This window comes from Bacteroides salyersiae WAL 10018 = DSM 18765 = JCM 12988, from assembly GCF_000381365.1.
Lineage (GTDB): Bacteria > Bacteroidota > Bacteroidia > Bacteroidales > Bacteroidaceae > Bacteroides > Bacteroides salyersiae.
On the sequence record NZ_KB905466.1, the window covers coordinates 1566878 to 1797563 of the forward strand.

Consider the following 230686-nt stretch of genomic DNA (forward strand, 5'->3'; position numbering starts at 1 on the left):
GTTGGTTATAAGGTTACGCATACATTCGTCATTGCTCTTTATCAAACGGCTTTCAAGCAAGCGTTTAATCTCTCCGATTTTATAGAAATTGCGTCCCCGGATGGTGGAATAGGCTATTTCTCCTTTGGAACGAAGCCGTTGCAGGGTGCGGTCGCTTATCTTTAGGAAAGTGCATACTTCGTAACTATCTACCCAAATATCATCCTCATTTTCCTTGCAGTCGTCCTGACGGGAAAATACATAGCTGGCAATCACGTTGATTTTTGCCATCAATTCTTTAAAGGCTTTTGTTTCTACTGTTATTACGTCCATTTCATTAACTAATTGATTTGCGGCAAAGTTGGGCGGTTCGGGAAAATAAAAAGCCACAGGTGAACCCACCTGTGGCGAAATAAAATTTGTTAATCGAAGAAAGCTCACTCCTGTTCTTCCATCCGGCGTAGCAACCGTTTTTGCAGGGTGTTCAGGTAATGTGTCCGGTCATTTGTGCGTGATTTAAGTTCCATGTAGGTATGGTAGAAATCACCTAAATCTATGTCAAACATATCTTCAAAGCAAGATACAATGTCCTTTATATCAACCGTCCCCTTATTGAAATCGCCATTGGTGTAGAGTGCGTAGATAAGTTCCACCAATGCCCGTTTTGTCCCCGTCCACCGGAGTAGCTTCTTTATATTCCCGTTTTTGACCTGCTGGCGTTGGAAACGCCGTTCAAGTTCATTCAATCGGTTGGTGAGGTAAATGGCAAACAGTTCGATGGCTAATATTTTGGCTACTTTATAATCATAACTGGTGCTGAACTGTGGGTCTGCTTCATAATAGAAATTGTCTATAAGTATATGAATATCAGGTTTCCCACGCAGGAAATATTTATGGTCTAAATAGGTGGCTTTTGTCCGGTAATACTGGTAGAAACTTATATTGCGTTGAAAATGCGCCAAAATACGGTCGGTTTCCGCCATGATGAACGTCTTTTGCGTTTCTTCGCTGCCGTTGGGAAAACGTAGTTCAAACTGGTAAACCGTATTGTAATAGATGATTTTACTCGCTATCACGGGCTTTTGTTCCTTGAAGAAACAAATTTCTTCCTCCTTGCTGGTGAAAGAGTAGGAAATGATAAAGGTTTTCAGCTCCCCCACGATTTCTTGCAGGTAGTCAATGACCTGCTTACACAAGCTGAAAGGGTCGTTATTGTTATCTTCAAAGTCCTGTATCTGCAAATCGACCTTTTGCAAAAGGTCGGTAAAGTATTCATTCAAATTCTGTTGTCCCATAATTAATCGTTCCTTTATTAATCGGGTACAAAGTTACAGGCTTTAAATCAACACTTTATACTTCATTTTTCACATTCTATTCTTCATGGTGAACATTCCGTTGTCCTTTCAGGCTTTTACGCAGCACGCCGGGAGTTCCGAGCATATATTTTACACAGAAATCGTTCAGGTTACTGGTGGACGAAAACCCGGTATCCTCTGCAATCTCCAGTAATCTCTTGTCGGTATATTCCAGCAGGTAGGTTATCTCCTTTACCCGCTGTTCACGTATCCACTGGCACAATGTCTTTCCAAATTCTGCTCTGAACCTGCGGCGGAACGAACGGTATTCCATATCACAGCATTTGGCAAGGATGGTCGGTGAATAGACCTTATAGCCTTTTATCTGCACCATTTCCCGGAATGACCTCTGTCGCAGGTATTTCAGGTTTCGTTCGGCACGCCGGAACTGCGTATCGGTGATGTAGCTTCCTTTTCCATGATAGGCTTCCCGCCGTGCCTGAAAGAAGTAGTCGCACACCCAGTTATAGACACCCGACAAGTATCTGTGATTGTCGAAAACCTGCCGGAGCATATCTGTAAAGGACAACAGTTCATCCAGTTTATTTTGCTCGATATAAGGTACTACAAGTTTTTCTTTGAGATAGAAAAAAGCGAAATCTTCGGGACAATATGCCAGTAAGAAAATATAGGCTTTATAATCCTTCTGCTCCAATGTCAGCAGTTCCCCGCTTTCTTTCAGGCTGTCGGTAACGAAGCGCAGCAGTTCACTGTTTCCGGCAAACGGTTCTAAGGTTTCCAACTCTTTCAGCGAACGGCTGTTATTTGCCAGCCATTGTATCTTGTCCGCCAATTCTTGCACAGGGAGCAATATCTCCGGACGCTCCGCCGCTTTGGATAATAAAAATCCGGTAATTGTTTTCATAATGATTTAGAACTATGTTGGTACATTCTATTCTTCTTTATTGTCAGCAACGGTATTCGGATAACTGCAAATGCTTAGGTTATCCGACATTCCCGTTCATCATATCATTCCAGTTTTGCACCGCTTTTATGGCGCATTGGTAGTAGCAGATACCCCACAGGATTAACCAATATACCAGCACGGAAGTTACCTTGAACAATCGCTTTTTCCTTGTATCATCCACCTGTTTCCCGATAAAGCGGAAAAGGAATATCAGCATACCCCATAATACAAATGTCAGCACTTCACATTCAATCGTTGTGTATATATTGTTTGCGGCTATATCAAAATCGGGCAGAGCAGATGTATGGTAAGAAGTGATACGCCATCCCACAAATAGCGAAATCACGGCATACAGAACGTTTTCAGTTCTTTTATATGGCATTGTTGTTTTCATGTTTCTACATTATGGTTTAAAAGGAATATCGTTAGATATTATTTTTCGTTGTTACTGATGAATTTTATTTCATTCTTATTTCCTACAAGTTTATATACCTCAATTTCTCCACTGACATATTCGGTATCGTCTTTATCTTTTACAATAATAGGCTTTAAAATCTCCTCTTGTTTTCCAATATATACGATACGGGGAAACGTAAAATTATTACCAATGAATAATCGTGCGTCTATATTATCCTCTGCATCACGATAAGAGATAGATAAATAATCCTTTTGTTGATTACCGGAAACGAATATTGTATCTTGCTTCAACTTACCATTTGTACAACTAACAGCTTTCATTACTGCTAAAGGATATGCGGTCGCTATCTGGCTTGTCCCTGAAAGCAGGTAATAACTTTTATCCAATGCTTGAATGGAATAAATAGTATCATAACATATCCCCATATCATTATCATCATTCATATCAAAGAAATAAGATTGTTCTTTATCCTTATATTGCATATAAGAAGCAAACAAGGGCATAGTACCGCCCCAATAAGTGTTTCGGGAAAATACCCTCATATACCCGTCTGTTGATACCGCAATAGTAAATTGCCGTTCTTTTTTCCTCAATTCTCTAAAGTCGTATTTCATCCCTTTATCGGCTGTACAAAGTTCTTTCAGCAGGATAGAGAATCTGTTTTGTAAAGAATCACAGTAATTATCATTCGTATAGAAATAATTTTGCCGTAACGTATATAACGTGTCTTGAATAAAGCAAAGCTGTTTTTCCAAAGCAGACAAATCAGTGCCGCTTTGTGCTTTAGCATCCTTCATTGCTATAAAACAAAAGACAAAACAAAATATGTATTTTACATTCTTCATGTTTATGCACTATTATCTGTAATGGTTTGGTGAGAAACAGTGTTTAGCTGCTATCTCGACCTTGTTATAAACTTAATTGTTCTTGCTCACTTACATTTTCGTTTATTAGTCTGCACATATATTCTTGCAGGTAACAATGATATTTTTCAGTAGTAAGCAATGATTTTATATACTCCATGTTTTCATATATGTATTTCATTTTATAAGCTAACACTTCAAAGGGCATATCTTCGCTATTGTAAGCAGCTATTATCTGCCATAAGTTTGAAAGCGTTTGGCTAATATCATTATTTTGAAGTTTCTTATTCGTTTCCATATTCTGATATTTATGGATATAATACTCTGTGTATGCAGGTATGCGGTACGTTTCATGCGTGAAGCCCGTACCACCCCCGGCAATACATCTCAACATATCATTTACACAATAGAACATTTTGTTTAATGTTTTACGTTCTCCACGAAATTGTTTCCTATTATTGGCATTGAATTGTGCATACCACGTGCAATACAAATCAAATCCAGCTTCTCCATAAAAATAGCCTTGCAACAAATTGTATTGTTGACTGTATAATGTATCGGGATAGATCGATGCTGAATTTACAAACAATCTTTCCGCATCTTCTTCTATATACCGATACTCTTTCTTACTTTGCTTACGGAATTTATCCACATTGAGTATCACATCTTGTATGTTACTTTTCTGGAAAGTTTTACTACAAGAACATCCCATTACCACGAAAATGGCAGGAACAAATAATATTATGTTTGCTATGCGGTACATATTTTATAATGGGTTTTGAATAGCTGACCGTTAGGGCGGCTCATTCACTTGTTATTCACATAATTCCTATTTATACAAATGGTTAGTCCCATTCTATTTTATCTCTTTTTTCTTGGAGGATTTTATATATTTCCTCTTCATTTTCAATTAAGGAGATAATAATATTAGCAAAGCGTTTTGCTTTTTCCTCATTCTCTTCATTTTCTGCAAAGTAAGCGGCGTATGTACCAGCTTCGGGATCACTATCAATACTTTGCAAAATATCAGGTGCATTTTCAGCAAGATAGTAATTCAAGAAAGCGCCCCAATTATAGCCATTCATGTATGCTTCTCTGTTTATCTCATACATTTTTTGACCTACTGCCAAAGGCTTCTCTTTTTCGTCTTCAAAAAGCAAGACTATGTTACCATAACCATTTGTGTAAATTTGAACATACTCATATTTCAAAATCTCTCTTCCTTCTGTTGCTTCCATATTACTTTTCTTTTTCTATTATTTTATATTTGCGGATAATAGCTAAGCAGATAACGGCGTAGTCCGTTATCCCGGCTTGTTATCAACTTTATACTATAATGAACTATTATACATGCCAATATATTTAAGTCCATTGAAACTTTTCTCCTTATTTGGAATTGTAAGAGAAACATCCGTTAAGTAAAAAACAGCGTTTCCCTTTACAAGCTCCATTGCCTTACATTTTATCAGTGCATTCTTTATATCACCCATATCAATAGGTACTTGTTGTAATAAAATGCTAATATCCTGTTCTTCATTGAATAGAGGAATAATACCGATAAAATCTTCATCAAATTCATCAGTATTTATATCTATACAGAATCGGCAAGGAGAATCTTGGAGATTGAAGTAATCTTCATAATCTTTTTCACTTCCGGAAAAAGTTCCAATCCATATATGGACTTTTTTCATTCTTTCTAATAGACTTAAATACATAACAGTTTATTTAGAGTTGTTGATAATGGTTTGACGGGGAACGGCGTTAGTCCGTTATCCCGGCTTGTTAGTATTCTTTTTTTGTTAGAATAGATGTTTCAAATGTTCCATGCCATTGTGTGGAATAAATTGTAGTTGTATGCGGTCAGCATAGTTTTGTTGTATATATTTGTCTATATCATCTACGTCATCCATATTTACATTAAGCCGCAGTCCACCACCATGAAAATGTATCCAAATCCCATTTTCTGACTGTTCCAATGAATATCCTTTTGTCATTATGTGATAAATCCAGCCATGACTTTTTAATAGACTTTCATTGTTTGTTAGTTCTGATTTTATCATAGGGGATAAGGAGTTGAATTGAAGTAGCATTACTCGCTGTATGCCCATAGATTTAATTTTTAGACTTCCACAGGTAATGGCTCTTTTTACTATTTCTTTAAGGAAATCAATGTATGCTTCTTTATCATACTTCATATCGCTAATCAAACTAAGAGGTCTGAAAGTAGTCGAACATATAATAATGAATTTTTGGTGCGAACTACCTTTATCCATTAGGTCTAATATATGCTTTCGTATGTTAGAAGAAATTAGAGCTAAAACGTACAAATGTCTACTACAATATTCCCATACAGACTTTTTCTTGTCAAACGCACATTGCATAATAAAATCAACATCTTCCGTCATGTTCGCACTATTTTCATGTCGCTGAAACATTTGAAACAGATTATTACTCATTTCTTCCGAAATCCTTATTTTATCGTTATCATTCATAATCGCTCTATCAAAATGAATACTAATGGTTCAGCGGAGAACGCTGTTAGGCGTTATCATGCGTTGTTAGCTACCTCTTTTGTATTCTCCAGTTCTTCAATAGTTCTCCAACACATTCCTTTAATGCTTTTGTTTGAAGATTTTTGATATACTAAACGCAAACTATTTAGAATATCCATTCGCTGATTTTCTGTCATAGTTCCACCAAATATATGTCCGTCATTTACGTTTACTTTAGCGCAATGGTGTCCTATTCCCATTGTAATATGACTTATAGTAGGAAAATCTCTTTTCTTCAACATAACATTACAGAATATATCCCATACGCCATTATCTCCCATGTATCCCATTATAGAGCCGGACATTTACCGGACTATCGCACTTGAATGGTGCGAATATTGTTTTGCCATTTCATAAGCTCGTTGTTTAAATTCCACACAAGCTTTCTCTTTTGCAAAATCTTTGGCATAACAGGAGTGATCTATGTACCTTCGGCACACCCAATACAATATTGATAAGTACTCCCAAAGCAACTTATCTTCAGTTTCCTGATGTAAAGCCTTTATCAACTTCTCCCGGTTTTCTAAAGATAAAAACCAAGTCTGTACGCCTAATGTGTCACACCTTTTGCCGAACAACTCACTACAAGATGCCATAGTTATAAATCTTGCACTTTTCTTTCGCTGCACTACATTTTCAGATTGTAGTCCTTCCAGTGCGACATCTAATGTTTCTTTGGCGTATTTATACTTTCTCATTTTAGTTATAATTTTATGGTAGCTAATGGTTTGGTGAGGAACAGCGTTTAGCTGCTATCTCGACCTCGTTATGAACTCACTTTCTAAATAAGGAGAACTAACTCAAAGAAAGTATCTCATATATTTTTGTTTTAGCTGCTTCTATCTTTGGTGACAAGGTATATTCAGTTTTTTTTAAATATGGAATGAATTTTGACAACACTTCATGTTCTATAAAGTCGATAGATTTTCCTTGCAAATAGCGATAACGCATAAGTGCAATAATTTCTATTGGAAACACACGCCATTCAGTAGAATAAAATTCATTACTTATAAACGACTCTATGTGAGCCGTTTTTCTGTGGTGTTTCATCATGTCAGAAAGAACCGAGTTTATTTCATCTTCATTATCAGAAAGGATGATATCAAATCCACGTTGATAATCTTGAATAAGCGGTTTGGTTATATATTCTTTCCAAATCTCATGGTTTGCGGCATTGGTATATGCGTCATATAGCAAGAATGCTTCCTGCAAAGTTCGATCTTGATGATTTATAGAACATTTTTTGTTCAAAGCATCACGGATTAAACCTATTATTGCGTGGAACATTAAGTTTATCTCCTGTTCTTTTCCAAAAGAAAGAATAGATAAAAACAAAGGGACACCTTCAACTAAGGTTCTCATGTATTTCTTTTCTTTATCATACAAATACATGATATGTACAATATATGTCATTGCAAACGCATCTATTATCCCTTTGAAATCTTCCTCATTAGGATTATACCAAAACGAATAATAATGTATTCCAAAACAAAGCATACTGGCAGAACGCCATTTATAATAATCTTGCATTTTAACCGTAGGATTATTATAAAATTCTTGAAGGTATTCGTGTTCTTCAAGAGGCAAATTGATATATTTATTCAAATTTTTATCAATAACCTTGTCAAAAGAGTTCTTTTTCATATTTGATACTTTCTATTCTGTTGGGTTCTTCTTTAGTTGTCTATAATGGTTTGACAAGTATCTGCGTTTAGCAGCTATCTTGGCTTGTCACCAGCTATCATTTACCTATTCGTTCATTATTTTCATTTATTCCAAAATGTTCTAACCGATATTTATTTCGCTCTTTTTCATCCAATAACAAAACTGTTTTTGGGCGTTTGATACCGCCAAATAACATTTTGTCATAATATGTGGCATCATATAATACATTCCACGGCTCTAAGCCATAATACGCATTACATAAGTTCAACAAAGTTGAGTCTCCTATAATTCTTTTCTTTGACACTTTCGCATTTGCGAGAGGGGCTACATTAAATAGTATCTTAAATGTCTTATTACTTAAATATTCGTTGTCTGTATTTTCAATGGAGATGATTCGACTTTCTATTAATTCTTTATATGTTACTTGGTCTGTTTTCTTTTTGATTTCAAAAAGGCAGCAGGTTGGCGATTTATGCGTCAAATGCGTGTCAATAATTTGCCCAAACATGAATGTTTCATCTTTCAGTTTTAAGCTGAATACATCTCCGACTTTCCATTTCGCAGCTTTCGGTCTTTTCCACGTTTTTAGTTTTTTGAGAATTTCCCGCTTTTCATCGTTGGATAGATAGGCTTTAAGCTTTTCTATTGTCAGATTATTTATAATCTCCACCACTTTAAAAATTGTATCTGCACTTCGACTTTCAATATAGGTATTGTCTGCTTCATAATCAATATTCGGTTTGGGTTTTAAATCCACACAATTTTTCAATTCGCTTTTTAATAAGCCAACCGCTTCATATTGATATGTCACTCCAAAAACATTTACCAAATCTTGGAAGATTAAAAAACATCCAAGCGTTTCATTTGGAAGTACAATTTCTATATTTCCGTAATTTACTATTTCATCCATATCATTCCAATTTATCACTACCCCTTAATAGCTGGTAATGGGTTGACAAGGGGCTGCGTTCAGCAGCTATCTTGGCTCGTTAGCTACTTCTTTTGTTTTGGACAGTTTTCCAATCGTTCTTAAGCACATTCCCTCAATACTTCTATTCGAGGAGTGTTCATAGACTGATTGTAAGCTATTGAGAATATTAGTTCGTTGGTGTTCTGTCATAGTTCCACCAAATATCTGTCCGTCATTTACGTTTACTTTAGTACAAAACCATACTATACCCAGTGTTATGTGACTGATTGTAAGGTAGTCTCTTTTCTTTGCCATAACATCGCAAAAAATGTCCCACACGTCATTATCTCCCATGTAGCCCATTATGAAACCAGACATTTACCTGACTATTGCACTTGAATGTTTCGAATATTGTTTCGCTATTTCATAAGCCCGTTGTTTGAACTCAACACATAATGGCTCTTTTGCAAAATCTTTGGTATAAAAGGAAGCATCTATATACCTGTCACATACTGAATCTATTATTAACAGATACTCCCAAAGTAACTTTGGTTCAGTTTCTTGGCGTACAGCATTTATTAACTTTTCCCGGTTTTCTAGTGATAAGAACCAGCTTTGTACATTAATTGTATCACACGTCTTGCCGAACAATTCACTACGTGATGCATTGGAAATAAATTTTATGTATTTCTTTCGTTCCGCAACATCTTCGGATTGTAGTCCTTGCAGTGCTACATCTAATGTTTCTTTGGTGTATTTATACTTTCTCATTCAATTATAATTTTATGGTAGCTAATGTATTAAATAACTACACATTGTGGTGTAGTTCCTATTCTCTATTAAATCGTAACTTAATCATTATCCAAACTATCCAACGGATTAGGAATTTTGGCTTTGTAAGCATTCGACACGTGTAGGTAAATAGAGGTTGTTTTTATATCGTTATGCCCCATAAGTTCTTGAATAGTTCTTAGGTCAGTCCCTTGTTCCAGCAAATGGGTAGCGAAAGTGTGCCGGAGCATGTGCAAATGTACCCGGCGTTTTATTCCGGCTTTTCTTGCCGCTTCTTTCAATATTTTCATCAATGCGCTGGGTGAATATTGTTCACCTGCCTGTTCGCCCTCAAAAAGCCAATTTTGTGGTCTATATTCTTTGTAATAACTCCTTAGTTCTTTGAGTACCTTTTCTGAAAGTAGAGAGTATCTACATTTCTTCCCCTTGCCAGCTATCTTAATCAGCATCCGTTCACTAATAATATCTTTCGGGGTCAGGTTAAGAAGTTCACTACGCCGTAATCCGGCAGAGTATATCAAGGAAATCATGCACCGATGTTTCCGGTTGGTTATCTGTGTAAAGATGTTTTTCATTTCTTCCCGGCTCAACACTTCGGGTAAAGCCTTATATTCTTTGACACGGGCAATCCCGCCGTAGTATTGCCGTTTACCCTTTCTGACCTTTTCGTAGTAGAACTTAATTGCGTTGATACGCATATTTTGTTGGGTGGCAGATATATGTTTCTCCTTTACCATATAGAGCATATAGGTATTTATATCCTCGACTGTCAGCAGGTCGAGGTCACGCCCTTTGTAGTACTCCATAAAATCACTGAAATAGATTTTATAGGCTTTTATGGTAGAAGGACTGTACCGTTTTTGTTCCAGCAGTTCCAGATAACCTTTAGGTCGTATATATTCACGTTTAGGTTTCGGATGCCGAATATATACCCGGTTGTAATCAATATAGGCATGGGGAGAGTAACGTTCATAAAAAACAGGAAGTCGGAATGTAGATGCCGGCACATAGGCGCGACCATTTCCGTCCATCTCGATTTCGGTATCTTGGGATAAAGCCAAGGCAATAGCCTGACTGTTTGCATAATCTATCCCTATGTAGTCCTGTCCATTTCTTATTTCTTTGTACAAGACGATGCTTTCCCGTTGTTTCTGTACATTATCCATGTTGCTGAAAATAGGTTCATGCTCCAAAGATAGGGAAAACAACAAGAAAACGAACGCTCATTCGTTTTTATTTGACCCAAATCAGTAAAAAATGAAAATCACGCTTTTAATAATGAATATATATAGCGAAAATTGCTTGCCAGTTCTTCCACATCAAGCCCATTTAAATAAGCCTGCTCGTATGATAAGCCGAAATACATTTGTCTGAACATGGTAGCAGCCCTTTTAACATCCGTATCGGGGCGTATTTCTCCGTTATTCTTTGCTTTCTGTATGATATTCATCCAAAGGTCGTAATCCTGTTTGAAAAAATGTGCAGTCTTTTCCTGAATATCAGGGTAGTACATTCTAACTTGCGTAAAAAAGTGGTAATAATAAAAATTAGGGCTACATCCATAGGGATTATTGCCATCGTCCATAAGTTCCACCAACCGTTTCATGGTGATATTTACCCCCTTTATATACTGTTCGATAAACTCTGCCAGCGTACATTCAGTACTATCGAATTTATTTTTCGGGTGATGTGTTTGAAATATGAATTTATCCACCACAGCCACAAACAAGTCTTGTTTGTGAGGGAAATAATGAACAATGCCAGTCCTTGCCAGCCCGCAGGCTTTGGCAATTTCTGTAAAGCTCGCTTTCTCATAGTTCATCTTCACAAAAACTTTAAATGCGTTTTCCAGCACTTCATCCCGGTTAGTTATCATATCACATACAGATTTTATATTTTCAATCACGAAGATACACTTTTTCTCCTGTTTTATTAGCAGCTAATAAAACATTCTGTAAAGCTATTTTAGGACAAGTCAAAAGTTAGGTGCAAGGTGCAAGCATATATTTATATATATAGCTTGCACCTAAGTTGAAATATTAATAATCAAACACTTGCATAATTCAAAATGATTGCGTACTTTTGAACCCAAGATAAATGGAGACAGACATCTGCCAAAAGCAGACAGAAACCTATAAAAAAGTTAGTATCCAAATCGTACCCCCTCAAAAGGGTAAGGATAGATAAAATATTGATATTTAGGATAGTGAACCGGATAGGTTAAAGACCCAGGCGGATCACTGAAAACAAAATTAAGCCTCTGATTTTCAGGGGCTTTTTTCTTACCCTACGGCTTTACTCCCCCATTATATTTATCAAACGATATTCCTAAACATTCATTCGTTTAATAATCCATTCACGTAAAAAGGAATACCCCTCAGTAGTAGTAAATAGAAACAGATACAATTTGCGCAATATTAGCAGGTACAGATTTTCGGAACCAAGCATTAGCATAACACTATTCAATTCAAAGGAATACTTTAGAAGTGTTCTATGAACTTTCACCACTACTAAGCTAAAAGAATGTATTTCAAAAACATACTATCATTATATTTAATTGTCTACCTTTGCAAAAAACAAAAGTACATGAAAGATAATCCTATTATTACAATAGATAGTGAATATATAGAGTGGCTAAAAGCCATCAAACAGCAAATTCGTTCTACTAAAATACGAATGATAAAAACAGCTAATACAGAGTTGATACACTTTTATTGGCGGTTAGGACAAATAATCTCTCTAAAACTGAAAGAACAAAATTGGGGTGATAAGGTAATAAACAAGCTTTCAATAGACTTGCGCAATGAGTTTCCTGATATGCAGGGCTTTTCTCGTCAGAACCTATACTACAGTAAGAATTTTTATGAGTTTTATGCAAGACAAATGCATATTTCACCCAATAATTCAATTGTCCCCCAAGTTGAGGGACAATTACAAATAGCTGATAATTATAAGATTATCTTTGATATTCCTTGGGGACACCAAAAGGTGATAATTAGCAAAGCTCAAAATATAGAAGAAGCATTGTTTTATGCACATCAAACTCTATCTAACAGTTGGAGCAGAAGCATTTTAGAAAATCAGTTCAAGCAACAATTCTACGAACATTACAGACAAGGACAAACAAACTTCTCGCACACCTTACCAACCCTAACAGCGGATATGGCACAGGAAGTAGTAAAAGACCCATATTGGTTTGATTTTGTGTCTGTATCTCAAAAAGCACGAGAGCGGGATATAGAAAAACAACTTGTAACTCACATCACCCAGTTTCTTCTTGAATTGGGTAAAGGGTTTGCATTTGTAGGGGAGCAATATTGTTTGAACTTGAACAACAAGGAGTATTTCTGCGACCTCTTGTTCTATCATATACCTTTGAGAGCTTACGTCGTTATAGAGCTTAAAAATGGAAACTTTAAACCTGAACACTTGGGACAGCTAAACTTCTATCAAAACCTTATCAACAACACGCTAAGAGGAGAATATGATAATCCGACCATAGGGATGCTACTCTGTCGAGATAAAGATAGGATTGAAGTAGAATATGCATTACAAAATATATCCTCTCCAATTGGGGTTAGCGAGTTTAATGTAAAGGAACTATTACCTGAAAACTTAAAAAGCAAGCTGCCAACAGTTGAAGAAGTTGAGGAGGAATTGAATAAATTAGTAGAAAACTAATATAATATTTCATGGAAAATAAAAAATGGGATGCTTTTATATCTCATGCATCAGAGGATAAAGATAGTATTGTTAGAGAATTAACAACAGAATTACAAAAATTTCATCTAAAAGTTTGGTATGATGAATTTTCCTTAAATGTAGGGGACAGCCTATCTAAATCTATTGATGAAGGATTAATATATTCAAATTTCGGTATTATTATTATATCTCCTGATTTTTTAAAAAAGAGATGGACTGATTACGAATACAGATCTCTCCTCTCCAAAGAAATCGATGGACAAAAAATTATACTTCCTATTTGGCACAACATTACAAAAGAAGAAATACGGAAATACTCACTCTATCTATCTGATAAATTTGCATTAGACTCATCTAAAGAATCAACTAGACAGCTCACAATAAAACTATTGAAAGTTATTAGACCTGATATTTATCAAGATTTATGCCGCTACATTTCATTTAAAAAGTTAATAGCAAATAGTGAATCAGTCGTTGTAAATAGAAGTGAACTTAAACATCCCAAAGAAAGAAACAGTATACTATCTAAACAATTACTAGTTCGAGCTAAATCTATATTTTATGGAATCGGACAGAATTTATCCATGTCTCTCAATGAAAGTATATATAACTATGAATTGGATATTAGACCTGAAAGAGAGATACAAACATGGGAAATTATGAACAGTTGCTATCTAGAATTTATCCATAAGCACAACATTAGTGATCTAGTAATAAAAAAAGAAATAACTAAAGTACTGGTGACCTTCTCTATTGGTAAAATACCTTCAACAACTATCTTGTCAGAAGAACAAATAATAGAAATTACAAAACTGTGGAGTAACAATATTTACGAATATTAATTTTAGGTGCAAGGTGCAAGCATATATATATATGTATATATAGCTTGCACCTAAGTTGAAATATTAATAATCAAAGACTTGCGTATTTTTAAAAGAATGTATTCTTTTGAACCCAAGATATAAGCAGACAGGCACTGGACAGAAGTGGACAGTTTTTTAGGACTAAAACGTGATAGGTACAAAGCTTATAACTCCAAAGATATTGATTTATAGGAGAATATACCGCTTGGTTCATGAACCAAGCGGATCACTGAAATAAAATTAAGCCTCTGAATTTCAGGGGCTTTTTTCTTACCCTACGGCTTTACTCCCCCATTCCGGATTCTCGTCTTCTCTCCATAATACAAAAACGTTCTGTTTCGATTTCAGATTAAAGTACAGTCAAAGAAAAAGTATAAAAAGAAAGTTTTTTATATTGAAAATACAAGACATACGAAGATCCACACAATCAACTAATTATCAATAAATTATAAAAACCTCCATTTCCTCTACGAGAATCGACTCGATTCTCGTAGACAAACACATCGATTCTCGTAGAGTTCCGAGTCGTTTCTCGTAGAGGAGTGAACTAAATATCCATAAGATACAACAACCAATGCAAGCAAGAAAAACATATCCGACCGGAATTTGTAATAAAAACAACTCAGATTTTGATTTAAGACAACTTTTAATAGAGTGAAAATCCGATATATTTGCACATCATCTGCTAATCATAGCATAAATTAAGTGCAAATACTAAAAAAACAAAATTATTATCATATCCCAGAACGCTCAATTGTATTATAATTAAGAGACTTTCAGTTATCCACAGAAAGTTAACGGCAATAAAGCTCAAACGAAATTTGATTTTAAATATATACTACATGAAAATGGTAAATCACAAAAACACACTGTATGCAGGAATTGCATGTATATTGATGTGCGGTAATCTATCGGCGCAAGAGACTAATTTCGATCTGTCTTCCCAACGTTCAGAAAAACAAGATGTTTTGGCAGTGCCCGGGGAGAAAGTAGACCACCGGGGAATAATCATTAATCCTACTCCCCAAAAGCTGGTATTTAACGGAAATAGTAAATTGAATATTTCCCAAGGATTCATATTGAAAGACAAACAGAAAAAATTCACAAAAGATCTGGAGTTTGTTACGCTTAATAAGAAAGGTATAAAGTTGTCTATTGATTTTGGAAAGAAAGTAGCGGCAACACAAAATGTAAAAGAAGTATCGGGAGCTTATGCCTTAACTATCAGCTCTAAAGGTATCTCCATTATCGGTTATGATGAAAGAGGTGCATTTTATGGTATTCAAACCTTACGGCAATTAGCAGAAAGCCCGGCAACCGTAAACGGACAATTGCCCTACCTGGAAATCAACGATTATCCGGACTTGCCTAATCGTGGAGTAGTAGAAGGATTTTATGGCACTCCATGGTCACACGAAGTACGGATGTCTTTAATAGACTTCTACGGAAAATTCAAGATGAACACTTATCTGTACGGTCCAAAAGACGATCCTTATCACAGTTGCCCTAACTGGCGTCTCCCCTATCCGGAGAAAGAAGCCAAAAACATCCGGCAATTGATTGAGGCCTGTAACCGGAACCGCGTAGATTTCGTGTGGGCCATTCACCCGGGACAGGATATCAAATGGAATGAAGAAGATTATAACAACTTAATCAACAAATTCAATGGGATGTACGATCTCGGCGTACGCCACTTTGCTATTTTTTTCGATGACATCTCAGGGGAAGGAACTAACCCGTTGAAACAGACTGAACTATTAAATAGGTTGACCGATGATTTTGTGAAGGTAAAAGGTGATATCACTCCACTCACGGTATGCCCGACTGATTATTCCAAACTTTGGGCAAATCCGACTCCGGAAGGAAGTCTTGCCATTTACGGTAAAACATTGTATCCGGAAATAAAAGTATTCTGGACAGGCGATGTAGTCTGTAGCGACCTGACAAAAGAGACATTGGAATTTGTAAACTCACGAATCAAGCGTCCTGCATATTTCTGGTGGAACTATCCGGTGACAGATTATGTGCGCAACATTCTCCTGCAAGGTCCGGTTTATGGCCTAAACACCTCATTAACAGAAAAAGATGTTTGTGGAGTCATCAGTAACCCAATGGAACATGGCGAGGCTTCCAAACTGGCACTATATGGTGTAGCTGACTACACTTGGAATATGGCAGCCTACAATGCAATCGACAACTGGGAAAGAGGGTTGAGCGAACTAATACCGCAAGCAAGAGAGGACTACCGGAGATTTGCCATCCACTCAAGTGATACGGAAACCGGTTATCGCCGTGACGAATCTTGGGAAACAAAAACATTCCGACTTACTGATTGGACGGAGGAAACCGCACAAGCCTTAGAAGAAGAATTCAAGAAGATAGAAAACGTACCCGCCAATCTGGAAAAAGGATGTACCAACAAGAAGTTACTGAAAGAATTGCGTCCGTGGTTGACAGAATTCGGCAAATTGGGAACGAGAGGAAAGCGGGCTATAGAACTTGCACGTATCTATCGTTCCAACCAGGATGACGCACTCTTCTGGAGTAAATTCGTACAAAACCTAATGACGAAAGAGGAACGTAAGAACTACGATGCTCATAAGTCGGGCACCATGAAATTACAACCTTTTTACGAAAATACGATGGATGACATGGCACATGGATTCCTGAAAAAACTGAGCGGTGAGATTCCGATGGATTACAAAGGTATCGGTTCGTTCGCAAATTCCGGTACAATCCAGACCAAATTGATGCTTGACAGAGACACCACTACTTATTATACTTCCGGCATGGCTCAAAAAGCCGGAGACTGGATTGGTGTCGATTTAAGAACCATCCGTGATGTATCTGAGATATCCATCCTCCAAGGAAGAAATTCAGTGGATGATGTCGATTATTTCGACCACGCCATATTAGAATGTTCAGAAGACGGAAAGACTTGGAAGCCTTTGACAGAAGAGTTAAAACAACAATATATTATCCAATGGCAAGGAGGAGCTGTAAAAGCCCGTTATGTCCGGTTGAGAAGATTGGATTCCAAACGTACAAACTATGCTTCCATCCGCTCGTTTGAGGTAAATCCACTTCGCATAGAGGATTTAAGATTCAAGTTGCAAACAGAAAATCCAGAACAGGCACTTTATGCATTTGATAAGAACTTAGGTACATCATTCAAATCCAAGGACCAAGATTGCCTGGAATTCGAAGTAGCAAAAGGCACGAAAGCATATACTCTGCTAATGAATGAACTTCCGATGCCACTGAAATGTAAACAGTTTGATGTAAAAGGGAAACTCGTGTCAGAAACATCAATCGACTCTCCTTATGCCAAGATTGAGTTATCCGGCAAAGATGTAGCAAAAGTCAGCATAGAGGGAGCGGCAGAAATATTCGAGATTATTGCCGAATCAGAATAATTAAAATAGAAAAAACAATAGAAGATAATCAAAAAAGGGGATGTTTAAAAACTCCCCTTTTAACACACCTTCTTCCTCTAAGAAATCAATTTTAAATACTTCTCCATCAGTATTGGCTATATTTTCTTCCCAATGTAAAACACATACCCATAAAACTCCTTATATTTATAATACAATTGAGTTTCATACCGCTGATTAGCAATAAAATCTTCAGCAACCTTATTACCAGCATATCTCCTTAAGAATATTTCTTGTGCTTCCACTTGAGGAGCATAAAAATGTTCTATCCAGCAGTTTTCCGGTAAAATAAAACTGGCAACAGGAACATAACCGGCTTTTTGCATCTGACCGGCCTTATTGGGAATAGTATCAATCTCGGGATAGGCATCCATCCAAAAGTCGTTAATTTCCGCAGGACGCCAGTCGGTAAACCATGAAACTTCCGAAACAGCTACGTAACCACCTTTCTTCAAATATTCCCGCCATTCATTCAGTCCACGCTGAAAACCGATATTGTAGATTGCCCCTTCCGACCAGATTAAGTCCAACGTCTCTTTTTCAAATGGCAGATCGTCCATTGACCCGACAATGCCTTTTATCCGATTTTGCAAATGATGCAACCCTGCATTGCGATTCAAAATATCAATAAAATCGGGAAACAAATCCAGACCAAAAATCTCTCCCGGAACATGCTCACCCAACAGGATGGTTTGCCAGCCGGTACCACAGCCAAGATCGGCAATACGAGAATGCTCATTCAGATTATCAATAAAGCTAAGAGCCTTGAGAGTCACCTCCCGGCTACCGGGTCCCTGCCGTTCGACACTGGCAAAATATTCACAGATTAAATTAAAGTCGAATTCGTGAATTGATTTATTTTCGTTACTCATGATGTTTTAATTTTATAATTAAAAAAATAAAGGACAATACCCACGTAGGGTTATTGCTGATTAATTGATATATAAATATGAAAATAACTCTGACAAGAACATGCCTAAGTCAAATAACGGATAACCTTAAGCAGAAAGCACAAAGGTTATTTACTTCACGGAATCCTTCTTAAATTTAAACATCCAAACTTTTTTAACTGTCACAAAGATAAGAACCTTTTTTATTCCGGCAAAATCTAACGATAAAAGTAGAAAAATTTAGTTCCTTTAAAAAAGACATTCCGGAATTTGGTTGTCACGAAAACAATGCCCAACTTTGCACCGCAAAAATAAAGACAGACATATAATTCCTCATCGGAGGGCATTATCACAATAGTCATAGTGCCGGATAAGATGAATGGTGGAAAATCATTCGTCTTATCCGGCATCATTTTTTAGAATAAGACAGAACGGTATAGAGTAAACTGAAAATTAAATATTTAAAGAAATGAAAAAGGTAACCAGTAACAGTACAACACCTGCGAAGCCAAGCTTTGCCTTTGTAAAAGCAATGACTGTCAAGTTCATTCCAAGCTTCTATACGTCCTCATGTATAACGATTTAAATAATGTGCTATGACTATCCTATACTTCGTCGCATACTCCTTTTGCTACATGGTATCCCTACTTCCCTTCTGGGTATTATACCGGATATCAGACCTGTTTTATGTTCTGCTTTATCACATTATTAAATATAAAAGAAAAGTAGTCCGTAACAACCTCCGCATCTCTTTTCCCCAAAAAGGAGAAAATGAGATTCTCGCCATAGAAAAGAAATTCTATGCTTTTTTGTGTGACCAGTTTGTCGAAACGATCAAGCTATGCTCCATCACAGAGAAAGGAATAAACAAACGTATGGCTTTTGAAGGATTACCCGAAATGGTAAGTGAATTAGAAAATGAAAACAAAAATTTCGCTTTCCTCTACATGGGACATTACGGCAATTGGGAATGGCTGTCACTGTTGGCCACTAAAGTACAAGAACATAACTCAAAAATGGTCAATGGCTATATCTATTATCCGTTAAAGAATAAGATTTTTGACAGAATCCTTTTGAAACTACGAAATCGGTTAGGTGGAAAAAGCATCGCTATAAAAGATACGATCCGCCGGATCATCGAGTTGGAAGAGAATTCCCGGAAGGCAATAATCGCCTTTGTATCCGACCAGGCACCCCTGTGGAGTGGAAAATATCATTGGAGCTATTTCTTCCAATGGGAAACACCGGTATTCACCGGTGCCGAACAGATGGGTAAACATGTGGATGCACTTATCTTTTACGCAGAGATGGAACGTACCCGGAGAGGATACTACCGATGCACAATCAGCCGTATGGTAAATGATATACAACAGCATGCCGATTATGAAGTCACCGACTTATTCATGCGCAAATTGGAATGTACTATCAATAAAGCTCCCTCCTACTGGTTGTGGACACACGACAGATGGATACGGACACGGGAAGAGATCATAGTTTGGTATAGACAATTCACACATAAGAAAGAGTAAGATTGATGAAAGAGTTAAATCTGACACAAGGAAGCGTTCCAAAGGTATTGCTCCAATTTGCAGTACCTTTCTTAGTAGCCAATATCCTCCAGGCACTCTATGGAGGAGCAGACCTTTTTGTTGTAGGACAATATGACGATTCGGCAGGAGTAGCAGCCGTAGCGATCGGCAGCCAGGTGATGCAAACCATTACAGGTATCATCCTCGGCATCACAACAGGTACTACCGTACTGATTGCCATAGCAACCGGTGCCAAAGATAACCGGAAAGTGGCTTCAACCATCGGATCCTCCATCTGGCTGTTTTCAATTACCGGTATCATACTGACCCTGCTCATGATACTTCTTCACAGTCAGATAGCAGAATGGATGCATACCCCGACAGAAGCGATGTCCGACACTAAAAGTTATATCTTAGTGTGCTCCACCGGAATACTGTTCATTATAGGATACAATGTGGTATGCGGTATCCTGCGTGGATTGGGCGATTCAAAAACGCCCCTTTACTTCATAGCGTTAGCATGTATCATCAACATCGTTCTCGATTTTATATTAGTCGGGTATTTCCATCTCGGAGCCACCGGAGCAGCAATTGCCACCGTGACGGCACAAGGGGTCAGTTTTGCCACCGCACTCTGTTTCCTTCACCGGAAAGGTTTTCATTTCGAATTTACACGCCGCGACATCCGATTGAACGGTGTCCTATCCAAACGAATCCTGGCGTTAGGTGCCCCTATTGCATTACAAGATGCACTGATCAATGTCTCCTTTCTGATAATCACTGTTATTGTGAACCAGATGGGAGTCATCGCATCAGCTTCTTTGGGTGTTGTCGAGAAAATTATTGTTTTTGCCATGTTGCCCCCAATGGCCATATCCTCTGCCGTAGCCACAATGACGGCACAAAATTATGGTGCCGGACTCATACGGAGAATGAACCAATGCCTTCTTTCCGGCATCGGGCTCGCTCTCATTTTCGGAGTTACGGTCTGCCTGTACTCGCAATTCTTGCCGGAAACACTTACGGCCTTTTTCTCCAAAGACCCTGCGGTAATATCGATGGCAGCAGAATATTTGAAAGGATACAGCATCGACTGTGTCATCGTCAGCTTTGTGTTCTGTATCAATTCTTATTTCAGCGGGCAAGGCAACTCACTGTTTCCAATGATACACAGTTTGATAGCGACTTTCCTGTTTCGTATTCCGCTTTCATACTGGTTCAGCCAAATAGACAGTTCCTCACTGTTTATCATGGGATTTGCACCCCCGCTCTCAACAATCGTATCACTCCTGATATGTATATGGTATTTGAGATACACAAAAGATAAAAGATCAACAACTCATCCTTGTTATTCACAACCCAGTTAACCGGGTTGTGAATAACAAACAAGAAAACCAACAAACAGACAGAATATCAATAAATTAACCTGTTGATAACTTTGTTTAAAGAGAGACTTTATCTTGTAATGATTAAGTAAACCGATCGTTACGAAGTCATAAATGATTTTACAAAAAGTCCGTATATACCCAAAAGCTCCGGAAACTGAACTTTCTCCATACCCGGTATGTTATAATAGCATAAACAATAAAAACATTGAGGTTATGGAAAAATATCTAATTCACAGTAATGAGCTGCATCTGATTGATAAAGCTAAAATCCATCAAGCAGTAGAAAAGATGGTAGAGTCTCTCGATATGGCAGCCGGGTCTACCTCTTGTTTCGACCTCTACAAAGTGGTGGAGACTTATTTTACAGACTTGGAAAAAAGAAAAAAGATGAACCAACTTCTGGGCATAACAGATGCAACAGAAGAGATAGAAGAAGAGTTCGGCGTGTGTTAACGTCCTAAAACAGAAAATATAAGTTGTCATAAAGAAGGGCTCCCCCCTTATTTATTTTCAAAAAAATGGAGCCACGGAGGTTATAGCACCTGCCGTGGCTCCGTCTTTTATATATACAACAAATTTAATTTCCCTGATGAACCGTAAGTTGCGGGAACGGGAAGTTGATACCTTTTTCGTTGAAAGTATTATAAATAGCCTTATTCGTATCAAAATAAACACCCCAGTAATCCCCGGTCTTTACCCATACGCGAACAATCACGTTCACACTGCTTGCATCCAATGCATGAAGGGCAATAAAAGGCTCCGGAGTATTCAATACCCGGCTATCGGCTGCCAAGACTTCACGTATCACACGTTCCACTTTGTCATAATCCTCACCGTAATCCACACCGAATACCCATTCCACACGGCGGGTTTCCTGCGTATTATAATTCGTCACCACACCACTGCTCAATGAACCGTTCGGTACATAAACCAGTTTGTTATCTCCTGTAGTCAGAATAGTATGGAATATTTGTATCTCCCTCACAGTACCCGAGAAACTCTGGCTTTCAATCCAATCGCCCACCTTATAGGGTTTAAACAACAAGATGACCAACCCTCCTGCAAAGTTCTGAAGATTACCCGACAAAGCCATACCGATGGCCACACCGGCAGATGCCAACAATGCAGCAAATGAAGTAGTCTCTACTCCCAATGCACCGACAACCGAAATAATCAGAAGAACTGTCAGCAGGATATTGACAAGGCTTTTGACAAATGTCTTGATACTTATATCCACATGTCGCTTATCCATCATCCGGGCGGTCAGCTTGTTCAACATCGAAACAAGGAAACGACCTACTATGAAAACAAGTATCGCCTTTAAGATACTTGCACCGGCATGCACACCGGCATCGAGCAATTGCTGAGTGATAAGAGACAACTTATCAAGGCCATCCGCATTCGCAATAGCCTGATCCAAATTGTCGGCTGCAACCTGTAAAGAGTCGGCAACAGCCTGAGTAACTTGTAATAGTAGCATAATTTAGTTTATTATTTTAAGTAAATAAATCGTGATTTTAATTCAATCTTAACAAGTTGCAAAGTTACTTTGTTCCAAGCAAATATAAAAGTTTTTTTGCTTTCTTCGTCTGAAAGCACTAATTTTGCCGGCGATTTCACGAGATAGGGGGTGCCTTAACATGACGGGCTGAGAACATACCCATAATACCTGAACCGGGTAATGCCGGCGTAGAGAACGAATAAACTGCAAAATGAAAAAGAATTTATCGGCTGCCGTCTTCCTGTTGGCAGCCAGCGCAAATGCCTTTGCACAGACCAGTGCCAAAGACAGTTTGAGAGTAGTCAACCTGCAAGAGGTGCAGGTAGTATCCACCCGTGCCACTTCTAAGACTCCGGTGGCATACAGCAACATTTCCCAAAAAGAGATTCAGAAACAGAACTTCGGGCTCGACCTTCCGTTTCTACTGACGGCTACCCCCTCGGTACTCACCACATCAGATGCCGGTAGCGGAGTAGGCTACACCAGCATCCGTGTACGCGGAACAGATGCCACACGCATCAACATTACCGCCAACGGGATCCCGATGAATGATGCCGAGAGTCATTCCATTTTTTGGGTAAACACACCGGACTTGGCTTCTTCACTCGAAGACATGCAAATACAACGTGGAGCAGGAACTTCAACCAACGGTGCAGGAGCTTTCGGCGCCAGCATCAATCTGCGTACAGCCGGTATCCCCTCCAAAGCCTATGCCGAAGTTTCCGGTTCTTACGGTTCATTCAATACACATAAAGAGACCGTGCGTGTCGGTTCGGGATTGTTGGGCAATCATTGGGCTTTCGATGCCCGCATATCGAATATCCAAAGCGACGGATACCGCGACCGCGCCACATCCGACTTAAAATCCTACTTCCTGCAAGGAGGGTATTACGGTGAAAACACCACACTGAAATTGATCGCTTTCGGTGGCAAAGAGAAAACCTATCATGCCTGGGACGGTATCAGCCGGGAACAACTGAAAACAGACCGGACGTATAATCCGAATGGAGCCATCAAAGACGATAACCTGAACAAAGGAAACATTATCGGCTTCTATGACGACCAGACTGACAATTACGAGCAGACGAATTATCAATTGATATTCAACCACTTGTTTTCACCGGAATGGCATCTGAACATCGCTTTGCACTACACCGACGGATTCGGATATTATCAAGAATACAAAAACGGACGTACACTGGAAGAGTACGGATTAAAGCCTTTCTATCTTTCGGAAAATACAGAAGCCCAAACCAAAACCAATCTGGTACGTCAGAAACTGGTGGACAGTGGTTTCGGCGGCGGGGTATTCTCAGTCGATTATAAAGATGAAAAATTAAGCGCTTCTTTAGGAGGAGGATTGAATCATTACAGTAATGACCACTACGGTAAGGTAATATGGGTGAAGAACTACACGGAACCATTGAATCCGGACCACGAATACTATCGTAACAATGGCAGCAAAACAGACGGAAACATCTATGCAAAAGCCAATTACCAAATTACAAAAGGGCTGCATGCCTATGCCGACCTGCAATACCGATACATCAGTTACAAGATAGAAGGAGACAATGACAAATGGGATTGGACGGCCGATCCGGGACACCTGCAATGCCTGAACGTAAACGAAGACTTCAGTTTCTTCAACCCAAAAGCCGGTTTGTTCTGGCAATTCAACCCGAATCACAGCGCCTATGCTTCCTTTGCGGTCGCGCAGAAAGAACCCACCCGCAACAACTATACCGACGGGCTCTTCGACGAGCTTCCCCGTCCGGAGAAAATGCTGGATTACGAGCTGGGATATACCTTCCGCAACAGCCGTTTCACAGCCGGTGTAAATCTCTATTATATGGATTATACCGACCAACTGGTGCTGAACGGAAAAGTAAACGACATCGGAGAGGCAATGGCGGAAAACGTAAAAGACAGTTACCGTATGGGTATAGAACTCTCTTTGGGCGCCCGCATCACAGACTGGTTACGCTGGGATCTCAACGGAACATGGAGCAAGAACCGGATCAAGAATTATACCGGCTATATGAGCGACTATAACCAGAACTGGAAAGAACTCTATACACAAACGGCCATCTATGCCGGCGACACTCCGATCTCCTTTTCCCCGTCGTTCATGGGGAACAGCCTGATCAGTTTCAACAACAAAGGCTTTGATGCATCTTTGCAATCACAGTATGTCAGCCGCCAGTATCTCGATAACTTCGGTATAGACGAGAATTCTCTCGATCCCTATTTTGTAAACCATCTCAGTCTGGCGTATAGCTTTAAACTGCCATCCGTGAAACAGATCACCGTAGGTGCCACAATCTATAACCTCTTCAACACCCGATATGAGACGAACGGTTATTCGCAAAATGCCGCCGTCTACGAAGGAGGCGACAAGAATCAGAAAGCGGTCATCTCTTACGACCCTCGTTTCTATCCAATGGCGGGAACCAATGTATTGGCGCACATAACCGTCAGATTCTAAAACCTCCCGGTATGGCAATGAATTATCTTGAAATCATCGGTACCATTATCGGACTGCTCTATCTGTGGTTGGAATACCGGGCAAGCATTTATTTATGGATAGCGGGCATCATTATGCCTGCCATCTATATCTTTGTATATTATAAAGCCGGATTATATGCCGATTTCGGCATCAACATCTACTACCTGCTGGCAGCCGTCTACGGGTGGATAATCTGGAAATACGGCAGCAAGAAACAGGAAAAAGCAGAATTGCCGATCACCCGTATCCCATTGAAATATCTTCCGCCATTAACAGCCGTATTCATAATCGCCCTTTTGGGCATTGTCTGGATACTGATAAACTTTACCGACAGCACTGTTCCCTGGCTCGACTCTTTCACCACAGCATTGAGCATTGTCGGCATGTGGATGCTCGCCCGTAAATATGTAGAACAGTGGTGGGCATGGATACTGGTAGATATCGTTTGCTGCGGACTCTATATCTATAAGGAATTGTATTTCACTTCCGGACTTTACGGACTTTATTCGATTATAGCTATCTTTGGCTACTTGAAATGGAAAAAAATGATGCACGGACAATCATCGCCGACAGAGCCATGTTAAATGTGCATCCGGTATTTCCGCAACCAATCAATGAATATGACAACAGAAGCAGTAATTCTTGGTAATGGCGACTATCCCTCGCATCCCTATCCTCTGAACGTATTGCGGCAAGCTCCCTACGTAGTATGCTGTGACGGTGCAGCCGATGAATACATCCGTCACGGCTTTCTCCCGGATGCAATCATCGGAGACGGTGATTCGCTCTCATCCGAAAACCGGGAAAAGCTTGCGACAATCTTTCATCAGATAAAAGACCAGGAAACGAACGACCAGACCAAAGCCGTCCGCTTTCTGAAAGCACAGGGAAAACGGCAAATAGCCATCATCGGCGGCACAGGCAAACGGGAAGATCATACATTGGGGAATATCAGCCTGCTGATGGATTACATGCAGGAAGGACTGCAAGTACGAATGATAACGGATTACGGCGTATTCATCCCATCTTGTGATACACAAAGATTCGACGCCCACCCCGGACAACAAGTTTCCATTTTCAACTTCGGCGCTACCGGATTACAAGGGGAAGGATTGGCCTATCCGCTAAGCGATTTCAACAATTGGTGGCAAGGAACGTTAAACGAGGCAACAGGAGAGGAATTCTGCATTCATGCCACAGGCAAATACCTCGTATTTATTAATTTCTGAATTCCAAAATAAGAAAGAGCTTCAACAGGGACATATCCGTTTTTTATGAACCGTCCTAAATCCCCCTAAGAACGGTGCTTGGGTGTGCCAAGCACGGTGCATATGAACGGTATGAACGGTCTTGCAGGAACATAGGCATCCTGCTTACGATTATCAACCTTCCGATTGTTTTTTCCCAATGGAACTTCACCCTGTATCGCCCATGAATAAAGGGATTCTTCCAAAAAAGTGAAGAGGATGAAAGGGGTAAAAACAAACGGAATAACAGCAGTTTTACAAAATAAAAAAAGATGTAGCACTTTCTGAGGAAAAATACTACATCTTTGAGAGATAATTCCGGTACCGGATATCAAAGAGAAAGCAGGTATTTCTTAAAATCCGCAAACTCTTTTGTCATCGGCAGACTCTTTTTTTCGCCTTTCATAAATGCCTGCAATTTTGCAGGAATCTCTACTTTATCGCCAATAATACCTTCTACCGTATCGAGGAACTTGGCCGGATGAGCTGTTTCAAGAAATACACCGGTTTCTCCGGGCTGCAATCCCTCTTCAAGTGCCCGATAACCGCAAGCGCCATGCGGATCGAGCAGGTAATGCGTATCTTCGTAGGTCTTCTTCACCGTTTCGCGTATCTGTTCGTCGGTATAAGCAGCTCCTGTTATCCCGGCCGAGATAGCAGCATGCGAAGCTCCATAAAGATCGAGCACACGGGCAAAGTTACTCGGATCGCCCACATCCATGGCATTGGCAATCGTAGCAACGGACGGGCGCGGGCTATACTGTCCGGTCTGCAAATACTGATAAAAGATATCGTTCTTATTATTGGCAGCGATAAAACGCTTTACGGGCAATCCCATCTTCTTGCCGAACAGCCCGGCAGTGATATTACCGAAGTTTCCACTGGGAACACAAATAACGGCATTGTCCGCTTTTCCGGCCTTCTTCAACTGGGCATAAGCATAGAAGTAATAAAATGCCTGTGGCAGGAAACGGGCTACATTAATGGAATTGGCACTGGTAAGTTGCAGGTGTTCATTCAAATCTTTGTCCATAAAAGCAGATTTCACAAGCGCCTGGCAATCATCAAAAGTACCCTCTACTTCAAGAGCGGTGATATTCTGTCCCAACGTAGTAAATTGCTTTTCCTGTATTTCGCTCACCTTGCCTTTGGGGTAAAGTACATACACATGAATTCCCTCTACACCAAGAAAACCATTCGCTACGGCACTACCGGTATCGCCGGAAGTGGCCACAAGCACATTTACCTGCCGCTTGCCCTCCTTACGGATAAAGTAACCCAACAGACGTGCCATAAAACGGCCGCCTACATCCTTAAACGCGAGTGTAGGGCCATGAAACAGTTCAAGAGAGTAAATGCAATCTTTCACATGCACCAATGGCACATCAAAATTCAACGTATCGTAAACAATCTGTTTCAAGGTTTCTGCCGGGACATCTTCGCCAAAGAAAGCATCAGCCACACGATAAGCAATCTCCTGGAAAGAAAGCGTTTCGATCGTATCATAAAATTCCTGTGGCAACGGTTTGATCGTTTCGGGCATGAAAAGCCCCTTATCGGCAGCAAGGCCCTTCACTACGGCTTCTTCAAGTGTAGCGACAGGTGCCTGACGGTTAGTGCTGTAATATTTCATAATTTAAACAATGTGCTCAAATGCCAATACATGAGTCAGCAGGGCACTCTTTTTTAATTAATTGATTAATCCTCTTATTTACCAACGGATACACCCGTACATTCGGCAAAGTATCGCATCGGCACGTTACTCATTCATAAATGTCTTTATGAATTCATCTTCTTTCATCAGCCCGTAGACGCCATTGCAAGCGGCTACCTCATCATACGTCTGCACCTCGTCCGGTTCGATGCCCGGATACCAGATAAGAAACGGAATCGGTTCATTGGTATGTGTACGAAGTTCACAAGGAGTAGGATGGTCGGGAAGCACGGCAATGGCTACCGGTTCGTCCCAGTCCTTTACCGCCTCATAAATCGGCCCTACGGCACGTTTATCCAGATTCTCTATCGTAAGAAGTTTCAAAGGGATATCTCCTTCGTGTCCGGCCTCATCGCTCGCTTCGATATGCAGATAAACAAAATCATCGGTTTTCAATGCTTCCAATGCGGCAGCCACTTTATTTTCATAATTGGTATCATATAGCCCTGTCGCCCCCTCTACTGCAATCCGGCGCAACCCGGCATAGTAACCGATACCGTTTATCAGATCGACGGCAGAGATAACAGCCCCCTTTTTTACTTGCGGGAAAGTATCGGAAAAGGTTTCCATCTGCGGACGATATCCCGGACTCCAAGGCCAGATGCTATTGGCGGGGTCCTTACCTTCGGCTATACGCTTCAAGTTCAACGGATGATTCTTCAGTAAATCCTGTGATCTTAAAATCAGGTCATTGATAAGAGCAGCTGTCTCTTCCGCCTCCGGAACCAACGGTTTTACCATCAACGGCCGGAAAGGTTTCAATGGGACATCATGGGGAGGAGTGCAATCCAATTGCTTGTTTCCTCCTTTGATAACCAGCAGATGCCGGTATTGAACACCGGTGTGGAAACGTACCCGGTCAGAGCCCAAATGCTCCTGCAAATATTGAATCAGGACATCAGCCTCTTCAGTTGAAATATGCCCGGCAGAATGATTCTTTATATGATCTCCCTCCATACAAATAATATTGCAACGCATCGCCATCTCTCCCGGTTGCAAGTCTACCCCGATGCTTGCCGCTTCGAGCGGGCCACGCCCTTCGTACACTTTCGGAAGATCGTATCCGAGTACTGACATGTTTGCCACCTCACTACCGGGATGAAAACCAACGGCAACTGTCTTCAGCCTGCCATTACGCCCCATGCGGGCCAATTTATCCATATAAGGCGTTTTCGCATATTGCAGGAGCGTCTTGTCCCCCAATGATTTTACCGGCCAATCGGCCATTCCATCACCTAATATAATAATATGCTTCATAATAGTTGAAAGTTGAGAGTTGAAAGTTGAGAGTTGAAAGTTGAAAGTTCTATTCAGTTGAAAGCTTTATTTAGTTGAGAGTTGAAAGTTGAGAGTTATAAGCTAAAACCAGAAAGAGCAAGTATAGCCACCACTGCGCAGCAACTTTCAACTTTCAACTCTCAACTTTCAACTAAATCAAACGTTTGCTATACTCATTATGTCTGCAAAGACCCCGGCAGCAGTTACACCCGCTCCGGCACCGTATCCCTGAATCATCATCGGATATTCTTTGTAACGTTCTGTTGTCAAAAGGATAATATTATTACTTCCCTCCAAACCGTAGAACGGATGATTGGCCCCTACCTCCTGCAGGCCGACAGAGGCTTTCCCGTTTTCCAGTTTGGCAACAAAACGCCAATGCTTATTCTCCTTTTCCAATATCTGCCGACGGGCTTCGAAGTCCGCATCCAGACTCGGTACGCGTTTCCAAAAATCATCCAGCGAGCCCTCAAAGAAATCATTCGGCACAAAAAGATTCTTTTCCACATCTTCCTGCTCCAAAGTATATCCCGCTTCACGTGCCAGAATAACAAGTTTACGGATTACATCTTTCCCGCTCAGGTCGATACGCGGATCAGGCTCGGAATACCGTTCCTCCTGCGCCATCTTTATCGTGCGGCTAAACGGAATATCGGCACTGATTTTGTTAAAGATATAATTCAATGTACCGCTTAAGACAGCCTCTATTTTCAGAATCTTATCACCACTATGAATCAAATCATTTATGGTATTGATAATAGGAAGTCCCGCTCCCACATTCGTTTCAAACAAGTATTTTACACCCCGTTGACGGGCTATCTGCTTCAGTTCACGATAATTTTCATACTTGGAAGAAGCAGCTATCTTATTGGCAGCCACCACGGACACATTGTGCAGCAACAGATCTTTATAAAGAGAAGCCACCCCCTCGCTCGCCGTACAATCCACAAAAACGGAATTAAAGATATTCATGCCGATAATCTCGTCACGCAATGATTCGAGAGTACTCTCTGTTCCTTTTTCTTCCAGTTCCTGACGGTAGTTTGCCAAGTCGAAACCGTCACGGCTGAACATGGCTTTCGTAGCATCGGCAATACCCACCACATGAAGTTTCAATCCGTTTTCCACTTTCAGTTTCTCTTGCTGACAACGAATCTGTTCGATCAGGCTACCTCCTACCGTACCGATACCGCAAATAAAGAGATTCAATACTTGATACTCCGACAGGAAGAAGGAATCGTGAATAACGTTCAACGACTTGCGCAGTGATTTGGAATCGACAACAAACGAAATATTCGTTTCCGATGCTCCCTGTGCACAAGCTATTACATTTATACCGTTACGCCCTAACGTACCGAACAGTTTACCGGCTATTCCCGGGGTATGCTTCATATTCTCACCGACAATAGCTACGGTAGCCAAGTTCTTCTCCGCTTGAATAGGAGAAATCTCACCCATCTCTATCTCTTTCACAAACTCCTCGTTCAGCACCTCGCAAGCCAAATCGGCGTCGGCATTACGCACACCGATAGAAGTACTGTTTTCCGAAGAAGCCTGCGACACAAGAAATACACTGATACCATTCTTTGCCAAAGCTTTGAAAATGCGGTAGTTCACACCGATCACCCCCACCATTCCAAGCCCCTGAACGGTAATCAGGCTGGTGTCATTGATGGAAGAGATACCTTTAATGGCTTTCGTACGCGGATCGGACACTTCTTGCTTGATCACCGTTCCCGTACCTTCCGGATTGAAAGTATTCTTTATTAATATAGGTATATTCTTGTGGCAAACCGGATAGATGGTAGGCGGATAAACTACTTTGGCGCCGAAATTACAGAGTTCGGTTGCCTCCACATAACTCAGTTCGTTGATGGTATAAGCAGTAGAAATAACCCGTGGATCAGCAGTCATAAAGCCATCCACATCAGTCCATATCTCCAGACTGGCAGCATCGAGGGCTGCAGCAATCACAGCCGCCGTATAATCCGAGCCGCCACGACCAAGATTCGTAACGTTTCCTGTCAGCTTATCCGATGAAATGAATCCCGGCACCAACGATACTTTCGGAATCTCCCGGAATGCCTCTTTCACCAACCGGTGGGTCAGTTCCGTGTCGAGAGTATGTTTGGAATGTTTCCGTTCCGTCTTTATAAAAGTACGCGAATCAAACCATTGGGCTCCTTCAATCAACTCAGCCACAATAATGGAAGACAACCGTTCACCATAGCTCACAATGGTATCCGATGTTTTCGGGGAAAGGTCTTTAATCAGATAAATTCCCTGGAAGATGTCTTTCAACTCATTAAGCAGTTCCCCTACCCGACGCTGCAAAGAAGCTTGTCTTTCACCCACCGGGATCACCTCTTTGATCATCTCTACATGACGATAAACAATCTCACGGAATTCTCCCTCATAAGCCGCATCGCCTATGGCAGCCATCTTCGAGGTGTTAATCAACTTATCGGTAATGCCGCCTAATGCGGAAACGACTACAATAACCGGTTCACCGGCCGACTCTACTATTCTCTTTACGCTTAAAATGCTGTTCACGGAACCTACGGATGTTCCGCCGAATTTCATTACTTTCATGCAGATACTTTATATTTAGCAATGCTCCCTTTCACGGAAAGCAATGGTTTATTTACAACTAAAATAATTAAAATTGAATTTGCTTACTTCCTGCAAGCGTGATTCACGTAGAAACACAAATACTATCCCTCAACCCCTAAGGGTCATGGTGCACATGGATGTGACTGTATGCGGATAGTACTTCATCATAGTCATTGTTTCTCGTTACTGTTTGATAAGATGTCGCAAAAGTAACAATAAAAACGTTCAATCTATCACTTTTTACGATTATTTTCTAATAAAAAGATTTTCAGTTATCCGAACCCGTCGAGAGTCAGCCATCAGTTTTCTGACATTTTGTTAGAATATATAAGATATATAATTATCTTTGCAGTAAATAATCGCACAAGAAACGCTTATGACCCCTTCAAATACTTCCGTATTGCTAATTTACACCGGTGGTACGATTGGAATGATAGAAAATACAGAAACCGGAGCGCTTGAAAACTTCAACTTCGAGCAGTTGCAAAAACATGTCCCCGAATTACGGAAATCTAACTGCACGATCGACTCTTATCAGTTTGATCCTCCCATGGACTCATCAGACATGGAACCGGAGGCATGGCGCAAACTGGTAAAGATCATTTGTGATAATTACGACAGGTTCAACGGCTTTGTTATCCTTCACGGTACGGACACAATGGCATATACCGCCTCGGCACTGAGCTTTATGCTTGAAGGACTGGACAAACCGGTCATCCTCACCGGCTCGCAACTCCCCATCGGTGTGCTGCGCACAGACGGCAAAGAAAACCTGATGACAAGCATTGAGATAGCATCCGCCCAGGATGCCGACGGAAAACCGCTCGTACCCGAAGTATGCATCTTTTTCGAAAACCATCTGATGCGTGGCAATCGAACCACCAAAATGAATGCAGAAAACTTCAACGCTTTTCGCTCTTTCAACTATCCTGTGCTGGCGGAAGCAGGCATACACATCAAATATAACCATTCGCTGATTCATCACACCCGTGAAAAACAGGAATTAAAACCTCACTACCTGTTGGATACCAATATAGCCGTATTGAAACTCTTTCCCGGTATACACGAAAATGTAGTGGCAGCTACACTCTCCATAGACGGATTGCGTGCGGTGGTGCTGGAAACCTACGGTTCGGGCAATGCCCCCCGTAAACAATGGTTTCTTCGCCTGCTGCGCGAAGCAAGCGCACGGGGCATCGTGATCGTCAATGTCACCCAATGTAGCGCCGGAACAGTGGAAATGGAACGGTACGAAACCGGCTATCACTTATTACAATCCGGCATTGTCAGCGGATATGACAGTACGACGGAATCAGCAGTCACCAAATTAATGTTCCTGTTGGGACACGGCTACACCCCTGAAGAAATCCGCGAAAGGATGAGTCGTCCGATAGCCGGAGAAATCACTTTATAATCCGATAAGATTGTACAGATCGGCACAGATTATGCTTTTTAAGAAAATAATCTGTGCCGATCTGTATAATCTGTGCTGTAATATCCTTATTTTTGCCCATCTTATAAAAGAAGGACAAAGAGAATGGCAAAAGAGAAGACCGTATATGTGTGCAGTAACTGCGGACAAGAATCCCCAAAATGGGTAGGAAAGTGTCCGTCGTGTGGCGAATGGAATACGTATGTAGAAGAAATAATACGCAAAGAACCTGCCAACCGGAGACCGGTATCAGGCATTGAAACGGCTAAAGCCAAACCGGTCACTTTAAGTGAAATAGAAGCGGACGATGAACCGCGCATCGACATGCACGACGAAGAGTTGAACCGGGTGTTGGGCGGTGGGCTTGTGCCGGGCTCTTTGGTCCTGATAGGCGGCGAACCGGGCATCGGAAAATCGACCCTTGTACTCCAAACCGTACTACGTATGCCCGAAAGACGAGTTCTGTATATTTCCGGTGAAGAAAGTGCCCGGCAATTAAAGTTACGCGCCGACCGCCTGACAAGTGCATCCAGCGATTGCCTTATCGTTTGCGAAACTTCTCTGGAACAGATTTATGTTCATATCAAAAATACCCGTCCCGATTTAGTCATCATCGATTCCGTACAAACCATTTCTACGGAAAACATCGAATCGTCTCCCGGTAGCATCGCCCAAGTGCGTGAGTGCTCGGCCTCCATCCTCCGCTTCGCCAAAGAGACACATACCCCGGTATTACTGATCGGACATATAAACAAAGAAGGCAGTATCGCCGGTCCTAAAGTACTGGAACACATCGTAGACACCGTGCTCCAGTTTGAAGGTGACCAGCATTACATGTACCGCATCCTGCGAAGCATCAAGAACCGTTTTGGAAGTACTGCCGAATTGGGTATTTACGAAATGCGCCAAGACGGACTCCGACAGGTCAGTAACCCGTCGGAACTATTGCTTTCACAAGATCACGAAGGCATGAGTGGCGTAGCCATTGCATCTGCCATCGAAGGGGTACGTCCGTTTCTCATCGAAACCCAGGCACTGGTAAGTTCTGCCGTATACGGCAATCCGCAACGCTCGGCCACAGGTTTCGATATCCGACGGATGAACATGTTGCTGGCAGTACTCGAAAAGCGGGTAGGGTTCAAATTAGCACAGAAAGATGTATTTCTCAATATAGCCGGAGGGTTGAAAGTCAATGATCCGGCCATCGACCTCGCCGTAATCAGCGCCATCCTCTCATCTAATATGGATGCCGCTATCGAGCCGGAAGTTTGCATGGCAGGAGAAATCGGCTTATCCGGAGAAATACGCCCGGTGAACAGAATCGAACAACGCATCGGGGAAGCCGAAAAGTTGGGCTTCAAACGTTTCCTATTGCCCAAATATAATTTGCAGGGAATCGAAACAAAGAAATTAAAAATAGAGTTAGTGCCGGTACGAAAGGTGGAAGAAGCGTTCCGCGCACTATTCGGATAATCATATTATGACAGAAGAGTATCAACTGAGAGTATTGCCGGAAATTGCCGCCAGCGAGCAACGATTGAAAGAATACTTATCAAAGGAAAAAGGTCTTACCTTACAGAGCATTACCGCAACGCGTATTCTGAAACGAAGTATTGATGCGCGGCAGCGTACTGTCTTCATTAATCTGAAAGTACGGGTGTACATCAATGAAATACCGACAGACAACGGGTATGAAGAGACCATATATAATAATGTGGAAGGTAAACCGCAAGTGATTGTAGTAGGTGCGGGTCCCGGAGGATTATTTGCCGCCTTGAAATTGATAGAATTAGGGTTTCGCCCTGTCATCGTAGAACGTGGTAAAAATGTACGTGAACGCAAAAAAGACCTTGCACAGATCAGCAGGGAACATACCGTCGACCCGGAATCGAATTACAGCTTCGGCGAAGGCGGTGCAGGCGCTTATTCAGACGGTAAGCTCTATACCCGAAGTAAAAAACGCGGCAATGTAGATAAAATCTTAAATGTATTCTGCCAGCATGGAGCATCTGAAGCCATTCTTGCCGATGCCCACCCGCATATCGGTACGGATAAATTGCCACGGGTAATCGAGAACATGCGGAATACCATTATCGATTGTGGTGGAGAAGTTCATTTTCGTACCCGGATGGATGCCCTGATTATCGAAAATGAAGAAGTCAAAGGAATCGAAACCAATACGGGACGGACATTCCTTGGCCCCGTGATACTGGCAACAGGACATTCGGCACGGGATGTATATCGCTGGTTAGCAGCAAACAACGTAACGATCGAAGCAAAAGGAATTGCCGTTGGCGTTCGTCTGGAACATCCGGCCGAATGGATAGACCAGATACAATACCATTCCAAAAACGGTCGGGGAAAATACCTGCCGGCTGCCGAATATAGTTTTGTCACTCAAGTAGAGGGCCGTGGCGTATACAGTTTCTGCATGTGCCCCGGAGGATTCATCGTTCCTGCTGCCAGTGGACCGGAACAAGTGGTAGTCAACGGAATGTCTCCCTCCAATCGCGGATCACGATGGAGCAACTCGGGGATGGTAGTAGAAATACAACCGGAGGACTTACTTTGCGGACAATGGGGAATGAACAACGGACAACAGGCAACATCCTCCAATGACTCCCGCTTTTCCTCTTCCAATTCCCGGCTTTTGCAAGTTATGCATTTCCAAGAAGAACTGGAACGGCAGTGCTGGTTGCAAGGCGGCATGAAACAGACAGCACCGGCGCAACGTATGGCGGACTTTACACGAAAAAAACTCAGTTATGACTTGCCGGAGTCTTCTTATAGTCCGGGATTGGTGTCTTCTCCCCTACACTTCTGGATGCCGGAATTTATCAGCAAACGTCTGTCACAGGCATTTTTACAATTCGGGCGAATGAGCCACGGCTTTTTGACCAATGAGGCGGTTATGATCGGGGTAGAAACCCGGACTTCTTCTCCCGTTCGTATTGTCCGCGACAAGGAGACCCTTCAACATATTACCATACGCGGGCTGTTTCCTTGCGGTGAAGGAGCCGGCTATGCCGGTGGTATCGTTTCGGCCGGGGTGGATGGAGAACGATGTGCCGAAGCAGTAGCAAACTATTTAAATCGATAGCAGATCATGAACCAAAAACCAGAAATTGCCATTATCGAACCGAACACCCTTACTGCTCTCGGTTTGAAAAGCATATTAGAGAAGATCATCCCGATGGCAGTCATTCGTACATTTCACAACTTCGGCGAATTAGTGGATGACACACCCGATATGTACGCCCACTATTTTATAGCTGCTCAGATATATGTAGAGCATAATACTTTCTTCCTGCCCAGAAAGAAAAAGACAATCGTTCTGGCAGGAGAAAGCCAACCGTTCCAGTTATCTGCCGTACGGACACTGAACATTTACCAACCGGAAGAATCATTGGTCAAAGATATTCTGAAACTCCACCAACATGCCCATCACGACGGATATCCGGTGGAAGTCGCACCTCCGGTGCCAACCGTCGAACACGAATTATCCGCACGAGAAATTGAAGTACTTGTCTTGATCACCAAAGGACTCATCAACAAGGAAATAGCCGATAAGTTAAATATCAGCCTGACTACCGTTATCACCCACCGGAAAAACATTACGGAAAAATTAGGTATAAAATCAGTTTCCGGGCTTACCATTTATGCCGTAATGAACGGATACATAGAGGCCGACCGAATTTAAAAACAGACAAAAACCCTTCCACCATATGTTTTTGAAAAGTGATCATAAAAAGGAGAAGCTACCAGATTTACAGTACTCTTCTTATCCAATCCCAATAATTTTCTTTCGTAAGGTAAAAGCCAATACCCAATTCGTGCGCTGAGTATACCTATACCTGCACCGGCCAAAATATCATTGCACCAATGCCGTTCGTTATAGAGCCGTAAAAAAGCAACTCCACAAGCTATAGTATATGCACCTATACCATAAAGCCGAGAAGTATCTTTATATTCCATTCTCACTAACTCGGCTCCCATAAAAACCGTAGCCGTATGTCCTGACGGAAAAGAGTTAAAAGCTGTTCCATCCGGACGTTGTTCATCCACTATCCACTTCACCCCGTTAACCATAATTCCCATAGCAGCATAAGAAGTAGCGGTAATCAGAACACGGTCCACATAACTGTGCCGGGCTTTTGCTCCTAATAAACTCAAGCCGAAATTAGCAATTACCGGTACGTATTGTATATAATCATCTGCATGAAAATAACGTCCGTCACGCCATTCCGCCAATCCATCACGTACTTCTCTATTTAAAGACCTAAACCAGGGAGTGGAAACGCCCACTGCGCCGACAGCGATAAGAGATGCAGGAAGTATTAATTGGGTAGTACGGAAACCATGACTCCGTTTCATGATTTCAAGAGAATCTGCAGAAGCATTTTGTGCCCGGAAATGAAACGGACACAGCAATAATATAAGAAGAAAAAATAATCTGATTTTCATCTTTCATTGTTGTAAATAAGTTGAATACTGAATGTTATCTTAACTGTGCATTTCTGTATCAGAGACGCAACAGGTACACATCCAATTCCAACTTTCACAACAATCCGGGAAGAAAGCAAAAACAAGATCTGCCCCATTGCATTCCTCCGGTCATATAAAAATATTTTGGTCGTTTTTTCTATAAGAGAAATGCAAATGAGTTATTTCTAACTGCGATATGTCACTTAATCTGATTTATACCATAGGCTATATTATTTAAAGGGTGATTAATAAAAAAAGTGTGTTCCCGACAATATCCAGACTATAGTTAGGTACGACCAAGAACCTATGACCGACTGAATATATCGATGGAACACACCCTGTTTCAGGGCGCATTCACAAAGCATATTCTTTCGGTCAGTTAAAATTGGTCGTTTTACTATAGAAAGAATGACAATGTAAACACTCTGTATCTTGTTTTCTTAATTCAAATAAAGCCGCTACTTTTATTTCATGTCTATTTGAAAGACAAAAATAAGAATATCTTTCTTCATAGACAAACTTTATTTTGCATTATCTTATAAACCGGACACAAGAATAAATTCGCCCTAACTCTGGTTATAAATAAACAAACAGAAGTTATATCTCTATATTTAATAAGGAATAAACACAGAATATGTTTAGAATCCGGCTACATTTTACCATAATCCTAATAAATGAGGATTGTGTAACCGAGAAGTTTGCCGTTCCTTTGCAAGCAAAATAATAATATGATGAAAAGAAACTGCATTCTCATGGCCTTAACCTTTTTAACAACGGGTAATATTTGGGCCGAAGAGATTCCTAAAGACACGATCAAGGTAGTAGACGTAGAAGAAATTCTCATTATTGCTTCACCGAAAGAAAATCGTAAATTACGCGAACTCCCGACAGCCAGCACTCTCTTGTCACAACAGGACATGCAGGCAAACCAAGTGACTAACTTAAAAGGACTGAGTACATTAGTCCCCAATATATTCATTCCTGATTACGGTTCCAAACTGACATCGGCTATTTACATCCGTGGTATCGGTTCGCGCATCAATACACCATCGGTAGGATTATATGTCGATAATGTTCCCTATATAGACAAGTCCGCTTTTGACTTCAATTATTCCGATATCGAACGTATCGACGTGCTTCGCGGACCACAAGGTACCTTATATGGACGTAATACAATGGGAGGCCTCATCAAAGTACATACAAAATCACCTTTCAGCTATCAGGGCACCGATTTACGTTTAAGCGCAGGAACGTACGGAAATTACAATGCATCGGTTACCCATTATCATCGGATGTCGGAACAATTCGCTTTTTCTGCCGGAGGTTTCTATGAACATGCAGACGGATTTTTCAAGAATGCAGCCAAAAACAATCAAAAGACCGACCGTATCAATGCCGGCGGCGGGCGTATCCGTGCCATCTATCTGCCAACAGAAAATTTAAAACTCGATTTTAACGTGAACTATGAGTACAGTGATCAAGGTGGATATCCCTATTTCTATACCGGAAAAGTCAATGAAGAAGAAAAAAAGAACGATCCACGGCAAGATAAAATAGGTCTGATCTCCTATAATGATGAAAGCAGTTATTATCGCAGTCTGCTGAATGCCAGCGCTAATATCGAATATCAAACACAACATTTCACGCTGAGTGCCGTAACCGGTTATCAACATTTAAAAGATCGTATGCTACTCGATCAGGATTTCACGGAGAAAGATATATTTACTCTTAATCAACAGCAGAGACTGAATACCTTATCTGAAGAGATCGTAATGAAGTCGAAGCCCGGAGGAAATTGGCAGTGGGCCAACGGCATATTCGGATTCTACCAATGGCTGAACACGGATGGTCCGGTTGAATTCAAAAAAGATGGAGTAACAGAAGTCATTGAAAATAATGCCAACAACAATTTCCCAAATTCTCCTGCCGCGCCAACCATGAAGCTGACTATCAACAACCCGACATTGAATGTGAGCGGCAATTTCGACACCCCGACATTCAGTGCTGCCATCTATCATCAATCAACTTACAATAATTTCCTGATAGACGGATTATCCATAACGGCAGGGCTACGTCTCGATTATGAAAAAATGTCGATGAACTACAATTCGGCCTCCACTCCGATGGACTTCAATTTTAAATTTTACATGCAGATGCCCCCCCCAAGACCGACTATCGATCTTGAAAGTAAAAACATGATAGCTCCGGCCGGCATCAACGGCAAATTATCAAATGATTATCTGCAATTACTCCCCAAATTTGCTATTCAGTACGAATGGAAAAAGGGGAACAATGTATATGCCACCGTTTCACGCGGTTATCGTTCGGGAGGATATAATGTCCAGATGTTTTCTGATCTGATACAGTCGGAATTGAAAAATTCGATGAAGGCTGCCATGATAGCAAATAAAGATTTTGCATCCATAGCGAATATGATTGAAATGATGATGCCGGAAGAAGACATTGACATAAAAGCCTCTACCACTTACAAACCCGAATATTCATGGAACTACGAGATCGGTTCACATCTCACTTTGTGGGAAGGCCGTTTATGGGCCGACCTTGCTGCATATTACATGGATACCAAAGACCAACAGATTTCCCAGTTTGCCGAGAGTGGCTTAGGACGTATCACCGTCAATGCCGGAAAGAGCCGCAGCTATGGAGCGGAGGCTGCCTTACGCGCCAGCATCACCGATGCATTCAGTATGAATGCATCCTATGGATACACCTATGCCACATTTACCGATTATGTTGTGAAACAAAAAGATAAAGACGGAAACTTACAGGATAAAGAAAATTATAACGGCAACTATGTTCCTTTCGTCCCCAAACATACACTCAATGTAGGAGCACAATATATTTTCCGGATCGCCCCCCGTCACTGGTTCGACCGCATCCAAGTAAATGCTAACTTCAATGCCGCCGGACGCATCTATTGGACAGAAGCGAATAATGTCAGCCAGGCATTTTACGGTACACTGAACGGGCGTGTCAGCTTAGAAAAAGGGAATGGTGCTATTGCCTTCTGGATACGCAACGCGCTGGATAAAGAATATCAGGCATTCTATTTCGAAACAATGGGCAACGGATTTATGCAGAAAGGACGGCCCATGCAATTAGGAGTGGACGTACGCTGCCGATTTTAAGCAAAAATGCAACTATAACAAGCTGATAATCAAAGCATAAAAGAGTATATACTTTTGTCATACAAGAGTATATACTCTTACTATATAAAAGTATACATTCTTACCAGACAAAGGTTTATAGTTTAACTTTACAGTTTCTTTCAACTGCACGACTAAGACACAAGGTATCATTAACAAGCCAATCATTCATTGATCGCCCCGCAATGAGGACAGATACCTTTATCGTGCAACTTTTCTCCACAATACCCGCAACGATACTTATAACCGCTTCCTTTACGAAGTTTCTTTAAAAATAAAACAACAAAACAAAGCAGAAAGAGATAGCCTATATAAAATTGTGTAGTAAGGATGAAAAAGAAGTAACAGAAAATACAGCAGGAAGTCAATCCGAGCAGATAGAAAACAGCCGCCGCCGGCGTAAGTTGCCGGAACAGATCATCGAGTACTGCCAGAAAAACAATAAGAAACACCCAGATACTCAACAAAAATACCGACAAGACAAACGGTACCTTGAAAGGTGAAAGCGTAGGATTAAAATAAAAATGCTGCCAGGTATCCGGAAAAAACACCTGCATCGATTCATAGATAGTGGCACTAAAAGCCATCAACAGACAAAGGAACAGCGGATAAACACTATCGATGTCATTAAAATAGACCATTTGTAACTGCTTACGACGGAAAGCCCGAAACAGATAAGCACCCATAAACAGGGCAAAGACAATGACAAAATACGAAGCATGCGTATCGCTGAATAAATAAATAAACTGCGAAATGCTATCCGTAGGAACAAACGAATGAATCAGATCCTTTTCACGTATCCAACCTTGTGCCTCCTGTGAATGGGCAAGTTTCACCCAAACACTGTCTACGCTATCTGCCGGATGAATAGCAAACTCAGCCACAACTACCCGATCCCCACGGTAAAGACTGATAAAAGAATCTTTAACCGGAAGCCGCTCTAAAACAACAGAATCCGCTTGTACTTCAAAATTTGTATTATAAGTATAATGCCGCTCGGCAAGATAGGTTAACGAATCCTTCACCTGATCGCTCATCCCTTCTTTCTGAAGATCCGGCCGGGGATAGTGACAAGCAGTAAACAGCAGAAGACAAACCACAGAATAGCACAAAACACCCCAGAGCCGTTTCACATCCGGTTTCATATCCGGCTCCATCACGCATCGCATCGCTCTATGGTAAAACGTTCTCATTGTGCGGCACTCACTTTCATCTGGCAATTTTTACAATCAAATGACAAACGGAACTTCTTTCCATCCGTCCCTACCAAATAATAAGGTTCCTTATAAGGTGAACGCTCGCGCTGGTGAATAGGACACCACCCCATACTGTAGCGCAGACAGTGCTTACAAAACATCAGTACGGCAGCTTCCACCGGTTGCTTTTCGTAAGCCGGTTCCACCTCTTTCACTCCATGATCCTGATAAAAAGAGGCGGCACGGGTATTCATTACATTACCTAAATAAGAAAGTGTTTGCTGCGGAAAAGCATGAGTAGTAGGTTTCCATACAGCCAATTCACGACGATAATTCACTTTACGGGCTATGATCAGTTGTTCAACGAGCTGCCGCCGTAATTCAGAAAGTACGGAAGCCGGAATAAACCAATTCTCCGAGAAGTCAATATCGATCCGTTCCGCTTCAAAAGGAGTGTTTCCCAACTTCGCAAGTTGATTTTTGAGATTATCCGCTTGCGGAGTGCGGGCCGGTTCCCGGTCTCGGGGTAAAGTTAATGTCACACTGTTGTCATCTTCATCCGTCATAGTAAGTGAAAAGCCGAAATTATTCTCCGCCAACAAGATACATACTGCTATTTTTCTTTCGGATGACTTACGGGCAAGAATTCGTTCAAACTCCTGGTCGAAATTCCGATACAGCATCGTGCGGGGTTTGATACGAGGCATTTCCTGCGGATAAAGTTTATTTCCATCCACACGGTTGATTCGGAATCCCTGCAAACGTCCTTGTTCGTCAAGATAGCAAACACCGTCACCGTTACTAAACGACTTCACACCAGCCACCGTCAAGTAGTTTCCCCGGCTCTCTTTCATCGTCCCCATCTCTTCTCCCAACGATTTCGGAGTGTCAAAAGAGAAAATATCTTTGCTCCTTCCGTGCAGAAAATAACGGGTAAAGCCACGACTGAAACTCTTATCCAACTGCGGTTTAAAATCAAAACGACATTTTCCGGAAGAAGCACGGGTATACTCTTTACGCCGCGCAAAAATAGCATCGAGCTTCTGTCGGTAGGCAGCCGTAACATTCTTGACGTAAGAAACATCTTTCAACCGTCCCTCGATCTTCAAAGAGGAAGCCCCCGCATCCAATAACGCTTCCAACTCCTCACTCTGATTAAGGTCCTTCAGTGAGAGTAAATGTTTGTCTTTCGCTATCATTTTCCCTTCCGCATCTACCAGACTGAACGGCAGGCGACAGAACTGTGCGCATTCTCCACGATTGGCGCTGCGCCCGAAACAGGCCTGACTGACATAACATTGCCCGCTATAACTGACACACAAAGCTCCATGCACAAAAACTTCAAGCGGAGTATCGGGACATGCCTCATGTATTTTGCCAATCTCCCGCAACGACAGTTCACGCGCCAATACCACTTGCCGAAAACCCGCATCACGGAGAAATTTCACTTTATCTACAGTCCGGTTATCCATTTGCGTACTTGCATGAAGCGGTATAGGAGGTAATTCCAGTTTCGCAATGGCCATATCCTGCACAATCAATGCATCCACCCCTATTCGATACAATTCCCGGATCATCTCCTCCGTCTCTTTCAGCTCCTCTTCTTTCAGGATGGTATTGACAGTGACATAAATGCGTGCATTGTATAAATGTGCATATTCCACCAGAGCCGCAATATCCTCCAACGAATTAACGGCGGCAGCACGGGCTCCAAACTTCGGAGCACCGATGTATACCGCATCTGCCCCATGATTGATCGCTTCGATACCACACTCCAAATTCCTGGCCGGAGCCAGAAGTTCTATTTTACGCTGCTTTATCATTTAATGTCGTCGATATTGTAAGGAGTTTCCTGATAAACAAAGTAATTCAGCCAATTGGAAAACAACAGGTTGGCATGACCCCGCCAACGAACAAGCGGCCCTTTTTCCGGATCATTATCAACATAATAATTACGCGGCATTTCAATCGGAAGACCTTTTGCCAAATCCCGTCGATACTCCGTATCGAGCGTTAAGGGAGAGTATTCCGAATGACCGGTAACAAAAAATTCACGCCCGCCACGAGCCATCACCATATAGACCCCCGACTCCTCCGATTCAGAAAGCAACGTTAATTCCGGAACTTTCAGAATATCTTCTTTCCGCACCTCCGTATGGCGGCTATGGGGTACATAAAACACATCATCAAACCCTCTGAAAATAGAATGAAGCGGATCGAGCGTGCGATGCTCGAAAATTCCGAACATCTTTTTATCCAACGCATATTTAGGCACTCCATAATGATGATACAATCCGGCTTGAGCAGCCCAACAGATATATAGCGTCGAAGTGACATGCGTACGCGCCCAATCGAATATTTCCATGATTTCACTCCAATAACTTACTTCTTCAAAATCCATCTGTTCCACAGGAGCACCGGTGATAATCATACCGTCGTATTTCTCACCGCGCATCTTATCGAAATCAGTATAAAAAGCCTTCATATGCTCGACCGGCGTATTTTTGGAAGTGTGGCTTTTTATCTTCATGAATGAAATCTCTACCTGAAGAGGAGTGTTAGACAACAACCGGACCAAATCCGTCTCCGTAGTAATCTTCAACGGCATCAAATTCAGAATCACAATCCTCAACGGACGGATATCCTGTTGGGTAGCACGCGAGTTATCGATCACAAAGATATTTTCCTCTTTCAGCAGTTCTATCGCAGGTAATCTATCAGGTAAATTTAATGGCATGGGGATGTTTACTATTTAACGATTTACAAATTATGATTTGCCATCCGGCAAATTCTTTGCAAAAATAACGATTTCGCCACAGAGTAGCACAGGGTTTCACAGAGTTTTATCTCTTTTGAACATATTTCCCCATGAATTTCAAGATTATGTGTATGATCAGCCTATTCAAAGTAGAAAGTCAACACAATCATACGAGACTTCACCTTGTCCAAAGATTCGGTAAATTTCATTAACGACTTATCGGTAAGATCGTTACGGTTTTTGTCTAACAGATTCGCTAACCCAAAACAAAACTTCAGTTCCGGTATCAGCTTAAAGAAAGGAAGATAAAAGTCACAACCCAACCCCACTTCTATGTAGCAGTCGAAAGGTTTGACCAAGAGTGGACGAGATTTTTTCACACTTAAATCATAAGTAGGGCTTAAACCGACCATTGCATAAGGACGATAATTATTGAATCGCTCCGCACTGAATTTCAAATCGACAGGAAAAGCCAGATAGGCGGATTTCACATTCTGCGATTCGGTTTCTCCACTCGTCTGCTCACGAAAAATAACTTTTTTGTCTCCAAAGTGAAGCGTAGGCACCAAGCGGAGAGACATATACTTGTTTAAGTACAATTCTCCCAACACGCCTACCGAAAAACCCGGAGAATACTCGGGCACATCGGCAAACCAGACTTGACCGTCCTCCGTGACATACCCATTATTGACAAACTTGAGATCCTGCATGTGAATACCGGCCAAAAAGCCATAGTGCCAGATCCGCTGATCGATATACGGGCGGTTCTGCACCTTACGCGTCTGGCCGGAAGCACCGGCAACCAGCAGCGAAACAATGAGAAGTAACACAAAGCGTTTCACATCAATAAAAACGATTTTATAGTTAAATTATTGTTTCTCTTATTTAGAAGGGATACAAATTAAAGGAATTTAATCAAGAATAAGTGCAACTAATGAATAAAACATGTATTTTTGTCCAAGAAATTAGTACTAATAATTTAAATATTAAAGAAAATGGCTTACGTAATTAGTGACGATTGTATTGCTTGCGGAACTTGTATCGACGAGTGTCCGGTAGAAGCTATCTCTGAAGGTGATATCTATTCTATCAACCCGGATGTATGTACTGACTGCGGTACTTGCGCAGATGTTTGTCCTTCTGAAGCAATTCACCCGGCTGAATAATACAATCAAGAAAGAAAAATCCAAAAAGGCTGCTTCCATCGATGAGGCAGCCTTTTTTCATTTGTAACCTTTATTACCCTTAAAAAAGAATACTCCGGCTAAGTGTTTTTTCCCCTGTCACTGTTTTACTAACAAAGACCTTTTATTCACTTAATAAAACATACTTTATGAGAAACTTATTTTTATCTCTTTTTTTGATTTCGTCTGTTGTCTGTTCCGCTCAGGACACGGATATCAATAATTTCAAACCGGATAACCAGAAAGTCAAATTCACAGAAACAAATCTCCCGATCGTTTTCATCGATACCCAACACCAAGTGATCGAACGTGAAAACCGCATCACCGCCAAAATGAAAATTATCGATAATGGAGAAGGGCAATTGAACCATATGGATACCCTCTTGTATCCGAATCAAACAGTAGACTATAGCGGCTATATCGACTTGAAATACCGGGGCAACTCTTCTTTTACCAATTCCGACAAAAAACCATATGCCATTCGTGCACTGGACAAACCTCTGGAAGAAGGAGGTAAGAAACAAAAAGTATCCCTATTGGGAATGGGCAAAGACAACGATTGGGCATTGCTGGCTCCTTATGCGGACAAAAGTATGATCAGAGACGTATTTGCGTTTACTCTGGCCAGACCCTTCTTCGAATACGTACCCACAGGAAAATATTGTGAAATGATCATGGACGGCACCTATTACGGTGTCTTTATCCTTTCCGAAAGAGTTAGAAAAGGCAAGAACCGCCTGGACTTACCGGATCCGGGAGACAGTGGCGATGCATTGACAGGAGGTTACCATCTGGAAGTGGACAGAGACGATGAACCGGTTTATTACTCCAAACACTCACCCGTAGATTCAAAAGGTAACCCCATCCGTAATAAAAAAATATCTTTCCAATATAAGAACATGGACCAGGATGAATTTTCCAAAGCCCAACTGGATTATATACACGGATACATCGATGCATTCGAAGATAACTTAGCCTCCGCAGATTACAAGAACCCGGAAACAGGATACAGAAAGTACATCGACGTCACCTCTTTCATCGACTATATGCTCTCAACAGAATTCTGCCATAATGTAGACGGTTATCGCCTAAGTACTAATTTATATAAGTATAGAGACAGCAAAGATCCCAGATTCAAAACATCCTTATGGGATATGAATTTAGGTTTCGGCAACGCTGATTATAATAATGGTTGGAGAACAGACACTTGGGCATACAACTTTAATGACATAGCATCCGGTGATAACCAGTTGGTTCCTTTCTGGTGGTATAAGTTGCTTAAAGACGATGCATTTATGAAAGAAGTGAAAGAGCGTTGGGAACTATATCGTGAAACAAGTTACTCGGACAAGAACATAGAACTTACCATTGACTCGTTAACTACCTTATTAAATGCTAAGGGAGCACAAGAACGCAACTCACAGGCTTGGCCAAGATGGGGAAGATACGTATGGCCCAATCAATACGTGGCCCAATCTTATGATGATGAAATTTCTTATTTAAAGAGTTGGATCAAAGAACGGTTGATTTTCATGGACAGGGCCTTACTCGATAAAGAGCCCGAACCGGTAGAGTATACCCAACTGACCGTCACATCAGGATTTAATGAAGATGTCATAGCCGAGCAACGTCCTGCCGTCAACTATTCTACAGCTTCCCTCGATAACCAAGGTTGGATTTATTATACATCAGGAGTACAAGAACAAGGCTCTCTGCCAACCGATAGAAATATCACTTCCAGCACCGGCGTTCAATATCGCCTTGCCGCATATGACAAGCCCAATGCAGCAACTCTGATCAAAGAAAATGCAGCTACCCTGCAATTCGACGGTTCTCACCAAACGGGAGCCCTTTATTTGCTTTCGACCTGTACCGATGGTAGTTCCACAGTAGATGTAACCGTATATTATGCCGATGAAACCAGTTCTACTCCTAAAAGCATAACAATAGGCGACTGGTATAGCGAAGTTTCTACAGGAAAAGCGGTACATGGACTAAGCAGGATCACACGGTCGAACGACCAAATGGACGGACGATACAATTTCTGCCTGTATGAACATAAAATAAATACCGATAAAAATAAAGTAATTGCATCGATAAAGATAGAAAACACAGGAAAGGGACACCCGGCCATATTTGCTGTCACCAAAGAAGGAAAAGAATCCGGCGTAGGTGTAGAGAATGTCAGCAACGAAAAGCAGACCAAGGTTTATCCCCGCCTCATTGCAAATGGAGAGGTATTGACCGTTGAGTCTCCTGCCAACTCCACTATCCGGTTGATGACAATGCAAGGCAGTGTTATAATGCAACAGGAAACAACAAACAGTTTTACCCGATTACCGATCAACGGATTATCCCAAGGCATCTATTTGTTGACAGTAGTCAATGCAAGTAACCAACAGACATTTAAGGTTATTGTAAAATAGCCCTTTACAACCCAAAGCCTGCTTTAATTTTACTCAGTATTATTTTGAGAGGACAATTAATTAAAGCAGGCTCTAAATCAACCCTAATAAAAAAAACTGTATCGATACAAATCAAAACGATCTGTCCGATACAGGTTTATTTTTTACATCCGCCATTGCCCGGCAAACACAAACTATCTTTATTTCAGTTTCGCCAATGCTTCCTTAATCCGGCGGATAGCTTCAACAATGTTCTCATCACTGGTAGCATAACTCATACGAATACATTCAGGCGCACCAAAAGAAGCACCACCCACACAAGCCACATGAGCCACTTCCAACAGATACATAGCCAGATCATCCGAATCCGCAATCTTACGGTCGCCTGCTGATTTTCCAAAGAAAGAACTACATTTAGGGAACAAATAGAAAGCGCCTTCAGGAACATTCACCTCAAAGCCCGGGACTTCTTTTGCCAACTTCACAATCAGGTCGCGGCGACGCTCGAACGCCTTACGCATTTCTTCTACCGGAGCTTGAGAACCCGTATAGGCGGCTTCAGCAGCCTTCTGAGAAACAGAGCAAGGCCCCGACGTATATTGTCCCTGCAATTTATTGCAAGCTTTCACAATCCATTCCGGTCCGGCAATAAAACCGATTCTCCATCCGGTCATCGCATAGGCTTTCGACACACCGTTTACGATCACTGTCCGTTCTTTCATTTCCGGGAACTGTGCAATGCTCTGATGTTTACCTATATAATTGATATGCTCATAAATCTCATCTGCAATTACCACTACCTGCGGATATTTCGCCAACACGGCAGCTAAACCGGCTAACTCTTCCTTACTATAAACCGAACCGGTAGGATTCGACGGAGAACAGAGTATCAATGCCTTTGTTTTCGGGGTAATGGCGGCTTCCAACTGTGCGGGAGTAATCTTAAAATCCTGTTCGATCCCGGCAGTTACAATCACCGGAGTACCTTCTGCCAGTTTCACCATTTCCGGATAACTTACCCAATACGGTGCAGGCACGATCACTTCATCACCCGGATTAACCAATACCATGATTGCATTACATACAGATTGCTTCGCACCATTGGCACATGAAATCTGAGCGGCTGTATATTCCAGACCATTCTCTTTTTTCAGTTTCTCTACGATGGCGTTGCGCAATGCCGGATACCCGGGAACGGGAGAATAACGCGAAAAGTTGTCATCGATAGCTTTCTTTGCAGCTTCTTTGATGTGGTCGGGAGTATTAAAGTCGGGTTCTCCCACACTCAGATTAATAACATCAACGCCCTGTGCTTTGAGTTCATTACTCTTCTGCGACATAGCAAGTGTCGCCGATGGCGACAAGCTGTTCAAACGGTCTGATAACTGATTCATTTTGTATCTACTTTATTGTCGTTTAGTGAAATTAGTTGCAAAATAAGCTATAATATTTGATATATGAAAGTAAAAGCGGATTTTACTTGTTAAAATGTAGCGTATGTCCCATTCGTTCTTTCTTGGTCTTTAAGTAACGTTCATTGTAAGGATTAGGGGTAATCTCGATACCTACATTTTCTGTTATTTCCAAACCATATGCTTCCAGACCGATACGCTTCACAGGGTTATTGGTCATCAACTTCATTTTTGCCACTCCTACCTCACGCAAAATCTGCGCACCGACTCCATAATCACGTTCATCGGCATCGAAACCCAGATGCAGATTCGCATCTACCGTATCATATCCTTCTTCCTGAAGTTTGTATGCGGCAATCTTATTCATCAGTCCGATGCCACGTCCTTCCTGGTTCATATATACAATGACCCCCTTTCCGGCAGCCTCGATCATCTCCATCGCCTTATGAAGCTGTTCTCCACACTCACAACGACAAGAGCCGAAAATATCACCCGTCATACATGAAGAATGCACACGTACCAAAATCGGCTCATCTTTATCCCAGCTACCTTTAATCAATGCAATATGCTCCATTCCATTTGATTTCTGACGGAACGGAATCAGACGAAAATGTCCGTATTGGGTAGGCATATCCACCTCTACTCCTTTCTCCACAATCGACTCTAATTGCACACGATAAGCAATCAAGTCCTTAATCGAGATTATTTTAAGCCCAAAACGTTTGGCCACTTCCACCAATTGAGGCAAACGTGCCATAGTCCCGTCTTCATTAATAATTTCGATCAGAGCAGCAGCCGGGTATAGTCCGGCCAGTTTTGCCAAATCCACACTCGCTTCCGTATGACCGGCACGACGGAGTACTCCACGCGAACGGGCACGCAACGGATTCACATGTCCCGGACGCCCGAGATCAGCCGGTTTCGTTTTAGGATCGGCCAAAGCACGGATAGTCGCTGCACGATCGTGCATAGATACTCCGGTAGTACAACCTTCAAGGAGATCGACAGTCACAGTAAACGGTGTCTCATAAATAGAAGTATTTGCAGTAACCTGCATATCCAGTTCCAATTCGGCGCAACGCTCCTCCGTAATAGGAGCACACAACACACCCCGTCCGTGTGTCATCATAAAATTCACTTTCTCAGGAGTTATTTTTTCAGCCGCAATAATAAAATCACCTTCGTTCTCGCGATCTTCATCGTCCACTACAATTACGAAATTCCCTTCTCTGAAATCGGCAATAGCCTCATCGATTGTATTCAGTCTGATCTCTTCCATACTTATTCTATAAATTATGATTCTCTTTTATTATGAATTGAATATCTTCGTTGGTCTTTATAACCTTCTCTATATCCCGTACAAGTCGTATACGGAATATCCAGATACGGAAATAAAAGAACAATCCTATCGGCACAATGGCTCCCGCCAACAGGTTCAACCAATATACATGAAACGGCCGCACATGAGCAGCCACAGGTATAATGGGATAATTATTCAAAGTTGTCAGCAAAGTAAACGATCTTGAATTCGATAACTCTTCAATCAACGTTTCCAGACGCTCATTGATCGCTTTCACTTCATCATCTTCGCCGGTAGACATCCAAAGTTTAAAATAATTGGGTGCTTTCTTCAGTTGGTGTTTACTTATATATGCGCGACACTCTGTAGTGAGAGCAGTAAGTTCCGCAGAAATCTTCGAATAATCCGGATCATGGATAATAACCTCTTTCTTAAACAAATGGCGCACACCACGGATACCTATCACCCGTTTGATCCAGGAAGTATAAGCATCCGCATTCAGCACCACCGAATCATTATTGGATTTATAAGTAAGAAATGCCCCCAACGGCGCCAGGATGGCAGAACTGAGCCACATCCCCATCCATACAATCCATTTACCGTCTCGTGCCATCTTGTATCCACTATTATCTATCACATAATAAACGATAAACACAAGCACAGATACTATCACAGGCATCCCCAATCCGCCTTTACGGATAATGCCGCCGAGCGGCGCTCCAATAAAAAAGAAAAGCAGACAGGAAAGAGAAATCGTTATCTTCTTGTGCCATTCCGTTCCATGCCGGCGGATCTGATAATCATTTTCTCTCATGTTGTAAATCTTAAAGCCATAATCTCCTTGCAGACTTTCGGCACGGTTTGCAGCAGAAGAGAGAATCTTTTGTTTCTGCATCAGCGTTGCGGCTTCGAAAAGACTGTCTACATTGTAAGATCCGATATCGGCCTGTGTAATCTTTATCGTATCTTCTTTTGACAATCCACCGGGATTGCTATATACCCCGCCAATGGCCTCTTTATAATACTGGCGTCCGATACTGTCTCCCACATGTTCCATCGAGTCGATGGAAACCTGTAACGTCTGCATACTTTTCGTAGTGGCCTGATTGCTCATTATACTCGCATCGGCCATATTAAAGTCCGAATTAAACTCGATAATAGTATGTTTCTCCTTGAAAGATTCCCGCCGATACGGCACATTTTGCGCCTTCACATTCTGGCTCTTCAAATTTTCGAACAGCTCACCGCTATACAGATGTAGATACAAGTGTTGTTTATCCGCCGTCATCTCCATACGTCCGGAATCGGCATAAATAATATGCGCATTTTCCGCCCCGTCTTTAAAATTATAGATCAACACATCGTATAGCATACCGGTCTTACGATCTTTCTTCCGCACTTTAAGGTTATAATCGGGAATTTCCGAATAGAACACCCCCTCCGGTATATCTACCTCCGGAGATTTCTGTTTCATAGAAATCAGCAACGTTCCCAATTTTCCTTGCGCTATGGGACCGATCACGTTCTGAAAATAAAAGGAAATTCCACAAATGATACAGACAAGCATGATGAGAGGACGCATGATTTTAAGCAAAGAAATGCCCGCCGCTTTCATGGCGAGCAATTCATAACGTTCTCCAAAATTTCCAAAAGTAATAAGGGATGCCAACAATACGGCCAGCGGAAGTGACAAAGGCACCAGACTCAATGCCGAATAAAAGAAGAACTGAGCCATCACACTCATCTCCAATCCCTTTCCGACCAGTTCGTCCACATATCTCCACAAAAACTGCATCATGAAGATGAAGAGACAAATGAAGAATGTACCAATAAAGAGCAGTAAAAAACTCTTTACTATAAATATATCTAATCTTTTTATGCGTAGCATCTTATAATACGTTTCGTGCGATTGAGATGCAAAATTAGCACAAAAAAAGGAGTGCAGAAAGTTTTTAGTTGAAAGTTAACTAAAAACCACAAGTTCTTCTCAACTTATTAACCTGAGAGTCCCACAATTCTTTCATGTCGTCTACTTCATCCGGCTCTGCGAAATCAGTAATTTCCAACACAAAATCACCTGTAAGTTCATTATAATTCATTTTAATTTCAAAATAGTCTCTTTCGTTCTCATCGTCCAGCCAACGGAAACGGATAAAAGAATAAGCGCGTATGGCCGTAATTTCGGCATCACGTTGCTCCGTTTTCCCCCAATGAAATTCCACTATTTTATCATTCGACACGACTTTATCTGCAAACCAGTCCTCCAAACCGGTCGGTGTGCTGATTGCTGACCAAAGAATGTTTTTAGAGGTCGCATTCAGAAGATACTCCAAACGTATTTTCTCTCTTTTCATAGCTATATTCACCTTAAATTGTGTGTGCCAAGATAAATACTTTTTTCTAATTACGCAGTATAAATCATGCACTTTATTTTCTTTCTTTTTTTATTTTCCACTCTCAATGTATCTATTTATGATAACTCAAAGAGCCGATCCTTAAATAAAAAACAGAAAAAAACGACAAATGTTTTGGAGAATAAAAAAAAGTATCTATCTTTGCACCCGCAATCGAGAAACGATGGCGGGATAGCTCAGCTGGTTAGAGCGCATGATTCATAATCATGAGGTCCCCGGTTCAATCCCGGGTCCCGCTACCAAAAGAAAATTAGCGTTTGGGAGGCTTCCACTCTTAGGCGCTTTTTTATTCCCCAAAACTGATCGATTTCTGTAGTGCTGTAAGAAAGGGATCAACGTGAAAAAACGATTAAAGATATTTCAATGATTCAGAATCGTAACCACTCTCTTTATCCACTTAAATAATATCAATTATTCACACTGTTATTAACAGGGTTATTAACAAGTATACACAAAGTTATTAACAAGATAATCCCCTGATCATTAAAGAATCTCAAATAGAGAAAGGAAAGTCGAAAAGAGTACCCCCGGATAAAGAATAATCCTCACGGCTATTTTCAATGATCAAAAAGCCTGTATCTATCTACAAGACATTATCAACATCGTTACCAACAGGGTTATCAACAGATAATCACCTTAGTTATCAACAGGATAACTCAATGATTTACAATCAATTGATTAATTTATTCACTTAATATATTTAATTGTTTTATAACAGACACCTTTGTTATCGTACAATTGAAGTATATAAATATCCGATACAAGACTTCCCAATTCATTTATATCCTCAATCTACATTATATATTTCTCAGTTTTACTATACACTTTTATAGCGAAAGCATCAGATAATTCAAATATCGAAATTAACCGTGATTTATAAGGTCAGCTATTTTGAAAAAACAGAAAAGGAAGGCATGTCATTTTTTCTATTCTGACACACCTTCCTGGTATTTACTTCAATTCCCCCTTAGAAAATCCATAAAACTTATCTTACAAACTTTGTATCATAAGATCGCCCTTCCGTATCCGAGACCTGTAAACCATACATACCTTTCTCCAATGAACTTATATCAATGATATTATTGTCAACCTTGCCTTCTCTTACTATCATTGAATGATTCAAGTCTAACACTCTATAATCTATTAACGCCCTGTCATCCAAGCTTCTTTTACGGCCTTTCTCTAATTTCAAGGACAAAAGGCCACCATTTACTTGTGAATTTAGAGTGTATGTTGCCGGCACTAATGGAGCAACAATTAATTGTTCACTAACAGTTTCTCCATATTTATTCATGGCACGCAATTTAAAAGTAGTACTATACTCCTTATCCACCGAAGCTATAAAATAGCCATCTCGCACATCCTCAACATAATAAGTAAAAGGAACAGGAGATCCTTCTTCTAATTGTTCAACCAAAATTTTTTCTGTTCCTTCCACATTCTTAAATCCTATTTTCACATCCACATAGTAATCGTCCGCAACAGTCCTCGTCTGTGGCATTACTTTAGAAAAAGCCATCTCCGGTTTTTGAGGGAGGTAATCTAAAAGAAAATAGCGAGCCAATCTATTTACTTCTACAGGATAACTTGTATAATTAACCCGACAACGTAAATATCCATCACTGGAACGTGCATATTGATCTGCCTTATTCACATCAATAGAAGATGGCATAAATGAAACCTCACTTTCATTCCACGAAGAAGTAGATGGTATAATTTCCCAAGTACCGTCTTTACGTAAAACACTGACCACCCATCCATACAGTATGTCACCATCATCATCTAACGCATAAGAACTATGTTGCCATATATACTTATCCACATCATCTTTATCAACAACTTCCTCATTTCTTAAAGCGACATTATAATTCAAACTTTTTTGAGGATTAGAGAAAGTACACACTTCATCATACCTTTTAGCCTTATCTGTAGAAGTAGAAGTTACAGTAGGCTCTCCACCACCGCCACCACCAACAGCTGTATAGTGGACCCAATCAATTGCCTTTAAGAAGCCTTTAAACCATCCACCGATATTGCGTATAGAAGTACCACGAGGTAAATCGGGTTGCATCAGCCTCGTTTCATTATCCGTCTCATCCGGTTTAAAAAAACATAAAGAACGTCCATACTCAAATATAGTAGGAGAATATAAACCATATGGCCCAAAACCGCCAACCGACAAGGTTGCTTTATTTGATGTAGCATAACTATATGCCTTAAAAGGATCAAGCACTTGGTTTCCTAAAACAACCAAATCAAAAGGAAATAAAGAATTTCTATCAAATTCAATTACCTTTGTTGCATTATCTCCCCGAGCACTAAAATAAAATCCCATTATTTTGCAAAGTTCACGCAATGCTACCGTTACAAAATCATACTTGTCTTCTTGGACATCATTTAGTGAAAACGAATATATATCATCACTATTAAAAATTATCTCGCCATCAGGTTTATCAAAAAAGCTCATCCCAACTTTAGCATTTCCAAGCCCTAAATCTTTAAATTTCCACTTTATCGTAGATCGCCAAGCTCTGGAAAGATCGTCACGCGGATCCATTTTGCAAGAATCCGTATGAAGAGTTGTTTTAGCAATTACATTACTTCCCCTCAACTTTCCGAACTTAACTTTCACCTTAATGGGTAAAGCGGTAGGCAACTGTTCTTCAAAAATACGGCAGGCATGTTCAAAAGCATTCTTCCTATCTAAATTTTGTTCCCACTCATTACCCTCATATATTACTTGAATAATTGTTCCGCCAACAACTTCTCGTACTATTGGTTTGAGAATACTCTCCTTACGAAAGAAGTCTCTCCCCAGACTAATCACCTCAGTTCCGTCCTCTTGAGCATAAGCGAATCCCACACACCCCAAAAACAAGAATAATAGTAATAATTTTCTCATGATTTATCCTTTCTTTTATAATGGTTAGTACAGCTCTATTCTTTCATCATCTTAAAGATCGCTTCTCCTTGAGAAGATTTATTTCTATATAAAACAAAATATACACCTTGTATAAGGTTCGAAACATCAATCTCACTCATCGGAACTCCCACATATTTCACAAGCCGTCCTCTGGAATCGTATATAGATAAAGGAAAAATATCACTCATACCATCTTGCACAAACAAAATATTTTCTACCGGATTCGGATAGAATGGCGCATTCTCCATTTTAACAGAGGGAGGGATAGATGTAGCCACTTTCGCAGTGTATAAAGTGTCTTCACACTCAACTGTTCCACTAAAATTATAGGAAAAAAAGCGAAAACAACGATCCCCATCATAAAAAGGCAAAAGACCAATTCCTTTGTCCGCATCAACGTCAGCCGTAAAGAACGAAGACACTGCATGGCCTGTAAAAGACACATCTTGCTCCAAACAATAAATATTTTCCATTCTATCAGAAGTAATCTGTATCGTCATGTATGCGTCATCATATATATTCCATTGGGCATCGTAGTTACTCCAGGTTACATCCAACACTCTAACCTTCGGTAAAGAGGGAAGTAAATTTATATAAAAGTCTCTATCAAGTTGTATTTTTCGTCCTTGATACTCTCCCGAAAAGGTTACTTTCCCTTTAAAATAAACTGAGCTATCATTTTCTATCGTGTATCTTCGATACTTGGGATCAGAATATCCATATCCTGCCAATGAATTTATCACAATCCCATAATCCAATGAAGCTGCATCTTTCACTTTCACGTAATTTCCCTGCTCTACTTCGACCCCAAAACCCCATTCGCAAACATTCGGAATTATGATCTTCCCCCAATTATCTACAACATGAAAAGCACAACTATCATCCAGTAATAAAGCTCCGTACTCATCTAAAGAGATATCACTCGATTTTATTACAGTTCCAGAAAGAGTATAATTATTTTGCGTATAGACACTCAAAGAACAAGTAACAATCAATATAAAAACCAAACATTTCATCACTGACACATTTTTCGGGTTACTGTTTTGCCATTCGTATATGTAAGTGTTACGATGTATATTCCTTTTGACAAACAACTAACAGATTCATAATTATCTGTTCGAAGAACTATTCTCCCCTGTATATCCCTTACTTCTATTTGTGCAATTTCTGAGTTTATAACCTCTTCTTGTATTAAAGTAGAATGATTTAAGAGTTCCATCTGATTTGGAATTTCTACAGTATAATATACTTTTCCCTCATTATTACTTAATTCCATATCAACCCAAGACATTCCTATCATAAAAATACGTTTAAACCTGAGATGAGCAATATAAGGTTCATAATAAAAGTGCGTATTGACTATATCTCCAAATTCTTCAGACTGTTCTACATAAAGATAATCAGCCCCATCATATATCACAGTGATATCAAGATTATAATATCTTGTTCCAGAAATTGGAGTTATAGAATCCACTTTCACAGAGATAAAGGTTGGTTTAGTACTAAGATACACATGAAATACTTTAGACACCTCCTTACCACCAACAATAGCATTCAAGCTTATTTTACCCTTAATATCACCGTTTACATTTTTCCTATATTTAGCTAATTCATCCACTTTATCTATTGCAAACTCAGAAGATTCTCCCTTTTTTATGAGAACATAATCCATCTCGTTATTCAACAATTCATATTTCCACGAATACTTTATTATATTTCCGGAAGGAATCTCCGCACGAAAACTATAACCTCGCGTCGCAGAAGCCATCCCCGTATTATCAATACCATCTGCTACAATTTTCAACCCTTTTTCCGGTTCTTTCCAACCAATTGTCTCAAGAACTTCCTGTGTTTTTCTATCTACTTGCTGATTCTTGTCTCCAATTCTCATATTGTATGACATCAAATCCCCTGTTGTATCAAAATAACTTAGATAATTATAGCCCTGAAATTCCGGTGAAGCATATAATTTAAGATTCTCATTATTAGTAGTTTTATAATAAACATTGTTTCCTGTTACAAATGAAACAAGTTCCTGACTCGTACGTCCATTATTAGGCATTTCATTTAAACACACGTTATTGGAATTTATAACAAAATCATCAAAAGGAGAAAAGCATCTTCTTACAAAAAAAGTAATACCTTTCGTAGAATTATCAATGACAGATGATCCAAATCCTAATGACATCGCAATAGCACGTAACATTGCCGTTGTAAGATTCTTCTTATTTATTGTTTCTCCACTAAAGCTATAATCCCAATCCACATCGTCATTTATTTTAATTATAGCATCCTCTACATTTCTTTTATCATCTGACAAAAAGTTCATAAAATAGCTCTGAGAATACATTTTAGTAGTACCTAACAAAGACGTATATCGTACCTGAGCCTCAAAATCCTCTGCTCCCACCCCCATTTTCTCTTTCTCAAATTTTAGAACAACTTTCTTAGGGATATACAACTTTTCTTCCCACAATTGTGCAGCAACTTTTATACAGCATTGCATTTCTTCGCTCATTCCCGCTTCACATTGTACTTCAATAATCCCTCCAAAATCACTATTAGAACGTTCTGTTCGTAACAAGCAAGGCTTTATGGTTTGCAAAGCTGTTGGAGCAGTATCAAGACGCCCTTTAAAAACCAAAATCGTATCTTGTTGAGCTATCAACAAACCGATGCTCTGTGCCATCAATAGAACGATTAATATCGGCAAATGCTTCTTCATCATCATATTATTATTAAAAGGTAGTACACTAAAATTAAAAAGAACTATTTCAATTCAAACCATCCATAGATATATCCACCTTATGAATTTGAAAGTTCCAATAAATAAACTCCGGGAGTATAAGCATCAATAGGAATACAATATTTCCCAGGAATATCGATCAAAAGGGAATGAGAAAGAAGTATTTGATTCTTGCCGACAATGGTCACTGTAATATCACTACCCACTTCCATAAATTCTAATATGAGAATGTCTTTTTCAAGAGAAGCAATGACAGGTATATAAGGAATAGAACGATGGTCACCTTCATCTCCAAAATCATCGCCTTTCCAATGACCATCTAAATTGATTTTCCCAAACGATGTAATAACAGGATTATTCCTTTGTGCAAAAGCCGTACAGTTAAGACAAATCAATAATAATAGAATAGCACGTGTTTTCATTTCTTCAGTGTTTTTTAATTATGCTACAAAGCTAAGTAATTAATCTGTACCTATCGCAAACACAGAGGTAGACAGGTTATAATACTATAAATCAAAACATTGTGTCCAATAAATACATATTTAGTGGACAATTTCAATTTAGCTTTCTTGCATTTTTTGAAGAAATTCATTTAAAGATTCCTCTTTCTTTAGCCTCAAGCGCTCTTTCAGCCGGGATTTTGCTTTGAAAATAGTACGAATATCCTTACTATCAAAAACGACCATCAACTCTTTAGAGGTAAATCCTAATAATATAAACGCCAAAAGTTCAATATCATGTTTTGTCAATTGATTATGTTCTTCTTTCAATTTAACGAGAAGATCTGCATGTAAGCAATTTGCCAAATTAAATATTTTATCCCATTCTTTAGAAGTCAGTTTTTCGGCTATGACGGTTCCATTCTTCAATATCTTCATAAGTTCGCTCACATCTACTTTACTACGAAGTTCTACATTTTCCTGAGCAAGTCGGTTTATTTGATAGGTCAGGTCTCTGACTTTGGAATCCGTCTCCTTTGTTTTTTATCGTCCTGTTGTTTATACCTGTTTATTTCATTCAAAAACACAGCAATCTGCCTGTTGTTTTTCTCCAATGATTTTTCGATCTGTTTTATTTGTAATTTCGCTCGCCAATACCTATTATAAAAATAATACGTTACACCCAAAAATAAAATGGATACCACTATAGATCCCAATTGCAATATCCTGTTTTCCAATTTAATCTGTAGCTTTTCTTTTTCTAATCTCTCTCTCTGATATCCTGTTTGAAGACGCATCAGGTCTTCCCTTTTTTTCTCATTTTCAGCAATATATAATAGTGAATCGGACTTTTCTTTCAAAGTTAAAGCTTGTTCATAGTCATGTCTGGTTTTGGCTAACCCGGCCAAACAGGCATAAGCGTCAGAACGGGTAAACAAACTGCGGCTATCCAGACAGCATTTTAAATATTCTTCCGCCAACTCTTTCTGCCCCATCAGTTGATATAAACGCCCCAAAGACATATAGTGCATTGTAAGTCTATCTTCGCGAGGTTCTTCATCAATTATTTTTAGAAAAATTTCTTCGGCTTTAAGATATTCTTTTTGAAAGCTATACATCATTCCCAACATTTTAGAAGCCCCTATTCTCAACAAGACGGGATTATCCGAAAGTAGTTGCAAACTCTTTGTCGCGCACTGATAGACACTATCCATCTCCTGTTTTAGAAAAAAAGAACTTCCCATCGTCTGATAGGTATAAGCAACCCCCAATGTATCTTTTGCCCGATAATAGTAAACAATAGCCAGCCTGCAGGTATTGATAGCCTCATCATAAAGCGATTGTTCACGATTTAAAATCGATATATCTGTAAGCAGTAATCCCATGATTTTGTATTCCTCCGTTTTTTCCAAAATGTGCCGGGCATCCAAAAAAGTTTTCATTGCCCGTGACGTTTCCCGCTTTCCTTGAAGCACCCGCCCGTAATAATACAACGCTTTGCCGTACTTTCGTTTATTACCGTTTTTCTTGAAATAATCAACAGCAAAAGTGATGGAAGAATCGACAGACATATCCATATAATTTTTATCACGTGCCTGTGTCAACAACAACACATAATCTGCCCGTTTTTTGTCAGACAAATCATCAGGATCGGATATTCCACTCAACAAATGCCAAGCACTGTCCGGATACATTTCCATACACGATTCTGCCCGTTGAAGAGTCGTCACAATCTCATCCGGCCTGGAGACACACGACCAGAAAGCTACAATAAAAAGAGATAAAAGGGTAATGGTGCTTCCGTTCTGTTTCATTTGTGCATTGCATTAATTATTCCAACACTACAAAAATATAAAAAACGGAACAAACCTCCTCCTTTATCTCCAATTTATCTCAATATATGTATGACAATGATTATAGATTATAAAAGAACAAACAGCATTTTTTCACCAGACAAAAGAAAGTTTATATTCAAAGAAAAGGAGGTTTCCCCTTGATGCCTTGTAGAAACCTGTTAGTGTAGTCCGATACCCGGCACTTAAGGCGAAACGACATAGGAATAGTCCCGAATCATGCCTTTAACCGGATTACAAATCGGCTTCCTTTCCCCAGCTCACTCTGTACAGTCAGAGTTCCGCCATGCGCTTCTACAAAATCTTTAGAAATAGACAGTCCTAATCCACTCCCTTGTACCTTTGTTCCGGGCACACGGAAATAACGGTCGAAAATACTTTGATGATAACGCGGATCGATACCTTTACCAAAATCCTGTACATAAAGTTCCACATAATTTCCATCCTGTTGTGCACCGATAACGACACGGCCATTTTCTTTAGAATAACGGATGGCATTGCTCAGCAAATTGGTAAGCACCCAAGCTATCTTCTCACTATCTACGAACAGTTTACTAATTTTCTCTTCCGGATATTCCACCTCAATCTGTATATTAAATTTATCAGCTTGCACCTGATTTGCCTTGATTGCATATTCTATCAGTTCAATAGGCTTAGTGATTTTAGGCATCATTTGCAATTTTCCGGCTTCCACTTGCGTCATATTCAGCAACTCTCCGGTGATTTCAAGCAGACGCTGGCTATTTTCCTTAATGCTTTTAGATAATTGCCCCTGTTCTTCATTCAAAACTCCCACACGTTTGTCCTCCAACAACTGAAGACTCATCATGATAGCGGAAATAGGAGTTTTCAATTCATGGGAGATCGTAGAAATAAAGGTGGTTTTAGCAGAATCCAATTCTTTGAATTCCGTAATATTCTTCAAAAGAATGACATCCCCCAACCTATGAGGTTCACCTTGCCCAACACCGGTATTATTAATAGGAATATAGGAAGCCTTGAAATAACTTTCTTTATTGTCGGCATATATCTTTAATGGTTCTTCCTTATTTCCGGGAGTTACCAGTTCACGAATCAAACGGCGGAGCAGGTCATTCTTCAATGATAATTCCTCTGCCGACTTACGAATGACATTTTCCCTTTTCAAGTTAAGAACATTCAATGCTTCATTATTAATGAAAAGAATCTCGCGTTCGGTATTCAAACCGATGATCGGTTCATTGATACTATTTACAATAGCTTCCAAGAACTTTTTGGCTGCAAGAATATCGGCCAAAGTGCTGGCCCGGTATTCAGTCAAACGTTCCGCCATGCGATTGAAACTGTCGGCTACTTCACGAAATTCTTCATTTCCTTTCATCTCGAGCCGTTTCTCATAATTATGGTTGGCTATCTCAAGAATTCCCTGTTTAAGTTCTTTTATAGGCCGACTGATGGAGCGAGGAAGCCAAAACAACAAAAAAAGTCCCGTCAGGATGCAAATTCCTCCCGTGACAGAAACCCACAGCAAAGCGCGTTCCAGCCCGGGCATAGCTGCCGGACTATCGGGCTCGGTAGCTGTCAATATCTGCAAATTAACAACAGAAAGCGTCACCAGCAGGATAATCATGCCTGCCAACATTCCAATACCCAAAAGTAATTTCGTTTTTATATTCATAATAAATAATTTAGTAATGTGTCAAATATGCCAATGTGCCAATTAAAGAAATCGGGTACATCTGCACATTATCTATTCCACTGCAAGTATAATCAAATCTACGTTCGCTTGTGCTAAATCAGCTAAAAACTTTTTATAACCGAATACGGTAGAAAAGACTTTCGGTATACGGAGATTCGGGCTCCCCATACAAATTGTGGTAATCTGCTTTTCACGGCAAACATCGACAATACTTTTCAATATGTCTTTCGATTGTACCTGCACAACCTCGCCTCCCAATTCCGCCACCAATTTAAAATGATTCAACAGATATCGTTGGCTTGCTAAATCAATTCGATCCATACTCTCACGCGGAGTCTGCACATAAAGTGCAATGAAAGAGGTATTATAACGGGTAGCGAGCCGCGCCACCTTACGAATGATCCGTCTCGGACTTTTTTCATGGCTACTGATGCAAGCCATAAAACGTTCATGCCGTATCCCGACGCTGGCTACCACCTCATTTTCCACTTTCTTCTCGACACGCAATGCTACCTCTTTTAATGCCAACTCCCGAAGCTGAAGAATGTTCTCGGTTTTAAAGAAATTATTCAAGGCCATCTCTATTTTTTCCGGACGATAGATTTTTCCGGCCTTCAAACGGGTTATCAGCTCTTCGGCAGTAAGGTCGATGTTCACCACTTCATCCGCTTCTTGCAACACACTATCGGGCACCCGTTCTTTCACCTCAATGCCACAAATATCCTGTACTTCTTCATTTACACTTTCAATATGCTGAATGTTAATAGCAGAAATCACATTTATGCCTTCGTCAAGCAGAGTCATTACATCCTGCCAACGTTTTTCATTTAAACTCCCTTCCACATTAGTGTGGGCAAGTTCATCCACAACAACAATCTCCGGGTGGATACGAATGATGGTTTCCAAATCCATCTCTTCCAGTTCTTTACCCTTATAAAAGATTTTCCTCCGGGAAATCACCGGTAGACCTTCCAACATTGCCTCCGTACCGGCACGCCCATGTGTCTCCACATAACCAATCCGCACATCCACACCATTATCAAGCAGTTCACGCGCTTCTTGCAACATTCGATAAGTTTTACCTACCCCGGCAATCATTCCGATGTAAATTTTGAACTTCCCCCGGCGCGACTTCTTTATCAGGTCCAGAAAATGTTGTACACTTTCTTCTCTCTCCATCCTATATCTATTTAAGAATGACATAGCCCGTAACAATAATCACTATTGCTACGAGCCCTACAACTAATTCATGAGATTCTCAAAAAAAATGTTGAAATCACAATCAAGGTCTCAACGTTATCCCAAATACCAAATGGGCATCCTCCATGCGGGGATTCCAGATGGCCTGCGCAAAAACAGGTAATGAGAATTTATCCGTAAGCCGAATGGCCGTAGTTCCTTTCAATGCTACATTAGTTACAGCAAAACCATTACAATTATATTGTCGAGCCGCCTTGTAAGGAACAATACCACAAGTTACATTCAAATCTACTGATTTTAAAGAAAACGGATAATTGAATTCGACATAAGAGGAGTAATTCTGCTTTTCCTCACCTTTGTCGTTCAGTTTCTTGTCCATACCAGCAAACATGGTATACCATGCAATAGATAAAGGAAACTTTTCGACCGGTAACGTGTAAGCTAACCCAGCCTCAAAATGGTGAGCCGTTTCATGACTTTTAAAGTTAAAATACTTTCCACGTCCTTGACCTGCCCACCAAAGATCGGCAACCGAGAGAGTAAGACCACTTTCACCAAATGTATAAGCAGCTGTCAGATCAATCTCTTTATTTGCCATCCCTTCGGTGGATGCATACCCGTCAAAATCAGTAGATCCCCAAGCTGTCAGCGAAAATCCCCCAACACTGAATGCCAAGGTCGGTTGAAAACTCGCTCCTGTCTGATACATACCACGCCAAACATAAGAACTGACAAGATCTCCCTGAACTGTAAATTCCTGTGCATTCGCATTTGTTATCCCCATGAAACCAGATACTGTAACAGTTAATAAACTAACAACTAATTCTTTACTAAAAATCTTCATACCTTAAACTATTTTTTTGCTTCTTCCAAAGCTACATTCAACTTTAATACATTTACTTTCTCTGTCCCAAAAAGCCCCAACAAAGGTTTTTCCACGGATTTATCTACAATCGCCCTTACCGCTTCTTCGCTTAAGCCACGTGCCTGGGCCACTCTTTTTACTTGTACGTAGGCACAAGCCGGAGTAATATTGGGGTCCAAACCCGAACCACTGGCCGTCACCATCTCAGCAGGCACCTCACTACGCTTCAAATAGGGATGATGAATCAGGAAAGAATCGATACGTGCCTCTACTTCGGCCAAATACTCAGGATTAGTAGGCCCCTTGTTGCTACCACCGGAACTGGCAGCGTCATAACCATCGCCGGCACACGAAGGACGGCTCCAAAAATAAATATCTTTTGTAAAAGCCTGCCCTACATTAGCAGCTCCGACAACTTCACCATTTAATGTTACAACTTCCGCATTACCGTTGTTAGGGCCGGCAAATTGTGCAAACAGCCACAAGATAAAAATGTAAAACACAGAAAAAAATATACAGAAGGCAAGAGTTATTTTTAATGATTTCAATAAAGTTTTCATTACTACACGATTTAGAAGAATATACTAACCACCATATCTATTAATTTAATACCCACAAAAGGTACGATCACGCCACCCAAACCATATATAAGCAGGTTACGGCGAAGTAACGCACTGGCGCCTATCGGTTTGTATTGTACTCCTTTCAAAGCCAACGGAATCAAAATCGGAATAATAATCGCATTAAATATGACAGCCGAAAGAATGGCGCTTTCAGGACTGTGCAATCCCATAATATTCAATGCAGCCAATTCAGGGATGGCCACCATAAACAATGCAGGAACAATTGCAAAGTATTTGGCAACGTCATTGGCAATGGAGAAAGTAGTCAGCGTACCCCGAGTCATCAACAACTGTTTTCCGATTTCCACGATTTCGATCAATTTAGTAGGATCATTATCAAGGTCAACCATATTTCCAGCCTCTTTTGCTGCCTGTGTACCGCTATTCATTGCCACTCCCACATTGGCTTGTGCCAAAGCAGGAGCATCGTTCGTTCCGTCTCCCATCATCGCTACCAATTTACCGGATTGCTGCTCTTTTTTAATATATTCCATCTTGTCTTCCGGTTTGGCTTCTGCTATAAAATCATCTACTCCGGCTTTCTCTGCAATGTATTTAGCAGTCAAAGGGTTGTCACCTGTCACCATTACAGTCTTCACTCCCATTTTACGCAGACGTTCAAAACGTTCCTGAATACCCGGTTTAATAATATCCTGCAATTCGATGACACCATTCACTTTCTGGTCTACACAAACCACTAACGGCGTACCACCATTACCGGAAATAGATGCAATTACCTCTTCCACTTCTTTCGGAAATTTATTTCCGGCTTTCTCTACCATCTGACGAATCGCATCAAAAGCCCCCTTACGGATCTGAGTCCCATCGGCCAGATTAACACCCGAACATTTGGTCTCGGCTGTAAATTTAATCATATGAGCACCCGTCGTATTCAGATTTCTCATTCGGAGTCCGGATTCGCGCCCCAACTCTACGATGGATTTTCCCTCCGGAGTCTCATCGGATAAGGATGCCAATAAACAAACTTCAATAAAGCTACGCTCATTGATACCGGGAGCTGCGTGAAATCTGGTCGCTTTCCGGTTACCTATGGTAATTGTCCCGGTTTTGTCGAGCAGCAAGGTATCGATATCCCCTGCCGTCTCAACAGCTTTACCCGACTTCGTAATCACATTTGCCCGCAAAGCACGATCCATCCCGGCAATACCGATAGCGGACAATAAACCGCCAATAGTAGTGGGAATCAAACAAACGAACAAAGAAATAATTGCGGCAATGGAAATCGTTGTGCCCGGATGGTCGACATTCGTATAATCGGCAAAAGGGATCAAGGTTATACAGACAATTACGAAAACCAATGTAAAACCTGCCAATAAAATAGTCAATGCAATTTCATTCGGCGTTTTCTGACGGGTAGCACCTTCTACCAATGCAATCATTTTATCTAAAAAGCTCTCTCCGGGTTGTTGTGTAACCAACACTTTAATGTTATCAGAAAGCACTTTCGTACCACCGGTTACAGAACTTTTATCACCTCCGGCCTCTCTGATTACCGGTGCCGATTCTCCAGTGATCGCACTCTCATCGATAGAAGCCAACCCATCGATTATTTCACCATCGGCAGGAATCGTATCCCCTGCCTCGCAAATGAAAATATCACCTTTCTTCAATTTCGAACTGCTTACTGTCTGTACTTTATCTCCTACGAGTACCTTTGCGGGAGTCTCTTCACGGGTCTTACGCAAACTATCGGCTTGCGCCTTTCCTCTTGCTTCGGCAATAGCCTCGGCAAAATTGGCAAACAATAAGGTAATGAACAGTATCACAAACACGACAAAATTGTATCCGAAAGTACCGTATTCCGTTGTTCCCAATGAAAGGATCGTGACAGCGAGCATAATGGCAGTCACTATCTCCACGGTAAACATAATCGGATTCTTTATCATCATCCGTGGGTTCAATTTCACGAACGACTGCTTCAAGCTTTCCATAACTTGCTCCTTTTGAAATAAAGAAGCGGATTTATTATTTTTCATACTTTTCTTTCTCCTTTTTACTTTTTATAAGCTAAAATGTTCGGCAATCGTGCTCAATGCGTGTACCGGGAAGAATGACAAAGCAGCCACAATGAAAATAACAGCAAAAGTCATAACACCAAAAGTTGCCGTATCCGTTTTCAAAGTACCTGCACTCTCCGGAATGAATTTCTTTTGAGCCAGCAACCCGGCGATGGCCACCTGACCTACAATCGGAATAAAACGACTCAGAATAAGTACTATACCGCATGAGTAATTCCAAAAATAAGTATTATCTCCCAGCCCTTCGAAACCGGAACCATTGTTGGCCGCAGAAGAAGTATACTCGTAAAGCTGTTCGCTCAATCCATGAAAACTTGGGTTGTTCAACCAGCCGCCTTCACTCGTCACGAACTCCGGATGATGTGCGTACAGGTAGCTGGATAAAGCCGTGCCTACCAAAATCACAAACGGATGAAGCAATGCCACAATGGTCGCTATTTTCATTTCGCGGGCCTCTACTTTCTTTCCTAAAAATTCCGGTGTACGCCCTACCATTAATCCACTGATAAACACTGCTATAATAATAAAAGTGTAATAATTCATCCAACCTACACCGACACCACCAAACCAAGTATTGATCTGCATATTCAACATCTCGATCATACCACTGAGCGGCATGGTAGAATCATGCATACTGTTGACAGAACCATTGGATGTGACCGTAGTCGTTACACTCCAAAGTGCACCGGAAGCCGCACCGATACGTACCTCCTTGCCTTCCATCGCTCCGCCGGCCTGAGAAATTCCCATCTCATCGATACGGGGATTTCCTCCCATTTCCTGACTTACATTAATAAAGACTCCGATTAAATATGCAACCAGCATTACACCAAATATGCTATACGCTAACTTTTTCCGTTTTACGTAGAATCCAAAAGCAAACACCATTGCCATCGGGATAATCAGAATAGACCAACACTCCACTGCATTTGTGAGGAAAGTCGGATTTTCCAAGGGATGTGAAGAGTTGACGCCAAAATAGCCACCCCCATTCGTTCCTAATTGCTTGATAGGTATAATAGCAGCCGCAGGACCTTGTGAAACCATCTGTTCCTGACCTTCCAAAGTAGTAACTTTCATCTTTCCGTCAAATCCCATCGGAGTTCCTTGTAGAATAAGAATGAAACCTACAATTAAAGAAAGTGGCAGTAAAATACGGGTACAACTCACCACAAGAAATTGCCAGAAATTACCGATAGTCTTGGTCGTTTTAGCAGCCATCGCTTTCATCATACCCGCCATGGCCGCCATACCGGTTGCCGCCGTAATAAACTGGAAGAGCATGATAACGAATAGTTGTGTGAAGTACGTCAATCCGCTTTCGCCACTATAGTGCTGCAAATTACAGTTCACCATAAAGCTGATGCAAGTATTGAATGCCTGATCAGGAGTTTGCGGACCGTTTCCATCGGGATTCAACGGTAACCATCCCTGACTGACCAAAAGAACCATCCCCCAGAAAAACCAGAAAGCATTCAAAATCAATAATGCCTTTAAAAACTGTTTCCAGTTCATTTCCTCCTTCGGATCGATGCCGCATACCTTATAAATTAATTTCTCCACGGGAGCCATAAAGTCCGACCACGTCTTCTCTCCCTTATAAACCCTGGCAATGTATTTTCCCAATGGATAGGCCAATACCACCATCAGGACAATTTGCAAAGCCACACCTAATATTTCTGTATTCATTGCTTTAATACGATAAAAAGTAGTTTAAAACTTTTCGGGTCTGATGAGCACATACATCAGATAACCGAAGATTGCGATACCTATTACAAATAGTATTGTATACATAACTCTAATTCTCCTCTTTCTAAATATTCTCAAACCAATCTACGCATTTCCAAAATAGCCAGAAGCAAGCAAAGCCGCTAAACAGGCAGAAAATGAATGATAATGTTATTCCCATGTTTTTACCTTGTTTTTAAATTGTTATTAATTGTTTTTACCAGACTTGCTATATGCCAAATATATGCCAAAAGAGAAGATTACATCATAATCAATTATATATCAATAAATTAGGTTCAACGACAGGCACACACAAAAATAGTGTAACCCTTCCATTTTGAAAAGGATTACACTATTTTGAAAAGCCCCGGCACACTTGTACCATATCGACTTTTCCTAACGGATATATATCGGATTAATTAAAAAGGTATAACAGTATCACACCCTATCAATGCATCATTCATCAAAGTTTATATTCTTCAATTTTACGGTATAATGTGGTAAGCCCGATCTTCAATAAACGGGCAGTTTCGGTTTTATTTCCCTTGGTATACTCCAATACACGGGCAATATGCCGCCGTTCCATCGCTGCCAGTTCGAAACTTCCCGGAGCGGCCGCTTCATCCGACCGTTCATAATGACTGTTTTGTATTTCAAGAGGCAGATCGCATACATCCAAGCATTCTCCGTCACATACTATCAAACTACGTTCAATCACATTCCGTAATTCACGAATATTTCCTTTCCAGCATTGTTGGCTAAGCGCAACAAGAAATTCCGGAGACATTTTCGTCACCGAATAAGAAAGTTTCTCTGAGAATTTACGGACAAATGCCTCCGCCAAGATTTTAATATCGCCACTACGTTCACGCAATGGTGGAAGATGTATCTCAAAAACAGAAAGACGATAGAATAAATCCTCCCTAAAACGTCCGGCTACTATTTCTTCCGGCAGATTACGATTAGTAGCGGCAATAATACGCACATCCACCCGAGTCGGTTTGGTATCTCCTATCTTTATATATTCACCGGTTTCAAGAATACGGAGTAATTTCGCCTGCAATTCAAAAGCCATTTCTCCAATCTCATCCAGAAAAATAGTACCATTATTGGCTTCTTCAAAAAGCCCTTTCTTATCTTTCAATGCCCCGGTAAAAGAACCGGCTCTATGACCGAACATTTCACTCTCCAGCAGTTCCTTACTAAATGAGGAACAATTGACAGCTACAAAATTCTGTTTTCCACGTTTACTATTATAATGAATAGCTTGTGCAAACACCTCCTTACCGGTCCCCGTCTCACCGGTCAATAACACCGGGACATCAGTCACAGATACCTTTTGAGCCAACTGTACAGCCGCTTTCAACGCCTTAGAATCGCCCAAAATAGAATCAAACGAATACATCTGTCCCACCTTCTTTTCCAGTTTCTCAAGACGTACATTCATCCGTGCCTTCTCTACAGCGCGGCTGATTAAAGGGATGATTTTATTATTGTCATCCCCTTTTGTGATATAATCAAAAGCACCGTTTTTAATAGCCTGTACCCCATCCGGAATATTGCCATGGGCTGTGAGAAGAATAACCTCCACATTGGGAGCCGTTTTTTTAATGGCCAACACTAAATCAACGCCGTTTCCATCCGGAAGAAATACATCACACAAAGCCACATCGGGAGAATGAAGTTCCAATTGTTTCAATGCCGATTTACAATCACCGGCCTGACACACCTCATATCCTTCCAGCTCCATCATTCGTGCTAACAAGCTACGAATCTGGGCTTCATCATCGATAATAAGAATTTTACTCATGATTCAAAAGAGCGGTAAAAACAGGATTCGCAAATATACGTCTTTTCATCTTATCACCCAAACCTTTGGCATGCCATTTGATTTTTTATAGCTGAGATGTCACAGCAAAGAAGAGTCTACTAATTGTATAATCCGCTTTATAACAGCATTTTTCGATTATAGTTCGAAAATAAGAAACATCTCTCCCTCCTTTTCATTTTGATAAAAACGAACTGAAATGAAAAGGTGGTTATGAAAATAAAAACAAGAATAACCGTATTAAAAAACAAGAAACAATGAAAGTCTGTAAATTTGGTGGAACCTCTGTCGGTTCTGTAGAAAGAATGAAGAATGTAGCAAATCTGATTAGTGATGATCATCCTAAAATAGTTGTACTCTCCGCCACAGCAGGCACCACAGACCATCTGGAGAAAATAGTTTCGTACATCTTCAACAGAGAAATAGACGAGGCTCACAACGAAATCACTAAGCTTGAATTCTATTTTGTGGATTTTGCCAACAAATTATTAAAAGATGATTGTATAAAGCGACAAGCCATAGATTATATTCTGGATCGCTTTCGCTTACTTTGGAATTTCACCCGCAATTCATTTACAGTTGCCGATGAAAAAGAAATAGTTGCACAAGGCGAACTCATCAGTACAGCATTAATGAGCTTTTATTTGAAAGAACAAAAAAAAAGCAATGTACTCCTTTCCGCTTTCGACTTTATGCGTATAGGCCCCGATGGTGAACCGGATATGGAATACATTGAAAAACATTTGTCGGAACTAATAAAGAAATACAAAGGAATTCCACTATTTATCACCCAAGGGTTCATCTGTAAAAACGCCTACAACGAAACAGATAACCTCAAACGGGGTGGAAGCGACTACACCGCTTCACTCATCGGAGCAGCTATCAATGCTGAAGAAATTCAAATATGGACTGATATAGACGGTATGCACAATAACGACCCGCGTATCGTAAAAAATACCACTCCCATAAAGAAACTGAGTTTTGAAGAAGCTGAACGTCTGGCATACTTCGGAGCAAAAATCCTCCATCCTTTTTGTATTGCACCGGCCCGTCAAAAAGACATTCCGGTACGATTGCTCAGTTCGATAGAACCTCAAGCCGAAGGCACACTTATTTCCAAAAGCCAAGACGATCGTATTATAAAAGCCATTGCCGCAAAGGACTCAATATTCTATCTTAAATTCGAATCCAATCATGCCTTGCGCCCTTATCTGTTCACCAGTAAGGTTTTCGACACATTTGCCAGATACCAGACATCATTGTGTCTGCTCACCTCCTCCAGTACCGATATTTCTATTGCGACGGACAACAACGAAGCATTGCCACGCATCATCCGCGAATTATCGAAATATGCAAACGTCACAGTAGAAGATCATATGTCCATCATCTCCGTCGTAGGTAACATGAAATGGCAATATACCGGATTTGAAGCAAAAATTATGGAGGCATTGAAAGACATCCCGCTACGCATGATCTCTTATGGGAGCACCAACAACGACGTATCCGTTGTTGTGAAAACCAGTGATAAGAAAAAAGCGCTACAAGCTCTCAGCAATTCTTTATTTGAGGATAAAATGCTTGTGTAGTTGAAAGTTGAAAATTGAGAGTTGAAAGTTAAGTGTTGGGAATTGAAAGCCGAGAACCTAAAAATTAGGGATCGAGAGCTGAAAGCTGAAAGTATTTTCCGTAGTTCATGAACTTTTTATATTTATTGAACGTTATTATTTCCAAAGGAAACTATTTACAACTAAAATAAATATGAAAATTATCATCATTGGAGGTGTAGCAGGTGGAGCAACCACTGCTGCCCGAATCAGAAGAATGGACGAAACATCGGAAATCATTCTCCTTGAAAAAGGTAAGTATATTTCTTACGCTAACTGTGGATTACCTTATTATATCGGAGATGTGATAACCGATCGTGAAAAATTATTCGTACAGACTCCCGAAGCTTTTTCCGTACGTTTTCGTGTGGATGTACGTACAGAAAATGAAGTTATCTTTATCGACCGCAAGAAAAAAACAGTGACCGTACGTCTCAACAGTGAGGATACATACGAAGAAAGTTACGACAAATTATTGATCTCTACCGGTGCAATACCGGTCAGACCACCTCTGCCGGGGATCGATTCCGACGGCATCTTTACACTCAGAAATGTCTATGATACGGACCGGATAAAAAAATATATCCATGAACACCCTGTTCGTAAAGCAGTGGTTATCGGGGCCGGATTTATCGGTCTGGAAATGGCAGAAAACTTACATGCGTTGGGAGCTAAGGTCTCGATCGTAGAGATGGCCAATCAGGTAATGACTCCCATCGATTTCTCGATGGCTTCCCTCGTACATCAGCATCTGATGGATAAAGGAGTGAATTTATATCTGGAACAAGCGGTCGCCTCCTTTGAGAGAACAGGAAAAGAACTGAAAGTAATATTCAAAAACGGGCAATCGATTCAGGCGGATATCGTCATACTCTCCATCGGCGTACGTCCGGAAACGACATTGGCACGTGCTGCCGGACTGACAATCGGAGAAGCCGGCGGTATTGCCGTAAATGACTTCCTGCAAACCTCAGATGAAGCGATCTATGCAATCGGCGATGCCATTGAATACCACCATCCGATCACGGGAAAACCCTGGTTGAACTACCTCGCAGGCCCTGCCAACAGGCAAGGCCGTATCGTTGCCGACAATCTTTTAGGAGCAAAAATCAAATATGAAGGAGCTATCGGTACTTCCATTGCCAAAGTATTCGACCTCACCGTAGCGACCACCGGATTGCCCGGTAAACGCCTGCGACAAGCAGAAATAGCCTACGTCTCATCAACCACTCATTCTTCTTCACATGCCGGTTATTATCCGGATGCTACCCAGATGAGTATCAAAATCACGTTTGATAAAGAAAGCGGTAAACTATACGGTGCACAGATTGTCGGCTACGACGGAGTTGACAAGCGTATCGATGAATTTGCACTTATTATCAAACATCAAGGCACCATCTACGACCTGACGCAAGTGGAACAGGCATATGCACCTCCGTTCTCATCGGCCAAAGATCCGGTAGCCATTGCAGGTTACGTGGCCGAAGATATCATTGCAGAAAAAGTGAAGCTTGTTTATTGGCGCGATCTGCGCGATATCCGGCTGGAACACGAATTTCTATTGGACGTACGGACACCCGATGAATTCTCTTTAGGATCATTGCCAAGCGCAGTCAACATACCATTGGATGAAATACGTGACCGCATTGACGAAATTCCCAAAGACAAACCCGTATACGTGTTCTGTGCCGTCGGCCTAAGAGGATATTTAGCCTACCGTATACTTTCTCAGCATGGATACGATAAAGTGCGCAACCTTTCCGGCGGATTAAAAATTTATAAGGCGGCTACCGCACCCATTGTTCTGAACGAAGAAAATGACATTCAACATACTGATAATAAGGTAACTCCTACTACCGTCACCCCTTCTCCGCAGCCGTCAGCAAACACCGATTCATCAGCACGTGTCATTCGGGTGGATGCCTGTGGTATGCAGTGTCCCGGACCTATCCTGAAAATGAAAAAAACAATGGATACACTCACTCCCGGCGAACGGGTAGAGGTCATTTCCACTGATCCCGGTTTTGCGCGTGATGCGTCTGCATGGTGTAATTCCACTGGGAACAAGCTGATTTCTAAAGAAAGTTCAGGTGGAAAATCGGTGGTGATTATTGAAAAAGAGGAACCGAAAGCCTGTAATCTGGTGACTTCCTGCGAAGGTAAAGGCAAAACTTTTATCATGTTTAGCGATGATCTTGATAAAGCATTAGCTACCTTTGTGCTGGCAAACGGTGCAGCAGCAACCGGGCAAAAGGTAACTATCTTCTTCACCTTTTGGGGACTGAACGTTATAAAACGGCTTAGTAAACCCAAAGTAAAAAAGGATATTTTTGGAAAAATGTTCGGTATGATGTTACCTTCCAGTTCACTAAAGTTGAAATTATCCAAAATGAGTATGGGAGGCATAGGAGGAAAAATGATGCGGTCCATAATGAAGCACAAAGGCATAGACTCACTGGAATCTCTGCGCCGGCAAGCATTGGAGAATGGTGTGGAATTTATTGCTTGTCAAATGTCTATGGACGTAATGGGAGTGAAAAAAGAAGAATTATTGGATGAAATAACCATTGGCGGAGTAGCTACGTATATGGAACGCGCCGACAATGCGAACATTAACCTGTTTATATAAAAAAATAAATGAAAACAATATGCATAATGCGCGATATTTACAAAGCCCTCGCGGGCTTTGAAGCGCAGTTTGAAGAAGTATACGGTTTATCACTTAATGAAGCGATGATACTGTGTGCCCTGCAGGAAGCCCAAAAGGAGATGACATCCACAGATTTGTCTGCCCGTACCGAAATGGGAACTTCCCACACTTCTAAAGTCATCAGAACCGTGGAAGAAAAGGGATTGATAAAAAGAGCCTTAGGGGAAACGGATAAAAGACAAATGTATTTCAGTTTGACCCCGAAAGGGGAGAAACAATTGGAAGCCATTAACCTCGAAAAAGTGGAAGTGCCGGAAATGCTCAAACCTCTTCTATAAATAATTTAAACTGGCTCTGAAAGCATGAGTGTAAACAGTAAAAATAGCACACATTCCATCATTTTTATAAGTCATTGTATATCAATATACTAAGACACGTCTTCTTTTTCTCTACGAGGAACTTACCGTTCCTCGTAGAGTTTCCCTTCGTTTTTCGTAGAGGAACAACGCCTTCCTCGTAGAGGAACACGACAAAGACTCATAAAATACAACAAAACGAACAAAAAACATCTATTCGTCCAGCCACTTTTGTATCTGCGAAATCACATGCATTCTCATGCTCTCCGGTAATGTGCTGATCCGTGCCAAATGGCTTCCACCGGGTTGAACAAACACCGACACATTTTTCTTCCCTTTTAGCCAAGTCACACCGGCGGCTGTCCAAGGATCATTTTGCCCGTAGATAAATATCATCTTCGGATCATTGTCCTTCAGAAAGTTCACTATTTTCCGACCAAGCTTTTTATGAAATTTCATATGCCGTAATTCTTTCGGAAGCATCAACCTCCGCAAATAATGCTTGCTGCTTTTAATAGAAAGATATTCTCTGAACGGTTCGATATCATAACCGTAGTATCCCAATTCACGGGCCGCTTGTACAAAGAAAGAAACATTCGGACTATCGCAAGTAAAATAAGACGGGGCACTGACATCCAACAAATGCCGGAATATCTCTTCGTCCGATGCCGTAGAGGAAGGGATATTACTCACTTCCGTCCCCCATTGCCAGAGTGCAAACGAATACTCCAGCACACAAAAATCATAAATTTCATCTAACGGAGCACGAAAGACATACTTCTTTTCAGTGCAATAGGTTTCGAAACGGGGTAATAACCTGCTTTTTCGTTTCAACACTTCCAACTGGAAATCTTCGACCTTTTTCCGCTCTTCGGCCGTAGAAACCTGCTGCAGAAACGGCTCATGCCTGCCGTCTTCCACGCCATAACAAAGCGGTGCTACATAAGGAACCGAAATATCCACATCGTCCGGAAAAAAAGCACGATACAATAAGGAAGTCTGCCCTCCTTTGCTAATACCCGTGCTTATCCATTTCCCCGGATACATCGTCTTAAATGCAGCAGTCACGGCATGCAGGTCTTTGGCAGAATTTTCGGCAGTCAGATACTTCCAGTCTCTCGGTTCCGGAGTAGACTCCAGAAAAAAGCGATGTTCTACAAATATCATATTTGCATTAAACAAGCGTGATAACTCCTCACGATAGCCCGGACGCATGGCATAAGCGGCTCCATATCCCTCGGTAACGATCACCGTAGGACGGTCGAATCCGACGTGTGCCACAATAACACGTTGATGAAACGAACCCTTTTTCGGATGACGATGATCCAGAGGTTGAGAGAAATAAATAACGTATTTCTCTACAAATTCAGTTGTTTCCAACGGTTTCACACGATCGACAAGAGCCATATTTTCCACTTTTTCCAGTAAACCGGCCTGTGCCGATAAACGGGCGGACAGAAGCAAAAGTGAAAAAACCCAAAGTACTGCATAGCAGCGAGGTAACTGTTTCATACGTATCCGATTTTTAATTTCGTACAAAGATAACCCCTTTCCGGAGATAATCCGGCCCATACTTTAACATTTTAACATTCACCTCTGCGAACCTTTTATAACAGAAGTTGTTGTTTCTATCAAAAGCCTAAGGTACCAGAGCAGGATTTTTTTATTTAACCTAAACATTATAAAAGATATGAAGAGATTAATTCCTATTTTATTGGCGGTCTTTGCGTTCGCTGCTTGCGAAAAAGACCCCGACATGGACAAATTGGACAATGATTATTTGGTGTATACCAATTACGACAAGAAGGCTAACTTCAAAGAGTTCACCACTTACTACTTGCCGGACAAAATTCTCGTGATCAGCGATAAAGAAGAACCGGAATATCTGGAAGGAGAAGCTGCACAAGAAATTCTCGCCGCTTATAAAAGCAATATGGATCAAAGAGGTTACATAATGGCGGCTTCTAAAGAAGAGGCTCAATTGGGTATACAAGTAAGTTACATCAAAAGCACCTATTTCTTCACCGATTACGGACAACCGGAATGGTGGTGGGGCTATCCCGGATACTGGGGCTCAGGCTACTGGGGCAACTGGGGTGGCGGATGGTATTATCCATACGCAGTGAACTATAGTTATAGCACCAACTCATTCATCACGGAAATTGTAAATCTGGATGCACCGGAAGGACCAAAGGAAAAACTGCCTATCTTATGGACAAGTTACATGACCGGCTTGGTTTATTCCAGCAATATGAACAAAGCACTCGCTGTGAAAGGTGTTAACCAGGCATTTACACAATCACCTTATCTTACTAACAAATAACAACTAACATTAGAAACGTTATGAAGACAATAAAATATATTTCCGTCAGAGTGTTGGCCATCGCAGCCCTCGCTCTCGTCTTTGCCATGCCGGCAAAGGCACAATTATCAGATAATGGATATGCGAATATCGACTGGCAATTTAATGTACCGTTAAGCAATGGATTTGCAGATGATGCAAGTGGCTGGGGTATGAACTTCGAAGGTGGTTATTTCGTAACCCCCAACCTGGGATTAGGCCTCTTCCTAAACTATCACACCAACCATGAATATGTAGGCCGTGAAACCTTTTCGGTAAATGGCGGTAGCATGACCAGCGACCAGCAACACACCATCTTTCAGTTGCCTTTCGGTGCCGCAGCACGTTATCAGTTCAACCGTGGTGGAGCATGGCAACCTTATGCCGGTGTAAAACTCGGTACAGAATATGCCAAAGTCCGCTCTAACTATAACATCTTTGAATCCAGAAACGAAAACTGGGGTTTCTACGTATCACCGGAAGTCGGTTTGAATGTTTACCCATGGGCTTATGGTCCGGGATTGCATCTGGCCCTGTATTATAGCTATAGCACCAACAAAGCCGACAACGTATTGACTTACAATGTGGACAAACTGAACAACTTCGGTTTCCGTATCGGATTGTCGTTCTAAATAGTGATAAATGATTAGTAATTAGTGATAAGTGATTAGTACCCTGCAGCATCATCGCGCAGCCCACTAATCACTTATCACTTTATCACTAATTGCTTATCACTAATCTCTTATCACGAACCACCACTTATTTGTCTACTTCATCGCCTTATAAAGTACTTCCTGTATTCGAGGACGAATATCCAACTCCATTAATTTGCGATTTGTTGCATCAGGATAGGTACGATTACTTAAAAAAACATAGATCAGTTCATTATCCGGATCGACCCAGGCACAAGTACCTGTAAAACCGGTATGCCCATATACAGAGGCCGGTGCAGATTTTGTACAAGGACTTTTATCAGGAGTTTTCATATCCGGCTTATCAAAACCGAGCCCGCGACGGCTGATTTTAGAGACCTCGGTAGTAAACAACTTACAGGTTTCGCGGCTCAAATAACGATGCCCATCCAATTCTCCTTCATTCAAAAGCATCTGATAAATACGAGCTATTTCACGGGCATTAGAAAATAATCCGGCATTACCGCCGACTCCTCCCTGAAATGCGGCACACTCATCATGAACAAACCCCTGCAGTACACTTTTTCGCAAAAACCGGTCATTGGCCGAGGGAATAATCTCTGACTTCGGAAGACGGCGCAAAGGAAGATACAACGTACGTTCCAATCCCATTGGCGCATAAAACTCTTTCGCTAAATATTCATCCATCGGCATATCCGCCAACCGGTCCACCAAAAAACGCAAAAGGATAAAGCCGATATCACTGTAACGGTATTGTTTGGTTTTCAACGGTATCTCCGATATCTTTTCCTGTAAAACCTGTACGAAAGACTTATTAAGCCATAAGCTGTCACTAATCTGCAAACTGCATTCGGAAGTACGAACTTTGGAAGTCATTCCCTGCAAAAAACGGAAATTAGGATTCGCCCATGTAGTAGCCCCCAAGCGCAATGGATGCAGTGCATCCCGCCGTGCAGAAAACAGACGTCCTTTATAACTCTCTTTATCAATAGCTTCGGGATAAAGAACGATTCCGGCAGGTAATCCGGATTGGTGCAAGAGTATTTCACGAATAGTTATGTCCTTTTTATCGGTTCCCTGTAACCACGGTAAATAATCGGAGAGCTTATCCGATAAATTAAAACGTCCCTTATCATAGAGCTTCATCAAAGCTAACAATGTTCCGGTTGTTTTTGAAAGTGAAGCAATGTCATACACATCGGCCGAATGTACCGGCGCACTACCTTTTCCTGCATGAGTACCAAAACAGCGGTCATACAAAATCTGCCCCTCTTTCATCACCACAATCTGACAACCGGGATAAGCTCCTGCTTTTATTCCCATCCGGGCAATGGAATCAATACGATCGAGCATTACAGAAGACATGCCGTATTCTTCCGGTTTAAAATGAGGAGGGGTATGCGGAGTAATCGTCACCCCGGCTCCCGTAGCAAATAATCCGCCAAGACTGGCAGAAAGCCGGCCGTCTGCCGAAGCACGGGCAAAAAGGATATCGGCTACCTGCCGTTGTACATCCTGCCCCGTAGAATGTGCCAATACAACGGCTTGTGCCGTCGAAACAGCACGATGTATCTGCAACATCATCTTTCCGGGAGTAAAGAAAAGATAAACCGTCGGGGGATTTTTTTTATCAGTAGCCAATCCGGCAAAAAAGTTCTGAAAAGGAGCCAGCCGTTGTTCGCTTACCGCAACAATAACACGGCGATAACCGGAAAGCGAGTCTCTCAAAACCCTTTCCTGCGCTTCTGTCATCCCTTTACGAAGACGGAAACGCACCAGTGACGTATATTTTCCCAACCTGCCGGCAAGTGCATCCGTCTCTCCGGCATCGCCCACTTCCAGCAGAGCCATAGGCGGCATTTCTTTATCAGCATGAAGCGGCAGGATGTGTTCTTTATTATTCAAAACAGTTATGGCAGCCAGATTCAAGCGGCGGATCAGATCACGCGTCTGAGGTGTGTTGATCCGGGTTCCCAAACCGGAAAGCTGTATATTCGGTTTTCGGCTAAGTCCAAGGGCATATTTATAAGTAAGTACTTTCCGGCATTTACGATCCAATTCCTCACGCGAAAATTCACCACGCTCTACCGCTCCGATCACGGCCGGTACTTCTGCTTTCAAGTTTCTCGGAGCGAGAACCATATCATTCCCTGCCTTCAAAGCCTGCAAACAAAGATCGGCATTACCCGAAACGCCTTTCATTGCAAGCGCATCTGTAAAAATCAACCCTCTAAAAGCTAATTCTTCCGTCAATAAGCCATATACCACATTACGCGAAAGGGATGAAGGCAACCCACTCAAAGGCTCGATAACAGGCACTTGGAGATGCCCTACCATCATACCGCTCAACCCGGCCCGTATCGCTTCTTTAAACGGATACAGTTCCACGCTATCCAAGCGTTCACGCGTAAAAGGCAAGACAGGCAATGCCTTATGAGAATCCACATCCGTATCTCCATGTCCCGGAAAATGCTTACAAACAGAAAGAACACGTCCACTTTCCAAACCACTGGCATAAGCAATCACTTTATCCGACACACGCACAGGGTCCTCACCAAAAGAACGATTATTGATAACCGGATTTTGCGGATTGATATTCACATCCGCCACAGGGGCAAAATTGACCTGTACACCAAGCTCACAGCATTGACGAGCCATTTCACGGCCATACTCATAAATCAACTGATTATCCTGTATACATCCCAATACCATATTGCGCGGAAAAAGCGGAGTACCGCGAAGGCGCATCGACAATCCCCATTCCCCGTCAAAAGTAATCATCAACGGAAGACGTGCCATACGTTGCGCCTGATTGGTGAGGATAGCTTGTGTTTGCATTTTTCCACCGGAAAATAAAAGACCGCCTACTTTATAAGTATCCACCGCTTCGCGCAACAGTGCCTGATTGGCCTTGGTATCTACCGGAGCAATGGTATAAATAAACAGTTGCCCTACCTTCTCTTTCAAGCTGAGCCGGTTCATCACCGAATCCACCCATTGCCGGCAATGCGGATCTTGTTCTGCTTTATAAAGAAGAAGAGGATGTACATTTGTCTGACCGTACAAAAACTCACCGAAGCAAAAAAGCAGTAGAGGTATCAGGTATTTCTTCATCTCATCTAAATATATGATTGGCAAATTATCAGTTTAGCATCCGTTCCCTTATTCCCGTTCAAATGTCAAATCTATTTTCCCGACAAAAATGCCATTCTTACCCGTATGCGATACAGGGATTGATTCACCGTCCAGATTTTGGAAAAAGACCGGCTCCTGCATAAAAGTATGGGAATGGCCGCCAAGTACGACATCGATATTTCGTGTTTGATGTACCAGCATCTCATCTTCTTTTATTCCAAGATGCGACAAACAAACTACAGCATCACACCCTTCCACGTCTTTCAACTTCACAGCCACCTCATTCGCCACCGGTACGGGATCTTTGAACACTACGCCTTCGCACTTATCGGCCTGTACGAGCCCCTCCATTTTTGCACCAAGCCCGAATACTCCTATTTTCAACCCGTCACGTTCCAATATAACGTACGGCTTCACAAGACCTTCGAGCACAGTACCCTCCATGCCATAATTGGCACAAACGATTGGAAAATCAGCCATTTTAAACAAACGCGCCATGTTTTCCAAACCAAAATCGAACTCATGATTACCGATAGTGGCTGCATCGTACTTCATCAGGTTCAACATTTTAATTTCCACCTCTCCCTTAAAAAGGTTGTAATAGGGTGTACCTTGCGAGAAGTCTCCGCAGTCGAACACTAAAACATCGGGATTATTTTCACGGAACTGATCCAACAGGGCAGCCCGACGCACAAAACCACCCATGCCGGCATATTTGTCGGCAGCGTGTACATCGATCGGCTCGATGCGGCTATGGGTATCACTGGTTTGCAACAATGTAAGTGTTTTTGTCTGCTGTGCAAATCCCGGAAGAAGCGCACATAGCAGAAAGAATATGGTTATTGATAATTGATACCTTTTCATTATCTGGTTATTTTGTAAATTCGTTATTCATGATCATTTTACTGTAATTCTTCCTTCCATACGAGAAGTAATCTTCTTTCCGGCCTTTGTCTGCTGCTCCACATAATCCATGAACAGTCCACGTAAAGTAGCTCCGGGAGGACACTCTCTGTTCTCGGCTTTCACCAATGGGTTCATTCCGTCATTTCCATCGGCCAAGTAATCGATGGTAGCTATCGTGTACAGCTTGTTATCATCCACCGGTTTTCCTCCGATAGTACCGTTCAGCAGTTCACCGTCTTTAGTAATATCCAGGCGAACCCCACTTACTCCCTCACCTCGGCAGGCAGCAATGGATGCAAACAGTTCCTTCAAGACACTCCCTTTCACTGTCACGACACAAAGGGAGTTTTCGAAAGGCAATATTTCATAAATGTTTCCACAAGTGATTTCACCTTCCGAAAGTATATTACGTAACCCGCCCATATTCATCAATCCCATATCGGCAGGCTTACCCAATACCTGTACGGCAGCTTCTCTCAACACATCCGCCACCAGATTGGATAACAAACTCTCCGGCGCCCCTTTGTCCATCGTCATCTCACTCGTACCTACCACCCGGTACATCACGCTATCTACCGAAGCCTTATACGGAGCCAACAACGCCACAGCGTCCGTATCTGGATGTACGTCCCATATTGAATCAATTGTAATCATGCTTCCATCAATTCTTGCCAGTTTATAAGGTGACTGGCAGGAAGCAAGCATCAGAAGCCCTGTTAGGGCCACTCCCGAAAAGAGCTTTGCATAAGTTTGTTTCATATACTGTTTTTTTAATCGTTCTACAAATATAGATAAAAATGTTGGTAGTGTGCCAAAAAATTCGTTACTTTGCACCGCTTTCGCGCAATCGCTGTTAGGAGAGAGTTGCCTGATATGTTGCGTTGTAACGATAAAACAATTTAATAATAACAACAATGGATTTAATTAAAATTGCAGAAGAAGCATTTGCTACCGGTAAACAGCATCCGAACTTCAAAGCAGGTGACACAGTAACCGTAGCATATCGTATCATCGAGGGTAACAAAGAACGTGTACAGTTGTACCGTGGTGTTGTTATCAAAATTGCTGGTCACGGTGACAAGAAGCGTTTTACAGTACGCAAAATGTCTGGAACAGTAGGTGTAGAAAGAATTTTCCCGATCGAATCACCGGCTATCGACAGCATCGAAGTGAACAAGGTAGGTAAAGTTCGTCGCGCTAAATTGTATTATTTGCGTGCACTTACCGGTAAGAAAGCCAGAATCAAAGAAAAAAGAGTTAACGGTTAATTCCGATAATCTCCAATTCGAGATAAAAAAGAGAAAGTTCCGTAAGGAATTTTCTCTTTTTTATTTTCCAATATTACAAGATAATGAATGTTAGCATTACAATTATGGCTTCGCGGTTATTGTTCCAGTTGCGAAGTCCAATTCAAGGACCACATCTTTTCCATTGCCCAATTTTATTTTATAAGTATCGCCTTGCCAACCCAACGTCATGGGGTCTATTACCGCTCCGGTAGCAGCACAATAATGCTGAACAGCTGTCATGCCGGCAGTCCACTTGTGTTGCATCGCTTCTGTTCTGTAGCTAAAATCGTCACCAAATTTCCCATAAGCCGTATAAGTAAACTTTTCCATAGTCAAAGTATATGAATCATCGGTCATCTTGTCCGTATTTTTAAGCAGGAAAGTAACCAAACCGCCTTTTCGCACTGTATTAAGCGTTATTTCTTTTTTGCTATCCATCACGATATCACTCATATAAGCTGTACCGAAAGCATTATAGACTCCTGCACTTTGCAGACACTCAACCGACAGGCCCTTATACTGTTTGTTGATCGAGACCTGGTTATATTCAATATTTCCCTTTACAAAATCACTCGTAACGATCACACTATAATCACCCGGTTCCAATTCTTCTGTCGTATACGAAGCAATAGCACTTATATTAGAGAGATAACGGCTATCGTTCGCAACAATAGAGACGTCATTGCCTGCCTGCTTCACAACCAGAAAAGAAACACGAATCCGGAGACCGTCGGACAACTCATCCGTGAAATACAGATCGCCTTTCGCATCTTTCAAATCTTTCACTACATCGTATACCGATGTGTTGATTGTCAGCTTGATCGCATTATCCTCTTCTTCACACGAAACCAATGATACACAAGCATATACAAGCGCAAACAAATAAAACAACTTTTTCATTTTTACTTCTTTATAATGTTAATAATATTACTTCGCCATATAATCCAGCACTGTGTAAGGCTTCCATTTGCCCTCTTTATCCTTTATCAGTTCCATGGTTTCATTTTCTATCGCTATATCTCCCTCTTTAAAATTTTCCAAGATTTTGCCAAATGGAGTGATGTTGGTGAGAACAACTGTATAGTGAGCATATCCTTTATTTTCCCCGACATACTCCTTGGTAATCACCTTGCCCACCTTCTCATTGGCTCCTCTCATCGCAACAAACGCCACGCTTCCCTGCTTTAAAGGTGTGCCTTTCAGGTATTTTTCACCTTCTGGAGTCAAGCCGACAATGATACGATAAATCGCTCCTACCCGTTCCCTCTGCTCCACAGTAATCAAACCTGCTTCCTGCAAAGCTAAAAACTGTTCCATTTTCAGATTGCGCTCTCCCACAGATCCGTATTTAATGGTAGCCGATTCATCGAAAGTTACATCCCCTATCGGAAGATAGGCTGCTTTATACGCGGCTTGATCCGGTGCGGTACCTCCCAAAGTTAAAAGTGCATTTCCAGTATCTTCTATTACCCGATCAGATACTTTACCATCTCCACAAGATACCAGTAGGTAGAAACCTGCCAGCATCAACAAATAATTAACTGCTTTCATAATTTACAATTATCAGATTAAACAAAGATCTTATCAAGCTCTAAACAAATGCTTTATATCCTATTAAAGCATTGATAATATCATTAATTTATTTTAAAATAGGATATTGCAAAGATAGCATATAAGCAAACACTGACCTGTCACCCCAAAGGGTGTTTTTATTACCTAAAAAGACAAATACATCATAAAGTCCATACATACAAAATGGCAACATGCAAAAGCCCCGGACAAACAAATGTTCGCCCGGGGCTTTATTACCTTTATATAATAATGAAGTAGACTCTTAAAAAGATTACAAGTCTTTCAACTCCCAAGCCAATGCACTGGCACCCAGCACAGCAGCATCAGAATCTTTTAATTCGGAAACCAATAGCTTGGTTTTACCTTTATAGATATTAAGCAAATTATCTTCCATTGCTTTATGGATCGGTTTCATGATATAATCACCCGATTTTGCAAGACCACCGAACAACACAATTGCCTCCGGACTGGAGAATGCAATGAAATCTGCCAAAGCCTCACCAAGTATAGTACCTGTGAACTCAAAAATTTCCTGTGCCAATTTATCACCCTGCACTGCTGCATCATATACATCTTTTGAAGTAATGTTTTCTGCAGGAATATTACGCAAAAGGCTGGCATCCGTGCGTGCAGCCAAGAATTCACGAGCCGTACGGGCTACACCTGTAGCCGAGCAATACGTCTCCAGACAACCTTTACGTCCGCAACCGCACATACGTCCCGTACCGCGACGAACAATCACATGGCCCAACTCACCGGCAAAACCATCGTGACCATAAACCATCTGTCCGTTAATAACAATACCGCTACCGACACCTGTGCCCAATGTAATCATGATAAAATCCTTCATACCACGCGCAGCGCCATAGGTCATTTCACCTACACCGGCCGCATTGGCATCATTAGTCAAAGCCGTAGGAATGCCAAGACGTTCTTCAAACATGGCAGCCAAAGGAATAATACCTTTCCAAGGCAAGTTAGGAGCGAATTCGATTGTTCCGCTATAATAGTTTCCGTTAGGAGCACCGATACCGATACCTTTTATTTTTTCAACGCCACCTTGTGAGATGATAAGAGGAAGAAGATTTTTACATACTTCATCTACATATTCTTCTACTGTTTCATAAGCCTGAGTTTTTACAGAGCCGCTTGCAATAATAGTACCGCGTGCATCTACAATACCAAAGACAGAGTTTGTTCCGCCTATGTCAATACCTACTACGTAGGGTTTTTCCATGTTTGAATTCATGATAGTTCGTTTAAAAGGGTTAGCTTATTAATAATTTATTGCACACAAATTACGTAAAGAAGATTGAGTCTACAAAATGTTTTTTTAAAAAACTTCACTCTGTTTGCAACTTTTCGTATCTTCCGTGCGTCTAATAGAAGAAATTATAAGAAAAGCCAAACTAAATAAAAGAAATTGTGATACACCTCAAAGACATTAACAAGACTTACTACAATGGAGCTCCCCTCCATGTGCTCAAAGGTATCAACCTCGACATAAAACGTGGAGAGTTCGTTTCTATCATGGGAGCATCAGGATCGGGAAAGTCTACCTTGTTAAACATACTGGGCATCCTTGACAACTATGATACCGGTGACTATTACCTGAATAACGTACTGATAAAAGACCTCAGCGAAACCAAAGCTGCAGAATACAGAAACCGGATGATAGGATTTATCTTCCAGTCCTTCAACTTGATTTCTTTTAAGAATGCTGTGGAGAATGTAGCCTTGCCACTATTCTACCAAGGAGTAAGCCGCAAAAAAAGGAATGCCCTGGCATTGGAGTATCTGGATAAGTTGGGGTTGAAAGATTGGGCGCATCACATGCCAAACGAGATGAGTGGCGGGCAAAAACAACGTGTCGCCATTGCACGCGCATTGATCACCCAACCCCAAATTATTTTGGCTGACGAACCGACCGGTGCACTGGACAGTAAGACTTCCGTTGAGGTAATGCAAATATTAAAAGACCTCCACAAAACAGGAATGACCATCGTAGTAGTGACACATGAAAGCGGTGTAGCCAATCAAACGGATAAAATTATTCATATCAAGGACGGAATCATCGAACGGATTGAGGAGAACCTCGATCATGATGCATCTCCTTTCGGCCAACACGGAATAATGAAATAAGAAAAAAGAAAGGATTTACGATTAGACAATTGGCAATTTCCGATTAAAAATAGTCTTTGTTTGTTCATCTCTTTCCCATCTCAAAATATAAACCGATAATATCAATCGTAAATCGTAAACGTACCTATGGACTCAAAGATTAAACAATGGTCATGACCATAGGGAATAAATCTAAATAAAATCATGTTTGACATTTGGCAAGAAATATATGGTACCATCAAACGGAACAAATTGCGCACATTCCTCACAGGATTTGCCGTAGCATGGGGCATCTTTATGCTTATCGTACTGTTAGGGGCAGGCAACGGACTGATCCACGCGTTCGAACAATCGTCTTCGGAACGGGCCTTGAATTCTATCAAGATATTTCCCGGGTGGACTACCAAATCGTATGAAGGGCTGAAAGAAGGACGAAGGGTTAAGCTGGATAACAAGGACTTAGACATAACCAAAGAACAGTTCCAAGAAAATGTAATCGAAGTCGGTGCAACCTTATATCAAAATAGTACCAATCTAAATTTTGGTAAAGAATATGTCAACCTAAGACTAACAGGAGTATTCCCGAATTTCCCGGAAGTAGAAACGGTAAAACTATCCAAAGGACGGTTCATTAATGAGATAGATATACGACAATGCAGGAAGGTGATTGTTCTCAATACCAAAACAGCCGAAATCCTTTTCGATAAAACTCATACAGAACCTATCGGACAAAACGTAAAAACAGGGGGGATTATCTATCAGGTAGTAGGGCTGTATAAAGACCAGGGAGACAACAGTTCAAGTGATGCATATATTCCTTTTACAACTCTACAACTCATTTATAATGAAGGAAATAAAGTAAACAATATCATTTTCACCACCAAAAATCTGAAGTCAATAGAAGACAACAAGGCTTTTGAAACTCAATACCGCAAAGTATTAGGAACCCACCACCGCTTCGATCCTACTGACGAAAGTGCTATCTGGATATGGAACCGGTTTACCAATTACCTGCGCAACATGGGAGCCATGAATATGCTTCGGATAGCTATTTGGGTGATAGGTATCTTCACACTGTTGAGCGGAATTGTAGGAGTCTCGAATATCATGCTGATTACCGTAAAAGAACGAACCCGGGAATTCGGCATCCGCAAAGCATTGGGAGCAAAACCACGGTCTATCTTATGGCTCATTATCGTAGAGAGCGTTGCAATCACTACTTTTTTCGGATATATAGGAATGGTCAGCGGCATTGCAGTAACCGAATGGATGAACAGCGCTTTCGGAAACCAGCAAATGGATAACGGTATGTGGTCGGAAACCGTATTCTCTAATCCGACGGTAGATTTGGGAATTGCCATACAAGCCACTCTGACATTAGTCATAGCAGGCACTTTAGCCGGGTTCTTTCCTGCCCGGAAAGCAGTAACCATCAGCCCGATAGAAGCACTCAGAGCAGACTAATAATGTGCCAATTATTCAATGTGCCAATATGCCAATGGAAAAAATTGGGAAATTAGGAAATTGAATAATTGAATAACAAATTAAATAACTAAGTAATTAACCGTGCACAGCCAATTGACACATTGGCAAATTAGCACATTGGCAAATTATTCAAGATGCGAATAGACATAGACACGTGTGAGGAAATCCTTATCACGATAACAAGAAACAAAACCCGGAGCCTGCTTACGGCATTCGGAGTATTCTGGGGTATTTTCATGCTCGTGGCACTCATTGGAGGCGGACAAGGTATGCAAAATGCCATGCAGGTGCAGTTTGAAGGATTCGCCACAAACTCCGGTTTTGCATGGCCGCAGAAAACAGGCGAGGCCTACAAAGGATTCCGTAAAGGACGCTGGTGGAGCTTAAATATCGATGACATCGAACGTATACGCAAAAATGTAGACGGGATCGAGCTTATCACCCCTTCCATTGCCCGTTGGGGCTCTAAATCGGTATATGAAGACAAAAAATTCGATTGTATCGTGAAAGGACTACATCCCGAATATGAAAATATCGAAGCACAAGATATTTCCCTCGGGAGATTTATAAATGATGTGGATATACGCGAAGCGCGCAAAGTATGTGTCATCGGGAAACGTGTGTATGAAAGCCTGTTTACACCGGGCACCGATCCTTTGGGAAAATACATTCGCGTAGACGGAATTTACTATCGTGTCATCGGATTATCGGTGGCAGAAGGAAATATCAGCATCCAAGGGCAATCATCCGAATCTGTTATATTGCCTTTTACAACCATGCAACGGGCTTATAACCTGGGACGTAACATAGAGTTGGCCTGCTTTACTGTCAAACCGGGTTTGAAAGTGACAGATATACAGCCGGAAGTAGAACGTATTATCAAAGAAGCACACTTCATATCACCGGATGACAAACAAGCCATCATGGTATTAAACACAGAGGCTATGTTTTCAATGATGGATAACCTATTCACAGGTATACGCATTCTTATCTGGATGGTAGGATTGGGTACTCTGTTAGCAGGAGCCATCGGGGTATCAAACATCATGATGGTAACAGTGCGCGAACGTACTACCGAAATCGGTATTCGCCGTGCGATCGGTGCCCGTCCCAAGGATATACTCCAACAGATTCTTTCTGAAAGCATGGTGCTTACCACAATAGCCGGAATGATGGGAATCTCATTTGCCGTATTAGTACTTCAAGTGATGGATATGACCATCACCAGTGACAGTGGGAGGTCTTTCGGCTTCCAGGTTACATTCGGTTTGGCTGTGGGCACTTGTGCATTATTAATCACATTGGGCATGCTGGCAGGACTGGCACCCGCCTACCGGGCAATGGCCATTAAACCGATTGAAGCCATCCGTGACGAATAATCACAATTGGCAAATCAAAGAGAGATAAAAAAGAAAAATATAAAATCAAAAAATAAGACTAAGATGAAAAAGTTTCTGAAAATCACATTGCTGGTAGTCCTAACAGCCGGTATCATAGGGACATTTGTATTCCTGTGGATGAAATCAAGACCGAAAGTTGTTGTATACGAAACAGTAAACGCCGAGATCACCGATCTACAAAAAACAACAGTGGCCACGGGTAAAGTAGAGCCTCGCGATGAAATCCTCATCAAGCCTCAAATCTCGGGTATCATTGACGAAGTATACAAAGAAGCCGGACAGAGCATCCGCAAAGGTGAAGTGATTGCCAAAGTAAAGGTAATCCCGGAGTTAGGACAGGTAAACTCTGCCGAAAGCCGTGTACGCCTGGCGGAAATTAATGAGAAACAGGCACAGACGGATTTTGACCGCGTGGAGAAGTTGTTCAAAGACAAACTCATCAGCCGCGAAGACTTCGAAAAAAGCGAAGTGGCACTGAAACAGGCGCGTGTAGAAGTACAGACGGCTAAAGATGCACTTGAAATTATCAAAGAAGGGATTACTAAAAACAGCGCTTCACTCTCCAGTACTTTAATCCGTTCGACAATAGACGGACTGATATTGGATGTCCCGGTAAAAGCCGGTAACTCCGTAATTATGAGTAATACGTTCAATGACGGAACAACCATCGCTACGGTGGCCAATATGAATGATTTGATTTTTAAAGGTAAGATAGACGAAACGGAAGTCGGACGTATTCACGAAGGAATGCCTGTAAAACTAACCATCGGCGCATTACAAAATCTGACATTCGATGCCAAACTGGAATATATTTCTCCTAAAGGGGTGGAGGAAAACGGCGCTAACCAATTTGAGATAAAAGCAGCAGTATCCGTGCCCGACAGCATACAAATCCGTTCAGGCTATTCGGCAAATGCAGAAATTGTGCTTCAACGCGCCCAACAGACCTTAGCAGTGCCTGAAAGTGTTATTGAGTTCAGTGGCGACTCCACTTTTGTCTATGTAATGACAGATTCGGTACCGGAACAAAAATTCCAACGCAAACCAGTAACTGCCGGCATGAGCGATGGTATCAAAATAGAGATAAAAAGCGGCGTGACAGCGAAAGATAAAATCCGTGGGGCAGAAAAGAAAGATAAATAATAAAATCAATAACAGGAAATTATGAAAAAAGGACTTATTATATTCTCTCTTGCCACACTCTGCGTCACCAGCCAGGCGCAGGAAGGATGGACGCTACGCCAATGTATCGACTATGCCATCGAACACAATATCGAAATCCAGCAGACAGCCAATGAAGCTGAACAAAATGCCATAGAAGTAAATACGGCAAAATGGGCAAGGCTGCCGAATCTGAGCGGTTCGGCAGGGCAAAATTGGAGCTGGGGACGTTCACAGTCACCCAAAGACAATACATACAGTGATGTAAACAGTGGCAGTACACAATTCGGACTTAATACCAATGTTCCGTTGTTCACCGGACTGCAACTGCCCAATCAGTATGCACTTTCCAAACTGAACCTTAAAGCGGCAATCGAAGACCTGAACAAGGCTAAGGAGGACATTGCTATCAATGTAACTTCCTCTTATCTACAGGTTTTGTTCAATATGGAACTCAGTAAGGTAGCAGCCAGCCAGACGGAACTCAGTAAAGAACAATGCAAACGTATCATCCGCCTTGCCGAAGTAGGAAAGGCTTCGTCTGCCGAAGTAGCCGAAGCTAAAGCCCGTGTGGCACAAGACGAAATGAGCCTGGTACAAGCTGAAAACAATTACCAGCTGGCTCTGCTGGATCTAAGTCAGTTATTGGAACTGCCTACCCCCGAAGGATTTACACTCGCACAACCTGATACGGTAGTAAACTTCGCTCCGTTGACAGCACCGGACGATATATATACGGAAGCATTGAGCAATAAACCCGGTATCCGAGCTGCGCAATTCCGCTTGGAAGGAAGCGAAAAAAGCATACGCATAGCTCAAAGTAATTATTATCCACAACTTTCTTTCGGAGCAAGTATAGGAACAAATTTCTATACATTGAACGGTTCTGCCGAACACAGCTTCGGTTCTCAATTGAAAAATAATCTGAATAAAGGCATCGGATTCAATCTGAGTGTGCCATTATTCAACCGCTTGGCTACCCGTAACCGTGTTCGCAGTGCCCGGTTGCAGCAAACCAACCTTGCCCTGCAACTGGACAACACCAAGAAAGTGCTTTACAAAGAGATTCAACAGGCATGGTACAACGCTGTAGCTGCCGAAAGTAAATTCAATAGCAGTATGGCAGCCGTTACCGCCAATGAAGAATCTTTCCGTCTGATGAGTGAGAAATTTGATAACGGGAAAGCCACTTTTGTGGAATACAATGAAGCCAAACAAAATCTAACAAAATCATTATCAGACAAAATACAGGCAAAATATGACTACCTGTTCCGCACCAAGATTCTCGACTTCTACAAAGGAAAAGCAATCGAATAATCAATAATATCAGTTATCTTTGCTTCATAAACTAAAAAAGACAAGTATATGAAGCAAAGATTTGAAAATAGCCAGTTTCAACTTAAACTTTTATATATCGGACAGCTCCTTATGGAATTCCCAATATGGTGCAGCCAATCAAGCCGAGTTCACAAGGCAACGTACAAAAATCCTTGCCGCCCTTAAAGCCATGAATGCAGATATATATGCTCTTTGCGAGGTTGGTGAAGGAAGAACGGCCGTACAAGATATAGTAAACGGACTAAATGAAGCAGAGGGAACGGATAAATATGCTTATATAGATAGCGGAGATAGCCACGAAAGTACCTACACTAAAAATGTATTTGTTTACAATACAACCAAAGTAACACCCTACAAAGAATTCCGTACCATCGGCTCGTACCTTAAACTCCGCCATGTGGCACAAGCTTTTGATCTGAAAGAGAATCAGGAAAGATTGATAATCTCATTAAATCACTTCAAATCAAAGTCAAGCGGTAACGGAAGCAATGCCGATCAATACAACGGGCAAGGAAGCTCAAATATTCAACGGCAATCCGAGGCTCGTACACTCATCAATGAATTGAATGCCCTGATCAGCTATTACGAGGATCCGGATATATTGATATTGGGTGATTTAAACGCATACTCCAAAGAAGACCCCATCCGAATATTAACAAACGCTTCTTTGACAAATCTGCTCGAACAATTCTCTCCCCTGGATTATAGCTATGTTTATAACGGAGCTACCGGTTATCTGGATCATTCAATTGCTTCTATCAGCATGAGTAAACAAGTAACAGATGCATTCCCCTGGCATATTAACGCAGATGAACAAAGTAAATTCGGTTATAAATATGCTGCAGATTATTCTCCGGACCCATACCGTTGTTCCGACCACGATCCGATCATCACAACTTTGATGTTAGGACAAACAACAGGAAACGGTCATCAGGAAGTCACCGCCAAAAACAGAATTCAAATCTTCGGTAATCCCCGCGACGGTTACTTAACCTTGAAAGGAGAAAATATAAATAAGGTAGAAGTTCTTTCTGTCAACGGACAAATCATTGTCACGAATACGGTTCACCCATCCGAAAGTTATTTTATTCTGCCAACAGATGTTTTAGCTGAAGGATTCTATTTAATACGTGTATATAATGGAGGATCGTATACCACGCTTAAAATTATAATTCCATAATAAAAGGCTTCGTATAACCTTTCGGAAATACGAAGCCTGACATTTCTTTCTATTTTTATTACAATATAGTTTAATAAGCAATGGCTATCAGTTCAAAATCATTGTCGCATTTATTCAAAGTATTCAAACTCCAGTCTTTCCCTGCTTCATTCCACTTGTAATTTACATATGCCACCGGCATATTATCCGCATTAAGCTCATAAACACTTTTCTCTACCGAATCAATGTAAGCTTTATGACGTTCATTCCAGCGGGCGTATTCCATAGTTATTTCATTGCCGCCATATAAATAAGTTATCTTAAAATAAGGCACCCATTTATCACGACTTCCATCCCATTTAAATGCTTCTTTAGCAGTCATTCTCTTCTGGTTATCATAAGAAAAATCGTATTTCATATGTCTGTAAAGAGAACCATCCATTCTATAAATCACTTTTGAAGTAACAAGATCACCATCTTTAATTTCATTAGTTACGAAGTTTTCTTCCTGAGCTTTCAACTCTGCATTTGTAATGCCTATAACTGCCATAGCTGCCAAAACAATCATTCTGAAAAATACTGTTGCTTTCATAATCGTATCTATTTATTTAGTTAAACTTTTTCCCATTTATACATTAGACGTATCTATTCATTCAAAGGTTGCATCATTTTCTGTTTTTTTTCTACTCTTTTTTGATGCTTGTCTTCATGTGTATGAATGCAAGTAATATGCCAAAGCAATAACACACTGGTTATCAGCAATTAATCAAAAATCTAATATGTACGAAAATGAACACATGTACGCTTATATGCGGACAGTATACTATTTTTAATTATCTTTGTCTCCCGCTTTATGGAACAACAAAAAGAATATAGAAGTATCGTAAAAACCACTGCCCTCTTTGGGGGAGTGCAAGCTTTTCAAGTTCTGCTAACTTTGGTACGTACCAAAGTGGTAGCATTGCTTCTTGGAGTAGACGGTGTAGGATTATTAGGACTGTTGAATAATACCATAAGCATGGTGCAAAGCATTACAGGATTGGGGATTAATCAAGGTGGAGTAAAAAGTATATCTGCCGCAGGCAATCCCCAGAAGGCGGCACAAACAGCTTCTTTGGTGAGACAAATGAGTTTGTATGCCGGACTATTCGGTTCAGCAGTGATATTAACTCTTTCCCCATGGTTATCACAGTGGAGCTTCGGTAACCGGGATTTTACAGGAGCTTATATGTGGTTAGCCTGCACATTACTATTTGATACGCTAACGAAAGGCGAATTGGCCATCTTCCAAGGCTTCCGGCGTCTCCGGATTCTGGCACAAGCCAATTTAATCGGTGCATCCGCAGGCCTGTTAATCTCCCTACCTATATATTACATATGGAGAACAGATGGCATTGTAGCCGCCATTATCCTTTCCTCTATCTGCGGTTATTTCGCTACTTTACTATTTCGTGACAAGCAAAAGACTCCTCCCCTCCCCATCTGCCAAGAAGGTAAAAGCATCATTACCATCGGAGCGATACTCACAATCAGCGGTTTTGCCAGTACATTAGTCAGTTATTTATTTAATATTTACCTCAGAAGTCATGGTGGTCTGCAAGATGTAGGTATCTATCAATCCGGGTTCGGGTTAATTGATAAGTATGTAGGTCTTATTTTTGTGGCAATGAGTACAGACTATTATCCGCGTCTGGCAGCAGTCCACACCCAAAACACGAAATTAAGTTCCATCATGAATCAACAGACAGTAGTATCATTATTGATATTATGCCCGGTAATTGCCATCTTTCTACCTACCGCTCCTTTAATCGTACAGTTACTCCTTACAAAGTCTTTCTTACCAGTCATTCCCTTTCTGTCATGGGCTATATTGGGAATGATTTTCAAAGTAACTTCAACCTGTTTAGGATATATACTTATCGTTAAAGGAGCACATCGTTTATTTCTCGGTACCGAACTATTATCTTCAATAATCATTTTAAGTAGCAATATTATAGGATATACTTTAGCTGGAATCAAAGGTATTGGCATTGCTTTCCTTATTAGTTATATTTGTTATTTTATTGTAGTAGGCAGCATTTGCCGCTACAAATTTAACATTAAATTCAACAAAGAAGTTATTAGATTGTTTTTTTTCACAATGACAACTTCAATAGTCAGTTTTATTACAATCTATTATGGGATACCAATAAATCCATGGGCAGGATATACATTCTGCAGTTTATTAATATTAATAAACTGTATTTTTTCTCTTAGAAGACTATGGCTACATATTAAATAAAACAATTATATTTGTATTCATGAATCCTCAATTAAGCATCATTATCCCATTCTATGGAAAAGCTGACAAGACTTTGTTGCAGTACTGTATCGATTCCATTAACAATCAAGCTATACCATTAGAAAAATATGAACTGATTATTGCAGATGGTAATGGAAAAAATTTAGGTGCAGGTGCAGCCCGTAATAATGGTATTCTTCAAGCTAATGGAGAATATATTCTTTTCGTAGATGCAGACGACTATTTATTTCCTAATTCTTTACTTCATTGTCTCGATTTCTTAGAAAAAGAACATCCTGATGTCTTATCTTTTAAGTTCCAAAAAGTAATACAAGCCAATCAATCTCAAAAAAAGAAAAAGTGTCGACACACAATATACACATCAGGAGCAGAATTTATGGCTAAATGCAATTTTATGGGAGCCGCCTGTATCCATTTTGTGCGAAAGGAACTATTAATAAAACATCAACTTTTTTTCCCAGAAAATACATATCATGAAGATGAGGCTTTTGTTGCTTTGCTATATTTTTATGCTCAAAAAACGATTATTACCAATTGGCATATATATGCATATTTTCAACACCCTCAATCTATTACTTATCAAAGAGACGAGGAACAAGGGCTAAAGCACGTAAAAGATTTCTACAATATTTTATCCTATTTACGTAGCTTTTTAGAAACAGAGTACAAGGTGACTCCGCTTCAGCAAAAAGCTCTACAACGAAGAATACATTTTTTAACAATAGACTATATACAGCAACTTATACTTAACCGGCGTTCACTCTCTTTTATTCTGTCTGAAACAAAGAAACTTGCAGTAGACAAATATATTCCACTTCCAGCGAATAAATATTCTTGGAAATACACCATTGCTCAAACAATTATTAATTTATTAACGCATTTATGAAAATACTACTTCTCGGAGAATTCAGTAATTTGCATTGGACACTAGCGGAAGGACTTCGTAAGTTAGGACACGAAGTATGTGTTGTCTCCAACGGAGACCGTTGGAGAAATTATCAACGTGATATTTCTCTCACAAGACAATCTGATAGTATATTAGACGGCATACAATATGTACTACAATTACTTCGTGTTCTTCCTCTATTAAAAGGATACGATGTGGTGCAATTAATCAATCCATGTTTCCTACATCTAAAAGCTCAAAAATGTTTGTATATCTACCAATACCTGCGTAAGCACAATAAAAAAGTTTTTTTGGGTGCTTTTGGAAATGACTTTTATTGGACCAGTTTATGTATGAAAACAAATGCCCTTCGCTATTCAGAATTCAAAATCGGAGATAAAGAACGCTATACTGCAAACAATCACAATATCCTTCAAGAATGCCTTTATGGGAATACAGCTTATACAACAAAAGAAATTGCCCAAACCTGTAACGGCATTATAGCTTGCCTATGGGAATACTATGTAGCCTATATTCCCTATTTTCCCGATAAAACGACTTTTATTCCCCTCCCTATCGATTACTCCAATATTACGAGCCGTGTACGGACAGAGCCTGAGAAAGTAAACTTTTTCATTGGCATCCAGTCTGCACGGAGCGATATAAAAGGAACGGATATTATGTATCCCGTCTTAAAAGAGATACAAAAAAAATACCCGGACCAATGTCGTATCACAGAAGCGATCGATGCTCCGTACGCGATTTATCAAAAATTAATGGATGATGCTGATGTACAATTAGACCAGCTCTACTCATACACTCCTTCCATGAATTCATTATTAGCCATGGCAAAAGGAGTGATTGTGCTGGGCGGCGGAGAAGAAGAAAATTATGAAATAATAAATGAAAAAGAGCTACGTCCCATTATCAATGTATATCCCTCCGAAGAAGATATCTTCCAAAAATTAGAATACATCGTATTAAACAAGGAACGTATTCCGGAATTATCAGCGCAAAGTATCGAATATGTAAGAAAACATCATAACTATGTAAAGGTGGCACAGCAATATGTTGATTTTTGGGAAGCACATTAAAAAACTGTACTCTTTTTCTTACACAAACCGGTTCAGTGCGGCAATTACCGTATCGGCCTCTTCATCCGTCATCAGCGGAGACATCGGCAGACTGAGTTCTTCCCGATGTATTCGTTCAGTCACCGGCAATGACAAAGAGCTATATTCGGTAAAGGCTTCCTGTTTATGCGGAGGTATCGGATAGTGTATCTGTGCCTGTATTCCCTCCGCTGCAAGAAAGGCTTGCAATCTGTCACGACAAGAAGAAAAAACCGGAAAAATGTGAAATACATGTTGTTTCCAGTCATCGACAGACGGTAAAGTCAACAGAGGATTTTTAATTCCATCAAGATATCGGCAGGCAATATTTCGGCGTCGCTCATTATCGACATCCAGACGAGCCAATTTAAGCCGAAGCACAGCAGCCTGCAGCTCGTCAAGGCGACTGTTAATTCCCTTGCAAAGATGAACATACTTGGCAGAAGAACCATAATTGGCAATAGAACGTATCATCGCAGCAAGCTGTTGGTCATTCGTTGTCACTGCACCGCCATCTCCCAAAGCTCCAAGATTTTTTGCCGGATAGAAACTGAATCCGGCCGCATCTCCAAGATTACCGATACGTTTTCCATGATAAACCGCCCCATGCGATTGTGCAGCATCCTCCACAACTTTCAGACGATAAGATGCCGCTATATTCAATATAGGTTGCATATCAGCACATCTTCCATATAAATGTACGGGAAGTATCGCTTTAGTCCGGGAATTAATCAAAGTTTCTATCGCTTCGGGCGCTATATTACAGGAATCAAAAGAAGGCTCGCAAAACACGGGTTTCAGCCCGGCACGAACCACTGACAAAATAGAAGCAATATATGTATTGGCAGGAACAATCACTTCATCTCCCGGCTGCATCTCTCCCAACTCGCGATAAGCCATAAAAATAAGGGTCAAGGCATCCAAACCATTTCCTACACCAATACAATATCGGGTTCCGCAATATCCGGCAAAAGCCTCTTCAAAAGCACGGGTCTCTTCTCCTTGAAGATACCAACCGGAACGGGTTACACGAACCACCGTTTCCGATAGCTCCGGTTCAAAAGAGTCACTAATACGCTGTAAATCAAAATACTTAATCATTTAGTACAGATTTTAAAGAAAGTTCATACGTATCATACATCACCGCACGTCCGCCAAATCCCTCTTTCTGAAAGATCAACCCTTCATTCAAGTAACGGCCTCCATCCTCCACAGAGACCCCGAAATCAAAATACTTCCTATCGGTATAAATTTGATGAATCAAATAATCAAATAAGATATCGAGTGCCCCCATTTCCCGACCTTGTCCGGTAGAAGCAATATACTGAACATGAGCTACTTCTCCGGTAAGATACATTACACATCCTCCTACAGTCTCTTCACCGTCCAACACCCGGTAAAGTTTTATTTCTTCCGGGAAAAGACGACTCAAACAGACCATTTCTTTCAAAGAATGAACAGGCAATCTGTCGTGACGTTGTTGGAGATTTTGTTCCAAAACCGGCCAAAAAGCATCAAAATTTTCATCCTGGCAGACTTTCAGTCCATGATTACGAGCCTGTTTCAACTTACGGCGACGGAGAGTACTGAATGGGTATCCTTTTTCCGGTATTACCACAGAAGATATTTTCCGCTCTGTCAAACGGGCATTCAACCGAAAAAGGGCATACAAATCCTCTTCCGACGGATAATTATGATAAATAAATGGAATGGTACGATAAACGATCCTACCAACTCCGGCAGTCCCCTTTAAATAGCGGCATAAGAGGTAAAACGCCTCCAACACTACCGTTGCAGTGGCATGATAAGAAAGAATAAACCCGCCGTATGTCAGCCCGCCATGCGAATAATAAGTATCATCACTCTCATTACCGGGCAATAAAGCTATCAACCGCCCTCCTTTGTAAAACATCAGAGAATGATCAGCAAAACGATCTGCATGATAATCCATATAATCACGCATAAACAAAAACGTACCGTTTTTAGAGGTAGCAACAAAACTATCCCAAACAGTCTTTTGCTCCGCTGTATAACGAACTATATTCAACTGCAAGTCTTGGGTAGCGGGTATCATTTCTTTATATATTCCAGAAAATCGTCGTATGAATTAATATAATTGTCCAGGCAATAAGGATGAGAAGCTAAAACCAGCACAACAGCGTCCGATGAAAAATTACTCATTACTTTCCACATTCCCGGAGGAATCAACAAGCCTTCGGAAGGAGAAGACAAATGATAATATTTACGCCCCGTTTCATCCTCCGTCCAGATATCGAAACTACCACTTACAGCCACAAGATACTCGGATAATTCCGTATTAGCATGTTGTCCCCGTTCTTGTCCTTCAGGTACATTATGTATCCAGAATACACGTGCCACTTCAAAAGGTATATCCTGACCTACTTCAAGAAGAGTCAGACTTCCTCGTTTATCTGTAAATGTCTTTAAACGTTCCATAACTTTATAGAATAACGATATTTAGCTGATATTATTATACGAATGACCGTTTATAGTTGCCTATACACCCGGAAGATTAGGATCCGGATTAGTTTCAACATATTGAAACCACTTGCTTCATCCAGATGAAACACATTGTTCCAACCGGATGGAACACATTGTGCCAATAAGATGAAACCCATCGTTTCTTCCTATTGAAACGATGGGCTCCTTTACCTAAACGGGCACTTAGGTCCGTACACATATATTATTAGTATTAGTTATCTTCTTGACGAACTGCTTCCCCGTTCGGAAGAATTTGAAGAAGAACTTCTCCGGCTGCTACTGCCGGAAGAAGAACTTGAAGCAGAAGAACCGCGACTGGATTGTCCGTTGGATACCGAACTGCTACGAGTACTGCTACGCGTAGTACTACGGTTGGAGTTTGAGCTACTACTGCTTGGAGATGTAGTTGTCCGGCTTGTTGAAGAACTGCTACTGCGCCTGCTACTTCCAGAATTTGTGTTATTATTTACCGGTGTACTGCTGCCCGAACTGTTATTTTCCCTTCGGCTACTTGACGAATTCTCCCGGCTCGATGATGACGAAGAGGTATTACTCGGGCGGGTAGTAGTCGTACTCGGACGGGTTGTAGTACTCGGACGGGTACTTGCTCCCGTGCTCGGACGGGTTGTACCGGTACTCGGGCGAGTAGACACACTGGGACGAGTGGTTGTTGTACCCGGTCTCGAACTCGGTCTTGTGCTTGTATTCGGACGAATATTTACCGAACCGAAATCGGAGCGGCGATTCGTATGATATACCCGATCATTTCTCACACTATAATCTCCTCTATAATAACTATGGTTATACCTTCCGCGATAATAGCTTACATTGTGAAAATGCGTCCGGTAATGTCCTCCCGAATAGCTACGATAATGGTAGGGTTTCGGAAAATAGAAATAGTTACGATTGGTATAAGTAATGTAAACACGGAAATTCCATCCGCCACCACTTGCATAGATCGGACGATAGAAATAATCGGCTTGCAGAAAACGTCGATACTGCGCATCGCTCAATACCCAACGCAAGTCGTCGTTACGTACATCCAGATAATTATAATAATCATCCAACGCCCATTCGTATCCACGTATCACGTCATCCATCAGATAGCGGATGGAATAGATAAAATCGAAATTGATCTCGTAGACATCATTATACTGGGCAGTATTCAGGTTCAGTTCATACGCCATCTTATCTGTCAGGAAACGCGTCTCCTTACGAACTCTGCTATTGCTCATAGCGGCCATACTCACACTGCTCATGGCAGTTATCCCGATGGCAAATAATATTAAAATAATTCGTTTCATAATCAGTAAGTCTTTTTAGTTATTATTCTCATGATACACCTTTATAAACTGATTTACCTCCTCCTTATCCGAACTAAAGGTCAGTTTATCCAATGCCCGGAAAAAATTCGCCTTATCGGCAATCCTCGGATATATTTTCTTAAGGAACGATTTCTTTTCACTGTCAAATGTATAAAATTCCAGTAACCGTATACATTGGTCGGTAGTAAAATACGAACTTATCAATACATTGTCAAGTAAAGCGTTACGGTCGGACTCAAAAGGCTGTTTTTTCAATGAGCTCATGAACTGATTGAAAGAGCTGTCGCTCATCACCGGCTCCCTGGAATTGAAACCATCCGGCCGGTGTCCGGGTTTATCCGGCCTGCCCGGTCTGTGCTCCGGTCTGTCCGGACCATCGATGACGATCTCCTTCACCTCCCTACCCGAACAATAAACACGCTCATCAAACAATAAGTTCTCTCTTTCAAAGCGGTTTCCACGACGGGCGGCATATACCTCCACCCGATAACTGCCACCATGCAGGTTAGCGATAAAACAACTATATGTAGGCCGGCACACCTGCTTCCCATCAATAAATACCACCACCTGTTCTCTTGGGCTTTCAACAGAGAGGCCCTCCAAAGAGAAAGCACTTGCCGGAAACATTGCCAGCAGAAAACAAAAACCGAGTATCAATTTGCGTATCATATCTTTTCTATTTTATTATTTTCCGTTCTGGTATGGCAATCTTTGTCTCTCTCCAAATAAGATTTCATCTCCGTCACTTTACCATCCACAAAGCGTACCCGGACAACCGACCATCCGGAGAGTACCATTACACGGAATTCCCACTCTTCGCCTTTATCATCAAAACTCCTGTAAGCAGGCGCTCCGAGTACCTCCTTAACCTGTTCCAGTGTCATCCCCCTATGGATACCGGACAATTGTTCATTCGTAAACCCGGCACCGGCAGTGACACAGCTGACAAGCATCATCATCAACAACAGAATGCCAAAAGTATGTATCTTTTTCATAACCTATATCTTAAAAGTGAAACTTTTTTAGGAAAACATCCCATTTTTAATGTATACAAGGTGCCGGCGGCAGAGGATGTTCTTGGAAATCCCGCGTCGTAAATGTATCCATACCCGAAACCCTTCCATCCTCAAACGTTATCACCACCACTTTATACTCTCCCGAAATAAGAGACAGGCTTCGATATTCCCACTCTTCCATTCCCCTGTCAAAACGGCGGTATTCCGGTGTCCCGAAAATCTTTGAGATCTCCTGTCTGCTCATACCCTCCTGCACTTTCATCAACCGGTTTACAGAAACACAACTTGTGCTCAACACCAGAAACAATAACATCCATAAAACATGTATCTTTTTCATATCCTATATACATTTAAGTAATTCAACTTCCGTGTTTTCTTATACCACAAAAATAGGGTGAGGAAACTCCCCACCCTAATGATTATCTATATTCGTATATAGGGATTTCCCTATTGCAGTTAGGAGGACGCCAACCGGATACCGTCTTCCTGCAGCACAACCAAATGTTTTTTATACAAATCGCCCACCGCTTTCTTGAATGTCTTTTTACTTACACCGAAAGCAGCGTATATATCATCTGCAGGACTTTTATCATTCAGAGATGTATACCCGTCGTGCTCACGGATATATTCCAGCAGAGTCTTCGAGAAGTCATCCACCTTTTCAAATCCCGGTTTCTGAAGCACCAAGTCTATCTTGCCATCCTCACGTATTTGCTTTACATATGCTTTCAGCACCATACCGGTATGCAAAGGCTGAAAGATCTCACTATCATAAAGCAATCCGCCAAACTTGTTTTCTATAATAGCCTTAAAGCCTAAATCCGTCTTCTGCCAAATCAGAATATTCACCTCTTCACCCGGCTGATACTCTGCCTTTTCTTTCGAAAGATAACGATCCACCTTGGCGGAAGCCACAATACGGTAACTTTCATCATCCAGATGGGCATGAACGATATATTTCTTACCAACCTGCATTTTCATCTTCTGCTCGCTAAAGGGCACAAACAAGTCCTTCATCAACCCCCAGTTGAGAAAGGCTCCAAACTGATTGACCCATGCCACCTCCAAACAAGCAAATTCACCCACCTGTACGAGAGGGGTCAATGTGGTGGCAATCAATCTCTCTTCATTATCAAGATAAAGAAACACATTCAACATATCTCCTATCTGGCAACCTTCGGGTACATAACGGGCAGGCAACAGGATTTCCCCTTCGTCACCCCCATCCAGATACATTCCAAAATCAACCTCTTTCACAACCTCAAGACGGTTGAACTTTCCTAATTCAATGGACATAATTATTCAGCAGTAATTTGTTAGTAGTAATTTGTTAGTAGTAAGTAGTCAGTAGTTAAGTAGTAAGTAGATGGTAGTCAGAAACAGGTTATCAGTAGTTAGAAACAATGCAACATATCGGCGTTGTTATACTGAAAAGGTCTCCAACCACCAGCTACTTACAACTTCACGATTTAGCTACTTACTACTTAACTACTATCTACTTACTACTACTTACTAACTATCTACTTACTACTAAAACAAACTTCTAAATCACTGCAAAGATAGTTTATTTCAATCATATCTCCCCTCTCGATATAACTTTTCATTATCAGCCAAAACTTTTTTCAATGAACAATCTGGCTGATAAGTCGTTATCTTTGTATCGTCAATAGAGAAACAGTATATTCATTTACAAAAAACAGATAAGATTATGGAATTCTTAACCAACGAGAAATTAACGATTGTAGGAGCCGCCGGAATGATTGGCTCAAATATGGCACAAACCGCCATGATGATGAAATTAACTCCCAACATCTGCTTGTATGACCCATACGCTCCGGCACTGGAAGGTGTAGCCGAAGAGTTATACCACTGCGGATTCGAAGGGGTCAATCTCACCTATACCTCCGATATCAAGGAGGCGCTGACCGGTGCAGCTTATATCGTATCGTCCGGTGGTGCAGCCCGTAAAGCCGGTATGACGCGTGAAGATCTGCTGAAAGGCAATGCCGAGATTGCCGCCCAGTTCGGTAAAGACATCCGCCAATACTGCCCGGACGTGAAACACGTAGTGGTAGTATTCAACCCGGCCGACATTACCGGCCTGATCACCTTGCTTTATTCAGGATTGAAGCCTTCACAAGTCTCTACACTTGCAGCATTGGACAGTACCCGTCTGCAAAATGAGTTAGCGAAGTTCTTCAAAATACCTGCTTCCAAAATACAAAACTGTCGCACATACGGCGGACACGGAGAGCAAATGGCCGTATTTGCTTCAACAACTACAGTCGATGGCGATACGTTGATCAACTGGATCGGTACTACCCGCCTGCCGCAAACCGAATGGGATGCTATCAAGCAACGTGTTATTCAAGGCGGAAAGCACATTATCGACCTGCGCGGACGTTCCTCTTTCCAAAGTCCGGCCTATCTTTCTATCGAAATGATCGCTGCCGCTATGGGCGGTGCACCTTTCCGGTGGCCTGCCGGAACCTACGTTTCCGATGGAAAATTCAACCACATCATGATGGCGATGGAAACCTCCATCACTAAAAACGGCATCAGCTACAAGCAGGTGGAAGGTACCCCTATCGAAGAAGAAGAGCTGGAAAACAGTTACAAGCACCTCTGCAAGTTGCGTGATGAGGTTATCGAGATGGGTATCATTCCTGCTATCGAAGACTGGCACACCTTAAACCCGAATATCAAATAATCAGCGCTCCGAAGCTGAATGTGTTCCTCACAGGAAAAAGCAAGAAGCTATTTTTGCACATATTACCGCACCCGTCACGGAAAGAACGATTCCTGTCGGGTGCGTTCATGATACTCCTGTGTTTTTGCCGACAGTAAGGGAAACCATGTCGGATTGTACGCCGATAAATAAGTTTTTCGTATCTTTGCCACATCATCTGATCTATAAATACCCGATTGTTCAACACATGAAATGGCAAATTTGCAGATAGCTACGCTCAGAATGAAATAATAGAGAGTTTATTTATTCATTCTGCGGGGATGACTGAAAAGGTCATCCTCCTAACGTTATTTGCAATTAAACCATGAATTTTACTTATAAACAAATCTGGCTCATCAACTTTCCGGTGATGATGAGCCTGTTGATGGAACAACTCATCAACCTCACCGATACCGTTTTCTTAGGACATGTAGGCGAAATAGAATTAGGCGCTTCGGCCCTGGCAGGAATGTATTACATCGCTATTTATATGCTTGGCTTCGGCTTCAGCTTAGGATTACAGGTAGTCGTTGCCCGGAGAAACGGAGAAGGAAACTTAGCCCAAACGGGAGAAATTTTCTGGCAAGGACTGCTTTTTCTTGTTTCATTGTCGATATTGACTTTCACTTTATCTAAAGTAGCCTCCCCACTCATTTTGCGGAAAGTAATATCATCCGGAGAGATCTATCAAGCAGTGATGAAATATATCGATTGGCGGGATTACAGTTTCTTGTTTGTATTTCCGATACTGGCATACAGGGCGTTCTTCGTCGGAATAACCCAAACCAAGGTACTGACGGCAAACTCCATCCTGTTAGTGACCACCAACGCGGCTTTAAACTACCTGCTCATTTTCGGAGCATGCGGTTTCCCGCGCTTGGGCATAGCAGGAGCGGCCATCGCCTCCTCTTTGGCTGAAATAGCAGCCCTGATACACATCGTAATTTACACCCATCTAAAGATAGATAAAAAGAAATACGGCTGGCGGCCGACAGTCAATCTTCCACTGCTCGGTCAATTATTCCGGATTTCCAGTTGGACAATGATACGTTCTTTTTTCTGTATCGCCCCCTGGTTCCTGTTTTTCATTGCCATAGAGCATTTGGGAGAGAGACAACTGGCAGCAGGTAATGTAGTGAGAAGCGTATCCGTGATGCTGTTTGTAATCGTCAACTCGTTTGCAACGACCGGTATATCTCTGGTTAGTAATTTAATCGGAGCCCAACAGGTAAACAATGTGTTACCCATATGTTGGAAAACCGTCAAGCTGAGTTACGCGGTAGGTACTCCTTTCGTATTGACGGCAGCACTCCTTTCCAAACCCATCTTAGGGATCTATACCAACAGCAGCGAAGTAATCGAAACAGCCTATGCTCCTTTTTTACTGATGCTATCCACTTTTTTTCTGGCTGCTCCTGCCTATACCTATTGCAATGCAATTATCGGGACAGGAAAAACCAAAACGGCATTCGTATTTCAAATAATCACAATCATCGTCTATCTGGTGTATTTGTACGGGCTATCCATCCGCGAACAGTTACCATTAATCATGTACTGGACGGCAGAGCAGCTTTATGCTTTATTGCTTCTGGGTTTATCTCTTTATTATCTGAAAAGAGGGAATTGGAAACAGTAAAGAGAAAAGTCCATGGGGATCTGTCCTAAAACTCCCCTTTCAACGAAATCACCTACGTCACAAAAGGTGAATCGCCCCAAAAGTTGAATGGGGTCAAATACTGCTCGATTTTAAGAAGAGTTCGGTATTGCACCGGGCTCTTTCATTTTGGTACGGTCTTATCTTTACTCTCCGCCACTTCTACCAGATAAACCCCGACACAAATAAAAAGAATAGCAAAGGTCTGCGTCCAACTGAACCGGTCTTGCCCCAAAATCAAGGAAGCTATGGTAGCCACGATCAATATCAGATAACCATAAATGGCAACCACTGTCGTCTTCAAATATTTCAAACCGACCGGTAACAGCATATAACTGAGGGTCGTAGGGAAAATAAGCACGAACATCAATACCGCAAAAGGAAGCCAATGGAAAGGCATTGAAAGTACCGGAGCATCAAATCCGGTAATCAGTGAAACAATTATACCGGAAAAGGCCGCACCACTAAAAGTATATTTCAGCATCGTGACAGGCCCTACCGCCGAAAGAATACGCTGGCTTGCCACCAAATAAACGGCATAGACCACCGAACTGAAAAGGCACAACATATTTCCCGTAAAAGCATCTGAGGCCAGATCATCACTCTGCTGAGTCAAAATACAGACAAGGGCACCCACCAAAGCAATAGATATACCGATAATTTTCGGAGCAGTAGCCTTCTCATGGAAGAAAAAGATCATGATAAGAAACACCCAGATCGGTTGTAAACTCGTAAAAATAGAACTCGATACAGGAGTAGTCTTACTAAGACCTACCAGATAAAGAAACATAAAGCCATAAAGCCCCACTACTCCCAAAAGAAACAACAGCCACTTATCCTTCCGACTTGTTTTTTCTTCCGGTGCGGAGAACCACCCGATTACCCAAAAAGCAACTGCTGCAAAAGTACAACGAATCGTAGCTCCCGTCAATGGACTCATCCAAAGAGGAAGCAGAAATTTAAGGGCATTCATATTCAAGCCACTGAATACTTTCGATATAGCCATGCTAAGATTAGCTTCCAATTTTTTATTCTTCATACTTATTAATTTTAATAAATTGCCAATTTAATAATGTGCCAATTTGCCAATATGCCAATGTGCCAATATGCCAATGTGCCAATTGGCTGCGCTATCATGCCGCATGGTAATTGGCACATTGGCATATTGGCACATTGGCAAATTATTCATTATTCCTTAAACAAGAAAGTGTTCCGTTTGCAATAAGCCCATATCAAAGCTACCAATGTGATACAAAGATTGAACACAAAAGCGAACTGCTGAGACTTGATGTGGAATACCGTCGATTGGAAGAAATCGATAATAAACGGACAGAGTAAAATGGCTAAATAATTCATCATCATCACAAAAGCCAACGCCAGTGTCGCTTTCTTCGGAACAGCCGTATGGGTGGTCTTATCGTATATGACAGGTTGTATCACCCCATACCCCAATCCCACAAGAATACATCCCGGAGCTATCACCCACTCTTTCGGAGATATCCAGATCAGTGCCAGCCCGACAGCAATACACAGCAAACTATAAAACTTTGTTTTCTCACGAAAAAGCCCCACAATACGGTTCAAGAAAAGACCGGGAGCCATAATAGCGAGAAAAAAGAGCGAAATCATAACACCGGAATCACCACTCGAAAAGTGATATTCTTCCATTAAAAAAGGAAGATTGAAAGTTACGATAAGCGCCAGATAAGTAGACAACCCGTAGAACATCATAACCTGCAAAAGATGTTTGATATTCACTCCGTATTTGGACTTCCCGACTTCCGGATCGATCGGTGGCACACCAGTCTCCTCCTTTTCGTCATTCGCAATCGAAGCACTCCCTTCCTCACTGATCATGCTGCGCCGGAGATAAACCGACAGTACCAGCGATACCAAAGGAAACAGATAAACCACAAACGGTAAATGCCAGTTTACCTCAGCCAGATACCCGGTAACGGCAGTAGCTACCACCAATGTTATGTTCGTAATGGCAGAACTGAACCCGAACTGTTTCACCCGGTACGGACCGACAAAGTATTTGGAAATAAGTCCGGTAGAGAGTGGTATAATCATCCCCGAACCAACACCGAGCATGGCACTGATAGCGATAAGTTGCCACATCTTACCGGCAAACAAATAAAGAATACCGCTTAAAGCAAAAATAGCGAGCCCCACCTGTAACAGGCGGATAAAGTTCACTTTCTCCGTCAATTTTCCCGCCAGAATGATAAACGGGATAATCAAAAGAGAGGGTAAGGATGAAAGCATCTGCACATCCAGTTCAGTAGAATGAGGAAAGATGACAGATAGTTTCCCGAGGATAGGCGTAACGGCTAAACCGGGCAAAGCATTAAGAGCCGAAATGGACCAAATGCCGATAAGCGTTATAAGAGGAATCGTTCCCCTTCCTGTTTGTATTCTCATATTCGCTTCTATATTTGAGGTTTGGATTTGAAAAGAACAACGTGATGCCCGGAATGTTCAACTCCGCACGGGAAGTACAATAAACGCAAAATAATGCAAAACGGCTAAACTTTAAAAAACCGGTGCTGTTGTTGTGGGAAATTCGACGGGGAAAATCCCCATCGCCTAAACCTAACTAAAAACAATAGTAAAATGGAAGATTTAAATTTTAGAAACGGTGATGCCAAGACTGATGTATTTGGTTCAAACAGAATGTTGCAACCCTCTCCGGTAGAAAAAATACCTGACGGGCCGACCACTCCGGAAATCGCCTACCAAATGGTAAAAGATGAAACATTCGCACAGACTCAGCCCCGACTGAACCTGGCTACTTTCGTCACCACTTACATGGACGAATATGCCACCAAACTGATGAATGAAGCCATCAATATCAACTACATCGATGAAACAGAATATCCCCGTATCGCTGTAATGAACGGTAAATGCATCAACATCATGGCCAACCTGTGGAATACTCCGGAAAAAGACGACTGGAAAACCGGTGCATTAGCTATCGGTTCTTCAGAAGCTTGTATGTTGGGTGGTGTCGCTGCATGGTTACGCTGGCGCAAAAAACGTCAGGTTCAGGGTAAACCCGTAGACAAACCGAATTTTGTTATTTCTACCGGCTTCCAGGTAGTATGGGAAAAATTTGCCCAACTGTGGCAGATCGAAATGCGCGAAGTGCCTTTGACACTGGAAAAGACAACCCTTGATCCGGAAGAAGCACTGAAGATGTGTGATGAAAACACCATCTGTATTGTTCCTATCCAGGGCGTTACATGGACAGGATTGAATGACGACGTAGAAGCACTCGACAAAGCGCTCGATGCTTACAATGCCAAAACCGGCTACGACATTCCTATCCACGTAGATGCTGCAAGTGGCGGTTTTATCCTTCCGTTCCTATATCCGGAAATCAAATGGGACTTCCGTTTGAAATGGGTACTCTCCATCAGTACCTCCGGTCATAAGTTCGGCTTGGTTTATCCGGGTCTCGGTTGGGTTTGTTGGAAAGGCAAAGAATATCTTCCCGAAGAAATGTCATTCAGTGTCAATTACTTAGGTGCCAACATCACACAGGTAGGCCTGAACTTCTCTCGTCCGGCTGCCCAGATTTTGGGACAATACTATCAATTTATCCGTTTGGGATTCCAGGGATATAAAGAAGTACAGTACAACTCATTGATGATCGCCAAGTATCTCCACGGTGAGATTGCCAAGATGACTCCGTTCGTCAACTACTCAGAAGACGTAGTGAACCCATTGTTTATCTGGTACATGAAACCGGAATATGCCAAGGATGCCAAATGGACTTTGTATGATTTGCAAGACAAACTGGCTCAGAGCGGATGGATGGTTCCGGCTTATACCTTGCCGTCCAAATTAGAAGATTATGTAGTGATGCGTATCGTTGTCCGTCAAGGATTCAGCCGTGATATGGCAGATATGCTGTTAGGTGACATCAAGAACGCCATTACCGAATTGGAAAAACTGGAATATCCTACTACCACACGTATCGCCCAAGATAAGAATCTGCCGGTAGCCACAAAGGTATTCAACCATACAGGTAAGCCACAAGCGACTAAAAAATAAAATTATTTACAATTAGACTATTTACGATTTACGATTGGAGTATCTTTAAAGTGAAGTGATGAACGATTGGAGTATCTCTGTAGAATCATTTCAAGGAGTGCTTTCAACCGTAAATCGTCAATCGTCCAATCGTAAATCCAAAAATGTTTTATCTTATGAAAAAGATTTCTATATCTCAAATAAAAGAGGTGGCACAACAGGCTTATGAGCAGGTGAAGGGCAACACGGACGGAAAGAATGCCGACTACATCCCCTACCTTGCCAATATCGACAAGAACCTGTTCGGTATTAGTATCTGCCTGCTGAATGGCCAGAAAATCACAATAGGTGATTATAATTACCGTTTCGGCATAGAATCGGTATCCAAAGTCCATACGGCCATTCTGGTTCTCCGTCAATACGGTGCTCAGAAGATATTGGATATGATCGGTGCCGATGCCACCGGATTACCCTTCAACTCTATCATCGCTATCCTTCTGGAAAACGATCATCCCTCTACACCGTTGGTCAATGCGGGAGCGATTTCCGCTTGCTCTATGGTGCAACCGGTCGGTGAAGCTACCCAAAAATGGAATGCAATCGTAGAGAATATTACGGATCTTTGCGGCGATGCTCCGCAATTGATTGACGAACTGTACAAATCCGAATCTGCCACCAACTTCAACAACCGGTCGATAGCCTGGTTATTGAAGAACTACAATCGAATTTACGATGATCCGGATATGTCGCTCGATCTGTACACGCGTCAGTGTTCACTGGGCGTTACAGCAGAAATGTTGTCCGTAGCTGCCGGTACGATAGCAAATCACGGGGTAAATCCTGTGACAAACAAACAGGTTTTCGAAACCGAACTGACTCCGAAGATTACGTCGATGATTGCCTCCGTGGGCTTCTATGAACATACGGGCGACTGGATGTATACCTCCGGTATTCCGGCTAAAACCGGTGTAGGCGGCGGTGTAATGGGTGTATTGCCGGGCGTAATGGGAGTTTCCGCTTTTGCACCTCCACTGGATGGTTCGGGCAACTCCGTAAAGGCTCAATTGGCAATCAAATTTATTATGAATAAGCTGGGGTTGAATATATTCAACGGCGAGCAAGTTACTGTAGTTGAATAAAAGTTCTGTCCTTTTTTTTGTAGAGGTTACTGCCCATAAGGGCAGTAGCCTCTCTTTAATATCATTCTTCCTATACAGAGCTATCCTCTATATGCTTCCCATTTACAAATTGTCAAAATGGTATTCCTATCCCTGCAGAATCCATTCATCAGGAACAATATAAGCAGACCTTTCAAAAACGACCGCCATTTCCATCTTTACTCATTCAGATTGCACGAAATACAATCAATAATACAACAGATAGCTCCCCATCATCTACAACAGCTATACTATTTATTACAAATTCAGGTTTATACCCTACTTTTTCACATTCGGTTACAAGCAAGACTCCGTAACCAACCAGCGTAAAAAAGCGTTCTTTATGAAGGAATTTACTTTTCCCGTAGAGCTTCTTATGGTTTCCCGTAGAGTTTCGGACCGTTCCTCGTAGAGGAACCGAGCCTAACATACCGGGATAATCGAGTTAACACACCGGGACAAATCGCATATTTATCCGGATAAGGTCAAAAATATACAAGAAAGAACAACTATTATTCATTTTGTTATGCAGTTTATTCTCCAGTTACAATTATACCCGCAAAGTACCCGTCACAAAACGCCGTAATACACCAGCAAAAAGACAGATTAGTCACGTATTTAATATCTTTTCCTCAAATCCGCTTTTCATCCCCGGATACATCGGCGCATCGACACATCAACGAATTGGCACATTGGCATATTAGCTTATTGGCATATGATTATTTATCAGCTACCGGCTGTTGTTGCTGTTGCTGCTGTTGTTTTTCACTCGCCAACTGTTCGTAATACTCATCCTTCTCTTTATTCTTCTTCTGAATCAAGCTGGTGACATAAACTGTGAATATCGGAAACATCATCATTCCCAATGCAGCCAACAGTACAGACAAAACCCGTCCGGTAGCAGTCACCGCAATAATATTGGAACCGACCGTCGTCACATCCATAAACGCCCACCAAAGAGCATCCCCATAACCCACTACCAACGGATTCACTTTATGCTCCATCACGAAGAATGCCAGACTGGCAAAATAAACCGTAGCCAATAGCATCGTCAGATAAGAAATAAACAGGCTGGATGCTTTGTTATACGTCAGCCATCCCACTACGATTGCCATTGCATATCCTCCCCGCACCAAGGGAATGAACCGGAGCATGTAGGTAATCTCCGGCGAAAATGTCCAACCCATATAAGCTATAATATTCTGATACGGGATAGCTACCAATAGAAAAAGAAAATGTGTGCCGAAATAACGCAGTTTGTCCTTCGACAAAAAAAGTTCGAGAATAAAGTCGAACAGGAACAGGATACAAATCCATAACTGTACCTTCATGTACAGAGACTGTGTGTAAAACGGGATACCTTTGAATGTATCCACAGAAATGCTGATAACCAAGAAGAGGGACAGTAACAGTATGATGACATGCAAAATGCCATATATCCCCCTCTTTTGCAGCGCAAAATCAGTAAGGGCAGTTTTCATAAACTTACTTATTTAGTAATTATACATCTTATTCTTGCAATGCAGAAGAAACAACTATATGCCCGCTTTGTTTAGAGCTTACCTTATGTTAATTAACCAAGTTTGACGCTATCCTCCAAAAACATCTCTTGCCTAATGTTGTTATAAAGCAGACTTAAAAATATTTTTCACTTAAAACCTTAACTTATGGCAAATATTAAACAAGTAGCAAAATTAGGGGTATTCACCCTGGCTATCATGAATGTAACGGCAGTAGTATCCCTACGCGGACTTCCTGCCGAGGCCGTGTACGGTATGAGTTCGGCCTTCTACTATCTTTTCGCAGCCATTGTCTTTTTGATACCGACTTCGCTCGTTGCAGCGGAACTGGCTGCCATGTTTCAAGACAAGCAAGGCGGTGTATTCCGCTGGGTAGGTGAAGCCTACGGCAAAAAGTTCGGTTTCCTGGCTATCTGGGTGCAATGGATCGAAAGTACCATCTGGTATCCTACCGTTCTGACATTCGGTGCCGTTTCCATCGCCTTCATCGGAATGAATGACGCTCACGACATGTCACTGGCAAGTAATAAATACTATACGCTGGCTGTCGTACTGATCATCTACTGGCTTGCCACTTTCATCTCTCTTAAAGGTATGGGATGGGTAGGTAAAGTTGCGAAAATCGGCGGTATGGTCGGTACCATCATCCCGGCAGCCCTGCTGATTATTCTCGGCATCGTCTATCTGGCTACCGGTGGACACTCCAACCTGGACTTCCACAGCAGTTTCTTCCCCGACTTCACGAAATTCGACAATGTAGTTCTTGCAGCAAGTATCTTCCTCTTTTATGCCGGTATGGAAATGGGCGGTATCCACGTAAAAGATGTGGAAAACCCTACTAAGAACTATCCGAAAGCCGTATTTATCGGTGCTTTGATTACAGTAGTCATCTTCGTATTGGGAACTTTCGCATTAGGTATCATCATCCCCGCCAATGACATCAGTCTGACACAAAGCTTGCTGGTCGGTTTTGATAACTATTTCAAATACATCCACGCTTCCTGGTTGTCACCGATCATCGCCATCGCATTGGCATTCGGCGTATTGGCCGGTGTGTTGACATGGGTTGCCGGTCCGTCAAAAGGTATCTTTGCCGTAGGTAAGGCCGGTTATATGCCTCCGTTCTTCCAGAAGACCAACAAGGTAGGCGTACAGAAAAACATTCTTTTCGTACAAGGTATTGCCGTAACCGTATTGAGTCTTCTTTTCGTCGTCATGCCTTCCGTACAGAGCTTTTACCAGATTCTGTCACAGTTGACAGTAATCCTTTATCTGGTCATGTACCTGCTCATGTTCTCCGGCGCCATCTATCTGCGTTATAACATGAAGAAGACAGATCGTCCGTTCCGTATCGGTAAGAAAGGCAACGGCCTGATGTGGCTTATCGGCGGTCTCGGTTTCTGCGGTTCATTACTCGCATTCATATTGAGCTTTATTCCGCCCAGCCAGATTTCCACAGGTAGCAACACTGTATGGTTCACCGTTCTTATTGTCGGCGCAATTGTCGTAGTGATAGCTCCGTTTATCATCTACGCTTCCAAAAAGCCGTCATGGGTAGATCCGGACAGCAACTTCGAGCCTTTCCATTGGGAAGAACAAGCTCAAGTTCAATCACAAGCAGCCACAGCAACAGTAACCGCCGCTACTACAACTGCTACCACGGCTAAAGCAGCTCCGGCAACCAGTACAGCAACCGATGCGCCGGCAGCATCGTCCACCTCTACAAACAACGTTGGAAACAATGCTGCAAGCAAGGATAATACTCCCAAAACATAAACTTACTATTTGGCATGAAGAAAAAGGAGGTATACCTGAGTTTGTTTAGGTATACCTCCTTTTCTTATTGGATATGAAAAATACCGATAGCTCTTAAAAAGATTATATAACCAAAATATTACATTTTTTCCCTCCAGATATTGCAGTATTAAAAAATATACCTATCTTTGCACCCGCAAACAAGAAAGGTGCCATAGCTCAGTTGGTAGAGCAAAGGACTGAAAATCCTTGTGTCCCCGGTTCGATTCCTGGTGGCACCACTTTCAAGAGCGGAATGTAGCGCAGTTGGTAGCGCACTACGTTCGGGACGTAGGGGTCGGGCGTTCGAGTCGCCTCATTCCGACAGAAAACGACAAACGAGCAAAATCGTTTGTCGTTTTTCTTTTTTTACTGTGTTCTGAGTGCGTTGATTCCGGATCAACGCAACATCAGGGGTCAACGTAAAAAAACATCAGCTCAGTTTGAAAATCCCTGCATTGAAAAAGCACATTAAATACTTTTTCCATCATATAGAATAGTACAATATTCGAAACTTATTTTTCACAGCAATTCAGTATTCCTTTTAACAATAAAATATTGTAAATTAGCACTTTCATTACAGAAAGTCTTTTTCAATATTATATTATCATGAGAATACATAAAAACATTTCTATTTTGACAGTTGGATTATTCACTGTCTTAACAAGTACGGCACAAAACTATAAATTCGATTTCAGGCAAGAAAAAAGCACAAAAGAAGGTTACATTAAAGTTACCCCTACCGATCTCTTTTCGGAAAGTAAAGGATACGGATATGACTTGCAGCCAGTATCGACCTCCTCAGATACAGCTCCTTTTTTCTTTTCCGTACAAATTCCCGATGGAAATTATAGAATAACAGTACTGTTAGGATCCGGTAAGAAGAGAGGAGAAACTACCATAAGAGGCGAATCGCGTCGTTTGTTCTTTGAGAACATTAAAAGCGAGAAAGGAGAAATGATACCTTGCATATTTACCATCAATAAGCGAAACACCCGTATTTCGGACACCGAGCAAGTACGCATCAAACCTCGTGAAAAACGCAAACTGAACTGGGACGATAAGCTGACATTAGAATTTAATGGAAAATCACCTTGCGTATCGGAATTAACGATAGAGAGAACGGACAATGTCCCCACTGTCTTTTTATGCGGAAATTCTACAGTAGTAGACCAGGATAATGAGCCTTGGGGAAGTTGGGGACAAATGATTCCACGTTTTTTCAATGAAAATATCTGCTTTGCCAATTATGCCGAATCCGGAGAAAGCGCCAATACATTCATTGCAGCCAAACGCTTGAAAAAGGCACTAACCCAAATGAAGCCCGGAGACTATGTGTTCATGGAGTTCGGCCATAATGACCAAAAGCAGAAAGGACCCGGGAAAGGAGCATTCTACTCTTATATGACCAGCCTGAAAACCTTTATAGACGAAACCCGTGCACACGGGGCACATCCCGTATTGGTCACCCCGACCCAACGTCGCAGTTTCGGAGCAGACGGTAAAATACAAGACACACACGAGGATTATCCGGATGCCATGCGTTGGCTGGCCGCCAAAGAGAACGTTCCTTTAATAGACTTGAACGAAATGACCCGCACCCTATACGAAGCCATGGGAGTAGAAGCCTCAAAGAAAGCTTTCGTACACTATCCGGCAGGTACTTATCCGGGACAAGATAAAGCTTTGGAAGACAATACCCATTTCAACCCCTATGGTGCATATCAGATTGCCAAATGTGTGATCGAAGGGATGAAGAAAGCAGAAATTGACCTTATTCAATACCTGAGAGAAGATTACCAGCCTTACGATCCGGCACATCCGGACGCTGTGGAAAACTTTCATTGGAATGACAGTCCGTTTACAGAAATAGAAAAACCGGACGGCAACTAAAACCGTGAAACTTCACAAAAACAGGAACCAAGAAAATGCCCTTTTCAATAGAATCACCCATGCCACAGTCAAATAGAACTGCACTCCTAAAGTTTTATATCCAACTTTTACAGCGCAGTTAAAACTGTGGTATGGGTGATTTTAAGTTTATAGAGATGTTGGTTACACTCTTTTTAAGCGGAATACCGGTACCCGGAACTTTAAAAAGCCTTCCGATAAATAGCTTCAATATCTTCTATAGAGGTGGAACGCGGATTACCTCCGGTACACACATCATCAAAAGCAGCTACGGCCAATGCCGGAATATCTTCTTCTTTGACATTGATTTCATGCAGTTTCTGAGGAATATCGATGCTTACCGAAAGGGTTCTCACTGCATCGATAGCTGCCTGCACCCCTTCTGCCTCCGTCATGCCATCCGTATTTACTCCCATCGCCCCGGCAATCCGGATGTATTTCGAAGCAGCCGGAGATTCCGCGTTATACTCCATGACATACGGTAACAGCAAAGCATTGGATGGAAGAGCCTCCACCTAACGCTACAATAAAATCGGCACCCGACGCCTTGTAGGCAGCTACTCCGTTCTGCACATTGGCAATGGTCGGATTGGCTTTCACATCACTGTAAAGCTCATAGGGGATATTATTAGCTTCAAATACTTTCATTACTTCGGCAGCTACGCCAAACCTGATCAGATCTTTGTCGGTCACAAAGAAAGCTTTCTTGAATCCACAACGGGCGGCTTCCACAGCGATCACGCTACGGCAGCCAGCACCGAAATAGGATGTTTCGTTTAATACAATGCGGTTCATTCATTCTTTTATTTTTGTAAGGTAATTCCCATTAAGCCGATAACGACATCATTGGATACGGTCTCCAAGGTTATACGCTTCAAATCCTTATCCGGATTCAATGGCATATCGAGCAGTATACCCGCACCCCCATCGATCGGGCGTCCGTATACTCCAGTTATATTCAAATCTTTTTCAAGATTATTACTGACCAATCCTGATTTAAGATGTAGACGATACGGACGAGGAGATTGGAGCCGGAAAGCCATACCATCGACATAAAAGTCCTGTTCGATCGGACACCAGTTTTCCGGATTGACAAGTTCTAAAGTCTCTGCGGTTCCATCTGCATAATGCACACGAACGACCCCATTGACAATATGACATTGCATATGGTTCGTACTACCGGCCATCAACAGATAGGCACGGGAGGCTCTGCCCGTAAGAGGTATCGACAGACTATCCGGATAATTATCCCACAAGGAGGTGAAAGCGATGTTATTTCCTTTTTCCGGCGTACGGAACGATACTCCTAAATTAGTAGACAGCAGCCCGTCACGTACCAATGCTCTCATGCCGGAATCATCGATATCCGCCGTCAACGTGGGATGACACCATTCTCCAATTCCCTGTTTCGGAAGTTGCAAAGTAGTGTAAGGCGAACGGGGAGAAAGATACTCATTACGATAGATATCGGTAACCGAAGCATTGAATGCCGAAGTGATATCGATTGGTTCGCACGAATCCGCCTTTACATGGGTGAATGGGAGAACGGCCGGCATCATCTCCTGCTTTATATTTACATTCACCGGTTGCCACCATTTCATTTCCTCTTGTTCTACCAATACAAAAAAAGTATGATGCCCCGTTTGACCGGAAATCCGAGCCGCTAACCGTTTTTTATCTACAGTAGGATCAACAAGTATCCCTTGAGGATCATAAAATTTATCATAAACAGTGCCTTCCAAAGCCGTCAAGGAAAAGTCTTGTCCGGGATGTACTTCCAACGGCTCCTGAGAAAGCCTCCGAAGGGAAGCACCGCTCCAAATAATTTCAACAACCGTCTCCCCGGCAGCAGGTGCCGTGACAGCCATCACCGGACAGCCCGAAGCGGATTCTACAAATGCCCATTTGGCAGAAACGCCGTTTACCTTCACCGACTCGATTCTCTCTTTAAAAGCATTTATCTGTAAACTCAGCTCCATCGGATTGGCAAAATGCTGTTTGACCGTATAAATATCCCGCATTCCCTCACGACGGAAACGGTAAGATAAATCGGGAGTGGCAAGAGACGCTTTATCCCATTCTGCCGGAAACCCGGGACGAATCACCAACTTGTCATTCAGAGCATCGGGCAGAATCCCGAATAATCCCTGAATCAGAAGCCGGGAAGCAACCCCTACCGGATCACCGAAATCACGATAACACTCCCCACGGGCGGCATCATAAAAACTAATCTGCCCGAAATTGCCCGGACTATCACCGATGTACATGCCGTCGAGGACAGAGCTCTTCATCAGCTTATATCCGGCTTCCGGACGCCCTGCCTGGAAATAGGCCAGTGCCGTATGCATCACCTCTGCAAAAGCTACGTTATTGACGCTCCATGAGTAAGGCAACCAGTTGGTCGTAGCAATGGTGGCATACCCTTTTTCTTCCAAGCCGTTGGCACGAACAGGGATATGAGGAATTTCCGTATCGACATAACGGGTAGCCTGATAAGCTTGAAAAGGGTCGGCCACTTCACTATCGAGGGCATGATAGATGGTCCACACTCCGGCAGACTCATGCAAACGGCGATGCCCCATATAATCCTGATATTCGGCCCAATGTCCTCTATCAGACAACCATAAACGTGCATTAAGGGCCCGTAATATCTTCCCGGCTTCCTCCCGGTAAGGCGTAGGGTCTTCACCTATTTTTTCGGCAATAACAGCCGCCATCTTATTGGCACGGTAATTATAGGCAGAAGAATGAGTGACGGCACCACTGTTGTAATAAAGGGCATCACTGGCCCAGATACATGCATAAGCATCATAAAGCCCGTCATTATCGGGATCGTAATTCAACTTCTCCCATGCCAGATGGCGGACGAGCACCGGCCACATCTGGCGGGCATACTCCAAATCTCCCGTCCAGTTGAAATGCCAAAGCAGTTCGTCTATATAGCAAAGATTCATGTCGTAATGATGCATCTGGGTATTGTTGCGGGGATTACGGCAAATATACCCATTACTGTATTGGGGAGTTCCCCACCGCTTTTCCGAACGGGCCAGATTAAGGACGGAATCCTGTGCCGGATGAGGTATCGTGTTGGGAACCTCTGTGACTTGGCTGGCCGCATAGGCATCAAAATGCGTACGGGCCCGATCGTGCCAGCCTAAAGCATCCCCTGTATAAGCAGCGCGCCAGCCACTTAGCGGCATACGCCAACCTACCGCACCGTGCAACCAGACTTGTCCATCCCAAATTCCATCGGCAGCAAGGGCAAGAGCCCCTCCCAGCGTATTCAAATAAGCATCCGGCGTTTCTATCCGGATACGGGAAGCCAATTCCGCACGGGCCTTTTCCGCCTTTTCATACAAGCGGCTTCCCTCTTTCTTGCCAAGCATTTTAATAGAGAAATCCCGGAACACCAGATAAGCAACCCCATTTTTCAGGCGTATATCACAAGTCTCCACTTGCTGCGGATTCTCCGGTGCTTCGAAGCTATCGGCCGGATCGGCACCCATATCGCCATTACGATTCAGACGGTGTGCCTTGATCTCCGACATAACGGCCGTAAGCACCGACTGAGAAGAGAAACCGACCGGTTCCAGCTTCCAGATAGCCCCATCAACATCCGGCAATGCCAAAGCAGAGATACGAAGTTCTCCTTTTCCCCAAGCCGGGTCAGTGAGATGATAACTCCGGCGCCCGGGCGTATAGCGGGCTTCACAATAACCTACAGAATCGAGCATGGCCGAGTAACCACCGGGCATGGAAATCCTGAAACGGATATTCTTACTGTTCCGTTTATCATAAGTGGCAAATACAGGCCGGTCACTCGTTTCCAACCGGAAAGGAGACCAACTGCCATATAAAGCACGTGTATAACGATTCTTACCATTGACACAAACAAAATCATCCCCCTCCGGATAATATTGCAAACTGCGGGATGCTCCCCGTTTATGATCATTATAAGAAGTGGATTCTATAAAATCTCCGATTCGCTTTACCGGCTTCTGCGCACACACGCATCCGGCCGACAAACCGAAACAACTTAATAAAAAGAAAGATAAATAACGATTCATGATTAATAATTATTCAATAGGAACGAAGCCTCTCCCCAACCCTCTCCGTAGGAGAGGGAGCTAAGTTAGTTTTGCAACTGATTAATAGACAAAAGTATCCAATTAATAGACAAGAGTATCTGTACCCCCTCTCCCCCGGAGAAGGTTGGGGAGAGGCTTCATTATTTTACGGCATCGGTTTCAGTCCCTCCCAGCGTACATTCCAAGTTCCGTCTTTCGGGAAGCCGGGGTTCTCAACCTGGCAACCGTCCCATCCGGCACACATCATGGCGATGGCAGTCAACAAGCCACCGTTACCGGGCAGGTATACGCGCAGACGGCCATCCTGGTAATTGTGTCCGTTCACCAGATAAGTATTGGTGCGTTTGTCCATCAGCAGGGCACCGACAGCCTTTTCCGGTTCACCCAAACGGGCGGCATTCATAGCTGTCATCGGATAATCCCATCCCCAGGTTTTGCCCCAGTTCCAGTTGTCCCAAATCCAATGCAGGGTATTTTTCATATAATCATCGCGAATCAGTTTATTCATCGGAAGGATACCGACTGAACCCAACACGGCCATATGATCGGAGGTGAAACGAATGTCCTTATAAGTATCCGTAGCTGTTTCGGCAGCCAGATACAGTTTATCTTCATTATAGGCCAACGGAGAGAGTTTATCAATCATCTCATCCCATTCCAAATTCCGCTTTTCACCGGCACGCTCGCGCCATTTCTGTGCTGTCTCCATAGCGAAATGCCAGTACGAGAGCTCGAAAGGAGGGTTTACTGTTTCAGAAGCACGAAGCGTTTCTTGCGCGGGAATAGCACCTTTCAACACAAAACGCCCTTCCAATTCATCATAAGTAGCAAAAGAATACATAAAGTCGGCGGTTTCCTGTACCAGCCGGTTGTATTTCCTGATTATTTCATCCGAAGGATTGTTGCGATACACCAGTTCTGCCAGATAGATGAAATGCGGCTGTTGCCAGATCAGGAAACTGCCTACTTTAGAAGGCGCCTCCGTGCCGCTCGGATCGGTCATCTTCATCCATCGTATTCCATCAAAACCTTGCCTGCCGGCTATTTCACGGGCAACGGGCTCTACAGTTTCGTACCATCCTAAAGTGCGGTCAAGCAGATCGGCACGATTCCACAAAGCAAATTGCGCCTGATGCCACCAGATCATTTCCAAATGGAATTTGCCGAACCAGGAATTATAAGTCAGTCCGGTTTCTTGTGGCGGAGTAGTTCCGGCACACTGGATGGCGAGCAGATATTGGCTCAATACGACACGACGTTCCAATTCTCCGGCACGTTCATCCGTACAGGCAGAAAAGTCAACAGCAGCGCCATTTTTCCAGAAAGCGGTCCAGTATTGGGCGGCAGCCTGCCGGGTCTGTTCGGAAGTAGACATTTCCGGAGAAGAATTTTCCGGAGTAAAGGCACAAGTAAATGCCAGGATATCCTCTTCGGGGGTAAGCACAAAATAGTTTTTCTCTTTTTCTCCGAACGTTGCTTTGCCCTCCCAACGAATCGTTACATAATAGGTAGTGGCATCCAAGGTACGTTTCAATACAACCTGTTGTTCATCCTGACTGACAATGGCCGTAGAGTGCTTATCATTCGAAGTCCAGTTGCAAGCATCATCACAATGGCCACCTGTGGGATACGGGAAACGGAAGTTGACGCCGGCATGCGCTTCCGATCGAATGGTGGCAGCCACCATATCGGCTTTCGGATGACAGGCGGTCTGTACCTCAAACGGTTTGCCATCCAATTTAAAGCTACTATTGATGACACCTTCCCAAAGGTTCAGTTTTTGTTTTATATCCGTCACCTGCGCCACGGCAAGAGGATCACGTCCAAATTCAAAGCCCACCATACCGAGGTGCAGGCGATGGGGATTGACACGGAACCAGTTGGCAGCCTCTTTCTGCCGGCCGTCTTCATTGAACTGCACCGAATAAGGTTCCATACGTCCGCGACCAAAATCATAATCTTTCAGTGTTTCCTCGTGCCTGTACCCTTTGGGATTTGTAAATTCATGCCAGCCCCATTGGCTTTGTGTTCCCAACGGCACCCCCTTCGTATACATTTCGGGGAATGTCTGCAAACCGGTAGCATCTACCGTAAAGGCAAACTCGCCATTGCCTACAGAAAGGGAAGCTAAAGAATCAAAAGCAGTTACTTGAGGAGAATTACGATCGACAAGTGCTTCGCGATCGATGGGCGCTTGTTGTTTTTCGCCACAAGCCATCAACGCCAGAACCACAAACGGGTAAAGTAGTTTTTTCATGGTATTGTTCTGTAATTATATAAATGAATAGATGCTACAAAGATAGGCGATTGCCGGCAAAGGGTATCTATACATAGTGACTGAAATGCTGTGTAATTTGTCAGTAGCGAAAACCTTTCCACATTTGCCGAAAATCAATTGCAAAACGTTGTTTTTGTGAGAGATATGTTGGATTTAAAAAAATATTATTTATTTTTGTAGCTATGAATATTATGGAGGACACGTATGAACAGCTATAATGACTTAGGAGTAGAATTCAAGTATTTGATTGTAAACGACATGGACCGCAAATTCGGACTTTGGATAAACACCGTAGGCTTTCAATCCATCCAACCTAATTCACCCTACCCTTTGAAAGACCATCCATCCGGCTATTTCTTTAACGCACAAAAAGGACGTACCCTCCGCGAATATCAAATTCTGTATATCACCAAAGGAAGGGGACTTTTTACTTCGGATTCAACAGACGAAAGACAAGTGTGCAAAGGGCGCGTCATTATTCTGTTTCCCGGACAATGGCATACCTATCAACCGATGCAACAGACAGGGTGGAATGAATATTACATCGGTTTTGAAGGACCGATTATCGATGACATAATCAAAAGCTCTTTCTTGTCCAAAGACAACCAAATACTGGAAGTCGGTCTGAATGAAGAGCTGGTCGCACTATTCTCCCGTGCACTGGAAGTGGCAGAAGCCGATAAAATATCGGCACAGCAATACCTGTCGGGAATAGTACTGCACATTATCGGAATGATCCTGTCCATATCGAAAAACAAAATATTCGAAATAGGAGACGTAGACCAAAAGATCGAACAGGCAAAGATTATCATGAATGAAAATGTCTTCAAAAACATAGACCCGGAAGAATTAGCATTAAAACTCAACATCAGCTATTCCTGGTTCCGCAAGGTATTCAAAGACTATACCGGATATGCCCCGGCCAAATATTTCCAGGAACTCAAACTCCGCAAAGCGAAACAACTACTGATAGGCACCTCTCAGTCCGTCAAGGAGATCTCTTTCATGCTCGACTATAAATCGACCGAACACTTCTTCTCACTTTTCAAGAAACGCACGGGATTCACCCCACTGGAATACCGGAGCTTCGGCCGTGAGACGAGTGATGAACTGGAAGAAGATTAAACAAATACATATGCTAAACGGGGATAAATTCTTCACAGATTTTATCCCCGTTATCCATAGAATAAACACAAAGCAACTTATTAAACTAATAAATAAACAGTTGCACGAGAAACTTAACAGTGCAGAATTGCATTTTACTTCACTAACTTAAAAACCCTTTAAACTAACACTCAACCGTAATAAAGCTTCTCCTTTTGTTATGTCTTAATCGATAAGACAAAGATACTCCATGACCTGCACGAATAGAATGCACTATTTGATGCTTGCAATGATCATTATGATAATATTAACGAAAATCGAATAACAAACGGATACGCAGCCCTTCATCTCCTTTCTTTATACGCACAATCCCGGGTTGGCTATGGGGACCATGCTGCGATATAGGCTTGAAACAACGGATAGCCGGAATATCCAATAGAAACGAGATATCCCCGGACGGGAAATCAGGCATCGTATTCACCCCATTCTGCCGGCCGGCCGGTTCTTCCGGAGTAAACAGACGGAAGAAAAGCCCGTCGGTGGCTGTGTATACCGTAAAAGGAGCCGTCCGGTGCTGCACCGTAGCCCAATAAAGATTCGCATGATAACCTTTGAACTCCGGATAAACAAGATTCCCGAAACTTTCTCCGGTGACCGTGTTATTGTAATCTTTCTGCCAAACGGCATAATTCGTTCCCTTCACCCGGTTCTTCCATACACGATAAGGGCCCCGACCCAACCAGCGCATGCCGGTACACTCCTGCTCGGGATAAGAAAAAGTAAGCCCTAAGTTAAGCACCGCCTCATCCATGAACGCATCATCAAACCCACCTCCACCGGACGCACGGTTCAGCAAAACAGCATCCATCGACAACAGGCCGGAAGGGGACATACACCATTGGATAGAATCGACCCCACCCCGGTAATGGGCACAGAAAACAGCATCTTCCCCATCCATCCGGACCGTATAGCGAGTAAACTCCATTTTCATACCCACCGGCAGAGGGCCATCTGTCAGAGGGACTTCCACTCCTTCTTTTCCCTTTTGGACACGGGCAATCGTTGCATCCGCCTTACGAAAAGCGACAGTAATATCATTGGCCGAAAGCGTCACCAACGAATCGTGATCCTGAAGCACGGACGCCCTCTCCTGTTTCGGAACGGAACGGGGTATTTCACGCTTCAGGTAATCACCGGCATAGCGTACGGGCCACGTCCAGTTACAAATACTTTTTCCATCCGGCCCGAAAGCTTCAAGTTCCAAAACATCGGCTTCCCAAAAACAGGAAGGCATCTGCATACGTGCATATCCCGTTTCACCGGGACACAAAGACGGCAGACAAACTTCGCCGGAATCGATACAGCAAGATAACGCTTCTTCCCGTAGAGGTGAAGGATACCGGTAGAGACGGTAGCTCATCCGGCAATTCCGCAAATTGGTATACAAATACGTATTGGTCAGAGCAAACTCTCCCCGAAAAGAAGGGGTAATATAAAGTTGACGGAACTGTATGGGAGCCCATACCTCACGTACCGTATAAACACTTCCTTCGCGCTCACGATAAGGGCCTACAATACCATCGGGGGCATTGAACTTATCGGAGTCCAACTGCCCGTTACGGTCGGAACGGCGTACTGCCTCATCAGAGAAAGCCCACATAAAACCACCGGCAAAGAGAGGATGCGAGGTGTAGTTCGCCCAGAAATCTTCCAGTCCGGCACCATGTCCCTGATCATATTGCCCATGCATGAACTCGGTGGGCATAAACACATTATAGCCGTTTGTAAAACGCCCCACACCGGTGAGATAGGCCGGATAATGATGCGTATCCAGTCCGTTAAAGTCTGCCCACGGATGAATCACGTGACGTTGCTGGGGATCATAGCAGGAAAAATACTTGTCGAGTGCCGTATTCCACCCTCCTTCATTGCCATTGCTCCAAAGCACAATAGAAGGATGATTGACGTCCCGGACTACCATCTCTTCCAAAAGCTGCCTTCCCACTGTGGCGTCATAAGCATTTTGCCAACCGGCCAACTCGTCGATCACAAAAAGTCCCAACGAATCGCAAGCTTCCAGAAAATGAGTATCCGGCGGATAATGGGAACGGACTGCGTTCATGTTCATTTCTTTGATCAGCAGTACATCTTGAATGCTGATTTCTTTGTTTGTGGTACGCCCGCCGTCAGGATGAAATGAATGACGGTTGATGCCTTTCATCACAATCTTCACTCCATTGACATAAAGCCCGTCTTTAGGACGGAATTCTACCGTACGGAATCCGATACGCTCTTGATGCTGATGAAGGGTACGGCCTTCTGCATCGAGCAGTTTCAAGGTAAGGAGGTAGAGATTCGGAGTCTCCGGTGTCCAGGTACGGACCTCTTTCCACTGAGTATTTATCCGATACATGGAAGCGGTATCTGCAAGTGTGAAGAACCGTTCTTCGGTCTTATTGCTACCATCTGGAAAAGCGATTGCAGCAGACAACCGGTAACCCGGACAGGCACCGGTCAAATAAACATCCGCTTGCAGTTCTCCATCGGCAGAAGCGTTGACCGCAATCCTTCCGATATGTTCTTTGGGCTTTATCTCGAGCCACACCGGACGATAAATCCCCCCAAACAGCCACCAGTCGGCCTTGCGCTCGGCGGCATTGACGGATTTATTTGCCGAATGTTTATTGACGCGTACTTCCAGCTTGTTCTTTCCACCCACATTCAGCAGGTCGGTGATATCATACGAGAAACGATAAAATCCGCCTTGATGAACCGGGCCGGCCGGAGAACCGTTGACAAATACTTCCGTATCCGTCATCACCCCGTCAAAGACAATCCGTACCGTATGATCCTTATACATTTTCGGCACCTTGAACGAATGCCGGTAAATTCCGGTTTCCATACTGGGATTCTTCACTCCTTTCTCCTTATACCAACGCCCGTAAGTATACGTTCCGAAGCCCTGCAACTCCCATTGTGAAGGCACTTCGATTTTGCTCCACCGCTGACTGTTATTCCCATCGGAACAATAAAAGTCCCATGTCACCGTGTGATTCAACCCCTCACCGGAAAGGTATTGCCGATGGGTGGACTGGGCAGATGCAGTCAGAAAAAGAAAAGCGAACAGGAAAGACAAGATAAGTTTCATGATGAATAATGAGTTATATTTGATGCATGTTTTATTATCGCTTCACATCCATGAGACGAACGTCTCTCAATTATGAAACGCACATCTCTCAGTTGTGAGACGCGCGTCTCACAACTGAGAGACGATTTAAACGATTACTTGTTTCAACTCCGATTACCGGTTATCCACACGTTAATCCGGCTGTTCCCGGTAACGGATTGATTCTGTTATTTCAATAGTTTCTTCACAAACTTCGTTGTTCCTACTTCTACTACAACCATATAGGCACCCTTCGGCAAGCCTTCCAGCCCACTGATGTACAGTGTTGCTCCTCCGTCCACCATATAGGCAGTCTGATACACAAGCGTACCCGCAGCAGAATACATCGAAACCATAGCACGTCCTGACACCTCCGCCGGGAACTCGATTGTGATTTCATCCGTAAAGTAAAGCGGATAAACATTCACATCGGGACGGAGAGTTCTTTCCGTCGAAATACCCGTCGGCTTATTGGCTTCATAACGTTCCTTTGCTTTAGCAGCACTCATCGCTCCTTCATAAATCTGAAGTTCATCGATTGCACCGGTAAACGGGGTATTGAAGTTTACATTGCAGTTACCGATCACAAACATCTCCGATTCCGAGATATCACCGGTCTTATCAGTCACTTCGCCTTGGAACACACCGTTGATATACATCTTCAATGTCTTGGTTTCGCCATCACGAACACAAACCACATGATTCCATTCGCCATTGAAATACTGGGTAGCAGGAATGTCCAGATTGGATTTCGTAACATCGTCATCGATGCCGAATGTCAGATTTCCATTCTTATACTGCAATCCCATCCACTTTCCGGTAGCACCGGTCGAAGCATTCTTTGTGTGGCTGCCTTTATGGAACAGATACCAGTCGACACCGGTACCGCCGTCGGAACGGAACCACAACTCAACACTGAAATCCTTAGTTCCCAATTGCAGGTCATCATAAGAGGCTTGTTCCATTCTGCGGTTGGCAGGAGTTGCAGGCAACTCCAATGCTTGTTGGCGAACACCGCTTATCCATGTAGGAGTGAAATTAACCGCTTCGGCCCTTCCATATACCGAATTGACAGCCGATGTACCGGCAGTCTCATCAAACGGGAAATAAGCCAGCTCGTTCAATACCACCGGAGCTTTCACCTTAATCGTTCCGGAAAGGGTTGCCACGGTAAGCCCGCCGACACTCTCTATAGTATATGCATAAGTACCTGTTGCTCCCGGAGTTCCCTCAATTGTAAAGAGACACTCTTCCTTATCCACCGTAACGGTAAGCCCTTCCGGCAACCCGGTAATTTTTACATCTTCGGCATTCTTCCACGAATATGAAATAGGAGAAATCGCTTCGCCCAATTCTACCGACTGATTCAAAAAGCCGATTCCTTTCTTTGCAAATGAAGCATTTTCCGTGTCCCAATCTCCTAAGTAATAGCCTAAATGAGGAGGTTGATTGTAAGCAACATTCTGCCAGGCAACTCCCATACGATAAACGTGATCGTGCATCAGAGTCGTTATTTTATATTCAGTAGGTATCACCGTTGTGAAAACCAACAGGTCGGAACACGTCTTCGAATCCCACAGAATGACCTCTTCGCGCCAGTCGCCAAAGATATCGGCACTCAGGTTGGGAGTGGCTTTGGTAGAATTGCAAGAAGCGGCATTGCTATAATCAGACAGAGTAATCATACGATTCACTTTCGTACCGTTCCACTTGTCTATCTTCACCCCATCCAGCAATTCATCCTGCAAATCACCGTCCCAATATACTCTGAAGTTCACTGAAGGACGATTCTTAGTCGCGATTATATTTCCTTTGCAATCGTACACATTTCCATTGGCCGTAGACCACATTTCAAACCCACGATAGTTCGGATCGATATCCGCAGCAATGCCACGTCCCACATCCGTTCCGGTCTTCTCGCCGAAGATGACTTCACCCGTTCCGGCGGAATGCATCTCATATCCATAAGCAGCCGTTTTTTCTTCATGAGGTGAAAATACTTCCAGTCCTTCCAAATCGGGATCCAGATCGGAAAGATGAATGGCATCTCCATGCCCTAACCCGGTGCGATAGAGTGTTTTTCCATCATGATCGATGACACAGGCACCATAAACGATCTCATCACATCCATCGCCGTCCACATCGGCTACCGACAAGTTATGGTTTCCCTGTCCGAAAGCACCCGAACCGGATACTTTGGAGTCATGTGCCCACCGCATCGTCAGTTTCGTTCCGTCAAAGTCGTATGCAGTCAGTGAGGTACGTGCATAATATCCACGACACATCACCAGACTCGGTTTTACTCCATCGAGGTAAGCGACACATGCCAGATAACGTTCCGAACGGTTCCCGTATCCATCGCCCCAATCGTTGATATTTCCGCGAAGAGGGCTATAGGCAATTGTTGAAATCTCTGCTCCCGTCTGCCCGTTAAAAACAGTCAGATATTCGGGGCCGTCCACTACAATCCCGGCCTTGCTTCCGGAAGAGCGGTAATCGGCATTAGGATCATCACTGCCCATAATTACAAATTTGCCCTGACCATCGATTGTTCCCGGTGCCGTCTTACAAGCAATTTCGGCCTTGCCGTCACCGTCCAGATCGTATACCATAAACTGAGTATAGTGGGCACCGGCACGGATGTTCTTTCCGAGATCAATTCTCCACATAAAAGTACCGTCCAATTTATAACAGTCCAGATATACATTTCCCGTATATCCATAGAAAGAGTTATCACGCGAATTGGTAGGATCCCATTTCACTATAATTTCATATTCTCCGTCTCCATCCATATCGCCTACGCTGCAATCATTCGGAGTATATGTGTACTCCTGCCCGTCGGGATACGTTTCACGGGTTTTATCTTTATCTGTCTGAACCACATCATAGGGCAGAGTCACTCCGCCTTCCGGACGTTTCAGAGGAATTTTCTTAAATTGCTCTGCCCATACGGTCACTTCTTTCGTTGTCTCGGTCGTTGTACCATCCAATATTCCTTTAAGGACATAACGGGAATCGACCGTACCGTCTTTATCGACATAATTAGTAGTGGTTACTACCGGAGCAGCCGTAATCTTCACGCCATCCCGGTAGATATCGAAACCTAATTTTCTTGTATCCGTGGCCAGACTGCGCCAAGACAGGAACACACCGTCGGAAGACTTCACGGCAACAACGCCTCTCCCCAACTTTTCCTGGGCCTGCCCCCAAAGAGGCATCATCATGCCTCCAAGGAGCAAAAACCATAATACTATGCTTAATTTCTTCATTCGATCTTACTTATTCAACTTCAAATCATATTTTATAAACCAGTTCTCCTCAGTTGCTTCCAGATTGCTGCCTACAGAAGTCGCAGTAGTATATTTCTCAGCAACCTTATCCGCCCATATCTTACGTGCCTTGTCGCCCCAGCGTCTTGCCGAACGCAACATCGTGTAATAAGTACGTGCTTCACCGGCAGACTCCAATCTCGATTCTTCTACAAGCAGCGAGTCTACCATCCAATGGGCATATTCGGGTTCAACAATCACATCGTTGGTGGTTTCGTCTTCTCCCAATATCCATTCTCCCACAGCCGGTACATTCACACGACCACGAACACCCTGACAATTCAACTGACTTTCTTTGCCTACACACTGATAAAGGCAAATAGGATAGTCAGAGAATGGAGGATCGAACATATTAGCATTCTTATTATAGAGCGAGCCGAAATTCTGTCGGGCAGAAGACTGACCGTTAAGGAATTGCAGTGCTTCGCGATAACGTCCCAATCCGGCGCAGGCTTCGGCCAGCCATAAGTGAATATCAGCAGCTTTATAGTAACACAAGGGTACGTCATTACGATAAATATAATCACTGGTAGTATGAGCCCCTAGGAATTTATAAAAAATCAATCCTTCCGTACTTTCTTTATAAGACTTATTGATACCCCGATATTTCTGGTCATTAGCTCCGCTCTTTTCCCAACGGGTTACGGCAGCCGCAGCCGGACGCAGATAATATTTATTGGGATAAGTATTAGAGAAATACTCAATTACATGGTTCGTCTGCTTTTTGCTATAATCATAGAAAGCAACGGAGATATGGTCCTGACGATTATACGAGGTAGTTGAAAACAACTGACTCCATGATCCCTCATACTTTGACTTATTCAAAGTAAAACTGGCCTCTTGAGTTCCCCCTGTACGAATGATACTCACACAGTTATCCCATACCTTCTGATAATAAACAGCGTTCTCCTCAGCAGTATTCTCTTTTTTAGTCTTATACAAATACAATTCTGCCAACAAACACTCGGGAGTGGGACAAATACGGTTCCATTCCAATGATTCGGGAGAGTCGCCTTGACCCGGATATAAAGTATTAGACCAACGGATATCTCCTTTCCCATTGACACCATTCATACCCGTTTCAATCAGATCGATGCATTTATCGATAATTCCATCAAACTTAAGCACCGGATATTGAGACAAATCCTGATAAGTGGCCAAAGGATCATCCAGATAAACCGCTTCTCCATAAATTTTAGCAAGCATCAGATATGCCCAGGCTTTGTATCTCAATGCTCCACCTATAATACCATTATAATCACTTGTCGACAATACAGTAGGATACTTCTCTTTATATTCAAATACATGCTCCAGATAGTCATTACTATTCAATATCACGGCATAAAACCCTTTAGGATCAGCCAATGCATTATCAGAGAACGGCTGTTGCAAATCCTTGTAATTATAAACGTCCCACATTTCTACCGGAGCATTAGTAGTAGGTTCCAGCAGGTCTCCACGAAGGCCTTCCAAGAACATTGCCTGATCTACTACATCCTGCACACAGGCAGCCAACCCCATATATCCGGTATACAACTCATAAGAAGTACCGATATAATCTTTTTCCAGCAATGTGTCATCCGTATTAGGTGCAAAGAAATCATCGCACCCGGACAACAGGGGAAATAACAAAGCCAAGAAATATATTTTCTTTTTCATAATCTTCACCTTTAATATTAGAATTGAACTTTAAAACCTAACTTCACAGTGCGTGGAGAAGCTATCTTACCGTAATCAAAGCCACGCATAGAGCTATCATAAGAGTACATTGTTTCCGGATCCATACCCAGATATTTGGTAGCAGTAAATAAGTTCTCGGCAGCAACAAACACGGTAGTCCCGGCAAACAGATTAAACTTATAGCTTACCATCAACTCTTTCAGTTTCAAATAAGAAGCATCCTCTATCCAGCGATCAGAAAAGCGACTGTTTTCCATCGGGTCACCGTATACGGCACGAGGAATATCCGTTATCTGGCCTTCATACATCCACCGCCGCGTTACGGAAGTCAACTGATTGGAAAAATCAGACATGGATTCCATGGTACGTCTTACGGCATTATACATTTTATTTCCTTTGCTATAACCAAATACGGCTGATACTGCCAGCCCCTTGTATTGGAAATTAGTATAGAAAGTTCCATAAAAGTCTGGAAGGGCGTTACCCAAATTCACGCGATCCTCCTTATCTATCTTACCATCACCGTTCTGATCGACAAAACGCATATCACCGGCGGCAAAAGCAACCCCGATAGCATTAGTCAATGCCTGTCCGTCTTTTCCGGCAGCAACAACAGCGTCATCCGTTGCAAACACACCATCCGTCTGATAGCCATAGAAAGAGTACAACGGTTGTCCCACTTCAGAAATAACGGCAGAGCCATCACTCATGGAAAGAATCATCGAATTCTCTCCGCCCAAACTCTTCACTTCATTCTTATTGGTAGAAATCGTACCACCTACATACCATTTGAAATCGCGATTCTGAATCAAAGCAAGCTGTGCACCAAATTCGATACCTTTATTAGAAACTTCGCCTAAATTACGGTACATGCAATCCGTTCCATATACCGAAGAAATCGTTACAGGCATAATCAGGTCTTTGCTTCTGCTGTCGAAATAATCCAAAGAGAACGTCAAACGGTTATTAAACATAGCCACATCCAAGCCTAAATTCCAGGTATTTGTTCTTTCAGGGGTAATTTTCACACTGGGTATCCCTGCGCGTACCAATCCGGAAAGCCCTTTAAATACTCTGTTCAAATAGTAATATTCGCCGATAGAAGATGCAAAGCGGCTATTACCGGTCATCACATATTCCGTACGTAAATTCACATCGTTCAAGAAAGTAACATTCTTAAACAATGTATTGCGGATGTTCCAAGCTGCATTGACAGCCGGGTAAAGATAAATACGAGCCGCGTCAGCCCCCACTGCAGATGAACCGTCTGCTGCCAGATTAGCGCCAGCAAAGAATTGATTATTATAATTATACTTCACAGAAGCATTATAATTCATCCAATTCCATTTATTTATATATCCAAAATAGTTACGTCCGATAGATTGCACATTGTTCAGTGTCTTATAATAGTCATTTGCGGTGTTGTATCCACTTCCTGCATTATAATCAATGCTATTCATTGCAATTTGTCCACCCAAAGAGGCGGCAATTGTATGTATATGGGCAATCTTTTTAAGATAAGATAAATTCAAAGCATAATATGTGTTCAATGTCGTTCCTTCTGCCGAACGTACTGTGTTTTTGGCTAACTGATTATCCAAAGGCATGATTGTCATAGAACTCATCCCGGGAACAAATGCATCTTCCTGTTTCAAATTATAATTTAATCCGAAGGTGGCTTTCAGTTTCCAATTCTCATTGATGCGGTATTGCAACCCGGCATCAAGAAGCACATCATAAGCGTGCTCTTTCATTTCGACATCGTTAACGACTGCCAACGGATTACTTACACTATTGTTCACAATCAATGCTCCGTCTTCGTCACGAATGGATGCAAAATCGGGCAAAAGGTTATTCTTGTCATCTTTGTTATAAGGCGAAAATAACGGACCTTTGCGTAAAGCAGTCAGAAGAGGATTGGTTTCAAGCACCATTCCCTGCTCGGCCACCCGATTATTAGTATAAGCAAACGAAATGGTCGAGAACAAAGAAACGTTTTTACTCAATGTCACATCCGCATTCATACGGGCATAATATTTCGACGAATTCGTCTCTTCCACTGTTCCTTGTTTATTTTTTACTCCAATAGAAAAATCATATTTAGCAATAGCATCACCACCCTTAATTTTCAATACATTATCCGTAACAAAAGCATTCCGATAAATCAAATCCTGCCAATCGGTATTGTTATTATACAGATACTTGTAATAAAATTCAGGATCATCTTTCAAATACGGAAAAGCATTCAACGCATCAGACATATCTTCATATTTCGTCAAAGCCACATTTCCCATCAAGCTTTTATAATCGTCTACGCCCAATACCGGCAATGTAGAAGTATTCCAGGATAATCCGTATTGGCCTATAAACTCTACTTTAGTATCCAAATCGGCTGCTTTATCCGTTTCAATCATTATTACTCCATTGGAACCTAAAGAACCATACATGGCAGCATCTGCACCTTTCAAAACCGTTATGTTTTCTATGTCCTGAACATTCAGAATATTAAAAATATCCTTGGAGTATCCACCGATAATACCCGATTCATTCATATCAGGCATATAAGGTACTCCATTAACCACGATCAACGGAGTAGAATTGGCAATCATCGTATTCACACCACGGATACTAAAGAAACTGCCTTCCTGGCTCTGTCCGCTTTTTGATATCAATTGAAGCCCCGGAATGTTTCTAAACCCCTCCTCAACGTCTGTCAAGTTTAAGTTCAACCCATTCTTACTTACCGAACTCAAGTTTGTCGACTTATTCTTCTGAACGACCATTCCGCGAAACGGTAACGTCACTTTCTCGGAATACCCCTTCATGTCTTCGGGTATCATCACAATCTGTACCTGTTCACGATTAGCAACCGGTTCTTCTTTGGTATAGAAACCGGGACACCATACCGAAATTGTGGCTTTTGCCGGTACGCCATCTACAGAGAAACGCCCAAGACTGTCACACTCCACAGTTTTGTCCACACCCGATATGGTAATTATTGCATCAGGCAAGGGCCGGTTAGCATAGGAACTAACCACTTTACCCGAAACTTTTATTCCACCTTTCTGTGCCATTAAATTTGAAAGGCTCAGGATGGAAAAGAATATTATCAATATAATTTTATACTTATTCATTGCTCTAATGCTTAAGATTAATAATTATTAGCCGAAGGCTTCAATGCCCAGTGATAAATGCGTAACTTTTTACTATCACCTTTATAGAACTCTACACGAATTCGGAAAGAGCTCATACCATCACCTTTGACAGTCACAGTACCGACCAATCCACCTAATCCGTCCCACTTCACTATTTTATCACCGTACAGGTCGGCCGTTGTCTCATTTACACGGTCAAAATTCCACGGAGTAGATGATACGATAGAAAGATTAGAACCTATTAATTGCATATTAGCATCCGGTGAAGAAGTCGTTCCATCCGTATCACCGTCAAAATAAACATTGACATACGGGTGACCGCTACTATGGAATCCCATATATAAATCGTATTCACCACAAGGAACTTGCATAATTCGTGCCCGATAAGGATCCGTATCTTTATCTCTATATCGTTCCAACGGAGGAAATTCCACCCAGAAATCAGAAGCTTCTTCATCTCCATTCAAATCCAAAATGTAATAGTTCGACAAAATCTCCGGTTTCGGAGTCGCAGAATCCTCAAAAATAGAAATCTTAGTCGTATTCATGAAAGTATAATACTGTTGCTGTTCCGCTTCAGTCAGATATTCATAATAATGTACCAACGATTTAATACGAGTCAAAATATAATTAGTAGGAATCTTTACCTCTGTCATCTTATACAAAATACCATTACTTAATTCTTCCATACTACTTTGATCAATCTCTTGAATTCCAGGCCGCCATATTCTTCCAAAAGCAGAAGAAATATCAGCATCAGTGAAGGTTTTCAATTCTCCGGTGTAGAAAGCCGCTTCTTTTATCCAAGTCATAGCATTAGCCGAATCTACTGCCGTAACCGTTTTTCCCATTGCTTTATACTGTGTGTTCAACTTTGTAAAGCAATCTTTCAACACCTCATTATCCGGAAGAAATAAAGTAAACTGCTTAAACTCTGAATTGAACTGTGCTTTCTCAAACAAGGGATTATAAACATAGAACACAGAATCGTATACCGTATTACCGGTTATATCTACTCCTGTTGGAATTGAGTTGGCTTTATCAAAAAGCATCTCATTATTTTTCATTATAGAATCACGGAACATAGAATATTCATCCGGTAATGATTTAATGTAATCAAACATATTTATTTTTGATTTCATCAATTCACTGATTACATGTACTACGCCGTTCTTCAAACGGTAGGAGGACTCCACCTTCGAACGGTTTACGTACACTTCTTCTCCTTGTCTGGTTATTTGCAGATAAATATTGTTCAAAGTAGGAATGCGAAGCCCGTCCTTTAAATCACTTTGCAGAAAAGGCAGATAATTCATGTGGTATTTCATACGTAAAGTATCATCCTTTTCTATACCCGAAGCCGCCATAGCATCGTCATTTACTACCCAAAGGGTTAATTGCTGATCTTTTGTCAGCTCTTCATCAAGACCGCACAACTCCAGTTCTTTGTAAAATGCATTATACTCATTGTGTTCTGCAAAAAACTCCTGAAGGGTCTGATCCAATTCTTCTTCCTTGGATCCGTCATTGCCATTATAATATTCATCCCATTTATCTCCGCAGGAAATGAATACCATTGCAAACAGCATACATAAATATATGATTGACTTATTCATAACTTTTATTCTTTAACAGGTTCGAAGATTAAACAATCCAAATAAGACGTTTCGGTACTTCCCGAAAGGAAACGTACTGTATGCGTCACAGATTCTGCGAATTCCACTTCACCGACCTTTACAGTAAAATAGGAACTTTTAGAGGTAGACTCACCGGTAGTAGTTACCTGTCCGCCCACATATTCACCATCAATGATAACAGCCCATTTTCCACCTTTCTCTTTGGCAGCGACATTATAATGCGCTAAAGAAACAGTGTATTTACCTGCAATAATCATCGGAGTACGCATTTGTATCCATCCATATTTGGAGAAACGGAAGCGCAGGCAATCATGATTCACACATTTATAAGCTACCTCATTCTTATTGGCCAGATAATAGTCAAAATTGGAAGAGGAGTATGCATAACATGAAGGATAGTCAAATCCCAAATAATTGTAAAGGTAAGTCGCAGATAAATTGGCCAACTGGAACTTCTCACAGATGGCTCCTAACTCTTCATAGTCCGTCAAATCCCATTTCACGGTAGTAGCTTTCGGAACAACTTCTTCCAACAGCCCGTCTACTACATGAATTACACCATTCTTACAATTGATATTCTTCTCTGTAACAGTAATCCCTTTCTGCGTCCCTTTATCATAGTTCAAATAAAAAGCATCATTCACCAAATTACAGCTCATCAATGAATTCGAAGCAGCCATTGTGATATTTTTAGAGGTATTGTTATCAATATCCGCATTCAAGTCAGCATATGAATAAGCCGTAGTAGCAATGTGATAAGCGACATAACGGGACACAAGGTTTTGTTCCTCATCGTAATTTGTATCAGTCTCTCCTAAATATGCAGCTAACGAAGCAATATTTAATTCAATTCCAGCTTCGGTAAATACAGCATTGGGGACAGCAAAAAGCGTATAACGTCTTTTCACGTCATTCACATAAAGAGTTGACAGCATATCCTTATATCCGGTCACTTCCAACAAATTCTTCATAAACGAAAACTCTCCTCCCAAATTATCCACAATCATACCTGTAACAGGGGTCAGCACCGACTCTAACGTATGGATTACCGCGTTGGTCGTCATCGTATTTAATCTCTTAATCCGGGCTTCGTTGTTAATATACATCGCTTCAAGTCCACCGTCGCGCATATCCAAGCTTAGATAATCACCACTGGCTGTAGAATCAGGAAACATCCCGTCAGAGAAGTCTGAAGAGGTATACTGATGAGATGCGATAGTATGATAGCGCACCAAATTTGCAGCCTCTTCCTTGTTCAATCCCTGAACCGATGAAATTCCTTTCTTTTGTAGAAAAGCGCTCATTGCGTCATTGTCGGGAACAAAACAAGTATAATCCATTTTCAAATTGACTGTATTAAACAGTCCTGTATAGTTCAATAGATCGACCCACAAAGAATAAGTCGAACTGTTAGCTTCCATATAACTGGCTGCCGGCATCTTATCTGTTTCTCGGAAGGCCTGGTTCTCGAATGGATCGGAACATCCCCCCCATATCAACGAGAATACTGCAGCAAATAAAATCATTATGCGTTTCATATCGCTATTTTATATTATATTAGTTACTAATACTCTGATAATAATCACTCTGCTCCAATAAAGGATTTTTGCTCAACTCATCCTCCGAATAAGGTAAATACCAAGAGCCCGAGTTTGCTAAAGTAGCACGTCCTAACGACTGTCGAGAAGCACCCACTGCCTTTAAAGCTTGTTCGACAAAAAGCGTCTTATATTGGGTATCATTCAATTGTTCACTTCTTAATCCGATACGCAATAAGTCAAACCAGTTTTTACCTTCACCAAAAAACTCTTTCTGACGTTCTACTAATAAAGTCTCCAGCATTACCATACGATCATCACTTAGGGTTGTCTCTCCCAAACCTGCACGTTCGCGAGTACGATCTATCAAATCGGCAGCCTCTTCGTTGTGTCCTTGCATGATAAGTGCTTCCGCTTTCATCAACAACACATCCGCCAAACGATAAATGATATAATTCTGATCATTTTCGGAAGCTGCCCGTGCAGTCGTTTTATCCACACCCAGATATTTCCAGATATATCCGTCCGCATTATAAGTGTAATTTAATCCACGAATATCATTGGACTCCATATCGAACAGTCCGTTCACATACTCTGTTATTTTATAATAGCCGTCACTTGAACTTTTAAACCAAGTTTGAAAACTATTAGTCTGGCTTTTCGGATTGCTGTATTGTATCTCAAAAATACCTTCATTACTATTGCCTGGGAAAAAGTTCATAAATCCGTTATTAATCAAACCGACTCTACCGGAACTAATGACAGAATTACAATGTGAAATACAATTATCATAATCACCCATCCACAAATACATATCGGCCAGCAATGCATGAATACCCCACTGCGTAGCACGTCCTTTGGTATTAATCGGATCATCATTATCCACTTCCGGAAAAAATTCTTTTGCATTAGGCAAGTACGTTTCCAAATCACTGATACATGATTTCAGAATGGTAGTGCCATCGGTCTTACCCATCACATACGGTGCACTGTCATCTACATAAGGTTCGACAACAAACGGAGTATCCTTAAAGGTGCGTACCAAATAAAAGTATGCCAATGAACGTTGGAAGAAAGCTTCCGCCATAAATGAGCGACACATATTCCTATCAAAAGAAGGGTCTTTCTCTACAACGTCCGATGCATATTTAATAACGGCATTCGCCATTGCAATTGCAGCATACGGTTTACTATAATCACATAATTTGTTATCAGGCAAAATATCGAAGTCACGGAGTTTACGACCTGCTTTTTGCAAATCTGAACCGGATGTTGACAGATAATCCAAACCATTGCCACGGGCTTCGCCCCACAATAAAAACGTTTCGACACAACTTCTAAGATTCACATACCCGGCAGCAAGTACCGCCTCCACGTCTTCTTTTGTTTCCCAATACTCAAAGCTACTTTGATTGTTTTCCGGAAGCACCGTCAGATAATCCTCACACGATGAAACGGAACATGTAACTAAAAGTCCTAAAATATAATATTTAATCTTTTTCATCACTTCTTCCCTATTTAGAAATTCAAATTTAAGCCGAACGCAATCTTAAATGGTTTTGGTGTATTATTTGAGTCAATAGCCACCTGAGCTACTGTACCGTCATTGGCAGCCTTTAAGTTAACCTCCGGGTCCTGTCCTTTATATTTTGTCCAAACAAACATATCATAACCGGTTGCATAGAGTTCCAACTTATTCACTCCTATCGCTTTCATCCATTTGGCCGGCATTTGGTATTTCAAAGTCACAGTCTTCAAACGTAAAAAAGAAGCGTCTTCAACAAAACGGTCTGAACCTAAATAGTTATAGCCTTTGTCATACAAAGCTCTTGGAATATCTGTATCATCCCCCTCACTTCTCCAACGTCTCAATACAGCTACACTCTGATTATTCTTTCCACGCATATTTTCCATATCCATACGGGCCTGGTTGATAACCTTCTGCCCGGCACGCCCATGGAAAGCAGCTACTAAGCTGACTTTTTTATAACGAAGAGTAAAATTAAGACCGCCGGTCAACGTCGGATTACTATTACCCAAATACACAATATCGTTTTCATCGATCACACCGTCACCATTCACATCTTCATATCGTGCATCACCCGGATAAACTTTCTGGTCACCATTCTTCATTACCACCGGATTACCATCAATATCCAAAATACGCTGTCCACTGGTATTTACAGCATAGGTTTCTTCTACATTCTGGTATACACCTTTATATCTATATCCATAGAAAGAACCCAGCGGGTCACCCATCATTACACTGTATGCATAGTTTTTATTTCCGAATGTATATAGTTCATCATTTTTATTTTCGGGTAGTTCCAGGATTTCATTCTTATTTTGTGATATATTAAATCCAAAATTAAAACTCCAATCTTTCGTTTTAACAGCTGCAATGTCAATATTAAACTCCCAACCTTTATTCTGAATCTTACCGGAGTTATACCAAGCAACAGTGGAAAGTCCTGTTGAGCTGGGCACTTTCATTTTTTTCTGCAACAAATCATCCGTGACTTTCTTATATAATTCAAATGTAAAGTTCACTTTATCAGAAAATAAGCCAAAGTCCACACCGATATTGTTAGAAGTAATCGTCTCGTACTTCAGATGAGTTAAATCCGGACTTGCAGGTTTTACAGCATTCATATCGCCATAACCGGGAGTCACCGCTTCGAATGTTCCGATATACGGAGATGTTCCGGAAGGTGCATTACCAGACTGTCCCCAACTATAACGTATTTTGATTAAAGAAATAAATCCTAAACGCTTGATAAACTCTTCTTCACCCAAATGCCAAGCTACGCCGAATGTCGGAAATCCTTTCCAACGGCTACTTGCATCCATAGCAGAACTGGCCTCCATGCGATAACCACCGTTAAACATATACTTCCCTTGCAAAATATACTGGGCGTTCAGTGTACCTCCCATATCGCGATTAACTGTACGTCCGGAACCACCTTTCAAAATAGTACTACCTGCAACGGGCGATGTTATCCCCGAAGAAGCTGTATTGGCAGCCTTACTACTATAAGTACTGGTCGTTTTATCTCCTGTCTGGAAAATAGCACTCACCAAGAATTTATGATCATCGCTTACTGTCTTATTATACACTAAACGGTTTTCAGTAGTTAAGTATAAAACATCTTTACCGATATCATAATTCAGTGCAGAAGAACTGTGCTCAAACGCAACTCCCGTTACACTTTGAGGTAAGAAACGATTAATTTTCGAAAACTGTCCATTGAAACCTACCGTCCCAAAATAATCCAGATCTTTAAATAATTTTGCATGCAAAACGAAAGTCATACGACTGTTTGTTGCAATTGTACGATTAGTGGCCTCATTAACCATCGCTACCGGATTATATACTTTATCATTAGCAAAAGTCATACCGAATGATTCATAAGGAGTGAAATATTCACCGGTACGCTGTCCGTCTGCACCAATCACATAAGGACTCATATTGGGCATTTTCGTCAAAGCATGTCCACGTACAGATGCTTTTTTCAATTGATCGGTGTCATCTGTATAAGCTGCATCTGTCACTCCGCGTGAGAAGCTATATTGCAAAGAAATATCCAACTTGTCAGAAAAACGGTAATCCGTATTGAATGACGTACTAAAACGCTCGAAAGCAGTACCGATTGTCGTACCTTCCTGATTTAAATATCCCAATGAAAGACGATAATTTGCTTTATCACCACCACCGGATACAGAAAAAGTATTATCTGTAGTATAGCCGTTTTGAGTTATTTCATCCAACCAGTTAACATCTTGATTGTATTCATTAAAATATTGCCATGCAGGATCAAAACCGATTTCTTTTGTATTGTATAAAAGTTTCAGATACTCTTGTGACTTAGAAGACTGAGCTCCTAAATCGGATACTGTATTATAAATAGCATCCTGAATCATCGAAATGTACTGATTTGCATTCAGCATCTTCACTCCGGTACGCTCCTTGCTAAATTCATATTTTGTATTGAAGTTAAACTGCAAACGTCCTTTACTACCTCTCTTCGTTTTAATCAGTAAAACACCATTAGCACCTTTAGACCCCCATACCGCAGTTGCAGCAGCATCTTTCAACACCTCAATAGACTCTATATCTGCCGGAGATATATTCAGTAACGAACCGTAATCTTCGGAGTTGGCCGAAGCAAAACTAAAATCATCGTCTACATCTACAGGCAAAGGTACACCATCTACCACAAACAAAGGTTGACTGGAAGCATTCAATGAAGAAGTACCGCGAATACGGATTGAACTACCGGAACCCGGATCAGCACCAGTCAAAATATCCACATTCGCCATTGCTCCTTGTAAAGCTTCGGTTACAGAAGTTACCGGAGCCGTATCCAAACTACCCAAACTTAGTTTTTGCGTAGCCGATATCATTTCACGGGCAGACTGTCCCATTGAATTTCGTTCTATCTTCTTTGCTGTAATTTCTACAGCATCCAAAGACATACCTTCTTCATCCAAAGTTACATTAAGCTCTTTTTGCCCGGTGTATTTAATCGTTTGTGTTTTATATCCTATAAAAGAGAATACAATAGACAACCCTTTCTGATCAGGGATAGACAATCTGTATTTACCATTGATATCGACGATGCAACCACCCAAAGAACGGTTCGAAGCATTCGTGACATATACATTGGCCCCCATCAACGGTTCATTAAAAACTTTATCCATTACTGTACCCGTCAACACTTGTTGCGCCCATATCGATTGTACGCAAGCCAACAGTAGCAATGTCAAGATTATATTTCGATTCCTTTTCATTTTTCTCTATTCTATATTAATTCAATAAATCCAATACACCATCTATCACGTAAGCTGCACCGTCAGCATAGATATAAGGGAAATAGGAAGTTACATTCACTTCATTGCCTTTCGCATCCCTCAACTTCATACTGCCATCTGCTTCATTGATTAGTGTAACTGTAATGCTTTCTTTTTTCCCATTTACAGTTTTGGTTCCAAATGTCGTAAGTACTTTTTCTGTCCGCTTACCTGTAACAGGGAAAGGATAATCTACTAATCCACTGGAAGAAACATCAATAAAAAGACTGGTCACATACATATTTCTTTGATCCATAGAGCCAGTTACAGGAAATCGTTTGGGACCGGTAGTCATATCTGCCATTACTGCTTCATTGGTTGGGATAAAAATGATAAAGCGGTTACCTTGTATAAAACTAAACGCATTATCTCCTTTTCCAACGTTTGATGCATTCAAATACACATTGATCCCTTTATAATCATTCATGTTTTTGTCTTGCATGACACGATCTTTAAAGTTCGCCTGTTCCGGCAATAAGGCAACCGTCGTATTATCTCCTTCCAAAGCATAGGATGCCCCGAATTCTCCGTAATCTTTTATCAGCTTCGCAGTGGGTACAGATACTTCATTACCTAATGCTTTTGAATTCCATGTAGCCGAAGAATAGATTTCATCATTAACTCTATACAGATATTCGAAATCATTATAAGAGCTATAAATTATCTCTGTACCACCATTACGAGTAGAAAGCACATTATCCATTACATGTGCACCTGCTATTTCCTGTGCCTGAGTAGTATTCAGATTACCCAATGTCCCGTCTTCAGCATTAGCAACTTGTATTTGTTCATCATTAATTATATAAGGATTTCCTTTCAAGTATTGGATGAAGTCACCATTATACTCGGTTCTTTTCAACATGTCGTCACTCGGAAAAAATATATTAAATTGAGTCTCGTTTATCGATTGGATCTTACTTATAAGACCACCCCTATGAGCTATTAAAGCAAAAATATTATAGTCCTTATTACAAAGAGCCGGAGCCATCGGAGATTCAAAAGGCTCAGGAGTGATCACATTGCCCTTCATTCCCCCCAAAATACCATTTGTACAAACTTTCACATAGTCAGGTTCTGCTATTGTGACACCGTCGTAAAGATCATTCATATTAATAATCGCAGACAGAGCAGTCGATGTCATCATTTTAGCCCTATACTCTCCGGCATGCGCACTCATAAAATAATATAAAGGAACATAATTAACCTCCTCCAATGAAGAAAAAGAATTTGCCCAATATTTTCGATAGAATTCATCAATTGCTGCATTATCAGGGGCCAACACTGTAAAAGAAATAGAAGACAAATAATTTAGCTGAGCATAATCAGGAATAGAATATTCTGACAAATTCGTCCATTCACATGCTATGGAAGGTAAAGAATAATGAGAATGTACAAATAAAGAATCACCATTACCATAATCAGCTGTAGCATCTTCATCGTATTCATATTTCACAAAGCGATCATACATAGCAGCGAACTTGGTGTATTCCGAACCTTCGTGGCTCATTTCCGTATACAAAGTTTCAAGAGGTTCAAGTACCTGATCGACTACATATAAATAACCGTTATCCGTTACTATTTCATCACCGACAATGCCGGCATTAGAAATATTAAAATTATTCGTTCCACCGCCATAAGTCGATCCCGGGAACATTTTCTCATACTCATCTTTAGGCGAGCTACTCCAACCGGACAATGAATAATTTGAAATGACAGGAATAAAGCGATCCTTATGCATAATCTTACGAATAACACCGCCGTTCGCATAATCCTTCACTGTAGAGATAGCATCGCGACTTTTAGTTCTAAACTTAAAATAAGTCCCCGGATTTTCCAATTCGGCATCTATCCCATTCGGATTATAAAACATAAAGTTTTGTTTCGTATATGAATAGTAAATCAAATGATACCCTATCAACTTATCCAGTTCTGTTTGAGAAATATCCTCTACTGAACCATAATTATGTTTAGTCAAATAAGCACTAAAAGCATCATCGGTAGGCGCCATTACGGTAACAATACCTTTCCCTTTTACCAGGCTTGCATAACTACTCCGATCCACCGCTTTCATGAAAATAGAGAAATTACCTCTATCTTCCATCACTTCATAAGCATTTCCTTTCAACCAATCCGGAATCTCATAATACTTATCGATTTCTCTCTGGCAAGAGACCAGAGAGAAAAAGAAAAGACCCATTAGAAAATATTTCTTCATCTTATCGCTATTTATTTATTTCACAATTTTACCAACCCATGTCTTACCATCCAGTTGCAACATGTAGATATAGTATCCAGCCGGGAGTTTACCCACATCCTTCACGTGAGCCATTCCGCCCTGAACCATTACCTCTACTTGGTGAACAACCTGCCCGGAAGCATTCATTATCGTTATTTGAGCAGGCATATCTTCTACATTAATCACAGGAATATAAAACTCGTCAGCAAACGGCATCGGATAAGCCAATCCCGCTGCAGGAGTATCCATTCTATTAGAGTGTATGCCCGTACCCGTGTTATAGTGATCTGCAATTTCCTCTGCAGTCAATACTTCATTATAGATAGAAAGCTCATCCATCAATCCTTGGAAACCATTTTCGTAAGCTGTATTACAGTTTCCAATCGCCATTCTTTCCACCGTACCGATATTACCGGTTTTATCTGTACCGGATGCAACTAAGGAACCATTTGCATACATTCTCAACTCCTTGGCATCAACATCGCGTACACAAACCAGATGTACCCATTCGTCATTGAAGAATTTAGCTGTAGCCCCAGTTACATTTACATCCGTCTTAGTTACATTATCATCAATAGCCCAAGTCAAACGGTCATTTTTTGAATTCTTTTGATACTGTATACCGAACCACCTGCCTGTTGCACCTTCATAACTATTATCCGCATGACTACCTTTGTGTAACAAATACCAATCGACAGAACCACCTGCCGACTTAAACCAGCATTCAATACTAAAAGACTCGTTTCCTAACTCCAATGCATCATAATGCTCTTGCACAAACGATGCATTCACAGTATTAAAGTTCACAGCATTATTCCGAACACCTGTCACCCATTCCGGAGTAAAGTTTTTGGCAACTGCTGCTGTTCCGAATTCGTTATTCAAAGAGGCACCTTCCGTTTCATCAAACGAATAATAAGCTACCTTTCCACGTTCAGGTTTTGTACCCGTAGTAAAACTCCATACATCTCCTTCATTCGCTCCTAATGCATTTTTGGCATCAATGCGCCAATAATAGGTAGTCGCAGGCTCTACATTTACAGTCGCTGCCATCTGGGTAGTAGCGTCTACCACCTTCTCCATTGTAGTAGCCGATTTTCCAAGATAAACAGAATAAGATACTGTACCAGCCCATACTCCCGTTTTATTTTCCCACGAAAGACGTACCGTACTGTAATCTGAAATGGTAGAAGCATTTTCCGGAACAGGATTGATAGAAGCGACCGGCGGAATAGGAACTCCACGTGTAGTTACTTCCAATACGGAAGAGTATAATGACTCTAATTCTCCATTAACTGTTTTGAGACGAATGTAATAAGTCGTATTAGGAGTTAGTGATTCTAATTTATAAGTAGTTACATCTGTATTCAGCACAACCGGAGTAAAGGTTTTATTATCTGCAGAATATTCCAAGATAAGAGCAGTTGATTCCGATGCGTTATTCTGCCATTTAATAGAAACATTATCAGTTCCTAAACTGGATAATTGTACATTTGTAGGATATTTTACATAATCCATTACCGGACCATCAATACTATTTATGTAATTTTCAATATTCAAATATCCATTAGCGGCCATTTTTACCGCATCAGTAGGATCATTTTTATCCAACCCGTTAGCTTCTTCCCAAGCATCAGGTATTCCATCATTATCAGTATCCAGAGGACGGTTTCCTGCAAAAATATTCCCTACACCATTTGTCAATCCAACTTCCGATTCCGAATTTAACAAAGCTCCTTTAGTTCCTAAAGAAAGTAGTTCATCGACCATATAGCCATCTACTTCGTCGCGTGTCGGCAAAGAAGCTCCTGCATTTTCCACAATCCAATTATAAGCTTCTACGGCAGTAGTTTCTCCCATAATAACCGGATGCTTCTCCGCATCAGTCGACACCACTATTTTCTGATCTCCTTCCAGCTTTCGTCTGGAATAATTAGAAAAATCAAAATCTTCAGGAGATTTTACGAAAGTAACATTCAAACTCGTAGGATCACTCCCATCTCTGAGAAAATCCTCCTCCGTTGCCTCATAACCATTTAAAACTCCGTCAACATTATAATCAATCATATTGCCTTTCTGATAAACTTGAAAAGCAGGTTTAGCCCTTACAAAAGCTTTTGTTCCGGCTACCGGACCTTTTATAAAATAATTATTAGTAATTACTCCCCAAGAAGAAGCATCTGTATCACCCAGGATATAACATCCTCCATCACCCCAGTTATACACTACATTATTAACAAACTGGTTTAATCCCTTTACCTTCGGATTGCGAGTTTTATTGTCAATATATAGATTTCTATACAAACTGATTCCACCATTAGACTGTATCAATCCACCGCAAGCATGTGGCATAATTCCTTGGCCGATTATAGAGTTTTGAATCGTTATATTATAAGGTTCATACCCTTTGTCGTCCCAGTTTATAGAGAAATTCTCATCCAATCCCCATGCTGCCGAAATATGATCAAATATCATATTACTACCATTAGCAATACCTGCTGCATCTTTTCCGGAATCACCTTTCAATCCCATACGCATACGTAAATGACGAACAATGATATTATCAGACGCAGAAAAAGAGACCCCGTTTCCATATATCGTAATACCATCACCCGGTGCTGTTTGTCCGGCAATCGTTAGATTTTTAGAAAACACAAGGCGGGATTTAATATTAATAATTCCCGAAACATCAAATATAATAACACGGTTGGGCTTACTGATTGCATCACGTAAGGAACCTTCTCCGGAATCATTCAGATTAGTCACATGGTAAATTTCCGGAGACTCACTGGCTCTTGCACCTTTTGCAAAACGTCCATAACCTTCAGCGCCAGGAAAAGCCAACTGTTGTGCATACAATCCTCCTCCCATACAAAGCGGAAAGAGCAATGCGGTAACAAATCTCTTATACATAAATTTAATCATAATTTTGTGATACGCAGGAAAGAGAAGAAGATGTAGTTTCTCATCAGTACGTAATATAAGAATTAAAAAGGAAAACAAATATACGAATCAAAAGAAAGGCGGACTGAATAGATACCGCCTCTCCTTTTTTATTAGTTGTCTTACAAAATCACTTTCTTCGTTACAATACCAGCTATTGTTTTTACTTTTACAATATACATACCCTGTACTGTATTCATTGGAATTATCGAAGCATTAGTGTTAGCCACTACCTGTCCCTGAGTATTCATTACTATCACATTTTCTACACCAGCACCTTTTACTACAATGCTTCCATTCTGTGCATAGACAGCCAATTCATCAGCAACATTAAAATCTTCAAGACCCGTACCGGAGCCACTACCTTTAGCTGTAATTACTATCTTATATCCCATCACCGGAACTTCTGTAGCAGTTTCTCCTTCACCCTCGGTTTTAGTTCCTGATTGATAACTCTCCTCTGTAGCAGCCAATGTCAAACTAGCAGGGAACCCTTGGAACTCAACCTCATAAGTATCACCTTCCGGCTTAATAGCAGCATCCAAAATAGTAAAAGAGTCACCATCTTTAATGTCAAATGTTTCAGCAGCCTTTACAATAATCTTATTGCCATTAAACGTAGCAGTATTATTAGAAGTCAACTTATCATAACTTGTAGCATTTGCAAGTTCAAATTCCACCGTACCTCCATTTTTTACAGTTAACGGTGATTTTAAGCTCTGTCCCTCAATATCATCCAAAATTAATTGACCTATACCTTGACAACCAACTTCCAATGTTCCACCATCTACGATAACTTCACTTGTTATACGTCCATTACCACCACCAATAGCGCCTTCATAAATAGCCATTGCAGTTTTTTCACTTCTACACAATGCAGTAATTGTCGGATCATCAACCGGAGTATTGATATAAGCACGACCTTTTTTTACATGTAAGCCCAAGAATACCTTACCCGTATCAGAGTTTTTAGTACCTGTGAAAATATAAGTACCTGTACCTTCTTTTATTACTCCAAATGCATTTTTATTTGCTTTCGTATTATCTCTCAACCAGAGAGGAAGATTTGTTACATCTGTATTTGAATTACCTATTGACCACCAAATTACCGGATTAGAACTTCCGGAACCATAACCAGAGAGGAAACCACCCTCTTCTGCATTTAACTCACCTATAGCAAAACAACGCGTACCACTAACCCCTGTTAAACCGGCATCTTCTTTCAACGTTACTTTTGTATTAACCAAAGTAGAGTCTATCCCTTCCATATCTGCTACTCCAGTAAATGTTTTTGTAGTATTGAATTGTAATCCGAAAAAAGCCGGAGCTTTACCTTCTGCATACTCAACAGTCTTATTAGCAGCAACTACAAGATCCCCTTCAAAATCATCCCAACAAGTCATGTCTTTCTTACCGGCCTTGTCATCAGTAATATATGTACGTTCACCACCGGCATAAATAACTAATGTTCCTTTTCCATAAAATTTATTAGTGAACTGAAGATAGCGACCTGCCCAAATAGAGCCCACTTTTCCTTCAGGGATACCAACAGGAACAGTAAATTGGCATGCAGGAGTAGAGATTTCACTCATAGCTACACCAATAGACCCGTTATCGAGCACAATTGTATCTCCAAAAACATTGGGAGAATCTTTTTTATCAGAATTTACTTGACCACCCCTTACAATTGTACCACCTTTCAGTTGATTGAGAACATTTAATGTTAGCGTACCTGTACCCTCCTTTATCAAAGTTCCGTCTCCTACTATTTTATCCGTAGCTTTATCTGAACTATATGAAATAGAATAATTCTTATCACTATCAAATTTAATACCGCCTACTTGCATTTCACCGCTCACTTTGATTGCTTCTACCGTTTTAGCATTACCATCAGCATCAGCAAACGCACCACCACCATTGAAAACTGCCATACAGCCTTCTTGCCAACCTGTAGGCAAGTAAAACCCACCTAAATCTTCTCCCCATTCAGAGTCCATTATACTCCAAATTCCAGTATTACTACTATTCTGCCAGAACAACTCCTTCGGGGCTTCTTGAGCATTAACTACAGACACAGACGCTGCTAAAAGCGCTACACTAAGAAAAGTATTCTTTCTCATAGTTTTTAAATTATTAGTTTAACAACAGTTATTTATTAGTTAAATTGATTATGATGCAAAAATACGCAGTTATCGAACACGGGGCCATATAAATTTTGGCTGAATTGATACAAAAATTGATTTTTATGATTTCATATTAAAGGAAAGGAGGGGCATACAAATCTTTTATCTTTCTATCATAGCAAAGTGTATAAACTCATTTTAGAACGTAAACCAAACATAGGAATTCAAAGAAATATAATAAAAATGACCTCAAATATCCCGGTTTTCTAACTGAGAAATATACATTCAATTATTCCTTCTTCAGATTCTAACAAACTAACCCTAACACATAAACCTCGCGTTAACAATTCACAGTTTCAAAGAATCAAGAAAGATATTGTAAAACAGCATCACCCTAATACTCAATTGCCCAATATACGTTGAAACCCAAATTAACTCAACATTCAAAATTTCTCCCCTCCTTTATTTTTTAAAACTCCAATTTCAACGTAACCTGTCCATAAGGTTTCATTACCAACTCTTCACCAATCTTTTCACTATTAACCTCTCCCGGTCTACAAAGAGAGATTCTCTTAGAATTCTTATGTGGAAATAATAATTTCACATTTTCTTCTCCGTCAGATAAAGAACGAAGACGAACAATCAATACACGATCTTTGTCCAAAGATTTAAGTATTGTCGGATAAACCTTCGGATTATCAATTGCAAGCAGAGGTTGCACACATGGATCTTTATCCGCTGTTACATAAACTAAAGGTTGAGATTGTTCTAAGCCAAAACGGTTTGCTTTTGCTACATCATATTCTTCATGAGGTAAAATACGATATCTAAACGTTACAGGACCATCTTGAGTTAATGGAAAATTCGTATGCCAATGGTTGTTCGTCACCCACGAATAGATCGTAGAACTGGGTTCCAACTTAGTTACCCAATTACCTTGTCCACCCCACCCCATCGAAATATTGGCATGCCTGTCACCATATTCAAACAGAGGGGCATCCAAAGCACACCAAGTAACACCGTGTGTTTCATTGGAAATATCCAACCATCGTTGTAGCACAAGCCAATTTCTGTTTCCTTGTACTCATTGATCTTTTTCCACTTCCATAATTCCCCAAGGAATGTCGACACGGGTTTTAGAACCGGGAATATTAAAGTTAAAACCAAAATGTATACCGTCTTTTTCGGTCAAAGGTAGTTTATCCACTACATTTGTTATCTCTGCCCATGGCTGGTTAGCCAATAATCGAACAGAACGAGAGATGTTACGGCATCCTTTAGCCTTGGAGACCACACGTAATTCTACGGCTAACGGTCCTTTTTCTATTACTGAAATATTTGTTACCATATCTGCCAAGGGTTGGTTTTCATTCGCAGGAAGCCAAGTGAAAGTATCAGCTCCATCATTGCCCACATAATCATAACCGTTTTTTTATCAACGAAACCAATTTTACCTGTCTTTGAATCAATGTGAAGCTTTAAAAATTCATTCTCTAAACTCCCACTATCTACTTTGCAATCTCCTGTAAGTAAACAATCACCTTCAACCACCCGGTAATGACAAGAACTTAGAGCCGGAACACCTGTTGCAAGAAATAGCAACTCACCTGTCGACAAGCGTTGGGAAAGTACCTCTTCACCATTGGAATCCAACACTTTATTTCCTTTCAGGTTCTCTGCCTTCGACAAAGCGATAATTCCATCATGCATCCAAGTATGCGTATTAATAACTGCAATGCCGCCATTAGAAGGACCCTCTTTAGGCCCCAATGCACCATCCGATTTATCAGTAATGGGGGCCAATGACTCTGCCATCATATCCTGAGACCTATTCTCGGCTTCGTGAAAATAGGATTGTTTGACTTTCCAGATCGCATCTTGAAAATAGGGTTCAGTAGGATTCTCAAAACACCATGTATGTTCAGAACCTAAAAGTATATATCTCCAACCTTCGTCAAAATCAAATCGAGGAGCCTTCTTGCCATCCGCCAACAACGACCAAACAGTTTCCGCTTGCACCAGTCGTTCTTTTGCTGTCCTATTCTTTGATGTTAGTCCGGCAGCCGTCCCGATGCCGTCTGTCCAATACTCCGTATAATCTCCGGTCACTACCGGTAATTGTTTCCCATATTTTTCTTCTATCATCGACATAATTTCATGCCCACCACTAATAATTATTTTAGGATAAGCATATTTTTCATTCCAGGCTTTTACAGCAAAAGGCACATCGGCATCCAGTGGACTATTATCCCACAAAGTCCAGGAAAGTACAGTAAAGTCATAAGGATAGTCACTATTTTCAAGTTCAACCAACTTATTCGTAAAATCAACATTGGCATTTCCTGTCTTAATAGTCAAAGGTACCTTCTCCGGATCACGCTGTCCAAACCAAGGTCGTCCGGTCGTCCAACCCTTCTGCATACTCCCACTATTTGCATAACATCCGGGTTGCAGAAATAAGACCTTAGATTCACCATCGGGCCCAACCCACCAAAAAGGTCTGCCATCGATTTCATGCGTATGTGCATTCCCTGCCCGGTCCGTATTAGGCCACGATATCACATATTTTATGCCTTCCTGTGCCATAACCGGAATAAGCCCCCAAGAGATACCCGGAATATCAAACTGCTGAAAAACGTCGGATGGTACTCCACTCATTTTTTGTATATTACGCGTAAATTTAAAGACATGAAACAGTTCTTCATCTGAGCAAATACTTGTATTTAAATTCAGATAACTGGCATCTATACTTAGTTGTCCTTTTTTGATTGCATCAATAAGACCTTCCCTCTTTTCCGGATTAGATTCCCATAAACGTTCAAGTGGCCAACTAACTTCCGGATTCCACACAAACCGTGCTCCCGATAGAAAATCCTTTGTTTTTTCTGCCAACTTGATCCCTTCTATTATGTTATTTTTATGAAGCCGTTCTGCATTTTTATGCGTATTCGTATAACCAATATCACATAGGATCAATGGTTAATTTTCTCTTGTACTTTTCACCCGCATAAGTAAATGTAAAAGCAACTTCCGCTTTTTTCCCCACAGGAAGTTCTGAAGGTAATAAAAGTTCGATACGAGTAGAATCTTTCGCATCCAATACAAAATTACTCTTTTCCCTGTAACCTTTTGCAGCAACATCAACCAGACAGTTACCTTTCAGACACTCACCCTTCAAATTTATCACAACAACACGTCCGGGTGTTCCATCCGCTCTGTATCCATAAACCGATTGGACCTTGCAATCAATATCAATCAAATTCCCGGCCCAAATAGATGATGAGAACATCAAGAAATAAACATACAGCAGTGTTTTTCTTAGCATAACAATATAAAATTAAAGGCTATAATATAGTAATAAACGGAAGCAATTTATAAAAAAATTCCGCATAGCAAAGCCGATGGGCCAAAATATTTTTACACAAAAAAAACAAACACCATTATCATTCAATATCATATTACTAAAACAACAGACAAACAGAGAAATACTTTCCCAAAAAACAAATAAGAAAAACCTATGCGGTAACTAACTCCATTTTACAACCGCATAAAATATCTTTAAAACTCAAAATGGGCAATCGGAAATATTTTTCCAACCACCCATCTTTATCCAAAATAAAATTAACGAAAAAACAGTAAAGTTTCTCCTATTCCATCATTTCTTCAACACAATCTTATCGTATTGCTCTTCAGCTTTTATTTCCGTATACTTAGGCGCATCTATCATCTCTATTAATGCACGGAGGACAGGGCCTTCTCCCATCGGGTCATTTTCTTGAGTAGGACGATTATAATAATAAGCCACAGAAGGCATAATACCGGTACCAACACAAATAGCAGTAACATCACCATTATCGGTAATCTTCTTCATCATACCCTTCAAACCTTGTTCCGCTACATAAATAAAATCAGGATGCAACCAACCTTCTTTAACTCCACGAGCAATACCGAAAACAAACATGGCTGTTCCGGTAATTTCCTCATAAGAATCTTCTTTATCCAACAGTTGATGCCACAAGCCATTTTTTCCCTGATATCGGGCTACTCCACTCGCCTGACGACGAAAATTTTCAATCACCGCATCACGCATCGGATGATCCTCAGGCATTACACTTAATAAATCGGCTTGTGCCATAAACACCCAACCGTTCGCACGACTCCAGTGAGCCACCCCATGTTCTTTTGTATCGGTGTGATAGCAATGATAATAGATATTCTTTTCCGGACACCACAAGTAACGGGTATAATTCAATACCTGATTGGCGGCATCATTAAAATATTTCTCATCACCGGTCATCTTCCCCATACGAGCAAGGAAAGAGATAGCCATAAAAGCATCATCCGCCCAAATTGTATTGACATGTGGCCAAAGCCGGGCAATCGTTCCATCCACCAGACGGGGCTCGGCATAATTCAAATGGTCGGCAGTTTCATTTACATAGCTCAAAAATGCTTCATTAGGATGCCGCATCTGTAGTTCTATCAAACTGGCCCCCATCGGTCCATTGTCATCCAGACGCTTACCACGAAAAATCATATGCCAGCTAAGTTTACGAACCGCATTCCAGCCACCATCCTTAAATGCCTGATCGTATTGGCGACGAAAGAAATCAAGGTTACCTTCATTAAACACGAAGTTCATGTTCTTCAGGACATACTTGTCATACTTCTTATCACCTACCTTATCAGCCAATTCCATCAATGCAATGTTGGTTACCCCATTTGTGTAATGCCAGTTGTTATACTTACAAGCCACTTTTACATCCATTGACAGAGGAAGTTTTTTCACCGATTTATAAACTTCTCCCGTCTTGGTGTTCTTGAATTCGTATGTAGTACTATCTAATATTCGGTCGGCAATTTTCAATGCAGCCTCTTTTGCCGTCATTTTAGTCTGAGCGGAAAGAGAAATAGTACACAAGAAAAGAGCACAAGATATAAAGATTCGTTTCATGGATTAATAGATTCTTTTTATGATTATTTAGGCAGATTAAAAGCGACTGTCATTTCATGCATTTGTTCTTGAGACATACCATCCGGAATGAAACCCATATTACGCGCATTGATATAAATCTGTGCAGATTTGCTCAACACATCAATCTGGTCGAAAGCATCCATGATATCCTCACCAACAGCACAAGCACCGTGTTTTTCCCACATAACCACATCATAATCATTGAGTTCTTTAATGGTGGCTTCCGCCAATGCTACAGAACTGGGCAATGCATAAGGAATAATCCCCAAACCACGCGGACAAAAGGCCTTCGTTTCGGGTATCATACTCCAAAGCAGATTAGTCAATACATCTTTTTCCAAAAAAGGTTTGTGATGCGTCATAGCGATCAATTCAATGGGATGTGTGTGCAAAGATGCTTTATAGGTAGAGCCCTTACTAATAAGATAATTGTGCATACACAAATGCGACGGTAACTCGGAAGTAGGCAATACCGGGTGGTCGGCAATGATAACGTAATTTGCACAATCATCGAGAATACGAATAATGGAACCATGTTCCATCGGCCAACGCGCCAAATCACGCATACGTTTATTAGTTCCCTTGCAATAGAAATAACAACCTTTCAGATAAGGTAATACGGTACCAATAGATTTTACTTCACTAATAGGAGCCAAATTGCGTATTTCATCATCTACAAACTCTGTAATATTCACAACGATATTGCCACCATTACGTTCGGCCCAGCCTTTTTGCCAAAGATATCCGGCTACTTCGGCAGCCTTATTTACTTCATTAGTAAGAGCCGGACGATTTTCCAAAATTGATTTCATCTTTTTATCTACGATTTATTCCCTGTGGTCATGACCATTATTTGATCTTTATGCCATAAGTACGTTAACGATTTTCTATTTACGATTAAAATAAGAGCCTGCTTAAAATATTTTCCTCCTTAAAGTTTCTACCTGCTCAATTAAAGATTGTTTTTATATACAGACCAAAGAACAACTACTAACCGGTATTTTCAATTATAAACGATCAGAAATCGTCCAATTGCCTAATTTATTATTTATGCTTGTGCCATCGCCACTACTATAATGGAAGAAATAAGAACAATTAACCCGAGAATCAAAACACCGATTGTCGAATTGCTTACCCCTTTCCATTCTTTCAAAAGAATACCCCAAACATTACTGAAAGTAACATTCAGCGACATCAGAATACTCCATGAAAACGCCAATAGAACAGGGCTTTCCGTCAGGAAACTTTTCCCCATTTCCAAGCCGAAGAACTGTGAATACCAAAGTACCCCGGCAAGGGCACAAAACAGCAGATTATTAACCAGTTGCCCACTCTTAACAGAAAAATATTCCTTACCGGTCTTATTCTTAATATTCTGTTGTATACAATACACTGCATTGGTGAAAAATCCCCCCAAAGTTACTAAAAATATAACCGGAAGACCAGCATACAAAGCCTCTACTCCGTTAGCAAGAGCTGCTTCCTTAATAGGTGTACCGGCATCCAACCCAAGAGCAAAACAAGCACTCATCACACCTGCCAACAAAGCAACCAGTAATCCTTTTGTCAATGCAAAATCTTTAACAGCCGCTTTCTTCTCCTCCTCAGTCATATTTTTGGAACGCAAACTTCCGGCATAACCGATAATCGCAATGCCAGCTAAAGTGATACACACACCGATAAGCAACATCAAACCATCGCCATGAAACAAATCTTTTCCGGCAAAGATAGCAGGAAAGAGCGTACCGAAACCGGCACAGGTACCCAAAGCAATACTTTGTCCTAAAGCTACGCCAAGATAGCGCATACTGAGTCCGAACGTTAGCCCTCCGACTCCCCATAGTACTCCATATACCATAGCAGGTACAGCACCACCGGAGCTCCACAAATCCATCAGGCTACTCTCGGCCGGCACAGCCAACAAAGCACCCAACAAAGGAAACACGAGCCATGCAAAAATCCCTTGTACCAACCAAAAACTTTCCCATGACCAGTTTTTTACTTTATTAATAGGTACATATGAGCTACTCTGCCCAAAACTGCCAATGGCTATAATAATAAGGCCTATCAGTGTATTCATGTATTTAGTGATAAGTGATTAGTGATAAATGATTAGCGACAGGTGATGAAAGTAGTGATTGGAAATGCTACTTTCATCACTAACCACTATTCTTATTCTCTTTTCGAAGTTACCTCTGTTTCGTATTTTTCTATCTCTGCAATAAATTCCTCGCCAACCGGAACATTATTCTTCAAACAGAACATATCCCACACAGCATTCCACGGAAGCGATTTAGCCTCTTCGAGCAGAGCCAGACGTTCGAACAACTGATCATTGGCTTCATATTCACGCAACTTAGCAATCGGTTCCAGTAATCCTTGCAAGAAACATTTCTGCGTAGCACGGCTACCAATCACATAAGCACCGATACGGTTAATGCTGGCATCAAAATAATCCAAACCGACATGTACACGGTCGAGAGCATTACAACGCACTACTTCTTTTGCCAGATCCAGCGTTTCATCATTCATGATAGTCACATGGTCACTATCCCAACGGATCGGGCGGCTAACGTGCAACATGATTTCCGGAGTATAAAGCAACAGCGAAGATATCTTATCAGCTACACTTTCGGTAGGATGGAAATGGCCGGTATCAAGTGTCACTATTTTATTACGGCTTGCACCATATCCAATATAGAAATCATTTGAACCTACCGTATAACTTTCCAGACCGATACCGAACACTTTCGATTCGATACAATCTTTCATATTCTTATATTCAACAGCAAAGATCTGATCCAAAGAATCTTTCAGCAGTTCGCGATAAAGCAGACGATTCACCGTGATATCCTTGCTCCCGTCGTGTACCCATAAATTCATGATACAAGGATCGCCCTGGCGCTTACCCATCTCTTCGGCAATTGCACGACAACGCTTGGTATGCTCGATCCAAAAATCACGAATACCTTTATCCGGATTCGACAATGAAAGGTTTCCACTTTTCGGATGAGAGAAAGAAGTAGAATTAAAGTCCAACTTCATACCATGTTCCGCTCCCCATTGTATCCAACTCTCAAAATGTTTCGGTTCTACCTGATCACGATCGACAAACTGACCACCGAAATCACCATAAATTTCATGTAGGTTCAAACGGTGAGTTCCGGGAATATAAGAAGCAGCTTTCAATATATCCTGTCTCAATTCTTCTATATTACGAGCTTTTCCCGGATAATTACCGGTAGCCTGAATTCCTCCGGTCAGCGAACCACTCGATTCGAATCCCGTTACATCATCTGCTTGCCAACAATGCAAAGATAGAGAAATCTTTTGCAAATCTTCCAATGCCTTATTAGCATCGACACCTACAGCCGCATAACGTTCAACCGCTATCTCGTAAGCCTTCTTAATCAGTTCTTCTTTCATGATACTATATTTTTAAAGTGTATATAAGCTTGTCCCCAATTTTCCATATTTTGGGGTTGGTAAGTTTTCAAAGGAATAGAATTATGAATGAGCTTTCTCATTCCCGGCACATCGGCAGCTTCACCTATCGCCATAGCCTGCATCATGACGTTGCCGAGAGCAGTCGCTTCTGACGGTCCGGCTACTACCGGAATACCTACCGCATTCGCCGTAAACTGATTAAGCAATTCATTGCGGCTTCCCCCGCCTATCACATGAAGTGTTTCTATCGGCTGAGAAGCTAATCCGCGCAGATCATCCAATACCTGGCGATAACGCAGTGCCAGACTTTCAAAAATACAACGTACAATCTGCCCACGAGTTTCCGGAACCGGCTGATTCGTATCCATACAATATTTACGGATGGCATTTTCCATATCATCGGGATTCGCAAAAAGTGCATTATCCGGATTGATAAGGCTACGGAAGGGCTCCGCCGTTTCGGCTTCAGCGATCAATTCCGGATACGAAGTCTCTCCCCATCCGGCACGGCAGCGTTCCAGCAACCACATTCCACAAATATTTTTCAGCAAACGGATCGTTCCGGCCACTCCCCCTTCATTCGTAAAATTCAACTTCTCCGTTTCTTCGGTAATAGCCGGCGCATCGGTTTCTATCCCCATCAACGACCATGTCCCACTACTTAAATAAGCAAAATTCGGATTTAATGCCGGGACGGCAGCCACTGCCGATCCGGTATCATGTCCGGCTACAGCAATTACAGGAACAGCTCCCAATCCGGTTATTTTTTGTATTTCTTTTGTCAATGTTCCGACTTTCTCTCCCGGATACACAAAACGTCCGAAATGCTCTTCCGTCAAACCGACCGCTTTCAATAATTCCGGTTCCAATTTGCGGGTTTGTGCATTTACCAATTGTGCCGTACTGGCAATCGTATATTCCGTTACCATCTCTCCTGTCAGCATATAGCTCAAAGCATCCGGAATAAACAAAATTTTATCTACCGCAGCCAGCGCACTGTCATTATTGCGTCGCAAGGTATCCAACTGGAACAACGAATTAAAATTCATTATCTGAATGCCCGTTAACTTATACACCTTACTACGGGGAATGCGCGAAAATAGCGCTTCCGGCGCCCCGTTTGTTTGGGGATCGCGATAAGCATACGGCTGGCGCAACAAATGCCCATCCTTTCCGACACAAACAAAATCGACTCCCCAAGTATCGATACCGATAGAAACGATCTTCACATCTTGCTTGCCCGCAACCAACTTCAACCCATCTATAACATACTGATAAAGTGCATAAATATCCCAATAAAAGTGTCCTCCAACCTCTATGAGGTGGTTGGGAAAACGATTCACTTCTTCCAATTCTAATCCGCCCTCAGAGAAAGAGCCTAATATCGTACGGCCACTGGTAGCTCCCAAATCAACCGCAAAAAAACAATTTCTTATCATGTCCTATATAATGTTGAGCCTATTCTTTCTATAATGACGCAAAAATAAAGGATTTGTACCCTATTCACGCTGTACGTTTTGACACAAAGGATGTCTTATTTGACAATTTGATTCACTCCTTCACAAAAGCGGGTTATCAACTTTTCTCCCTTTTCATGGTGAATCGTCACATTCTTCAATGTTATATTCCGGCTATATACGAATTCGGCTCCTATTTGGGAAGTAATATCCAAGTTCTCAAGCGTAATGCCATCGATCGGCATTTCCGGGATGCCATTGAAGAAAAGCGCCCTCCGGGCATTAGAACATACCAGATTCGAAATATGGATATTCCGGAAACAAGGAGTCGTTTCATCCACTGGCAGAGGATCTACCTTCAACGGTACTTTCTCACCACTTTCCAACACTTCAACAGCCGACTTACCTCCATAATACAAGTTGAAAGTAACAGGTTCCGTAGGAATATCCATCATGGAAACGTTGCGTACCCAGATGTTTTCAACAATTCCACCCCGTCCACGCTTACTCTTGAAACGAAGCCCTACATCAGTACCTAAAAACTGGCAATTACTCACAGACACATTACGTACTCCGCCACTCATCTCACTGCCTACCACGAATCCGCCATGTCCTTTAAACACCGTGCATCCGTCTACCACCACATTTTCACAAGAGCGGGCACGACGGCGTCCATCCTCATCCTTTCCACTCTTCAAGCAAATCCCGTCATCCCCCACATCGAAAGTAGAGTTTACAATCAAGGCATTCTTACAAGATTCCAAATCCAGGCCGTCACCATTTTGCGCATAGCTCGGATTACGCACCTGCACTTCTTCAATCAGTACATTTTCACACATCAACGGATGCAGATTCCACGCCGGAGAATTCTGAAAGATAACACCCTGCAGCCATACATTCTTACACTCTATCAAGCTCACCATCACCGGCCGAAGAAAATGACGCACGCTCTGCCATTCTTCCTCCGTCGTCAAGTTCTGAGGTACATTCATATTGCTGATCGTATCTCCTTTCAGTGTCTGCGGATAAGGGAACCAATAAGTGGGCCGTTTGTATACTCCCCCCCGGGCTATCGTCTGTTTCCAAACACTTTCCGTCACTTTTTCCCGTTTCAAAGGACGCCAAAAGTGTCCATTCCCGTCAATGGCCCCTTGCCCGGTGATAGCTACATTCGTCAGGTTACGTCCCGAAACAGGAGATTGACACCTGCGGGTATCCAATCCTTCAAAAACAGTTTCGACCAACGGATAAAGCTCCACATCCGGCGAGAAAAGCACTACGGCCCCTTTCTCTATGTGAAGATCGATATTACTTTTCAGCACAATAGGACCGGTCAGCCAGATACCTGCCGGCACAATCAAGTGTCCGCCTCCGCGAGACGATAATGTTTCGATAGCCTTTTCAAAAGCTTCGGTACAGAGTTCCACTCCATTGCCGACAGCACCAAAATCCGGCAGCAACACCTTCAAATCGGGAAATCGGGGTGCTTCCACCTTTGGCATTGCAAAGGGGAGATTCGTGTATATTTCTTCATATTTATAAGTTTGCGCCCAAGACGACAATACCGCCCACGCACAAAGAAACAAAACAATTGAAATTCTCTTCATTCGACTTTTTTATATTATGTAACTTAGAAACAATTTTGATCTTATAAAACTGCCCTTAGGGACTCTCAATCATTCTCCAAGATAATAAGAAGGTACCGGCGATTGCGGATACCCCATGCTCCGATGTGTAATATAACTCCGATAAAGTGCATCCTGCATCAATGTTACCCGACGGTCTTTTGCCGGAATACAAGTATGATAGATACGCAACTCTCCGGGAAGCGCAGTTATCAACTCCTCCCGCCAATCGCCCTCCATGTCGGCTATCATCAAAATGTCCCCTTCAATCCCTTCTGTCAGCGTCTCTCCTTTCCATTTCCAGATACTTTGTTTTCTGCCGTTCGAAGAAGAACCGGCTCCCCAACGGTTATTATCCCCCCGGAATGTTTCACGGAGCAGATCGGCATCCCACCAAATCCAATTCCGGCATCCCGGCACTTCCGCATTCGTTGTATTCAATTTCTTTCCATCCGAAGTTAACAGATATTTATCCGTACTTCCACCTTTACGGTCTTCACTGGCAAAACATTCCAGACCGGGATGTTCCGGATCAAAATCCGCCACCATGCCATCCCCCACATGATAGGTAGCATGTCCGATTCCCCATATCAGCTGTCCGGTACGAGCATTCACCACAGATACTCCGCGACCGTCTTCTTTCTTGGGTTCGCTCACCATAAACACCTGTAAGTCTTCCTCATCAGGACGTAGCTTACACAAATAAGCCTTATCGCTATGTCCCAACCCGGACGACCATAACAAAGTCCCGTTATCATCAAGCATACAAGACCCCAACAATATCTCGTCCCGACCATCGCCGTCCACATCTCCGGTCACCATGCTATGTGCCCCCATACTACGTACTACGGGATTTTCTTCATCACCATCCCAACGCCACATCCGTTGCAGTTTCCCCTCTTTCAACTGCCAGGCATCCACTACCATCAGTTTATAAGTGCCACGAGCTGCAAGAATACAAGGTGTTTTCCCATCCAGATAAGCCATTCCCATCTGATTCCTATTCTGGCGAATAAGATTTCCGTACCGGTCATTCCGTTCCGGCCAGTCCACCCGGTCTATCTCTTTCCCCGTCATCCCATCCAATACGGACAAGTATTCACTTCCACCACAAACACGGCCCTTTTCGTTCTTCACATAATCATCACCGGCAGTTTTCACCGCAACTTCCGCCTTACCATCCCCATTGAAATCATAAACGATAAAAGGCGAATACCAAATACCCGGCTCAATGCCCGGTCCCATATCATACGTCCAAAGCCATGTACCGTCGCTCAAATAAGCCGAAATTTTATATGTCTTACCGGTAGTATCTCCCGGCATGCCCGGATCTACATTGGTTTCGGGAGTACGGATGATATAATCGTAAATGCCATCACCATTCAAGTCGGCCAAAGCAATCTTACCTGCTTTGGCATTATCTTTCAAGCGAATGGAAGTATAGTTCTTACTCTTCCCGGCTTCTACTTCAAGTTTTTCGGATGCGGCGGGTTTCTGCCCTTTCAACACAGGCACCACCCAATAGGAAGCTATTCCCTTCACAGGTGCGTTGTCTACAAAATCACAAGTATGCAATATGGGCTTATTCGTCAAACGGCGAGTTTTACCATTTGCTTCACGATATACATGAAAAGCAGTAGCAGGCGCATCCGTATTCAGCAACCGCCAACTTAGGTAAACACCCTTCCCGTCCTGAGAAGGCACTGCATACAATCCACGGTTCAACCGTTCCGTAACCCGTTCTGTGGCAAACCCTTCCACCAATGGTTTGGCTTCATGCCGGGGATCCAGTATCTCGTACATATATTGTCTTTCGCGAGGATCTTGCGCAAAAAGAGTAGCCACTGCAAAAGAAATGCAGAGCACAAAAGCAATTCGTCTGTTCATGATAAAATATTAAAAACGTACTTCTTTCATCGGAATCAATTTTACCGGACCTAACAACCCGCTCGGCACGGGCTGCCAATTCTCATACCCGGACTTCTTATACTGAAGACTGACTATGTTGGCATCCTTAAAAATGCGCCAAGGTATCTGCCTCCTATCCATATCGGCAATACGATTAGCCGGTAAATTAGTAACTTCCACTTCCAATATATTTTCACCCGGATGCAAATATCTGCCAATCAGGCAACGATAAGGAACCGACCACAAAACAGCAGCCTCTTTCCCATTGACGCGAATACGGGCACTTTCACGCACATCCCCCAAATCGAGCATCCATTCGGGAATCGCAGAATCGTCAAGATGAAATTTAAGGGAATAACATGCAGTTCCCATTGTGTTTTTCACTTCATTTGCCGACAGTTCCGTCCACGAATCCAATTCTACAGAATCGGGAGCAGCGGTCACAACCGGTATACTTTCCACAAAGTGGAATCCCCATCGATCCGGTACTTTTTTTCCTTCGGATGCCGGATGCCAGTAATTCCATGCAGAAGCTTGTATATCACTCCCGGCAAAAGTCTTCAAAAGCAAAGACTCTCCCGAAGCCAGTTGCAAATACACCTCCGTACGCCCGTCGGCCTGACGAACAGCCGCCTTGCCACTTTCACCATTCACCGGATTATAAATCATAGCAGACTCTGCCTGCACCCCTAAAGGAATCCATCCTTCCGTATCCTCCGCCTTCAATGCAGATATAAAATAATGATTACCTTCTTCATTGACACGCCGAATACAGCTTAATCCGTTTTCCGTTTTCATCGCTTCCGGCAAAACTCCAGTTTCTGCCAATGTACGCTCATAGTCCGTACCGAATATAATACGTCCTTTACGTACCTTATCTTTCTGTTCCATCAACTTCCGGAAAGCTACACGGCGTGTCTCCAACCGGGCATATCCGGGCACATCCTGCGGGAATTGCTCCAAAAACACAATCATTGCCCCTTCATCTGCCAGACTCCATAGTTTAGCAAGCACATCATCCGGCATTAAACGGGCACCGGGAATAAGCAACGCGCGATAAGCCGTCCCCCCAGAAGTGACCAACTTTCCATTGACACAAGTAAGGCTACGTATAAAATTATCGGAAATATAATCCAAATCATATCCCGCATCATTGATCCGATGCACCGCATCGATAAAACGGGGAGCACGCTTCGCCATCTTATGAATGTCAAACATCAGCAGACGCCCGTCCTGCTCTTGCCACATATCATAAACAGGCAGATAGATCAGAAAATCATTATCCGGTTTTCCCATCTGCAAAAAGCTCTGGCAACGGGCTATGTAATCAAAAAATGCCGGTGCATCCCGCCAAATACTATTCGTAGGGCTCATATCGACAGCAGCATAGAATTTCCATCCCGGCCATGCAGCCTCAGCAGGCGAATAAGTGGTGCCATGAAAATACGTATGATTCACGCCCGAGATAAACATCAGGTCGATATCCGGCTTACACTGCGAAAGTGAAGTCCGGAAATGCTCCGTCAGCCAAGTAAAGGTTTCGGAAGTCGTATAGGGCTTGCCGGCTATATGAGCAGCCGAAGATGCATATTTCAACATGGACAGATCCGAATCGTTGGGGCGTGTCAATGAATCCTTGCGCAATCCCCGGATATTAAAATCGGAAAGCCCGAACCCTTCACATTCAGGAACATCCACCGTGGCATATAGATCAATCAGATTACCGGGCGATCCATGTGCCTGATTACGGGTTTTAGAGCCATGTGAATGCGCCCACTCCGTCCATTGCCGGGTAAAATTCTCCAATAACAATTCCGCCATCGTTTCCCGGTAATCAGAGATGATACGGGCAACCGTATCCGTCCGTTTCTCTGACAGGAATTCCGGAAGATGTTCTTCCAATTTATAGCCGCGACGAATGGCGAACTCATCAAAAAGATTCTCCGTCCAATCCGCCTTATATACCTCATAAGAATCATTGAAGAAATTATGCGGATAGGGCGTTTTCGACGACTCGAAAGCACGCTCGAAACGCTCCAGATAATTCTTCACGGCACGGGCGGACAAATGATCCATCACGTATCCCTCACCACCGGGGGCCGCCCGTTTCACTTTCTGGAAAGTTTTCCCACAAAAAGCAGCAATCAGTTTCCAATCACCCTTCGGTGCTTTCCATTGCAGTCTGCCGTCTTTTGTCACCTTATCCGTCACATCAATACACCGGCCTTTATCAGAATAAGCCATAAGCCGGCTCAACTTTGCATAAGGCAGTTGTTTGGAATCGGCAACCACTATTTTTTCCTTAAACGGCTCCCCGCCCTTCCATTCATATTCAGTGATGAAAAGCTTACCGGCAGCATCTTCTATCCCGACTTCCGGGCCTCCAAAAGGCCATCCGGTCCCAGTGTTCATATCAATCTGCATCCCCAGGCGGGCAGCTTCACTCTCCGTATATTGCAACATCTCCATCCAAGGGGACGAAAGAAATGGAATCTCATTTGCCTCATTCCCCTTGACCCCATAAATAGGGGTGATCTCCATCGTTCCCATCCCTGCTTTCGCATAGGCGTCCAGATTACGGGTTAAGTTTTCTTTATCTACGGCGCTTCCCATCCACCACCAGCGTGCGGCAGGTTTCGCTTCTGTCTGTATTTCCGGCCAGTCCACCTGTTGTGCCCCCATCGAAGCGCACATCAGCAATCCTCCCAATAAGATCGTTATCTTTCTGTTCATTATTTTATTTTTATCCGTCATCCAAGTGCGGTACTATTTATTCAATTCAATGCATCCCATGATGAAAGGGCCGGTAGCCTTTGCATCATTATCACGCATTTTCTCTCCGATATAATATTCGAAACTACCGTCACGATACGGATGTCCGCCCAAGCCGCCTACCTGGCAACAACGGGTCAACGTCAGTGTACCATCCGCATTTTCTACCAGCAGTTTATCTTTCAATCCTTTAAAGGCCTTCTCTGCAACTGCTTTGTATTTTGCATCGATATATCCTTTATTCACAGCTTTTGCATAGGCATACATGCATTGTGAAGTAACGGATGCTTCCGGAAAGTTCCCTTCACGCTTAGGCTGGTCAATCACCTGATACCACAAACCGGCCTTATCCTGATATTTAGGGAGAGTATCCGCCAAGCCTTGTATCCAGCTTATCATATCGGAACGTCCGGGATGTTCTTCCGGAATATAATCCAACGCATCGACCAATGCCATAAACCACCAACCGATACTACGCCCCCAGAAATTAGGAGAATGTCCGGTTTCCGGATTGGCCCAACGCTGGCTTTTGCTCTCGTCCCAAGCATGGTGATACAAGCCGGTTCCGGCATCATAAGTATGTTTATGGCAAAGCGCGAACTGCTTCACCGCCTCATCGATCCACTCCGGACGATTGAACTCCGCACCATACTGTGCCATGAAAGGAGAAGCCATATACAAACCATCCAGCCACATCTGGTGCTGGTAAATCAATTTGTGCCAATATCCTCCCTCCAGTGTGCGCGGATGTCTTTTCAATTGTTTTATCAGCTCGTCCATTGCCTTTTTATATTTATCGTTTCCCGTCTCGCGGTAAACATCGAAAAGTACTTTTCCCGAATTGATGAAGTCCAGATTATAAGTAGACATATCATATAAATGGATTTCTCCTTTTTCATTGATCAATGAATCGACCCAAGCTTCCACATAATCAAAATAATGCCGTTCACCCGTTTGTCTCCACATCCGGAGCATGGCACAACAGCCCACTCCCTGTGCATATCCGAAAAACAGACGTCTCCCATGATCCAGTTGATACGCCTTCGGAAAACGACGCATCTCCGAATCGGCAAACCAGCGTGCATAAGTATCGGGAGCAAAATGATCGGTACGGAAAGGGACTGCCGGAAGTCCCGCCTTATTATAAAGATTCACCCGGAAGAAATTTCCATAGCCATAACGTACTGCTACCGGCTGGGGAACCTCCGGTGCTGACAATTCCAGTTTACTGCCTTGAATGGCAGCCGTAGCAGGATAAAAGCGGGCATCGGCTCCGGAGATAAAGAATCCTCTTACCGGAGCATTTTCCGGAGTTTGCAATCCGCCTTCCGCATAATCAAAAGTCAACGTTACTTTTCCGTCTTTCACTTTCATACTCTTATAAAGCGGCCCCGAATAAGCTGTTTTTTTACCATATTGTTTCGCCAAAGCCCAGGCAGCCAAGCGTTCACCTGTCACCCGCTTGTTGCGCGGATGAATATCCGTAGAATCACCGGCATCTGTTATTACTACCATACCTATATTCTTCAAACCGCTTTGCCAGGTTTTCAATTGTGCTTCACGAATGCCTGCTGGTTGTTTGTAGTGCGGTGCAATCTGTACGAAATAAAAGGGCATATCAGCCTGCCCCCATTCCTGCCGCCAACTGTTTATCAGATTAGTGAACACCTTCTGATATTTTTCATGACGGATTGAATTGGACTCTCCCTGATACCAGATATTTCCCTTAATGGTATATCCTTTGATCGGGGCAATCATACCGTTCCACAACGTGGCCGGTACTTTGCATTTGTCTTTCTCACGCTTCACGTTCTGCGGGGCAAACTCTTCCATGACATCGGCATACAAAGGATTGTCTTTCATCACCCTCCTCTCTGTCCACGATTCGGCATGGGTACCTCCCCAAGTGGACTGAATCAGTCCGACCGGCATCTGCAATTCTTTATAAAGTTTACGACCGAATATAAAGCCGACAGCCGAAAATTCTTTCACATTTTCCGGAGTACAAACCAGCCATCGGCCGATGCAATCCTCTTTTTCTCCCTCAGGAGCCAGTTGATGCTCCACATGGAAAAGCCGGATGGAAGGATAATCGGCATCCTTCATCTCCTCCGTTTCATTCAGTATACCTGTCTTCCATTTTACATTCGGATCACGAGCTACCGGAAATTCCATATTCGACTGTCCGGTGCAAAGCCATACTTCACCTATTAATATATTATGTATTGTGATTGTGTTCTCTCCCTTTACGGTCAGCGTCTGATTATCCATCACACCGGGAGTCTTGATTTTCACCTCCCAATGTCCGTCAGTGGGTGTCTGCACCGTATAAATGTTTTTATCCCAAGAGGTAGAAACCGTAACTTTCTCACCCGGACGCGCTTTTCCCCAAAAACGAACTTGAGCCTTTTGTTGCAATACCATATTGTCCGATAAGATAGCGGGAAGTGTAATCTTGCCTTGTACAGGCAATGTACCGATATAGAAAAGTAAAAATATAAAATACCAAAACTGCTTTTTCATGTGTTTTTGATAGTTTAAAAGATTAATGGAATTATTGATGACGCAAAAATAGGCAGAATCGACCGAAGTATCGGTTTGTTTTTTGATTGTAATCTTATTCTTTTTGTCGTTTCATATCAAAAAAACAATTACCCTTAGAATGCTCTACTACATAGAGCATATTCATTTTTCTATAAATCAACCGATAGACTTTATTTAAAATACAAAAAAAGTTAACGGCCATCAGGAGTTTAAGTAAATAAAGTTACCTTTGAAAAATCCTTAAAACAAATGCTATGATTAAGGTAGTTTTACATAAAATAATTTATTGGAGCATAATATTAATCACAATACTCCGAGCAAGTTCTTTGTTTTCCCAAGTTCCAGTGATATCAATTCCTCAACCGGCAGAAATAGGTCGTTTCGATAACTTCCGCCAAACTTCTCCCCAAAAGCCATCTGGCATATCATCTTCCCGTGACGCCTTGATTCAAAGGCAAAATGAGGCCATCATGCGTGAGGTAAAAGAAAACGAACGTAGAAGAGCAGCCATCAACCGCCAATATGCTATTCAGAAATACATGAAATCCAACTCAATCCCTTTACCGGATTTTTCCCCAACTCCCGGTTCAGAATGTTTTCAAAGTGCCCGTGAAGAGATACTTGAAATGCTTGAAGGCAAAAAGGAGATGAGTCTAAAAAGAGCCGTATTCGTGACGGAAAACGCTTTTTTCGGGAATAAAATGAAATATGAAGAGTTTGATGCAGCCATTCAGAATCTAAAACACATTTGTCTGCTGAAAATGCAGGAAGAAAAATTAGATAAGAATGACGGGTTAGCAAAGTTAATGATGATCTTTCGTATTCTGTCGGAAGTTATTGAAGTCAAAGAGCCCGGTAGTGAAAAAACAATCATTCATCACCCGATGAAATATGATTTTGAAGATTATCGCGCAGATATTAACACCAGTAATTATATGGTATCAAAGCTTTTAGCCAAGAATACAGGACAGTGCCATTCCATGCCTCTATTGTTTTTGATTCTTGCCGAAGAGTTGGAAACAGAAGCTTTCTGGTGTTTTTCACCGAGCCACTCTTTTATAAAATTCCAAGACAAGCAAAACCGTTGGTATAATATAGAGCTAACTCAAGGTGCTGTTGTCACAGATGATTTCTATATGAATAGCGGTTTCATTAAATCCAAAGCTATCCAGACAGGTATTTATCTGAATCCACGGACTATGAAACAGACCATTGCCCATATGCTCAATGACTTGTCTGCTTATTATATTTCCTGTTATGGCTATGATCATTTTATAGAAGAAAACAGCAATTTAGTTTTGCGTTATTCTCCTTCTGATTTAACGGCTTATCAACATTACGCAAACATCTGCACTGTACAAGCTCAATATGTAATTGATGCTTGCGGCAGACCTCCCAAAGAACAGCTTCCGGAATATCCACAGGCACACCGTTTATTTAAAAAGATGCTTCAATCCTATGAGAAAATAGACAGTCTGGGCTATGAAGAAATGCCGGCCGAGATATATCATAATTGGTTAAAGCAAGTTGATAAAGCCAAAACATTGCCGGAAAACCAACCTTCACCAATCATCCAAATCAAAAAATAGATGTGTATGAAACGAATTAGCACCTTACTACTGTTCCTGCTCACGCTACTGACAGGATATGCACAAAACCCTTTTGCCACTTACGGCTACAAGCCGAAAATGGCCACTTTAAGTAATGGACGTTTTGATGAATTTCACGATAAGGATCGGATCATAGAAATTGGTTCTGTCAAGTTTGATACAAAAACAAATAAAATAGTAGGACCGGCTGAATCTGATACTTTAGATACCGTTATGGATATTCAAACGGTCAGCCGGTTTATTTCGATTGATCCTCATGCAGAAAGGTATTATTCGATTAGCCCGTACGCATATTGCAATAATAATCCTATTAGATTTATTGATCCGAATGGTCAAGATGGTTGGGATGTTGTTGTTGGTTACGGAATAGGCCTTGTCACAAACATTATTCCCGGTAGTGGTACTTTAAGAGATACTTATACTCCCAATGACCCTTCCGACTATAATGATGCACTACAAGGAATAGATAATGCATCCATATTAATTGGAGAAGGAATGATAAAAGCCGGTGGCACAGGTATGGCTGTCGGAACTGGGGCAGTAGCAGTCGGAGTTACCGCTACTGTTGGTAGTGGTGGTAGTTTAGCGATTGGTGGGGTACCCGTAGCTAGTGCTGGTGCCGTATTGATTAAAGCAGGTGCAACCACTGCAGGAACAGGTGTCGTTTTAATGGCTAATGGAAAACAAAATCAAGATGCAGGATATAATAGAGGGAAAAAAAGTATCAGCGAAACGAAAGCCGCTTTAAAAAAAGCAAAGGAAATAATAGGTTTATCTCCAGAAGAAAGTTTACCCAAAAGTGAAGGAAAATTTGGTAGCCCGCAAAGAGGAGATAGTAAAAAAGGGTATCGTTTAGATCCAGCTCATCCTAATGCCCAAGAAGGCACCCCAGAATCCCAACCCCATATCAATTACTGGGATTACACTAAAGGAAAAAGAGGAAATGGAGGAATAGAAGGTGCTATACCAATAATTATAAAATGACATATTATGGATTCTTTTAAAATAAAATTATACGAACAGGAATATAATAAACCATTTCCTTCTTTTAAACATTTAACTATTAGAGAATGCGAAGTCATAAAAAAGAAATTCTTTTTTGATTTTCAAGTAGACAACGATTTAAAATTAGTTAACGAGATAAGAAGAAATGAAATTTACATCAACAATTTCGATGCAAATAACGAACAAGATTTTAATATAAAAAAAATATTTCAACACTTAGATAAAGATGTCACTTTTAAAGTATATATTAATTGGTTTCGTTTTGATAACATAGATCAAATGAAATTTAATGACTTTTCCACTTATTTTTATGATATTTGGTTTCCTAGTGTTGATGATATAGATCTATTTGATGAAAGTTATTCTTGGATTGTTTCTATTAGACATGATGGCATGATATATGTTTGGAACCAATGATTATTTTCATATTATGAAAAAAGTATATTATGCCTTGTATCATGTTTATGAAGATGAGCAAGCAAATAAAGATGAAGAAAAGTTCATAGGATTATTTTCCACAGCAAGGAAAGCCAGACAAGTTATTGAGGAATTGAGGTATCTTCCAGGATTTAATAAATTTCCTAAAAAGAATTTTGAATTATATCATGTAGAAATAGATTTCTCTAATTGGAAAGAAGGATTTACAACAATATATTACTAATGGACAAGTTTTACAAATTAGATTATAGGCATCCGACCCGTGTAGGATATGAAGAATTGTCTATCGTTTTTTTTTCTTCATTAGATAAAGTGAGAGAGATAATAAATGACCGAATGTTACAACCGGGATTCAAAGAATATTCGTGCGATTGTTTCATTGTAACTGAGATATTTGCAGATGAATATAGATGGAAAAAAGGGTTCGAAAGTACAAAGGGACGGGATATTGAATTATAATATTGCCAATATTTACTAAAAATTATAGAGTGCGACAATATCTTTTATGGATAAAGTTTCGGAAGACATAAATCGTATTTTAGCAAAATGAGACCCTATTGAAATCGATGACAAAGATCATTTCCATTATACCGGTTAGAATAGAGAAGTCCTACTGTTAGATTCACTGAGCATTTAAATTCAAACACTGCAAGAGCAACATTGAATTATCAAGTGGTTTCAGGAGCTACTAATTTAACTCAAATTCAAGCAAGGATTTGGGAACAAACTTTAATAAATCAATATGGTTTAGGAAAAAATGGAGGATTGCTTTTCAATAAAATCAATTCCATAGCGCCTAAATATTGGGGACAATATGGGATCAAATAAAATTATTTCCAAATAAAAGATTTAGTATATTTCTATAAAAACGGTCAAAACTATGGTAAGAATATATACAAAAATAGGAGATGTTTTCTCTGCAAAAACAGACGAGAAAACTAAAAAATATTTTCAATTAATAGCTTATGATTTAACACAACTAAATAGTGATGTTATTAGAGTATTTAAGGAACGATATCCAATAAATTCAAATCCTGACTTATCAAAAATAGTAAGCGGTGAAATAGATTTTTATATACATTGTACAACAAAAGCAGGTATAAAGATGAACCTTTGGAACAAAATTGGTAATAACAAGAATATTGGAGAAACCAATCATATATTATTCAGAAGCACAAACGATTATGGAGTAAAACCTGGCGAAAAGCCTATAACAGTCTCTACAGAATGGTGGGTGTGGCGAATTAATGAAAAACAGAAATATGTAGGAAAATTAGAAAAAGAATATCAAAAATCATATATTGGATTGATAGTAAGTCCATTCGTTCTTTTAGAACTGATAAAAGATTATAGATATTCCATAAATTATCCCTCGTTTTGAAAAGGGATAATTTACAACCAAACATTACAATCGGAATTCAAAGAATATTCGCGCGATTGTTTCATTGTAACTGAGATATTTGCAGATGAATACAGATGGGAAAAAGGGTTCAAAAGTATAAAGGAACGGGATATTGAGTTACAATATAGCCAATATTTATGAGAATTTATTAAAAACAAACTTTAATGACAAAAACAGGATTTTTAATATGCTTTTTATTTATTGTTAATAAAGCATTTGCACAAGTTGACAATTTCTATTATACCAGCTATAATAAGATAGACTCAATGTTAACAGGCAAAAAAGAGTTGAATTTGAAAGAAGCTATATTTACAACTGAAAATGCCTACTTTGACGGTAATCTAAGCCACTATAGATTCGAGAATAGTTTACAGCAATTCACATCTTTTATCAAGTCACTCTCTACAAATAAGTTAATCAGTTATAATCATACTGATTTTCATTCAGTTAACACTCATGCTGCTATCTTTCGGATGATGACAGATACAATTCCGGTACACGTTTCCGACACTACCTTATTATACCATTTACCTTTCCAATATAATTTTGATGATTATGCAGGCAAAAAAGAATGGAGCAACATGTTTGTCTCTACTTTAATGGTTACACGTAAAGGGAATTGTCACTCATTACCCCTATTCTACAAACTGCTGACCGAAGAATTGGGTGAGAAATCGTGGTTGGCATTAGCGCCCAATCACGCTTACATCAAACTACACAACCAAGCCGACGGTTGGTATAATGTGGAACTGACTTCGGGACAATTTCCTACTGACGTATGGATAAAAGCTTCCGGATATATCCATACCGACGCTATTCGAAACGGTATTTATATGGATACACTTTCTTTGAAAGCTACAGTTGCTATTTGTATGACGGATCTGGCTGAAGGTTATAAGCATAAGTTCACTTCTACCTACGAACCGGAATTCATACTGCAATGCTGCAATCGTACCTTGGAAGCATTTCCTAATTATATTAACGCTTTATTACTTAAAGCAGAAACATTATTCGAGATGTTTACGAAAACAAAAAATGAAAATTATTATCGGAAAGCAGAAAATATTTATTCACATATCCATCAGTTAGGTTATCGCAAAATGCCCGAAAAGATGTATCTGAAATGGTTACAATCGATAAAGGAACATCCCGGCACACACCATCAATAAAAATCAAGAAAACATCCCATATATGTCCCTAATCAACCAATTTAACAAAATTGAAAATATGAAAGCTATTTATAATCACATGAAATTTATAATCAAAAATGATTTTCCAGAAATAGGGGTATATTTATATGTTTTTCAAAAAGGCAAATGCATTGCGGATTACTTACAGGACGACAGCTCCTTGTGTAAAGAAGTTGCACTGGAGGAATATGGAGTTCCTATGGATATTTGGCAAGAAAGTGAAGATAATTAAAATCCAAGGTATTTTTTTTATAGAGATAAGTAAAGAATTACCAGAAGCATCAACTCACACAATAAATAACTTTAAGAAGCAAAAAATGAGAATTAGATTGAATCAAAATCAGATGAACTATTTATATGATAATTTCATAAAAGGCAATACCTGTTTAATGCTAAAATTGAGAATCGATAAAAAAGAGAATGTCTATTTGATTGAAGTTAATGATGATATAGCTGATCAAATAAGAGATTGGGCAAATTTGCAATTACAAAGAAAAGGATTTGACAGGCATTACAAATTGACAAAAGAAGGTGAAATCTTAGACATGTTGATTGACGCTTTTTAGACAAAAAAATATTAGCTTATACAGTAAATCAAGATATAATATAAAACAAATTCGTAATATCAAACCATATGAGAGAATTAAACCTGCAAGAAGAAAAACTTTTGGAAGAGTTGATTTCGCGTTCAAATATAAAGATTCCTTCTAATTGGAAAAATGATTTATTAGTATCTCCTTTACATGATGGAAAAATGGGGAGTTTAACACTGTTCCCACACAATACGCTCAACAAAGAACGCCATTTTGGGGTGCAAGTTAGCGAATGCCAATTTAAAGATATTGATGGAGTGCCAGTAATAGCCTCTTTATATTTAGATAAAGATAACGAACTTTTCGAATTAGATATATGGAAAGTTGATTTTAGTAAATTGGAGATGATTCCTTCTCATTTTGAGGATGTTGAATATTCAAACCAAATACCGAAAAAATAAAGCGAGAAGTAGGCGGTTTCGATAAAAGACACTCGCTACTGATGAATTTTTATTCTCAATTGCTCATTTAAATAATCAATACCCATGAATGCCAACGAAATAATCAAATCTTTTTCCGATTTCTTAAATGCAAGTTGGAACTATGTTATTCCATTGTTATCGGAAAGAACTTATACATCAAATGAAGATTCAATAAATGATTGGATGCAGGCAAATTGGGAATTATTGGTTGAGAGAAAAATTCTGCCATTAAACGAATACCTGGAAGTTTATGGAGATGGAGCAGATTTTAATGGTATAAGCAGTAGAATAACCGATATCAATATAGCCGCAACTCACTATCTTTCAGTATTCATTCATCACGGAACAGATCTATTAACAAATGAAAAAATTAATAATTCCATCTTTTCATTTGAAAAGTTTGTAGGATTTAGAGCAGGTTTTTACACTGTAGCACCTCCGTTTAAATATGTTCTTGTGTTGGACAATAACAATATGGAAAGAGTTTTCCGTATTGAAAATACACATTTCGAACTACATAAGATTATATAATACCAACTCCTCATGCTTATATTAAAGAAAAGATGTATACCCAATACCACCCAAAACGGATTATCTAAAAAAGAAAGCTATGTGTGAATATCTAGATTTCAAAGAATTGAATTTACATGACTGTAAAGTCTATGCTTGGGGAATCCTTTCTGAAAGCCACAAATTATTGATGGATGTAGATTGGATCGTTTCATGGAAGCTACAAAATGGAACATATCGTTTACATATATCCCCATGCACTTTTGTATTTTCCAATGTATGGGATGTAAATATAGACATCGTCATGAATACGACTTTAATCATTGATAGTATGGAAATAATTTCAGAACAAGTACCTCACAATATATCAGTTTTGTCCAAAGGTACTAAAGAATACGCTTGTAGAATTAATTTTTTAGAAGGAAGTTTTTCTTTTAGGACTATTGATTTTACTATCATTCAACGAACCAAAGAGATAGAATCTACCATTGCCAATCTTTCTGAGAATGAGAGAGAAGGAATCTCCTTATCAATGGATGGAACTAAATATCGAGTGAATTTATAACATATCTACAATTGTACCTAAGCCTGCATAATAGTTAAGCAATTTATAGAATGTGAAAATAGCTTATGGATAAAGTTTCGGAAGACATAAATCATATTTTAGCAAAATGGGATCCTATTGGAGTTGGCGAAAACATAGCAACGGACGAATACAAAGGATACATCCCTATGATTCTCCATTTGCTTCCAAATCGGCAAGAATTGATGGAATATTTGGAAAATGTTCTTATGAATGAAATGGGTCTTGATTATAATTCAAACAATAAAAATCACCTTTATGACTTACAAAAAATTTGTAATAGCCTGATTGAAATCTATCAAAATCATAAGAAGTAAAAATTATAATACCCACACAGAAACATTTCACACGAACTTCTGCGTTACTTCGAATAGAAAAACCTATCTTTGTGATACATAAAAAACGATGATTATGGAAACAATGGACCGCTATATCCGATTTGACTGGGCAATTAAACGACTGTTGCGCCAGAAAGCCAATTTTGGGGTACTCGAAGGGCTGCTGACGGTACTGCTGAATGAAGAGGTGAAAATAGTGGAAATCCTCGAAAGTGAAAACAATCAACTGACTGCTGATGACAAGTTCAACCGTGCAGACATCAAGGCGAAGAACAGCAAAGGAGAAATCATCATTGTGGAAATACAAAACACTCGTGAATTGTATTATCTCGAACGCATCCTTTATGGAGTGGCGAAAGCAATTACCGAGCATATCTCACTCGGAGAACGCTATTATGAAGTGAAGAAGATATATTCCGTCAGCATTCTCTATTTTGATATTGGCAGGGGAGAAAATTACCTGTATCATGGGCAAAACACGTTTTTAGGTGTACATACCGGTGATCAGCTATTGGTCACCACCAAAGAGAGGGATGCCATAGTGACCAAGTTACCCGCCGAAGTATTTCCCGAATATTTTCTAATTCGCGTAAACGAATTCGACAAAGCCGCTGTCACCCCACTCGAAGAATGGATAGAATACTTGAAAACCGGAAGAATACGGCCGGACACCGTAGCACCGGGACTTGCAGAAGCCAGACAGAAACTCATTTATTATAATATGACCGCGGAAGAACGGCATGCCTATGACGAACATCTGAATGCTATCATGATTCAGAATGATGTGCTGGACGGAGCTAAACTGGAAGGATTGCAGGAAGGACGTGCGGAAGGGCGTGCGAAAGGATTGCAGGAAGGCAAAAAGCTAAACCAGATCGAAGTAGCCCGTAACTTAAAAAAGATGGGACTTTCTACAGAAATGATTGTTCAGGGAACCGGATTATCCGTAGAAGAAATAGAGAATTTATAAGACCAGTGTGGCCCGCTCTATCATAGACGTGTTAGCAAAAAGAAAAGCCCTCTTTTTGCTAACACGTTTTATTTTGGCAGTATCCATAATTTTGTGTAAATAGAAACGGGATTCAGTTATAAGTTCTCTTATATCTGAATTCTGTTTTCAAAAATAAGCATAAATTGATTCATAATCAATCCCCAGTTAGTAATCGGCATTGTCCATTTCTTCTCAATCTCCATCAGAGAAAGGTATACCATTTTCTTCACAGCATCATCCGAAGGGAATGAAAGTTTTGATTTAGTGTACTTTCTGATTTTTCCATTCAGATTTTCTATGAGGTTTGTTGTGTAGATTATTTTCCTGATTTCCAATGGGAACTGGAAGAAAACAGTCAGGTCATCCCAGTTATTCCTCCATGAGAGGATGGCATAAGGGTACTTCCCTCCCCATTTCTTTTCCAAATTATCCAGTTCCACGGCAGCAGCCTCCTTGTTGGGCGCGTTATAGATGTTCTTCATATCGGCTGTAAACTCTTTCTTGTCCTTGTAAACGACATATTTGCAGGAGTTCCTAATCTGATGTACGACACATATTTGCGTGGAAGATTGAGGAAATACGGCACGTATGGTGTCGGTAAATCCGTTCAGGTTGTCAGTGCAGGTAATCAGTATGTCCTGCACTCCGCGGGCCTTCAAATCTGTCAGGACACCCATCCAGAATGAAGAACTTTCTGATTTTCCAACCCACATGCCAAGGACTTCCTTCAAGCCGTTCTGTTTCAGACCGATACAGAGATAGACAGTCTTGTTGATGATTTTGCCGTTGTCACGAACCTTGAAGACAATACCGTCCATCCAAACGATAAGATAGACCGGGTCCAAAGGGCGGTTCTGCCATTCCTGAGCAGCTTGATTGACTTTGTTCGTGATGATGGAAATGGCTGATGTGGACAGTTCTATCTCATAGATTTCACGCATCTCCTCTTCTATGTCGGACACGCTCATTCCTTTGGCATATAGGGAGATAACAAGTTTTTCTATGGAAAGCCCACGACTCTCGTGTTTGGGAACAACTATGGGCTCGAATTCACCGTTACGGTCACGGGGAATAGGTATGACCGCTTCACCGTGTTCGGTTTGGATTTTCTTGGGGTAGCTGCCGTTACGGGAATTGCCGCTGTTATGACCGGAAACCGAATTCTTCTCATAACCCAGATGGGCATCCATCTCACCTTCAAGCATTTTCTCCAATACCTGCGCGTGTAACTGCTTCAGAAACTTGCTGACATCAGCTTCTGTTTTGAACTGGCTAAGGAACTCCTTACTTAATACCTCATCAGGCACTACATGATTCTTCTCTTTCATAATTTTCTTCATTTTGCAAAGCTATTAAATAAAAAATACGGAACCCATACTGAAGCCCGTATTTTACATTTACACAAAATATTTTATAGTGCCTTTATTTTTTACAGTTAGAAGGTTTTTGTTATCTTTATGCACGAAGTCCACCACTAAGTGATTTTCTCCGTTCTTTGGTTGTTATTTCATTAACTATTTTTTAGTACGGGTAAGTTTCTTTACTGATAACCACATATACAAGAAACGTTATACAATATACGAATTTGCTATGGAACAACTTACGAAAAAGCCCCTTTACCCTATCTCCTTTTTCTTTACACCTAATTAATGTTTCCATTTTTACATCTATGCAGGTTGTCTCATTTTATAAATACTTTGCTTGTTTATCGGTGAGAAAAACCCCGTTGCTCGTAGAGAATCGAAGTGTTCATCGTAGAGGAACGAGCCGATTCTCTACGAGCAATTAACCGATTACATAGTACATTAATAACCAGACTTTTACAGATCCTTCTAAATGTCTCAGATTTTCATTTCCAAATAATCTCTTTATCTTTTTTTTCAGCACATACATATATCTTAAATCACAACAAAAGCAATATCATTTCACACATAATCTTCATCATGTAGTTATTATTCGTAAATCAGTTTCAAGAACCCCAATAAAATATCTTCGCACTCGCAACAGAGTTAATAACTGTTATATATTCTCCTTATAGCAATCAGATCATCAACAGCTATTTGGCAGACGGTCGGAAGATAAAAACGATATATAAGACCTATACCACCAACATTGTAGTCCCGCAGGATATTATCTGGAAAAGCGATGATCCATGCGAGATCTCTACCGATCAGTGGGACGGAAGCTACATGTACCGAAGCAGGACAGTAAAGAACGGATACGTCAATCATGAGATGTACATGATCCAGATTCCCGAAGGCTTCATTTCCGCCGACCACTTAGGAAGTGACGAAGAACGATATTATCTTTACAATTATTACGTGCATGATCACTTAGGAAATGTGAGACTCAGTAAAAGCGTGGAATCCAATGTGATTGCATTACAATCACTGCTGTATTCTCCAACGGGAATTCTCTTAGGGAACAGTAAGAATGTGGAACGCCAACCGTTTATGTTCGGAGGGAAAGAGTTTATCGGCATGCACGGATTGAATGAATATGATTTCAACGCAAGGATGTATGATCCATGGTTGATGAAAACACAGACCATGGATCCGATGGCAGAAAAGTATGCATGGATAAGCCCATATGCATTCTGCAATAACAATACAGCAAGATACACCGACCCTACGGGAATGATATTTACAGATAGGGCATGGGAAAAAGTTAAATATTTTCTCAGTGATATAAGTAAAAGAATAGCAAGAAATGCTGCCGGGATAGAAAAAGCTACTGCTTTAATTAATGGAGGTGGACTTTCTGACAAAGAGATTCGGAAACTACAGAGAAAAATCAATAGGCTGACTGATAACAATACAGAATTAGAAGCTGCAAGGGGAGAAATAGCAATATTGAAGGCATCAGATCAAACTTATGATATACATACAGATAATTTTACAAGCACAAATGAATCAGCGATAGGTGGAGCCGGGTTCAATTTTAAAAATAACAATTTCGAGATTAAACTTCCAAGTACAGGAGGCCTGTCTATGCTTGCCCATGAATTAAAACATGCTTATCAATTTGAAATAGGAGAACTTAGTACTGGAGAATTTAAAGATGGTCAGCCTTATTACGATCAATCGGATGAAGTAGCCGCTTATGCAAGAGGAGCTTTGTTCGGTGGAATACCGCGTTCCGTTTTTTCAATAGCTGAAGATGAAATTTATGGGCGCCTTCAAAAAGGGCCGATGGATGTGACAAAAGAACCGGAAATCAAGATAAACAGCCCAAAAATGTTACAAAACATGGCAAATGTCACACATTCTGCCTTTAGAGTAAACGGAGTTACTTACATAAGAATTAAATAAAAAAATGAAAAAGTATATATTTATTATTATTTTGTGCTATTTCAATGTCTCCTGTCAAACCTACAGCCCGATCGGAATGCCTTATATGTCGGATATTTACATATCTCCCCGAAACGCAGCAACCGATGACTCTTATTTAATACTAAGGGAACAACCTAAGGTTTTTGAGATGCAATACTCCAGTCAAATAGGTTTTGTCACGTTTGGAGGATGGAATATGATGAACGATACATTATATCTGTACCCTCGGTACGAATCCGGAGATCATTCAGCTCTAAAAAAATTACGGGAAATTCGCCTAAGCAATTTAACTCTGTTTAATATACCTCAGAAATACGTAATAGTAGGAGACAAACTGATTGATAGAACGGACTACAGTATTCTCTTTACAGAGGATTTGGAATACTTTAAATCCCATTTCAGTAATCCCAGTAAAATAACATATTTAAGAATTCCAATGAAAGCATCCAAATTCAGACGGAAATATAGTCGGCTAAAGCGTACAGATACATGGGAACAAGTCTCCTGTCCTAAAAAATAATTTACAAAGTAAATATTACAAAATATGGCAAATGTCACACATTCTGCCCTTAGAGTAAACGGAGTTACTTACATAAGAATTAAATAAGAAAAATGAAAAAGTATATATTTATTATCATTTTGTGCTATTTCAATGTCTCCTGTCAAACCTACAACCCGATCGGAATGCCTTATATGTCGGATATTTACATATCTCCCCGAAACGCAGCAGCTGATGACACCTATATAATATTAAGGGAACAACCTAAGGTTTTTGAAATACAATACTCCAGCCAAATAGGTTCTGTCACGTTTGGAGGATGGAATATGATGAACGATACATTATATCTGTACCCTCGGTACGAATCCGGATTAGATGATCCGGCTCTAAAAAAATTACGGGAAATTCTTCCAGAAGATCAATTAACATGGTTTAATATGCCTCAGAAATACGTAATAGACGGAGACAAACTGATTGATAAGACAGATCTCACCATTGTCTTTACGGGTGAGTTGGAACCCTTTAAATCTCTTTTTAGCTCACCCAGCAATATAACATATTTAAGAATTCCAATGAAAGCATCCAAATTCAAACGAAAATATAGTCGGCTAAAGCGCGCAGATACATGGGAACAAGTTTCCTGCCCCTCAAAAGAGAATTCATACGATAAATAAATACTTGACTACAAATTTAAATAATACCTAAATGAAAAAATATATCCCCATCTTGTTATGCTGTTTTATAATCATGTCTTGTCAAACACACAGATATACGAGATTTCCTCGTTTATTATCCATACCCAGCAAAATATGTTTGAAGAATCATATAAGTGCGTCGAAATTTTCTCACATATTATTCATACGTAGCTCTTCTATGGAAGACAGTACCGCTATTTCCTACTTTATCATGAGAGAAAAGCCCAGAATGTTTGAGATTCACTTACCTGATGACTGGAAAATGATAATGGGAAATTGGGAAATAACAAATGACACAGTATACTTGAACCCAATGTATGAATACTACACAAAAGAGAATGAATATTTAATTCGCGAAATCTCGCTAAGCAGATCTGCTTGCATAGCATTTCCTAAAAAGAGTTTGAAGAGAAGAAATCTATTGATTGATAAAATAGAATATAACACAGTCGGTCCCGATTCAACTATATCCGATTCATCCTTCATTCTAAATGCAGTGAAATACACAAAAATCCCACAAAAGGTTCCTACTTTGAAAGAGATATATAAACGGTCGCGCTAACTAAAAATCATGAGAAGAGAAATGCAATAATCAAAGACACATCATATATGCTCCAAACTAATTTAACCCTAAAAACAGGAGCTGTTATCAAGAAGGTGAGATAATTTTGTAATCTTCTCCATCGGTTATGTCGCCAAGCCAAGCCACCTTCATCCCCCTTTATTAAAACCATTCTTGAATAAATTCCGCTTTTATGTATAAAAAGAATAAAAAAGTTTGGTTTTATGCATCATTTTTCCAATTTATTGCATACTTTTGCGCCATTCTTAGAATAATTATACAAGATGAAGAAGAAAGCAAACCGATTAGACGCTATCAAAATGATTATCTCAAGCAAAGAGGTAGGTTCACAGGAAGAGTTGTTACAGGCTCTTGCAGCCGAAGGTTTTGAACTGACGCAAGCCACTCTTTCACGTGATTTGAAGCAATTGAAAGTAGCCAAAGCAGCCAGCATGAACGGTAAATATGTATACGTATTGCCTAATGACATCATGTACAAACGTGTTGGTGACCAAAGTGCCACCGAGATGTTAATGAACAATGGCTTCGTCTCCCTGCAGTTTTCCGGCAACATAGCTGTAATCAAAACACGTCCCGGATACGCCAGCAGTATGGCTTATGATATCGACAATCGTGAGTTCGGCGATATATTAGGAACCATTGCCGGCGATGACACCATCATGCTTGTATTGCGTGAAGGTGCCGAGCCTAAAATGGTACGAAACTTCCTGTCACTTATTATTCCGAATATACAATAAACAGATAACTATATACTCGACACTTATTAAAGAAATGGAGACTCAAAAAATAGATGTGATGGTAGCCGACGCCTCACATGAGGTTTACGTTGACACTATTTTGGAGACAATCAGAAATGCAGCGAAAGTACGCGGGACAGGAATTGCAGAACGTACACACGAATATGTTGCAACCAAGATGAAAGAAGGGAAAGCCATTATCGCCCTGGAGGGAGATAAATTTGCAGGTTTCACTTATATAGAATCGTGGGGTAATAAACAATATGTAGCGACATCGGGATTGATCGTACACCCAGACTATCGCGGTTTGGGACTGGCAAAACGTATCAAACAAGCTTCTTTCAAACTCGCCCGCCTGCGTTGGCCATGGGCCAAAATATTCAGTCTGACCAGTGGTGCCGCCGTTATGAAAATGAATACGGAACTCGGCTATGTACCCGTTACGTTCAACGAACTGACGGATGACGAAGCATTCTGGCGCGGCTGCGAAGGTTGTATCAACCATGATATATTGGTAGCCAAAAACCGGAAATTCTGTATTTGTACGGCGATGCTTTACGATCCGGAGAAACATAAAGAAGAGGAATAATGTGCCGATTGGTCAATGTGCCAATATGCCAATTAATAGAGAAAGAAAAGAATTAAAATAATATAATGTACCGCATCGTCAATAGAACAATCGGGGCATTAACTAATTATTAAGATCATGGAACAGAAAAAGAAAGTGGTAGTTGCATTCAGCGGGGGATTAGATACCTCGTTTACCGTAATGTATCTGGCTAAGGAGAAAGGTTATGAGGTGTATGCGGCTTGTGCCAACACGGGTGGTTTCAGCGATGAACAGTTGAAACAGAATGAAGAAAACGCATACAAGTTAGGAGCTGTGAAATACGTTACACTGGACGTGACCCAAGAATACTACGAGAAAAGCTTGAAATACATGATATTCGGAAACGTACTGCGTAACGGTACTTATCCTATTTCCGTCAGTTCGGAACGTATATTCCAAGCATTGGCTATCGCACGTTATGCCAACGAAATCGGTGCGGATGCCATCGCCCATGGTTCCACCGGTGCCGGCAACGATCAGATTCGTTTTGACATGACTTTCCTTGTACTGGCTCCGGGTGTGGAAATCATCACATTGACCCGTGACATGGCATTGAGCCGTCAGGAAGAAATAGACTACTTGAATAAAAACGGTTTCAGTGCAGACTTTACCAAACTGAAATATTCCTATAATGTCGGATTGTGGGGTACTTCCATCTGTGGCGGCGAAATTCTCGACTCGGCACAGGGGCTACCCGAAACAGCATACTTGAAACAGGTGCAGAAGGAAGGAAGCGAACAGTTACGTCTTGAATTTAAACAGGGAGAACTTCATGCCGTAAACGGAGAAGTTTTTGAAGACAAAATTGCCGCCATCCAGAAGGTAGAAGAGATTGGCGCTCCTTACGGTATTGGACGCGACATGCATGTGGGCGATACAATCATCGGTATTAAAGGTCGCGTAGGTTTTGAAGCAGCCGCTCCGATGTTGATTATCGGTGCACACCGCTTCCTCGAAAAATATACGCTGAGCAAATGGCAACAATACTGGAAAGATCAAGTAGCCAACTGGTATGGTATGTTCCTCCACGAAAGCCAGTACCTGGAACCTGTAATGCGCGACATCGAAGCCATGCTGCAGGAGTCGCAGCGCAATGTAAACGGTACGGCAATTCTTGAACTCCGCCCATTGTCTTTCTCTACCGTAGGCGTAGAATCTGAAGATGATTTAGTAAAAACTAAATTTGGCGAATATGGCGAAATGCAGAAAGGCTGGACTGCGGAAGACGCGAAAGGATTTATCAAAGTAACTTCCACTCCGCTACGCGTTTATTATGCAAACCACGAAGTTTAGTTGAAAGTTGAGAGTTGAAAGCTACTATGCAGTTCAATAGTGCAAGCCAGCTTTCAACTCCCAATTTTCAATTCTCAACTTTCAACTTTCAACTAAATAAGCTTTCAACTATTATGATAAAAGCAGGAATTATTGGTGGAGCAGGATATACGGCGGGTGAACTTATCCGCCTACTTATCAATCACCCCGAGACAGAAATAGTATTTATCAACAGCAGCAGTAATGCCGGTAATAAGATTACCGATGTACACGAAGGACTCTACGGAGAATGTGATCTGACTTTTACCGATGCACTTCCTCTGGAAGAAATCGACGTACTTTTCTTTTGTACCGCCCACGGCGATACAAAGAAATTTATCGAAAGCCATAATATACCGGAAGATCTGAAAATTATCGATCTTTCAATGGATTATCGTATCGCATCACCGGATCATGACTTCATCTACGGATTGCCAGAATTGAACCGTCGTGCCACCTGTACGGCCAAGCATGTAGCCAATCCGGGATGTTTTGCAACCTGCATCCAATTAGGACTTCTTCCATTGGCCAAACACTTGATGCTGAATGACGACATCATGGTAAATGCTATCACAGGAAGCACGGGAGCGGGAGTAAAACCTGGTGCCACCAGTCATTTCAGTTGGCGTAATAACAACATGAGTGTGTACAAAGCCTTTGACCACCAACATGTACCCGAAATCAAACAATCGCTGAAACAACTTCAAAACAGTTTCGACTCAGAGATTGATTTTATCCCTTACCGGGGTGATTTTCCACGGGGTATCTTTGCCACGTTAGTGGTAAAAACCAAAGTAGCATTGGAAGAAATCGTACGCATGTATGAGGAATATTACGCAAAAGACTCATTTGTACACATCGTAGACAAAAACATCGATCTCAAACAAGTGGTCAACACCAACAAATGCCTGATACATCTGGAGAAACACGGAGATAAGCTGCTTATTATCTCATGCATCGACAACCTGTTGAAAGGTGCCAGCGGACAAGCAGTACACAATATGAACCTGATGTTCAATCTGGAAGAGACGGTAGGTCTCCGGTTAAAGCCATCGGCTTTTTAGATTGACGATTGGACGATTTACAATTAGACGATTGGAGTTACTTCAATTGTAAATCGTAAAATTAATAGTAGTAACTCCAATCGTCTAATTGTAAATCATAAAATCGTAAATATCATCATGAACCTATTCGATGTATATCCTTTATTCGACATAAACATAGTAAAAGGAAAAGGTTGCCATGTATGGGATGAAAACGGAACAGAATATCTCGACCTCTACGGAGGCCATGCCGTTATCTCCATCGGACATGCCCATCCGCACTATATAGAGATGATTAGCAGCCAAGTGGCAAAACTCGGCTTTTATTCCAACTCGGTTATCAACAAGCTGCAACAGGAAGTGGCTGCACGCTTGGGAAAGATTTCCGGTTATGACGATTACTCACTATTCCTGATCAACAGTGGTGCGGAAGCAAACGAAAATGCCTTGAAACTGGCCTCTTTCCATACCGGACGGACCAAAGTGATTTCTTTCTCCAAAGCTTTCCACGGACGTACTTCACTGGCTGTAGAAGCGACCGATAATCCTAAAATTATCGCTCCCATCAATGCGAACGGACATATCACTTATCTTCCTCTGAACGATACGGAAGCAATGAAAGCCGAACTGGCCAAAGGAGATGTCTGTGCTGTTATCATCGAAGGTATTCAGGGAGTAGGAGGTATTAAAATACCGACTGCAGAATTCTTGCAAGAGCTACGTAAGGCATGTACAGAGAATGGGACCGTATTTATCCTTGATGAAATTCAAAGTGGCTACGGACGTAGCGGTAGATTTTTTGCGCACCAATATGCAGGGATCAAACCCGACATTATCACAGTAGCCAAAGGTATCGCCAATGGTTTTCCAATGGCCGGTGTACTCATCAGCCCGATGTTCAAACCGGTTTACGGTATGTTAGGAACGACTTTCGGAGGAAATCACTTGGCCTGTGCTGCGGCATTAGCAGTTATGGACGTCATTGAGCAAGATCGTCTGATCGAAAATGCAGCCAACATCGGTGCTTACTTATTGGAAGAATTGAAAAAATTCCCACAAATCAAAGAAGTACGCGGATGCGGACTTATGATTGGCATGGAGTTCGAACAGCCGGTAAAAGAAATTCGCAGCCGTCTCATCCATGAACAGAAAGTATTCACCGGAGCCAGTGGAACAAATGTTATCCGACTATTACCCCCTCTCTGCCTCAGCAAAGCAGAAGCAGATGAATTCCTCATCAGATTCAAGAAAGTACTTTAACAATAAAAATGCCGGTATATCGTCTTCTATTCAGAGATTATACCGGCATTTATTTTATATCCGGAAAAACAACCTTCCTACTGTCCTTTCAAACGAAACGACCTCTCAAAATAAAGTATAGACTCTTATGTAGGAAAAGCATACACTCTTATCTTATAAGTCACTGGTATTCCTATAATTACCGAACAAAATTAGCATATAAATTCATAAAATCAATTTTCCACAAGAAAAATACCTGCCACAATTATTCGAATTTTCACTTTTTACATTTACCTTTGTCTCCAACGTACTAAATAACATCAAATTATGAAAGTAGCTATCATTGGTGCAGGAAATATGGGCTCTGCCATTGCACGCGGTTTAGCCCAGGGATATTTGGTTCAAGGACATGAAATTGTTGTGTCCAACCCAACGAATGGGAAATTGGAGAAACTAAAAGCCGACTTTCCCAACATTAAAACAACGAACAACAATATGGATGCAGCAAGCAATGCCGACATTGTAATCGCTGCTGTAAAACCTTGGCTAATAGAGGAGGTACTCGAACCACTCCGTTTGAAACGCACACAGATACTCGTGTCTTTAGCCGCCGGTATTTGTTTCGACGATTTAGCGCATTTTTGTGGTGAGCCGGAAATGCCGATTTTCCGTGTTATTCCCAATACCGCCATTGCCGAACGTGCCAGCATGACTCTTATAGCCGCTCGCAATGCTTCAGATAAACAAAAGAAATTATTAACTGATATGTTCGACGAGATGGGACTGACCATGATGATATCGGAAAGTAAAATAGCAGCAGCAACTGCGCTGACTTCATGTGGTATTGCCTATGTGCTGAAATATGTACAGGCCGCCATGCAGGCAGGTATCGAAATGGGAATCGCACCTAAGGACGGTATGAAAATGGTTGCACAAACACTAATAGGCGGGGCTGAATTGTTGTTAAACAAAGATACGCATCCCAGTGTTGAGATCGACAAAGTGACAACACCCGGTGGAATCACAATTAAAGGTATCAACGAATTGGAACATGCCGGATTTACCTCGGCAATAATAAAAGCAATGAAGGCCTCTAAATAATGCCAAGAATAAAAATGAGAACTCAAACTCCATTAAGAATTATTACGAGCATGAAAACACCCCAACAAACTATTAACATTTACACATTAATTCATTAAATACATGGATGATAAAATTAAGCAAATAGCCGAACGACTACGCGGATTGCGTGATGTACTGGAACTTACAGCAGAAGACATTGCCCGCGATTGTGATATCTCTGCCGAAGAATACCGTTTGGCAGAAACAGGAGAATATGATATTTCAGTAAGTATGCTGCAAAAGATAGCACGTAAGTATGGTATCGCCCTGGATGCACTCATGTTTGGTGAAGAGCCCAAAATGAGCAGTTATTTTTTAACCCGCGCCGGGAAAGGAACAAGTATCGAACGTACCAGAGCATACAAATACCAATCATTAGCAGCAGGATTTATCAATCGGAGCGCTGATCCGTTCATCGTAACCGTTGAACCGAAACCGGATAACGAACCGATACATTACAACAGCCATACCGGCCAAGAATTCAACTTGGTACTTGAAGGACGTATGCTGATTAATATCGAAGGCAAAGAACTGATACTGAACGAAGGTGACAGTCTTTATTTCAACTCAAAACTCCCACACGGCATGAAAGCACTCGATGGAAAAACAGTACGTTTCCTTGCCGTCATCATGTAATATTAATTATGGTAGAAAGATTCTTATCACAAACAACATTCTCCTCACAGGAGGATTTTATCAAAAATCTTAAGATTAACGTACCCGAAAACTTTAACTTCGGATATGATATAGTAGATGCTTGGGCTGCCGAAGAGCCAAATAAGTCTGCATTACTGTGGACGAACGATAAAGGCGAGCATGTGCAGTTCACATTTGCCGATATGAAGCATTATACAGACATAACGGCCTCTTATTTCCAGTCATTGGGAATTGGACGCGGCGATATGGTAATGTTGATTCTAAAACGCCGGTATGAATTTTGGTTCAGTATCATAGCGTTACACAAACTGGGAGCTACGGTAATCCCCGCAACTCACCTATTAACTAAAAAAGATATCGTATATCGCTGCAATGCCGCAGATATTAAAATGATCGTTGCCGCCGGCGAAGAAGTGATCACCAAACATATCATCGAAGCTATGCCCGATTGCCCGACTGTACATAAACTTGTCAGCGTAGGGCCCGAGATCCCTGAAGGATTTGAAGATTTCCATAAAGGTATCCAAGGAGCAGCCCCGTTCGTAAAACCTGAACATCCGAATACGAACGATGACATTTCACTGATGTATTTCACTTCCGGCACTACCGGCGAGCCTAAAATGGTAGCACATGATTTTACTTATCCGTTAGGCCATATCGTTACAGGTAGTTTCTGGCACAACCTTACCCCAAAAAGTCTCCACCTCACCATAGCCGATACAGGTTGGGGGAAAGCCGTATGGGGAAAGTTATATGGACAATGGATTGCCGGAGCTAACATATTTGTATACGATCATGAAAAATTCACCCCGGGTGACATCCTAACAAAGATACAAGATTACCACGTCACGTCTCTCTGTGCACCACCTACCATCTTCCGCTTTCTTATTCATGAAGATCTGACCAAATACGATCTTTCTTCATTGCAATATTGTACAATTGCCGGTGAAGCACTGAATCCCGCCGTATTCGACACTTTCAAGAAGCTGACAGGCATCAAACTAATGGAAGGATTCGGACAGACAGAAACAACACTGACCGTAGCTACTTTTCCTTGGATGGAACCGAAACCGGGAAGCATGGGAGTCCCTAACCCGCAATATGATGTGGATCTGATCGACCACGACGGACGTTCGGTAGAAGCCGGCGAGCAAGGGCAAATCGTTATCCGTACAAACAGAGGAAAGCCATTAGGACTTTTCAAGGAGTATTATCGTGACGCTGCCCGTACCCATGAAGCGTGGAACAACGGTATTTATTATACCGGTGATGTGGCCTGGAAAGACGAGGACGGTTATCTATGGTTTGTAGGCCGTGCCGACGATGTCATTAAAAGTTCCGGCTATCGCATCGGTCCGTTCGAAGTGGAAAGTGCGTTAATGACCCATCCGGCTGTTGTGGAGTGTGCCATTACCGGAGTACCCGACGAAATTCGTGGACAAGTAGTAAAAGCCACCATCGTTTTGTCCAAGGAATATAAAGCACAAGCAGGGGAAGGCCTAATAAAGGAACTTCAAAACCATGTGAAAAAAGTGACCGCACCATACAAATATCCACGTGTCATTGAATTCGTTGATGAACTTCCGAAAACAATCAGTGGTAAAATACGTCGTGTGGAAATCCGGAAAAACGATGAAAAATAAAAGTATACCTTAAACTTCACTTTTCAAATATCAGGAAACCGGTTGCAAGAATGACATGCGCTTTGAATCAATGAAAATCGCTACATTTCTGCAACCGGTTCCTTTTTAAGGATATTTGTTTTCTCATAATATCAACAGTCACCGAAAAAGACAAATTTGGAGCAATTCATATCCTAAATTGCTAACGTTTGCAACAATTCTTCTAAAGATTGAACGAATATTCGTCATTGGACTTGAAAACATGCTCTATATTTGCAAACAGAATACAACAAAAACCAGAAACAGATGATCACAAGTAGAAAAATTTCCCAAGTAGACGTTTTCACCGGTAGTCCGTGGGAAGCAACCAGCGTAAAAAACCTTCTCAATGCAGCCTACATTGAAGTTTCAATGAAAGACAAAGGAACTAACAGTATTTTATTATCCGTACCCTGCGAATTTTATACCGCAGCTATGCGCGTCATAAACAACAGAAAAGGTTCATAAACCCACATACCCTACATTGAAGCCGGTTTCGATTACCAAATCAAAACCGGCTTTATTCATCTGAACAGGGATATTCCTAAGCTATTATAAAAGAAAATCACTACAAGATTTACCCTGCAGTGATTAACTGAATGCATCATCAGGAATCTGCTACAGTTATCCCCAACTGTATTAGCAGATATTCTTCACAATCATCAAAAAGACATTTACATATTACCTACTTTTTTTACAATACAATCTGCTCCATCAACAATCTTGACCAGATATAAAGAGGATGTTGTTCCCAGTTGAACTGTTTCTAACGCATTCTCAATGATGAAAGATTTCACAACCTGACCTAAAACATCATAGACAAATACTTCACAACCAACTTTTCCATCTTTAACAATTAATTTTCCATCTTTTGTATAGACCGTCGTATTAGCTATTTCCGTATTAGTAATAGAAACCGTACCACTGAATACTGCACGAAGAGCAACATTTGCGAATACTTGATAAGAAAATTCTTTACTATCACCTAATTCTTCCAGCAGCCCAGCCTCAATTAAATCATATTCATCATCTTCACCTTCTTTTATCCATAATTCGGCCAATTCACAACCCTCTTCAGGCAACCAAGCAATAAGCAATTCCTCATCATAAATAATTTCACTCTGATCCTCCAATTCGATGTCGTCACTTAGTCTTTTAACCATTAGTTTACCTTTCTTTGGCGTATCGTTTGCCAAAGTCAAGGAATATTTCTCGGCTTCATATACCACTTGAACAGTAGTCTCTTTTGTAATATTCAGTGAGAATGATTTATTAGTTAATATCTCATCCATCTTTTCTTCACCATCAATCATTACACTTGCAACATAACATCTAACAGCCGGTTGAAGTGTAAATGTCACCTTTTCATTATAAGGTATTAAGTCTCCGGAAATTACATCATCTCCATTCGATTTTTGCACAATCATCTTTCCAAACTCTTCATTACAAGAATAATTCAATGAATAAGAATCAATTGCAAATTTCGCAATAATATCCAAATGCTCATTTACTACCAAAGAATAGCCAGCATCAGATACACATTCCTCTGTCTTGTCATCACCATTTATCAAAACGCTCTCTACATGATAATTCTCATCCGGAGTCACTTTTATTACTACAACCGACCCTTTGTACACAATTGCTCCACTCGCAATCTCATTTGATGAATTATCTGATACAGAAAGTATTCCATTTCCTTCCACCTGATAATTTACAAGTTTACCTTTTATAATATCCAATGAAACAGTGGCATCTTCTGCCAACACAAATGTATTGCTTTCAAGTTCTTCACCATTCACCAAAATTGCACGTATTATATAATCATCAGAAGTTACTTCAGCATTCACTGAAAGGACTGTACCTAAAGGCAAACGAGTACCATTAGTAACTTCCTCTTCTCCATTCATTATTTGCAATGTGGCTCCTTCTGTTTGTTCAAAAGAAACAACCCCCATCACAGCCTCATGAATATTAATGGTGAAGTCACAGATTGTACCTCTATTACTAGCCAAACTTGCATCTCCACATGGATCCAAACTGTTCCAATCGGCTTTAAATCTAATACGCGTTTCCCCTAATTTAGCATTATCGGGTATTATAAAACTGGGAAGATCTCTCTGTACTTTTCCTGCATCAACAACATCTCCTTTACTATCATGATAAGTCCCATCATCTTCACTATAATGTGTATACGACACCACCTCGTTCGATTCAAAAACACCATTCTGATTATAATCCACATACACGTAATAATGTGTCCAATATAGATTAAAATCAGCAACCGTTAAGAACAGTTCATTACCGATAGTGGCATTTAAAACATCTGCCGTATTATCAAAATTTATTTTACTTTGAGTTTTAGCACCTATTCCGGCCACTACTGTAGTAAAATCTTGAGCTATGCCACCCTGTGAAGCCCCACTTACACTCAATGACTGAACAACACGATCCGTATTTGTTCTTGGATAAGCATCTTCATCCCAGATACAATACTCTCCCGGATGAGTAATAGTATATGTAGCGGTTGCAATCTCACTGTTAGCCAAACCATCTTTTACTGCAATTGCTTTCACAGTAGTTGTCTCTTCAATCGTAATCAATCCTTCATACAAAATAGATCGTTCGTTTGGAGTGTTCCCATCTAATGTATAATAGATAGATGCTCCATCAGTAACAGTAGTCAATTCAATCGCTACAGAATTTTCATATTCCCCTTCCGGAGCCGAAAAAGTAGGAGACTTAACAACTTCCGTTTCTCCAGCTGCATAATAAATATCTGCGCCGTCAGTCAACCAGTATAAAGAAAAATTATTGAAATAGAGAGACATATTATCTGTATCATAATTTTCTTCTACATACGCTCCAATAGTACCGTCAGGAAGAATTGTCAATGAAGAATATGCCGATCCGGTAGGACAAATTGACTTCTTAACCGGCCAAGTTTGCCCTTCATCATAACTCACAAAAACTGAGACATTCCGTCTGTTAGCAGCGTCATTGGGTATACTGTGTAATAAACGATTCTTCTCATAGCCATCATTAACAGAAGTATATCGAATTATATCACCATTGCAATTCGGTTCAAGCATTTCAGTCCACTCAGATACTTCTCCCCATGTAATACCTCCATCAGTCGATTTCGTATAGTAACGGGGACCTTTACTCTGACGACGAATACTCATTAGGATTGTACCATCACTTAACTCTACAACTTTAGATTCGTCACCGCCTAATTTAGCTCGTTTGGAAACATTCCACGTCTCTCCATTATCATCTGAATAGTAAACAAAATTAGACAAAGTGCTTGCTGAATTCTCACGGACAGCAGCTACAAACATAATCCGTCCATTTTTTGTCAATAATCCATTTCCCGAAGCACAGAAAGAAGCATACCACCCCTGTCTCTCGGTAACAGTACATGCCGTTCCATAAAGCTGCTCAGTGATATCACGAGGTGCGCTCCAAGTTTTACCATTATCCGTACTTTTACAAACATAAGTACGAGTAGGATTCGAAGGAGATGAATTATTAAAAATACCTTCACCACCTACAAAAATACAAAGAAGGCCATTTTCTTCCGTCGTATGTACTAAACCGGCATCGCCAAATCCTCTACGTGCTCCTGTTCCTTCAGCAATAGTTTGCGGTTCGGACCATGTGATACCTCCATCCTCACTTCTTCTTATAACCACGTCAATATCTTCAGGCAAGTCACCTTGATTATTTTTACGCTTGTCTGTTGCAACAACCAAAGAACCATCTGCAGCAGTAATAATCGCTGGAATTCTATAGTTCTTTGAACCGGCATCCCCAGGTGCAAATAACAGTTTACGCTTCAATAAGATAGTACGTTCCCCTTCAACTGAACCTTCCGTAAAAGCATATGTTTCATCTGCAGTAGTGATAGAAACTATATTTGCATCAACTTTGTTCCCTTCTGTTGCATTATCAGCTATATCATATGTAATCCATAAATAATTGGTTCCCGAAGTCAATTCACCTGTAAGTTCACAATTTATCTCTCCGGAAGCAGGCTTACAACTGCCTAATAAAGTAGCGGTAACAGCAGTATAGCGAGCATCAAAACTATTTATATTTCCAGTAGAATACACCTTAATGCTTTTCACATCCTGTACATTTGTAGTTCCATCCATGTTCAAGGTAAGTTTATTGCACTGAACCGGATCCGTTCCTTCCATATCCAACACCGCCTTTAGCACCACTTCATCCTCATTACCACGCCCAGTAAAATTAGAATCCTGCACAACAGAAGCTGAAGCTACTTTACAAGGACCATCAACCGGATAATTCACAAGTACTCCGTTGTGCCCGTTTCCACTGACATCCGGAACAGTCAATCCGTCAATATTTTCAAAATCATAGGCAGCGACCAATCCTTCCGATGCAGGCATTTCATCTACCTTATCTGCATTGATTTCCTCCAATGACAACGCTCTTTTCCAAAAACGGAGATTATCAATTTCACCTTTCAAATAATATGCATATTCCATTGCAGAAGCTCGTCCGGTTCCTACAGTAACATCATAGTCATTTTCCACATACCACGGGCCAATATCTTTTATACCGGAATTTCCAACCTGCTTTCCGTTATGATATAGATACATTTTTCCATTTACTCTATCCACTACAAAAGCAACATGCGCCCAAGTATCCAAACTGCCAGATTCTGTAGACCATACACTCATAGAATTATCATGATTCCCAGCAGTATTTGGAGCATTATTCGCATAAAATTTACTTGAACTTTGTCCCCCCCATAATTCATATCCACTTTTGGGAGTACCGGTCATACTCCGTTTTGCAACGAACCGTTGACCATCTAACCACCGATTTACCTTGACCCAACACGCAACGGTAAAACTCTCCTCTGCCGAGACGTTAAAGTCATCATGAGAAGCGATTTTCATTAATTGATCCGTACCATTCAGTACCAATGATTGTCCCGATTGTCCCCAAAGCGGTAGAATACTCATCAGAACCAAAATAGAAATCAAAGAAATGTAATGTTTCATTTTCAATAATAGATTTTTTAGTTTAACAAAAAAATTATACGTTTAGAAAACGATAAAACAAAAGGAGCTGCTATATGTTATTATTTACATTATATAACAATAACAGCTCCCCTTCTATCAAAATATAGATATAATATTGAGGTTAATACCTAATATTACTTCTTTATTACTTTCAATGCTTTTAGAATCTTAGTATCCTGTTTTATATTAATAAAATAAATACCAGCAGCACCATTTACACTTAAATGGATATTTTCGCCATCGGCTACCGTAGTTTCTTTTGCATCAATCATTTTTCCTGCAGCATCAAATACTTCAATAGCGTATGTACCCTCGTTTGCAAAACGAATATTCAATTCATCTACAAACGGATTCGGGTAAGCATTATAAGCAATTTCCAATTCGTTATCAGCAAAACCGACTCCACCATCTGTCACTGTTACCGAACGATAAGTTTTGGATACTGATCCCCAACCGTTCTCCAATGTCAAAATAGCGTTGAATTCACCTTCTGAAGGATAAGCTGCTACTACACTACCGGCTTCACCCGTTCCTGTAATATCACCTTGAATTTGAGCCTCTTCTAATTTCCAAGATGGTTTAGTTTCAACTTTAAAGATACTACCAGAAATAAATGGTGCACCTGTTCCATAAGTGATATCTACCGGAACATATTGGTTCACACCCTGGGAAACTGTCTTAATTTCGGTCATATAACCTTTTAAAGTCTTATTACTTCCTGTACTGAGAATTTCATTATTCTCATTCGGTTCAGTTTCAAAATCCCAGTAGCCAATCAACGACTCCGGTATTACAGTTTGATGCTCCATTGACTTTTTCACTTCTTCAGCAGTCAGCCCTTTATTATATAATTGGAATTCATCTAAATATCCATCAAAGCCTGCTCTATTGGCAGCAATACCACCTACCATAATCGTATAAGAATTCTTCCAGTCCTTTACATTCGTTATACCACCTCCGGAATTAATCAGCTTACCATTAACATATAACGATACATTACGTCCATTTTGATAATCAACAACAACTGCCAAATGATACCATTGATTAGGAACAAAAGTAAAGTCCTCTGCTATAATTTTAGTTTCCGAACCTGCTCCAGATTCTTTTTTCTTCAAATTAAACGATAACTTATTATCCGAAGCTTGGATATGAGTCCAAAGCCATCCCCAATCGCTATCGGGCCAACGATCTTCAGCAGCACGTATATTTAAAAGATGCGTACCATCGCTTATGTGATTAAATACAGCCGGTTTGAACCAAAAAGCAATGGTAAAAGGAGACTGGCTATTAAAATTCAATTGATCGGCTGGAACTCCAAAAGCAATTTCATTTAATCTTAAGCCACGCGAAACATATCCATCTGCATTACGTCCGATATATTTATATGTTACCTTATCACCCTTTTCTATCGAAATGGGACTATCGCTGTCATTGGCCGTCAGCGTTTTTATTTCCGGCATAGCCCCTACTTCTTCAGAAGAAATCTGAATCAAGGCTTGATGTAATTCTATGTTTTCCCCAGAAGTAATACGAAGATCATAAATACCAATTTCACTAAGAGCTGTTTCAAGTGATACAGAACTCGGGAAGTCTTTTACAACAACACCTGTCTGCGCATTCAGAATTTCCCACTTATCAGCCGGTGCATGAGTCGGATCAATATATTTAATCGCAAATGTCTCACCACTCTTAATCACCGGTTTATCGATTTCAATACCTTCTACAGTTGAATTATCCGGTGTATCCAACCATCCTGTCCATGCAATTTCTGATTCACTCTTACCGTCCAAAGCAACAGCCGATACTCCTAACTTAACCTTTTTATCACCATTTACATCAAACGGAGCACTCACTACATAAGCAGCCCATGAAGTAGTAGCCGTACACATAACAGGTTCACCACCTTCTTGTTGGATATAAATCTTATAATACCAAGTATTGACATCTTCATTATAAATAGGATCTTCCGGATGAGCAGCATCACGATCTTTCATCTTAAAGAACACTTTGAAATCCAATCCCTTATAATTGGCAGCCAACAACTTCTGATTGGTAATTATCGGCTGATTCGGAGTTAGAGCATCAGAACGTGTTAATGAAATTTCTCCAATCAACACTTTAAAATCCGCAGATGTCTTTTCAAATCTTAAACCGAGCATAGCAAGCGTCTCTTTGTTCAATCTCAAAGTACCGGGAAGCGTACCTACTTTAATTGTCTTTGCAACCCATTCCTTGCTTGAAGTAATATTATTTCCAACAGTAGCCGAAACTTCTGTACCTTCCTTACCTTCTGCAGAACATGCAACAGCTACAGAACCTGTACCGCTGACAACTTTATAACGAATAGTCAGCACATCACCACTTTTCAGCGAATATTGTGTTTTAAACAGATGAAGATATTCTCTATCTGTTTGGCCTGCTATAGAAAGACAAGAACCACCAAACCAAGCATCGTCCCAAGTAAATTCTGCTTTCAAACCTTTGCTCGGCACATCTGTCACATCTCTTCCCATAAAATTGGCAGTAAACCACCATCTCCATGTAGGTAAATAATCCTGCATACCAATATTGTACCATTCATTTTTGAATGTTGTTTCACCTTTCACATTAAAGAAAGTACCGTTACCCAAATTAAAATAAGTAACAAAAGGCTCTGCAGCCAAATCATCGGAAGCTAATACACTACGTGCCGTAATGAATTTAGAGAATCCATGGAAATCTGTAGCAGTGGTAGAATGTCTCAATATATTTTGGATTTTCAAATCATTTACGGGATTATAAGTAGACCCTGTAAATACATTCTCACTAATCAACTGATACGTTTTTTGTTTAGTCAACGGACTAGATCCCAACTCACCTCTTCCTTCAAAAATCATATTCATATTGTGTGCTCCCCAAATACCTACAGATATTTCAGCATTCTTCAAAGCAATCCAATCGGCCACAGATCTGCCTTGAAAGTCCATACCACCATATACATCATAAGAGGAACGTCCCGCAAAACTTTTTGCTGTACTCTGAGAAGTAGACAAACCACTTGCACCCCAGTTATAATTCATAAAATATGCATCGGATGTAGGATTTCCATTCCAGTGGAACCAATCTTGATTTGAAGAACTAAGGGCATCACCTCCCCCTACGGTTCCCCCGCTCGTCATCAAAGAGTACCATGCATTCGTAAAATACGGCCACTTTGCTGCTTCACGCTTGGCAAAACACTGAGACAACAATGTCTTCAATCCATCAGCACTTAAACCACTACCAATACTAAACTCTGAATTATAACCTATTCCATCAATACCATAATAACGCAGAAATTTCAATAATTTATCTGCACCACCATCGATCATAGCTTTCATTGTTTGTCCATGGCCACCATCAGTAGCGGTAACTGTTGAAGCCCAAGGCACGGAAGCCAGCGTCGATGTTCTTACGCCATTCTTATGGCAAATATCAGTAAAAGCACCGGCCATACGAATCATAGGAGCAGTCCAATTACCATAAATATCCACATAGCTCCACATACTAAACACTTCGGAATCAAAAAAGTAAGAAGGAAGTGATTTCCACCCCCCACCATCAGCAGTACCGATTGGACACCACCAGATCAGTTTTCTATCCGGAGTCATTTCCGGATCAACTTGTGTAGCCGAATTGGTGAAACGTTCTTTAGGCTTCACACGAGAAATAAAGAATTCTTCATCTTCAGCTGCTGCATCTGAAAATAAAGGAGTTCCCGGTTGCCAATTAGAATAAGCTTCATAAAAAGGCACACTCTTACTACTTTCGTTCACATACATCGAATGCGATGGAACTTGGGCGAATGCCGCACTACTCACTAACAGGCAGGCCCCTACATAATAATGTCTGATTTTTCCCATAAATATAAATTAATTAGATTATATTCCGGAGTACTTCTACTCCGGAACTAAACAGAAAATATAAACGCTCTACAAGTTAACAGTACCATTAATGGTAGCCTGTTTCCCAGCAATTCCAACTTTCAAATTAAAGACCAGTTTCCCATTTTCCACTTTCAATGTACCACTCAATAAACTTACAGTTTCATCATTCAAACTATACGTGACTTGACCTGACAAATCTGCACCTATGGTATAGGTATGTGCATCTTCCAAATTAACGTCCTGATCAAAATTGAAAATTAAATAATTTGTGAAATCTCCTTGATCAAGTTCTTCTGGAATAAAAATCAAAAGTTCTTTTGTTGTTTGCCGTTCCCAGCTGAATCTATCATCGAATGTTACATCATAAATTTCAATAATACCGGCGTCTTTCACTGTTATTTCCTTTTCCGCCTTCACTGTATTACCTTTATCATCCTTTATTGAAACTGCTATAGCAGTCTTTCCTGCAGCAATAGTAGTTACAACTCCTTCATTATCCACCGTAGCGACTTGTTCATTAGAAGAAGTCCAAGTATAGCGATCTTCTGGAATATTTTTCACATTAGCCTTTACTTCAGTAGCTAATTTGAAAGATTCACCCGCATAATAAGAAGCAGTTCCATCTACAAAACTAATAGAAGTAACCTTCAATAAAACAATAAAATGGCATTTATCACTCTTATCTCTTGACGTAGCAATAATATCCACTTCCCCTGGTGAGCGGAATACAACTAATCCTTCACTGCCTACCGTTGCTATATTTTCATCAGAAGAAGACCACTTTATAGGCCAGTAATCTGTAATGCCAAAGGGTGCTACATCAACTTCCGGAAACAAATTATAGAAAAGAACATCTTCTATTGTATATTGTGAATTAAGCATTGTCACAGATTCAACATAATAGTCGTTCTTATCATAAATCTCACAACTTGCTGTTACTTTTCGCCCTTCCGCTTCCACTGTCACAACTGCATTCCCCGGCACTCCTCCGGAAGTAACTACAATAAAATATTCTCCAGGAGCCTCTTCACTAAGTCCACGTTTATTCACGACCAACCCTTCACCTGAAGTCGTTACTTTAAAATCAATGCTATTAATAGTCGTCTGGTCATCCGGATATGCTTTATAATATACTACAATCGTGTCTTTCCCCTTATCATCATTATTAATAGTAAATTTATAACTGCTCTGTTCAATCTCTGTAATATCAGCTCCTGTAAAAGACATTAACGATAAATACAATTTTACTTTTACATATACTTCACATTCTATTTCTGCTCCCCCTAACTTAGCCGTTATCTTTATAGGTTCTTCTTGTTGCACATTTTGTGGATGAATACCTATTTTATAGGTACCCTCTTGAGTAGTTTCTTGCAATTTGCTTGCATCATCCACTAACAGAACCGCCTCATCAGAAGATATAAATTCTAATGGATAGAGTTTCAATAAATCCGGATCAATAGTTAGAACCAATGAATCTGAAATAGTACTCGGATTAATATAATATTTACTTTGTTCAAACGAGAAAGTCGGGTCAGTTGGACCAATACGTTCTGCTACTGTCACAATCGCCAGCAAATAACGTCCATCCTGAAGCGTTGCCTTTACAACAGCCTGCCCATAATTAACTCCCGTTACTTTACCAGCCTCATCTATCGTCAAGACATTTCCTTGTATGCCCTCTTCTGGTGTTTCATCTTTTATTGACCAGACAACGGTCCCCGGAAATAAATCTTCTCCTTCAGCAAGTACCTGAAATTGATAAGATTCATTTGGATATACTGTCACTGCGGTTTTAGACATCTTAACATATTCCACATCATCATCTTTACAACCCACCAAACTTAGACAGGCAGTAAATAATGTCAAGATAAAATATACATATTTCTTAGTTATCATATTTTTTTTATTAATAGTTAGCTATTAAAAATTCTTTGGAATGATACGATTATTTTCATCGCGTCCTTCTGTCGGTACATCCCACCAAACACGAGTACCAGCGGTATTATCTCCTCCAAGCGCAACTTCAATATTAGGAATATTCACTTGCTCATTCGAAGTGCTTTCACCAAACGGTATACGCCGTATCTGCAATTCATTATCAAATGATTTATCCGGCCAATTCCTGGGCACTCCGTTCACTTCTTCTACAACAGGAAACAGTCTGGGATATCCTGTACGACGGAATGTAGTCCATGCCTCAGCTGACTGTGGGAAATTAGCAATATACTTTTGAGTGACAATCTTCTCTAATTTCACTTCGTCAGAGTCCCCCTCATCCCATTTTACCCCAACTTGCACACCACGGGTTTGATCCGTTTCACTAAATTCAGGCTGATAATAATCTTTATAAACTATTTTCGTATTAGCAGCCGTCTGTTTCAAATAAGCATCAGCCGCACCAGATAACCCATTCTCTTCAAAAACCTTTCTGATACCTTGCTCATAAAAATCCTTAGCACTGGTACCCCCGACATTCCAATTTCTCAATTTAGCTTCAGAAAGAAGAAAAAGGACCTCAGTCACTTTAAAGAAATTACGCGGCATATATTTCACTTGAAATTTAGAGAATGCCTTGTAACCGTTCTCTGCCGGGCTCGGGTCAACAGAGCATCCTTGACGCATACCGACACACTCTTTTGCAACATCCAGTGTTTTTTTACCAGATGTTTTAGAATTAATAACCGCTCCATTTTTAGAAAACCACACTTCAAGCAACGGATTATTATAACGTTTCATGATGTTTTCTAAAGAAGCTCCTAAACGAGAATCCTCCCACTCGGCACTAATTTTATGAAGAGGATGTTGATAAGTACTACCATTATCCGTAGGCAATCCAAAATCTTCAGTAAGCAACCCTATTTCATCATTAGCAGCACTTTCCGCAATAGTCTGTGCGTCTCCCGGATTCACTTTTACCATATTCAATGCCATTCTCAGCCGTATAGAATTGGCAAACCTCACCCAATTCTTCCAATCACCTTTTGAATACCCTTCTTTTTCACCTTCTACCCGTTTCAACATTTCAGCAGACGTTTTTTTTTCTTTCAAAGTAGCAATCGCCTCTTCCAAGTCAGTAAAGATTGCCTTATATGTATCCTCACAAGACAAATATTCAAGTGGATTGGTCTCTTTCAATTTTCGATAGTCATTATAAGGAATCACACCAAAGAAATCAACTAATTCATGCATACTGTAAGCATACAAAATTTGAGCGATTGCTTTCCATTCTGGATTTCCATGACTTTCTGCAAAAAAATAAGCGTGATAAAGTTGCGGAAATAATTTCTGACTCTCACCGAGAGGACCACCATAATACCCATTCGGATAATCATACGTATGATATAGAGGTTGGCCAAAGTCGAATTTACTTTTTGAAACAGTGCAATATCCTGCAAATACATCTATATTGGTATTACGCTGATATTGATATTTATGTTCTCTAAAATCAATCACATATTCCATTGCTTGGCGTAGTTCTCCTTCCAATACCTCATCAGAAACATCTCCCATATCAATTCCATCACCTCCTGAAGTATCACTCTGCTTATCATCAATAATTTGCCAATCCGGATAATCAAACGCATCCCCACAACTTCCCATTATTAAAGAGGTGGTAGCCAATAAGCCATAAAAGAATATTGATTTATATATTTTTTTCATCTTCAAAAATCAATTAATAGGTTAATTTTATATTAAAACCGAAACTACGGGTAGTCGGTAGTGTAAACGAATCGACTCCGCCAAAAGCATTAGCAGCAGTAGCAGATATATCCGGATCTACTGGTGAATCCTTATACAAGAATCCGATATTACGTGCAATCAAAGACAATGTTAAATGTTTGGAAGGGCCTAATAAATCATAGAATGTATATCCTAAAGAGATTTCACGAAGTCGCACATTTGTCCCCTTATAAATGCAATCCAGATGAGCACCACCTACAGTTTCATAATAGTTACGGGCTGTAATTTGTTGTCCATCAGGCAAAGTTACCATGCCATTATTTGTTAAACGTGCTTCTGCACTTCGCTCTGATAATCCTGCAAAATCCATTTCCGCCTGCGTTAGTGAAATTACTTTTCCACCTATCTTTCCATCAACCAAAAAATAAAGAGAGAAATCTTTGTAACTAAAAGTATTATTCCATCCGAAATTAAATTTAGCATTTGTATTACCTAAATAACGACTGTATTCACTTGTCAACACGGGTTTTCCGTCTTGAATCTTAATTTTACCATCATCGCCATATACAAAATCCTTTCCGTACAAGTCGCCATAAGATCCACCTTTAATAAATTTAGTCTGAATTTCCACACCGCTTGCACTCATAATACAATCATCAGTTGTTCCATCCGGTGCAGTATATGTATCCATAATTTTATTATCATTATAAGATAAATTCAAACCAGTGCTCCATCTAAAATCTTTTGTAGAAATGACATTATAGTTGGTAGTAAACTCAATACCGCGATTTCTAATTTTACCTGAATTTATTGGCTTTGTTTGGCCGGTAGCTGTAGTTATTCTCATAAACTGATTTTCCATAGTACTCTGATATATAGTTACGTCTAAATTCAGTTTATTATTAAATAATGTCGCATCCAATCCAACCTCGAACGCCCGAGTTGTTTCAGGTTTCGGATTATCAAAAGTCGGATTTCTTGCTCCGATAGTTCCTGTTAACGGATTTGCAAACTGCGCAGCATAAAATTCCGCAGGGATAGAGTTACCAACCACACTATAAGATGCCCTCAGCTTCATCGCGTCAAGTTTGGGCATATTAAAAGGTAACAATTCTTTTAATAAAAGATTACCTCCTACTGAATAGTATGGAAAACTTTTATACTTACCATGAGTAGCGAACTGCTGAAATGCCTTTGACCAGTCATTACGGAAACTGACATCAATGTAACCTTTATCCCAAAATCCTACTTGTGCCGTTGCAAAAACAGCTGTTTCCCAATTTGTAGTAGGGGTCAGGTCTTGTCCAGTTAATAAAGTACCTTTATACCCCTCTTTGTTAGAGCCCAAGGCTCCTGGTATAGGATAAGGTATATTTGGAGAAACATATGTATTATCATTCGTCTTAGTCATATAAATAGAATGATCTTTAATGCGTTTAAAACTGGTACCTACTGTAGCATTAAATGAAATTTTCTCTTTAAATTTCTCCGTATATGTCAACAAATAATCCGAATAAATTTCACGATGGGAAGCTCTTGATCCCCAGTACGTAGCACCTAAGGTTTGATTTTTAGCCACACGAATAGTAGCTAATTCAAGCACTGTATTTTCATCATGAGTCTTATCCAAACTCACACGGGCTTGAGCTGACAAGCTTTTTAAAATCTGATACTTAGCAGTAAAAGAAGCCATAATACGATCACGTAAAGCTTCATCATTGATCGCATCTAACATAAAATAAGGATTATTGATATATGGGTTATTTACCCACGGGAAATTTTGTACTGCCACTCCTTCCAAATTAGGATTCACAATATCATTTTCCACATTCGGATCCAGTGCCGGATTATATACTAATGGATCATCTTTATCTGCAATATAAGTTCTATTTTTATCAAAATAACGTAAATCTACGGCAGAAGGAGTAAGGTATAATCCCGGAAGTGAACCTTTAGCTTTACCAATAACAGGACGATTTATTGTTTTCTGAGTTACATAATTCAATGATAAGTCTAACTTTAGCTTATCATTAAACAGATTATAGCTTTGTTTGAAAAGAAGATTATGTCTCACAAATTTATTTTTGTCCATCAACCCTTTCTGCGTTGTATTTCCATAAGAAAAATAAGTACTGGAATATTCTGTTCCACCATTCAAAGAAATGGAATTGTTGTAAGTTTGCCCCGTTTTAAAAAAATCTGTTACATTATTTCTGGGATTTTTTGTTAAATAAGGAAACATAGCTAATTGATCATCAGTTATATCAGAGATCTTATTTCCCCAAGCATTATAACGCACCTCACCACCAACGATTTCAGGAGCAAAAGTTTTCTGCTGTTCTGGATAAACCAAAGGTGTTTCTAAAGTTATATTACTGGAAAAATCAATTTTGACTTTCCCCTCACGTCCACTCTTTGTAGTAATGATAATAACACCATTGTTGGCCGCACTACCATATAAAGCAGCAGCATTAGGACCTTTTAATATAGATATATTGGCGATATCATCTGGATTAATAGTAGACAACAAATCACCACCGTCACGAGAAGCCGCCATCAGAATTTCTTGAGATTGTCCCGACATTCCATTTGACATCGGAATACCATCTAAGACTATTAACGGCTGATTATTACCCAAAATAGAACTTTGCCCACGAAGCGTTATTTTAGAAGAACCGCCACCAGCTCCTGAAGAGTTAGGAGTAATCGTCAAACCGGCACTCTTTCCTTGCAATGAATTTACAAAATTTACATCTTTCGCACGAGTCAATTCCTTTCCACCAATCTGTTGAGTAGCATAAGTCAAAGATTCCGCTTTTCTTTCAATACCCATTGCAGTAATTACAACTTCTCCCAATTGCTGTGAATCTTCTTTCATTATAATATTAAAAGAAGTCGCTCCTACCACCGGCAACACAATCGTTTTATATCCAATATAGGAAAACACCAATACGTCTTTATCACCTGCTACTTCAATTGTATAATTACCGTCCAAATCCGTAATAGTCCCCATACCGGTTCCTTGTATTTTGATACTCACGCCCATAAGAGGTTCACCAAACTCATCAGATATTACACCTTTAATAATACGCTTATCTTGTTGTTGTCGTTGCTGTACATTTTCTATATTTCTTTTTTCTTTAGAGGAAAAAAGAACAAGACAATCATCTTTCAGCGTATAAGCCACATTGGTGTTTTTCAACAAATTAACCATAACAGAAGCTAATCTTTCTTGATTAACTTTTACAGAAACAATCTTATCAGGATTAACATCTTTCGTATTGTAAATAATACGAAGCGAAGTTTGTTTGCCAATCTCATTCAAAACTTGGCTTAGTGGAACATTTGCAAAATCCAAACTGATTCTTTTCTCTTCTTGTGCTGTAGCACTCAAAAAAAATGGAATAAATAGGAATAAGAAAAATAGTAAGATTTTAATCTCACACTTTAATTTTTTTTTCATTTAGTATCATTTTTAACATTAACAAAATACTGGTTATTTTCATTCAGATACATGCATTCCGCATCAAAGTCACTGTTACATTAATTACCTTTATCCATGTTTTTCACCTCTTAAATTTTTTAAAACATTTAATTTATATATTATATATACAATCTATTGGAATAGGTTACTAAAAAGAATTCAGAAAAAAACATTTTGCATCATTCTTTTAACAAATCAATATAAGAATCTGAGAGATTAAATTAAAAAAGTATCTTTATCACATGAACATATAATTGCCGTATTAATGAGAAGTTGTTCTACATCACATTTTTTTGTAGTACAATATACAGACTGTAACACAACACATTAATAGTAACTTTCATACACTTTTCGGTTTAACTCTTGGTTTACATGAACCGCATAATTCGTAGGAAATGTTACTTAATTTAAAGCCCGAGGACAGTTTATCTTAAAAAAATACAGAAAAGAAAAAAGCTCCATAAATCAATGACTTACAGAGCTTTTAATCAGGAATACTCGTACTCGAAGCGGGACTTGAACCCGCACAGCCGCAATGGCCAAAGGATTTTAAGTCCTTCGTGTCTACCATTCCACCATTCGAGCATCCTTTCAAAGAGAGCGGAAAACGAGACTCGAACTCGCGACCCTAACCTTGGCAAGGTTATGCTCTACCAACTGAGCTATTTCCGCATTTTTTCAACGGGTGCAAAGATAAAGAGTTTTGTTGTTTCTGCCAAATTTTTTAAAAGGAAAGTTTTGAAAAGAAAGACAAACAAAGTCACCATACAAAGATGCGTCCAATCCCATCTATAGCTTGAAAGCCCTTATTCACCTCATAATCAACTGTACAACAACACATTTACACCTATAACAGACCACCATTGTTTTCATATTTCCAGACATTTAGTAATGATACAAAAAAAACAGCACCCTATATTTCCTGTCATAATATCAATCGGACATAAGTCATTCACCAATCAAAGTCCAAGATATGATTAAAATAACTATTAATCTTAACAAACAAATAATAGTTGCTTCACCAAGTTGCTTTATTAATAACATAATCAATGAAATCACATAAATAAACGAATAATTCTTTGCATACAAACGGAGTGATTTATGCCATAAATCCCCATACCCTTACCACTCCTCTTATCGCCCTTTTGTAAATTTTCCATCTATGAAATTCCAGCGATCTGCTTGTTTTTCATTGACTCGTGAATGACCGTGAACCACTTAAACAGGATACATTCTTTAAAAATATCAAAGAAAGAGACTATATGTAAATAAGGGCCATATGGAGAAACACTCTTTGAAATCATATTTCTCAATAAAATACAACTGATAATAAAAGTAAAAAGCCCACCATTGACACGAACTTTGTCAATGACGGGCTATTAAGATTATTCCAATATTATATCGAGCGTACATTATAATAAAAATCAGTTGCGAACCAACAATGTACTTCCATTAACAGTTACATTATAACGCTTTAAATATTCCGTTCCCTCACCTTCGGGCACTCCTCCCGAACTTAAAGCATATTTCGTGCCACATGACGGACAGACAGCATTTCCCAAACCATCTTCCTGCACATTAATGGAAACGCTACGACTGGCTTCAACAGGGCAAGCTGCATCAAAAGCAATATAATTATTATCTCCATAATCCGAGAATACAGACTTACCAAGAATAATACCGGCATATCCCACTGGAATACCATGCGTATTCTTCTCAACTTTAACAAAATAACCGGGCTGTGTTATTGATGGAAAAACAGCAATATTGTACCTCAATTCAAATGCAACATCCGGAATACTCGATTTATAGGCATCATCACAAGCAACGACACTTATAAATAATAATAGAGTCAAAAACAATTTACGCATGAGCATATCACTTTTATGAACGTTCCAATATTTTTTTCTCCGCTTCCTCCATTCCCCGGAAGTTGAACCCTTCTATCACCTTTTGCATCAAGGCAGAGATTTCATCATTACAAAGATTGCCGATACTCCCCTCATGAGTATGATGAACTTGCTTACTATGCGAGAAATTTCCGGCCTCAATATCAAGCCCTACTTTCTTATAAGCATCACGAAAAGGCATACCTTCGCGCGCCAGACGATTCACCTCTTCTACACTAAAAATGAGCAGATACTTATCATCATCCAAGATATGTTCGTTTACTTTTATCTCATTCATAATATAAGTCGTCATCTGCAGACAATCTTTCAATTCCTGAAAAGCAGGTAAGAATACCTCTTTTATTATCTGCAAATCACGAAAATATCCCGATGGCAGATTATTGGCTATCATCATGATCTGCTGTGGAAGCGATTGCAATTTGTTACATTTAGCACGCGTCAGCTCAAAAACATCCGGATTCTTCTTATGTGGCATAATACTGGAACCGGTAGTGCAATCATCAGGCAGTTTCACGAAACCGAAGTTCTGACTATTGAACATACAAGCATCAAATGCAAGCTTAGAAATGGTCCCGGCAATAGTGGCAAGTGCAAAAGCTACATTACGCTCCATTTTACCACGACCCATCTGGGCATATACCACATTATAATTCAGAGAATCAAAACCAAGCAAACGAGTCGTCATCGTACGGTCCAATGGAAAAGAGGAGCCATAACCGGCAGCTGACCCTAACGGATTACGGTTACACATCTTGAAAGCAGCCTGCAAAAAGAGCATATCATCCACCAAACTTTCGGCATAAGCACCAAACCACAATCCGAAAGATGAGGGCATCGCTATCTGCAAATGAGTATATCCGGGCATCAACACATTCTTATATCGTTCACTTTGAAGAATCAGCACATGAAACAACTGTTCTACCGCCTCAGCCACCTCTTTCAATTGAGTACGAGTGAACAGCTTCAAATCAAGAAGTACCTGATCATTACGCGAACGACCACTATGTATTTTTTTACCCACATCACCCAATCGACGGGTCAGCATCAACTCTACCTGCGAATGCACATCTTCTACTCCATCTTCAATCACAAACTCTCCCCGTTCTGCTTCTGCATAGATATTCTTTAATTCAGCCAACAGCAGAGAAAGCTCTTCTTCCGTCAATAACCCGATACTTTGGAGCATAGTAATATGGGCCATAGATCCCATTACATCATGCTTCGCAAGATAAAGATCCATTTCACGGTCACGACCGACAGTAAAGCGATCTATCTCTTTATTCACCTGAACTGATTTTTCCCAAAGTTTCTGTGCCATAATATTTAGTAGTTAGTAGTTAGTAGCCAGTAGTAAGTAATAGATACTGTGACTATTTCTATCAGAAATAATAATAAAAGGTTACTCTATCATTCACCATTTGGCCGCTTACCGCTTGGTTAATATTGAATCATCGCCAACATATCCGCCATTTTCTCCAATCCTTCCTGAAGAGGTTTCTGAACCATTGCCTTCATAAAAGGATTCAATTCCATGCCAATAGTCACTTTCAGTTTACATTCTTCATCCCCAGTTGCAACAAGCTGAATCCACATATTAAATGGAAGAGGTGAATTAGTCGTTTCAAGTTTAATGCACTTATTAGGTTCACGCTCAACTATCTTCAACGTCAACTGTCCCACAGGAGACACGGTGAAACTAAGACTGTCCGAATCAAAGCTTATATCTTTCACTTTGTCTTCCGGCAAACGATCTTTTATAGCTTCGAGATTACTGAGATCCGACAATTTCCCGTAAACACGTTCCTGACTGAAAGGTATTACTTTTACCGGACTTTCAAATTTAGTCATCTTATTTTTATTCTTAATAAATTAAAGACAAAAAAAGAACTATCCGAACAATATCTGCCCGAATGGCTCTTCTTTATCTACGTATTAAATATAGTCAAATATCTTTTATTACTTTGCTGCGTCCCAATGTGCCGGGTCTTTGCGCCATTCGTTCAAAGTTGCAACATCCGTATCTTCAATATAACCGGTACGAAGTGCTGCGTCAAGCACTGCTTCGTAATTTGTCAACGTAACCAAAGGTACTTTAGCATCTTTAAATGCTTTCTCAGCTACCGGGAAGCCATACGTATAGGCAGCTACCATACCGATCACTTCACAGCCGTCACGACGAATCGCTTCTACAGCTTTCAAACTACTACCACCGGTAGATATCAAATCCTCTACCACCACTACTTTCATTCCGGGTCGGAGCTCTCCTTCGATAAGGTTCTCTAATCCATGATCTTTCGGGGTAGAACGAACATACACGAACGGAAGATTCAATGCATCGGCCACCAACGCCCCCTGAGGGATAGCTCCTGTAGCAACGCCTGCAATAGCATCCACCTGTCCGAATCGTTCCAATATCAGACGTGTAATTTCAATCTTCACAAAATTACGAAGAGACGGATAAGAAAGTGTTTTACGGTTATCACAGTAAAACGGTGATTTCCATCCGGAAGCCCATGTAAAAGGATTAGCCGGTTGAAGCTTAATCGCTTTAATCTTTAGTAACTTCTCAGCAAATAATCTCTCTAAGTTTTTCATAACTAAACTAACTTGATAATTATAGATTGCAAAAATACAGAAATAGAACGAAACGAGAAAGAAGATTCCCGTTATTTTTTTAATCAGCACATGCTTCTTCCTCCGAAACCTCTATACAACACTTAATATCTTTCATTTCAAAGCCGCGACTCATCGCAAAACGGATCAACTTCCCATTGAGTTCGTATTCATCTTTTCCACGAACACTCTTCCGCTTAGAAGCAAGCAAATCACGCAGAACAGCAAGATATTCTTCCTGATCGATTTCATTCAGATAACGCCACGCTACATCAGAGGGAATTTTTTTCATATACAATCCTTGTCCTATTTTCATTTTCCCCCATTTGGCAAAGCGATATTTATCATTTATAAATGCACGGCAGTAGCGTTCATCATCAATATACTTTTCTGCTTCAAGCCGGGTAAGAATACGTTCTATCGCTTCGTAAGCTATTCCCCACTTTTGCAATTTCTCACTCACTTCTGCCCGGCAATGTTCGGCAGCAGAACAATAGGCGGCAACACGATTCAACGCCTCATCTTCAGTTATCGTATTCATTTATATGTAGTTACTATTCTATCATTACCAGAAATATCTTTTATCAAACGGGGATTACAATACCCCAAATCAGCCAACATAGAAACGATCTGTGCACCATACAGACGATTTATTTCAAAATAGAGCTTTCCACCCGGGCTTAAAAGTTTTCGCCCCAAAGCTGCAATCCGGCGATAAAAACACAACGGATCATTATCCGGCACAAACAAAGCCAGTCCCGGCTCCCAATCGAGTACATTCGATTCCATCGCCCTTTTCTCGGACTCTGTCACATACGGTGGATTGCTGACAACAATATCAAACTTTTTTTGCTGTTCTACATCAGCAAACACATTTCTTTTCTCAAAGGACACAGTAGCATTCAACGCTTCATTATTACGATGAGCTATATCGAGCGCTTCATCCGAAACGTCCCAAGCGGTAACCTGAGCATGCAGAATATCAAGAGATAAAGAAACAGCGATACATCCGCTTCCGGTACCGATGTCTAAGATTCGAGGAGTATCAAACTGATTTTCACTAATAATAAGCTCTACCAGTTCTTCAGTTTCCGGACGTGGAATCAACACACCGGGCGCAACATAAAAAGGCCGGCTGAGAAAATTTGCAAACCCACGAATATATTGTACCGGCTCGTTTTTCCGCAAACGTTGCAGAATGTTTTCAAGTTCATGCAGTTTGCTTTCTGATAAATTAATATCTTTGCCCAAATAAATATCGAGTGCATCCATGCCAAGCAGATCACACCAAATCATCATCGTCAGGCTCTTAAGTTCCTGAGGAGGATAAATATCACACAGCGATTGACGGATGTAAGTCGAGACCCGATTCATAAATTCATCTGTTTTGGGGTGCAAAAGTACAAATATTATTAATAAAAGACGGAAAAATGGAAGAAGAAAAATACATGCAGCGTTGCATCGAACTGGCACGAAACGGTTTATGCAATGTATCCCCTAATCCGATGGTAGGAGCCGTCATCGTGCACAATGGACGCATCATCGGCGAAGGATACCATATCCGTTGCGGACAAGCCCACGCAGAAGTTAATGCCATCCGCTCGGTTAAAGATCAAACCTTATTAAAACATTCCACCATCTACGTCAGCTTGGAGCCCTGTTCTCATTATGGCAAAACACCCCCTTGTGCTGACCTGATTATCGAAAAGCAAATACCACGTATCGTCATCGGTTGCCAGGATCCATTTTCAGAAGTGGCCGGACGAGGCATACAGAAGCTGCGCAATGCAGGAAGAGAAGTGGTTGTAGGTGTACTCGAAAAAGAATGCCGTGACTTAATACGACGCTTTATCACATTCAATACCCTCCGGCGTCCTTACATTATATTAAAATGGGCCGAATCATCAGATGGCTTTATTGACATCAACCGCTCGGAGGGACATCCGGTAATGCTCTCTACCTCACTGACCTCAATGTTGGTACATAAAAAGAGAAGTGAATCAGACGCCATCATGGTAGGAAGCCGAACGGCGTTGTTAGACAATCCGTCATTAACAGTACGAAATTGGTACGGCAAAAATCCGGTACGAATCGCATTGGACAAAGATCTGTCACTACCATCCACTTTACATCTTCTCAGTGACAACATTCCAACACTTATTTTTACATCCTTAATACACCCCCAAGAAAAGCATATAGAATATATCACCTTAAATTACCAAAAAGACTTATTACCGCAGATCATGGAAGAACTTTATCACCGTGGATTACAATCCCTGCTGGTAGAAGGAGGAGCACAATTGCTTCAGTCGTTCATCAATGCAGAATTATGGGATGAAGCATTTATTGAGAGAGCCGAAATCAGGCTGCAATCCGGTGTTAAAGCACCTGAAATAAGAAATAAAATTAGTTATTCCACTGAAAAACATTTTGGAGTAGAAATAACACATTACACAAATAAAAGCAGGTTAAACAACCCTATATAGAGGGGTTTCCATCGATAAAAAGCCTGTGATTATCTATAATTTTATATAAAACTTCTCCACAATGTTCAATATCGGAAAAAATGTTCCTATTTTTGCAACTTGTAAATAAACACAATCGTTCAAAATGAGAATTAAGTTTTTATCAGTAATTGTGAGTTTCTTATTTGTATCATTTGCCATGAGTTCCTGCCTTGGCGACGACGATCCAATCGAATATAGCCCAAATGCGTTAGTGCAGGCATTTGAACTCGACAATATATTGGGAGTGAATTATGCTTTCACGATAGATCAGCTTTCAGGAAGAATATACAATCAAGATTCATTGCCAGTTGGTTCGGATACCATTATCGACAGAATCCTAATCAAAACACTTTCGACGGCAGGATATGTCGTTGCGGTAGACGCTGCCGGTAAAGACTCGCTTTTCAACATAGAAGATTCTGTCAATTTAGTCAATACAATGGAAATACTTCCGGACGGAACATCTGGAAAACCTTTCAAATTCAGAGTATACGCCCCCGATTTAGAACACAAGAAAGAATACTCCCTCTCTGTGCGTGTACATCAACAGCAGCCGGATTCCCTGAACTGGGGCGACGGTCCGATAGCCCAGCCTTTTGCACCCGCAATTACCGGCAAACAAAAAGCAATCATTTTTGATAATAACATATTGGTTTATTCACCGGAAGCAACTGCTGTGTACTCCACCGCATTGTCCGATGGAAAGCATTGGGCCGAGAGCCCGATCAGTGGATTGCCATCAACAGACCTCACTTCAATAGTCACCTTTAAAGAAATGCTGTATGCTACAGTAAACGGTTACAGTAAAGTTTATAGTTCAAGTGACGGTAAAAGTTGGACAGATGCTCCGGCATTCGGCGAAGATGTGGTCACACTTATCGCACCGATCAGCAATATTCTTACAGGAATTAAAACCCTTAAAGAAACAAACGAAAAGAACGAAACCGAGGATGTGGAAAGGTTCTTCACGACCGATGGTAGTGAATGGAAAGTAGAAGGAATTGTCCCTCAAAATTTCCCACGCAACAATATCTCGGCAACGACTTTCAACAATGCAATCGGCGTACCTAATATAATGGTCGTAGGTAATATCGTTGAGCCGACGGAAAACGATACGGCAACTATAGCGTGGGGATATATGGAAGGCCAGGAATGGGCGGCCCTTTCAACCGAATCGTCCTATACTTGTCCCATGCTACAAGATCCGTCTATCATGTACTACGGAGATGCATTCTATATTTTCGGAAAAGATTTCAAGACTTTCTACAAGTCTGTAAACGGCATTGTATGGAATGCAGTAGAAAGTATGTTCATGTTCCCGGAGCAAGCTGCCTCAGAATCTTCTGCCACCGGAGGTTTCCGAGGTTGGGAATCTGATTATTCAATGGTAGTGGATAAAAATAATTTTATCTGGATAATGCGAAGTCAGCCCAATGAAGTTTGGCGGGGACGTTTAAACCGGTTAGGCTTTGACAGACAGTAGCCTATATACAATTTTAAAGTTAATCAGCCGTTCTATTAATGGAATAACCAAGTAATAAAACGATTATGGCATTTATCAAAAGAACGCTGATATCATGTATATGGATGCTCACTTTACCGCTTTTCAGTCTGCATGCGCAGGATGACGAAGAATATAGAATGGAATTGGGGGGCGGATTAGGAGGCAGTTTTTACATGGGTGATGCCAATTACACCACCCCATTCAAAAATATAGGAGTAGCCGGAGGATTTATGGCCAGGTTTATCATGAATCCACGAATGTCTATAAAAACCAATTTAATGGCAGGAAGAATATCCGGCAACACGAAAAATTTTAAAAACAAATACCCCGACAACGGAGAAGTTGGTTTTAAACGTACACTCTTCGACCTCGGGGCACAATTTGAATATAACTTTCTGGCATACGGTACCGGAATAGGATATAACGGAGGGCATCGTTTTACTCCTTATATATTAGGGGGAATGGGATTTACCTTCGCACCGGCACCGGCAGAAGGAGTATTTACAGTAAACTTTCCGATAGGGGTGGGAGTGAAATATAAAATAGCCCACCGCATCAATATCGGTTGCGAGTTTACCATGCGGTTCAGCTTAAGTGATAAATTAGATGTCACCAATAAAGAAGGACTGCAATTGAATGATCCGTATCGGATTAAAAGTCAGGGATGGAAGAACAAAGACAGTTATTCATATACCGTCTTTTTTGTGACATATGACCTTTTTTCCAGATGTAAAGAATGTAACAACTAAAAAGATGTCCTATACAGAGCAAATAGATTTTAGCCGGATACCTCAACATGTAGCAATTATCATGGATGGTAACGGAAGATGGGCCAAACAGCGCGGACGTGAACGCAGTTTTGGACATCAGACCGGTGCGGAAACGGTGCATGTCATTGCAGAAGAAGCAGCCCGAATGGGCATCAAGTATCTGACATTATATACTTTCTCTACAGAAAATTGGAATCGTCCGTCCGATGAAGTGGCAGCGTTGATGAGTCTTCTTTTCGATTCCATCGAAGAAGAGACCTTTATGAAGAATAACATCAGCTTTCGTATTATAGGTGATATAGAAAAGTTGCCGGAGAATGTATTGACACGCCTGAATACTTGTGTAGAACACACTTCGCACAACACCGGTATGTGTCTGGTATTAGCACTCAGCTATTCTTCACGATGGGAAATAACAGAAGCAGCCAAACAAATTGCAATACGGGTACAAAAAGGAGAAATTACTCCCGAAGAAATTACCTGCGACTGCATAGAATCACATCTGACCACTCATTTTATGCCCAATCCGGATTTGTTGATCCGAACAGGAGGTGAGATACGGTTAAGCAACTATCTTTTATGGCAGTGTGCTTATTCCGAACTCTATTTCTGTGACACTTTCTGGCCCGATTTCAGGGAAGAAGAATTGAGAAAAGCCATCTGTGATTATCAGAAACGGGAACGTCGCTTCGGCAAAACCAGTGAACAAATCAGTTAACTCAAAACTTATAATTATAACATAAATGCATTATCGTATTTCCTTCATATTCGTAACGTTTATCTGCCTGTTTGGGTTTGTATTGGCAGGCAGGGCACAAGATGCTAACACAGACGAATCTTCAAAGCCTGTTATTTTATATTCAGGAACACCCAAAAAATATGAAATAGCCGATATAAAGGTCGAAGGTGTTAAAAACTACGAGGACTATGTACTCATCGGGCTGTCCGGATTATCGGTAGGACAAACGATCTCAGTGCCGGGCGATGAAATAACAAGTGCTATCAAGCGTTATTGGCGTCATGGACTATTCTCGAATGTACAGATTACAGCCGAAAAGATAGAAGGTAACAAAATTTGGTTAAAAATCAGTCTGACCCAACGCCCGCGTATTTCGGAAATACGTTATCATGGTGTTAAAAAGTCAGAAAGGCAGGATTTGGAAACACGTTTGGGATTGGTAAAAGGCAGCCAGATTACCCCGAACTTGGTAGATCGTGCAAAAACCCTTATTAAACGTTATTTTGACGACAAAGGTTTCAAAAATGCAGAAATCATTATCTCACAAAAAGACGATGTTTCCAATGAAAACCAAGTCATTGTCGATGTAAATATTGATAAAAAAGAAAAGGTAAAAGTGCATGAAATTACGATCGTCGGCAACAAGGCCATCAAAACGTCCAAGCTGAAACGCGTAATGAAGAAAACAAATGAAAAAGGTAAACTGAAAAACCTGTTCCGTACCAAGAAATTCATCAATGAAAAATACGAAGAAGACAAACAGTTGATTATCGATAAGTATAATGAATTAGGTTACCGTGATGCGGTGATCGTTGTGGACAGTGTATCACCTTACGATGAAAAGACCGTCAATGTATATATCGAAATAGAAGAAGGAGACAAGTACTATCTTCGTAATGTAACATGGGTAGGTAACACTTTATATCCTTCCGAACAACTGAATTACCTTCTCCGCATGAAAAAGGGAGATGTCTATAATCAGAAATTATTGAATGAACGCCTTTCTACGGATGAGGATGCTATCGGTAACTTATACTATAACAACGGTTACCTGTTCTATAACCTCGACCCGGTTGAAATCAATATCGATGGAGATTCTATCGACCTTGAAATGAGAATTTACGAAGGCAGACAAGCCACTATCAATAAAATCAAGATCAACGGTAACGACCGTTTGTATGAAAATGTAGTTCGCCGTGAACTTCGTACCCGTCCCGGGCAACTGTTCAGTCGTGATGACCTCATGCGTTCTATGCGTGAAATCCAGCAAATGGGACATTTCGACCCGGAAAATATCCAACCGGATATTCAACCGGACCCGATGAACGGTACGGTTGATATCGCCTACAATCTGGTATCCAAAGCCAATGACCAGGTTGAATTCTCCGCAGGTTGGGGACAGACAGGTGTAATCGGTAAATTGAGTTTGAAGTTTACCAACTTCTCACTGGCCAATCTGCTACACCCGGGAGATAACTATCGCGGTATACTTCCGCAAGGTGACGGCCAGACATTGACCGTCAGCGGGCAAACCAATGCAAGATACTATCAATCATACAGTATCTCATTCTTCGATCCGTGGTTTGGAGGCAAACGTCCGAACTCATTCTCAGTTTCGGCTTTCTACTCCAGACAAACCGATATCAGTAGCCGCTATTACAACGATAGCTATTATAATAACTATTACAACAGTATTTATAGTGGTTATGGCGGATATGGCATGTACAACTACGGAAACTACAACAACTACGAGAACTACTATGACCCTGACAAATCGATCCAGATGTGGGGACTTTCAATCGGTTGGGGTAAACGTCTAAAATGGCCGGATGACTATTTTACGCTTTCAGCAGAATTGGCATACCAACGTTATATATTGAAAGACTGGCAGTATTTCCCTGTTACAGACGGTAAATGCAACAACATCAGTCTGAACCTGACATTGGCCCGTAGTTCTATAGACAATCCGTTGTTCCCGCGCCAAGGCTCCGAATTCTCATTGTCGGCACAGATTACACCACCGTATTCTCTGTTTGACGGAAGAGATTACAAAGGATACTATAATTCCAATGGTAGCATTACTCAAGACAATAGAAACAAGCTATACAATTGGATTGAGTACCATAAATGGAAATTCAAAGCAAAAACTTATACAGCTTTGATGGACTATACCACTCATCCTAAATCTTTGGTACTGATGAGTCGTGTTGAATTCGGTTTATTGGGACACTACAATAAATACAAGAAGTCTCCATTCGAAACATTTGATGTAGGTGGCGACGGTATGACGGGATACTCGAGCTATGCTACGGAAAGTATTGCATTACGTGGATACGAAAACAGTTCGTTGACACCTTACGGTAGCGAAGGTTATGCATACACCCGTTTGGGCATCGAATTAAGATATCCGTTAATGCTGGAAACAAGTACTAACATTTATGTGTTAGGTTTCTTAGAAGCCGGTAATGCATGGAACGATATCAATAAATTCAATCCGTTCGACTTGAAACGTTCTGCCGGTGTCGGTGTACGTATCTTCCTTCCGATGATTGGTATGATGGGTATCGACTGGGCTTACGGTTTCGATAAAGTATTCGGTAGCAGCAGTGCCGGTGGTAGTCATTTCCACTTCGTACTGGGTCAAGAATTCTAATTGTTTCATTAAAAAAACTAAACATTATGAGAAAGTCTGTTCTATTTATCATGATGCTGTTTGCTGTCAGTCTGACAGCCAGCGCACAGAAATTTGCTCTGATTGATATGGAATATATCCTAAAGAATATTCCCGCTTACGAGCGTGCTAACGAACAGTTGAACCAATCCTCCAAGAAATGGCAAAGTGAAGTAGAAACGCTTGCCAAAGAGGCTCAAACACTGTATAAGAATTATCAATCGGAAACAGTATTTCTTTCTGAAGAACAAAAGACCAAGAAAGAAGAAGAGATTGTAGCAAAGGAGAAAGAAGCTGCAGAGTTGAAACGTAAATATTTCGGTCCGGAAGGCGAACTCTTCAAGAAAAGAGAAAGTTTGATGAAGCCTATTCAGGATGAAATATACAACGCTGTAAAAGAACTGGCGGAACAGAAAAGTTACTCTGTTGTAGTAGACAGAGCATCAGCAGCAAGTATCATTTTTGCATCTCCGCGCATTGATATAAGTAATGAAGTGCTGGCAAAGTTAGGATATTCAAATTAATTTCATACATTTGCAAGCGATAACCGGAAAGTAATCATTAAAATAAATAATAAAACTATGCTAAAGAAAATTGCACTATTAATTATGTTAGTACTCCCGATGGGTGTATTTGCACAATCAACACTTAAGTTCGGTCACATGAATTCGACTGATATTATTCCTACAATGCCCGAATATACAAAAGCCATTTCGGAATTGCAGGCTTTGGAAAAAAACTACACAGATGAAATTCAACGGACTCAAGCAGAATTCACAAAAAAATATCAGGAATTCCAGCAAGCAATAGCAAAAGATTCTCTACCGCAAAACATTGCAGAAAGAAGACAGAAAGAATTGCAGGATATGGCTGAAAGACAAGAACAATTCCAGCAGGAAGCACAACAGGGAATGCAAAAAGCACAGCAAGAGAAAATGGCTCCTGTATATCAGAAGTTAGACAATGCGATCAAAGCTGTAGGTGAAGCAGAAGGTGTTATCTATGTTTTCGACCTTGCGCGTACGCAAATACCTTATATCGGTGCTCAAAGTATCGATCTTACCACTAAAGTAAAAGCTCAGCTCGGAATTAAATAAAAGAACGACAGCTTAAGTTTTTTATAAGCAACAAATAACAGACAAAGCGAGCTACAAGCAACAAGTTACCGGCAATTTCGACTTAAAATGCCATTTGTAACTTGTAGCTTGTAGCTCGTAACTTTTCCATCATCATGAAACCAAACCTCTCACAAGCCCCCGGCCCTATCGGAGTATTCGATTCGGGTTATGGCGGACTGACCATTTTAAGTAAAATCAGGGAAGCCCTGCCTCAATATGATTACATCTATTTGGGAGACAACGCCCGTGCCCCTTATGGCACACGTTCCTTTGAGATTGTTTATGAATTTACCCTCCAAGCTGTAAATAAATTATTTGAAATGGGATGTCATCTGGTAATTCTGGCATGCAACACAGCTTCGGCAAAAGCGCTGCGTACTATACAAATGAATGATTTACCGGATATAGATCCCCAACGGAGAGTGCTCGGAGTGATCCGCCCTACAGTAGAATGTATAGGCGACATGACTCACAACCGCCACGTAGGGGTATTTGCCACGGCGGGTACCATCAAATCAGAGTCATATCCTCTGGAGATACATAAATTATTTCCGGACATTCATGTCAGTGGAGAAGCTTGCCCGATGTGGGTGTCATTGGTAGAAAACAATGAAGCCAACGACCCCGGAGCCGATTATTTTATTAAAAAGTACACGGACATTCTGTTAGAAAAAGATCCTCTGATCGATGCGATCATATTAGGATGCACACACTATCCGTTATTACTACCTAAAATAAGGCAGTTTGTACCCAGCAATATCAAGGTCGTTTCTCAAGGCGAATATGTTGCTGCAAGCCTGAAAGATTACCTTTATCGCCATCCGGAAATGGCAGCCAAATGCACAGAAGGCGGAGAATGCACGTTTTATACGACAGAAGCAGAAGAAAAATTCACCGAATCCGCATCTACTTTTTTGAATGAGAGAATAAGTGTCAAACGGATAACACTTGAATAAACCGATTGAGTAATCCGTACGCTCTCCATATAATATAAGCCCTCTCTGTATCTTGTTTATACAAAGAGGGCTTTATCTTTATCATATGATTTCATTAACACGATTTCATTAATCTAACGTGAGCTCGATATAACTCACGTTAACCTAACACTTATAAGGGAATAGATCCATCAAAGATTGTAATGGTCACCTTGTCACCTTTCACAACCGCCTTATAATTTTCTCCTGATTTCAACAGTACGGTTTCGGCTACTGTAGCAGTATAAGCCCTACCGTCACTCAACTGCACTTGAAAAGGAGTTCCTTTTTCAATTTTTTGTGGCAGAAGGTTAATAGCAATAATCGCTTTTACACCTCTTGTCGTGCTATTCGCTACACATTCAAATTTAGTATATTCCTTTTCGTCAAGAGTAGTAACAGAACCATCTTTCAAGTTCTGAACACCTTTATTCTTTAACAAAGCACCGACCTCAATACTGCCCGGATAAGGATTGCCATCCTCCTCAAGAACTTCTACTGCCAAAGGGACCATCACGCGTTTAAACTGAAGACATACCTGCTGCTGACCGTTGACCGCTTTCGCCTGCCCGAACAAATAATCATCCGTTCCTCCTTTCAATACACGAGTCTCCGCACCGGATACATCTTCCGACAAACGCGGGTAATGGGCATAAAAGAGAACCTCATCCGCCTTTCCGAATTCTTCCCATGAACGAGTATCTTCTCTGAGGTTAAACACTGTAAACGCATCATCCAATTCGGTACGCATTGAAATCACATCAATGGAAGTACCACCGGCCCGTGATAGAACTTCATCACCAATCACAACACTGGTGAAGTTAATCGTTCGAGCGGTTATCAACTCTTCCGATTCATTTTGCTGACAGCTCCAAAGGCAACTCAACGCCAGACTCATAAGAAATACTTTTGTTTTCATTTGTTAGGGTATTAAATATATAAAAACTAAGAATATGGTATTATAAATACAAAACGACACCCTTTCGTGTACTTAGAATCAAGAGTCAGACTCCCTCCCAACTTATCTGCAATTCCCCGACAGATCGAGAGTCCCAGTCCGGTACCCTGCGAATAACTGTCAAGTTTGGCAAATCTGGAGAAAACCGCCTCCTGCTTTTCCAAAGGAATGCCAGGCCCTGTGTCGGTTATAGTAAAACAGATCCGCTGTCCCTCCTTCATTATATTATATGCCAATGTTATATCACCCGACGGAGTGAATTTTGCAGCATTATGCAGCAAGTTCACCAACACCTGCATGATACGCTCCGGATTACTTTTCACGATAAATTCTTCACGGGCCGGCTGGAAATGCAATTCCACTCCCTCTTGCACATCTTTACGAATATTATCCACACTCAACTTACAACAGTCATTTATATTGGTCATGATATCAGCCGGCATCTTTCCGGTCTTATCCAGATCAGACAACTCGAGCACATCTGTTATCAGCCGAAGGAGGTTATTACTGTTCTCCTCTATAATAGAAGCATATACCTTAGTATCCGGATCATCCTGATAGCGGTCTCCCAATATTTGAGAGAATCCCACAATCGAATTTAACGGTGTACGAATTTCGTGCGACATACTTTGTATAAACAACGTTTTCATCTGGCTGGCGGTCTCTGCCGCATTTTTTGCTTTCCGTAACTCTTCCTCCGAATGGAGAAGCCGTTTATTCAAGCGATTCTCACGATACAAAAATATAAATACGAAAACCAGTAAGGTAACCAGCGAAATTATGAGAAGTTGCTTATTATGCAGTTCTTTTTTCTGTGCCTGAAGCACTAACTCTTTTTTCTCGGCATTCAATCTTTCCATATTGACCAGAGTGGCAAATCCACTGATGGATTGTTCTTCATTACTTTGTCTTATGGAATCTTCCAGCAAAATATATTTGGCCAAAAAATCCGTTGCAAGATCCTTTCGCCCCATCGCCCGGTATATTTCACCTTTCATACGATAATGGCTGCCTTGCAACGCATGTTCGTTAAGCCGCAGTTCTTCCTCTATTTGTTTATCGGCAGCCACCAAAGCTTTCTGATATTGTTTGGTTTGCTTGTAATAGAAGACTTCATTCTCGTAGTAAAGCTTCTTATAAATATCCAGTTTTTTATCCTCTTCGACCAGCACTTTGGCCTCCTGCAATCTATTCCAAGCCTCGCCCGGATTATCTATGGCAAGATAATAGTGTACATATCCCAATTTTGCAGAAAAAACATGCGTACTTGCATTGGCCGTAGATTCCGCTTTTTTCAGCATTTCGAGAGCTTTAGAAATATCCCCCTGGTTGATATAGTATTTGGCCACTTCCGTATAAGAAGTTGAAATATTATAATTATCAACATGATAAGTTTCAGTCAGTTCGATTCCTTTCAGGCAATATTCAATAGCCAGACTCTTCAAATCTTTGATTTCATAAATCTGATACAGACTGTTATAACAATAAAGCAATCCGATTTTACTATCTCTTTTTTGTGCATCCTTAAGCATTTCCTGAGCCTCATACAAGGCAATATTACTTTTTCCTGTTTTGAGATAATATAAAATCAAACGGTTGTTCCAAACGAAATAATAGTATTTAGGCTGATTGGTTTTCTCCGCGAACTCCTTAACCACCTTCGTATAATGAATGATACTGTCTTCTTCATCTCCCTTAAAATAATAATGGTCTAATTTCAGAGTCAATGCTACAGCTTGCATGCGCTGATCTCCTTTTTTTTCAGACATCCAATATAATGTATCCGCCATGTGAAGAACTTTCGAATCACCGACATTCTCCTGACAACGCTGAAAGTAAGAATAAAGTTCACTATCTACATTAAACTCTTTTTCTTCTTGCGCACAGACTGTACAACAAAGAATAAGAGAAATGACAAATAATATTCTCCGAGAGGGGATCGTTCTCATATTTCTGCAAGATTAATGGCGTGGTTGTGTATCGCAAATATACATCTATTTTTGACGTTTAGGCAATAAATTGATTAATTTATTCACTTTATTGTGTATTTTGCTCACACTATTAAGAAAAGCAGAAACAAAGAGCTCTCTTTTTGTACCCGTCCACAGTTACTATCCAAAGCGTTTCAAACAGTGTGTAAAGGATACGAAACATACATAGAGTGCTGTATTATCGAAAATAAACAAAATAGTCTCTTACTTTTTCATCTCCCGATGCCATTTTTCTGAAATTATCGTGTACATTTGTAGAAGTATAAACACCTTAATACCCCAAAAAATTATGAAAGAAGAAGATAATAGCCGTTTAGTCGAAGTGTTTTCCGGTTCGAGATGGGAAGCAGAACTCATCAAAGGTCTGCTTGAAAGCAATGAAATAGCAGCCGCCCTGAAAGACGGTCTCATTACAACGATAGCTCCCTATATCAGCCCTACCGTATCTGTAATGGTAACAGAGGACTGTTATGAACCTGCAATGGAAATTATAAGAAACCGCGAGAAAGCAGAAAACGATTAAGACGATCGAGCGCCTCGCGGATATTCTCTAACGAGTTGGCATACGAAAAGCGAACGTATCCCTCTCCTCCTGTACCGAAGTCGATTCCCGGTGTAATTCCAATATGTGCCTGCTCCAATACTTCAAAAGCAAATTTATAAGAATCCTTTGTAAATTTGCGGGCATCGGCAAAAATATAAAAAGCTCCTTTAGGTTCGACTTGGATACCGAATCCCATTTCGCGAAGGCGCCCGATCATGTATCGACGGCGCTCGTCATAGGTAGCACGCATTCTTTCCACATCAGGGGCAGCATACCGAAGCGCAGCAATACCGGCTTGCTGAGCTATACTGGGAGCACAGATAAAAAGATTCTGCTGTAATTTCTGTAAAGCCCGCATGCAAGATTTAGGCGCTATCACATAGCCGAGCCGCAATCCGGTCATGGCAAAACGTTTTGAAAAACCATTCAAAACAAATGCCTGATCCGTAAATTCCAAAATACTACGGGCACGTCCTTCATAAACCAATCCATGATAAATCTCATCCGAAATCACAGGAACTCCAAGCCCGGCAATCTCTTTCAAAAAACGATCTTCCAATAAAAGTCCGGTAGGATTCATCGGAGAATTGATGAAAATAGCTGCCGTACGGGTCGTGATAAACTTTTTGATATCTTCTATATTGTATTGTAACCCGTTTTCCGGACGAAGCGGAACCAACACAGGTTTTGCCTGTGCGGCCAGCACAAAATTGCGATAACAGGCATAACCGGGATTGGAAAGAATCACCTCGCTGTCCGGACGGCAAAGCAGCAACAAAACCAGCAGGATAGCCGGCGAAGAACCGGAAGTCACCACAATACAATCGGGGTCTACCGTCACCCCGTATTCCTGCTGATGAAAAGCAGCAATTTCCTTCCTCAATTCAGGATCCCCCAAAGAGTGAGTGTAATGAGTCAAATGAGAATCATACGCTTTCTTGGCTGCTTCGGCAACACAGACAGGAACATCAAAATCGGGTTCACCTACTTCCAGATGAATAATATCGATACCTTGTTTCTGCAATTCATTGGCACGTTCCAATACGTCCATAACGATGAACGAGGTCATTTGTTCCACCTGAGGGTTAGTCTGCTTCATGGGTCTACTTGTTTTTTCGGGGTACAAAGATACGCATTTTTCAACCTAAATAATGCCGGGACAGGTCTTTTCATTCATGAGATTAAGTTGATTTCACACCCGCCTAACTTTCATTACGATAAAAAGTCCTATATTTGTGCTTTCAAATCGTTAGCAAAATGAAACAAGAGTTTACAAGAATTGCCGTAAAGGTAGGAAGTAATGTACTGACACGCCGGGATGGGACATTGGATGTAACCCGCATGTCAGCCCTTGTCGACCAGATAGCCGAACTGCACAAGGCGGGCGTAGAAGTAATCCTCATCTCTTCGGGTGCCGTAGCCTCCGGCCGTAGCGAAATACGGACTCTAAAGAAGCTGGACAGCATAGACCAGCGTCAACTCTTCTCGGCCGTAGGCCAAGCAAAACTAATCAACCGGTATTATGAATTATTCCGCGATCATGGTATCCCGGTGGGACAAGTGCTGACTACCAAAGAGAGTTTCGGCACACGACGCCATTACCTGAACCAAAAAAACTGCATGACAGTCATGCTGGAAAACGGAGTAATTCCTATAGTAAACGAAAACGATACCATCTCGGTCACCGAACTGATGTTCACCGACAATGACGAACTATCCGGTCTCATCGCTTCGATGATGGACACGCAGGCACTTATCATTTTAAGCAACATAGATGGTATTTACAATGGTTCTCCCAACGACCCGTCTTCTTCCGTCATCCGGGAAATCGGCCACGGCAAAGACCTGTCGAGCTATATACAAACCAGTAAGTCGAGTTTTGGCAGAGGCGGCATGCTGACAAAGACCAACATCGCACGCAAAGTAGCCGACGAAG

176 protein-coding genes, 5 tRNA genes and 3 pseudogenes (2 of these 184 cut by a window edge) are annotated in these 230686 nt (G+C 41.1%); 77 read left to right on the plus strand and 107 right to left on the minus strand.

The genetic code is table 11. From position 1 onward, the window contains the following. From HMPREF1532_RS05960 to HMPREF1532_RS06030, 16 genes are all read right to left on the minus strand, one after another. A protein-coding gene (locus HMPREF1532_RS05960) for a helix-turn-helix domain-containing protein (RefSeq protein WP_025819202.1) crosses the window boundary here: on the minus strand, positions 1-381 show its 5' portion. It extends 48 nt beyond the left edge of the window; only the first 381 of its 429 coding nucleotides appear in the window; its start codon is at positions 379-381; its stop codon lies beyond the left edge, outside the window. Positions 382-416: 35 nt separating this feature from the next. Further along, a complete protein-coding gene (locus HMPREF1532_RS05965; protein ID WP_005926264.1) occupies positions 417-1274 on the minus strand; it encodes an RteC domain-containing protein in 858 nt (285 codons plus the stop codon). 76 nt (positions 1275-1350) lie between these two features. Continuing rightward, positions 1351-2199, minus strand: a complete 849-nt coding sequence (locus HMPREF1532_RS05970; protein ID WP_005926267.1) for a helix-turn-helix transcriptional regulator — start codon at positions 2197-2199, stop codon at positions 1351-1353. Positions 2200-2278: 79 nt separating this feature from the next. Further along, positions 2279-2623: a hypothetical protein gene (locus tag HMPREF1532_RS05975; RefSeq protein ID WP_025819201.1), complete on the minus strand. Its 345-nt coding sequence runs from the start codon at positions 2621-2623 to the stop codon at positions 2279-2281. Positions 2624-2673: 50 nt separating this feature from the next. After that, positions 2674-3504: a hypothetical protein gene (locus HMPREF1532_RS05980; RefSeq protein ID WP_005926273.1), complete on the minus strand. Its 831-nt coding sequence runs from the start codon at positions 3502-3504 to the stop codon at positions 2674-2676. Between the two features lie 64 nt (positions 3505-3568). Continuing rightward, the gene (locus HMPREF1532_RS05985; protein ID WP_005926275.1) at positions 3569-4285 is read right to left on the minus strand and encodes a hypothetical protein; all 717 of its coding nucleotides are present in this window, start codon (positions 4283-4285) and stop codon (positions 3569-3571) included. A gap of 82 nt (positions 4286-4367) precedes the next feature. After that, a complete protein-coding gene (locus tag HMPREF1532_RS05990; RefSeq protein ID WP_005926277.1) occupies positions 4368-4760 on the minus strand; it encodes an Imm51 family immunity protein in 393 nt (130 codons plus the stop codon). 93 nt (positions 4761-4853) lie between these two features. Beyond that, positions 4854-5237, minus strand: coding sequence for an immunity 22 family protein (locus HMPREF1532_RS05995; RefSeq protein WP_005926279.1), 384 nt, complete (start codon positions 5235-5237; stop codon positions 4854-4856). 84 nt (positions 5238-5321) lie between these two features. Next, a complete protein-coding gene (locus tag HMPREF1532_RS06000) occupies positions 5322-6014 on the minus strand; it encodes a hypothetical protein (protein WP_025819200.1) in 693 nt (230 codons plus the stop codon). A gap of 56 nt (positions 6015-6070) precedes the next feature. Beyond that, positions 6071-6316, minus strand: coding sequence for a hypothetical protein (locus HMPREF1532_RS21720; protein ID WP_244266406.1), 246 nt, complete (start codon positions 6314-6316; stop codon positions 6071-6073). A 63-nt stretch (positions 6317-6379) separates the two neighbouring features. Beyond that, complete coding sequence (locus tag HMPREF1532_RS21725) at positions 6380-6772, minus strand: hypothetical protein (protein ID WP_005926288.1); 393 nt, start codon at positions 6770-6772, stop codon at positions 6380-6382. Positions 6773-6869: 97 nt separating this feature from the next. Further along, the gene (locus HMPREF1532_RS06010) at positions 6870-7718 is read right to left on the minus strand and encodes a hypothetical protein (RefSeq protein ID WP_005926291.1); all 849 of its coding nucleotides are present in this window, start codon (positions 7716-7718) and stop codon (positions 6870-6872) included. A gap of 97 nt (positions 7719-7815) precedes the next feature. Beyond that, positions 7816-8649 carry an Imm26 family immunity protein gene (locus tag HMPREF1532_RS06015; protein WP_005926294.1) on the minus strand — a complete coding sequence of 278 codons (834 nt, stop codon included), beginning with the start codon at positions 8647-8649 and terminating at the stop codon, positions 7816-7818. Positions 8650-9027: 378 nt separating this feature from the next. Next, the gene (locus HMPREF1532_RS21730; RefSeq protein WP_005926299.1) at positions 9028-9420 is read right to left on the minus strand and encodes a hypothetical protein; all 393 of its coding nucleotides are present in this window, start codon (positions 9418-9420) and stop codon (positions 9028-9030) included. 80 nt (positions 9421-9500) lie between these two features. Then, positions 9501-10607, minus strand: coding sequence for a tyrosine-type recombinase/integrase (locus HMPREF1532_RS06025; RefSeq protein WP_005926302.1), 1107 nt, complete (start codon positions 10605-10607; stop codon positions 9501-9503). A 98-nt stretch (positions 10608-10705) separates the two neighbouring features. Next, entirely contained in the window at positions 10706-11317 is a 612-nt protein-coding gene (locus tag HMPREF1532_RS06030; protein ID WP_005926305.1) for a TetR/AcrR family transcriptional regulator, read from the minus strand. Positions 11318-12027: 710 nt separating this feature from the next. On the opposite strand from HMPREF1532_RS06030, the gene HMPREF1532_RS06035 reads away from it, so the two are divergent. The 3 genes from HMPREF1532_RS06035 to HMPREF1532_RS06045 all read left to right on the plus strand — a co-directional run bounded on the left by HMPREF1532_RS06035 (position 12028) and on the right by HMPREF1532_RS06045 (position 17422). Beyond that, complete coding sequence (locus tag HMPREF1532_RS06035; protein WP_005926308.1) at positions 12028-13122, plus strand: PDDEXK nuclease domain-containing protein; 1095 nt, start codon at positions 12028-12030, stop codon at positions 13120-13122. An 11-nt stretch (positions 13123-13133) separates the two neighbouring features. Then, complete coding sequence (locus HMPREF1532_RS20535) at positions 13134-13985, plus strand: toll/interleukin-1 receptor domain-containing protein (RefSeq protein ID WP_005926312.1); 852 nt, start codon at positions 13134-13136, stop codon at positions 13983-13985. 863 nt (positions 13986-14848) lie between these two features. Continuing rightward, positions 14849-17422 carry a glycoside hydrolase family 84 protein gene (locus HMPREF1532_RS06045; RefSeq protein ID WP_005926315.1) on the plus strand — a complete coding sequence of 858 codons (2574 nt, stop codon included), beginning with the start codon at positions 14849-14851 and terminating at the stop codon, positions 17420-17422. 116 nt (positions 17423-17538) lie between these two features. Here HMPREF1532_RS06045 and HMPREF1532_RS06050 read toward each other — a convergent pair whose 3' ends face one another. Then, positions 17539-18312, minus strand: a complete 774-nt coding sequence (locus HMPREF1532_RS06050; protein WP_005926318.1) for a class I SAM-dependent methyltransferase — start codon at positions 18310-18312, stop codon at positions 17539-17541. Positions 18313-18926: 614 nt separating this feature from the next. Between HMPREF1532_RS06050 and HMPREF1532_RS06060 the strand changes: the two genes are divergently transcribed. The 3 genes from HMPREF1532_RS06060 to HMPREF1532_RS06070 all read left to right on the plus strand — a co-directional run bounded on the left by HMPREF1532_RS06060 (position 18927) and on the right by HMPREF1532_RS06070 (position 21700). Beyond that, positions 18927-19859 (plus strand): lysophospholipid acyltransferase family protein, encoded by a 933-nt coding sequence (locus tag HMPREF1532_RS06060; protein WP_005926325.1) that lies wholly within the window; start codon positions 18927-18929, stop codon positions 19857-19859. A gap of 5 nt (positions 19860-19864) precedes the next feature. After that, positions 19865-21226: an MATE family efflux transporter gene (locus HMPREF1532_RS06065; protein WP_005926328.1), complete on the plus strand. Its 1362-nt coding sequence runs from the start codon at positions 19865-19867 to the stop codon at positions 21224-21226. 234 nt (positions 21227-21460) lie between these two features. After that, on the plus strand, positions 21461-21700 hold the full coding sequence (locus tag HMPREF1532_RS06070; RefSeq protein WP_005926331.1) for a hypothetical protein: 240 nt from the start codon (positions 21461-21463) through the stop codon (positions 21698-21700). A 124-nt stretch (positions 21701-21824) separates the two neighbouring features. Here the strand turns inward: HMPREF1532_RS06070 and HMPREF1532_RS06075 are convergent, their stop codons facing one another. Then, entirely contained in the window at positions 21825-22727 is a 903-nt protein-coding gene (locus tag HMPREF1532_RS06075; RefSeq protein WP_005926333.1) for a mechanosensitive ion channel family protein, read from the minus strand. A 232-nt stretch (positions 22728-22959) separates the two neighbouring features. On the opposite strand from HMPREF1532_RS06075, the gene HMPREF1532_RS06080 reads away from it, so the two are divergent. The 3 genes from HMPREF1532_RS06080 to HMPREF1532_RS06090 are packed head-to-tail and all read left to right on the plus strand — an operon-like array spanning position 22960 to position 26483. Continuing rightward, complete coding sequence (locus HMPREF1532_RS06080; protein ID WP_005926336.1) at positions 22960-25233, plus strand: TonB-dependent receptor; 2274 nt, start codon at positions 22960-22962, stop codon at positions 25231-25233. 11 nt (positions 25234-25244) lie between these two features. Further along, on the plus strand, positions 25245-25838 hold the full coding sequence (gene pnuC / locus HMPREF1532_RS06085) for a nicotinamide riboside transporter PnuC (RefSeq protein ID WP_005926339.1): 594 nt from the start codon (positions 25245-25247) through the stop codon (positions 25836-25838). Positions 25839-25868: 30 nt separating this feature from the next. Further along, entirely contained in the window at positions 25869-26483 is a 615-nt protein-coding gene (locus HMPREF1532_RS06090; protein ID WP_005926342.1) for a thiamine diphosphokinase, read from the plus strand. A gap of 349 nt (positions 26484-26832) precedes the next feature. Here HMPREF1532_RS06090 and thrC read toward each other — a convergent pair whose 3' ends face one another. The 3 genes from thrC to thrA form a co-directional block, all read right to left on the minus strand. Continuing rightward, a complete protein-coding gene (gene thrC / locus HMPREF1532_RS06100; RefSeq protein ID WP_005926345.1) occupies positions 26833-28134 on the minus strand; it encodes a threonine synthase in 1302 nt (433 codons plus the stop codon). Positions 28135-28260: 126 nt separating this feature from the next. Beyond that, the gene (locus HMPREF1532_RS06105; protein ID WP_005926348.1) at positions 28261-29472 is read right to left on the minus strand and encodes a cofactor-independent phosphoglycerate mutase; all 1212 of its coding nucleotides are present in this window, start codon (positions 29470-29472) and stop codon (positions 28261-28263) included. A gap of 177 nt (positions 29473-29649) precedes the next feature. Next, a complete protein-coding gene (gene thrA / locus HMPREF1532_RS06110) occupies positions 29650-32085 on the minus strand; it encodes a bifunctional aspartate kinase/homoserine dehydrogenase I (RefSeq protein WP_005926350.1) in 2436 nt (811 codons plus the stop codon). Positions 32086-32482: 397 nt separating this feature from the next. On the opposite strand from thrA, the gene HMPREF1532_RS06115 reads away from it, so the two are divergent. The 4 genes from HMPREF1532_RS06115 to HMPREF1532_RS06130 all read left to right on the plus strand — a co-directional run bounded on the left by HMPREF1532_RS06115 (position 32483) and on the right by HMPREF1532_RS06130 (position 37238). Next, positions 32483-33520 carry an asparaginase gene (locus HMPREF1532_RS06115; protein WP_005926352.1) on the plus strand — a complete coding sequence of 346 codons (1038 nt, stop codon included), beginning with the start codon at positions 32483-32485 and terminating at the stop codon, positions 33518-33520. Positions 33521-33643: 123 nt separating this feature from the next. Beyond that, entirely contained in the window at positions 33644-35011 is a 1368-nt protein-coding gene (radA, locus tag HMPREF1532_RS06120; protein WP_005926354.1) for a DNA repair protein RadA, read from the plus strand. Between the two features lie 7 nt (positions 35012-35018). Then, a complete protein-coding gene (locus tag HMPREF1532_RS06125; RefSeq protein ID WP_005926356.1) occupies positions 35019-36638 on the plus strand; it encodes an NAD(P)/FAD-dependent oxidoreductase in 1620 nt (539 codons plus the stop codon). Between the two features lie 6 nt (positions 36639-36644). After that, complete coding sequence (locus HMPREF1532_RS06130; RefSeq protein WP_005926358.1) at positions 36645-37238, plus strand: response regulator transcription factor; 594 nt, start codon at positions 36645-36647, stop codon at positions 37236-37238. On the opposite strand, the gene HMPREF1532_RS06135 is transcribed toward HMPREF1532_RS06130, so the two are convergent. Next, positions 37235-38002 carry a phosphatase PAP2 family protein gene (locus HMPREF1532_RS06135; protein WP_005926360.1) on the minus strand — a complete coding sequence of 256 codons (768 nt, stop codon included), beginning with the start codon at positions 38000-38002 and terminating at the stop codon, positions 37235-37237. The genes HMPREF1532_RS06130 and HMPREF1532_RS06135 overlap by 4 nt on opposite strands. Before the next feature lie 752 nt (positions 38003-38754). Here HMPREF1532_RS06135 and HMPREF1532_RS06140 point away from each other — a divergent pair. Continuing rightward, positions 38755-41172, plus strand: coding sequence for a TonB-dependent receptor (locus HMPREF1532_RS06140; RefSeq protein ID WP_005926363.1), 2418 nt, complete (start codon positions 38755-38757; stop codon positions 41170-41172). A gap of 182 nt (positions 41173-41354) precedes the next feature. Here HMPREF1532_RS06140 and HMPREF1532_RS06145 read toward each other — a convergent pair whose 3' ends face one another. From HMPREF1532_RS06145 to porT, 4 genes are all read right to left on the minus strand, one after another. Then, entirely contained in the window at positions 41355-42335 is a 981-nt protein-coding gene (locus HMPREF1532_RS06145) for a hypothetical protein (protein ID WP_025819196.1), read from the minus strand. Between the two features lie 44 nt (positions 42336-42379). Further along, a complete protein-coding gene (locus tag HMPREF1532_RS06150) occupies positions 42380-44209 on the minus strand; it encodes a peptidase U32 family protein (protein ID WP_005926371.1) in 1830 nt (609 codons plus the stop codon). Continuing rightward, complete coding sequence (gene metA / locus HMPREF1532_RS06155) at positions 44206-45123, minus strand: homoserine O-acetyltransferase MetA (protein WP_005926374.1); 918 nt, start codon at positions 45121-45123, stop codon at positions 44206-44208. Before metA ends, HMPREF1532_RS06150 begins: the two co-directional genes overlap by 4 nt. 161 nt (positions 45124-45284) lie before the next feature. Continuing rightward, on the minus strand, positions 45285-45986 hold the full coding sequence (porT, locus tag HMPREF1532_RS06160; RefSeq protein ID WP_005926377.1) for a type IX secretion/gliding motility protein PorT/SprT: 702 nt from the start codon (positions 45984-45986) through the stop codon (positions 45285-45287). Positions 45987-46139: 153 nt separating this feature from the next. Here porT and HMPREF1532_RS06165 point away from each other — a divergent pair, with 153 nt between their 5' ends. Together HMPREF1532_RS06165 and HMPREF1532_RS06170 are read left to right on the plus strand one after the other, a co-directional pair. Further along, entirely contained in the window at positions 46140-46310 is a 171-nt protein-coding gene (locus HMPREF1532_RS06165; protein WP_002559159.1) for a DUF362 domain-containing protein, read from the plus strand. Positions 46311-46477: 167 nt separating this feature from the next. After that, positions 46478-48754, plus strand: coding sequence for a CotH kinase family protein (locus HMPREF1532_RS06170; protein ID WP_005926380.1), 2277 nt, complete (start codon positions 46478-46480; stop codon positions 48752-48754). Between the two features lie 179 nt (positions 48755-48933). On the opposite strand, the gene HMPREF1532_RS06175 is transcribed toward HMPREF1532_RS06170, so the two are convergent. The 4 genes from HMPREF1532_RS06175 to HMPREF1532_RS06190 form a co-directional block, all read right to left on the minus strand. After that, positions 48934-50127 carry a pyridoxal phosphate-dependent aminotransferase gene (locus HMPREF1532_RS06175; RefSeq protein ID WP_005926383.1) on the minus strand — a complete coding sequence of 398 codons (1194 nt, stop codon included), beginning with the start codon at positions 50125-50127 and terminating at the stop codon, positions 48934-48936. An 82-nt stretch (positions 50128-50209) separates the two neighbouring features. Beyond that, positions 50210-51424 (minus strand): bifunctional 3,4-dihydroxy-2-butanone-4-phosphate synthase/GTP cyclohydrolase II, encoded by a 1215-nt coding sequence (locus tag HMPREF1532_RS06180; RefSeq protein ID WP_005926387.1) that lies wholly within the window; start codon positions 51422-51424, stop codon positions 50210-50212. Positions 51425-51431: 7 nt separating this feature from the next. Further along, complete coding sequence (locus tag HMPREF1532_RS06185; RefSeq protein WP_005926390.1) at positions 51432-53333, minus strand: LptF/LptG family permease; 1902 nt, start codon at positions 53331-53333, stop codon at positions 51432-51434. A 79-nt stretch (positions 53334-53412) separates the two neighbouring features. Further along, complete coding sequence (locus tag HMPREF1532_RS06190; RefSeq protein WP_025819194.1) at positions 53413-53799, minus strand: START-like domain-containing protein; 387 nt, start codon at positions 53797-53799, stop codon at positions 53413-53415. 225 nt (positions 53800-54024) lie between these two features. On the opposite strand from HMPREF1532_RS06190, the gene HMPREF1532_RS06195 reads away from it, so the two are divergent. Then, a tRNA-Met gene (locus tag HMPREF1532_RS06195) sits at positions 54025-54101 on the plus strand. A gap of 743 nt (positions 54102-54844) precedes the next feature. Here the strand turns inward: HMPREF1532_RS06195 and HMPREF1532_RS06200 are convergent. From HMPREF1532_RS06200 to HMPREF1532_RS06255, 14 genes are all read right to left on the minus strand, one after another. Continuing rightward, positions 54845-56761, minus strand: coding sequence for a hypothetical protein (locus tag HMPREF1532_RS06200; protein WP_005926394.1), 1917 nt, complete (start codon positions 56759-56761; stop codon positions 54845-54847). A 35-nt stretch (positions 56762-56796) separates the two neighbouring features. Then, positions 56797-57798 carry a T9SS type A sorting domain-containing protein gene (locus tag HMPREF1532_RS06205; RefSeq protein WP_005926397.1) on the minus strand — a complete coding sequence of 334 codons (1002 nt, stop codon included), beginning with the start codon at positions 57796-57798 and terminating at the stop codon, positions 56797-56799. Then, positions 57798-59513, minus strand: a complete 1716-nt coding sequence (locus HMPREF1532_RS06210) for a T9SS type A sorting domain-containing protein (protein WP_227096851.1) — start codon at positions 59511-59513, stop codon at positions 57798-57800. The genes HMPREF1532_RS06205 and HMPREF1532_RS06210 overlap by 1 nt, the downstream gene beginning before the upstream one ends. A gap of 74 nt (positions 59514-59587) precedes the next feature. Then, a complete protein-coding gene (locus HMPREF1532_RS06215) occupies positions 59588-59950 on the minus strand; it encodes a DUF3244 domain-containing protein (RefSeq protein ID WP_005926403.1) in 363 nt (120 codons plus the stop codon). A gap of 138 nt (positions 59951-60088) precedes the next feature. Further along, entirely contained in the window at positions 60089-60406 is a 318-nt protein-coding gene (locus tag HMPREF1532_RS21735) for a hypothetical protein (protein ID WP_005926406.1), read from the minus strand. 68 nt (positions 60407-60474) lie between these two features. Beyond that, on the minus strand, positions 60475-61782 hold the full coding sequence (locus HMPREF1532_RS06220; protein WP_005926409.1) for a tetratricopeptide repeat protein: 1308 nt from the start codon (positions 61780-61782) through the stop codon (positions 60475-60477). 256 nt (positions 61783-62038) lie between these two features. Beyond that, entirely contained in the window at positions 62039-63478 is a 1440-nt protein-coding gene (locus HMPREF1532_RS06225; RefSeq protein ID WP_005926412.1) for a HAMP domain-containing sensor histidine kinase, read from the minus strand. Positions 63479-63550: 72 nt separating this feature from the next. Next, positions 63551-64678, minus strand: coding sequence for a hypothetical protein (locus HMPREF1532_RS06230; protein WP_005926415.1), 1128 nt, complete (start codon positions 64676-64678; stop codon positions 63551-63553). A 103-nt stretch (positions 64679-64781) separates the two neighbouring features. Beyond that, a complete protein-coding gene (locus HMPREF1532_RS06235) occupies positions 64782-65483 on the minus strand; it encodes a hypothetical protein (RefSeq protein WP_373133219.1) in 702 nt (233 codons plus the stop codon). A gap of 68 nt (positions 65484-65551) precedes the next feature. Then, entirely contained in the window at positions 65552-66124 is a 573-nt protein-coding gene (locus HMPREF1532_RS06240) for a K(+)-transporting ATPase subunit C (protein WP_005926421.1), read from the minus strand. Between the two features lie 11 nt (positions 66125-66135). Continuing rightward, positions 66136-68184 carry a potassium-transporting ATPase subunit KdpB gene (gene kdpB, locus HMPREF1532_RS06245; protein WP_005926424.1) on the minus strand — a complete coding sequence of 683 codons (2049 nt, stop codon included), beginning with the start codon at positions 68182-68184 and terminating at the stop codon, positions 66136-66138. Between the two features lie 24 nt (positions 68185-68208). Next, the gene (gene kdpA / locus HMPREF1532_RS06250) at positions 68209-69915 is read right to left on the minus strand and encodes a potassium-transporting ATPase subunit KdpA (RefSeq protein WP_005926428.1); all 1707 of its coding nucleotides are present in this window, start codon (positions 69913-69915) and stop codon (positions 68209-68211) included. A 24-nt stretch (positions 69916-69939) separates the two neighbouring features. Continuing rightward, positions 69940-70020 (minus strand): K(+)-transporting ATPase subunit F, encoded by an 81-nt coding sequence (gene kdpF, locus HMPREF1532_RS22010; RefSeq protein WP_122282111.1) that lies wholly within the window; start codon positions 70018-70020, stop codon positions 69940-69942. 397 nt (positions 70021-70417) lie between these two features. Further along, complete coding sequence (locus HMPREF1532_RS06255; RefSeq protein ID WP_005926430.1) at positions 70418-71764, minus strand: sigma-54-dependent transcriptional regulator; 1347 nt, start codon at positions 71762-71764, stop codon at positions 70418-70420. 275 nt (positions 71765-72039) lie between these two features. Here HMPREF1532_RS06255 and HMPREF1532_RS06260 point away from each other — a divergent pair, with 275 nt between their 5' ends. The 4 genes and pseudogenes from HMPREF1532_RS06260 (at position 72040) to HMPREF1532_RS06270 (ending at position 76374) form a co-directional block, all read left to right on the plus strand. Next, positions 72040-73368 (plus strand): aspartate kinase, encoded by a 1329-nt coding sequence (locus tag HMPREF1532_RS06260; RefSeq protein ID WP_005926433.1) that lies wholly within the window; start codon positions 72040-72042, stop codon positions 73366-73368. A gap of 172 nt (positions 73369-73540) precedes the next feature. Further along, positions 73541-75209 (plus strand): annotated as a pseudogene (locus HMPREF1532_RS06265) (FAD-dependent oxidoreductase); the annotation flags it as partial. An 83-nt stretch (positions 75210-75292) separates the two neighbouring features. Beyond that, a pseudogene (locus tag HMPREF1532_RS22015) lies at positions 75293-76015 on the plus strand (DsrE/DsrF/DrsH-like family protein); the annotation flags it as partial. Positions 76016-76023: 8 nt separating this feature from the next. After that, entirely contained in the window at positions 76024-76374 is a 351-nt protein-coding gene (locus tag HMPREF1532_RS06270; RefSeq protein ID WP_007478866.1) for a MarR family winged helix-turn-helix transcriptional regulator, read from the plus strand. Positions 76375-76605: 231 nt separating this feature from the next. Here HMPREF1532_RS06270 and HMPREF1532_RS06275 read toward each other — a convergent pair whose 3' ends face one another. Beyond that, positions 76606-77904 (minus strand): S28 family serine protease, encoded by a 1299-nt coding sequence (locus HMPREF1532_RS06275; protein WP_005926442.1) that lies wholly within the window; start codon positions 77902-77904, stop codon positions 76606-76608. A 178-nt stretch (positions 77905-78082) separates the two neighbouring features. Here HMPREF1532_RS06275 and HMPREF1532_RS06280 point away from each other — a divergent pair, with 178 nt between their 5' ends. Then, on the plus strand, positions 78083-78715 hold the full coding sequence (locus HMPREF1532_RS06280) for a DUF4136 domain-containing protein (RefSeq protein ID WP_005926445.1): 633 nt from the start codon (positions 78083-78085) through the stop codon (positions 78713-78715). 20 nt (positions 78716-78735) lie between these two features. Beyond that, positions 78736-79365, plus strand: a complete 630-nt coding sequence (locus HMPREF1532_RS06285) for a porin family protein (protein ID WP_005926448.1) — start codon at positions 78736-78738, stop codon at positions 79363-79365. Positions 79366-79500: 135 nt separating this feature from the next. Here HMPREF1532_RS06285 and HMPREF1532_RS06290 read toward each other — a convergent pair whose 3' ends face one another. From HMPREF1532_RS06290 to HMPREF1532_RS06300, 3 genes are read right to left on the minus strand one after another with little or no spacing between them, the layout of a single operon-like run. Then, positions 79501-82500, minus strand: coding sequence for a serine hydrolase domain-containing protein (locus HMPREF1532_RS06290; protein WP_005926451.1), 3000 nt, complete (start codon positions 82498-82500; stop codon positions 79501-79503). Positions 82501-82548: 48 nt separating this feature from the next. Then, a complete protein-coding gene (locus HMPREF1532_RS06295; RefSeq protein ID WP_005926454.1) occupies positions 82549-83385 on the minus strand; it encodes a bifunctional metallophosphatase/5'-nucleotidase in 837 nt (278 codons plus the stop codon). A gap of 33 nt (positions 83386-83418) precedes the next feature. Beyond that, positions 83419-84186 carry a 5'-nucleotidase C-terminal domain-containing protein gene (locus tag HMPREF1532_RS06300; RefSeq protein ID WP_005926457.1) on the minus strand — a complete coding sequence of 256 codons (768 nt, stop codon included), beginning with the start codon at positions 84184-84186 and terminating at the stop codon, positions 83419-83421. Positions 84187-84341: 155 nt separating this feature from the next. Here HMPREF1532_RS06300 and rplS point away from each other — a divergent pair, with 155 nt between their 5' ends. Further along, complete coding sequence (gene rplS, locus HMPREF1532_RS06305; RefSeq protein ID WP_005926460.1) at positions 84342-84695, plus strand: 50S ribosomal protein L19; 354 nt, start codon at positions 84342-84344, stop codon at positions 84693-84695. 102 nt (positions 84696-84797) lie between these two features. Here the strand turns inward: rplS and HMPREF1532_RS06310 are convergent, their stop codons facing one another. From HMPREF1532_RS06310 to HMPREF1532_RS06320, 3 genes are all read right to left on the minus strand, one after another. Continuing rightward, positions 84798-85616 (minus strand): hypothetical protein, encoded by an 819-nt coding sequence (locus HMPREF1532_RS06310; RefSeq protein ID WP_005926463.1) that lies wholly within the window; start codon positions 85614-85616, stop codon positions 84798-84800. 27 nt (positions 85617-85643) lie between these two features. After that, positions 85644-86267 (minus strand): hypothetical protein, encoded by a 624-nt coding sequence (locus HMPREF1532_RS06315; protein WP_005926466.1) that lies wholly within the window; start codon positions 86265-86267, stop codon positions 85644-85646. A gap of 292 nt (positions 86268-86559) precedes the next feature. Continuing rightward, entirely contained in the window at positions 86560-87537 is a 978-nt protein-coding gene (locus HMPREF1532_RS06320; protein ID WP_005926469.1) for an ROK family protein, read from the minus strand. A 176-nt stretch (positions 87538-87713) separates the two neighbouring features. Here HMPREF1532_RS06320 and HMPREF1532_RS06325 point away from each other — a divergent pair, with 176 nt between their 5' ends. From HMPREF1532_RS06325 to HMPREF1532_RS21600, 6 genes are all read left to right on the plus strand, one after another. Then, positions 87714-88430 carry an ABC transporter ATP-binding protein gene (locus HMPREF1532_RS06325; protein WP_005926473.1) on the plus strand — a complete coding sequence of 239 codons (717 nt, stop codon included), beginning with the start codon at positions 87714-87716 and terminating at the stop codon, positions 88428-88430. A gap of 183 nt (positions 88431-88613) precedes the next feature. Next, positions 88614-89873, plus strand: coding sequence for an ABC transporter permease (locus tag HMPREF1532_RS06330; protein ID WP_005926476.1), 1260 nt, complete (start codon positions 88614-88616; stop codon positions 89871-89873). Positions 89874-90028: 155 nt separating this feature from the next. Continuing rightward, on the plus strand, positions 90029-91273 hold the full coding sequence (locus HMPREF1532_RS06335; RefSeq protein WP_005926479.1) for an ABC transporter permease: 1245 nt from the start codon (positions 90029-90031) through the stop codon (positions 91271-91273). Between the two features lie 63 nt (positions 91274-91336). After that, positions 91337-92437, plus strand: a complete 1101-nt coding sequence (locus tag HMPREF1532_RS06340; RefSeq protein ID WP_005926482.1) for an efflux RND transporter periplasmic adaptor subunit — start codon at positions 91337-91339, stop codon at positions 92435-92437. 21 nt (positions 92438-92458) lie between these two features. After that, positions 92459-93772, plus strand: a complete 1314-nt coding sequence (locus HMPREF1532_RS06345; protein WP_005926485.1) for a TolC family protein — start codon at positions 92459-92461, stop codon at positions 93770-93772. A gap of 61 nt (positions 93773-93833) precedes the next feature. Then, positions 93834-94973, plus strand: coding sequence for an endonuclease/exonuclease/phosphatase family protein (locus HMPREF1532_RS21600; protein ID WP_148301682.1), 1140 nt, complete (start codon positions 93834-93836; stop codon positions 94971-94973). Positions 94974-95043: 70 nt separating this feature from the next. Here the strand turns inward: HMPREF1532_RS21600 and HMPREF1532_RS06355 are convergent, their stop codons facing one another. Continuing rightward, positions 95044-95544, minus strand: a complete 501-nt coding sequence (locus tag HMPREF1532_RS06355; protein WP_005926491.1) for a DUF3836 domain-containing protein — start codon at positions 95542-95544, stop codon at positions 95044-95046. Positions 95545-95805: 261 nt separating this feature from the next. Between HMPREF1532_RS06355 and HMPREF1532_RS06360 the strand changes: the two genes are divergently transcribed. From HMPREF1532_RS06360 to HMPREF1532_RS06370, 3 genes are read left to right on the plus strand one after another with little or no spacing between them, the layout of a single operon-like run. Beyond that, on the plus strand, positions 95806-97233 hold the full coding sequence (locus HMPREF1532_RS06360; protein ID WP_005926494.1) for an O-antigen translocase: 1428 nt from the start codon (positions 95806-95808) through the stop codon (positions 97231-97233). A 19-nt stretch (positions 97234-97252) separates the two neighbouring features. Next, complete coding sequence (locus HMPREF1532_RS06365) at positions 97253-98140, plus strand: glycosyltransferase family 2 protein (RefSeq protein ID WP_005926497.1); 888 nt, start codon at positions 97253-97255, stop codon at positions 98138-98140. After that, positions 98137-99234 carry a glycosyltransferase family protein gene (locus HMPREF1532_RS06370; RefSeq protein ID WP_005926500.1) on the plus strand — a complete coding sequence of 366 codons (1098 nt, stop codon included), beginning with the start codon at positions 98137-98139 and terminating at the stop codon, positions 99232-99234. The genes HMPREF1532_RS06365 and HMPREF1532_RS06370 overlap by 4 nt, the downstream gene beginning before the upstream one ends. Positions 99235-99252: 18 nt before the next feature. Here the strand turns inward: HMPREF1532_RS06370 and HMPREF1532_RS06375 are convergent, their stop codons facing one another. From HMPREF1532_RS06375 to HMPREF1532_RS06410, 8 genes are all read right to left on the minus strand, one after another. Further along, entirely contained in the window at positions 99253-100353 is a 1101-nt protein-coding gene (locus HMPREF1532_RS06375; protein ID WP_005926502.1) for a DegT/DnrJ/EryC1/StrS family aminotransferase, read from the minus strand. Then, a complete protein-coding gene (locus HMPREF1532_RS06380; protein ID WP_005926505.1) occupies positions 100346-101326 on the minus strand; it encodes a GNAT family N-acetyltransferase in 981 nt (326 codons plus the stop codon). Before HMPREF1532_RS06380 ends, HMPREF1532_RS06375 begins: the two co-directional genes overlap by 8 nt. Next, positions 101323-101709, minus strand: a complete 387-nt coding sequence (locus HMPREF1532_RS06385; RefSeq protein ID WP_005926507.1) for a sugar 3,4-ketoisomerase — start codon at positions 101707-101709, stop codon at positions 101323-101325. The genes HMPREF1532_RS06380 and HMPREF1532_RS06385 overlap by 4 nt, the downstream gene beginning before the upstream one ends. Positions 101710-101969: 260 nt before the next feature. Then, positions 101970-103058, minus strand: coding sequence for a dermokine domain-containing protein (locus tag HMPREF1532_RS06390; protein WP_005926511.1), 1089 nt, complete (start codon positions 103056-103058; stop codon positions 101970-101972). 15 nt (positions 103059-103073) lie between these two features. Continuing rightward, positions 103074-103748: a proline and serine-rich protein 1 family protein gene (locus HMPREF1532_RS06395; RefSeq protein ID WP_005926513.1), complete on the minus strand. Its 675-nt coding sequence runs from the start codon at positions 103746-103748 to the stop codon at positions 103074-103076. Continuing rightward, entirely contained in the window at positions 103745-104074 is a 330-nt protein-coding gene (locus HMPREF1532_RS06400; protein WP_005926515.1) for a hypothetical protein, read from the minus strand. Before HMPREF1532_RS06400 ends, HMPREF1532_RS06395 begins: the two co-directional genes overlap by 4 nt. Before the next feature lie 46 nt (positions 104075-104120). After that, entirely contained in the window at positions 104121-104432 is a 312-nt protein-coding gene (bamE, locus tag HMPREF1532_RS06405) for an outer membrane protein assembly factor BamE domain-containing protein (RefSeq protein ID WP_005926518.1), read from the minus strand. Between the two features lie 119 nt (positions 104433-104551). Beyond that, positions 104552-105391 (minus strand): CvfB family protein, encoded by an 840-nt coding sequence (locus HMPREF1532_RS06410; protein ID WP_005926522.1) that lies wholly within the window; start codon positions 105389-105391, stop codon positions 104552-104554. Between the two features lie 412 nt (positions 105392-105803). On the opposite strand from HMPREF1532_RS06410, the gene HMPREF1532_RS06415 reads away from it, so the two are divergent. Together HMPREF1532_RS06415 and HMPREF1532_RS06420 are read left to right on the plus strand one after the other, a co-directional pair. Next, complete coding sequence (locus HMPREF1532_RS06415) at positions 105804-106805, plus strand: malate dehydrogenase (RefSeq protein ID WP_005926525.1); 1002 nt, start codon at positions 105804-105806, stop codon at positions 106803-106805. 343 nt (positions 106806-107148) lie between these two features. Further along, on the plus strand, positions 107149-108459 hold the full coding sequence (locus HMPREF1532_RS06420; RefSeq protein ID WP_005926528.1) for an MATE family efflux transporter: 1311 nt from the start codon (positions 107149-107151) through the stop codon (positions 108457-108459). Positions 108460-108601: 142 nt separating this feature from the next. Here the strand turns inward: HMPREF1532_RS06420 and HMPREF1532_RS06425 are convergent, their stop codons facing one another. Continuing rightward, a complete protein-coding gene (locus HMPREF1532_RS06425; RefSeq protein WP_005926532.1) occupies positions 108602-109516 on the minus strand; it encodes a DMT family transporter in 915 nt (304 codons plus the stop codon). Between the two features lie 149 nt (positions 109517-109665). Then, positions 109666-110901, minus strand: a complete 1236-nt coding sequence (locus HMPREF1532_RS06430; protein ID WP_005926538.1) for an MFS transporter — start codon at positions 110899-110901, stop codon at positions 109666-109668. Positions 110902-111093: 192 nt separating this feature from the next. On the opposite strand from HMPREF1532_RS06430, the gene gad reads away from it, so the two are divergent. Together gad and glsA are read left to right on the plus strand one after the other, a co-directional pair. Beyond that, a complete protein-coding gene (gene gad / locus HMPREF1532_RS06435; RefSeq protein WP_005926541.1) occupies positions 111094-112536 on the plus strand; it encodes a glutamate decarboxylase in 1443 nt (480 codons plus the stop codon). A gap of 155 nt (positions 112537-112691) precedes the next feature. Continuing rightward, positions 112692-113654, plus strand: a complete 963-nt coding sequence (glsA, locus tag HMPREF1532_RS06440; protein ID WP_005926544.1) for a glutaminase A — start codon at positions 112692-112694, stop codon at positions 113652-113654. Between the two features lie 737 nt (positions 113655-114391). Here the strand turns inward: glsA and HMPREF1532_RS06445 are convergent. Continuing rightward, entirely contained in the window at positions 114392-115153 is a 762-nt protein-coding gene (locus HMPREF1532_RS06445; protein WP_005926550.1) for a potassium channel family protein, read from the minus strand. A gap of 186 nt (positions 115154-115339) precedes the next feature. Here HMPREF1532_RS06445 and gadC point away from each other — a divergent pair, with 186 nt between their 5' ends. The 4 genes from gadC (at position 115340) to HMPREF1532_RS06465 (ending at position 118879) form a co-directional block, all read left to right on the plus strand. Then, positions 115340-116968, plus strand: a complete 1629-nt coding sequence (gene gadC / locus HMPREF1532_RS06450) for a glutamine/gamma-aminobutyrate antiporter GadC (protein ID WP_005926552.1) — start codon at positions 115340-115342, stop codon at positions 116966-116968. A 187-nt stretch (positions 116969-117155) separates the two neighbouring features. Then, positions 117156-117228: transfer RNA gene (locus HMPREF1532_RS06455), tRNA-Phe, on the plus strand. 10 nt (positions 117229-117238) lie between these two features. Further along, a tRNA-Pro gene (locus HMPREF1532_RS06460) sits at positions 117239-117311 on the plus strand. Positions 117312-117595: 284 nt separating this feature from the next. Further along, positions 117596-118879, plus strand: a complete 1284-nt coding sequence (locus HMPREF1532_RS06465) for a rhamnogalacturonan acetylesterase (protein ID WP_044093566.1) — start codon at positions 117596-117598, stop codon at positions 118877-118879. Between the two features lie 200 nt (positions 118880-119079). Here the strand turns inward: HMPREF1532_RS06465 and HMPREF1532_RS21605 are convergent. The 3 genes and pseudogenes from HMPREF1532_RS21605 to HMPREF1532_RS06485 all read right to left on the minus strand — a co-directional run bounded on the left by HMPREF1532_RS21605 (position 119080) and on the right by HMPREF1532_RS06485 (position 125242). Then, positions 119080-119692 (minus strand): annotated as a pseudogene (locus tag HMPREF1532_RS21605) (iron-containing alcohol dehydrogenase). An 8-nt stretch (positions 119693-119700) separates the two neighbouring features. Continuing rightward, the gene (locus HMPREF1532_RS06480; RefSeq protein ID WP_005926564.1) at positions 119701-122964 is read right to left on the minus strand and encodes a DUF4450 domain-containing protein; all 3264 of its coding nucleotides are present in this window, start codon (positions 122962-122964) and stop codon (positions 119701-119703) included. 166 nt (positions 122965-123130) lie between these two features. Beyond that, complete coding sequence (locus HMPREF1532_RS06485; RefSeq protein WP_005926567.1) at positions 123131-125242, minus strand: hypothetical protein; 2112 nt, start codon at positions 125240-125242, stop codon at positions 123131-123133. Positions 125243-125467: 225 nt separating this feature from the next. On the opposite strand from HMPREF1532_RS06485, the gene HMPREF1532_RS06490 reads away from it, so the two are divergent. Beyond that, a complete protein-coding gene (locus tag HMPREF1532_RS06490; RefSeq protein WP_005926570.1) occupies positions 125468-126388 on the plus strand; it encodes an AraC family transcriptional regulator in 921 nt (306 codons plus the stop codon). Positions 126389-126674: 286 nt separating this feature from the next. Here the strand turns inward: HMPREF1532_RS06490 and HMPREF1532_RS06495 are convergent, their stop codons facing one another. From HMPREF1532_RS06495 to HMPREF1532_RS06610, 24 genes are all read right to left on the minus strand, one after another. Next, on the minus strand, positions 126675-129515 hold the full coding sequence (locus tag HMPREF1532_RS06495) for an exo-beta-1,4-galactosidase (RefSeq protein WP_005926573.1): 2841 nt from the start codon (positions 129513-129515) through the stop codon (positions 126675-126677). A gap of 206 nt (positions 129516-129721) precedes the next feature. Then, a complete protein-coding gene (locus tag HMPREF1532_RS06500; protein ID WP_005926576.1) occupies positions 129722-132802 on the minus strand; it encodes a rhamnogalacturonan lyase family protein in 3081 nt (1026 codons plus the stop codon). A gap of 6 nt (positions 132803-132808) precedes the next feature. Then, on the minus strand, positions 132809-134521 hold the full coding sequence (locus HMPREF1532_RS06505; protein ID WP_005926579.1) for a RagB/SusD family nutrient uptake outer membrane protein: 1713 nt from the start codon (positions 134519-134521) through the stop codon (positions 132809-132811). Between the two features lie 17 nt (positions 134522-134538). Next, on the minus strand, positions 134539-137676 hold the full coding sequence (locus HMPREF1532_RS06510) for a SusC/RagA family TonB-linked outer membrane protein (RefSeq protein ID WP_005926582.1): 3138 nt from the start codon (positions 137674-137676) through the stop codon (positions 134539-134541). Between the two features lie 17 nt (positions 137677-137693). Next, entirely contained in the window at positions 137694-139313 is a 1620-nt protein-coding gene (locus HMPREF1532_RS06515; protein ID WP_005926585.1) for a fasciclin domain-containing protein, read from the minus strand. A gap of 5 nt (positions 139314-139318) precedes the next feature. Continuing rightward, positions 139319-140872, minus strand: a complete 1554-nt coding sequence (locus HMPREF1532_RS06520; RefSeq protein ID WP_005926588.1) for a fasciclin domain-containing protein — start codon at positions 140870-140872, stop codon at positions 139319-139321. Positions 140873-140891: 19 nt separating this feature from the next. Further along, entirely contained in the window at positions 140892-142376 is a 1485-nt protein-coding gene (locus HMPREF1532_RS06525; protein ID WP_005926591.1) for a RagB/SusD family nutrient uptake outer membrane protein, read from the minus strand. A 14-nt stretch (positions 142377-142390) separates the two neighbouring features. After that, a complete protein-coding gene (locus HMPREF1532_RS06530) occupies positions 142391-145663 on the minus strand; it encodes a SusC/RagA family TonB-linked outer membrane protein (protein WP_005926594.1) in 3273 nt (1090 codons plus the stop codon). Positions 145664-145679: 16 nt separating this feature from the next. Beyond that, positions 145680-147938: a fasciclin domain-containing protein gene (locus HMPREF1532_RS06535; RefSeq protein ID WP_005926597.1), complete on the minus strand. Its 2259-nt coding sequence runs from the start codon at positions 147936-147938 to the stop codon at positions 145680-145682. Positions 147939-147953: 15 nt separating this feature from the next. Further along, positions 147954-150872: a LamG-like jellyroll fold domain-containing protein gene (locus tag HMPREF1532_RS06540; protein WP_005926600.1), complete on the minus strand. Its 2919-nt coding sequence runs from the start codon at positions 150870-150872 to the stop codon at positions 147954-147956. A gap of 152 nt (positions 150873-151024) precedes the next feature. After that, positions 151025-153022 (minus strand): T9SS type A sorting domain-containing protein, encoded by a 1998-nt coding sequence (locus HMPREF1532_RS06545; protein ID WP_005926604.1) that lies wholly within the window; start codon positions 153020-153022, stop codon positions 151025-151027. Between the two features lie 472 nt (positions 153023-153494). Further along, the gene (locus HMPREF1532_RS21740; RefSeq protein WP_005926607.1) at positions 153495-154085 is read right to left on the minus strand and encodes a hypothetical protein; all 591 of its coding nucleotides are present in this window, start codon (positions 154083-154085) and stop codon (positions 153495-153497) included. A 24-nt stretch (positions 154086-154109) separates the two neighbouring features. Beyond that, positions 154110-154373 (minus strand): glycoside hydrolase family 38 C-terminal domain-containing protein, encoded by a 264-nt coding sequence (locus HMPREF1532_RS21745; protein WP_005926610.1) that lies wholly within the window; start codon positions 154371-154373, stop codon positions 154110-154112. After that, positions 154367-156001, minus strand: coding sequence for a glycoside hydrolase family 38 N-terminal domain-containing protein (locus tag HMPREF1532_RS21750; RefSeq protein WP_005926613.1), 1635 nt, complete (start codon positions 155999-156001; stop codon positions 154367-154369). Before HMPREF1532_RS21750 ends, HMPREF1532_RS21745 begins: the two co-directional genes overlap by 7 nt. Then, positions 155988-156350 carry a hypothetical protein gene (locus tag HMPREF1532_RS21755; RefSeq protein ID WP_005926615.1) on the minus strand — a complete coding sequence of 121 codons (363 nt, stop codon included), beginning with the start codon at positions 156348-156350 and terminating at the stop codon, positions 155988-155990. Before HMPREF1532_RS21755 ends, HMPREF1532_RS21750 begins: the two co-directional genes overlap by 14 nt. Positions 156351-156680: 330 nt before the next feature. Further along, on the minus strand, positions 156681-157979 hold the full coding sequence (locus HMPREF1532_RS06570; protein WP_005926618.1) for a glycoside hydrolase family 88/105 protein: 1299 nt from the start codon (positions 157977-157979) through the stop codon (positions 156681-156683). A gap of 23 nt (positions 157980-158002) precedes the next feature. Next, positions 158003-158812, minus strand: a complete 810-nt coding sequence (gene rhaD / locus HMPREF1532_RS06575; RefSeq protein ID WP_005926621.1) for a rhamnulose-1-phosphate aldolase — start codon at positions 158810-158812, stop codon at positions 158003-158005. A 236-nt stretch (positions 158813-159048) separates the two neighbouring features. Further along, positions 159049-160080, minus strand: coding sequence for an L-rhamnose/proton symporter RhaT (gene rhaT / locus HMPREF1532_RS06580; protein WP_005926624.1), 1032 nt, complete (start codon positions 160078-160080; stop codon positions 159049-159051). Between the two features lie 92 nt (positions 160081-160172). Further along, positions 160173-161429: an L-rhamnose isomerase gene (locus HMPREF1532_RS06585; protein WP_187373825.1), complete on the minus strand. Its 1257-nt coding sequence runs from the start codon at positions 161427-161429 to the stop codon at positions 160173-160175. Then, positions 161423-162883: a rhamnulokinase gene (gene rhaB, locus HMPREF1532_RS06590; protein WP_025819182.1), complete on the minus strand. Its 1461-nt coding sequence runs from the start codon at positions 162881-162883 to the stop codon at positions 161423-161425. The genes HMPREF1532_RS06585 and rhaB overlap by 7 nt, the downstream gene beginning before the upstream one ends. 98 nt (positions 162884-162981) lie before the next feature. After that, the gene (locus HMPREF1532_RS06595; RefSeq protein ID WP_005926632.1) at positions 162982-164511 is read right to left on the minus strand and encodes a glycoside hydrolase family 28 protein; all 1530 of its coding nucleotides are present in this window, start codon (positions 164509-164511) and stop codon (positions 162982-162984) included. Between the two features lie 69 nt (positions 164512-164580). Beyond that, positions 164581-166416: a rhamnogalacturonan lyase family protein gene (locus HMPREF1532_RS06600; RefSeq protein WP_005926635.1), complete on the minus strand. Its 1836-nt coding sequence runs from the start codon at positions 166414-166416 to the stop codon at positions 164581-164583. A 9-nt stretch (positions 166417-166425) separates the two neighbouring features. Beyond that, positions 166426-169170, minus strand: coding sequence for an alpha-L-rhamnosidase (locus HMPREF1532_RS06605; protein ID WP_187373821.1), 2745 nt, complete (start codon positions 169168-169170; stop codon positions 166426-166428). Between the two features lie 33 nt (positions 169171-169203). Next, positions 169204-171732, minus strand: coding sequence for a glycoside hydrolase family 88 protein (locus HMPREF1532_RS06610; RefSeq protein ID WP_005926642.1), 2529 nt, complete (start codon positions 171730-171732; stop codon positions 169204-169206). A 365-nt stretch (positions 171733-172097) separates the two neighbouring features. Here HMPREF1532_RS06610 and HMPREF1532_RS06615 point away from each other — a divergent pair, with 365 nt between their 5' ends. From HMPREF1532_RS06615 to HMPREF1532_RS06680, 13 genes are all read left to right on the plus strand, one after another. Continuing rightward, positions 172098-173342 carry a hypothetical protein gene (locus HMPREF1532_RS06615; protein ID WP_244266408.1) on the plus strand — a complete coding sequence of 415 codons (1245 nt, stop codon included), beginning with the start codon at positions 172098-172100 and terminating at the stop codon, positions 173340-173342. Between the two features lie 6 nt (positions 173343-173348). Beyond that, positions 173349-174347 carry an RHS repeat-associated core domain-containing protein gene (locus HMPREF1532_RS06620; protein WP_005926651.1) on the plus strand — a complete coding sequence of 333 codons (999 nt, stop codon included), beginning with the start codon at positions 173349-173351 and terminating at the stop codon, positions 174345-174347. 6 nt (positions 174348-174353) lie between these two features. Further along, positions 174354-174785: a hypothetical protein gene (locus HMPREF1532_RS06625; protein WP_005926654.1), complete on the plus strand. Its 432-nt coding sequence runs from the start codon at positions 174354-174356 to the stop codon at positions 174783-174785. A 13-nt stretch (positions 174786-174798) separates the two neighbouring features. Next, entirely contained in the window at positions 174799-175029 is a 231-nt protein-coding gene (locus tag HMPREF1532_RS06630) for a DUF7336 domain-containing protein (protein ID WP_224203749.1), read from the plus strand. Positions 175030-175686: 657 nt separating this feature from the next. Beyond that, positions 175687-176187 (plus strand): hypothetical protein, encoded by a 501-nt coding sequence (locus tag HMPREF1532_RS06640; RefSeq protein ID WP_005926662.1) that lies wholly within the window; start codon positions 175687-175689, stop codon positions 176185-176187. A gap of 287 nt (positions 176188-176474) precedes the next feature. Then, positions 176475-177377 carry a hypothetical protein gene (locus HMPREF1532_RS06645; RefSeq protein WP_229103545.1) on the plus strand — a complete coding sequence of 301 codons (903 nt, stop codon included), beginning with the start codon at positions 176475-176477 and terminating at the stop codon, positions 177375-177377. 22 nt (positions 177378-177399) lie between these two features. Beyond that, positions 177400-177630, plus strand: coding sequence for a type 2 periplasmic-binding domain-containing protein (locus tag HMPREF1532_RS06650; RefSeq protein WP_005926666.1), 231 nt, complete (start codon positions 177400-177402; stop codon positions 177628-177630). Further along, complete coding sequence (locus HMPREF1532_RS06655; protein ID WP_224203746.1) at positions 177617-177964, plus strand: hypothetical protein; 348 nt, start codon at positions 177617-177619, stop codon at positions 177962-177964. Before HMPREF1532_RS06650 ends, HMPREF1532_RS06655 begins: the two co-directional genes overlap by 14 nt. Before the next feature lie 68 nt (positions 177965-178032). Continuing rightward, the gene (locus HMPREF1532_RS06660; protein ID WP_005926670.1) at positions 178033-178392 is read left to right on the plus strand and encodes a DUF6984 family protein; all 360 of its coding nucleotides are present in this window, start codon (positions 178033-178035) and stop codon (positions 178390-178392) included. Between the two features lie 84 nt (positions 178393-178476). Continuing rightward, positions 178477-178944, plus strand: a complete 468-nt coding sequence (locus tag HMPREF1532_RS06665; protein ID WP_005926673.1) for a hypothetical protein — start codon at positions 178477-178479, stop codon at positions 178942-178944. A 79-nt stretch (positions 178945-179023) separates the two neighbouring features. Beyond that, positions 179024-179488, plus strand: coding sequence for a hypothetical protein (locus HMPREF1532_RS06670; protein WP_005926676.1), 465 nt, complete (start codon positions 179024-179026; stop codon positions 179486-179488). A gap of 65 nt (positions 179489-179553) precedes the next feature. Next, the gene (locus HMPREF1532_RS06675) at positions 179554-179823 is read left to right on the plus strand and encodes a hypothetical protein (RefSeq protein WP_005926679.1); all 270 of its coding nucleotides are present in this window, start codon (positions 179554-179556) and stop codon (positions 179821-179823) included. A 94-nt stretch (positions 179824-179917) separates the two neighbouring features. Next, positions 179918-180814 (plus strand): Rpn family recombination-promoting nuclease/putative transposase, encoded by an 897-nt coding sequence (locus tag HMPREF1532_RS06680; protein WP_005926682.1) that lies wholly within the window; start codon positions 179918-179920, stop codon positions 180812-180814. A 128-nt stretch (positions 180815-180942) separates the two neighbouring features. Here HMPREF1532_RS06680 and HMPREF1532_RS06685 read toward each other — a convergent pair whose 3' ends face one another. Beyond that, a complete protein-coding gene (locus HMPREF1532_RS06685) occupies positions 180943-182163 on the minus strand; it encodes an IS256 family transposase (protein WP_240043655.1) in 1221 nt (406 codons plus the stop codon). Positions 182164-183075: 912 nt separating this feature from the next. Between HMPREF1532_RS06685 and HMPREF1532_RS06690 the strand changes: the two genes are divergently transcribed. The 12 genes from HMPREF1532_RS06690 (at position 183076) to HMPREF1532_RS06750 (ending at position 194792) form a co-directional block, all read left to right on the plus strand. Next, a complete protein-coding gene (locus HMPREF1532_RS06690; RefSeq protein WP_167556080.1) occupies positions 183076-184146 on the plus strand; it encodes an RHS repeat domain-containing protein in 1071 nt (356 codons plus the stop codon). A 633-nt stretch (positions 184147-184779) separates the two neighbouring features. Next, positions 184780-185340: a hypothetical protein gene (locus HMPREF1532_RS06700; RefSeq protein ID WP_005926693.1), complete on the plus strand. Its 561-nt coding sequence runs from the start codon at positions 184780-184782 to the stop codon at positions 185338-185340. Between the two features lie 199 nt (positions 185341-185539). Further along, on the plus strand, positions 185540-185923 hold the full coding sequence (locus HMPREF1532_RS06705; protein WP_148301677.1) for a hypothetical protein: 384 nt from the start codon (positions 185540-185542) through the stop codon (positions 185921-185923). 284 nt (positions 185924-186207) lie between these two features. Further along, entirely contained in the window at positions 186208-186681 is a 474-nt protein-coding gene (argR, locus tag HMPREF1532_RS06710) for an arginine repressor (protein WP_005926699.1), read from the plus strand. Positions 186682-186715: 34 nt separating this feature from the next. Further along, positions 186716-187270, plus strand: a complete 555-nt coding sequence (locus HMPREF1532_RS06715; protein ID WP_005926702.1) for a GNAT family N-acetyltransferase — start codon at positions 186716-186718, stop codon at positions 187268-187270. 117 nt (positions 187271-187387) lie between these two features. Continuing rightward, a complete protein-coding gene (locus HMPREF1532_RS06720) occupies positions 187388-188584 on the plus strand; it encodes an argininosuccinate synthase (protein ID WP_005926705.1) in 1197 nt (398 codons plus the stop codon). A gap of 113 nt (positions 188585-188697) precedes the next feature. Then, a complete protein-coding gene (gene argC / locus HMPREF1532_RS06725) occupies positions 188698-189666 on the plus strand; it encodes an N-acetyl-gamma-glutamyl-phosphate reductase (protein ID WP_005926708.1) in 969 nt (322 codons plus the stop codon). Positions 189667-189783: 117 nt separating this feature from the next. Beyond that, positions 189784-190905 (plus strand): aspartate aminotransferase family protein, encoded by a 1122-nt coding sequence (locus HMPREF1532_RS06730; RefSeq protein WP_005926711.1) that lies wholly within the window; start codon positions 189784-189786, stop codon positions 190903-190905. A 306-nt stretch (positions 190906-191211) separates the two neighbouring features. Beyond that, the gene (proC, locus tag HMPREF1532_RS06735; protein ID WP_005926714.1) at positions 191212-191985 is read left to right on the plus strand and encodes a pyrroline-5-carboxylate reductase; all 774 of its coding nucleotides are present in this window, start codon (positions 191212-191214) and stop codon (positions 191983-191985) included. Positions 191986-192087: 102 nt separating this feature from the next. Continuing rightward, positions 192088-192642, plus strand: coding sequence for a helix-turn-helix domain-containing protein (locus HMPREF1532_RS06740; RefSeq protein WP_005926717.1), 555 nt, complete (start codon positions 192088-192090; stop codon positions 192640-192642). Between the two features lie 8 nt (positions 192643-192650). Further along, on the plus strand, positions 192651-194306 hold the full coding sequence (locus tag HMPREF1532_RS06745) for an AMP-binding protein (RefSeq protein WP_005926719.1): 1656 nt from the start codon (positions 192651-192653) through the stop codon (positions 194304-194306). Between the two features lie 285 nt (positions 194307-194591). Continuing rightward, complete coding sequence (locus tag HMPREF1532_RS06750; RefSeq protein WP_005926722.1) at positions 194592-194792, plus strand: DUF2007-related protein; 201 nt, start codon at positions 194592-194594, stop codon at positions 194790-194792. Positions 194793-194998: 206 nt separating this feature from the next. Here the strand turns inward: HMPREF1532_RS06750 and HMPREF1532_RS06755 are convergent, their stop codons facing one another. The 13 genes from HMPREF1532_RS06755 to prmC all read right to left on the minus strand — a co-directional run bounded on the left by HMPREF1532_RS06755 (position 194999) and on the right by prmC (position 216348). Then, positions 194999-199357, minus strand: coding sequence for an exo-alpha-sialidase (locus HMPREF1532_RS06755; RefSeq protein ID WP_005926725.1), 4359 nt, complete (start codon positions 199355-199357; stop codon positions 194999-195001). A 155-nt stretch (positions 199358-199512) separates the two neighbouring features. Next, positions 199513-203259, minus strand: coding sequence for an endo-beta-N-acetylglucosaminidase (locus HMPREF1532_RS06760; protein WP_005926728.1), 3747 nt, complete (start codon positions 203257-203259; stop codon positions 199513-199515). Between the two features lie 69 nt (positions 203260-203328). Continuing rightward, entirely contained in the window at positions 203329-205182 is a 1854-nt protein-coding gene (locus tag HMPREF1532_RS06765) for an Ig-like domain-containing protein (RefSeq protein WP_005926731.1), read from the minus strand. A gap of 24 nt (positions 205183-205206) precedes the next feature. Further along, a complete protein-coding gene (locus HMPREF1532_RS06770) occupies positions 205207-206946 on the minus strand; it encodes a SusD/RagB family nutrient-binding outer membrane lipoprotein (RefSeq protein ID WP_005926734.1) in 1740 nt (579 codons plus the stop codon). A 13-nt stretch (positions 206947-206959) separates the two neighbouring features. Next, entirely contained in the window at positions 206960-210430 is a 3471-nt protein-coding gene (locus HMPREF1532_RS06775; RefSeq protein ID WP_005926737.1) for a SusC/RagA family TonB-linked outer membrane protein, read from the minus strand. Positions 210431-210952: 522 nt separating this feature from the next. Continuing rightward, positions 210953-211036: transfer RNA gene (locus HMPREF1532_RS06780), tRNA-Leu, on the minus strand. Between the two features lie 14 nt (positions 211037-211050). Further along, positions 211051-211123, minus strand: a tRNA-Gly gene (locus tag HMPREF1532_RS06785). Positions 211124-211875: 752 nt separating this feature from the next. Further along, positions 211876-212322 (minus strand): Rieske (2Fe-2S) protein, encoded by a 447-nt coding sequence (locus tag HMPREF1532_RS06790; RefSeq protein WP_005926740.1) that lies wholly within the window; start codon positions 212320-212322, stop codon positions 211876-211878. Between the two features lie 13 nt (positions 212323-212335). After that, on the minus strand, positions 212336-213679 hold the full coding sequence (argH, locus tag HMPREF1532_RS06795) for an argininosuccinate lyase (protein WP_005926743.1): 1344 nt from the start codon (positions 213677-213679) through the stop codon (positions 212336-212338). 119 nt (positions 213680-213798) lie between these two features. After that, complete coding sequence (locus tag HMPREF1532_RS06800; protein WP_005926745.1) at positions 213799-214209, minus strand: SRPBCC family protein; 411 nt, start codon at positions 214207-214209, stop codon at positions 213799-213801. Between the two features lie 108 nt (positions 214210-214317). Beyond that, complete coding sequence (pyrE, locus tag HMPREF1532_RS06805; RefSeq protein WP_005926748.1) at positions 214318-214956, minus strand: orotate phosphoribosyltransferase; 639 nt, start codon at positions 214954-214956, stop codon at positions 214318-214320. Between the two features lie 79 nt (positions 214957-215035). Continuing rightward, on the minus strand, positions 215036-215515 hold the full coding sequence (locus HMPREF1532_RS06810) for a regulatory protein RecX (RefSeq protein WP_005926750.1): 480 nt from the start codon (positions 215513-215515) through the stop codon (positions 215036-215038). Further along, complete coding sequence (prmC, locus tag HMPREF1532_RS06815; RefSeq protein ID WP_025819144.1) at positions 215512-216348, minus strand: peptide chain release factor N(5)-glutamine methyltransferase; 837 nt, start codon at positions 216346-216348, stop codon at positions 215512-215514. Before prmC ends, HMPREF1532_RS06810 begins: the two co-directional genes overlap by 4 nt. Before the next feature lie 56 nt (positions 216349-216404). On the opposite strand from prmC, the gene ribD reads away from it, so the two are divergent. The 8 genes from ribD (at position 216405) to murI (ending at position 225239) form a co-directional block, all read left to right on the plus strand. Then, positions 216405-217460 (plus strand): bifunctional diaminohydroxyphosphoribosylaminopyrimidine deaminase/5-amino-6-(5-phosphoribosylamino)uracil reductase RibD, encoded by a 1056-nt coding sequence (ribD, locus tag HMPREF1532_RS06820; protein WP_005926755.1) that lies wholly within the window; start codon positions 216405-216407, stop codon positions 217458-217460. A gap of 124 nt (positions 217461-217584) precedes the next feature. Beyond that, positions 217585-218964 (plus strand): BamI family beta-barrel-assembly machinery protein, encoded by a 1380-nt coding sequence (gene bamI, locus HMPREF1532_RS06825; protein WP_005926758.1) that lies wholly within the window; start codon positions 217585-217587, stop codon positions 218962-218964. A 65-nt stretch (positions 218965-219029) separates the two neighbouring features. Then, positions 219030-219734, plus strand: coding sequence for a type IX secretion system protein PorG (gene porG, locus HMPREF1532_RS06830; protein WP_005926761.1), 705 nt, complete (start codon positions 219030-219032; stop codon positions 219732-219734). A 4-nt stretch (positions 219735-219738) separates the two neighbouring features. Continuing rightward, a complete protein-coding gene (locus HMPREF1532_RS06835; RefSeq protein WP_005926764.1) occupies positions 219739-220473 on the plus strand; it encodes an isoprenyl transferase in 735 nt (244 codons plus the stop codon). Positions 220474-220498: 25 nt separating this feature from the next. Beyond that, positions 220499-223147: a BamA/OMP85 family outer membrane protein gene (locus tag HMPREF1532_RS06840; protein ID WP_005926767.1), complete on the plus strand. Its 2649-nt coding sequence runs from the start codon at positions 220499-220501 to the stop codon at positions 223145-223147. Between the two features lie 26 nt (positions 223148-223173). Continuing rightward, positions 223174-223689: an OmpH/Skp family outer membrane protein gene (locus tag HMPREF1532_RS06845; protein WP_005926770.1), complete on the plus strand. Its 516-nt coding sequence runs from the start codon at positions 223174-223176 to the stop codon at positions 223687-223689. A 57-nt stretch (positions 223690-223746) separates the two neighbouring features. Continuing rightward, on the plus strand, positions 223747-224262 hold the full coding sequence (locus tag HMPREF1532_RS06850; RefSeq protein WP_005926773.1) for an OmpH/Skp family outer membrane protein: 516 nt from the start codon (positions 223747-223749) through the stop codon (positions 224260-224262). A gap of 134 nt (positions 224263-224396) precedes the next feature. Then, the gene (gene murI / locus HMPREF1532_RS06855; protein WP_005926776.1) at positions 224397-225239 is read left to right on the plus strand and encodes a glutamate racemase; all 843 of its coding nucleotides are present in this window, start codon (positions 224397-224399) and stop codon (positions 225237-225239) included. 151 nt (positions 225240-225390) lie between these two features. Here the strand turns inward: murI and HMPREF1532_RS06860 are convergent, their stop codons facing one another. Both HMPREF1532_RS06860 and HMPREF1532_RS06865 read right to left on the minus strand, forming a co-directional pair. After that, a complete protein-coding gene (locus HMPREF1532_RS06860) occupies positions 225391-226176 on the minus strand; it encodes a fimbrillin family protein (protein ID WP_005926779.1) in 786 nt (261 codons plus the stop codon). A 26-nt stretch (positions 226177-226202) separates the two neighbouring features. Further along, entirely contained in the window at positions 226203-228164 is a 1962-nt protein-coding gene (locus HMPREF1532_RS06865; RefSeq protein WP_005926782.1) for a tetratricopeptide repeat-containing sensor histidine kinase, read from the minus strand. A gap of 331 nt (positions 228165-228495) precedes the next feature. Here HMPREF1532_RS06865 and HMPREF1532_RS06870 point away from each other — a divergent pair, with 331 nt between their 5' ends. Continuing rightward, complete coding sequence (locus HMPREF1532_RS06870) at positions 228496-228729, plus strand: DUF2007-related protein (protein ID WP_005926785.1); 234 nt, start codon at positions 228496-228498, stop codon at positions 228727-228729. On the opposite strand, the gene HMPREF1532_RS06875 is transcribed toward HMPREF1532_RS06870, so the two are convergent. Then, positions 228695-229849, minus strand: a complete 1155-nt coding sequence (locus HMPREF1532_RS06875; protein ID WP_005926787.1) for a pyridoxal phosphate-dependent aminotransferase — start codon at positions 229847-229849, stop codon at positions 228695-228697. The genes HMPREF1532_RS06870 and HMPREF1532_RS06875 overlap by 35 nt on opposite strands. A 158-nt stretch (positions 229850-230007) precedes the next feature. Here HMPREF1532_RS06875 and proB point away from each other — a divergent pair, with 158 nt between their 5' ends. Beyond that, positions 230008-230686, plus strand: partial view of a glutamate 5-kinase gene (gene proB / locus HMPREF1532_RS06880; RefSeq protein WP_005926790.1) — the 5' portion only. 404 nt of this gene lie beyond the right edge of the window; 679 of the gene's 1083 nt are visible here — the first part of the coding sequence; it begins with the start codon at positions 230008-230010; the stop codon falls past the right edge of the window.

Excerpts from the sequence above, each read along its gene's own strand:
- HMPREF1532_RS05965 (WP_005926264.1), bottom strand. The coding sequence starts at position 1,274 with ATGGGACAACAGAATTTGAATGAATACTTTACCGACCTTTTGCAAAAG.
- HMPREF1532_RS05970 (WP_005926267.1), bottom strand. The coding sequence starts at position 2,199 with ATGAAAACAATTACCGGATTTTTATTATCCAAAGCGGCGGAGCGTCCG.
- HMPREF1532_RS05975 (WP_025819201.1), bottom strand. The coding sequence starts at position 2,623 with ATGCCATATAAAAGAACTGAAAACGTTCTGTATGCCGTGATTTCGCTA.
- HMPREF1532_RS05980 (WP_005926273.1), bottom strand. The coding sequence starts at position 3,504 with ATGAAGAATGTAAAATACATATTTTGTTTTGTCTTTTGTTTTATAGCA.
- HMPREF1532_RS05985 (WP_005926275.1), bottom strand. The coding sequence starts at position 4,285 with ATGTACCGCATAGCAAACATAATATTATTTGTTCCTGCCATTTTCGTG.
- HMPREF1532_RS05990 (WP_005926277.1), bottom strand. The coding sequence starts at position 4,760 with ATGGAAGCAACAGAAGGAAGAGAGATTTTGAAATATGAGTATGTTCAA.
- HMPREF1532_RS05995 (WP_005926279.1), bottom strand. The coding sequence starts at position 5,237 with ATGTATTTAAGTCTATTAGAAAGAATGAAAAAAGTCCATATATGGATT.
- HMPREF1532_RS06000 (WP_025819200.1), bottom strand. The coding sequence starts at position 6,014 with ATGAATGATAACGATAAAATAAGGATTTCGGAAGAAATGAGTAATAAT.
- HMPREF1532_RS21720 (WP_244266406.1), bottom strand. The coding sequence starts at position 6,316 with ATGTTGAAGAAAAGAGATTTTCCTACTATAAGTCATATTACAATGGGA.
- HMPREF1532_RS21725 (WP_005926288.1), bottom strand. The coding sequence starts at position 6,772 with ATGAGAAAGTATAAATACGCCAAAGAAACATTAGATGTCGCACTGGAA.
- HMPREF1532_RS06010 (WP_005926291.1), bottom strand. The coding sequence starts at position 7,718 with ATGAAAAAGAACTCTTTTGACAAGGTTATTGATAAAAATTTGAATAAA.
- HMPREF1532_RS06015 (WP_005926294.1), bottom strand. The coding sequence starts at position 8,649 with ATGGATGAAATAGTAAATTACGGAAATATAGAAATTGTACTTCCAAAT.
- HMPREF1532_RS21730 (WP_005926299.1), bottom strand. The coding sequence starts at position 9,420 with ATGAGAAAGTATAAATACACCAAAGAAACATTAGATGTAGCACTGCAA.
- HMPREF1532_RS06025 (WP_005926302.1), bottom strand. The coding sequence starts at position 10,607 with ATGGATAATGTACAGAAACAACGGGAAAGCATCGTCTTGTACAAAGAA.
- HMPREF1532_RS06030 (WP_005926305.1), bottom strand. The coding sequence starts at position 11,317 with ATGATAACTAACCGGGATGAAGTGCTGGAAAACGCATTTAAAGTTTTT.
- HMPREF1532_RS06035 (WP_005926308.1), top strand. The coding sequence starts at position 12,028 with ATGAAAGATAATCCTATTATTACAATAGATAGTGAATATATAGAGTGG.
- HMPREF1532_RS20535 (WP_005926312.1), top strand. The coding sequence starts at position 13,134 with ATGGAAAATAAAAAATGGGATGCTTTTATATCTCATGCATCAGAGGAT.
- HMPREF1532_RS06045 (WP_005926315.1), top strand. The coding sequence starts at position 14,849 with ATGAAAATGGTAAATCACAAAAACACACTGTATGCAGGAATTGCATGT.
- HMPREF1532_RS06050 (WP_005926318.1), bottom strand. The coding sequence starts at position 18,312 with ATGAGTAACGAAAATAAATCAATTCACGAATTCGACTTTAATTTAATC.
- HMPREF1532_RS06060 (WP_005926325.1), top strand. The coding sequence starts at position 18,927 with ATGACTATCCTATACTTCGTCGCATACTCCTTTTGCTACATGGTATCC.
- HMPREF1532_RS06065 (WP_005926328.1), top strand. The coding sequence starts at position 19,865 with ATGAAAGAGTTAAATCTGACACAAGGAAGCGTTCCAAAGGTATTGCTC.
- HMPREF1532_RS06070 (WP_005926331.1), top strand. The coding sequence starts at position 21,461 with ATGGAAAAATATCTAATTCACAGTAATGAGCTGCATCTGATTGATAAA.
- HMPREF1532_RS06075 (WP_005926333.1), bottom strand. The coding sequence starts at position 22,727 with ATGCTACTATTACAAGTTACTCAGGCTGTTGCCGACTCTTTACAGGTT.
- HMPREF1532_RS06080 (WP_005926336.1), top strand. The coding sequence starts at position 22,960 with ATGAAAAAGAATTTATCGGCTGCCGTCTTCCTGTTGGCAGCCAGCGCA.
- pnuC (WP_005926339.1), top strand. The coding sequence starts at position 25,245 with ATGGCAATGAATTATCTTGAAATCATCGGTACCATTATCGGACTGCTC.
- HMPREF1532_RS06090 (WP_005926342.1), top strand. The coding sequence starts at position 25,869 with ATGAATATGACAACAGAAGCAGTAATTCTTGGTAATGGCGACTATCCC.
- thrC (WP_005926345.1), bottom strand. The coding sequence starts at position 28,134 with ATGAAATATTACAGCACTAACCGTCAGGCACCTGTCGCTACACTTGAA.
- HMPREF1532_RS06105 (WP_005926348.1), bottom strand. The coding sequence starts at position 29,472 with ATGAAGCATATTATTATATTAGGTGATGGAATGGCCGATTGGCCGGTA.
- thrA (WP_005926350.1), bottom strand. The coding sequence starts at position 32,085 with ATGAAAGTAATGAAATTCGGCGGAACATCCGTAGGTTCCGTGAACAGC.
- HMPREF1532_RS06115 (WP_005926352.1), top strand. The coding sequence starts at position 32,483 with ATGACCCCTTCAAATACTTCCGTATTGCTAATTTACACCGGTGGTACG.
- radA (WP_005926354.1), top strand. The coding sequence starts at position 33,644 with ATGGCAAAAGAGAAGACCGTATATGTGTGCAGTAACTGCGGACAAGAA.
- HMPREF1532_RS06125 (WP_005926356.1), top strand. The coding sequence starts at position 35,019 with ATGACAGAAGAGTATCAACTGAGAGTATTGCCGGAAATTGCCGCCAGC.
- HMPREF1532_RS06130 (WP_005926358.1), top strand. The coding sequence starts at position 36,645 with ATGAACCAAAAACCAGAAATTGCCATTATCGAACCGAACACCCTTACT.
- HMPREF1532_RS06135 (WP_005926360.1), bottom strand. The coding sequence starts at position 38,002 with ATGAAAATCAGATTATTTTTTCTTCTTATATTATTGCTGTGTCCGTTT.
- HMPREF1532_RS06140 (WP_005926363.1), top strand. The coding sequence starts at position 38,755 with ATGAAAAGAAACTGCATTCTCATGGCCTTAACCTTTTTAACAACGGGT.
- HMPREF1532_RS06145 (WP_025819196.1), bottom strand. The coding sequence starts at position 42,335 with ATGAAACCGGATGTGAAACGGCTCTGGGGTGTTTTGTGCTATTCTGTG.
- HMPREF1532_RS06150 (WP_005926371.1), bottom strand. The coding sequence starts at position 44,209 with ATGATAAAGCAGCGTAAAATAGAACTTCTGGCTCCGGCCAGGAATTTG.
- metA (WP_005926374.1), bottom strand. The coding sequence starts at position 45,123 with ATGCCATTAAATTTACCTGATAGATTACCTGCGATAGAACTGCTGAAA.
- HMPREF1532_RS06165 (WP_002559159.1), top strand. The coding sequence starts at position 46,140 with ATGGCTTACGTAATTAGTGACGATTGTATTGCTTGCGGAACTTGTATC.
- HMPREF1532_RS06170 (WP_005926380.1), top strand. The coding sequence starts at position 46,478 with ATGAGAAACTTATTTTTATCTCTTTTTTTGATTTCGTCTGTTGTCTGT.
- HMPREF1532_RS06175 (WP_005926383.1), bottom strand. The coding sequence starts at position 50,127 with ATGAATCAGTTATCAGACCGTTTGAACAGCTTGTCGCCATCGGCGACA.
- HMPREF1532_RS06180 (WP_005926387.1), bottom strand. The coding sequence starts at position 51,424 with ATGGAAGAGATCAGACTGAATACAATCGATGAGGCTATTGCCGATTTC.
- HMPREF1532_RS06185 (WP_005926390.1), bottom strand. The coding sequence starts at position 53,333 with ATGCTACGCATAAAAAGATTAGATATATTTATAGTAAAGAGTTTTTTA.
- HMPREF1532_RS06190 (WP_025819194.1), bottom strand. The coding sequence starts at position 53,799 with ATGAAAAGAGAGAAAATACGTTTGGAGTATCTTCTGAATGCGACCTCT.
- HMPREF1532_RS06200 (WP_005926394.1), bottom strand. The coding sequence starts at position 56,761 with ATGAGAAAATTATTACTATTATTCTTGTTTTTGGGGTGTGTGGGATTC.
- HMPREF1532_RS06205 (WP_005926397.1), bottom strand. The coding sequence starts at position 57,798 with ATGAAATGTTTGGTTTTTATATTGATTGTTACTTGTTCTTTGAGTGTC.
- HMPREF1532_RS06210 (WP_227096851.1), bottom strand. The coding sequence starts at position 59,513 with ATGATGATGAAGAAGCATTTGCCGATATTAATCGTTCTATTGATGGCA.
- HMPREF1532_RS06215 (WP_005926403.1), bottom strand. The coding sequence starts at position 59,950 with ATGAAAACACGTGCTATTCTATTATTATTGATTTGTCTTAACTGTACG.
- HMPREF1532_RS21735 (WP_005926406.1), bottom strand. The coding sequence starts at position 60,406 with ATGAAGATATTGAAGAATGGAACCGTCATAGCCGAAAAACTGACTTCT.
- HMPREF1532_RS06220 (WP_005926409.1), bottom strand. The coding sequence starts at position 61,782 with ATGAAACAGAACGGAAGCACCATTACCCTTTTATCTCTTTTTATTGTA.
- HMPREF1532_RS06225 (WP_005926412.1), bottom strand. The coding sequence starts at position 63,478 with ATGAATATAAAAACGAAATTACTTTTGGGTATTGGAATGTTGGCAGGC.
- HMPREF1532_RS06230 (WP_005926415.1), bottom strand. The coding sequence starts at position 64,678 with ATGGAGAGAGAAGAAAGTGTACAACATTTTCTGGACCTGATAAAGAAG.
- HMPREF1532_RS06235 (WP_373133219.1), bottom strand. The coding sequence starts at position 65,483 with ATGGGGATAACAAATGCGAATGCACAGGAATTTACAGTTCAGGGAGAT.
- HMPREF1532_RS06240 (WP_005926421.1), bottom strand. The coding sequence starts at position 66,124 with ATGAAAACTTTATTGAAATCATTAAAAATAACTCTTGCCTTCTGTATA.
- kdpB (WP_005926424.1), bottom strand. The coding sequence starts at position 68,184 with ATGAAAAATAATAAATCCGCTTCTTTATTTCAAAAGGAGCAAGTTATG.
- kdpA (WP_005926428.1), bottom strand. The coding sequence starts at position 69,915 with ATGAATACAGAAATATTAGGTGTGGCTTTGCAAATTGTCCTGATGGTG.
- kdpF (WP_122282111.1), bottom strand. The coding sequence starts at position 70,020 with ATGTATACAATACTATTTGTAATAGGTATCGCAATCTTCGGTTATCTG.
- HMPREF1532_RS06255 (WP_005926430.1), bottom strand. The coding sequence starts at position 71,764 with ATGAGTAAAATTCTTATTATCGATGATGAAGCCCAGATTCGTAGCTTG.
- HMPREF1532_RS06260 (WP_005926433.1), top strand. The coding sequence starts at position 72,040 with ATGAAAGTCTGTAAATTTGGTGGAACCTCTGTCGGTTCTGTAGAAAGA.
- HMPREF1532_RS06270 (WP_007478866.1), top strand. The coding sequence starts at position 76,024 with ATGAAAACAATATGCATAATGCGCGATATTTACAAAGCCCTCGCGGGC.
- HMPREF1532_RS06275 (WP_005926442.1), bottom strand. The coding sequence starts at position 77,904 with ATGAAACAGTTACCTCGCTGCTATGCAGTACTTTGGGTTTTTTCACTT.
- HMPREF1532_RS06280 (WP_005926445.1), top strand. The coding sequence starts at position 78,083 with ATGAAGAGATTAATTCCTATTTTATTGGCGGTCTTTGCGTTCGCTGCT.
- HMPREF1532_RS06285 (WP_005926448.1), top strand. The coding sequence starts at position 78,736 with ATGAAGACAATAAAATATATTTCCGTCAGAGTGTTGGCCATCGCAGCC.
- HMPREF1532_RS06290 (WP_005926451.1), bottom strand. The coding sequence starts at position 82,500 with ATGAAGAAATACCTGATACCTCTACTGCTTTTTTGCTTCGGTGAGTTT.
- HMPREF1532_RS06295 (WP_005926454.1), bottom strand. The coding sequence starts at position 83,385 with ATGAAAAGGTATCAATTATCAATAACCATATTCTTTCTGCTATGTGCG.
- HMPREF1532_RS06300 (WP_005926457.1), bottom strand. The coding sequence starts at position 84,186 with ATGAAACAAACTTATGCAAAGCTCTTTTCGGGAGTGGCCCTAACAGGG.
- rplS (WP_005926460.1), top strand. The coding sequence starts at position 84,342 with ATGGATTTAATTAAAATTGCAGAAGAAGCATTTGCTACCGGTAAACAG.
- HMPREF1532_RS06310 (WP_005926463.1), bottom strand. The coding sequence starts at position 85,616 with ATGAAAAAGTTGTTTTATTTGTTTGCGCTTGTATATGCTTGTGTATCA.
- HMPREF1532_RS06315 (WP_005926466.1), bottom strand. The coding sequence starts at position 86,267 with ATGAAAGCAGTTAATTATTTGTTGATGCTGGCAGGTTTCTACCTACTG.
- HMPREF1532_RS06320 (WP_005926469.1), bottom strand. The coding sequence starts at position 87,537 with ATGAATTCAAACATGGAAAAACCCTACGTAGTAGGTATTGACATAGGC.
- HMPREF1532_RS06330 (WP_005926476.1), top strand. The coding sequence starts at position 88,614 with ATGTTTGACATTTGGCAAGAAATATATGGTACCATCAAACGGAACAAA.
- HMPREF1532_RS06335 (WP_005926479.1), top strand. The coding sequence starts at position 90,029 with ATGCGAATAGACATAGACACGTGTGAGGAAATCCTTATCACGATAACA.
- HMPREF1532_RS06340 (WP_005926482.1), top strand. The coding sequence starts at position 91,337 with ATGAAAAAGTTTCTGAAAATCACATTGCTGGTAGTCCTAACAGCCGGT.
- HMPREF1532_RS06345 (WP_005926485.1), top strand. The coding sequence starts at position 92,459 with ATGAAAAAAGGACTTATTATATTCTCTCTTGCCACACTCTGCGTCACC.
- HMPREF1532_RS06355 (WP_005926491.1), bottom strand. The coding sequence starts at position 95,544 with ATGAAAGCAACAGTATTTTTCAGAATGATTGTTTTGGCAGCTATGGCA.
- HMPREF1532_RS06360 (WP_005926494.1), top strand. The coding sequence starts at position 95,806 with ATGGAACAACAAAAAGAATATAGAAGTATCGTAAAAACCACTGCCCTC.
- HMPREF1532_RS06365 (WP_005926497.1), top strand. The coding sequence starts at position 97,253 with ATGAATCCTCAATTAAGCATCATTATCCCATTCTATGGAAAAGCTGAC.
- HMPREF1532_RS06370 (WP_005926500.1), top strand. The coding sequence starts at position 98,137 with ATGAAAATACTACTTCTCGGAGAATTCAGTAATTTGCATTGGACACTA.
- HMPREF1532_RS06375 (WP_005926502.1), bottom strand. The coding sequence starts at position 100,353 with ATGATTAAGTATTTTGATTTACAGCGTATTAGTGACTCTTTTGAACCG.
- HMPREF1532_RS06380 (WP_005926505.1), bottom strand. The coding sequence starts at position 101,326 with ATGATACCCGCTACCCAAGACTTGCAGTTGAATATAGTTCGTTATACA.
- HMPREF1532_RS06385 (WP_005926507.1), bottom strand. The coding sequence starts at position 101,709 with ATGGAACGTTTAAAGACATTTACAGATAAACGAGGAAGTCTGACTCTT.
- HMPREF1532_RS06390 (WP_005926511.1), bottom strand. The coding sequence starts at position 103,058 with ATGAAACGAATTATTTTAATATTATTTGCCATCGGGATAACTGCCATG.
- HMPREF1532_RS06395 (WP_005926513.1), bottom strand. The coding sequence starts at position 103,748 with ATGATACGCAAATTGATACTCGGTTTTTGTTTTCTGCTGGCAATGTTT.
- HMPREF1532_RS06400 (WP_005926515.1), bottom strand. The coding sequence starts at position 104,074 with ATGAAAAAGATACATACTTTTGGCATTCTGTTGTTGATGATGATGCTT.
- bamE (WP_005926518.1), bottom strand. The coding sequence starts at position 104,432 with ATGAAAAAGATACATGTTTTATGGATGTTATTGTTTCTGGTGTTGAGC.
- HMPREF1532_RS06410 (WP_005926522.1), bottom strand. The coding sequence starts at position 105,391 with ATGTCCATTGAATTAGGAAAGTTCAACCGTCTTGAGGTTGTGAAAGAG.
- HMPREF1532_RS06415 (WP_005926525.1), top strand. The coding sequence starts at position 105,804 with ATGGAATTCTTAACCAACGAGAAATTAACGATTGTAGGAGCCGCCGGA.
- HMPREF1532_RS06420 (WP_005926528.1), top strand. The coding sequence starts at position 107,149 with ATGAATTTTACTTATAAACAAATCTGGCTCATCAACTTTCCGGTGATG.
- HMPREF1532_RS06425 (WP_005926532.1), bottom strand. The coding sequence starts at position 109,516 with ATGAAGAATAAAAAATTGGAAGCTAATCTTAGCATGGCTATATCGAAA.
- HMPREF1532_RS06430 (WP_005926538.1), bottom strand. The coding sequence starts at position 110,901 with ATGAGAATACAAACAGGAAGGGGAACGATTCCTCTTATAACGCTTATC.
- gad (WP_005926541.1), top strand. The coding sequence starts at position 111,094 with ATGGAAGATTTAAATTTTAGAAACGGTGATGCCAAGACTGATGTATTT.
- glsA (WP_005926544.1), top strand. The coding sequence starts at position 112,692 with ATGAAAAAGATTTCTATATCTCAAATAAAAGAGGTGGCACAACAGGCT.
- HMPREF1532_RS06445 (WP_005926550.1), bottom strand. The coding sequence starts at position 115,153 with ATGAAAACTGCCCTTACTGATTTTGCGCTGCAAAAGAGGGGGATATAT.
- gadC (WP_005926552.1), top strand. The coding sequence starts at position 115,340 with ATGGCAAATATTAAACAAGTAGCAAAATTAGGGGTATTCACCCTGGCT.
- HMPREF1532_RS06465 (WP_044093566.1), top strand. The coding sequence starts at position 117,596 with ATGAGAATACATAAAAACATTTCTATTTTGACAGTTGGATTATTCACT.
- HMPREF1532_RS06480 (WP_005926564.1), bottom strand. The coding sequence starts at position 122,964 with ATGAATCGTTATTTATCTTTCTTTTTATTAAGTTGTTTCGGTTTGTCG.
- HMPREF1532_RS06485 (WP_005926567.1), bottom strand. The coding sequence starts at position 125,242 with ATGAAAAAACTACTTTACCCGTTTGTGGTTCTGGCGTTGATGGCTTGT.
- HMPREF1532_RS06490 (WP_005926570.1), top strand. The coding sequence starts at position 125,468 with ATGAACAGCTATAATGACTTAGGAGTAGAATTCAAGTATTTGATTGTA.
- HMPREF1532_RS06495 (WP_005926573.1), bottom strand. The coding sequence starts at position 129,515 with ATGAAACTTATCTTGTCTTTCCTGTTCGCTTTTCTTTTTCTGACTGCA.
- HMPREF1532_RS06500 (WP_005926576.1), bottom strand. The coding sequence starts at position 132,802 with ATGAAGAAATTAAGCATAGTATTATGGTTTTTGCTCCTTGGAGGCATG.
- HMPREF1532_RS06505 (WP_005926579.1), bottom strand. The coding sequence starts at position 134,521 with ATGAAAAAGAAAATATATTTCTTGGCTTTGTTATTTCCCCTGTTGTCC.
- HMPREF1532_RS06510 (WP_005926582.1), bottom strand. The coding sequence starts at position 137,676 with ATGAATAAGTATAAAATTATATTGATAATATTCTTTTCCATCCTGAGC.
- HMPREF1532_RS06515 (WP_005926585.1), bottom strand. The coding sequence starts at position 139,313 with ATGAATAAGTCAATCATATATTTATGTATGCTGTTTGCAATGGTATTC.
- HMPREF1532_RS06520 (WP_005926588.1), bottom strand. The coding sequence starts at position 140,872 with ATGAAACGCATAATGATTTTATTTGCTGCAGTATTCTCGTTGATATGG.
- HMPREF1532_RS06525 (WP_005926591.1), bottom strand. The coding sequence starts at position 142,376 with ATGAAAAAGATTAAATATTATATTTTAGGACTTTTAGTTACATGTTCC.
- HMPREF1532_RS06530 (WP_005926594.1), bottom strand. The coding sequence starts at position 145,663 with ATGAAAAGGAATCGAAATATAATCTTGACATTGCTACTGTTGGCTTGC.
- HMPREF1532_RS06535 (WP_005926597.1), bottom strand. The coding sequence starts at position 147,938 with ATGAAGAAATATTTTCTAATGGGTCTTTTCTTTTTCTCTCTGGTCTCT.
- HMPREF1532_RS06540 (WP_005926600.1), bottom strand. The coding sequence starts at position 150,872 with ATGTATAAGAGATTTGTTACCGCATTGCTCTTTCCGCTTTGTATGGGA.
- HMPREF1532_RS06545 (WP_005926604.1), bottom strand. The coding sequence starts at position 153,022 with ATGAGAAAGAATACTTTTCTTAGTGTAGCGCTTTTAGCAGCGTCTGTG.
- HMPREF1532_RS21745 (WP_005926610.1), bottom strand. The coding sequence starts at position 154,373 with ATGGTAACAAATATTTCAGTAATAGAAAAAGGACCGTTAGCCGTAGAA.
- HMPREF1532_RS21755 (WP_005926615.1), bottom strand. The coding sequence starts at position 156,350 with ATGCTAAGAAAAACACTGCTGTATGTTTATTTCTTGATGTTCTCATCA.
- HMPREF1532_RS06570 (WP_005926618.1), bottom strand. The coding sequence starts at position 157,979 with ATGAAACGAATCTTTATATCTTGTGCTCTTTTCTTGTGTACTATTTCT.
- rhaD (WP_005926621.1), bottom strand. The coding sequence starts at position 158,812 with ATGAAATCAATTTTGGAAAATCGTCCGGCTCTTACTAATGAAGTAAAT.
- rhaT (WP_005926624.1), bottom strand. The coding sequence starts at position 160,080 with ATGAATACACTGATAGGCCTTATTATTATAGCCATTGGCAGTTTTGGG.
- HMPREF1532_RS06595 (WP_005926632.1), bottom strand. The coding sequence starts at position 164,511 with ATGAAGAGAATTTCAATTGTTTTGTTTCTTTGTGCGTGGGCGGTATTG.
- HMPREF1532_RS06600 (WP_005926635.1), bottom strand. The coding sequence starts at position 166,416 with ATGAACAGACGAATTGCTTTTGTGCTCTGCATTTCTTTTGCAGTGGCT.
- HMPREF1532_RS06605 (WP_187373821.1), bottom strand. The coding sequence starts at position 169,170 with ATGAACAGAAAGATAACGATCTTATTGGGAGGATTGCTGATGTGCGCT.
- HMPREF1532_RS06610 (WP_005926642.1), bottom strand. The coding sequence starts at position 171,732 with ATGAAAAAGCAGTTTTGGTATTTTATATTTTTACTTTTCTATATCGGT.
- HMPREF1532_RS06620 (WP_005926651.1), top strand. The coding sequence starts at position 173,349 with ATGAAACGAATTAGCACCTTACTACTGTTCCTGCTCACGCTACTGACA.
- HMPREF1532_RS06625 (WP_005926654.1), top strand. The coding sequence starts at position 174,354 with ATGGATTCTTTTAAAATAAAATTATACGAACAGGAATATAATAAACCA.
- HMPREF1532_RS06630 (WP_224203749.1), top strand. The coding sequence starts at position 174,799 with ATGAAAAAAGTATATTATGCCTTGTATCATGTTTATGAAGATGAGCAA.
- HMPREF1532_RS06640 (WP_005926662.1), top strand. The coding sequence starts at position 175,687 with ATGGTAAGAATATATACAAAAATAGGAGATGTTTTCTCTGCAAAAACA.
- HMPREF1532_RS06645 (WP_229103545.1), top strand. The coding sequence starts at position 176,475 with ATGTTAACAGGCAAAAAAGAGTTGAATTTGAAAGAAGCTATATTTACA.
- HMPREF1532_RS06650 (WP_005926666.1), top strand. The coding sequence starts at position 177,400 with ATGTCCCTAATCAACCAATTTAACAAAATTGAAAATATGAAAGCTATT.
- HMPREF1532_RS06660 (WP_005926670.1), top strand. The coding sequence starts at position 178,033 with ATGAGAGAATTAAACCTGCAAGAAGAAAAACTTTTGGAAGAGTTGATT.
- HMPREF1532_RS06665 (WP_005926673.1), top strand. The coding sequence starts at position 178,477 with ATGAATGCCAACGAAATAATCAAATCTTTTTCCGATTTCTTAAATGCA.
- HMPREF1532_RS06670 (WP_005926676.1), top strand. The coding sequence starts at position 179,024 with ATGTGTGAATATCTAGATTTCAAAGAATTGAATTTACATGACTGTAAA.
- HMPREF1532_RS06675 (WP_005926679.1), top strand. The coding sequence starts at position 179,554 with ATGGATAAAGTTTCGGAAGACATAAATCATATTTTAGCAAAATGGGAT.
- HMPREF1532_RS06680 (WP_005926682.1), top strand. The coding sequence starts at position 179,918 with ATGGAAACAATGGACCGCTATATCCGATTTGACTGGGCAATTAAACGA.
- HMPREF1532_RS06685 (WP_240043655.1), bottom strand. The coding sequence starts at position 182,163 with ATGAAAGAGAAGAATCATGTAGTGCCTGATGAGGTATTAAGTAAGGAG.
- HMPREF1532_RS06690 (WP_167556080.1), top strand. The coding sequence starts at position 183,076 with ATGATCCAGATTCCCGAAGGCTTCATTTCCGCCGACCACTTAGGAAGT.
- HMPREF1532_RS06700 (WP_005926693.1), top strand. The coding sequence starts at position 184,780 with ATGAAAAAGTATATATTTATTATCATTTTGTGCTATTTCAATGTCTCC.
- HMPREF1532_RS06705 (WP_148301677.1), top strand. The coding sequence starts at position 185,540 with ATGGAAGACAGTACCGCTATTTCCTACTTTATCATGAGAGAAAAGCCC.
- argR (WP_005926699.1), top strand. The coding sequence starts at position 186,208 with ATGAAGAAGAAAGCAAACCGATTAGACGCTATCAAAATGATTATCTCA.
- HMPREF1532_RS06715 (WP_005926702.1), top strand. The coding sequence starts at position 186,716 with ATGGAGACTCAAAAAATAGATGTGATGGTAGCCGACGCCTCACATGAG.
- HMPREF1532_RS06720 (WP_005926705.1), top strand. The coding sequence starts at position 187,388 with ATGGAACAGAAAAAGAAAGTGGTAGTTGCATTCAGCGGGGGATTAGAT.
- argC (WP_005926708.1), top strand. The coding sequence starts at position 188,698 with ATGATAAAAGCAGGAATTATTGGTGGAGCAGGATATACGGCGGGTGAA.
- HMPREF1532_RS06730 (WP_005926711.1), top strand. The coding sequence starts at position 189,784 with ATGAACCTATTCGATGTATATCCTTTATTCGACATAAACATAGTAAAA.
- proC (WP_005926714.1), top strand. The coding sequence starts at position 191,212 with ATGAAAGTAGCTATCATTGGTGCAGGAAATATGGGCTCTGCCATTGCA.
- HMPREF1532_RS06740 (WP_005926717.1), top strand. The coding sequence starts at position 192,088 with ATGGATGATAAAATTAAGCAAATAGCCGAACGACTACGCGGATTGCGT.
- HMPREF1532_RS06745 (WP_005926719.1), top strand. The coding sequence starts at position 192,651 with ATGGTAGAAAGATTCTTATCACAAACAACATTCTCCTCACAGGAGGAT.
- HMPREF1532_RS06750 (WP_005926722.1), top strand. The coding sequence starts at position 194,592 with ATGATCACAAGTAGAAAAATTTCCCAAGTAGACGTTTTCACCGGTAGT.
- HMPREF1532_RS06755 (WP_005926725.1), bottom strand. The coding sequence starts at position 199,357 with ATGAAACATTACATTTCTTTGATTTCTATTTTGGTTCTGATGAGTATT.
- HMPREF1532_RS06760 (WP_005926728.1), bottom strand. The coding sequence starts at position 203,259 with ATGGGAAAAATCAGACATTATTATGTAGGGGCCTGCCTGTTAGTGAGT.
- HMPREF1532_RS06765 (WP_005926731.1), bottom strand. The coding sequence starts at position 205,182 with ATGATAACTAAGAAATATGTATATTTTATCTTGACATTATTTACTGCC.
- HMPREF1532_RS06770 (WP_005926734.1), bottom strand. The coding sequence starts at position 206,946 with ATGAAAAAAATATATAAATCAATATTCTTTTATGGCTTATTGGCTACC.
- HMPREF1532_RS06775 (WP_005926737.1), bottom strand. The coding sequence starts at position 210,430 with ATGAAAAAAAAATTAAAGTGTGAGATTAAAATCTTACTATTTTTCTTA.
- HMPREF1532_RS06790 (WP_005926740.1), bottom strand. The coding sequence starts at position 212,322 with ATGCGTAAATTGTTTTTGACTCTATTATTATTTATAAGTGTCGTTGCT.
- argH (WP_005926743.1), bottom strand. The coding sequence starts at position 213,679 with ATGGCACAGAAACTTTGGGAAAAATCAGTTCAGGTGAATAAAGAGATA.
- HMPREF1532_RS06800 (WP_005926745.1), bottom strand. The coding sequence starts at position 214,209 with ATGACTAAATTTGAAAGTCCGGTAAAAGTAATACCTTTCAGTCAGGAA.
- pyrE (WP_005926748.1), bottom strand. The coding sequence starts at position 214,956 with ATGAAAAACTTAGAGAGATTATTTGCTGAGAAGTTACTAAAGATTAAA.
- HMPREF1532_RS06810 (WP_005926750.1), bottom strand. The coding sequence starts at position 215,515 with ATGAATACGATAACTGAAGATGAGGCGTTGAATCGTGTTGCCGCCTAT.
- prmC (WP_025819144.1), bottom strand. The coding sequence starts at position 216,348 with ATGAATCGGGTCTCGACTTACATCCGTCAATCGCTGTGTGATATTTAT.
- ribD (WP_005926755.1), top strand. The coding sequence starts at position 216,405 with ATGGAAGAAGAAAAATACATGCAGCGTTGCATCGAACTGGCACGAAAC.
- bamI (WP_005926758.1), top strand. The coding sequence starts at position 217,585 with ATGAGAATTAAGTTTTTATCAGTAATTGTGAGTTTCTTATTTGTATCA.
- porG (WP_005926761.1), top strand. The coding sequence starts at position 219,030 with ATGGCATTTATCAAAAGAACGCTGATATCATGTATATGGATGCTCACT.
- HMPREF1532_RS06835 (WP_005926764.1), top strand. The coding sequence starts at position 219,739 with ATGTCCTATACAGAGCAAATAGATTTTAGCCGGATACCTCAACATGTA.
- HMPREF1532_RS06840 (WP_005926767.1), top strand. The coding sequence starts at position 220,499 with ATGCATTATCGTATTTCCTTCATATTCGTAACGTTTATCTGCCTGTTT.
- HMPREF1532_RS06845 (WP_005926770.1), top strand. The coding sequence starts at position 223,174 with ATGAGAAAGTCTGTTCTATTTATCATGATGCTGTTTGCTGTCAGTCTG.
- HMPREF1532_RS06850 (WP_005926773.1), top strand. The coding sequence starts at position 223,747 with ATGCTAAAGAAAATTGCACTATTAATTATGTTAGTACTCCCGATGGGT.
- murI (WP_005926776.1), top strand. The coding sequence starts at position 224,397 with ATGAAACCAAACCTCTCACAAGCCCCCGGCCCTATCGGAGTATTCGAT.
- HMPREF1532_RS06860 (WP_005926779.1), bottom strand. The coding sequence starts at position 226,176 with ATGAAAACAAAAGTATTTCTTATGAGTCTGGCGTTGAGTTGCCTTTGG.
- HMPREF1532_RS06865 (WP_005926782.1), bottom strand. The coding sequence starts at position 228,164 with ATGAGAACGATCCCCTCTCGGAGAATATTATTTGTCATTTCTCTTATT.
- HMPREF1532_RS06870 (WP_005926785.1), top strand. The coding sequence starts at position 228,496 with ATGAAAGAAGAAGATAATAGCCGTTTAGTCGAAGTGTTTTCCGGTTCG.
- HMPREF1532_RS06875 (WP_005926787.1), bottom strand. The coding sequence starts at position 229,849 with ATGAAGCAGACTAACCCTCAGGTGGAACAAATGACCTCGTTCATCGTT.